Source organism: Paenibacillus sp. 481 (genome assembly GCF_021223605.1).
GTDB lineage: Bacteria > Bacillota > Bacilli > Paenibacillales > Paenibacillaceae > Paenibacillus_B.
In genome coordinates this window covers 1,645,343-1,876,028 of the sequence record NZ_CP075175.1, presented here as the reverse complement: position 1 = coordinate 1,876,028, position 230,686 = coordinate 1,645,343, and the positions used below count along the sequence as shown (strand labels likewise).

The window sequence follows — 230,686 nt, the reverse complement described above, 5'->3', positions numbered from 1 at the left end:
CGAATAGCAGCAGAATGATTCCGATAACACGCATAACCGAGCCAGCGCCATAAATATCGGCAAAATAAGATGCCACAACTAAGCCTACAGACGGCATGACGCTGATAAGCGACCCCATAATGCCAAATACGCGCCCCTGAAGCTCCTCCGAAATCTCAAGCCGCAAAATAATATTAACGAGCAGCGTACAGAACGAAAACGTAAAACCGACTAAGAGAATCGTTGGGATCGCTGTTATGGTCGATGAACTATAAGAAAGAATCAAATAGGCTGGTCCCATGAGCAATAAATTGAACATAACGAGTCTACCGCGCCGCTTGATTTTGGAGCCGAACGCGACAATAATTCCCGCACCAATCATATAGCCTAATGGGATACAAGCTTCGATCAGGCCGAACTCAAACGGTGTTGCTTGCCACACCTTCACAGCCATAACTTGCGTCAGCATCAACGCGGACATAAAGCAAAGTGCCAAAAACGGCAGCAGCACGGTAACAGCTTTGGCAAACGGATTGGTCCGTACAAAGCGAAACCCGATACGAAAGTCGTCAATAAACTTCCGCTGTGAACCTGTGTTCGTCCGCGGTGATGGAAATGAGCCAGCTAGCCATATAAGAACAAAGGAGAGTAGAAATGTCATGCCATCTATAAAAATGGCCCAAGCCCCACCGAACGCAGCCACAAATATGCCGCCTACGGCGTACCCGACGATGCGGGCAATGTTATCGGCAATATTTAAATAGCCGGATGCTTTTTGGATATGTTCTTTGCCTACGATATTAATTAATGACGCATTGAACGCAGGTCCCTGAAAAAGACTTAGAAACGTAACTAATCCCGTTAGGATGACGATAAAAATAAACGGCGTGTTAGGAATAGCTACGCATACAGCAATCGTGATCACTAATAGGCATCGTAATATATCAGCGATCATCATGATCGTGCGTCGATTAAATCGATCGACGACGGTGCCCGCAACGGATCCGAACAAGGCCGCGACAACAAGGTGGCATACCAAAATAACCGACATCATTTTGGCGCTGCCCGTTTCGTTCAGGACCCATAAATTGAGCGCGATAGTATGAAAGGAATTGCCGAACAGCGCAAAGGTATAGGCGAAAAAAAGTAGAACATACTGCTTGTTTCGCCATAGATTCGTTAATGGCTGCGCTTGTGTTGGTGCAGCAGGTTTGCTAGTGCTTGTTGGCTCGGAAATGGTGACTTGTGCGTCTAGCATATGATCCTCCTTTTGTTTCACTTAATCGTTTAAGTGAAACGTAAAAAAAATTATACCTTTGCTTGGATAAGAAATTGATTATGCTTATATGGTTTTTGTGCGGCACTATGTAAGAGCTGTTTCATCAGCTCAAATGCGACAGCACTTTTCTCTTCTTGAAACACAACTTTATGTGTCGTCGCGCTTAGTATTTCCGGACAACTGCAAGTACAAATGACCGCAAGTTGTTCGAAAAGGTTGGCCCGTTCGATATAGTTGCCTATCATTTCATTAATGACAACGACGCTTTTAAATGGTGCTATACGTATATAGTCGGCAAGATCCGGTACATTTTTTACAATGAAAATATGTTCGTCCGTTAATCCTGAAGCTGACTTTATCTTGTTCACTAATGCCTGATTATGATGATGCTCCATGACGAGGCAGTATGGAGGCTCCAAGGAACGAAATGCTTGTTGGAATGCGGACTCATAATCATAATTAATCTGGTTAAATAATGTGTCATCTATCAGACTATCAATTAAAATTAACGGCACGCCTTCCACAAACTTATTCGAAATGGAATAAAAAATGTCCTCTTTAACATCGATCAGGAAAGCGGCTTCCAGTTTACGCTCGGCAATGACATCCAACTTAGGGTTTGATGCATCTAGCGAAATCAATAAGGTATGGAAGCCAGCAGCTGTCAGTAGCTGTTCTAATTCGTCCACAAAAAGGTGCTGGCTATACCGTTTCCATACAGGCTGCTCGGCATGTTTGTTAATGAGAATACCGACAAGTCCGGTTCTTTTCTTAACGAGGGAGCGAGCTGCCAAGTTAGGAATAAAGTTGAGCTCATTCGCAATTTGGTGAATGAGCGAGCGTGTTTTTTCAGGAATCGTTTGATTCGGAGCATTGTTTAGGACATAGCTCACTGTTGCAACGGAAACATTAGCACGTCTCGCAATTTCTTTCATGGTCGGTTTTTTCATCGGCATGGCCCCTATAAATAGTATTTACATTTGGAAATGATAGCGCTATACACTGGAAGCTGTCAACGATTGTTTATTAAATAAAAAGAGCGTGCTTATGTGAAATAAGCACGCTCTTCTGTGTTGATGTGGCTCCGTGTATGGTGGAGGGAGGCTATATAATGGGCTATCTAATGGGCTATCCAACTAAAGGGACACGTCGCGCCAACCCGTATGCGATAAGTATCACGGCGAGCATGAACAGCGTAAACCAGACATCCAAGCGGTGGTAGCGTGTGATGTAATAGTAGGTGCGAGCTTGCCCCATTTGGAATCGCTTCGCTTCCATGGCTATGGCGACGCGCTGCGCACGGCGGATGCTGTCTGCGAGCAGCGGCAGGGCGTATAGGCTGAGCCGTTGATAGACGCCTTTAATGCCGCGCTTATAGCGGACGCCGCGTACCTTCAGCGCATGAGACCGTGTGCGCAGGTCGTCCCAAATGGCCGGCAGCATGCGCAAGGATGCGATAAAGCTGTACGCGTACTGCGGCGGCAGCCGAAACTGCTGCATCAAGGCATAAAAGAGTAGAATCGGCTTCGTCGTCAGGGCGAAAGTTAAGCCCAGCATGCCAAAGCTTAACGTCTTGCAGCCGAGGAGAAGACCGTGATAGAAGCTTTCCTCCGAGATGCGAATGAGTCCCCATGACCACCAGATGTTCACGCCTTTGCCGAACATCATCATGGTCGATGCTGTTGAGATGAACAGCATGATGAAGGGGGCGATGAGCAGCAGCACTTTTTTAATAGAGTGGCCGCTAAACAGCAGAAGCAGCAAGGTATACATGATGAATTGATATAAGGCAAAATCAAAGTTCTGATTTAACAGCGCGATTAGCAGTAAAAGAATAAAGACGAGCAGCTTATAAGCTGGGTTGACACGGTGCAGCCATGTCTCCTTGTTCGGCATGAGTAGGTTCATGTGCACGGCGCCTCCTGTTTGCTCGGGAGTACGGATTGTACTCCTCCTTTTGAGTCAGCTCCGGTCTGAATGAATGTCCCGATTCCGTTCCCAGCCACGGTCTCGGCTTCGGCTTTGGCTGCGGTTTCGGTTCTGGGTCTGGGTCTGGTTGCAGTTGCAGTTGCAGTTCCTGCTCCTGTTCCTGTTCCAGTCCCAGTTTCAGTTTCAGTTCTGATTGCTGTTGCTGTTGTGGTTCTGGTCGCGCTTACGCTTGCGCTTGCGTGTTCAGCCGACCATACCGATTCTGTAAGCCGGCCATGCTCTACTTGCCACACGCGATCCGCAAAGTGCTGCACAATATGCTGATCGTGCGTGACCATTATAATCGCGGTTCCAGCTGCGCGGAGCCGTTCTAATTTGTCGAGAATAGCGAATGTGTTGCGGGCATCTTGCCCGAACGTAGGCTCATCAAGCAGCAGTACCGGGCGTTCTCGCATCATAGCGGAGGCTACGCTTAGCCTGCGCTTCTGCCCAAGCGACAAGTGGTACGGATGCCGCTGCAATCCGACTGAATCAAGCTCGAACGCGTTAAGCATTCTCGTTACCTGCTGTTCGATCTCGGTGTCTGTCCTTTCCATTAGACGGAGTTCGTACGCTAACTCTTCGTAGACGGAGTTCGTCAGAAACTGCATCTCAGGATTTTGAAAGACGAAGGCTAGCTCCGCAGGGGGCTGCGGGTTACTTGTTCCGAACCAACGTTTCTTCGCTTTCGGCACCAGCCTGCCAGCGATAATATACTTACCAGTCGTGCTAAGCAACTGCATCAGGGATAGCAGCAGCGTGCTCTTACCAGCGCCATTTTCGCCTACTATCGCAATCCATTCTCCAGGATAGACTTCGGCCTTCGGTACACAGACTTTAATCTCTTGCTCGCGGTAGCCTGCGAAATCTTGCAAGGATAGGATGGGCTTTTTAGTGAAAAGTTCAGTAGCATCTTCAGTAATACTTGCAGTTGGCCTTGTCTCAAGCATCGCTGCCTCATGCGTTTGCTCTCGTTGCTCGCGCAGCTCCCGTTGCTCTCGCTGCTCCCGCAGCTCCGACTGCCTACTCCGCACAATCGTCTGGTAGGACTCCGAATCGGCATAATCTTGCCAGACACCGGGATACCAGATGCCGTAGTCGATCAGCTTATTTTTATGCGCTGTAAAAATCTCCTCAGGCCGACCATCGGCCATAATATGTCCCTCATTGTCGAACAGCAGCACCCGATCCACCACGTCGATGACGTGCTCTATTTTGTGCTCGACAATCAGAATCGTGCACGCACCCGCGATATCTTTGACCGTATCCCAAACTTGCTCGGTTCCTTCCGGATCGAGCAAAGCTGATGGCTCATCCAGAAACAACACCTCTGGCTCAAGCAGCAGCACGGAAGCAAGCGCCAATCGCTGTTTCATCCCTTGGGATAAGGACTGGATCGGCGTATGCAAGTCCGTAAAATGCAATCCGACCCGCTCCAAAATAGCCTGCATTCGTGCAGGCATTTGTTCGCGAGGAATGGATAGGTTCTCCAACACGAAGGCCAGCTCTTCGTCCACGTACGGCATGCAAAATTGGGTGTCAGGGTCTTGGAACACATAGCCCCAATGACGTGGTAGCTGCCGATCCTCATACTTGAGAGGAACTTCTAGCGATTGCGGAATAATGCCGCTTAGCACTTGCAGCAAGGTAGACTTGCCACAGCCACTTGGCCCAAGCAGCAGTACCTTCTGCCCGACGGAAACGTCAAGGGAGAGGTCCTTGAACAGCAAGGATTCCTCTCCCGGGAATTTCAGGCGCAAACGAGTAAGCGAAACAGATGTTGTGCCTTGTGTTTGTTGCATGGTTTACCACCTTATCGTAAATCAGTCGTTAGACATCTAGCTTTCTTATCATCAAGTCCGTTCTAGCGATCCAACGATGCATAATCTTCTCGCGAAGCGGGGCGAATCGATCTCGTAACACCAGTCGCTTCTAGCGCCTTCATCAACGCATAGGCGAACACACCTGCAAACAAGAACGCACTGACAACGCGCAGCCCGTATTTCAGTACGAGTACCCACGTCTCATAGTTGGCATAGCTGTATCCGAGATCGACGAGGAATGAGCCTGCCGCCGACATAATGCCCGCGATACCTGCAATCGCCAGCCCATATTTCCGATAGCGAACGGCTGCAAATACCAATTCAGCAGCCAAGCCTTGCACCAATCCGTACACAATCGTCTCCAAGCCCCATGCTGATCCGAGCAATGCGGATAAGTTAGCTGCCGCAAGGCTTGCGAGCAGTGCAACTCCCGGCTTACGAATAAGCAAGTAAGCAAACGGCCCTGCCATAAACCACATGCCATAAGTCAGTTGTCCTGCTTGTGGGAACAGTGGCTTCGCCATGCTGTACACACTATCCCATAACTTAAAGATGACGCCAAACACGATACCGATCATCACCGTAATCAAAATGTCAGTGAACTTTAATTTGTTGCTACCTGCTGTCTGATGTTGCAAAAAGACCCTCTCCCTTTGTGTGTCGCTTATCGGTGCATACAAAAAACCGTCTGGAAAATGCCAGACGGTAGAAAGAGTCCAAAGTCGTATACTGCGAAATCGCACGACGAAATATACGTTCTCATATGTTCTCTACGCTGGCATTACCCAGATCAGATTAACGGTCAGTAGCGGTGGATTAGCTACTATCTCAGCCTGATTCCTCAGGCCCCCGAAATTGTATGACTGCTTAATTGCTCATATCATACAATATTCATACTATGTTGGCAACGAGAAGTTCCAGTACGACTATATTGCTGTTTAAATGGAAGGGAGGAGAGCTTTAGCTTTCTTCTTTTTGAAAAAAGTGATGGGAAAGTGAGAAGTTACACCGATTTGGCTCGTCCATATGTATGAACAGAAAAGGGAACAGACAACGATGAAGGGGGATGGCCATGAGCAGCACGCAATCAGATAAAGACATCATTGAGCAAATATTAGATGGTAGACAGGAACTGTACGCCATCCTAGTCAACAAATATAAACGGCAAATGTACGGCTTGCTCATTGGCATGGGAGCCAGTCATGAAGACGCACAGGATACAGCGCAGGACGCCTTCATTAAGGCGTACCGCAAGCTAGCTGAACACGATCGAAATAGAAGCTTTGCCGCGTGGTTATATTCCATCGTCGTTAGAACGTATCAAGATCGATTTAAACGAAAGCAGCTTTCGTTCATGGAATTGGATCAAGAGCTCATGGCGGATGAGACAACGCCGGAAACGTTATTTCTTCGTGCAGAATCGAAGCAGCACGTGCAGCATTATATTCATCAGCTACCGCCAGTGCAGCGAATGGTCATTATGCTGCGTTATACGAATGAGCTTACCTATGAGGAAATATGCGAAGTAACGGATTTATCGATGCATCAGGTGAAAAATGCATTGCACCGCGCCAAGCACGCGTTAAGACAGGAAATCGTGCAAGAAGGAGGTCAGCATGTCTATGAAATGTCTTACCTATGAGCGAATGGATGAGCTGCTTGCAAATGGGCAGCTTGAGACTATGATGCCGCATATGGATGGCTGCTCGTCCTGCCGCAAGCTGCTGGATGCTTGCATGGAAGAGCAGAACATGATGCATCGCATGCTGTACGCTGACAAGCTCGATGATTCATTTACGGCGAATGTAATGGGGGTGATTGTTGCTGAAGGGCCGATCGTCAAAGCCGATTACGATTTATCCAAGCAAGTGGCTAGTCCACTATTTGACGAGGTGTTCGGCAGTGGGACAAGCCAAGCGTCGCACAATCAAGTAGGTCAGAATCAAGCGTTGCAAAATTCAGTGGATCAGAAGCAAGCAACAGAAGGTCTGCATAGTCTCTTGAAGGATAAGCAGGATAAGCGAGTTAAACGACAATGGATGAGGTTGAGCCGAAAGCGGCTGGCTGCCGCTATTCTCTTATTTATCATCGCATCCTTCATTTTCACACAACCGACCATAGCGAATTGGGTTCATTCCCTATTTGGCGCAGGTGAGACAAGCGATGTAGGGCTATTGCAGTCTGAGAATCGAGGCATTCATCATTTTACAAATATAAAAGTGGAAGACCAAGGCTACACGCTGGAAATTAAAGAAATTGTCGTCGATACGACGCGTCTTGTTATGGCCTACCGTGTGCGCAAACCGGATGGGGAGTTTAACAGTAATTTGCTGAGTACAGATTCAATCGACGTAGTGGATGCCAACGGGAAATCGATCCTTGCTCAAGGTGGGAGGACGCAGAACGCAGAGGATGGCTACTATATTACAGACCTCGCTTTGTACGGACCTTTGGAGACAGATCGTGTAACCATTAAGGGGAATGTCGACCATCTCGGTTACGAAAGATACCCGCAGAGTGATATTGAATCGACGATCGTTAAGGGAGACTGGCGGTTTAGTCTAGACGTAGATATGACGGCGGCGAGAAAGCAGATGAAGATTGTCCCATTGAATGGTGAGTATGTTGCTCCAGATGGTACGCGAATTAAGCCTACGCGCATGATTTATCATGCGAGTGCTTTTCAAATCGAGGTTCAGACCAAGCTGCCTGTCAATGTCGCACCACCTAATGAAGATCTGATTCTAGAGGTCTATCATCAAGTAGGATTTTATTTGAAGGATAACAAGGGTAGCTATATTGCTCGTAGTCCGAGAAACGATAAGAATTATATGTTCAATTTTGATAATAAAGTTGCCTTTCCGCTATATACAACCTGTACTCGTGAGGGGAAGGGCGACTCAGCGTGGGTGACATGTATGTATACTTTTAGTACGTATAAGACTCTTCCTACACCAGCTGTGCTAGGAATTGATAATTATAATTTGCCTATTACCACAAATGACTCCATTTCATTTAAAGTGAGCGAATTGCCGTCCCAACCTGCACTTTTCAAGGCTAGAGGGGATGAGATTCATATCTTGAAGTCGGATGGGTTTTATATCAGCGGGCTGGACGGGGAGAAGCCATCGTTACAGTTAAAAGTAAAAGGTATTCTTAATAATAATGAAGGTGGTGACAACTGGATTGCTCACGATGAGCACGGAAATGAGTATCGTGTATATCTGGAGGGGGGCTACACTAGTTATCCAGATAAAAACTATGTAGAACTTGTTGATGATGCTAACTTTTTAATTAAAGGTTTGGGTCATATTCCAGACAAGCTAACCTTGACGCGCACAGCAACGGACATCAATTTTAGAAATATAAACTGGACGATGAAGTTACCAGAAATAAAGCTGAAATAATCAAGCATATAGAAGCAGTATGCGAGTAATATGTATGAAAAATCCTCCTGTTACAAACACTACGTGACAACAGGAGGATGAGCATATGTGCAAACGTTATTCGATGTCTGCTGAGCTGCCAGAGGTGGCGCAGTATTTTCAGGTGGACAAGGTTATGTTTCATTATCGGCCGCGGTTCAACATTAGTCCAACGCAGGAAGTACCTATTGTGCGGCTTCATCGTGGGGAGCGGGTGCTGGATGCGTTTCGTTGGGGGCTTGTCCCGTTTTGGGCGAAGGATGGCGTGAATGCCGATTTGCGTTCGGTGTACAGTAATGAGGCGTATTGGAAAATGGTTGAGCGGCAGCGCTGCGTGATTCCGTGCAACGGTTTCTATTATTGGCGTCAAGTCGGGAAAAAGAGCTATCCGGTTCGTCTTGTGCTACGTACACGCGGTGTTTTTGGACTGGCGGGCCTGTATGAGGAATGGAAAAATGCGCAGGGCGAGACTTATCGTACGTGCACGATCGTGATGACGAAGGCGAATCCACTTATTTCCGAGTTCGATGAACGGATGCCAGCGATATTAGATGCGGACGACATGGCAAAATGGCTGGAAACAGGTGGTAGTGTAGGGGCGGGCGAGTTAGAGGAGCTATTGCAAATGGTAAAGCCCTGCTGCGAGACGCGAATGCATCTCTACCCCGTGTCGCCTCTGATCGAAAATGATTTGTATGACGGTGAAGATTGTATTGCTGAGATGAACTTAAAGGCAGCGTGGGTGAAGCCTTGAGTGTAGGCCATGATATACAACACACAACAACCGTCCCCTGTTGATACTCCTAGGGAACGGTTGTTGCTTTGTGTATGGTTCATGTTGTTAAGTAATTGTAGTGATGGTAGTGGGATAATCCGGTTGCTATGAATGCCTTCTTTTACGCAGGATTTGATCTAGTAAAAATGTAATAACTGCAAATACAAGAGATAGCGCAACCATTTCGAGAATAGTTACACCAGAATCAGTTTTGATGACTAAGAAGAAGATGAGCTGCAACACTAGAAAAATGAAAAAGTCTCTTAAGTATTTGATAATGCATGCACTCCTTTATGTCAGACTACTTTCCGATGCAAGCGATACTAAACCAAGCAAGGCTGGCTGCAAGTCCTACAACGCCACCTTTAATGGCACTCTTGCCTACGATCTTGATAATTTCTACCGCTAACTTATCCCACAATTTCTTTTCAATAAGCTCTTTCATTCCACCTGTTAAAAATCCAAGTCCGGTATATTGCAAGATCTTCTCTTGCATGCAAGATCCCCAAGATTCCTCGACAACATCGCCCATTGCGTTAGGAACATTTTTTACATCTGCTGCCGTAAGCTGTTCACCATTAGCGAGTTTAATGAATGCAGCAATAGATGCCACGTTCTCTTGCCCAAATTTTTGAGCAACTTTTTTCTCGTCTAATACATATTTGCCGTTCTTTTTAGTAGAAGCCTCTTCAAAAATAAATTTGAAGTCTGAAGCTAATTGATTTTGGGAGACTGACTCTTGTGTGATTGCGCTTTGAGCGTTTACAAGTACGGGAGAACTTAATACAGGAAATAGAAGCGTTGCTGAGAGTAATACCGGAATAAAGATTTTACCTTTGGACATGAAAATACCTCCTAAAATGTAATTAAACAACTTTAGTCTAGTTGTAACATCTAAGAAGAAAAGAACATTACAAGGATGCACAATGCAGGGGGATTTATGTTCTTCATACAAATAATAGTATACGAGTCTTGTTTGTTTGTAAATGAAATAAAAGTTAAAATATTCATTTTCTATATAAAAGTAATTAATTTGAAGATTATCTTTTAGATATAGAAATAATAATGATTTAATATTAAATTTTGTTGTATTCTGTTTTAGCCAAAAGTGATCGCGATGCTCGTCACCTCGACTGACAACGAACGTTTAAGTTGAAGGCGCGGAGCGCTCTCCTTGTCGCCTTTTATTGATTTACTCCATAGCAAAAAAGAGGTGAATTATACACAAATGTTAAATGTTTCAGGGAGTTGCGTTGATTTAGGAAGGGTGATCATATGCCTGCTGTGTGTCGCCTCTAATCGAAAATGATTTGTATGACAGTGAGGATTGTATTGCATAGATGAACTTGAAGGCGGCATGGGTGAAGTCGTAAGTAATGTATCGGAGAAAAAATACTACTGTAGCATAAAAGAGCCCCGTTTTAATGCGGGGCTAAGAAAATTTATGATAAGGACAATAATTATAGGCGTATATATCATCTTGATTGTGGTTAATGCTAGGGTGTAATTCATGATGATAATCAAGAAATAGGGGATACATCGTATTATTATAGTGATTGTATAAAGCTATCACTCTTAGTGATTGAGATATTCCGAGCTGCCAGTAATTTAATTCATCATTAAACATTTCATCACGTAAGGCCTTACCGTGGATCTCATATGTAATTTGATCCACTTCACTGATCTTATCTTGTGAAATAGTATGACAATGAGGGAACTGATACTTAGCATTCGTTTTTATGGTATTCCAGTTATATTGCACAGTGGGGATAATTTTAGTGAATAGTTGAATGAGGAATTCGGCAAACTGAGAATCATCCCTTAACATATTCGTAAATTCCCTTCTCTTTACACTCTTAAGCCAACCACTGTATGAAAAGTCAAACGTAATTGTAGGTTTCGTTGTTAAAGGATGATTAGGATTGGATACTTTGCTGGAGACAGTAGTCGTATTTTTAACCTTCTTCTTAGCCATGAATTGTTAATGTATACGTTGAATATAGCATTCAAACATATCTTTGTCCTCAATAGTTACCGTACAACGGTCGAGTGGCTGGTGCCCTTCTCTCGCTTTAATCCAAGGACTTTCTTGATGGGAAATTGTCTCCAATTCAGTACCGTTATAGTGACCATATTCGTCCCAAACCTGCTGTAGTATTTCTTCTGTATCTTCATCAAAATGAGGGAGAAAACCTTCAAATTTCTCGATAATCTGATAACCTTTATCTCTATACATACTGTAGATCTTAGGAATTACAGGACCGTGTATCCATGCTTCGAAACGTTCGTGAAACAGTTTTTTGTCAAGCTGTTCAATATCTTCATTTTCTAGCGTAAGATACCATGAGTAGGCGTAGTACAGAATTTTTTGTATTTTTTTTGGTGTCATGGCTTCCTTTGATAAAAACCAATTCATTACATGTTCAACCTGGTACAAAAAAATCACCTCACATATAAGATTAATCGGCATCAGGGAACATATATTCCCATGCTTATATTATGCCATAGGAGATTACTAATGTATACAAAAAGTGCTCTCAAAACACAAGGCATTAAATGTTTAAAAAAGATGTTCGCAATATATGAAAAACCGAGCAAATTGACGAAAAAGCTTAGCGGGCAATAGACAACGCGTGTCAATTAAATGTGACGGTATTTGAGTAAAAATAAAGCATAAACTACAATAAAAGCGCAAGGATGTATGCGCTAACATAAGGGCGATGCCTTATTTAGTCCCGGTCGTGGTTCCTTCCGGTTGAACTAAATAACAACCCCGTTTTCTTCGGAAAACGGGGTTGTTTGCGTTTGCTTACATTGATTTGTGTCATGTACATGGAATTCAAATGGGTAGAAGAAAGGTTGATGGGTTATGCAATTAGAAGCGATTTATCACCGTTCCAAGCAAAATGGGTCTTACGCGTACGACCGCGAGACTGTTCATATTCGGATACGCACGAAAAAAGATGACGTTACCGCCGTCGACGTGATTGCGGTCGACAAATACGCGTTCCAGCGGACAACGGTGAGCGTGCCGATGCGCAAGTTCACATCCGACGCGCTGTTCGATTATTGGGAAGCGGCGTATAAGCCGCCGTACCGCCGTCTGCGGTATGCGTTCCGGCTTGAGGATGCGCAGGAGCAGTGGTATTTAACTGAGCGCGGCTTCCGTAAGGAGCTGCCGGAGCATTATTTTGAGTCGTTCGAGTTCCCGTACTTGAACGGAGTCGATGTATTTGAACCGCCTACTTGGGTGAAGGAGGCCGTGTTCTATCAAATTTTTCCCGAGCGCTTTGCGAACGGGGATAAGCAAAATGATCCGCCCAATGTGCAGCCGTGGGGCGGGGAGCCGAAGCCAGACAACTTCTTCGGCGGTGATCTAGAAGGTGTTATTCAGCACTTGGATCATTTGAGCGAGCTAGGCATAACGGCGATTTACTTTACGCCTGTCTTTGAAGCGACGACGAATCACAAGTATGATACGCGCGATTACAAGAAGGTGGACCCGCATTTTGGTTCCAACGAGAAGCTTAAAGAACTCGTTGCCGCCTGTCATGCTCGAGGTATCCGCGTCTTGCTGGATGCTGTGTTCAACCACGCAGGGCGCACATTCCCACCATTCGTGGATGTGTTGGAGCATGGGGAACAGTCCGCGTACAAGGACTGGTTCTACGTACATGATTATCCGCTACGTGTCGAGGATGGCATTCCGACATACGAAACGTTCGCATTCGAGCCGATTATGCCGAAGCTGAACACCGAGCATCCAGAAGTGAAACAGTATTTGCTGGATGCTGCCCGCTACTGGATTGAGGAAGTGGGCATCGACGGTTGGCGTTTGGACGTCGCCAATGAGGTGGATCATCAGTTCTGGCGTGAATTCCGCCAAGTCGTGAAGCAGGCCAACCCTGAAGCGTACATTTTGGGTGAGATTTGGCACGACTCCATGGCGTGGCTGCAAGGCGACCAATTTGACGCGGTGATGAACTATCCGTTAACAGACGCGATGCTCGACTTTTTTGCCAAAGAGACAGTAGATGCTGCTGAATTTTCAAGCTTGGTTGGCACGCAACTGGCTTACTACCCGCAGCAAGCAACTGAAGTAGCATTCAACTTGCTAGACAGTCATGACACACCTCGTCTGCTGACCCAGTGCGGCGGGGATAAGCGCCGGATGAAGCTGGCGACGCTGTTTCAATTTACGCATCCAGGCGTGCCTTGCGTCTACTACGGGAATGAGATCGGCATAGAAGGAGAGGGCGATCCCGACTGCCGCCGCTGTATGGAGTGGGACGAGGAGAAGCAGGATCGCGAGTTGTTTAACTTTTATCGCGATGTGATTGCACTGCGCCGCAAGCATGCAGCCTTGCGCTCGGTGGGGATTCGCTTTTTGCAGGCAGAAGCAGGCTCTCGTGTCTTGATGTACGAGCGTTGGAGCGAGTCGGGTGAGCGCTTCTTAATTGCATTAAATGCTGCTGCAAAGAGCACGGTGTTGCGCACAGAGCTGCCGCTAGACGGCAAGGCTTGGCGCACGGAGCTAGCGTCCGATGCCTCGATTGCAAGTGTGGGGGACGCGCTGACGATACAGCTAGAAGCATACGGCTTTGCGGTCATGAAGCAGGTTGCAGACCAGTAAGCGTAGCGTTTTTTTAGCACATCCATACAAAAAAAGCATAAATCAGGTCACCTAAATCGTATTGACAATTATGGTTGTAAACGCATACAATGCAGCTAGAAACGTTTGCACAACAAGGTTATAATTAACATGTAACAGCACTAATAACTTGAAATATTGGTTGCACTTACGGACAGCAGACTAACGCACTTGCAGCGTAAGGACAATTTAAGGGCTATGCCTTTTTTAAGCGTCATTGCTTAAAGAACAACCCCGGTTATCTCTTCTGGAGACGACCGGGGTTTTTGTGTTAGGAGGTGAGTGAGTTCGAACATCATCGTAACCGCACATATCTTTTAAAGGGGGGAAATGTTCATGAAACTTCTAGCTCGCTGGACGGCTTGGCTTATCACGGTATCAACCCTTTTACTCGTATGGTCATCACCGCCTGTGCAGGCTGCACCGGACACGGCTGTGACGAACACAGCTAATTTTAGTACAGATGTCATTTACCAGATCGTGACCGACCGTTTCCATGACGGCAATCCGAGCAATAATCCGGCGGGAGCCTCGTTTGACGGGACGTGCAGCAACTTGAAGCTGTACTGTGGCGGAGATTGGCAAGGCATTATTGACAAAATAAACGACGGTTATTTTACAGGTATGGGAGTGACCGCATTATGGATTTCACAGCCTGTTGAAAATATATTTACTGCCATTAACTATTCGGGCATCAACAACACCTCATACCACGGCTATTGGGCGCGGGACTTTAAGAAACCGAATCCTGCGTTCGGTTCGCTAAGCGAATTCCAACAATTGATTGCGACGGCACATGCCAAACATATAAAAGTGATTATTGATTTTGCGCCGAATCATACGTCGCCTGCGATGGAGACGGACCCTAATTTTGCGGAAAATGGGAAGCTGTACGACAACGGGACGCTCGTAGCGGGATACAGTAATGATCCGACAGCGATGTATCACCATAATGGGGGAACGGATTTTTCTACTGTTGAAAATGGCATTTACCGTAACCTGTTTGATCTCGCAGATTTTAACCATAACCATCCTGCCATCGATCAATATTTCAAGGATGCGATTCAAATGTGGCTGAACATGGGAGTGGATGGCATTCGTGTCGATGCGGTGAAGCATATGCCGTTCGGCTGGCAAAAAAATTGGATGTCGTCTATTTATGCAACATCACCGGTGTTCACGTTCGGGGAATGGTTTCTTGGCGTCAACGAAGTGAGCGCAGACAATCATGCATTTGCCAATGAAAGCGGCATGAGCTTGTTGGACTTTCGTTTTGCGCAAACGGTTCGCCAAGTGTTCCGCGATAACACGCAATCGATGCACAGTTTGCATAGCATGATTGCAGGGACAGCGGCTGATTATCGTTACGTTAACGATCAAGTTACGTTTATCGATAATCACGATATGGATCGCTTCCATATGGATAACAGCAATAAGCGCAAGCTGGATCAGGCGTTGGCGTTCACGCTGACTTCACGTGGCGTGCCTGCTTTATATTATGGCACGGAGCAGTACATGACAGGCGGCAACGATCCGGATAATCGTGCGCGCATTCCGTCATTTTCAACGAATACGACTGCGTATCAAATCATGGGTAAATTGGCACCGCTGCGCAAAGTGAATCCGGCGTTTGGCTACGGAACGACGCAAGAGCGTTGGCTCAATGATGATGTGTTCATCTTCGAGCGCAAGTTCGGCAAGAGTGTAGCTTTAGTGGCGGTGAACCGTAATTTGAGCAGCGGTGTACCTATTAACGGCTTGCTGACATCCTTGCCTAATGGGCAGTATGTGGATAGTCTTGGTGGCTTGTTGAATGGCGCTGGATTGACGGTCGCCAATAGGGAGGCTTCACCATTTACATTAGCAGCGGGTGCTGTAGCGGTATGGCATTACACGACCCCGGAAGTGGAGCCGCGCATCGGTCATGTCGGCCCGACGATGGTAGCAGCGGGCAACACGTTGACGATTGATGGCCGTGCATTTGGCACGCAGAAGGGTACCGTTTACTTGGGTGGAACGGCAATTACAGGGGCGAATATCTTAGCGTGGGAAGATTCGCATATCCAAGTGAAAGTTCCTCCGCTGAATAGCGCTGGTGCTGGCGCGGGTAGATATGAAGTAAAGATTCAGACCGCGAACAGTGCATTGAGCAATGTGTACCCCGCGATTGAAGTGCTTACAGGTCCGCAAGTACATGTACGTTTCGTGATCCAAGGTGCGCAAACGACGTTCGGTGAAAATGTGTACCTGTCGGGCAGCATTCCTGAGCTAGGCGCATGGAATCTTAATAAAGCGATAGGGCCGATGTACAATCAAGTGGTCTACCAATATCCTAATTGGTATATGGATGTTAGTGTTCCGGCAAATACGACGATTGAATATAAATTTGTTAAAAAGCAAGGTAGCAGCGCGGTGTGGGAAGGCGGCAGCAACCGCACGTATACGACGCCAAGCAGTGGTACGGGGACGGTTGTTGTAAACTGGCAGCAGTAAGTTTACAGAAGTGGGCACATCGTTATGCGCCAGTCGACAACGCATCGTATGATACATCGTTAGGTTAAACAGGTACATGAGAGTCGACACGTTACTCGTATAGCTCTCATGCGAAACCTGTAAGCGCTCTATTATGATTCGGGGAGTTGTAAATCATGAAGCTAACAAAGGCTTGGTTCATGCTTGCTACCTTGATGTTAATGGTGTTTTCGATAACCGCGTGTGGGCCGCAATCGTCCGATAACGCGAATGCTGGCACGGCAGCTTCAAACAGTGCCACAACAGGAAGTACGACTACAGGTGACGGTTCAGGTGCGGGAGCGGGAGGTGCAGGCAATGGAAAGGGCAACGGAAGTGCACAACAACCTGCTGCTGGAACGGATGCCGCTTCGGAGGAAGACATTCAGCCTGAAGATGACGCTAAGCTAGTCATTTGGGAAGGGAGTGAGCAACAAGCCTTCCTCGAAGAGATGGCTAAGCAATTTAGCGCGAAATACAATATTCCGGTCGAGTTTCAGGAAGTAAAGCCTACAGAGCAAATGAACAGGCTGAAAACGGATGGCCCAGCAGGTCTTGGTGCGGACATCATGGTCATGCCGCATGATTTTCTTGGCGAGGCGGTAGCGGCGGGCTTGATTATGCCGAACGATTTCTACGCCGAAGAGACGAAACGTCATTTTGCGCCAGCTGCGGTTGCGGCGGTGACGATGGATGGCGTTGTTTACGGCTATCCGCGCAATATGGAAACGTTTCTGCTTTTTTACAACAAAGATTTAGTCAAAAAAGAGGATCTCGCTTCATGGGACAGCATCATTACGTTTGCTAAAAGCTACAACGAACCAGCAAAAAATAAATTCGGCTTCCTGTACGAGGTCAACAATTATTACTTCAACTACGCTTTCGTTGCGGGTAACGGCGGGTACATTTTCGGCAACAATGGCACCGATCCACAAGACATCGGCTTAAATAAGCCGGAAGCAGTCAAGGCGATGGAGTTCTATCGTAGCTTGCGCGAAGCGATTCCGATTAAAGCCGCAGACATCACCTTTGACGTCAAGACGAACTTGTTCCAGACAGGCAAACTGCCGATCAATATGGACGGCGTGTGGCAGCTAGGCAATTTCACTAAAGAGAAGCTCGGCTTCGAGGTCGGTTCTGTCCCGCTTCCTCCGATGCCGAATGGCAAGCAACCGCTTCCGTTTGCAGGAGTGAAATCATACTTTGTCAGCACCTTCAGCACATATCCAAATGCGTCTAAGTTGTTTATCGATTATGTAACTTCACAAACATCGTTGTCCACCAACTATGCCATGACAGGCATCATCCCTGCCCGCAACGGAATGGAACACGATCCGAACATTCAAAAAAATGAGAACTCCCTTGCGTTTATCGAGCAGTTCAAACATGTGCAGCCCATGCCTTATATCATTGAAATGCGTGCGGTATGGGGCCCGATTACGGCGACGTTAGAGCCGATTTGGGATGGCGCGGACATTTCAAAGACGCTGAACAAGGCGGTAGAGGATATTAAGACGGCCATTGCGCAGCAGAGCAAGTAGCTTCTACTATCGGGGGAGTGCTTGATGAAACCGTATCGGATTGTAGCTGCTGTTCTATCCGCCATCGTTATGGGATTAGGCCAATTGTATAATCGACAATTCGTTAAAGGTGGATTACTCGTCGCCGTTTATGTGTGGGGCTGGTATTATGCTCTGACGAATGTTGGCCAATCGCTTTGGGGCTTAATGACGCTTGGCGAGAAGAAGCAGCGATTAGAGTTAGTGGGCAGGGTGTACCAAAAAGTAGCGGGCGACCACTCTATCTTTTTGCTCGTACAGGGCTTAATTGTGTTGTTCGTTGTGCTCTTATTTATTGCGCTTTATGTGTATAACATTCGCGATGCTTATCGGAATGGCTTGCTAAGGGAGCAAGGGGGCAAGCCGCGTCGCTTTGCAGCAAGTGTAAAGCATCTGTTTGAGCAACAATTTCCACAGCTTATTTTATCACCGCCTTTATTATTTATTTTCTTTTTCAGTGTACTGCCGCTTGTGTTTTCCGTACTTATTGCATTTACGAACTACTCGTCACCGAAGCATTTGCCGCCAGCCAATTTGGTTGATTGGACGGGATTCGCGGCGTTCACAGATTTATTTTCGCTACATGCATGGGCCAATACGTTCTACGGCGTATTTTCATGGACGGTCGTGTGGGCCGTGCTATCCACGGTGACGACGTTTTTCGGAGGCTTTGCGATCGCACTGCTCGTGCAGCAGCCCATAACGCGCTTTAAAGCGTTCTGGCGTACGATTTTTATGCTACCGTTTGCGATTCCTGCTTTCGTGTCTTTGCTCATTATGCGCAACATGTTCAACGCTCAATTTGGCCCGATTAATCAGTATTTAGCTTGGTTCGGCATGGAAGGCCCGAACTGGCTGTCTGATCCGTTATGGGCGAAGGTCACGATCTTGCTGGCGAATATGTGGCTCGGATTTCCGATTTCGATGCTCTTAATAATCGGCATTTTAACGACTATTCCGCGTGACATGTACGAAGCAGCTGAAGTAGACGGCGCATCATCCTTTCAGAAGTTTCGCAAAATTACGTTTCCGAGCGTCATGTTCTCGCTGTCACCGATTCTGATCACGCAGTTCGCGGGCAACTTTAACAACTTCAACGTTATTTATTTAATGACGAACGGCAGGCCGGCCAACAGCGATTATCAATTCGCAGGTAGTACGGACATCTTAATTACGTGGCTGTACAATTTGTCGATTACGAATGGGAAGTACAATTTTGCTTCGGTCATCAGCATCGTTATTTTTGTCCTGTTGGCAAGTATCTCGGTGTGGAATTTCCGCCGCACGCGTGCCTTTAAAGAGGAGGATGGTTTGCGATGATGTACGTATACAAGCTGCGCAAAAAAGTATGGGTCATCACGACGCACGTCCTGCTCGCCATCATTGCGATTATCGCGCTGTACCCTGCATTGTGGGTTGTGTTGTCCTCGCTGCGTCCAGGGACGTCGTTGTTTAGTGAAACGTTTATTCCGGAGCAACTGACGCTGCAACACTACCGTGATCTGTTTGTAAAGTTTCCGTTTGCGATGTGGTATGTGAACACACTTAAAATTGCGTTCGTCTCGATGGTGTTCAGTACGCTGTTCGTCCTGCTGGCGGGCTATGCTTTTTCGAGATTCCGGTTCTATGGGCGAAAAGGGTTAATGAGCTTTTTGTTCGTACTTGGCATGTTCCCGTCGTTTATGAGCATGGTGGCGGTTTACATTTTGCTGCTAAATATGAATTTGCTCAACAAGCATTCGGCACTTATGTTTGTGTATACGGCGGGAGCGGCGATGGGGTATTTGCTCGTCAAAGGCTATTTTGATACGATTCCGCAAAGCTTGGAGGACGCAGCCCGTATCGATGGGGCGAATCATTGGATTGTCTTCACGCGTATTTTTCTGCCCTTGTCGCGACCGTTAATTGTATTTTTGTCCGTGACGTCGTTTGCGGGGGCGTTTAACGATTTTATTTTTGCTCAGATGGTGCTGCGAACGAAGGAGAAGCTGACGCTCGCCGTCGGTCTATACAGCATGGTCGGGGACCAATTTGCGACCCAGTTTACGGTGTTTGCCGCAGGATGTGTGCTTGTTGCCTTGCCGATTACGGTTTTGTTTATGGCGTTCCAGCGCTTCCTTGTCGAAGGCCTAACGGCGGGGGCGGAAAAAGGTTAAGCGGTTTAACTTGTAAACCTTTACAACTGATGATCAGGTAAGCTAACATTAGTGAAGGATTGGATTGAAATGGTTGGGATTAACAATAACGCAGGTATCGGGACGATGAGAAGGAGGGAGCAAATGTCCGTAACGATTATTGATGTCGCCAAGCAAGCGGGGGTCTCCCCTTCCACGGTATCGCGCGTGTTGTCTAACAATCCGCGTATTAGTCCGAAGACTTCGGCGCGAGTGCGCGAAGTCATGAACGAGCTTGGTTACCATCCGAATGTGATGGCTAAAAGTCTAGTATCCAAGACAACGAATACAATTGCTCTAATTTTGCCGCGCCCAGCGGATGAGCTGTTTTTGAATTTATTTTTTGCGGAAGTGATTCGAGGTATTGTCACTCAGTCCAGTCGCGTCGGATTCGATCTGATGATGACGACAGGGGCGACCGAGCAAGAAGAGCTGGAAGCGGTTACGCGCTTAGTGCGGGGACGACGTGTTGACGGTGTCATCTTGCTTTACTCGCGACGTCACGATCCATTGATTGAATTTTTGAAGGGGCAAAAGTTTCCGTTTGTGCTGATCGGTCGTAGTGAAGAGCATCCAGATATTTTGGCCGTGGACAATAACAATGTGCTCGCTTCGTATGATGCGACGCGTCATTTGATCGCGCAAGGGCATCGCCGCATCGGGTTTGTGAGTGGGCCGTCCAATTTAATTTTGTCGAAGGATCGATTGGAAGGGTATTTGCAGGCGCTGCGGGAGAATGATCTAGAGGCGCATCCGGAATGGATTGTGGAGGGTGAGTTCTTGCAGGAGAGCGGTTATCGCGCGATGTCCTTCTTTATGAACTTGCCAGAGCGGCCAACTGCGCTTGTCGCCATCGACGATATTGTCGCATTTGGCGTGATGCGCGGATTGGCGGAGCTAGGCTATAAAATCCCACAGGACTTGAGTCTAGTGAGCTTCAATAACATATCGCTCGCTGAATTGGCTACGCCGCCGCTTACTTCGGTGGATATCGGCATTTATCAATTGGGATATACGGCATCGCAAACGTTGATTCGTGCGATTAAGGGCGAGACTGTGCATCATAATCAGCTTATTATTCCGCACCGGATTATTGTGAGGGAGTCTTCCTTGCAGTAGAATGTTTCGGGAAGACATTTATGGCCGTGTTTTTTTCGAGACGATGTAAATATATGAAATCAATATAAAGATGAATACAATCAGCCCAGTGGGTATCTCCGTGTAATGCGCGAGAATCTGGGGCTGATTTTTTTATATAAATGGTTTATTTAGTTAGATGTTTAATTATAAATACATCTATTCAATTAATTAGAAAATATATATTGACAGTAGAATTAATAGTTATATACTGGAAGTGAATCTAAATATTATTTTCAAGGGAGATGTTGTTTCGATGATTTTGAAAAAATCTATCATTGCAATTTCTGTACTCTCTACCGCTGTTCTTACCCCACTATCAGCTTCAGCTCAAGCCGATCCAACTGTGCAAAGCATCTCGCAGAACATGGAACAACAGGGAATGAAGGAAATCACATTCGAGACCTTTTTTAATAGCGACTTCTATAAAGATTTACCGAAAGATGATCCTGCAATTGCATTCTATCAACAAATTGATCATTTCAAGAAGCAACATCCAAACCTATCACCTGCCGAAATTGTTCGACATTTTGATGAAGAGGCTATCCAAGAGAACATTTCTTACGATCAATGGTCACGTTTAACATTGGCGGAAAAGGCACTCGTCGCAAGTCATCCCGTTAACGCAGCAATTACGGTTTCTACATCGAAAAAAGCGTTCCAATTCACACAAGCGAAATATGGCAGGAATGGATTAGGGGATGTGTCTGATGCGTATCGTCATGCCATTTGGAATGCTTTGATGTGCAAATATGTTAGTAAAAACTGGGCAAGCCTGTATGGAACAGCGCATGAAACAAAGCCTGCGAGTGAGCTAGTAGGCAACGAGGCTGACGGATATAGTAAAATTGCGCATCGTGACATGGATTTATACAACAATCAAAAAGGAAGAGATTGTTGGAATGTGCTGACGGATAGTATAGCTTGGGTTTCGGATACCGATTTGCAAAATAGAGTCTCGGCAAAACTTAACGCTGGTGAATTGCGTTGGTTGCACTAACGAAGTGTAGCAAGCGGAGCAACTTCGATTCATCGGTATAACAAGAACATAAATATCTATCGAAAAAAGGAAGAGACTCTCTTCCTTTTTTTATTTTATTCAGGAAATCTACCATTCATTAAATGAACTTCTAAACCATAAATAATGAGCGCTCTAATGAATCAGAAGCAAGAAACAGCGATATATTGTGGGAGGGATGAGCTTGCGAACGTTCAAAACATTATTTCTTTTGTTTGTAATTACATTGTTAATGGCGGGGTGTTCCAACCATAAACCGTTACCCATACTTGAAGTAAGCGTCGAAAATAATCCTATCAAGATACATACTTATTTAGTCTCTTCCTTTTGGGAGCTCGAGCCTACTTATGGTTCTCCCTTGGAAGTAATGAAAGAAAAACAGGCGGTTGTCATTCCTGCAACATCAAAGCTGACTATTCAGTTTGACGATTCACCTCAAGATCATACATGGGGAGCACACAGATGGAATATCGCCTCTGATAAAGAAGGGGTTAGGCAAAAAATAATCGAATCCAATAAAATGTTGGTTCCAGCAGAAAAAGGTGTTTATGTCTATTCTGTTTATGGTGCTTGGTCAGAAGGTTCGGTTGCATATGCTTTTAAAGTGGAAGTACGATAGTCCTCAATTAAGATGTGAAAATACCGGATCTGTCTCAGGATGATGAAGAGGGATATACCCACGATAGTAGATGGGACATGATATAATGATCGTATCTATCACTAACGGTGCGGAGGAGTAGAAGCAGCTATGCAGCGCACAAATTATCCTGAATGGTCGTGGTCACCATCGCGGCATCATTTGTTTGAAGAGTGTCGGCGGAAATATTTTTATCATTATTATGGTGCCCATAATGGATGGCTTCGCGATGCGCCGCCTTTGGTGCGTCAGACGTATCGCTTGAAGCAAATGACGAATCTATATCTCGTATTCGGAGATGCGATGCATAAGATGGCGGAGCAATCGCTCATGCGCTGGTTTCAAGCCGGACAGCTGCTCGAATCAGCGGAGCTTGTGCAGCGAGTTCGCAATTTGCTCAATCAAGCGTACAAAGATTCGCAACAGATGGCGGCTTGGATGGAGCAGCCGAACAAGCGTAAGATGCTGCATGAAATGTATTACGACGGCGGTCTGCCGCCCAAGCTAATTGACACGATTCGCAGTCGCATTCCTATTTTGGCGGATCGCTTCCTAGATAGTCGGAGCTTGGCAGATTATATGGCCGAGGGTTCTCGGCTTATTGAGCTGGAGCGGCTCAACACGATGGAGATCGCAGGGACGAAAATATATGTGAAGCTCGACTTTATGTTCAGGCACGACGATCGCTACATCATTGTGGATTGGAAGACGGGACAGGAAGATGAGCGTAATAAGACGCAGTTGCGGTTGTATGGTTTGTATGTACACCGTCTTTATGAGGTACCTTATGATCGTCTGGATATACGAACGGAATATTTACTTAGTGGACAGTGCTACGAAGACCGAGTGACGGCAGAAGAAATGAGTGAGCTTGAGGAGCATGTGGTCGGCAGCATTGTGGCGATGCAATCGGTGTTGGCAGATCCCAAGGCCAATGTACCTCTGCCGATGGAAGCGTTCGAGCCGACAGAGGATCGGCGTAGGTGCCGCCGTTGTTCGTATCAAGAAATATGCGAGTATGCGGCTAGTTAGTAGTTGTGTGTAGAGTCTTGTGGCGAGTTAGCATGATTGCAGCCGAGCAGCGGAGTGGACGAGCGCTAAGCGGTCAAAGGGCATATGGTTTGAGTGGAGTGCATGTGGAAGGTGGGATCACGAGTGGATATTGCAAAAAGAGTTATGATGCAGCCTACCGAGCGCATCGATAGAGCGTTGTGCCGTGCAAGTGCACTGGAGCTTGCACCGCTGTTGCTAGGTGCGACGCTGGCACGACGCACGGAGGATGGAGTTGTTCGCAGCCGTATCGTAGAAACGGAAGCTTACGGGGGAGCGGAAGACAAGGGATGTCACGCGTTCGGAAATCGCCGTACCCAGCGTACGGAAGTCATGTTTCACGATGGCGGCACTTCTTACGTGTATATGATTTATGGTATGTACTATTGTTTAAACGTCGTTGCTGCGCAGCAGGACGAGCCGCAAGTGGTGCTGATCCGCGCCGTTGAGCCGTTGACGCTTGCTGATGAGCAATGGATGCGGCAGCATCGCTCGATCAAATCGCGCAAGCCAGCCGACCTGTGCAACGGCCCGGGCAAGCTATGTCAGGCTTTGTCCATCGACAAAGCGTTCAATGGCATTAATCTGCTCGTAAGCGAGGAGCTATGGCTTGAAGCCGGGGCGTGGCCGGGGGAAGAGCGTATCGTCTGCGCGCCGCGCATCAATATTCCTTACGCGGAGGAGTATGCAGACAAGCCTTGGCGATATTACATCGCGGATAGCGCGCACGTATCCGTTAAAGATAAAAATGCCATTCCCTTTACATGGTGATAGGGAATGGCATTTTTGCCGTAACTCACTCCAGAGCTTTAATTCTGCTCGCGCCGGAAATCATAGACCTCATTTTCGCTGATGTCTAAAATTTTCTTACTAATCTCCACGGTATGGTTATATATAGATGAATCCTTATGTAAGACGATTAGTTCCAGACCTAAAGCAAAGGCTTACTTCGCTAATCGTGAAGAAGGCGGAATTGTTGAAACTGAAATAGAAACGAATTACTTGGGTGATTTGAGAGTTTCCACATCTCCTTAATGTGCTGTTCGGTTAATGTTATTAATGGTTATTTGGCTTTTGATTGTGTTAAATCACCCCTAGGCAGGGCTCACTGAGCGCTGTCTTTTTATTTGGTTTCTACTTAGATATTTCTCCTATCTGAGATGCTGAGGTTCACAATAAACAAGTAATCTTGCAGGGGAAAAATGATTGCCTAAAAGGTTAAAAAAGGGTTGTCATTCGACTATTCTCATGTTAAAATAAGAACATAAGTTCCCCTTTCCCGAGTTGTGTTGAGTCAACATACATTTTTCAGTAACCATCTTCCCTTCTTTTTTATCTGCAAATTGATCGTATCTTAGCTCATTCACACCTGTTGAATCCCATTTTTTTATGTCATTTTAATTCCATGTCTAATCATAAGTACTTCTCATTAACTGGGAGTTGTAGGTCGCTACTTCTCCCAGATACAGCTTAGACCTCGCACCTAGATCATAACTTATTAGGAGGCGGTTTGATGAGCATGAGTCAACCAATCGTAACAGTACCCTATGTAGAAGGAACGCAGGATTACACGGATGTCGTTCGCAGTAAGATTACAAGTCTAGAGGCATTAGGGGGAGGCATCCTTAAATTCGAGGATAACCGCAAGTATCGGTTCACTCCTGCCTCGTCGATCCTCGTACCCAATGGGGTAACTCTGAAGGGTGGGCACGCTACTCTAATTAGCTTAGAGCATCCGATTCCTAAGAAAAATCCGGCGGATCAATACGGTAATGTGGAGTCCTATTTATTTGAGAAGAACGGTGGATCAGGATTGATCGCGGAGGATTTAACATTCCACTCTACGATCTCGAACTACTGTCTCATCGCTAAGGACGTGGTGTCCCCTGAGTTCCGTCGACTCAAATTTACAGGTTGGTGGTATCCAGCTATTTGGATTCAGCACTGTAGCAATGCCCAGCTAAGTGATATATCCTATGAAACGTATGGCGGAGGTACGCTTCTGGCGTCCGCATTCGTACATGGTGGGAGTGCTACTCGACTTCGAGCTGTAGGCATTTTTGAGGGAGTCGACTTTAATGAATCGATTACTAATTTCACAGTCGTTGATTCCTATTTCAAAGATACTCGGGAAGAAGCTATAGATATTAATGGCTCATCTAAGATTCAAATCTTAAATAGTACGTTTATTAACTGTAGCACGGAGAAGAAGAATACCTCCATCCATATAACAGGAAGCAACAACGCTAAGGTAGGTCATACTACTGATGTACTTATTCAAGGGAACACTTTCATTGAGTCTGCTAGTGGGGCAGTGAGGGTGTCTCCAGGTGAGCCGACTCCATCGTTCTGTTCAAATATTCGTATCGTTAATAATGTGAGTCGAGTGTACACGGTAACGCCAAATGGTGCTCATATTAAGCTCTATGGTACGAGAGTGTCTAACGTTCTCATCGAGAACAACACTCTTGAGGGCGGTCATCGAGGCATCGATTTCGAGGCTGGTACAACAACAGGCGTAGGCTACGATTTCGTGATTCGGAACAATACGATTATCGAGGCGCTATACGAAGGTATTAATGTGCAATACCTTCATTCTCCGGTACTCGAAGGTAATAATGTCATTAGATGTGGAGTGGCGGATAAGCTTCGATTCGGAATCATGCTTCAACAGCCATTGTTAGGTACAGTAACGCTTAAATCCGGGCTTCTAACGGAAAATGCAAATGGCGGATTTGCAGCTAATGATGGAGTTAAAGTAAAGGCTATCGGTGTCAAAAGTATAGCTAACCTCACGGTTCCCTATTATAGTTCTGCAACAAGTACGTTAACTCTCGAAGGATGCATCCTAGAATAATAACTCCAGTTCTTATCCCGTATTTCTTCTAAATATGTCTTCACATGAGCGGACTTGTAGAACATCATTAATTCGTTGTTCTTAGCGTCTGTATGATGAAGAATCCTCGTGGAAATGATTGAACGTGCAAATAGGCCTAATTAAAAATGTCGTCGACCCCCAACAGTGTTTAAACCCCCGGGGATCGGCGACAATTTTTTGTTGTGTATATTCAACCATTAAAACTCGAATAAATAACAAATTCGCGGTATACTTGAATCAGTTTAGTTAATAATCAAATATAAGTTTGATTATTATAAGAGGTGGATAACATGGCAGCACAGAAACCGAAAACAACCGCAAAAGATGATGTGTGTGAAATCGTTTGTTATGACGCTGAAAAGATTAATGCCCTTAAAGGCCGCGTGTACGATCATGAAGTGCAGGGCATGGCGCAAATGTTTAAAGCACTATCCGATCCGACACGGATGAAAATGGCCTGCTTGCTTGATGAAGGCGAAGAGTTATGTGTGTGCGATATGGCGATTCTTACAGGGCAGTCGATTGCGACGACATCTCACCATTTAAGACTGATGAGGTCGCTTGGGATTGCGAAGTCGCGCAAAGAGGGTAAGAACGTATTTTACTCGCTGAATGACCATCACATTCGGATGCTCATCCAGATGACGTTGGAGCATTTGCGAGAAGAGCATTGCGAAGATACTGCTAACCATAAACACCGGTAATGAACATATAAACAGAAAGTCGTTGCGCCTTAAAAAAAGTCGCTGGCTGAGCTCAGCTTACGAACAAAGCTGAGTGCAGCCAGCGACTTTCTGTTTTTCTTTTTGCGTATCCTGACAAAAAGTGACCCTGCCTCAATTAAGCTTTAGGCAGTGCCAAGTCCCCCGGTTTAATCCAATTTCGCTTGCGTAGCAGCCAGTAGATGGGGTAGGACACGCCAATTGGAATGAGTACGTACGTAATGAACATAGCTGGAACAATAAAGCTTGGATCGTATGTAGACAGTAGTGACATGGGAGCAATTAACGAGCATATGCCAAGTCCCGCAATTTGGCTAGGTGCTTCAATCCCATATACGAGCGTTGATACAGGCCCCATGATGGCGCTAGCGATAACCGTCGGGATGACGATACGATAGTTTTTGGTGATATTGGGTAGCTGCACTTTAGGGGTGCAAATGGCTTGTACAAGCACACCGCCCAAATCATTCTCCCTAGCGGAAATGACCGCGAACCCGAAAAAATGCGCCGCGCAACCAGCGAGCGCCGCACCGCCAGCAAGCCCATCTAAATTGAGCGCAATCGCTAAGCCTGCGGATGAAGCGGGCGACAACAGCAATAGGCCCCAGACGACCGCGATGACAATCGAGCTTATAAAGGGGCTAATGCTAGTCGTTTCCTTTATAAAGCTGCCTGCCGTAAGCAGCACAGGTGAAATGACCTTGCTCAGCCATATGCCGACTACCCCGCCAACGATGATGGACGCTAGTGGAATAGCCATCATATCTAGCGGTGTTTTACCGGTCACACGTTTGCCGATGTACACCGTCAGCGTGGCCGCCAGCAATGCGCCGACAGGCTCGCCTACAGACAGGACAACGCCTGCGTCTGTTATTTTCAGCGCCCCCGCGCCTACAGTAGCCGTCATCATCGCGCTGAACACAGTGAGCATATTGGCGCCTAACATAAAGGCAATTCCGACCCCAATGCTCGGGGCCATGAGCAACTTCGTCACCGTGCCAATTTGCACGAATGATGCTGAGCCGCTAAGCTTGCCTATGCTTTCAATAAGCAAGCCAATCCCAATCGTAATGAAAATAGCTTGTGCAATCCCGTTTGAAGCTTTAAAAACACGTGTAGCGATGTATTGTTTATATTCCGGTCTCATGTGCATACCTCACTGTTCTATCGTGCTCGCTCATATGTTGCCGAAGTGTGTCGACCGAAGTATATCAGCTTGGCGATAGACCTAGTATGCACAAAATATGGTTGAAATCCAAGTCGCAATATATCGAACTTTCAGCTTGTTTGAAAATGGTGAACGTCTACATTAAAGCTTAGTGGCGGCAAATCGCAGTCGTCTATAATCCGCAATCCACCCGCCATTACGAAAGAGCTGCGGTCTGCATCGATCAGCAACTCTCGCAAATAACTGTTCTTTTTCCTTATAACTAAGCTTCAAATCCACCAAAAAGTCGCCGGCAAAGCTGTCTAACCAATCATGCAAACCTTGCTCGCCATCCATCAACGCAGTCGGTCGATCAAAATGAACCGCGTACAACACACGAAAGCCTTGCTGCTCCAGCAAGCTGCTATATTGTCCAAGCGTGGGGAAATACCACGGACATTTGCCCGTAACATCTATGCCGTACATTTCATTCACGGCATTAACAACGCCCTCATAAATTGTTGCAACATTACCGTGACCTCCAAGCTCAGCTACAAAACGACCACCCAAAACAAGTGCTTTCCATACGTTCGCAATGACAGCTTGTGGCGCGTTCATCCAGTGGAGCGCGGCATTTGAAAATACCGCGTCATATTGTTCACCCGTCAGCGCCTGCTCCGCATCTGCAACGAAAAATGCCTCGCGCGGATACTTCTTCCGAGCAGTCTCAATCATCGAAGCTGAATAATCGACACCGTGCACAGTCGCTCCACTTGCGGCAATGAGCGACGTTAAGTCACCTGTTCCACAGCCTAAGTCCAAAATGCGTTCACCTGCTTGGGGTTGCAGCAAGTCCACTACACTTTTTCCATAATCTGAAACGAACTGCAGCTTATCATCATACAAATTTGCTTTCCATTCGTTTAAAGACGCCATTGAGCACCTCCGATATAGTCGTACATCTCTTACATTCATTATGTAACAGAACTTTTTATTACTTAAATATATAAAATCTATTTACTTAATAGATAAAAACTATTAAGATTCTGCAAATCACCCAAACAACTTCCAGAAAGCGACGTTACTATGCATCGTGTCACAAAATTAATACGTTTTTTTGTCAAAAGAAATGGAAAATTGACGCGCTATCCATTAAATTAAAACTAGGGCAATTTTATTTTAAAAAATATAGATTAAAGAGGTGACCTAATTTGGCAAAGCAAACTCGTACATCATCAAAGCATAGCGGAAAAAAGGGCAACAACAAAATGGTGCTCATGCTATTTCCTGTCATACTTGTCGTACTAATCGGAGCTTTATTCTTTTTAAATAAGGAATCCGAGCAGCAAGAACAAACGCAAGCCCAGCAAAATGCTCCTGCGGTGAATTTGGACTTAACAGGGCAGCCGACATTGGGTGCAGCAGACGCGAAAATTAACATCGTTGAATTCGGAGACTACAAATGCCCGGCTTGTAAAAGTTGGGACGCTGAAATGTATCCGAAGCTGAAAGCAGATTTTATTGATACAGGCAAAGCGAAGTTCACATTTGTGAACAATCCATTCTTAGCTCCTGATTCACAGACAGCGGCAGTGGTAGGCGAAGCAGTGTTTAAACAAAACCCAGAAGCGTTCTGGAAATATCATCATGAGCTTTACAACTCTCAAGGTAACCCGGGCAGTGAGTGGGCGACAAAAGAGTATTTGCTAGATGTTGCGAAGCGCGTAGCTCCTGAGTTGGATCTGAATGCAATCGGACAAGCTGTAGATCAGAAATCGATGGATAGCGAGATTACGAAAGATCTAGGCATCGTGCAGCAGGGTGGCGTTAAAGGTACACCGAGTGTTATCGTAAACGGTAAGCTGTACACAGGCGAGTACAATAATTACAACAGCTTGAAAGCATTTATTGAAGCAGCTGAATAGGTAGGGGTAGCAAGGAGAAGCAAGGAGAAGCAAGGAGAAGCAAGGAGGGGAATCATGTCTTTCATCCGCCAATACGCATTGTACTTCGCTTGGATTGTAGCGCTGGTAGCGACCAGTGGAAGCCTGTATATGAGCGAAATTTTACTGTTCGAGCCGTGCAAGCTTTGCTGGGTGCAGCGTATTTTTATGTATCCGCTCGTTCTACTGCTGGGCATTGCCGCCTACAGAGACGACAAAGAGATCGTACGGTATACATTGCCGCTCACTATCGTGGGTGGGGCAGTAGCTATTTACCATTACATGGTGCAAAAAGTGCCAGGTATGGCAGAGTCATCACCTTGCCAAATGGGAGTGCCGTGTAACTACGATTATTTAGATTGGTTTGGTTGGATCACGATTCCATTGCTAGCGTTCGTCGCATTTTTACTCATCACGATCTTGCTGCTCATTGCTCGTAAAGACGAACCACATGCATAACAAAAGGATTAACGACTGACCAGATCGCAACGATTTGCTCGAAACGATCTGGTCAGTTTTTTCTTGATTTCGCATGGGGGAGAGATAGAGATGAAATTCGGATTGCAAAAAAAAATGGTGCTCGGTATGTTTGTCGTTTCGTTAGTCACGTATGGGACGAGTAGTTTGTTTATTTTTGTGTTGAAGCCTTATATTGCCCCGAACATGAACGACACGTTGTATGATATGTTAGTCTTGTTTAAGGGCGTATTTTGGACATGTCTGTTAAGTTGGCTCGCTGCACGTATTATCGTAAAGCCGCTTATTCAATTGACGAAGGCAGCTAATGATGCTGCACAAGGCAATTTGCATGTCAGTTTACCGACCTATAAGCAAAATGATGAGATTAAAGTGTTAACCGAGTCGTTTGGTACGATGATTGGCAACTTGCGGCATATGATTGCTGAAATTCAGAGCAGTGTCGATATTACGACAAGCAATACGGTGTCACTGAGCCAAGCGATGACGCATGCGGCTACTCAAATTGAACAAATTTCCCGAACAGCTGAGCATATGAACGAAGGTGCTGAGCGACAGGCGAATTGGACGTCAGAAACGATGTCGACCGTTGAGCATATTCATGCTTCTGCTATTACGGTACAGGAGCGTGCAGAGGCGACGGAACGCATGACGTCAAATATGTTGAAAACGCTTGCGGAGAGCGAAGACATTTTGCGCTCGATTATTGGGGGCATGCTGAAGGCTGCGGTGTCGGGGCAGCAATCGATCGAACAGGTGCAGCGCTTGAATGACCAAGCGGGGCAAATCGGTAGCATATCGGTAACGGTACGCGAAATTGCCGATCAGACGCATTTGCTCGCTTTGAATGCTTCAATTGAAGCGGCGCGAGCGGGTGAGCAGGGAGCGGGCTTCGCGGTTATCGCTTCGCAAGTTCGCAAGCTAGCTGAGCAAAGTGCGTTGGCAGTTGACGACATCAACGAGCGAATCGTGCACATGCAAGCACAGGTGGAGCAAGCTGTGCAACTGATTACGTCGCAAGTGAAATCGGTTAGCGCCGAAGCGGAGAAAGAGGATGCTGCCACAGGGGCGTTGGCCACGATTGCAGATGTGACGAAGCAGGCGTCACAAGCGGTCCAGTTTATTGCTGAAGCGGTGAGTGAGCAAACGGAACAGTTTGCGACTACGCTTGAGCGGACAAGACAGATGACCGAAGTGGCAGGCGAAATTGCTGCCGGTACACGACAAGTGGCGAGTGCTACGCAAGAGCATACCGCCGTTATGGAGGAGATGGCTGCTTCATCTGAAATATTGCGCAGTCAATCCGATCGACTTCGAGAACAGACTCAAGTGTTCAAATAGGTGTATAACGCACTACACGTAGTACATGCACTTCACGTACTAAATGCATTACACGTACTAAATGCACTACGCGTTGAGCAAAGCAATTCATGTCTTAGGTGCCGATTCATGGGGGAGCTATGGAGGACGACAAATACAAGAAGATAGTCGAAGCAGCAAAACTGTACTATTTGCACGACTACAGTCAGCAGGAAATTGCTAGTCAGCTTCACATATCCCGACCAACCGTGTCACGCCTGCTCCAGCAGGCTAAAGAAGAAGGGATTGTGCAAATTCAAATTATTGATCGCTGTGAAGACAGCAAACAGCTTGAATTTGATTTGCAGCACAAGTTCGGTCTACAAACCGCAATAGTCGCTCCTGGGCTGCTGCATGATGAACATCTGATTATGCAGCACTTAGGCAAGCTTGGTGCTGAGTATTTGCATCAGACGATTAAAGACGGTGACATTATCGGCATTACTTGGGGAAGAACGTTGTACCAAGTGGCGTCTTCTTTAAAGAAAAAGACAATGGTGAAAAATGTGCAGCTTGTCCAGTTAAACGGTGGGGTCAGCCATTCGGAGCAGCAAACGTATGACTCCGAAACGCTGCATCTATTCGGCCAAGCCTTTAACGCGGCCTCCTATCATCTACCACTGCCGGCTATAGTTGATCATGTTGTCGTTAAGCAGGCGATTGAAGCGGATCGACATATTCGCAAGCTGCTCGATATGGGGAAGCAAGCGAATATTGCCGTCTTCACGGTAGGCGTTCCGCTGATCGGCAATTTGTTGTTTCAGGTGGGTTACCTCGCTGAGCAAGAGATGGAGATTATTTCAGAGCAGGCTACCGGCGATATCGCAGCTCGTTTCTTTAATGTAGAAGGCCGTATTTGCCACGAACCGTTAAATGCACGTACGATTGGCATTGAGCTTGAAGAGTTGAAGCATAAAGAAAAGTCTATCCTAATCGCTGGCGGTGCATCCAAAGTCGATGGCATAAAGGGAGCGTTACACGCGAAGTATGCAAACGTCCTTATTACCGATCAATTAACAGCACAAATGTTATTGCAACCCGTATAAGTTGTACAAAAATATATTCGTTATAAAAAAGAGGAAATCACGGGATACTGTCTCTAAGTGATTTTCTTTTTTTTACGATTGCTTACTTCGAACCTCGCAAAAAGAAAACGCACACATTTACATTTGTTCACAGAATAAAGATTTAAACTAAGCTAAATTGGCGTAAAAATCCAATAAAATTTGTGAAATGGAAATAAAAACAATGAAAAAAGCTATGAAACAAATCAATTTTGACTAAACTTAAAATTTTTTTAATATTAGCGTGTCATTTGTTCATAATGAGGTTTACAAAGGTTCAGTCGCTTGTTATAGTCAAGCTATAAAAAAACAACACAAGCTTAATTGCAAACGTTTAAAATATGTGTACAACAGGAGCTGGAGAACTTATGTTAAAGTATCTATTCGTCATTGCAGGCTTATTGCTCGTATTCGTGCTTGGATACGCAATCAGCAGCAATCGTAAAGAAATTCGATACAAATCAATCTTTGCAATGCTAGCTGCACAGGTCGTAATTGGATTTGTCGTTATGAATACGCAAGTCGGTATTACCGTTATTTCAGGTGTTGCCCACGTATTTGACAAGCTAGTGCAGTTCGGTATAGGTGGCGCTAATTTCGTGTTTGGTGGGCTTCAAAATGAAAACGCTATCCCTAACTTTTTCATCACAGTATTGTTGCCGATTATCTTTATCTCGGTACTGCTCGGAATTTTGAACTACGTTAAAATTATGCCTTTCATCATTAAATATGTTGGTATGGGCTTGAGTAAGCTAAATGGCATGGGTAAGTTGGAGAACTATGTAGCTGTATCTTCTGCTTTGCTTGGACAATCGGAAGTATTCCTTACAACTAAAGAGCAATTGGATCATGTATCTAAGCAGCGCTTGTACACATTGTGTACGTCGGCGATGAGTGCGGTAAGTATCGCAATCGTTGGTGCTTACATGACAATGTTGCCACCGAAGTACGTTGTAGTTGCAATTTTGTTGAACATCTTCTCTGCGTTGATCGTAGCGAACTTGATTAACCCATACAAATTGAAGCCAGAAGAAGATGTGGCTGTATCAGCTGTTGACGAAAACAAGCCAAAAGAGTCCTTCTTCCAAATGATCAGCGAAAGCATCATGGACGGTTTCAAAGTTGCAATTATCGTTGGTGCGATGTTGATCGGTTTTATCGCATTGATGAACATGATCAACTTCTTGTTTGAAGCTATTTTCCAAATTTCGTTCTCAAATGTACTCGGTTACATCTTTGCACCAATCGCATTCGTTATGGGTATTCCTTGGGATGAGGCAGTTCGTGCTGGTGGTATTATGGCGACGAAGCTCGTTACTAACGAATTCGTAGCGATGATGGACTTCCAAAAGATCGCTGGCAGCTTGTCTGAGCGTACAGTCGCTATCGTATCTGTATTCTTGGTAAGCTTCGCGAACTTCAGCTCCATCGGTATCATTACAGGTTCCGTTAAAGCGTTGAACGAAAAACGCGGTGACCAAGTTGCTCAATTCGGACTTAAATTGTTGTTCGGTTCGACACTTGCGTCTGTATTGTCCGCAACACTTATTGGTCTGTTCTTGTAGAATATAGAGGAACGTTATACAATAATATTTTACCGATAAGGGGGATTTTAAAATGAATGTAGAAAAAATGGCAGCGATGATTGATCATACATTGTTGAAAGCTGATGCTTCTAAAGAAGCTATCATCACATTGGCGCAAGAGGCGAAGGAGCACCGTTTCGCATCCGTATGCGTAAACCCTGCAAACGTAAAGACAGCTTATGAGGTGTTGAAAGACACGCCAGAAGTTAAAGTTTGTACGGTAATCGGATTCCCGCTTGGCGCTTCTACACCAGAAGTAAAAGCATTCGAAACAGCAAATGCGATTGAAAATGGCGCGACAGAAATCGATACAGTTATTAATATCGGTGCGTTGAAAGACAAGCTGGACGAGCTTGTTGAGCGTGACATTCGCGTAGTTGTTGAAGCAGCTAAAGGCAAAGCGATCGTAAAAGTTATTATCGAAGCTTGCTTGCTGACAGAAGAAGAAAAAGTACGCGCTTGCGAACTTTCCGTTCGCGCTGGTGCTGACTTCGTAAAAACGTCTACAGGCTTCTCGACAGGCGGCGCAACGGTGGAAGACATCGCGTTGATGCGCAAAACAGTCGGTCCTGATATCGGCGTTAAAGCTTCTGGCGGCGTACGTAGCCGTGAAGACATGCTGGCAATGGTTGCTGCGGGCGCAAGCCGTGTTGGCGCAAGCTCCGGTGTTGCAATCGTAAAAGGCGAGCAATCTAACTCGAAATACTAATATAGACGGAGCCGGACAGCAGTGGGGCATTTCCCCGCGAGCTGTCCGGCTTTTTTTAACCACTGTGTTATCCTTCTGCTTGTTACACTTCTTTATCTCCATGCAGCGAACCGATATATTGAATGCCTGTAAAAATACAATCCCATAACTCTTTATTTCCCTCCGTATATAACGGAGTCTGAATCGCGCACACGTTCGGAATGTTCCAGTCATTTTCAAACACGACATAATGATGGGTATCATTAATGAGTAGGACGTGAAATTGATGTTTTACAAATGAAGAAAGCACGCTTTGCAGCTCTAAGGCTTCTTCGTAAGATCCCTTGGTTCTTACAAATAATAGGCATTGTGCGTGCTCAAGCATTGTATAAAAACGGTGTATACGACGATTGATTTTCTCCCTAAAGGCCGGATAAGTAACAAGCTGATGATGAGGATTTTCTGCTACTTTAAAATCATGGCCAGAAATCATATTGTACATCGTGTCTTTAACTAGCAATTTCGTGCCGTTGTCATGATAGTCAATTACTCTCATATGTTGAAGCTCCATATAACTAGCAAAACGATTACGCAGCAGCATACTGACATTAGCTAACGTATCCGTCTTTACCCAATCCAGCACTCCGCTATATGGCCGTAAGCCGTAATCAATCAATTTTCCTGAAGTGAAGCAGCGATCCCCTAGACTAAATACGGCGTCATAAGTTCGTTTTAATTGAGCAAGCCGCATACAATCTCCTCCGACAACGTTATATTACTATCATATGAAGATGAATACGTACTTGCTTGGTTCCAAAGGAGATTCAGGCCTTATTTATTTAAAAATCATTTTTGTAGTATCCTAAAAAATAACATTCAGTTATGATAAATAAAAACAACCGTTTACTCGAAAGGGGATATTTTCCGTGTATGAGGTATCGTAGCCTAATGACTGTGGGAATGATTGTGACTTCAATTACGATCTTATTCACTGCCTGTACAAATGAAAGTGCAACGATGAATACTTCAGAAATGAAGCCTCGTAAACTTACAGCACAAAAATGGAAGAAGAAAGTATGGATCGTCACACACGATTTAAGTATGAAGTATCCTGATGAGTTCGATGAGAATGACAATCCTTATTTGAATTATATTGAGGATCATACGGAGTTGGATATCGAAATCATACACCCGTCTCCGATCAGTTATGAAAAAACGATCAACAGATATTTTTTATCAGGCCGTGTACCGGACATGATGAGTATTCATTCTTCAGCGTTCTTATCACGTTATGTACATGAAAATAAATTAATGCCATTAAATGAATTACTTGATCGGTATGGCCCCCATTTAAAGGCGGCAATCCCTCAACAGGTGTGGGATAAAGTTAGCAAGAACGGTCTTATTTATGCGATTCCTTCTTTAAATGAAACGAGAGGCCATGATGTCCTATTTGTCCGCAAAGATTGGCTACATACGCTCGGGCTTCAACCTCCCCAAACCTTAGCTCAAATGGAGCAGGTCATTCGGGCTTTCTCAACACAAGATCCCGATAGGAACGGATTACGAGATACTTATGGATTTGCTATGATGCCATATTTAAGGTACACGAGTCCGATTCTAGGGGCATTCGGCATTCAGTTAGACCATTGGGTCATTCGTAATGATAAGCTAGTATTTGCAAATATACAGCCAGAGATGAAGGAAGCAGTAGCTTTTTTGGCGCAGCTATATCAAGAAGGGATGATTAGTCCAAGTTCCCTCTTATACGATTTTAAGACGAGTTATAATGAACTCATTATTAAACCTGGCAAAGTAGGGATGTTCGTCGGGGATTGGTTTGAAACACGAGCAGCTATTGCACAGCATAAGGAAGTAGAGCCAGATGCGGAGTGGATAGCAATCGACGCTCCAATCGGGAAGAATGGACAGAGAGGTACATATGAGTTACCCGAAATATGGGGATATCAAGTGATTCCGAAAGATAGCAAGAAAGCCGCTGAAGTAATCCGCATGCTCGACTTTATCGTGGGTGAGGGTAAGCATGTGCTCGAATATGGCTTTAAAGATGAGATATGGAATGAAGAGAGCGGCAACCTAGTGACTAATTTCAAAGCGCATGATAAACATGCTTATCGAGGCATTTACTCGAAATTAGTCAAGACCAATGATCGTAGAGTACTCAAGGAGAGACTTCATTCCCTAGGTGAACAATACCAGTTGTATGAGAATGTGCTTCAAGCAGAAAAGCATGTAATGAGGAATGCGTTTGAGGGTTGGCCCACGCGTTCGATGTATATGAACAATCCACAACTTGATGAGCTAAAGGTTATGTTCAATGATATGATAATGGGCATTCAGCCATTAGATTATTTTGATGAGTATGTTAAGCGTTGGAATGGGTTGGGCGGAAAGAGCATGACAACAGAAGTGAATGATTGGTTTGAGACAGTTCAAAGCGAGGGAGGACGATGAAGCTAGCTTGTTGGTTGTATCAACAATATACGAAGAAAACCCAATTTCGTTTAACCATTTATTTTTTAATCGTGTTACTTCCACTGGTGACAGTAAGTTTGATTGCGAACTTATACTCGCGCGATATCGTCTTAAATCAAGCGATGAATCGTGGGCAAGATAACTTGAATGTCGTCTCCATGAATATGGATATGTCTATGCATAAGATGGAGAACTACATCGCGATTATCGCGGATAATCAGATGTTGATGCAACGCATAAAATTATTAGACTCGCAATTAACTCCTTCTATGTTAACTAACCTAAATGAAATTACTACCGTATTGTCAGACTATATCACATCGGACAATCCGATTTCACAAATATCGTTATACCATAATCAATCAGGCATGCTTATCTCCACCAAACATGGGCCGAAGGCTGTAACGGAGAGAGAAGTAAGGGCGTGTTTAGAACAGATTGCTTCCCGTTCACAGGGCAATCCTATTTTTATACACTCGAAAGAGCGCATATGTGGAAAGCAAACTTTTGGGGGAGTTACAGGTACCAATTCCGTATCTTTAGTAAAAACAATAGACTTTAACAATCCTGATCGAGCCCCATATATACTTGTAATCACCATTAGTAAGACAGAAATTAGGTATTTACTTGAATCATTTTTAGTGGACGAATATGCAAGTGTAGAATGGATTGCTAAGGATGGTACCCGCATTGCCAAAGTGGATAGCAGTGGGGGAGAAGCAGAGTCAGCATTTATACATAAAAAACCTTACTTAACGATTAAAAGTGCTTCAGAAGATTATTTATGGCAATTGGTTATGCTTCTACCGCTTGAAAGTATGTTGAAAGAAACCGAAAGGGTTCATTTGTACACGTATGCGATTATAGGAATTAGCATTTTGTTATCGATCACAATTGCTTGGAGTGTGTATACTCGTATCGCATCGCCCCTGCAAACACTCTCTGGTGCAATGAAGCAGCTAAGACTGGGCAACTACGACTATCGCCTACAAACGGATCGGCAAGATGAGTTTGGCTATTTAATGCATGCATACAATGAGATGGCGCAGCAGCAGAAGCACTTAATTCAGGATCATTATGAGCAGCAGTTAATGCTTGCGCATGCGGAGCTTAAATTTTTGCAGTCGCAAATAAACCCTCACTTTTTGTATAACACGCTTGATTCTATATATTGGACAGCTAAAAATTATGATGCAGAAGAAATTAGCGATATGGTTATTCATTTATCTCGATTTTATAGGCTCAGCCTAGACAAAGGGGAAGAAACGGTCACAGTCGAACAGACATTTTCCCACATGCATGACTATATCCGCATTCAACAAATTCGTTTGCTGGATAGCTTTCAGGTCGAGTATGACATTGCTGAAGATAGCAAGATGTTACCGGTATTAAAGTTGTTGCTACAACCGCTTGTCGAAAATGCGATTATACATGGCCTTGTAAGGGATCAGCAGGATGCAAGGCTGCTTCTTACGAGTAACATAAGCAATGAGTATTTGTTGCTAGCTGTAGAGGATAACGGGATCGGCATGAGTGTAGAGCGGCTGCGCTACATTCAATCCGAGTTGGGTTCCATCCATAAGAACAAAGATAAGCCATTATCGCTGGTACAGATGAATACGCAAGATTTATATGGGCTTCGTAATGTCCTTTCTAGAATGAAGCTGGTATACGGGGAAGAGGCTTCTTTGATGCTCAATAGTAAAGAAGAACAAGGAACAATTGTCACGCTATGCATCCCGATTACGAACTGTCGGCAAAAATATTCTTGGAGTGCGGAGCATGTACAATGCGGCTTGGTTGACGATGGAAATTGACCGAGGGGGGACGAGATGATGAATCTGTTGATCGTAGAAGATGAAATTCGTTTGCGGAATAGCCTAGCCTACCACATACCTTGGGAAGAGCATGACATTGAGGTCGTAGGAATGGCTGCTAACGGATTAGAAGCACTTCAACTCGTAGAACGAAAGATGCCTGATATTGTTATCCTCGATATTCAGATGCCGGAGATGGACGGGCTAACCTTGGCACGCCTTGTTCATGAGCGTGATAAATATATCAACATCATCATATTAACAGGGCATGATGATTTTTCTTACACACAAGCTGCGGTTGAGCTTGGTATTTTTAAATATTTGCTGAAGCCTGCAGGAGAATCAGAAATTTTGCAAACCGTACTGGAGGCAGCACAGCAATATCGAAATGATCTGGCGGAGCGGCAAAATCAAGCGTCGCTGCGGGACAAATGGCATTGCCATTTGCCATGCTTGCAGAACAATTTCCTTTTAAATGTGTTGCGCGGCCATTATGTTCCCGAACAAATATGGAGTTTGAATGCGGAGCTGGGGGTTCATTTAGAGCGGGATTATCGTTATGCCGCCGTTGTGATCGATTTGGACGAGTACCCGAACATTGAGCGTGAGAGCAAAGGGGATGCAGCTACTTTGCAATTCAAGCTGACGAATGTAGTCGAGCAATTATTGCTTGATGAGCAGTGTTGGATAAGCGTGAGTCGACAAGGTGCGGTCAATGTTATGTTTCCGATTCGATTCGAAGAGGATGAAAATAAGGCCATGCTGCGCATTCATACTATCGTCTCCAAATTGCTTTCGAATATCGGAATCTGCCTAAACATGATGGCCAGTGCGGGGATTTGCGGGACTATCGGGCCGATAGAACAGCTAGGGAAGAGCTATGAGGAAGCATGTGCTGCGCTGCAAAAACGGCAAATATACGGTGGAGGTATTGCAATTCCGTATCAGGTGCTGGAAACCGCGCTACCTTCCCATGAGGTGCTTGAGCTTTGTTCTGAAAAAGAGTTGGAAATGGCTTTGTTGACAGGTGATAGAGACAAGGCTATACATGTGTTTACTACGGTGTGGGAACAAGCGTTGGACAAGCTGGATTCTCTGGAGCTGATGCAGGAGCAGGTGATGTATTTATGCAGCATCTTTATTATTGTCATTCGAAAGCAAGGCTGGATGGTAAAAGAGGTAACAGATGAGCATTTTGTATTTTTGCAAAATATACATGTTGGTACGACGCGGGAGCAAATTTATGGCAGCTTGAGGGGAACCGTAGAAAGTATAATTGCTTACACCGAGTTGAGCGGAAAGGCGGTTAATCACCGCACCATTCGTACGATTCTCGATATGATCGAAGAGGGATTGCAGGAGGAACTTACCCTCCATATGATCGCGGATCGACTGTTCGTTAATGCTTCTTATTTAAGTCGTCTATTTAAACAAGAGACAGGTAAATCGTTCTCAACTTATGTGTTGGAGCGGAAAATGGAGCGGGCTAAGCAATTATTGCTGAACGGTGCTTTAGTGTACGGTGTGGCCAATCAAGTCGGGTATCGCGATGTGAGTTACTTTACAAAGGTGTTCCGTAAATATTGGGGGATAACACCGGGGAGTGTAAAGGCGTAAGAGGATCGATATATACGAATGGAGGTATTTTGCATGTTGAATCGTACTACTTATCATGTAATAAGAAAAATAAGCTTGGTGTTGATACCGCTTCTCTTGCTGGCGTCTTCTTCCTCTGTATTTGCATCACTTGACGATAGAGCGAGTACGGTTATTTCGCAAGAGCGGTCTCCTCTGCAAAATGTAGCGTATGGAAAGAGCTATACGCTTGAAACTCCGTATCCACTGGACAAACATTTTAGTTTAATGGAGCAAAAATATGCTGATGACGGGGGCCGGCAGTTAACCGATGGCGTGTTCGGAGGGTTAGATTATAACGACACAGCCTATGTAGGACGGCTGCGGCAGGCAGCACGCATCGTTACACTTGATTTAGGACACGGTGCATCGATAGAGCAGATTAAGCTAAGCTTGCTACAAGATAGCGGGTCAGGTATTTATTTTCCTTCGTATATGGATGTGAGTCTGTCTGTTAATGGACAAGATTGGGAGCAGATGGAGCGCGTTACGAATCAACTTCCTAATACGGATAAGGTGAAGCGCAAGCAGGTGCTTACCGTTTCAGGTAAAGATACCGTGGCCAAATATGTAAAAATCGTGTTGCCAGTTGAGGTGTTTATTTTTATAGATGAAATTGAAGTGAGTGGCCGTAATGACATGCAGGGCAGGGTACTAGTTCCTTCGTTAGTGCCCGAGAAGCCGCAGCTGAATTACCCTGCGAAGGGAGCGCCTCAAGTGGGCGGGATTCATAATGAGGTGCTTATTTTTACAGGGGAATGGAAATACAATCCGAGTGACTGGATTTCCTTTACGAAGGAAGACTTTGAGCCGTATGTCACTTACGTCACGTATGGTGCTGATCATACAGAGCGCGTACAAGACTTTATGTTTGATGGATTCGTGTTTCTTCCATATGACTCTCTTAATGATGGTACAGGCTATATGCCGTCCGCTCGCAAGCCGACGAGTAAGCAGCACTTTGAGTTATTTTTAAATCGTTTGTTTCGTGAAGACAAGGAGCTTGGAGCTTTAAATGAAGCCGTGAAGGAAGCGAAGCGAGCGCTACCCGAGAAACCATACGAAGCAAAAGTTGTACTTACCATCCCACACCCACGACCTGACCAGAATGATTTTGGAGACGTAGATGGGGATGGCATTAGTGAGAACCTTAATCCTGAACAGGTCGGGGAAGCGGAAGCATTGCGCAATCGATACAAGGTTATGAAATGGTATATCGATGAAACGTTAGCGCGGTGGGAGCAGAGAGGTTACAGCGATCTGAAGCTGGTATCATTTTATTGGCATAATGAATCCATTCCCTCTTTTTTAGCAGGCAATGATCAGGAACTATTAAAGCTAACGGGGGAGTATATTCGGTCTAAGGGCTTAACGCTGCAATGGATTCCATTTTATTTTGCTTCGGGTTGGGATAACTGGAAAGAGTATGGGTTTGATGCGGCTTTTATGCAGCCGAATTATATGTTTGGGGCAGACGCACAAACGGATCGTTTGGATACGATAGCTCAAGCTGCACGGTCAGCAGGGATGGGCGTCGAAATAGAGTTGGAGGATAAGATTTTGGAGAATGAGGCTCTACGGCAGCGGTATTATGCTTATTTAAGTAAAGGCGCAGAGCACGGATATATGCACAGCGTAGGTGTATATTATCAACAGGTGAAGACGCTTATGAAAGCAGCGCGCTCAGTGGATCCGATCCAGCGTGAAGTGTACGATCGAACTTATCAATACATGAAAGGCATCTATAAGCCTTAGTATACGCCTTAGCGCTGTAGTGCCAATATATAAAAGTAAAAGGCTGTCCATTCTTAAACCAACGGTTAAATGAATGGACAGCCTTTTATTCAACTTGCAATAGACCATATGGCAGCTTAAGAAATCGGTGCTGGATCTTGGCCAACAGCAAATGCGCCCGCCTCCGTCTGGACTTGCGCTTCAGTACTGTAGACGGGACTCGCTTCAGACCATTCCTCTTCAGTCGGCTTTCCTATCGTGTGGACCACGAATTCCACGACAGCTTCCTCGTATTGCTGCTTATTTACACAGTAAGCGACAGCATGCTCTGCGCCTTCAATGAGCAGTAGCTTCTTAGGGCCTTGCTTGATATCGTACATCCGCTCGCTCATGTACGTAGGTACATATTTATCTGCTGCACCATGCACGAACATAATGGGCAGATCGCTTTCAGCAATCGCTCTTTCAGGACTTACATCCTGCATACGAAAACCTGCCTTACGATGAAGCAAGCGATCGATTAGCTTCAAAAATGGCCATGTCGGCATATGGTTCAGCTTCGAAATCTGGTATTTAAGTAGCGTCGTTAAGTCGGAATAAGGGCAGTCGGCAATGACAAAGCGTACTTGCGGAGAATGAATCGATACATATTCAAGTACGGTGCCTCCTCCTAACGACTGTCCGTGTAATCCAATGACAGCCTGTTCACCTTTACGCGCTATAATCCAGTCGACCCAAGCTTGAATGTCGTACTTTTCATAATAGCCGTATGTCGTGTATTCGCCTTCGCTTTGTCCATGGCGACGCTGATCCACGAGCAGGACGTTAAATCCTTGGCGGAAAAACATATCCATAAACTGCGCTGACCAAGTTAAAGCGGACGTGTAGCCATGTACAATCACGATTGTTCGTTTGGAATGAGGATACTTTTCGACATAATAGCCATGCAGCTTTAAGCCATCACGACTATACACGTACACTTGCTCTTTTTTACAATCATCGAACTGCTGCTTGCTAAAAATGTTGCATTGCTCCAAGATGTTCAGACACATTTCATACGTAGATTTCTTCATTCTTGTTATTTGATTCAGGCCATATTGTGGAACAAGCCATAACAATAACAGGATGATAAGTAAGACTCCAGCTCCGATCCAAGCTACCATAAAAACAACCCTCCGTTTTGTTTGTTTACACGAATAGGTACTTGCCAGTACTTGTGGTTCTAAGCTTTATTTTACACGAAAAGCAGAGCCAACACGCATAGGAGCACCTAGCAATATTTAATTATTATTTGGTAGCATATTTTTTATTCAGGCAAAAAAGGTTAAACTTACAAGTCTAAAACGAGTACTTAGCCCTGTGTCGCATTTAGGCGAAAATCGTTTATAATGATTAGATGTATGCATTCATGTACAAGCCTGATAGTAGTTGGGGCTGATCATTGTTTTATTTCGTTATGATTTAGCAGCAGGCCATGACTAACAACAATAACAACGACTAACCTTGAAACAAATTTAACGTTAACCTACAAATATTTACTTACGTAATAGCGAAGGGATTTGGAAACATGTGTGGTATTGCAGGTATATTGCAATTTAACGGGGAACAACCGTCTGAGCATATTATTAGCAGCATGATGGACCTCATTCATCATCGGGGACCAGATGATGCGAAACTGTGGATTGGAGACCGCGTCGGACTCGGTTTTCGCCGCTTGTCGATTATCGACGTTGCTGTAGGGGCGCAGCCGCTGAGCAATGAAGATGATTCCGTCTGGATTATTTTCAACGGAGAAATTTATAACTACATGGAACTGCGTGAGGATCTAATTTCGCGGGGGCATCAATTTAAAACACATGCGGATACGGAAGTTATTATCCACTTGTATGAAGAGTATGGTGCGAACTGCGTGCATCATTTGCGCGGGATGTTTGGCTTTGCGATTTGGGATCGTAACAAGCAGGAGATGTTCATTGCACGTGACCATTTTGGTATTAAGCCTCTTTATTATTATATGGATGATGAGAAGTTTATTTTCGGCTCTGAAATTAAAAGCTTGTTAGCTGCGGGCGCGGCTCGACAGTTGAATATGAACAGTCTGTACAACTATTTGACGTTCCAATACGTACCGGACCCGAATACGATGTATGCGGGCATCCATAAGCTGCCGCCAGCGCATACGATTACGATTCCGTTTGAGGGCAAGCCAACGATTCAGAAGTACTGGGACCCGATGTTCGATCCGGTGGATCGTCCGTTGTCGCAAGTACTTGAAGAAATTCGCGATGTGATGCGCGATTCGGTTGAGCATCATTTGCATAGTGAAGTGCAGCGCGGCTGCTTCTTGTCGAGTGGTATCGACTCGACGATTACATCTACGATGATGCGCGGTTTTGAGCCGATTAAGACGTTTAGTGTCGGCTTTGAAGGTGCGAACAATGAGACGATTATTGCGCGTGATACAGCGCGTCAAATTGATACGGAGCATTATGATCGCATCATCACGCAAGAGATGTATTTTGATGCGGTTCCGCGTGCGATCTGGCATTTGGATGAGCCGATTGCGGACCCTTCAGCAATCGCGCTGTATGAAGTAGCGCGTTTGGCGAAGGAACATGTTACGGTCGTTCTGTCCGGTGAAGGCGCGGACGAGCTGTTCGGCGGCTATCGTATTTACAACGAGCCGAATTCGCTGCGCTACTTGGATTGGATGCCGGATGGCATGAAACGCACCGTTAATCAATTGGTGCGCAAAATGCCGTCTTTCTACGGCAAGAACTATTTGCTGCGCGGTACGACACCGCTCGAAGAGCGCTTCTTGGGCAACGCTAACATCTTCACGGACGATGCGAAGGTATCGTTGCTACGCGCGAGTGCGGATCAGCTTGCGTCATTTACGAAGCCGTTCGATATTGCGCGTACGTACTATGATCGTACGCAACACCTCGATCCGGTATCGCGTATGCAGTACATCGACATGAACTTGTGGATGCCTGGCGACATCTTGATGAAGGCGGATAAGTTGACGATGGCGCACTCGTTGGAGCTGCGCGTGCCGTTCCTTGACCGCAAGGTGTTTGATGTTGCGCGTCGCATTCCGATGAAGTACCGCATTGCGGAAGGTACGACGAAATTCGCGCTGCGTAAAGCGATGGAGGGCATTATTCCGGACTCGATCCTGCACCGTCCGAAGCTTGGGTTCCCTGTACCGATGCGCGATTGGTTGCGCACGGAGCGGGCTAACATCATGTGGGAAGAGTTGTCCGCTAGCGGCATCGACCACATCTTTAACTTGAGCGCAATTGAGGATATGTTCGGCCGCCATAAGAATGGGCAGGGCGACTACTCACGTAAATTGTGGACGCTGTACGTATTTGCGATGTGGCACAAAACGTATATGAAGTAGGATGTGTTGTGGCTGGGGGTGTGATAGCGGCTCAATTAGCAGCTTAACATCTGAGCGGATATGCATCTGAATCAGTTTATCAACGAAGCTTATTAATTAAGCTTATCAATAAGTAAAGGCACTTCTCCGATCCCCGTTGCAAATCGCACGGTAGTGGATGAAGTGCCTTTTCCTTTATCCAGCAACTATCTCCGTGCCGCTCAGGATGGGATAAGGTCTATCATTTTGCAGGTCTAATTCTTAAAGGGGCTCTATATAATCCCTATGGCTATGCATAACATGCTTCTCAGTCATAGGAGGTTAGGAAATGAAGCGAAAAATGTTACTGCTCCTATTAAGCCTCGCTGTACTCTTCGTTAGTGCAACACCTTTGGGAGCTGTTGCTTCCGAGCGAACGGCAAACGGACAAAATGTGACCGTTAACAAAGTTGTTCAGACAACTGCGACTGTAACTGCAAATGTAACGGCAACTGCGCTTGATCAAACCGCGAATTTTAAAGGGATTACGGCACCGATTGGGGTCAATGTAAGAGCTGGGGTGACGCTGCAATCCAGATTGCTGTACACGATTGCTGGCAACACCGAAGTTTTTTTTGATGGCTGGGAACGAGGCGATACGCTCCGCGATTACTGGACAGGACAGAACGATAATCGTTGGTTTTATTTTTACAAAAATAATGAAAAGCACTATGTGGCCTCGGCCTTTATTAAAGGCGATCCTACAACTACCCCTGGAAACAAACTCCCCGTTCCTAATGTGAAGCAAAAAATGAGCAACTGGTGTTGGGCAGGGGTAGCTGTATCCGTTCTGCAACACTATGGTAAAACGGTGACCCAGGAGCAGTTTGTCCGCTTTACGAAAGGGAGTCTCGTCAACGCTCCGGCGACCGATCGTGAAATCCTACGTGGGCTGCAAAATTACGGCGTAACAGGAAGCATCTTTTACAATCTTCCTACGCTGCAATGGGTAAAGGCTGAGATTGATGCGGGTAAACCTATGATCACCTTTATTCGGTGGACAAATGGGGCGGCGATTGGACACTTTTTTGTCCTAGATGGGCATCATGTCGGTACAAACGCTGCGCAATATGTGTCTTATATGGACCCTTGGTATGGCGATCATTACTCCCGTACATTTGATTCTTTTAAACAAAATAATCGATTCGTGTGGCGTGGCACGACGAGTACGAGCAAATAGGGAAGGGGAGAGCCGATGGTGAGGAAATGGGTGATCTTAATGGGAGCTTTGTTAGTCGGAGGAACGATCAGCTCTTTAGTTGGATATGCTGCCTTGCATCTTTCCCCTGAGCAGGTAGCACTTCAAGATTACACGTTGCATAAAAAGGTGGCAAAAAACAAGGCGCAAGGGGAAGTGGGCCTGTTACAACTGTCTGGATTTTCAATCGCGGTGGATGCGACGGTGTCAGCAGAACAGATTCAAGCCTACAAAGGTGCGAGCATCAAAGATCTGCTTCAGCCAACGGCGGAGAAGCTATGGTTTGCCATGAATGGCAGCGTACCAGATGGCATTATTGTTGCTAACGATAAGGAACCCATCTTAATGGGTGGGGAGAAGCGCAGCAAAGATCTGCTTCACATTTATATTAGTGCGCGGGAGATTGCTGCAAAAGACGAACAGGTTCGCTATGTGGAGGTGGAGGGACAAAGCTTGCTTGTGGTGCTGGATGGAAAAGAAGAGCATGTATTTCTAACTGAATCAGCGGCATCACTGCTCAATCTTCCAGCAGGAGCGAAGTTAACAGCGGGTGAGGTTATTCAAAAAATAAAAGAAAGGATCGCATTCGCCTCTTAAATTAATCATTAACTACATTAAATAGTAAGCCCGAACCCGTTCAACAATTTGGTTGCTCTACCGTACACTCGTTGCGCTCGTTTGCGAGAGGACAGTGATCAGAGACGGAAGAGATTGTTGAACAGGGAGCGGGCTTACTTGAGCTTGCTGTTGAGTTTAATTATTTCTTAGCTGCTACTTGATATTGCGGGTTAGCCAACACGGTCTTCACGATATGGGTCAAATCGACGTCTTCAACTAGGCCGCGGTCGCCCAAAATGCTCTTCACGTTGTTCGACAAGTTGGATTTGTCCTCTTTATAGAAGAAAGCGACCTCACCGAGGTGCTTTAGGCTGTAATCCGTACTCCCAAGCACCTTGAATGTCCACCCGCCAAGCTTATCTGGTGCAAGCGTAATTTCTGTTTTTCCGTTGTCAGCAATCTTAGCTTTAATCGCAGCTACATTACCATTGCCTACGCCAATTGCTTTAAACTTCAAGGTTACAAGCGTGCTGCTGCCGTTAATGCCATTATAGCGACCTTTACTCGCGGTAATAAATCTTAGTGTGTCGGTATTTTCTTGATGCACGATTGTAAGTTTATTATCTGCCACAGCGCTTACGAACTGGAAGCGGGACTTGTCATAGTCGATGCTAAAGTCTTCTGCATAAATGTTATTTACGTTATCTAATCTAAGCTGAACGTCGAACGTTTCATTCAAATATACCGAATAAGTTGCTGAAGTTACACTAAGCTTTGGCACAGAAATATTAGGGTTGTACGGTTTCAAAGCGTTTTGTTGAGGTACATCTATAGCCGATAGTACAATGTATTTGTCATATGAATTTTTAATAAGCTCAACAGAATGTTCCCCTGGCGACAATCCTGTAACTTCGTAAGCCAGACGCGGTGGGCTGGAAGAGGAATTAGGATCGCCAATTTCAATCGCCTTCATGTTCATAGTTCCATAGTATTTTCCGTCAATGAGAACGGAGACATTTTCAGATGATGGAAGAAAATGTTTTGCAATGACTCTAAAAGATGTGCCGACAACATTGAACTTTACAGCTGCTCCTAATTCTGAGTTGTAATGCGTCGAATTATAATTACCCCAGTAACCTTGACCGGTGTATGAAATTTCATGAGCAGTGTTCGTATATCTCTTCCATCCATTCTCAGGGTTCCACGCTGGTTCACCGATTTTCGTTGCACCAAATGCTGGTGTGATCGAAAGCACCAAACAGAAAACAAGTCCAAGTATAAAGCTAGGCATCAATTTTTTACGTATCATGTTGACCTCCATATTATGTATATTGTGCACATGAGCCATTGTAATGCACATACTTGAGAGATGCTAAACATAATTTTATATTTAAGCATTTTATGGAAGAAAACTGAAAATATTTTTGAAATAGCTGGAACAGCTAGAACGTACACAATTGAACATATTCGCAAAAAAATCCGCCACTGTAGTTAATCAACAGTGACGGACGTATTTAAGAATGCTCATTTATAATAGAACACTTTTATGGCAGCGACCGAGATAGAATCATTTCACTTTTTCTCGTTCGCTTTTTCCTGCTCTTTAGCCTTCTTCAAAGCAACTTGACCATTTTGCTGAATTTCAGCTAGTGCTTGCTCTACTGTTTTCTTTTTCTGTATAACCGCTTGCATATTGTCATTTACGAGCAAGCGAAATGTAGATTCAAAGTCTGGTGGCACCGTTTTGGACCAAGACCACATATTCCGGCCATCCGCTCGCGGCTTCAACGTATACAATGACGTTGTCTTCTTGCCGTCCACTTCTTTAAAGGCTTCGCTGCGTACGGGTAAACCGTCAAAGGCTGAACCTGCTATCGCCTGAGCCAATTCCGCTCCGTTTACTAATTTAACGAACTCCCATGCAGCTTCCTTATTCGCCGTATCGCTTGAGATGGCAAACAACTGTCCTAGATTCATAAACGCTGATTCATCGGGGTATGTTGTATCGATAGGCGCGGTCACGAATCCCCAATCGATTGGTTTTGGTTGGGCACCTGTGTCTTTTGATTCTTTTATCCACTTGGCGTAGCCAACGGGCTGCATAGTCATGGCAGCAGTTCCTTGCAAAAATTTGTCCCATCCTTGCAGTGCTTGGATATGCTGCTCCATGGAGGGGATAACTAAGCCTTGACTGCGGAGGGCATCGGTTGCCGCTGTCATAAAGTCTTTCCAGCGCTCAGATTGAACGGTCAAATTCTCACCCTTGGCATCAACGGGAGACAAGCCTGAAGTGCCGGCCATTTTCAACAGAAAATCTACAGGCTCCCCAAAGTTGTTGTCAACCATGCCGACGACTTTATCTTTCTGGTCTCCGCTCGACGCGCTATTGCTGAAGCGTCCAGCCAACGCAAGAACTTCTGGCCACGTCATCTTATCACGTGGAAGCTCTACGCCATTTTTTTTGAACAACTCAGCATTGTAATAAAGAACTTCGGCGTTGATTTCAGGGGAGAGCCCATAAATAGAGCCTGCTCCTTTATGTCGAACCAGATCCATATAACCGGGCATATACCCGTGTAGATCAAATCCATCCTGTTTAATCATCGAATCTAAATTTAATAGCTTTCCATCTTGCGTAAATGAGGTAAATTGAGCTTCGTCGAGTAGGATCACATCGGGCTTGGTCTCTTTGATGAGTTGTTGTACCAGTTGCTTGGATTGTGAGATGCTGACATCTTTGTTGGGATAGTACAAGTGATTTGTACTAATGAAATCAAGCTCTATCTTGGGATAGGCAAATCTAAAGTAATTGCCGTATTTCGAATTAAACGCTTTTTCCTCTTCACCTGCAACCGCATAAAGTACCTTTAGCTTGCCAACCGTATCTTTGCCGAACTTGTCACTTTCGGACTTGCCACAGGCCGTAATGAACAACATCATCGTTAATAGCAAGATCGGCAGTTTCCCATTGCGTAACAACATGAATAGACATCCCCTCTCCGTAGCTTGGCGACTCATCTCACGCTTCATGTTCGAACAAGACTCGCTCTCTTAAGACAGGTGCGTTTATTTCGTGTCTTTCTTATCTGCTTTTTCTTGATCCCTCGCCAGTTTCAATTCTGCTTGGGCTTTTTGCTGAATCTCAGCAAGTGCTTGGTCCACCGTTTTCTTTTTATCAATAACGGCTTGCATATGTTCATTTATAATGTCAAAGAACTTTTGACTAAATTTCCACGGTACTGAACTATACCAGCTATTTTGCCCGTTCGCTTTTGGCTTTAAGGCATAGAACACGTCGGTACTTTTTCCGCTAATTTCTTTATAAAATTGGTTGCGTGTCGGTAAAGATCCAAATGATGATCGTGAAGTGGCTTGAGCCATTTCAATACCATTAACAAACTTCACAAACTCCCAAGCGGCACGTTTATTCGTTGCATCCTTGGAGATTGCTAAAATGGTATCAAGATTGGTAAACGCAGATTCATCGGGAGCGGCGGGATCGATAGGTGCTGTTACCATGCCCCACTCAAACTCCTTGGCCTTCTTGTCATAATATTTCATGTCATCAATGCTTCTTGCATAATAAGGATAAGACATCATCATTGCAGCCTTTCCCTCTGCAAATTTGTTTCCACGCTCCATTAGCATATCTATATTTTTTTCATCGGGAGCCGTGTATACGCTGTTATTCCGAAAAGCCTCAGTCGCTGTGGTCATTACTTTTTTCCAGCTTTCCGTTTGAATCTGGATGGTCTCTCCTTTCGAGTCGAGCGGTGTCAGCCCTGCCGTAGCTGCCATTTTGAATAGAAGCTCCGCTTTTCCGCGATACCCCTCTTCACTAAACCCGACGATTTTGTCTTTTGAATTCGTTCCGCTCGAGTTAAAGCGTGCTGATAAGGCAAGAAGATCAGACCATGTCATTTTGTTCTGGGGGAGATCAATCCCCTGTTTTTTAAACAGATCAGCATTGTAATAAATGACTTGGGTGTTAATCTCAGGTGTAAGTCCGTAAATGGAACCGCTCCCCATTTCCCGAAGCATATCTATAAATCCGGGCATATAACCTTGTAAGTCAAACTGCTCTTGCTTGATGACAGGTTCTAAGTTGTATAGTTTTCCATCTTGAATAAATTCACTAAATATTTTTTGGTTAAGAAACAACACGTCCGGCTTCTTTTCAGTAATTAATTTCTTTTCTAGTTTTTCACGCTCATCTTGGGTCATGTCTGGACGTTGATGATGCTTCGTACTAATGATTTCAAAATCAATGTTTGGATGCTTAAGTTTAAACGTATTTCCATACTGGGAGTAGAACCATTGCTCATTATCAGAAAGAATTTTGATTGTTCCTTTGCCTCCGTCAAGTTCCTCAAGTACAGGCTTCTCTCCCATACAACCTGCCAATAACGACATCGTGGTCATGAGCACGACCAGCAGTTTTAATTTTCTACCCTTCAAATGTAAACCCTCCTAATATTCCAAAATCAACCATGATTATAGGGCGCGGTTCAATCAGATACAATAACAATTTTGTTACTAATATGTAATTTTATCTAATTTTAAGGTTCGACAAGAAACGCGTCCAAAAGAAAAAACAAGGAATAGATACGATCATCAACAAGGTGGAAAAAGAGGGGCGGGCTACCTGCCTGTGCTAACTGTAGACTAGGGCGTGTATACATACTATAAAAACGGCTTAACTCGTGGCGAATCAAGGAGATGAAGAGCCGATACGAAATCAGAGACGATCAATGGGATCGAATTAAAGAACTGCTACCGCCGGATCGCAAACCCCAAGGAGGACGTCCTCCAAAAGATCATCGCGTTATACGGAATGACATACTATGCTGTTGTAGACGCGCTTGGGAATCCGCTTCGCTTCGAATTGACCGGAAGACAGGCCCATAATTTGGTCAAAGGATATGAGATCTTAGCGTCGATGGATCTACCTCAAAGTTGCGTCTTGGCGAACCACGCCTACGAAATCAACCGTATTCTATATCTGCTGGATGAACACCAAGCGACTCCCGTCATTCCAAGTAAAAAATCGCCGTAAGCCCGTAAAAAGCGCAATCTGGACATGAAGACGTATACAGAATGCCATCTGGTCGAGTGCTGCTTTAATAAGAGACGAATTGTAAAATGAAGTGCGACAGTTACCACTACATCTTCATCGAAGGATTGATTCTTCTTATGGCACCCGCCGCTAACGGATCTCACCGAGCTTATTTCGCTCTTATTCATTGATGTTGATTTCTAACGGTTATCAGAGTGCTTAGTTAACGTTTTTTGTTGGAATTCAGCTCATTTCTATGGAATAAGCACCACCAGAACCATTAGATTTTAAAATCGTGGTTATCCCTAGGAATAGCCACGCTCATAACCATTAGAGGTTAGCGACTCGCTTAGGTTTGCATACACACCCTAGTGTCATTGTTTATGTGGACCGACGGTCAGTAAGCTGTTGGTTGATCATTTAGCAGGCTGCAAAGGATTAGATTGCAAAATAAAATAGCCCGCCACTGTGTGTTAGCACGGTGACGGGCTGTTGAAATAGCCCAGAAAGTAAACCATGTAAGTCCTTTATTGCGGTTGCGCTTCATTGTCTGTGTGTTGCTGTTTCGTTGTGTCCAACGAGATCTTGCCTTTACCAATAAGCAAAGATACAAAAATGCCGACGACAATAAAACCTAAGCCTGTTAAAAATACGGTCGAGAACGAAGAGGACCATACATCACGCACGATGTTAAGCAAGTTCGTCTTCGCTTCCGCTGGAACCGGCAGCGCTTCAGAATTAATAAGCAACTGATACAGCATGTTTGAATCCGTGCCGGCTTGCTCCAAGATCCCTTTTGACATTGGATCAGCTGTTGCCATTGCATTCGTAATGTTCGTTGCAATGACACCGTTCATAATGACATTGAATAGCGTCGTTCCGATCGTACCGCCAATGGAGCGGAAAAATGTCGTAGCAGAGGTAACCGTACCGAGCTGCTCACGTGAGAACTCATTTTGCACAACAATCGTAATGAGCGGCATCACAAGACCGATACCGAAGCCGAGTACGACCATGTAGCTATACGCTGTGATCTGAGCCGTATCCACGCCCATTGTACTCATCAGGAAGAAGCCAATTGCGCTAATGATCATGCCCGTCGCCATGATGGCGCGGTAGCGGAAACGCAGTGCGAGTCGACCGCCAATAATGCTGGCGATGATAAGCGCGATCATCATCGGCGTCATCGTTGAACCGGCTTCTGTCGCCGATACCCCGAGCACGCCCTGCATAAACATAGGCACGAACATAATCGCGCCGAACATACCAAGTCCGATTAAAAATCCGAGTCCGACAGATACGTTAAATACGCGACTCTTAAAGAGTGACATATCGATAATCGGGTCAGCAGCCCGTTTTTCAATAAAGACAAATGCGACACATAGTGCGATAGCTGCTCCAAAAACGAGCACGCTTAGCGGTGATGTCCATGCGTATTGCTCGCGATCGAGCGACAGACCGAGCAACAATAAAATAATACCTGGGATCAGGGTGAAAATACCGGCCCAGTCAATGTTAAGCTGTTTGCCTTTGACGCGCGGAGCATCCAAAGATTTCATCCCGATAAAAATAAGAACCGTAGAAATTAAGCCGAACGGCACGTTAATTAAGAAAATCCAGTGCCAGCTAATGTTGTCTACAATAAGTCCGCCGAAGAACGGTCCAATGACCGAGCTTAGACCAAAAATACCGCCGAATACGCCTTGCCATTTGGCACGTTCAGTAGGAGAAAATATCATTCCGATAATCGTCTGTGACATCGGCATAAGCATACCGCCGCCAATACCTTGCACGGCGCGATAAAGGACAAGTTGTTCCATCGTAGTTGCCGTGGCGCATAGTGCTGAGCCAGCAACGAAAATAATCCAGCCGATCAAATAAATGAAGCGGCTGCCGAACATGTCAGCTAGCTTACCCGCAAGCGGAATGACCGCGGTGGAGCTGATCATGTATGCCGTCGTTACCCAAGCAAAAATCTCAAAGCCATTTAGCTCCTTAATAATCGTCGGCATGGCTGTACCTACTATGGTCTGCTCCAAGGCACTAAAGAACATACCCATAATTAACCCGAACAGCACCATATTTCGATTACGCTTAGAAGCCGTTGGGTTCATCGTGTTGGTCAATGTATTCACCTTTCTTTCTACAATTCGAAATCGACTGATTAGTCATCTACAAATGAAGCTGTTACCAGCATAATGTGCTTACCATTTGTTACTTTGACTTCGTGGTCAATCCTTTCTCATTTATGTAATATACTCTGTTATGACCATGTAGTCAATTCCGATTTTTTGCTGAAATGTTTATTTCCGCTGTTGCTTTGTGATATCTTTAATTTAACAAATTACATCGCTTGACTGAGCGGTCAAAAATATAGCTAGGGGTGCAAATTGTGGAACAAAAAAAGCGACTTATTATGGAGGCGGCTTTAACGTTGTTTGCCGAAAAAGGCTACCATGATACGTCCATCCAAGAAATTGCCGACAAGACTGGTATTGCGAAAGGTTCCGTGTATTCGTTCTTTCGTTCAAAGGAAGAGCTGCTCATGATGATTTACAAATATCATTATCAACTGATGTATGACACGTTGCGCGAAACGATTGCAGCGCAGATCCCTCCTCGCGCCAAGCTCGAACAGCTTATTTTGTTCTCATTGGAAAATGTTAAACGGTTCAGCATGTTCCTTGCTCTGCAACGCAAAGAGGCTCATATGCATCAGAAACCAGAAATACGCGAACTGGTGTATGAATTTCGTGCGAAGCGCTTTTTTGGGCTGCGGCACGTTGTCGCGGAAGTATATGGTCAGCAAGCCGAGCCTTATTGGAACGATCTTGTGACTGTTATTAGTGGTATGAGCTTTGAGTTCATGAATTATGCTGTTTTTGATCGTAAAAATATGGATTCTTCAAAAGTGATCGCGCTTATTATGAACGTGATGGATGCCGCCGCAGCTGCGCTTGTGCAGAAACAAGCACAGCCGCTACTTACGATGGACATTATGCACGATTTTATTCGGGCGGGAAAAATAGGCTTAGCGTTAGAGCAGCAGCATTTGTTGGATCGACTGTGGGCGCTAAAAGAGACCGTCATCAAGCTTAAATGTGGCTCGAAGCAGCGTGTGGATGCCGAGCAAGCATACGCGGTGCTGGAAGCAGAGGTGCTACGGGGGAACGGGACTGGTGTCAGCGCGCGCGCAATGGCGTTGTTCTTGACGACACTAGGGGAACCAAGTATGACGGAAATGGCACAGCAATTGCTTGATGTGCTGGATGAACAAGCGCGTTCAGCTAGAGAAGGAGAAGGGTAAATGATGCGCACGTGGTTGCATCAATGGGACCCGATAACGAAGGCTATCGCGCTCCTAAGCGCGGGTTGGGCTGTCATATGGACGATGGACCTGGCGTGGCAAATCGGTTGGTTTGCTACTGTTGTGGGCGCAGGCGTAATAGGAAGCGGATGGAGTGGGCGGCAGTGGAGACAAGCTGCCATTTGGCTGCTAGGCTTTGGCGGACCGCTCGTGCTGTTTCAGTGGCTTGTCCTCCCAGGAGAGACGCCGTGGTTGACGTTTGGTAGTCTGACGTTGACGTTAGAGGCGTTGCGCGACTCGCTTGCGTTGACGTTGCGGACGCTAACGTTGTTCTTATCGTCGCTGCTATTCGCGACGACTACGAAGCCGCGCGACGTCGTCGTGGCCTTAGCGCATCATTTGCGGCTACCGCCACGCTTTGCGTATGCGGTCGCGATCGCGCTGCGCTTCGTGCCGCTATTGGCGGCGGAAGCGGCGCATATTCGCCACGCGCAGCGGCTGCGTCCGCGTGCGCCTGCGCGCGGGCTGAAGCAGCGGCTAAGCATAGCTGGCCGCTACGTGCTCACCGTGGCGGTGAATGCGCTCCGCCACGCACAGGAAGTGGCGACCACGATGGAAGCGAAGCGGTTCGGCGCGGTCGCAGAGCGCACGTATTGGCGCACTTTGTACATCGCGCCAATTGGGAAGGTGATGGCAGCGGCCGTGTTTGCTGCCATGATGGCTACGATGATGTGGGGTTGATAGGGCTGATTGGACAGATTGGACAGATTGAACGGATGGGGCTGTTTAACGAACCATTTACATTAACATTTTAATAAACAACCAACAATTACGATGATGAGGTTAACAATTAGTTCTTGCCAAGTGCGAACTTCCCTAGTAAATTTTAAGAAGGGCATAGCCACATTATGATTTGGAGGAATGATTGTGCAACCTCAAGTGAAATCACGTGTTACCTTTTCTTTAACATCATTAACGATCGCTGATTGGGTACTTATGGCGCTATTGGCAGCGGCAAATGGCGTGCTGACGAGCGGCTTATCGCACGTCAATAAGCTGCTACATGCAGCTGGAGGACCTTTGCTAACATCATCTATTGTTGGCTTATATATGATATACGGCATACTAGCGATGTACATAATCCGCAAGCCAGGCGCGGCGGTCATGACATATGCGCTCGGCGCGTGTATACAGCTGCTTATTGGCACCGCTTATGGCGCTTGGTCTGTTATTGCAGCGGCTGCTTGCTACGCTGTCGTTATTGAGCCTTTGTTTTATTTTTATCGATATCGCAGATTTGGATGGAAAGAACTTATTTTTGTAAGTGTGGCTGCTGTGCCACTGTGGTTCATCGTTTCTGCCTTTATGTTTGGATATATTAAGTATGCATCATGGGTTCTCGTTGGCACGCTCATCATCCGTTGTTTAAGTGCTGCACTGTTAACAGGGGTGCTTGCGAAATGGATTGGTGATCGTCTGGCAGCAACTCCTTATGTGCGCGGCTTTGCCTTAGGAGCGGAACGAAAATGACAAACTTTAAACATACTCGGACTCAGGAGGTCATGCGTTTATCACGCGTGACCTTTAGCTATGTAGGCGCAGGGGCAGCACGATCGTCATCCTTGCATTCGCTCGCTTCCGTTCACTCGCTCGACATTGAGGAGTTAGCTATTAGGCGTGGTGAGGTTCTCATCATAGCAGGGGCGAATGGTAGTGGTAAGACAACACTATGTAAACTACTGGCTCGCACGCTGCGCCAGCATCATGGTAGCTTGCAGGGGACAGTGTGGCGCGCGGATTGTGGTGACGTTATAGGCGAAGAGTGGCTGTCTGCACCTACGGACTGTGGTGTCGAAGTAGGGCTAGTGCTCCAAGATCCTGATGAGCAGTTCGTTATTGGAACGGTTGAGGATGAAATTGCTTTTGGTCCGGAAAATGTGGGGCTGCCACCGGAAGTCATTGTCAGCCGTATGGAGGAGCAGCTTCATGCGGCTCGCTTAGTGGAACTGCGTGAGCGATCTGTGTTGCATCTGTCCGGTGGGGAGAAGCAGCGCGTTGCGCTTGCAGCTATGCTTGCTCTGGAGCCGGAGCTGCTTATTATTGACGATGCTTGGAGTCATATGGATGCTGCTTCGTATGCAGCATTGGAAACGGCGCTAAAGCAGTGGCATAACTCGGAGCGCACGCTTATACTTGCGATGTCGCGTTTGGATGAGCAGCGCACTCAGCGATGGCCTGCTGCGCGTGTTATTCAACTTGCTCAAGGGCGGCTGCAAAATGAGCTGACCAAGCCTAACAAGTTAAGCGAGCCTAACAACTTGACCCAGTCGGATCAGATGGATCAGGCAGAGCATATACCGCCTGTTGTGACAGAGGATTCCATTTTAAAGGATGCGAGCATGCCAGACCTAAGAAATGGTGAACATAATGTCCTCGAAGTAGCATCTATCTTGGAAGTAAAGTCTCTTTCTTATTCGTATGCTCCGACCGCTCGCAAGCATTCGCAGCATCCAACGAGCTCAGCTAGCAGTCGTAATGATAGCGGGGTGAAGCCAACGTTGGATCATGTTTCGTTTACGATGCGTAGCGGGCAATGCCACATTTTACACGGATGTAACGGCTCTGGAAAATCGACCTTGTTTCGCTTATTGACGAAATCTTTGCGCATGCAACATGGGAGTATCTCGTTATGCGGACGTGAGCTGCATCGCTGGAACGCATATGAGCTGTCACGTTTGATCGGCTATGTGCCGCAGCGGCCGGAGTATTTATTTTTTGCGGATACGGTGTGGGAGGAGTATCGACAGGCGATACAGGATGCGCAACAAGCACAACAAGTACAACAAGCACAACGTGAGCAGCAGGGGCACTCTGGGACACATAAACAACCTGAACAACCTGAACATCACGGGCAACGTGTTCGAGCGGATCACTCCATACATGCTGCGCCATTGGACGAACTTATTGAGCGCATGTTGATGGAGGATGAACTATGGTCTTTGCGTCATCTGCATCCACATGACTTACATGCTGGCGCCAAGCGGAAAATGAGCCTACGTCTTGCTACCGTGCATGCACCAGCGCTCATTTTGCTGGATGAGCCGACGGCAGGGCTTGATTTAAATAACGCACAATACGTGCGAACATGGTGCTTGCAGCAGGCACAGCGTGGCAGTGCGCTCCTTATTGCAACCCATGATGAGCTGTGGGATGAAATAAATGAAGCACAACACTCGTTATTAAAAAGATTGGATTTAGTAGCGGGCAACCTTATTATTAAGTAATACGTGTAATTAGACACAAAGGAGAGAACATTTTGAGAGAGCAAGCAACTATGAGTCCGGGGCGAAGTCGGCAACTTGTCACAATGGCATTACTGCTGTCTACCTTTCTTGCCGCGATTGAAGTGACGGTCGTCAGTACGGCTATTCCCCAAATCGTGTCTGATCTTGGCGGATTGCATCTAATTAGCTGGATCTATGCTGCTTACTTACTGACAACAGCAGTATCAACGCCATTATTCGGCAAGCTGTCCGATCTATACGGCCGCAAAAATATTTTTATTATCGGTTCCGTTTTATTCGTGATCGGCTCTATGCTATGTGGTTTAGCGGAAAATATGACGCAAATGGTCATATACCGTGCGATTCAAGGTATCGGCGCCGGCGCCGTGCTACCTGTTACTTTTACGATTATCGGTGATATTTACAACTATGAAGAACGAGCGAAAGTTCAAGGCCTTGTCAGCTCCATTTGGGGGATTGCAGGTTTGGTTGGCCCGCTTGCGGGAGGCTTTTTCGTCGATTCGTTATCGTGGCATTGGATTTTCTTTATTAACATACCGTTCGGTTTCATTTCCGTATGGATGATTATGGCCTTTTTCAAAGAGAAGGTGGAGCCGCAACGAAAAAAAATTGATTATGCGGGTGCTATCACGTTTACGATCGGCATGACGATGCTCTTGTTTGCACTTATTACAGGTGGACAAGGCCTGCCTTGGAGCTCACCGTATATTGTGTTGTGCCTCGTGGGCTCGGTTATCTTGTTGGTCGCCTTTTATTTTATCGAGTTAAAGGCTGAAGAGCCGATTGTACCGTTAGAGCTGTTTCGGATCAGAGACGTAGCGGTATCGAACGCTGTTGGCTTCCTTGTAAGTGGTGTCCTGATTGGGATTAACTCGTACATGCCGTTGTGGATTCAAGGCGTACTCGGCATGAAAGCGACCGATTCGGGCATGTCCTTAACGCCCATGTCGATCGGCTGGCTTATTGGTGCAATCGTGGGGGGCCGCTTGCTGATTAAGAGCGGTGCCAGAATTACAGCTACGCTTGGTATGACAGGCGTTGTGATTGGGGCAGTATGGCTGGCGTCATTAAGCGCTACTACACCTATTTGGGTCATCATTGCGCTCATGTTCCTTTCTGGTTTAGGATTTGGACTTTCTTTTACTGTGTTCACGATTATCGTGCAATCGTCTGTTGCTTGGAATGTAAGAGGGGCTTCTACGGCTTTACATACGTTCGTGCGGACATTAGGACAGACGCTAGGTATTGCGGCGTTTGGTACGTATTTAAATGCGAGCATCATGTCAGCTGTAAAAGAGCAGGGAGCAGCCGTTACGGACGAAGATTTGAACAAGTTGCTTAGTCATGAGAGTGCCCAGCAGCTAAGTCCGGATATGATGGCGAGCCTGCGTTCATTTTTAGAGCAGGGATTGTCCAATGTCTTTCTAATCCTAGTCGTAATCGCTGTTATTAGTCTCATTATTACGTTATTTATGCCGAAGCGAAATGTGCAAACAGCCGGTCGTCAGGCCGATGCTGCTAACACTTCCGAAACTTCTGAATCGACTTCATCATCTAACATCATCTAGTTAGCCCATGCCATAAATGCTTAAGTGAATGAACATCATTTGCTTCCTTGACCGATAACGACAAAGTTATCGGTTTTTTATTCCAAAATAGGGTAGGAAAATTTTGTTCAGTGTCGAATACATTAACAAAATGACCGTGTCCGTCCATCTTGTAAAGGAGTAGCAATGTTATGGCGCGTTCTCTTCTACCGTTTAGCTCGTTCCGTACGGGCCTCATCTTCCTTGTATTAGCATCAATGGCCGCTATTTTTACCCAATATGGAATTCGATTTTCCTATGGTGCAGAAATTACGTTTTGCAGTGCAGCGCTGCTCGTCATTCTCGTCCTATATGGTTCGTATTGGTCAGCAGGCACGGCATTAGCCGTCAGCCTTTGTTTTTATTTTTCTGAGAATGCTTCGATTACGATATTGCTTATTGGGCTTGAACTTATACTGGTCGGTTATGTATATGAACGTAAACGGGAGCACCTCATGGTGTGGGATGGTCTTTTTTGGTTTTTCATCGGTGCCCCCTTTGCGACGTTGTTCTTTTATTTGCAGTCTGAGAGTTTTGGTTCAGAAGCGCTGATGCAATATTTTATGTTTGCCATGAACGGTTTTATCAATGGCTTTATCGCAGACATGATTATAACGTACCTCCCTTGGAGGCGAATACTGCCGGAAATACGTGAAAAAAGAGTATATCTTAGTCAACTGTTAACCCATTTGTCGATTGCTATCGTATTCGTTCCTTTTGTATTCAATTTAGTGCTAGATAGCGAACAAATTCAGGCTGATATTGAGCAGGATTCTTTAATTATGGTTGAGACTCAGACCCGCGATGTCATTGATGATTTGATTGCGATGGATGAGAAAGACAAACAAGGTTTAAGCATTGGTGCCGTTATCGAATTAGGAAAATTGGAATACACGCTAATTAACCAATCTTCAGACGGGTTAATCAAGCTCCTCACGCTCGACAAGCGAGGACGTACGCTTGCTGTCAGCGATCAGACATGGTTTGCGAGCGGTGCTCGCAGCAAACATCAAATGGAAGCAGAACGCTCACTGCTAGTTGTACCTGATGGCTTAGTAAGCAGGACTATTGCTGAGCGTAATTATTATGTCGAGTCATCTTTCTATCGTTGGTTGCCAGCAGAAGAAGATTATGACTACGACACGAGGAGATGGAATGACGGTTTCTATGCGATTGAAATAAAGTTGCAGCAGCATCCCGTAGACCGTTTAATCGCCTTTATACCGATCTCTCATTTTTTACATATTTCGATTCAGGTTTACTTGCATAAATTTTTGACGTTATTTTTATTTTGTGTAGGCGCTGCGGGGTTTGCACTGCTCGTAAATCGCTTTATCGTCCGCTCGCTCGCTAATTTAATGGATATTACAACAGGTATGCCTATGAAGCTACTTACTTCTCAATCACTTCCTTGGCCAGATAGTCGGATTTGGGAGGTTCGTTCGCTTGTTCACAATTTTAGAATCACTTCTGAGCGTTTAATCGACATGTTCAAAGAAATGCATCGGATGAATGAAAAGTTGGTCGAGCAAACAACGATGTTGGAAAAGTCAGAAGAGAGAATGCAGCAGCTTGCATTCTATGATCCTTTAACTAAGCTGCCCAATCGACACTATTTTCATCTTACATTGAATAAAGCTCTTGAACAGGCAGAAGCTCAATCCTCGTCACTTGCTCTTTTATTTATCGAATTGGATCGCTTTAAGCCTATCAATGATTCACTTGGGCACAATTCGGGGGATCAATTACTTATTAAAGTGGCGCAGCGTTTGAGTAGCACCATATCTATCGTAAGCGGAGGACATGTGTGTGCCTGCTTAGGGGGATATGAGTTCGTTATTATGTTGGAAGATGGTCAGCGTCATGAGGCCAAGGTAGTAGCACAACGAATCATGAGTATGTTTAGCGAAAGTTTTCTTGTGGAAGCAGATGAGCTTTATGTAACACCGAATGTCGGCATTGTTATGTATCCGACGGACGGTTTAGCTTCTACAGAATTGGTGCAAAGGGCAAAGACTGCTTTGTATGCTGCTAAGGAGCGAGGGGGACAAAGTTACGTTTTTTATGATCACATGCACAAGGATATCGTGTCAGATCGTAACATGCTCGTAAGTCATCTACGCAAGGCGATCGAGCGTGACGAACTGAGACTACACTTCCAACCTATTATAGATGCACACGATTCGATTAGCACGGTTGAAGCACTTATTCGCTGGCCTCATCCAGAGCTCGGTTACATCCCACCTGTTCAATTTATTCCGATAGCCGAAGAAACGGGACTTATTATCCCGATCGGTGAATGGGTGCTGCGCCAAGCTTGTCTACAGCATGGTGTATGGATGAAGAGTGGTCTTCCGCCATTTTGTATTTCGGTCAACGTCTCGTTAAGGCAGTTTCTTAATCAAGATTTTGTTGCGGTAGTCGATCGGATTATGCAAGAAACAGGCATGGAACCGCAATATTTAATTTTAGAAATTACCGAAAGCTACGTACATAAGCACGTTGAGCAAGCTAGCTATGTGTTGAGGCAACTGAAAAAGAGGGGCATTCAAATTGCCATTGATGATTTTGGCACAGGCTATTCTTCGCTTAGCCGTTTAAAAACATTGCCCGTTCATGTCCTTAAAATGGATCGGTCATTTGTTAGATATTTGCCTAGCGATCATGCAAATGCATCGATCGTGCAAGCTATCATTCAATTGGGACATAGCTTGCAATTAAAAGTGATTGCAGAAGGAGTTGAAACTGCTGAAGAGCTTGCTTACTTGCATTCCTTAGGTTGCGAGCTATTTCAGGGTTACTTTATTAGTCCACCGCTAGCTGCAGATGAGTTCGAAGCGAGATTCCACGAATTCGGAGTGATGGAATGTCTAGTTGCAGCAGCTGAACACGGAGGTTGATTCATGTCGCGTGCTTACTTGGCGAGGCTCAGCTCGATTTTCGTCATGTTCATATTTCTTATATTGCCCATTGTTGGCTGTCGGACAGAGCATATTGCGACAGCACCACAGGATAAAGTCGAGCCGTCTGCAGAACAACTCCCGCAGCGATTGACCGTATGGAGCTACGATGGCAACTATAAGTCTCATGCAAAGCAGTTTGAGAAGCTTTATCCAGACGTAGAAGTAGAAGTAAAGGAATTTACGTTTGATAATCATGTGGAAGCGTATTTACAGGCAATGGAGGATGGAAGTCCACCTGATATTATGGAGATTGAAAATAAAAATCTTGGAGAGTTCAATGCGATCGAAGGAATTGTCAACTTGTTGGATCCGCCATTTGATGCAGGGCGTTTGAAGATGGATATTGCGCCTACATTGTGGGAGATGGCCAAGTCCTTTGATAAAAAGGCGCTGATCGCTTTGCCTATTACTTTTTCACCCAAAGTAACTTTCTATCGCAAGGATATTATAGAGAAATACGGTTTCCCATCAGAGCCTGAAGAGCTTGCTGCTTATATGAAAGAATCTAAAAATTGGCTAAAAATGGCAAGAGAGTTAAAGAAGGATGGCATTTTTATTGCACAGTGGGATTCCGAAGCTTTGGAGCTATCTGAGTCAACAATGGCCCTCTTTGACGAAAGCTTAATGTTTAATCGGAACAGTCTGTTGATTAAGCAGGGTCTGTCCTTAGCCCGCGAAGTAAATCAGCGCGGACTTGGTGCGAACACGAGCATATGGAATGAAACAGGACAGAAAATGCTCCGCTCGGGGAATTTAGCTATGGTTTACATGGGGGCGTGGGGGGAGTATAGGCTACATGATTGGGCACCTAACACAGCAGGACTTTGGCGCGCGACAAGCCTTCCCTTTGGCTTATATGGATTTTCCGATGCCAGCTCACTCATGATGTCTGAACATGCGAAGAACAAACCACTCGCTTGGGAATTTATGAAGATGGTTCATCAGAACGGAAGTACAGATTCGGTTGTAACCGCTCATTTACCATCTCGTCGTGATTTGCTCGAAAAAAAGCACACTAGTACATTTCTAGGCGGACAACTGGTGAACCCGTTGTATATGGAATTAGCAGATCGGATGATTGTGTCTCGTCCAACTCCGCTGGATCTAGCAGTAATGGGTGGGTACCGGTCCTACATCAACCAATATATTTACTCTCATGTATCGCCAGATAAGGTATTGTCACAAATTGAACGAAAAATTAATCAAGAGATGGAATTGGAGAGAAGCATACTACTCGACTATTTGCATGCTAGTAAGTTGATGTATAAGTAGTTCGAGCGTGTAGGGGGATTTATTCTGAATGTATTAGAAGTCAACATTGAATCGGCAGGTTATGAGACAGGGAATGCTAAAGTTCACCACATCCAATTCGAAGTTGGAACAGGACAGCTTGTCGGATTAATCGGACCTAACGGAGCTGGGAAAAGTACGACGATTAAGACGATACTTGGTACTATGCAGGAAGTTAAAGGGGAAATCCGGATTGGGGATGGCACGGGGATTTATGCCTATGTGCCGGAACAGCCTATTTTATATGATACGCTGACGTTATGGGAGCATTTGCAGTTAGCGTCTGCCGCCCATGAGATCCCAGAGGAGACGCTGCACGAGCGAGCGGATGAACTGTTAGAGATGTTCCAGCTCCAAGAAGTGAAGCATCACTTTCCGTCCACCTTCTCAAAAGGGATGCAACAGAAGCTGATGCTTATTATTGCATTCATTTTAAAGCCAGCGTTGTATATTGTAGACGAGCCGTTCGTTGGGCTAGATCCACGTGCGACAGGGCGTTTTCTTCGCATGCTCCAAGCGGAAAAAGAGCGTGGAGCGGGCGTGTTAATGTGTACGCACGTCCTTGATACGGCGGAACGCGTGTGCGACTCTTTTATTTTACTTCATCAGGGCCAAATTGTTGCCCGAGGAACGTTAGATGAAGTGAGAGCTGTGAGTGGAATTCCAGATGGCACGCTATTTGAGTGCTTTGAGGCGCTAACATGAAGGGGCCATATGCGTTAGTTCTGCATCGTTATCGTCAACATGCAATTTCGGAATGGAAAGCAGTACGAAGCGCGATAGATTGGACGGTGGCGCTTTATTTTGTAATCCCGTCTTTGCTGCTGGGCATCCGATTTTATTGGGGCTGGTGGAATGAGCCATTACCACAGGCTTGGTTAAATGTGCCTGTAACGCTGTGGCTGCTCCCGTTGTTAATTCCGATCTTGTTTGCTGATTTACGTACGTGGTCGGAAGCGGGCGACATATTATTTTTACGTCAAAAGACAAAATGGTGGCAGACGTTCGTCCGTTTTGGCTGCATCGAGTGCGCGGTAAAGCAGGCCCTGATCGTTATGATGACTGCGGTCGTCTTACTGCCTTGGCTCGTACGTGGTTACGAGCTGAATCTATTGGCGATTAGTAGCTTGGCAGGCAGCGTATGGATCAGCAGTTGCTTAGCTGCTGTGCTGCGTAATGCTGTTCATGTGTGTTGGAGTGGTTGGCGTCGGGCCTTGCTGCAACTGCTCATTTTTGTGGGACTACTAGCTTACGGAGTTGGACTATGTTTACTTGTGGAGATGCCGTTCATATTGCTTGGAATCAGCATGGTCGTACTCTACATCACGATGTTATTAGTACGATGGAGAGTCAGGGCTCGCTACACATTTGAACGTGATGTAAAGGCAGACTATGCAAAGAGGATGAAGCTGACCGGAGCATTGTTAGTTAGCGGGCAAAATATAGAAAGGCCCTCGTCGTTGCGGGGATCGAGACCGCTATTGTTTCGGAAATCAGGCTATGTCATGAGATGTCGAACACATGCACAGCGCATCGGTGCAATTGGGGTAAAAGCGTTGCTGCGTGGGGGAAGCAATCTCATGTTCTATTTGCAGCTTACAAGTGTTGGAGTCTATGCTTCTGTTATGACTGGTTTGAAAAATGAGATTATTGCGTTGATCATGTTGCCTGTTCTGTGTCTCATTATGGGGTATTGGTTGAGCAGTTACTGGAAGCATTTTATGGAGGGTGAGCTGCCGGCGATGTTTACCTTTAAGCCTGCGGACATTAAGGGCGGAGCTATGCACGCGGCGCTTATGTTAAGTTGGCTGCCAGGAGCTTTATGGGCTGGTGCGGCGGGTGTTGTCATCGCACCTGTGTGGGCAGTGCCGCTATTTATGGTGGCAGGAGCGGGCTTAGCGATGCTTGTTAGTTTAACTTTTGCGTCGGAGCGTGTTGCTATGCATAAATCGATTCGGAACGACAACTAATGTGTGCTGTTAGTTGTCATAATTGTCCTGCGGTCGGGCATATTAAGCGAGAGGTAGTAATAGCCCTACATGAGGAGGATCATGGATGCAAGAAGCGGCCATTCGATTTCAATTTCCAGATGCGGCTAGTGCCAAGCTCGCATTCGACACATTGCAGGAACTAGGTTACACGCCCGTGTTCGACGAGGACAGCTCGGAACAAGCAGATGCTAGCGCAAGCTCACGTATATTGCACGTTCATGTCGATAACCGTGACCTTACTTCTGCTTTTGAAATTGCAGAAGCGTTCGGTGGACAGCTGATTGAAGAGGCGGCACTCACAGAGTCGTCGATTATGAATGCGGCATACGGCTTAGATATGATTTCGATACCTGCTCATCTGGTGAACGAAGATTGGGTCGATAACGATAATTATGTCAGAGTGGACCCGACAGGCGATGATTTGTCGCATCGGGATGAGGAGGCGTTCGGCTGGCATGATGATGAGGATACGACGAACCATTTTGAAGGCGGCATTCACATGTAACGATCGTGTGAGTACGTTAAGGTTATGTAACTCATAGTGAAGCGTAGGACGGGGGGTTCCTCGTCCTTTTTAATGCTGTGTTTGTATTAAAGTAAAGACACTGTCAAATGACAGTGTCCAGGCTGTCGAGAAAGCAAAATTAGTTCTTAACGGTTGCCACAGTGACTATATCGCCCGATTTACCCCGTTTTGATTTCTAACGGTTATAGGTGAGCTTATTTCACCGATTTCATTCAACATCCAGCTGTTTTCATCGTAATAAGCGCCATCATAACCGTTACATGTTGAATGGGTTCATATTCGCTGAAATAGCAACTGTGGCGACCGTTAGGAGAGAAGGCACAGTGAATCAGCTGACCACCAACCGCTAAGTGCGGAGTTGCTTGCCGTTATCTCAATTAAGAGAAAGCTTTGACTTAACAAACAGAGGTTTCTCAACAAGCCGAAGACACTGTCAAACGACAGTGTCTTTTGTGCTGTTGTGCCTTTGGCTTGTTGAGGAATCAAGTTTTCATGAAGAGATAGGGATTACCTGCAAATCTACATCTATTTTCATCATTTGCGGCTTGAATGATAAAATAAGTGCAAATGTACAGTTTTATCGTCTCTAAAGGGATGCATTAGCTTATTGCAGATAAATATTGCTGCACATTTGCAGGATTTCTCCTATAAGAATCTACACATGCTCAAAAACTGCGCGTTTACATGTAATAGCTCGCGTGCTCTCAATCCATCCTTGATAAGAATACGTTGAAAACGTTGCAACAAGGCAGCTAAACTTTATGAGTTAACTGGATCGCAGCGTGCTTGCCTGCCGTATATCCAGTTGTAAAGGCAGCCGTAATGTTATAGCCACCCGTATAACCGTGAATATCTAACACCTCGCCACAGAAATAGAGTCCTTCCATTAACTTGGAGCCCATCGTTTTCGGATCAAGCTCTTTTAAGTGAATGCCTCCACCCGTAACGAAGGCTGCTTCAATGGACAAGGTCCCGTTTATTTTGATCGGGAACGCCTTCATTAGCTTGCACATCTCGTGCCATGGCTGCTTCGGAATATGGTCATACGTGATGGATTCATCGATCTCCGCGAGTTGGAGCAGCAGCGGAACCATTTTTTCAGGAATGACCGTTTTAAGAATGTTCTTAACGGCTTTCTTCGGTTCGTTCGCATATAGACTAAGCGTACTTTGAACCAACTCGTCCACCGATTGATCGGGCTTGAGGTCGATTGTAAGCTGTACCGTCTCTCTGCCAGTACGCTTCTTCTCTTTCACGACAAACTGGCTACAGCGCAGCGCAGTCGGCCCAGAGATGCCAAAGTGAGTGAAGATCATATCCCCTTCATGCTCAACAATTTTTTTCCCTTTTTCGTTCCACACCGCTAAACGAATATCGCGCAGAGACAATCCTTGCAACGTCTTTTCACGAATGAAAAAGGCGTTCGACGTGAGTGGAACCTCTGTCGGATACAGGTCTGTGATCGTATGGCCTGCCGTTTCCGCCCAAGGATAACCATCGCCTGTTGAACCGGTCTGAGGGACAGACTTGCCTCCAGTTGCAATAATAACCGCCTTTGTAGTAACGATACTGCCGTCACGAAAGCGAACACCACGCACGCGGCCTTCTTCGTGATTGTACAGCACTTCATCCACAGGATGATTGATACGAATATCAACACCAAGGCGTCGGACTTCTCCTATGAGAGAGTCGACAACCGTCTTCGCCTTATCCGTCACGGGAAACATACGGCCATTGTCTTCTTCCTTCAACGCGATGCCAAGCTGCTCGAAGAAGGCGATAATATCCGTATTGCTGAAATGGCTAAACGCACTATACAAAAATCGCCCGTTTCCGGGGATATGGCGAATAATTTCATCAAAGCTCTTGTTATTCGTTACATTGCAACGCCCGCCGCCGGAAATGCCCAGCTTGCGCCCGAGCTTATCCCCTTTATCCACGAGCATAACGCGTCCACCGTGTTCAGCAGCTGCAATAGCTGCCATTAGACCGGAAGGGCCGCCGCCAATAATAATTACATCAGTTTGCATATTTATTCGTTCTCCTTATTTAAAACACGTATCATTTATTGTAAAATTATATACGTAATTGCAGCTTATACTTACTTATTGTAGCGAAAACAGTTCATTAAATAAATGTTTATTAAAACATGCGTCCAGCGCGTTGTCAAAACGGTTTAATTATGCTTTAATCATGGCAATATTCCCACCTCATTAAGGGGAGATGAGCATGTACACTGCTTTAACAGAAACGATCCTACAAATTTTCGTCGTCTGTATTCCTGTATTCTCATGTCAGTTTGTGTTAATGCAGCCAGGTCGCCGCACACGATCACACCTTATGATCAGCCTTGCCTCCGCCATAACGGTATTGTTATGTGTAGCCTTTTCATTTTACAGTCATCCATGGCAACCCTTTGATTTTCGCTTATTGCCTTACATGCTCGCCATACTGTACGGCGGTTTCCGCTTAGCCCTCATTGTGATTATAGGATATGTATTGACATTAGTAGGGTTAAACACGTTGGGCGGGCAACCGGACAGTTCCATATGGAGCGATATTCTGTTGTATGTTACCCCGTTTATTTACGCATATATCCCTAGATTTCATCGGCAAGGCTCACGTGCCAAAATAATCACTGTCTTGTCTTTTATTGCTGTGGGCGTGGTGCTTCATTTCCTCGTTTATCGAATGAGTATGTGGAAAAGTGGGATCAGCTTTGGAGTCGATGCGGGACTCGTTATTGCTATTTATGCAACCGTATTCATTGTGACTGCATGGTACGTCATCTTTTTTATCGAACGCGTATTAGAAAGAAGTTTATTGCAGCAAAGCTATCAAACAGTATCGCGACAGTACCGTCAAGAAGTTCAGAAACTAAGCCAGCTCATTGATGCAACGCCACTCTGTGTAATTGCTGTAGATGCCAACGCTAAGGTTACCGCTATTAATAGCGAAATGATTCGAACGATGCAAACATTTACCCCAACTGTAACAAAGGGAGATTTGCTAGGGGCTCGCTATGAGGATTTGCCGCCTCCCATTCGATTTATTACGAAAGACAAGCTGCTTGTTATGCGTGCATTAAAAGGTGAAGAGACCGAAATGATCGTGACAGATATTGAAAAAAGGGTATTTGCGATTATGGCCTCAGCGATTCTGAACGACGAAACGGGGGAGATCGTCGGGGCGATCGGTATGGCTCACGATATAACGGAGTTAACGAAGCTACGCGCTGAAGCGAGCAATATGGAGCGACTAAGTCTAGTCGGCCAAATGGCGGCAAGTATTACCCATGAGATCCGGAATCCGATGGCTGTCGTGCGTGGCTTTATTCAATTAATACGTGAAAAAAGTCCAAGCCATTTGCACGAGTACTATCGCATCGTCATGGAGGAGCTTGATCGAGCAAATGGGATTATTAATGATTTTTTATCGTTAGCTCAGAATCGTATTGTGGAAAAGGAGCAAGTGGATCTGCATGAGATGTTGTCCCAATTAACCCCGCTCTTATGGGCGGATGCGAATATGCGTGGTCAAGAAATAGAGCTTAATCTCGCGGAGCAGCTACCGACGTTACAGCTTAATCCAAAGGAGATAAAGCAGCTTATTTTAAATTTGGCCCGCAATGCTATGGAGGCAATGGAGAAGCGAGGAACGCTTACGTTGGAGACGCGGCTTAGCGATGAAGGTGTACAAATGCTCGTTAGAGATACAGGACCAGGAATGTCAGACGACATTGTGAGTAAATTGTTCGAGCCCTTTTTTACGACGAAGGCCAAAGGAACAGGGCTTGGGCTGGCGCTCTGCTTAAGTATTATGGAGCGGCATCAAGGAACGATTCAAGTCCAGACAAAGGAAGGGGGAGGGACAACGTTCATCGTTACGTTTCGCCATGATGAATGCAGTCGGGTAGCTTCCCCTCCTCCGATCATACAAGATGAGGGAACGTGTTATGTCAAAAAACGATAATATGCTGGCATTTTTTATGCAGAGCTTGTTGCTGATGCGTCGGAGTTAATGGAATATGTTCAACTTTAATAGCTTCACTGACATATAGATGTCAGTGAAGCTATTTTAAAATGAGCAAGAATCACTGATTACCGCTAGATATAGATGGTTGGTACTACTTGATGAATTGTAAAATAAGGAGAGCGTGCAAATGAATAATACGATATACCTTTATGTGTTCGACACCATGTCAGACTGGGAAATAGGTTACTTAACTGCCGAACTGAACTCGGGAAGATTTTATAAAAAGGGGTTGTCCCCATCTAAAATAGTTACCGTGGGCCTGGAGAAGAAGCTTGTAACTACGATGGGCGGATTGAAAATACTACCTGACATCACGCTGGATGAGTGCAGCATGGAAAGCATAGATGCATTGATTTTACCCGGTGGAGATACGTGGACAGAAGCCATTCACCAACCGATCTTTACAATCGTTGAGAGGTGTTTACAGGAAGGGATATGGGTTGCAGCGATTTGTGGCGCTACCATGGGGCTTGCCCAGACGGGATTGCTGAATTCACGTTGGCATACAAGCAATGATCGGGAATACCTTAAAATGATCTGTCCCTCTTACACGGGCGAGCATTATTACAAAATGGAACCTGCTGTAACGGATGGAAAACTGATCACGGCATCTGGAATAGCTCCGTTAGAATTTGCTATGCACGTCTTGAGAGGACTGGATGTGTTCTCATCGAACACACTAGATGCTTGGTATAGTCTTAATAAGACCCAAGACTCCAACTATTATTATGAGTTGATGAACTCAATCCAATAAAGGTTGCTGCTGAATGGCACCCCAAGCTTTAGTGGTGAATACATGCAATACCGTGTCTCCAAGGGGCTACCTGCTTCCTACGGCATCCATATCACCGCCGCAAGGCATATGGACACGGTGTTAGATTACAAGCTGAGCCATAGTTTGAACGGTCACGGAGCCTCATGTAAGATAGGATAGAAATCTAATCTTAGTTTATATATGGGGGCTGAAACGTGGACGTCATTCAAATTGGAGCAGTGACCATACAGTGGGCAATGCTCGTTAGTGTTGCTTCTCTGCTTATCGGCGTTGTCGCTATCTCCTTTCGTGCGCGGATGGAAGGCGCATCACGTGCGTGGACAGATTGGGCTTTAGCCGTAGTCATCATGCTTATGCTCAATGAGAAGATAGGCTACTTGTGGGACTCGCCGTCTATTATATGGGAGCAGACGAGCGCAATGCTGTACTTGAGCGGTACTTCGACGAATGGCAACATTCTGCTCGTAATCGGATTAGCCGCTTGGACAGCTGTCTACTTGCGTAAGCATCAGCTAAGTGTGCTTATGTTAGCGGATCTAGCTGTTCATGGTGTGCTAGCGGCAGTTGCTGCGTACGGCTGGGTGTATACGCTGAACGGTTCTAGTGCGCCAAGCTTCACATCTTTGCCGCTGCCAAGCGGGATGACGCCTGATGGCATCCCGCCGTTGGAATCTCTGCTGTGCGTGGTCATGCTATGTATGCTCTGGCTAAGTCGGCGGTCGCTCGGATCGCTTTATGACGCGCGAGTCGTTGCGTTAGCATGGGGGATCATCGGGATGTTGACCAGTTTGGTGAAAATTCACGATTCATTGGTGCTCGGTCTTGCCCCTGCACAGTGGATGTTTGGTGGGCTGTTAGCTATTGCTTTCGTGATGACGCGTTATAAAGAGCGAATTCTTGCCGACTCAACGGGGTCGACAGAATCAAATGTTGCAACAGAATTGCTCGAAGCAACAGAAACAAACGATGCAACAGCATTAAAAGATGCAACAGAATCAATCAAATCGTCTGAACGGACTTAATCAACTGGATAGCGCTGCATAACTACGTACATAATAATGGCGATATATTGGAAAGGAGGTCTTCCAATGAGCCAAGATTCAAAAGCTCAACAGCAGCAAGCAAAGCAAAACAGTTCTGGAAAAGATCGTAACCCTGGCGTACAGGATAAGCGGCTGAACGGGCCTAATCGTCCTTCAACGTAAATGAAAAAGGGGGGGCCAAGCTCGATTTTTATGTCGTTGCTTGCGCTTTCCCTTGCTTTCCATCCTTACCCGTGGTTACAATATTAAACGATAGAGTAAAAGGATAAGTTGAGGAACCTGCAATCTATCTGAATGACCTACTGAGGTAAGGAGTGACGCTAATGTCTATGTCTTTTGAGCAATATATGTCCGATATGGTACAACCAATGCGTACGGAATTGACGAACATGGGAGTCGTCGAGTTGCGTACAGCTGAAGAGGTTGAAGAAAAGTTGCCAACTGCTAAGGGAACAGCGCTTGTCGTTGTAAACTCGGTGTGTGGCTGTGCGGCAGGTCAATGTCGTCCAGGTATTCGCCAAGCGTTGGAGCATGATGTAACACCGGATCACTTGTTCACGGTGTTTGCTGGCCAAGATAAAGAGGCAACGGCAAAAGCGCGCGAATACTTTGCGCCATACCCGCCTTCTTCGCCATCGATCGCCCTGATGAAAGACGGCGAACTTGTTCATTTTATCGAGCGTCTTAGCATTGAAAACCGTTCGGCAGAAGACATTGCAGCGGAATTGCAAGCTGCGTTTGACCGTTTCTGCCGTTAATAAACGACGTCTGTAAGCCGCGATGCTTATGGACAAAAACCCCCGCGCTTAAGCTGTGCGGGGATTTTTTACACAGAAATGAGTCTTGAAAGGGGACAGGACGATGAGTTTGCAGCAGGAAATTATCGAGCGCTTCAATGTTCAAGCACAAATTGATCCCGTTGCGGAAATCCGCAAGCGCGTCGATTTTTTAAAGCAATATGTGAAACAAGCGGGCACAACTGGATTGTTGATCGCCATCAGTGGCGGTATTGACAGCGCGGTAGCAGCTGGCCTGTGCAAGCAGGCGACTGACGAGCTGGCCGCTGAAACAGGCCAGCCGTATATGACGCTTGGCGTCTTCCAGCCTTATGGCGAGCAAGTAGACATCGCGGACAGCTATGCTGTGGCGGAAGCGTTCCAATTGAAACATACGATTGAGACGAACATTGAAGATGCGGTAAATGAAATCGCACTTGAAGTCGAGCAATCGTTCAAGCATATGAACAATCCTCGCCATCTAAGCATTCCAGGCAAGGGCAACGTGAAGGCGCGTATTCGGATGGTTACACAATACGCGTTGGCATTTGATTTGAATTTGCTCGTGGTCGGTACCGATCACGCTTCAGAAGCGTTAACTGGCTTCTACACGAAGTGGGGCGACGGCGCAGTTGATATTACACCGCTTGCTTCGTTGAACAAGCGTCAAGTTCGTCAATTGGCGAGTCATTTGAATGTGCCTTCAAGTGTGATCGACAAAGCGCCTACGGCTGGCCTATGGGAAGGTCAGACGGACGAGAAAGAGCTAGGGATTACATACGAGCACAACAGCGACTATTTGGAAGGCAAAGTAGTGCCGGACGATGTGCGTGAAAAGATCGAACAACAATACCGGAAGACAGAGCATAAGCGCTCACCGATTCCTGGTATTTAAGCTGTAATGCGATCATGATGTGATCGGAAAGTTGGAAAAAGAAAAGGAACACACTCGCCGTGTTGTCTACGCGGCTGAGTGGTGTTCCTTTTTTTGATGCGGATCATGCGCTTGACTTGGTCAGTAGTATCGCTAGTGAAAGGGCTAGCGATTTATTTTTTGCGAGCTTTTGCTTTTTCAATATAAGGAATCGGGTCGGGCGTTTTGCAATTTGTCTCTCCATGATCGACGTGAATCGGGCCAATTAGCGGAACCAGTTCTCTGATCAATGTTTCAAGCTGCTCATTGCGGATGCCGATGGCGATAAGCGCTCCGTTCATGGCCTCCCGCGTCCGATTCGGGCGTTGATGCACTTCATCCTTGACGAGCTGCGCATAGCGAACGAACGGCTCGTCACTTAATTGCTTATGGTGAAGTGCCAGCAATGCAACTAACTGCCAGCCAGCTCTGCCAATCCATTCGTCTGTGGACAGGATCCACTGGTTAGCAAGCTCTTCAGCATAAGCTGATTTGATAACAACGTTGGACATAAACACGTCAATTAACGTATAGTAGTTCATTTTGGACAGCCAACGTTCGATATCTGACTTGGTCATCGCTTGTGGATCAGCAACCATAGTAGCTAGTGTCTGTGCATCCGTATTTCCGGTCGCGAACAGCTCTTCGGCGAGTGCGTGATTGCACTTGATCGTCTTTTTGAGTTTGGTTAAGTTACCGAAGGTGACACCAAACAACGGATCTTGGGCGCCGTGGCGGCGAAACGTTTTCCGGTGCTGCTCTGAACCGTACGCTTCCAATTCGGACATGACTTGAGATAGGTTCATTTTGATCTTCCTTTTTGCATATAAGTTCGTTCATGTTCTGTTTATAGGGTTCGCCGAACAGACAATTCTAGCCGGCCTTTTTATTTTCAACATAAGTGATATAGCGCCTACGCATCAGTGTAGACACGATGAGCGTAAAGAGCGGCAAGCTCCATAAGAACACGGCATACGGTACATATTCATGAACGGGCACGCCTAAAATCGTACCACATAGTACAGCAAGCATGTTCCAAGGAACCATGGCTGCGAATACAAGTGCGGTGTCAGCTATGACGCGTGACAATTGCTCCTTAGGAAAACGGGATGACCATAGCGGCAGCACGTTGCGCCCAGCCATCATAATGGGCAGCGTTTGGGTACAGGACACGAGTCCAAGTGCCAAGCCAAACAAGCCTACTTTAACGGTGGCACTAGGCAAGGATGGTTGCTGTCCCATCAGGGCAACCATGTACGGTTCTAACGTGCGTGTCGCCTCCAAGATGCCGTTGTAAGACCCAGCCAACGCAATTAATAGCACCAAATCGAGCATACTTAGTAAGCCCTTCGTATGCAAAGAAGGCAGTGCTGTGTTCTCATAGCCGAACAGCATGCTGCGCACCCAATCCATAGGTGCAACATCTTGCAACCAAACGCCAAGTACGATGGCGGTCGCAATGGAGAGCATAAACGCATAACGCGTCTTCAAGCGGAACAAAATGGCGCCGATGAGGACAACGGCTGGCAACACAAGCCATGGGCTGAACGTGAATTGCTGGCGAAATGCGTCAAGGTGAACCACGGAGCTACCCGTTGCCCAACTGCCGTTCAGATCCATAAAGAGAAAGAACGCGGTCGCTGCTCCTAGTCCAAGCAGCGTCGTCGGTGCCATGGCTGGGTATTGCCGTGAGACCGTTGTACCCGTCGAGTCAGCGACCAGTCGATGCGCACTGGAGAACGGCGATGTTCGGTCTCCGACGAAGGCACCTGATACGAGTGCCCCTGCCATAAGCGGCAATGGAACGCCGGCGATAGCGGCGGCACCCATCATCGGGATGCCGACAGCGCTAAGCGTGCCTGTCGATGTACCGAGCAGCATCGAGAACAGCGCTGCAAACCAGAACGTCAGCGTAACCATGTATGCGGGATGAATCCATTGCAAACCTTGTTCGATCAAATAAGGGATCGTACCGCTAAGTGTCCATGTCGGAATGACTAACCCGACCATTACAAGTATCCATACGACTTCGAGCGTATGGGTTGCCCCGTCACGCATCGCGTGTGTCAATGTAGACCAAGCAACGCCTTGCTTACGTGAGTATAAAGTAAGGGTAGCGAAGCCGAGAGCAAAGCCTAAAATAAGTGGTATGCCAAGCAAGTAGGCTGCGGTTAATCCCCCGATCGTCGTAACTACGACGGTAATTAACTGATTTTTAGATAGCATAGTAATGCGGCAACTCCTGTCTTTTTCCTGGTGTCTATAATGGAATAGCTGAATGTATAGAAACAACATCGATGTGTGTCCACTGTACGTGCCATTTGATCCTAGATTGTCTTTCAAATAGTGGACATTCATACACAGAGGAGGTGGTGAATGCTGAACGTTTTTCTCCCTCTATATAGATACTTATTTCTGGTTCGAATCTATATGTAGAAGATGTCTGTTCAAAAGGCACCTCAGGCGGTATATAGGGTTGTTGTCCTCTTAGGTGTAGACAATTTAGCTATTTGTCCCCTAGAAATGAACATTTACAAAGGTGACAGCGGCACTTTATCTTGTTTGGATAGAGTGTTGATGATGTATTGGATTGTGCATATTATTTAGCATTAGCATTAGCATTAGCATTAGCATTAGCATTAGCATGCTGCTCTTGTAGCCACCGAGCAGTGGTGCCGATCGCTGCCTCTAATTCAGGTGTTGTGCCTTGAAATGGATGCACAGCTTGAAAAGTGTGGGTCCCACCTTCAATCGTCGCCCACTCCGTGCCGGAATAGTTTGCAACTAATCGCGCCGAACCTTCTCGAAAGCCTGGCAAATCTTCTGAGCCTTGGACGAGCAGGAGCGGATAAGCAGCATCTTTAATGCGATTAATAATATCGTAGCGCTCTTTATTCGCTGCCAAGTCTTGCAGTACGATGCTATCGAGGGGCAGCGCTTCTCCTGTACGTGCATTTAGCACTTGCGAGCGTCCTGACGTGAGCAGTTCTTCTTTTTGCTGTGCAGAGAACAGATCGACGTTGGTTACCCCATTCCACGAAATAACTCCGCTTACGAGGGAAGGATGCTCTAAAGCGAACAGGATGCAGCTTGCTCCGCCACGGCTATGCCCAAGTAAATAAATCGGCACTATCGCAGCAGCCGCTTTGGCCGCTATTTCGTCGTTCTCAGCTTTCTCGTCTTTTGGTGGCAATGCGCACGTAGGCGGTAGATGATAAGCAATTTGTACGCGTGTAACATCAGCCTTAGCCGTTGCTAATTCCTCTAACCATTGCTGAAAATGTTTACTCCGCACTGCCGTTGTAAGGGCACTTAAATCCTCCTGTTCACGAGCATATGTATTAACGGCAAAACGTTCCGGCTCATCAAAGATAGTTAGTTCTTCCCCTACACCATTAAAAGTAAAGTTGAACGTAATCGTGACCATTCCTGTACGTTCTGCGAGCTGAGCTGCTGTATAGGGAAACATGCCCCAGTCTTTGAATCCTTTGAAGCCGTGCGCAATGATAAGAATCCCGTTAGCGTACACATCAGAGTTAGACGAGGTAGGATGAGATGGATTAATTGCAACAGGCGGAAGCCATACGTCCCCGCGAATCGTACGATCAGACCCGATAGATAGCGAAAATGAATGCCGCATACGACACTCTCCTCTCTTTATTTGCATGCAAAAATGTGCTGTTAAAGCATTGTTTATTGTACCATATCTTGCAGCGTACTCTACATGGGAGGCGAACGATTGCATCAGGTGTTGACTTCATCATTTTTCGAGTGTATTATGTGTATTAGTTCAAATAGTACACCATAAAATGGAATTAACAAACATGGGTTCAAGAGGTTAGTATTTCGCACTGAAGGAGGGGTGAGATGATTCGTATACAAGAGCGTAGTGCAACACCGATTTACGAGCAAATTGTGGAGCAGATGAAGGAGCTTATTGCTAAAGGCGCTATGAAGCCAGGAGAGAAAGTACCATCCGTCCGAGAGTTGTCATCGGGGCTTGTCGTTAATCCGAACACCGTTAGTAAGGCGTATCAAGAATTAGAACGGCAAGGTGTCTTTATTACACTGCGTGGCAAGGGAACGTTTATTTCGGAATCGTTTTCTCCAGGCATGGCAGAGGAGCGGCTGATTAAAATGAAGGAAGAAATGCAGCGCTTGGCGGTAGAGGCTAAGCATCTTGGATTACAAGAAGAAGAGTTTCTGAAGATGATGAAACAGGTGTGTAAAGTATTGTGGGAGGGTAGTCATGATACAAGTACAAGCGGTACATAAGCATATTGAGGGAAAAGCAGTGCTTAATGGTGCTCATTTTCATATTCCACCGGGGCGTGTAATTGGTCTTATTGGTCGCAATGGAACGGGCAAAACGACGTTGATGCGTACGATGGCAGGCATTTATACGCCGGATCAGGGCACTGTGTGCTTTGAAGATATCGATATCCATCGGCGGCCGGAAGTGAAGCGGGATGTCGTCTTTATACCGGATGCGCCCGATGCGCTGGAGAGCTATACGATTAAGCAGTGCGCGAATTGGTTTGCGATGCTGTACCCTTCATTTGATTATTTTTTCTTTATGGAAGCGATGGAACGCTTTCGTCTTCCGATACATAAGCCTGTGCGCAAGCTGTCTAAAGGAATGAAGATGCTATTTAGTACAGCGTTGGGGCTTGCGACTCGCGCACGCTTTATTATGTTGGACGAGCCGACGAACGGGGTCGATGCTGTAGCGAAAAAACAATTGCTCTCGCTCATTATGGAATCGTTGCGTGAAGATGCGTCTATTCTTATTTCGTCGCATATGTTGCATGAGCTTGATCGGATCGCAGATACGGTCGTGCTGCTGCGGGATGGGCGTACCGATGAGATATGGGAGCTGGAAAGCTTGCGCATGGAAGTGCGTAAAATGCAAGTCGTCTTCCCGGATGCCGAGCCGCCAACGTGGTTGCAACAGGAGGGAATCTATGTGTTGCAGCAAGTTGGGCGTGTGTATACGGTACTACTGGAATCGGCTGTGGCTGTTAACACCCTTCGCGGTGCCGAGACGATACTGTTAGAGGAACTTCCTCTCTCTTTGGAAGATTGGTTTACGTGGAAATCGGGAGGGGACGGTGATGGCGATGTGGCGTGATTTATTTGCACGGGCGCTATGGTGGAAGGAATATCGACAAGTTCGATTTATGCTGTGGTTCATGCTACTGGGTATGTTTATGATGATGGGTTTTTTAAGGATAGAAGAATGGTTGCTTACATCTGATGATGTTATAGCACGTAAAGTTGCCATGTATAAAGAATACGAGTTGAGAGGTAATAGTTCCTATAACTGGGGAGAAAATTATGCATTTGCAAGATTGTTGCTAGGGTCGCTAGCTTTTCTAATGTCTGTCTGGCAAATAGGCTTCGAGCGGCGTAACAAAATCAGTGAAATGACATTCTCTCTTCCTTATCATCGTAGTACGGTATACGGTGTGAAGTGGCTGCTGGGCGTTGTTTTTATTACAGGATCAATGGTTGTTAATGGAGCCATAGATATACTTGTGATAGAAACGTCTGCGCTAGCGCAGTTTATTGACGTTCATGAAGTGATTCTTGCTAGTATGCACGTGAGTGTTGCTGCTATTGCCGTGTACACGTTCACCCTAGGTTTAGGCACGGTATGCGGGAGTTGGTTATCACAAACGGTTCTAACTGGAATTTTTCTATTTTTATTTCAATTTTTTGATGAATGTTACAGAATTATTAAAGATATCTTTTATCCGTATCGCGTATATGCGTGGAGCGGTGGACCGCCAAGCAATTTTTCGATTCTCGGCTGGGTAGTTAATTATCCAGATACGGAATATTACATGACTATCCTTCCTATTATCATTTTCTGTTTACTTTTTGGAGCTTGGCTGTACAAGCACAATAATTTGGAGCATAACGGGAGAATTGCTATCTTTCCAATAATCGAAAAGATGCTCGGTCTCGGCTTTGCATTTTGCTGCTCGCTAGTCGGAGGAATTATACTGAGTAATAGCTTCTTTGGTGAGAAATCTGGCTTCTATATCGGTTTTATTTTGTTAGGTGGCCTTGGTTATTTGTTATTTAGTCGTCTGACGCGTGTGAAAATTAAATTTTAGTTCGCAGCGTTAAAAAACGGGCGGGGGTGTTCCATGGCTAGCATGAGCATGGAATACTCCCGCCCGTGTGGCGTTTAGCCGAGCAAGCGGCTGAGCACGCGCGTTGTGCGTGCGGCGATGTCGCGGACGTCGTCTGGCGTGGCGCAGAGCGGCAGCCAGTAGTAGATGGTGTCGCCAAGCGGGCGCAGGATCAGTCCTTCAGCGAAGCCCGCTTCGTAGATGGCCGCCCCGATGCGTCGCTCGGGCGGGAAGGGGCGGCGTTGTTCGACGTCTTCGTACAAGTCGAACGCCGCTACAAGGCCGAGTTGCCGCGCATCGGCTACGTGCGGCAGTTCGGCAATGCCACGCACAGCTTCGCGCAGTGCGTGGATCGTGGCCTGCGCCTGTTCGAGTGTGCGTTCCTCCTCGAACAGGCGCAGGCTCGCTAACGCCACGGCACACGCCACCGGATTTCCGGTGAAGCTGTGACCGTGGAAGAACGTTTTTTGCGTCGCGTAGTCGTCATAGAACGCGGCGTAAATGGACTCGCGGCACAGTGTCGCCGCGAGCGGCATCACTCCGGCCGTCAGCCCTTTGCTAAGGCACATGATGTCAGGGCTGATGCCCGCATGCTCACAGGCGAACATTGTACCTGTTCGCCCAAAGCCTGTCGCCACCTCATCGGCGATTAGGTGAACGTCATACTGCGTGCACAGCTCCCGCAGCCCTACCAAATAAGCAGCAGGCGTCATAATCATGCCGCCAGCACCTTGCAGCATCGGCTCCACGACGATGCCCGCTATGGACTCTGCTTCGCGCTCGAACAAGGCGCGAACCTCCGCTAGGGCAGCTTCAGCTACCTCGCGCTCGAATAAAGCGCGAACCCTCGCAGAAGAAGCCTCACCTTCGCCGCCCTCGGGCCAAGTGAGAGCCCTCGCAGAAGAATCCCTGCCCTCGTCGCCCTCGGGCCAAGTGAGAGCCCTCGCAGAAGAATCCCTGCCCTCGTCGCCCTCAGGCCAAGCGCGAACCCCCGCAGAAGAATCCCTGCCCTCGCCACCCTCGTCGCCCTTACGATTTGCCCTCCGCAAATCAGGTGCTGACACGCGATGCCCCTGAAACAACAGCGGCTTGAACAGCGCGTGATAAAGCCCAATGCCGCCGACACTAACGGCACCTAACGTATCACCATGATAGCTGCCATCGAGGAAGACGAACTTCGTCTTCGTTGGTCGGCCTGTCTGCTGCCAGTACTGAAACGACATTTTTAGCGCCACTTCGACTGCCGTAGAGCCGTTGTCTGAATAGAACACTTTTGTCAGCCCAGCGGGTGTAATGTGTACTAGCTTTTCAGCTAGCTCTATACCAGGAGCGTGCGTTAAGCCGCTGAACATAATATGGTCAAACGCGTTCAACTGCTCGGCAATTGCTGCTTTAATGCGCGGATTCCCGTGCCCGTGAACATTGCACCACCAAGAGGAAACGGTGTCATAATAGCGATTACCATTGGCATCGTACAAGAAAATTCCTTCAGCACGCTCGATCAGTACATGATCGCGCTGCTCATAATCTTTCATTTGCGTAAAAGGATGCCAGACATACTGTCTGTCCTTCACCAGCAGTTCCTGTTGCCGAACTTGATCCATGATCGTTGCTCCTTTATGCAAGTCTTCATCCTATCACTTCAACATAATCGTTAACCAAATCATATATTTAATAGGTTAACAAATGATTTTTAATATGACAACGTCAACATTGGATTTCTAATTCCTCTAACGTAAGCGGTGTAATAATGCTCGTCCTCCAAATTTAGCTATGATACAATATCCATATTATTGAAGATGAAAAGCATGAAGCATCATGCTTGAAGCTAGGGGGAAAGAGCTATGATTTATGGTATCGGTCACGACATCGTAGAAATAGAACGCATCCAGCGCATTTTATCTGGTGATATAAGCAAAAGATTTATTGCACGTCTGTTAACGAGTGAAGAGCAAGTGTTGCATCAAGAACGTGGTGGGCGCCAAACGGAGTTTGTTGCTGGGCGGTTTGCAGCTAAGGAAGCGGTTGTAAAGGCAATAGGCACTGGAATTGGAGCAAAGGTCGGCTTTCAAGATATAGAGGTGTTGCCAGATCACCTTGGCAAGCCATACTGCCGCTTGAGTGAGCGGGCTTGGAGTCGTCTCGGTCTGAGTGCGCATGAATATGTCATTCATATTAGTATCTCTCATCAGCCTAACCTTGCTTCCGCTTATGCCATCATGGAACACCGTTCCTATGAGACTGAGGCCTAATAAGGTGGAAGGTTGGGATGGCGACGAAGGTGGCGATTAATAAAGCGTTAATACCTGAGGTTGCTGAAACGGAGGCTAACTGGGATGGATGTATTCATGAATATTACTCCAACATCAAGTGAGATTGCATTTTTTTTAATTATTGTTGTAATTGCGATTATAATGTTCAATGATTCTGATAGCGGTAGTTCGTCAAGTACATCCAGCAGTGGTAGCTCGTCAAATGATTACAGCAGTAGTAGGGGCTCTTCACATGATTACGGCAGCCGCAATTCGTCAAGCAGTTACAGTAGTAGAAATTCGAATTCGGATGATGGGGATGACGGCAGCGGCGAATAAAATATGTAAGCGCCTAAGGTACCTACACTATTTACTAGAGGGAATTAATTTATGTCATCAATGATACAACAACTTCGTCGAAGGCCCATCGTAGAGCTTTGTTTCTGGGCTGTTATTTTGTTTTTACTGCTTGGCCTGCCATTTTTAGAACAGCGTTCGGAATCTTGTGCGGTCAATCAGCAAGGATCAATGGATTTGACCGGATGCCAAATGGATACTAAACATGCAGTCGCGTTGAGTGGACAATGGGAGTATATCCCCAATCAGCTCATATCGCCAAGCTCAGAAGCATCTGGTTATTCTTATGTGAATGTTCCTCATCAGTGGAATACGGACATTTGGCGTGTGTTCAGCAATGATGTGAATTATGCCACTTATCGACTTAAGGTGGAATTACCAAGTGGTAATCGGGAATATGCGATCCGAGTAACGAATGCCAAAATGGCGAGTAGGCTGTATGTCGACGGCAAACTGATCGGTTCAACTGGACAAGTAGGGACAACTCCAGAGATGTCTATTCCGTACAACTATCCGTATATCGGTCATTTTTCTACAGATAAGAGAGAAGTGGAACTTACTTTCCACGTTTCTAATTTTCATTTTAAAATGAACAACGGTGTTTCGGATTCGATCTACATAGGTACGCAAGAGGCTATTCATAAGTTGGAGAAGCGTAAAGGCTTTTACGACGTCATCATTATATCTTGCTTTTTCTTTATGTTTGTTTATTTTTTGGGCGAAAATGTTCATCGGCGAGAGGGAACATCAGCATTTTACTTTCCGTTATTTTGTCTTTCAGGAGCGGCATACGTTGCGTCTCACGGCGAAAAGGTGCTGATCGAATATATACCGAGTATTCCGTTTGAGATTTTGATTAAGATTCAGTTTATTTCCGGTATCGGAGCTTCTTATTTTTTCTTAGCACATGCATTTCATCAATTTAAGCCATACGGTTCAGCTAGACTGATTCGTGTAGCAGGTGTTCATTGTATAATCGCGATAATTGTGATTCTATTGACCTCGATGAGCTTCAATTCACAGCTTATGTACTATTTGTTAGTTGTGAATGTTATTGGACTTCTATATATCGTGGTGATGTCCATTCAAGCCATGCGACATAAGCTTCAGGGGTCATTTTACATTTTTATTAGTGTGTTGGCTTCGATGCAAGTGATCGGGCTTATGATTTCTAGAGTAGGATGGGTCGGCCCTATTACGGATGTTCCGCCACTTGGACTCCCGATATTTGTCTTGGTTCAGGGGTTATTTTTCTCAAGTCGATTCTCAAATGCTTACAATCAAATTAAACTGTTGTCAGAGCAACTAGTAGACAAGATGAAGGAACAAGAGAAGTTTCTAGTCCGTACGTCACATGAGCTTAAGACGCCGTTAAATGCGATTATTAACATTAGTCAATCGATGATGGGTGGAGCCGGAGGCCAACTCAATGCAGCTCAAGAGTCGGATTTGCGTCTGATGCATGGCACGGCTCGACGAATGAGTTACTTAGTCAAAGACATATTGGACTACGAGCAAATTAAAAATCAGCGGCTCCGACTTCAAGCCAGTTCGATAGATGTGCATCGCGTCGTATCCGTCGTTATTGAGATTTTCCGTCATTTAAATATGAGCGGAGCAGTCGCAATCTTAAATGAAGTTAAGCCTAGGCAGCATTATGTCGTCGCCGATGAGAATCGTTTGATGCAAATTTTGTACAATTTATTGGACAATGCGCTTAAACATACCGATATAGGAGTTATTAAAGTTACCTGTGTCAACCAAGGGAATTGGGAAGCAATTACCGTCAGTGATACGGGGGTAGGTATTGAGCACAATCAATTGGACCGCATTTTTAAAGAGTATGAGCAACTTGGCAATGAATCGTATACGGACACTTCGGGAATTGGAATAGGGCTTCCCATTACGAAGCAACTGGTTGAGATTCAAGGTGGGCATATTCATGTGCGTTCGACGGTTGGAGAGGGCAGCTCGTTTACATTTACTCTACCTGCTGTTGAGTTCAGTCAACAAGAAGCTGTCGTAGGCAAGGAAGCAAGTGAGGTGTCGAGGCAAGAAGAAATTCGATATAGTAGAAGCACAGCTGAAAGCCAAGAGCGGCAAATCGCTAAGAGCGCGGCAGCGCTGCCTGTCAAGGAGCGTGATAAGCTGTCAGACTCCGCCTTTGTACAGGGGGCTGGGCATATCCTGCTAGTCGATGATAACTATGCCAGTATAAAGGCACTCGCTAACTTGCTTGAGTTAGAAGGATACACATGCGAATTTGCACGCAGCGGTGAAGCTGCTCTTGTGCTGTTGGAGCATGGAAATCGCTTTAATCTGTGCATTATGGATGTGATGATGCCTAAAATGTCAGGCTTTGATTTGTGCCGCATTATTAGGCAAATGTACAACCAGTTGGAGTTGCCTGTCTTGATGGCTACAGCAGGCTCAAATACGCATTTGAATCAAGCCGGATTCGAGGCTGGGGCTAACGACTTTATTCATAAGCCTTACGACTGGACGGATCTTCGCGGTAGAGTGAGGACGCTTGTGCAGTTGAAAGGAACGGTGGCACAGCTTGTTCAGTCTGAGAGGGATATGCTGCGTGCGCAGATTAAACCTCATTTCCTGTTTAATTCCATTAATACAATCGTATGGATGAGCAAGCGAGATTCGGATAAGACGCGAGAACTGCTGCATGCCCTAAGCGACTTTCTGCGCGGCAACTTTGACTTTAATAATCAAGAGACCGAGGTGTCTTTTGCGAGTGAACTTCGTCTAATTGAAGCGTATTTATCGCTTGAGCGAGCTCGCTTTGGGGAGCGGCTGAACGTGGAGTTTGTACTGGAAGAGCAAGAATTCAGGTTACCACCGCTGTTGCTCCAGCCCATCGTGGAGAACGCTGTTCATCATGGCATAATGGAAAAAGTGGAAGGGGGCACCGTTCTTATCACCTCCCGTAGAGTGGGTGCGTGGATTGAATTAACGGTGTCCGATGATGGGGTAGGTGCTGACCCGGCTGTACTAGATTGTGGTGGCGAGGTGCTTGCTTCTTCTCTAGCAGGAGAAAAGCGTAGAGGGATTGGACTCGCCAACATTAACCGTAGATTGCGAAGCCTATATGGAACTTCGCTGATTATGGAGCGCCGTGATGGCGGCGGTACTATAGTCACGATGCGAATCCACGCGGAAAAGGAGTAATCATGTCTTATCGAATAGTTGTCGTTGATGACGAACTGCCAGCTCTGGATGAGATGGAGGACTTATTGAAAGACGAGCAGCTGGCTTCGGAGGTCATGTTGTTCGCTCATGCGGAGCGAGCGTTGGAATGGGCTATCGCGCATGAGCCGGACATCGTCTTGTTGGATATTCAAATGCCAGGCCTTAATGGTCTTACATTTGCTGAGCGGTTATTGGATGCAAGGCCGATGGTTAACGTTGTATTCGTTACAGCTTACAATCAATATGCGGTGCAAGCATTTGAATTAAGCGCTGTTGACTACATACTAAAGCCTGTGAAGAAGGAACGCCTTAACCGCACATTAGAGCGGATTCATCGTCGTCGTGTAGGTGTAGGCGGAGTGGATGTAAAGGAAAGGCATACGGAGGTGGAAGCCCATGCGGAAACTTATACGGAAAAAAATGTGGAACCTCGTACAAAAGCTCTTACTGAAGCAAATAAAGAAAGTGCTCAGCAAGTAGCGGACAATGTGCTGACTATGGCTGCGCTACAGCCTACAGGGAGGCTGTCGGAACATCATTTGCCGTGTATTTATAGTTTAGGACGCTTGCAAGTAGAGGGCCCATTGGGGAAGATCAAGTGGCGTACGATAAAAGTTGAAGAATTATTTGCGTATTTGTTATTTAAAGGATCAGCAACGCTGGATCAGATTATAAATGATGTATTTCCGAATTCTGATCCTGACAAGGCAAAAACGTACGTTCATACTTGTGTGTATCAAATCCGGCGCGCGATAGCAGAGATATCGCTTCAAGACTATATTCACGTCTCATACCGTGATCGATTGTATAAGTTAGTACTAACGAATGTTTGGCATGATACCGATTTGTTTATGGAATCTCAATCTCAATCGGCATCTCAATCACGTCATTTGAACGTTAGCGTGCCTGAACAATCCGCTAATTTGTACCGTGGTGACTGGTGCGAAGGGCTGGATGGCATTTGGATGACGACACATCGTGAAGATCTCAGACAGCGTTATTTGTGGCTAATGGAGGACATCATTGATGATATGCAGAAGCAGGGAGATTTTCGCAAAGCGCTCATTCATGCCCGTCAACTCATTAAAATAGATTCTTGGAACGAGCATATTGCTGCCCGCATAGTAGAGCTATACGTCGATAATGGGGAGAAAGCAAGGGCGAAGCAGTTTATTCAACAGTATCGTGAACAGTATGAAAGTGAGCTCGGAGGATCATTATCAGAGGAATGGCATGCACGCATTTATGCGGTCATTAATGAAGAAATTTAGCATGGTTAATTAAGAAGAGTTCATATGAAGCTGTCTGCTTTCTAAGCGGGCAGCTTTTTTGTATGTAATAAGTCATGCCAAGGTAGGTCTATAGTCGTTCACTATTTTTTCAGTACACATAGATAAGATGATATAGAACAGAAACAATAACTGAGATGAACAGGGTTGCAACTAGATTGTCTGATTGTTTCATAAATTTAGTGAAAAGGGGCATAGAGAAGTGGTTAAAAACAATATTCGAAGTCGGATTATTTTATTGCTAGTATTCGTTCTTGTCTGGGGCTCATTTGGCTCGACGCCTTTTGTGGGTAAGGTGGAGGCGGCTCCAGAACAAAAAATTATTGGTGGGCAATTAGTCAACGGTGTGCAAGATCCTTTGAAAATAGCAATTAAAAATGATGGGGCAATCGCAGCTTACTTATGGCAAGACAGCCACTATGTATATCAATATTATAGAGAATTTAGCTGGGGAACGAATCTGTTTTATACGGAGTCGGGTGCGACTAAAAGACATTATTCGACTTATTTTAACAGCCAGTCTGGCCCGAACATAGTTAGTGCACCATTTGGCGAGGGGGTCATAACGACACCCGATGCTAACACAATCGTGACGACGTGGGCACTTGATGGAGGAAACATAGAGCTGAAACAGAAGGCCTATTATCCGCCGAATGCAAGATACTATGAGAAAGAGTGGTCCGTTGAAAATAAATCAGGGACTAAAACGTACAGCGATCTCAAGTTGATTCATGGTGGCGACGCTACATTTGGCGGCGAAGATAATGCCATGTCTTATTGGGACCCGCTACTAAATATGGTATATGTAAAAAATAATAATATGAACAAATTTGGTTTGATGGGCTTTGCCGGAAAAAATACAACCCCTGCTGACAAGTATTATAGCGGTCCATACACTGCTGGAAACGACCAAGCTTCTAAGGGGAACTTGTCCAACACATCGAATTCGGCATATGCCGATGCGGGATACCATTTGCAATGGAACAACCATACACTGCGTCCTAACCAAAAGTGGGTTATCCAGTCCTCGGAAACGTGGACTACTGCCGGAGCGTTGCAAGTCATTGCGCCAGCATCGAAGACAACCACTTCTAATAGCACAGTGTCGTACGTATTTAAACTACAAAACTTTCAGCCCAAATCGGACGTCTTTAACTTGAATGTGGCCTCGTCCAAAGGATGGAACACCGTAGTAAGAGGTGCTCAACAGGTTACAGTTCCAGGAAACGGCGCCATTCAAACCGTTACGGTTGACTTAATCGTTCCGCCGGGAGCGGACGGCTTGGATACGCTCACCTTGACGGGCATCTCGCAGACAGACGCAAACGTTAAGAACAGCAGCAACGTAGTTACAACGATTAATAATGCGCTACCTGCTATATCGAACGTGTCGGCTCAACCAGACCGAGTAGTTAATGGAACGGCACGTACGGTACCTGTTAACATCACAACATCCCATGTAGCTGATGGAGCTGCTGTACAGGTTGAATTGGTAGATGGGAATAAACGTCCAATCTCGATACCGATAACGGCGGATGGAGTGGTGAATGCTAATCGTGCTGTGGTATCGGTAGCTATTCCTAGCTCATTGAATACCGGAACCTATTACTTTAAGGTCACAGTCGCGGGCGTAATCGGAAGTCACAGCACGACGCTATTTACGGTTACGAATAGTGACAATGCAGATCTGCTTGATCTTGCCATTTCACCAGGTCAGCTTGCGCCAGCTTTCAAGGCAGACATTACGGATTATACGGCGTCCGTTACGAATGACGTGTATAGCGTCACGGTGACGGGAACGGTATACGATAGCAACGCCATCCTGAATATTAATGGGGTGCCTGTGGCAAGCGGACAAGCCTCAGAGCCAATTAAATTGCAGGTTGGGGAAAATACGATTACGGTACAAACGACGGCATCAGACGGTGTAACGAAGAAAACGTACACGATTCGTGTGAGGAAAGAAGCGAGCGGGGAAGCGGACTTGCTGAAGCTAGCAGTTGCACCTGGAACGCTTAGTCCAGCATTTACAAGCAGTACTAAAGATTACACGGTACGTGTGGAAAGTAGCACGGAGCAATTAGCGGTGACAGATATCGTCTATAGCCCGAATTCAACGATTTCGGTTACAGGTGCGACATACAACCCACAGACGGGATATATGTTCCCGTTGCAAGTAGGGGAGAACGAGATTGAAGTCGTAGTAACAGCTCAGGATGGAATCACGAAAAAGGTATATAAAATTAAGGCTTACCGCCCGTCTAAGCAGAGCGAAGTTAGCGACGCTGCGAGAGAGCTGTCGATCGGATACGGAGCGGGAGATAGTTGGGAAAGTGTAACGAAACACATACAGTTACCTCTGTCTGGTAAGCATGGTACAACGGTAACTTGGACATCAAGCGATCCTGCTGTGTTAACGAGCAGCGGAGGAGTGCATCCATCTCCTGAACGAGATACAACGGTCATTTTGACTGCTGTTGTGGAGAAAGATGGAGTTAAAGTAGAACGTACCTTCTTAGTTATTGTGAAGAAAGCTTCCTTGCAAATTGTAAGCGAAAAGAACACAAGAACCGTTCCGATTCGTGCAGGGGAAGGACAAAAGGATGTCGAGCAAGTCGTTGTATCACGCAAGGTATTGTCTGACGGCACGAAGATCGACAAGGTCATTGTCGACGCGAATAAGGCGCAATCGGCGCAAAATCAGGCTAAAGATCAAAAAGCTTCATCGATGCGGGTTGTTGTAACGGAAGACCCTAACGATCAAGCGAATGAAACAGCGGTTGAGGTTCCTATCGCCTCTTATTCGCAGATGGCGAACACGTTAGATATGACGATTGAGACGAGCGGGGTACATCTCGTTCTAGCCAAAGCTACATTGCATCAGTTGCAGCAAGATGGAAGTGACCTATTCTTCCGTTTTGTACCGATTCGAAATGAACAGCAACAGAGCCAACTGAAGCAGCAAGCAGCTAGTGATCCTATTGTGAAACAAGCGGCTGGCAGCAAAGTCGTTAACGTAGTTGGAACACCTATGGTAATCGAAACGAACTACACGGCTCGTGAGACAAAGCTCGTATTCCCGTTGGACAAGCTGAATGCACCAAAGGACGTGGCTTCACAGGCCAATTACCTTCAGTCATTGCATGTATATATTCAGCATAGTGACGGAAGCAAGCAATTGAAACAAGGCGTGATCGATCGTGATTCATTAGGAAACATCGTAGGTCTGTCCATCGTGATTGATAAGTTCAGTACGTTCACGATTGTGAAAATGGATACGCCACCAAGCACAGGTAGCGGCAATTCCGGAAGCGACAGCTCGGATGCAGGTTCCACTGTAACTTTGACGACAGAAACATCTAGTGTGAAACATGATAAGCAAGAGAAACAACAAGTAGAGCACTTGCCTTACATTAAAGGTTATCCAGATGGATTATTCCGTCCAGAACATTTGATTACACGTGCTGAATTGGCTGCTATGCTATGGAGAATCTCGAAGGATGGCAAACAAGCAGGAGTAGGAGCGGCATCATCAACGGCAAGCTTTGATGATGTGACATCAAGTCACTGGGCGTTTGCAGCAATCGAAGAGCTTAAAGCGAAAGGGATTCTTCTAGGCGTGAGTGCAAGTGAATTCGAGCCTAATCGCACGCTGACTAGAGCGGAATTCACAGCTATCGCTTCGCGTTGGATGCAGTTAAAGGCGAGCAAGGCTGTTTCGTTCGCAGATGTGCAGGAACATTGGGCTGCCAAAGAGATAGCAGCGCTTCATGAAGCGAACGTTATTCAAGGCTACAAGGATAACCAATTCCGACCTAATGCGAACGTGACACGTGCTGAGGTTGTGAAAATGGTGAATCGTTTGTTGAAACGTGGGCCTTTGCTTGAGGTTACGAAGCCGACTTGGAGCGACGTACAAGCGAAGCATTGGGCATACGGCGATATTGAAGAAGCATCGCGAGTTCATACTGCTGAACGGCTTCCAGAGCAAGGAGAACGATATATTTCAAAATAAGCAAGGAGTCGATTGAGCAATTCGTTACCGGTTTCCGAACAGTGAATGATGCTCATCGACATACCTTACTTGTACAGCTATACATTAGGGGCTACCCTCGAAGTAGAATTTCTACTTCAAGGGTAGCCCCTTTTCTTGTTTGGGTTATTATCGTAAGCGGCAATACAAGTATGGTAGGACACAAAAAAGCCACACAGAGTTGGGCACGTCATAACAAACGTGGTACTCCCCATTCCGTGCGGCTATCTCGTTGCCAAATGTAACTGTGTAGACAGCTCGTTTACTTTTTCGTTGCAAGCCATTCCGCTAGCTTATTAATATCGGCTTCTTCGATACTTTTGCCCATAGCAGGCATACGGCTGCCGCCGTTTTTAATAATATTTGCAATCTCATCTTTGCTTAGACGTGCGCCTACTTTTTGTAGGTTCGTTACGTCACCCATCCGGCCTTGCATTTCATCGCCATGACATTGAATGCAGCGCTGTTTATACATGGCGACGGTTTCTTCAGGACCTTCAATTGTCGCTGAAGCCTTGTTGCTGCTTGAACCACCACCACAGCCAGCGAGCACTAGTGTAAGCCCGATTATCGCCGTGATGACGAATGCGAAGCGTGGTCGATGTTGCTTGTTAAGCATGCGGGTCGCTCCTTTAGCTAATCATTTGTAGCGCAATATTTCTACTTCCAGTATAGGAATAGGCATCCTCTGTAGGCAAGCATTTGCGCCGATTGTTGGCAGAACGTTCACAACTGTGTTCGTTCGTGTATAATGACTAGGACAACTTACTTTATATAGAGAAATGTATATACAAAATACTGCCTAAGCAGACAAACAACCACCATAGAGGAGGCCGGCATGAACGAGCAAAAACGTTATTTCAGCCGCGAGCTATTAATTTGGTACCGCGCCAATCGCCGCGATTTGCCATGGCGGCGCCAGCAAAACCCTTACTATACATGGGTATCGGAAATTATGCTTCAGCAGACACGTGTGGATACGGTCATCCCTTACTTCCATCGCTTTCTTGAGAAATTCCCGACGGTAGAGGCGTTAGCCGACGCGCCGGAAGAGGAAGTGCTGAAAGCGTGGGAAGGGCTGGGTTATTATTCCCGCGCACGTAATTTGCAAGCCGCTGCTCGCGAAGTGAAAGAGCAATACGGCGGGCAAGTCCCTGACGACAAGCAGAAAGTGTCATCGCTAAAAGGTGTCGGCCCCTACACGACAGGGGCGATTATGAGCATTGCGTTCAACCGCCCAGTTCCGGCGGTGGACGGCAACGTGATGCGCGTGCTGTCGCGTTATTTCCGACTGCACGACGATATTGCCAAGCCAAGTACGCGTGTCAACATCGAGTATTTAGCCGAAGAGCTAATTCCTGAAGGCTGCGCTTCTGACTTTAACCAAGCTCTAATGGAGCTTGGGGCTTTAATATGTACGCCGAAGTCTCCGGCCTGCCTGATTTGCCCTGTCATGGAGCACTGCGCAGGTCGCATTGCGGGAGAGGAGCTTGTGCTCCCGATTAAGACCAAGGCGAAGCCACCGAAGCCAGAGCAGCGCTACGCGGCGCTGATCGTAGGTACAGGTGCCCACGCTGGCAAAGTGCTAGTGCGCCAACGCCCAGCAACAGGGCTGCTTGCCCGTATGTGGGAGCTGCCGCATATGCTCGTGCCGAAGCAGGCGGGGCTCATTGGGATGAACGACGACGCTGCGATGGATATGCTGCGCGGCGCTATGCTAAGCGAAGGCGTGCAGGTGAAGCCATACGAGCGTTGGGTTGATGCGGAGCACACGTTCAGCCACATTCATTGGCGGATGCGCGTGTTTCTTTGCGAGCCGCTCGCAGCGGACGCAGCGAGCATTTTCAAGCAGGTCGCTGGCGATCACGAAACGGAATATCGCTGGATCAGCCCAGAGGATATGGAGCAGCTCGCTTTCCCGAACTTATTTTTAAAGCTGATTAACGATTATTTCAAGACGAGCTTACAAACAATAGGCTAATAAGCTGAGAGGTTGGAAGGCTGAAGGGCTGAAGGACTGATAGGCAGCAAATAAATATGCACCCTGAATTACGACGATGATGTTGTGATTCAGGGTGTTGTGCTATTACTGGATAGGCATGTGAGGCAAGAGCTGAATCGATGACGGAGATGAGACAACATGAAGTTTACATATGGCAATGAATCAATATGCTATCACAAGGAAGGTCAAGGGCCTGTCCTTCTATTTCTGCATGGTCTTGGTGGGAATTCGAGCAACTGGACATATCAGCGGCAATACTTCCAGTCCCAGCGAACCGTTATTTCGTTGGATTTGCCCGGTCATGGTCAATCGGAAGGAGCGGGCATCGGTTTCAGAGAATACTGGAAAGTAGTTGCCTCTTTATTGGAGCATCTGGGTGTTAAGTCATGCACGGTTTGCGGCCTCTCAAAAGGAGCGCGAGTCGCTGTCGATCTGGCTTATCATCGCCCAGACATGGTTGATGGCTTAGTTATGGTTAATTCCTTTATGCATTTGCGACCGGACGACAGAGCAGAGCGAATGAACATTTACAGCTTGCTTGACCTCGATGACGGGGGAGAACAATGGGCGGACATTTTGCTTAGAGAAATGGGAGTTCTCGGTTATCCATCGATCGTGAGAGGGTTTAAAAATGCATTGAAAACGATGAATCGCAAGCATGTGCAGCAGTTGTTCTATGAGTTGGCTGATGTCGATCAGAGGGACAAGTTGGAGCGATTAGAATGCCCTGTCCTGATTGTAAGGGGCGTCCACGACCATTTCGTCCCTGCGTTTTATGCAACTGAAATAAATGGGCTCGTCAAGCAATCCGAAATCGTGGTCATGGAGCATTGTGGTCATCTGCCTTATTTGGAGAAGCCAGTTGATTTCAATCGAATTGTGGAGCTGTTTTTACGGAGAGGAGAATGAAGATGAAAATGAAAATGAAGCCATTTATCGTGCTTGCTCACCATGAGCCGCAATCGTTCTGCGGTGCGCTTAAAGATGCGGCTATAGATGTATTTACTCAGCAAGGTTATGTTACGCAACTATCTGATTTGTACCACATGTCGTTTAAGCCTACGGCGGACTGGGGCGATTTTGTATCGCCTAACAATCCTGATTATTTAAAATATGGTGCCGAACAACGGTATGCTTATGAAAATGGCAGTCTGTCACCAGATATCGTGCTAGAGCAGCAAAAGCTATCGGAGTCGGATTTAATTATATTTATATTTCCATTATGGTGGCACTCCGTTCCGGCCATTTTAAAGGGCTGGCTCGACCGTGTGTTGACGCCAGGCTTTGCGTATGGACGGAATCAAACGTTTGCGAACGGCCCGTTAAAAGGAAAGCGTGCGATGCTCGTATTTACAACTGGAGCGGAGCCGGAGCGCTACGATTCTAAAGATGATTTAGGAATCTTGGAGCATCATTTGCATCCGATCGAGCATGGCACGTTACGATATTGTGGACTGGATGTGCTACCTCATTATGCGGCTTGGCAGCCTGCTCATGTGTCTGCGGAGCAGCGGGAGAAGTATCTGGGTGAGTTCCGAGAGCGTATAGCGGCTTTGCTAGAGGAAAATAGATTGGAATAGTTTGTTCCGCGACGACTGTCGTTGTACAGGTCAAATCTTCGAGATGGTACGTTTTTGACTTAAGTATGGAATGAAATGAAATGATTCATTGAGGGCATTATCAGCGGGCGTTCCTTTGCAGGACATGTTCATGATAGTGCCCTTTCTTTTATAGCTTTCTGGCAGGCCTGATATCACATTTACTTCTATAGATGTTTTTTTCTATCACCTCATGCTAATTAAGTTTCTCTTTTTTTATATCACAGGAAATTAGTACAACTGCCTATATATTTAAATGGTGCTAGTAAAATCAATAAAAAGGAGGAATTCAATTTGAAACCTAATAAAGGATAATTAGGTATGACTAGCACATAAGAGAAGGAATATGGTGAAAATTTCCGATAGGAGAGGATTGGGAGATGAAGAAATTTCGTATCGGTTGGCTATGTTTTCTTTTGCTTGGGTGTGTAGATATGAACGCACATACTGCGCTTGCAGCTTCTACATCTGTTCAGAAAGTAGACACCAATATCGTGGAATTGCAACTGAATGTAAAGGATCAGGTGTATGCGTATGATGAGACAGGGAAGCTAGTCTCTCTATTGTTGAAAGATGGCTCAAGGATAATTTTTACGTATGACCCAAATGGGAATCTCCTTAAAAAGGAGAAGGTTAAGCCAGCTTCAGCTTCTAGTGTAAGCTCATCTGCTGCATTGGAAATACGTAGCGAAGATGTACAATCTCCAACTACCGTCCAGACACTGAATGATGTATCGCAAAATGAGAATGAAAAAAATATAGGGAGCTCTATTAAATGATGAAAAAATATGTATCTATCTTACTCATTGTTGTAATGACCCTAACCAGCTTGCCGCTTGCTCCAGCTGAAGGCAGACAAGCCCTGACTCGTCCAAGCACGAAGACACTGTCTTCGGTTACCCAAGCGGTCTATCCACCTTCTTTCAAGTTGAATTCAACCGATCAAACGATGAGCGCAGACGATCTGGACAATCTCATCACCGTCACCTCGGTAACTTATCAGTTCGATGTCAATCGCGACTGGGTTCTGAGTGAAATGGCGAAGGGATACCAGCTTCATCATATTTACCAAGGCTTAGAAAAGAAGCAGCAGGGCAACTCCTACGAGAAATTCATGACAGCTCAGTACCCCAACCTTCCACTAGATCCATTAACCCTACACAACATGAACTTGAACCATATGAACAAAATAAAGAGTGTAACGGACGCGGTCTATGCCAAGGCGAAGGCTGTACCTAAACCTAAGCCTATTCTGGACAAGGCAAGCGCCAACTCTGTCACGGACCACGTGTATAGCTTACAGGACGGGCTACTTAACACAAGTCCATATGATCAAATTGCACTCAAACAGAGAGCGCATAAGCCCGATCAAGCGCCTTATACCATCGGCTCGGATAATGAACAAATCTCGACGATCGACGGTTCGCTGCAAGTATCCGCCACCGATTTGGTCATGTCCGGTGCTAATGGCATGGGATTTGCGCTTCGGAGAGTGTATGACAGCAGCCGCGCGAAGGATGATATCTACGTCACCAATGATACCAACAGCACGCGTCCTACTCCTGAAGATGAATTGCACGCGTTAGGAAAAGGGTGGATCTGGGATATTTCCTATATCCGAAATGCCTGGAAGGTGAATGAAGAGCGTTCCATTTACATCGCAGGTGTCGGCTCCTATCCCCTTGGCGATCCTCATGGGATCAATAAGCTATCGTTGCTCGGTTATCCTTATAAGGACTTGACGTTTGATGCGGCAACCGAAGAAGAGAGATTGGTCACCAAAATAAGTGGTAAAAGACCAGATTCTGTCCTGAAGGATCATAAAAGTGGCATCAAACAATATTTTAGCTTAGACGGTAAGTTGGTTCGAATGGACGACAAGTTTGGCAACTGGGTCGAGTTTATGTATCAAGGGCCCTCCATGGAAGAGGAGGTGCTTTGGTTTATTGTCAGTTCTTCCAAAGACGGAAAGGTTAATAACCAAATGTGGTTTGCTTACGATAAGATCAATCATACGGTGACAGTAAGCATGGATGATAAGAAGGTTATTTATAAGAAACGTAAAATCGGCGATGGGCCAAATGGAAAGTTTCGTGAACTGGAAGTGCTAGACGAAGTCATTGACCCATTAGGTCGTTCAACGAAATACGGATATCGAGAATGGAATAACTTGCAGTTTAATCTGATGGAGAAGTACCGATACGTAAGCCACCCTTCCGAGAAGCTTGAAACGTATGGGCAGAACAAAGCGATCTTACTGACATCGATCGAGCATCCGACCAAAGCGCTCTCTCAATTTGGCATCCTCGGTGCATGGGAAATGAGTATTGGACCCTATGCGGTGGAACAAAGCATATACTATTCCTCCCGTCACGTGTCGTACAGTTCGGCCTCCCAGACGAAGATGAACTCGACCGCGCTAACGTATAAAATACACGGCAGTTCCAAGTATGACGAAAAATATACGTTAACGACGACTGTAGATGACGGCTTGAAATCAACGATGCACACGTATGAGCGACGGCCTGCTAGTTTCTATGAACCACCTAAGATTTTTAATACTGAGGTGGTAAGTAAGGTAAACAACACGAACCAATCGAAGCGTGTCCAGTACAGCTATGAGAGAGAGAAGCCGAACCCAACGCGGATTGAGGAAAGCTTTCAGGACGGTGCTCTTCATGCACCTAAGAAGACGACCGTCCGACAATATGATACCGCCGATTGGGGCTTGGTCGTATCGGAAACGAACCCGCTTAACGTAACCAACCGCTACGACTATTCGTTGCCGACAGCTACGATTTCCAAAAGGGTTGGACGCGCGTTACTAAGCAGTGTTCAAGCGCTGAATGCGCAGACACAGTTGGTGACCGAGTACAAGTATGATCCGAACCATGGCGAGATGACGCAAATGCTCAGCAAAAATAATCAAGGTGCGTTATTGCAGCAGGTTCAGCGGGAATACGACCCGAATGGAAATCCGATCACGGTTCGGATACGGGGAGAGCAACAGGATACCGTCGTCAAGCAGGAGTTTAGCCCACAATTGGGTGCTTTCTTCCCGACTAAGCAAACGGTGGATGTCAAGAATGCAGAGGGTCAGGTGACGACTATTGTGAAGGAGGCCGACTATAATCGGTTCACGGGAGATATGATCTCCTACACCGATGGCAACCGTCACGCGACAACGTCTACGTATGATAAACTAGGAAGAGTCATCGCGGAGAAATACCCGGACAATACCCAAACGACAATCGTGTATAATGATGTCCAGAACACGATTACCGTCACCGATCCACGGGGGCATGTTACCGAGAAGGCTTTTGATCCGATCGGTAATTTGATCCGGGAGTCGAATGGTCGGGGAGCTGCCAATCATGCGTACGATACACATGGGCGATTGATCCGTAAAGGAACGTTTACAGGACAATTTGTCGAGTACACCTATGACGCTTGGGACCGAGTGATCAAAGAGACCGCTGGCAGCCAAGTGAAGCAATACGAGTATAACGACATCGAGAACACGAAGGTCAGCATTGACGGTAGGGGCAATCGAATTCGGGAAACGTATGACGTGCTAGATCGTGTTGTGAAACGCGAAGAGCTCAAGCCAACAGGAGCGGTCGTACTGGCCCAGTACACGTATGACTTCGTAGGCAACGTCGTTTCGATGCGCGATGCCAACGGCAACGAAACGAAATACGAGTACGACGCTTTAAGCCGTCTCACCGCCGTCATCGATGCGGAAGGAAAGCGTACAGCCTATACGTACAATCTGGCTGGAAATTTGGTTCAAATTCAGTACGCAGACGGAACGGTACTCAAGAAGCGATACGATGAAATCGGCCGCTTAATTGAGCAGATCGACCCGAAGAACCAGAGCAAACGATTCTACCATGACGCTAACAACAATTTGGTCAAAAGCATCGACCGCAAAGGTCAAGTGCACCAGTTCGGCTACAGCAACCGTAACTTCCTCACGAGCAGCACGACGCCAATCCCAGAAGAAGGTGTTACGTATGCATATGATGCCAGCGGCAATCGCACCGTAATGACGGATGCAACGGGCACAACGAACTATGCGTATTTTCCAACTGGAGAATTGCAATCGATCACGTATCCGGACAAGACCACGTTGAGTTACGAGTATGAGGTTAGAGGCTTACGGACGAAACAGACTGTATCCTCGCCAAGTTTTAGCTCTGCTCTGACGGTGAACTACGCTCCCTTGTTCTCGCATCCAACGTCATTGCAAGTCATAGATCGAAACAACAAAGTACTAGAAAAAGTGAAGTACACCTACGACTTATCCCAAACGAACTTGATGGAGCTTAGTTTATCCCGGCACATCAGCGAAATGTACACCTATGACGGTTTAAACCTCTCCGGGATTACACAGATTCTAGGCAGCATTCGTATACTCGAAAATTTCCAGTACGACTATGACAACAACCGCAATATTATTCTTAAAAGTGAAAGCGGTAATTCGTTCACCTTCACCTATGACAAGCTCAATCGCATTCAAACGAACAGCCAGTTCAACGAAACGTACACCTACGACGCACGCGACAATCGAAGTACGCTAACGACGACCAATCCACCTGTGCAAAAAGGCGCCCAATACAGCTATGACTCACGCAACCGTTTAACACGCGCAGTCACCGAAGACGGCAACACCGTTACGTACCGCTACAACGGCGACGGTCTTATGGTCGAGCGCAGCCAAGCTGGCGAGACCACCCGCTACTACTACGACGACCGCAAAATCATCGTCGCAGAAGGCAAAGTTGAGCCAAATGGCACCGTGACGATCATGTATATGTACGTTCACGACCCGAAAGGCCGCCTACTGGGCCGCCAAGTCGCGAGCTCGAACCAAATGCAATCCTACCTGACCAACGGCCACGGTGACGTCACCGAGATTCGCGATAGCCAAGGAACCGTGCTGAACAAGTACACGTACGACATCTGGGGCAAGCCGCTCACCGCGTCGGAGCTAGTCCCGAACATTTTTCGCTACTCTAGCGAGTATTGGGATAGCACAACAAACCTGCAATACTTGCGTTCTCGTTGGTACGACCCGAGTATTGGACGATTCACAACCGAAGACACGTATGAAGGGGAACTGGGTAGCCCAATGAGTTTAAACCTGTATACGTATGTGGAGAACAGCCCGTTAAATCATATCGACCCTAGTGGACATTGGAAAACTAGCATTACATCAAACTGGATGCTTAATGAAATGAAGTGGCAGTACGACAAAGCAAAGTCATCAGGTGGCGATTATAAAAAATGGGCAAATGAAGCAAATACATTAAGACAAAAAATGCATAAAGCAGGTATTAAAGAATCTGACATCATGCAAAGTTCTGATGTAATGGTTCCAGAAAAGATAGTCAGGCAACTAGCTTGGAACAGCACAATTAAATGGATTGAGAACGATCCTTATGGCTTTGGTCTTTTTGCTTGGTCTGATGAAAGCATGTTCTCCTTGGCAGGTGGAATTGGACCAGCAGTTATAAAACAAGTCGGGGCTGGATTTATCAAGCATTCTGTTTACAATGAGGTTAGGAACAGGTTTGGTAAAGAAGGAATAGAGGTCTTTATAAAAGCTATGGAGAAAGGAGAAGTCGGTCCTGAGGGACAAAGTGGAATAAAAAGATTATCTGGTAAAGGTGCAACTTTTGGAAAAAGAAGCTACCAGTATGAAATCAAAGTTAAAGACAAGAGATACGGTGATTGGAGAATTTACGGTAATTATGACAATAAGTCAAAAGGATTTATCTTTAATCACTTTGACAAAGGTTTGCATAAATAGGGGAGGATATAATGAATGTAGCCGAGATAAAACGTTGGGTTAAGGAGCATGGTGTAGAGGAAAAATGTATTGAAAGTTTCTGGAATTATTTTAATTCGTATCAGGATGAGTACGCAGATGTGTTTAACAGTGACTTCCCTAATTATGATGCTAGCTTTATTGAAGTATTTATTCAAAAGATATTATTTTCAATTACTAACTGGCCTTTGGAAGACTACAACCATATTGTGGTGGACATAAGAGTTCGATACAAAGAGAGGTATGCTGCAAGTTATAAAATCGTTTATAACTTGGATGGGTCTGTAGAGGATGATTATTTAAGCTTTGATTAATACTGGAGCCACATGTGAGTTAATAAACTGTACCCGTAGAATGGACACTTTTCCTATATTCTGCGGGTTACAGCTCAATATCCTAGAAGAGGGCCTTAAAAAGAGGTAGAGAATATGGATACTTTACAATGGATACAGAAATGGTATTATCAAAACTGTAATGGTGATTGGGAGCATACCTATGGTGTTAAAATCGATACTGTCGATAATCCTGGTTGGTCTGTTGAAATAAACTTAGTTGATACCTGTTTAGAAAATGAACATTTTGAATCGATAGAAATCGAAAGAGACGAAGAAGATTGGTACTACTGTATTGTGAGAGATGGAGTATTTAGTGGTGCTGGAGGGGCAATGAATCTAGAAGAAATCCTAAATTGCTTTAGAAAGTGGGCTTCTAATAAAGAATAGAAATAGTGATTGCTCCAAAGTTATATTTAAACCTTGAATGGCTTAATGCTTTCAAGGTTTTTCTTTTGGGGGCTACCCAGTGCCGAATGAACTCATCATTTATCCAATAACATATATAGCCCATGTATTATCTATACAAAGATTTCATAATTTTCGTTTGTACGTACATTCACGCTTTAATTATATAAGACGTCATTTGGGTAGTACCAATACAACTACGACAACAACAGCAATATTACCATCAAAAATGAGAACGGCACGCCGTTCACCTACACATATGATGCACGCGATAATCGCAGCACGGTAACAAGCACCAACCCGCCCAAGTTAAAATAGGCTCAATACAGCTATGACTCACGCAACTATTTAACACGCATCCTATTATAGTGAGGAGAACAACAATCAGTTTAAGTATTTGTACGGTGTATTAACTCAAACAATCACTTACGGAAACAGCTCGGGAGACGCAGATTGGGCAAAAGGTCAGCTACTTGATGCTTATAGTGTATGGTAAACAGAGGCTATTATGGCAACTGTGGCAGCCGGAATAATTAGTTCGTTTGGTGGAATAGTGCGTTCTGACCAATCAGGTAAACAGCTTGTTAAGCCGAAAAAGAGCCAAAGAGGGGTAACGCCTTCACAAAATGAATGGCAGATTGATCATATAGTTCCTAGGAATAAAGGCGGAACTTATAGTTATTCAAATTCACAGGTATTGTAACGAAAAGAAAATAGACGTAAATGGAACAAGTAAAGGAGCCTTCATATGAGCAATAAAGTGTACAAACTTGAATGGGGCAAAGAGGAATTATGGAAGGGATGTATTCTAGCTTCTTTAGCACATGCTATCATGGTTGCTCATTACCCCGATTTATCTAATGAACATTCTTGGGATGGATTGAATTATAGTGTTCAAGATAGTTCGGGAGTTAGGGGGACTGTTACATTTAGCTCTGATTACGTTGTCGCGGCTTTCAGGAATGACCACAGTGAAATATTAGATCAGCCAAACGGTAATCATGCTGCGATTAAATATTTTGAAGGTGCTCCAATTGAAGTAATTGAAATTGCAGAAAGTGAAACATTAGAGTATCTCTTAGAGGATGCTCAGGGTTCCGCAATACCATTAATAACATCCTCTTTTTGGGGGAAGGGTGGTAACTGCTATTCTATTAACTCTAAAGAAAGCCTTTTTGAACAAGGAGCTCATTTATTAGAGTTTCAATTGATGAACTTTGAGGAAGCACTAGAATCTTGGAAGGAATATTATGAGATGTCTCCTGAGCAAAGTAGTTTATTAGTGTCACTTTACAATCGAAAAATCACTCACCCATTGGACGTAATTGTTTTATCCGAGAAAGAAATTCAATTAATAGGTACAGATGATGAAGAGGGATTAGAAGAAAGCCAAGTATCATTTGAAGAACTTGGGGTAGAGTGGATGTGATTTCAGATAACCTTGATTGGATTCGCGCCTTTCAGGGTTTGTTTTTATATATAGATACAATTATTGACAAAGAGATGCGGGGAGGTACATCCGGAAATAGGATCAATGGAATTTCTAATAAAAATAAGAACAAACAAAAATATAGTAGGGCGGCAAGAAAGGAGTTTGGTAAACCTTGATGAGCGAGAAACGAAAAAGGATAAAACTTGGAGATGTATATGCAATACCTTTATCTGACGGTATGTTCTCATTTGGGAGACGATTTAAAGACGCTAGTATTGCAATCTACAGCCATGTTAGCAGTTCTATTGAGGATGTGCCTCAAGATGAAGATTATCAGTTTATTGTAGGGGTTTATGATGATGTACTAAAATCAGGTCAATGGCCTGTTATTGAGAATCGCCCATTTGGGAATGAAGAAGAAGCATGGCCGCCTCCTGCGTATGTAATCGATAAATTGACTGGTGGATACTCCATTTATTATAAAGGGGAGATGAGAAAGGCTAGCAAGCAAGAATGTGATGGTCTAGAGATTGCGGCTGTTTGGGAAGCAGAACATATTATTGACAGAATTATGGGTGACGACAGATGGCATAGAGATCCATTAAAATAATTATTAGTTGACCTTGTTTGGTCTCATGCCTTTCAAGGTTTCTTTTTTTACATATCATGATAATAACCGACAAAATTAGACGTGAAGTTTATCGATTTGGTAAACATAGAAAAAGATAAACGTCGTTTAAAATAAATGAGACTGCTGTAATATGGGATTGTTTTCATTTCGAGAAGGATTTTATGATATGTCCGTGAATAATTAATATGGAGGAGGTTCGTTTATAAATGGAGTTTGATTTCCAAGTGGCCCAGGCAGAGCTACGACAAAGGTTGCAAGAGGAGCTTATTCGAAGGGGGTGGAGGCAGAAAGAGATTGCAACAGTAACTAAACTAAGTCGTTCTAGAGTCAGCAAAATTTTTAAAAACACTCAGACCATCATGCTTCCACAATTACATGAGATTAATTATGCATTCGAGTTAGATAAACATTCGTTTTACGATTTCTTTATTGGTGAATGTTTCAATGAAGCGGGACGACTCAAACCGAGAAAAACAAGTAACTTTATCCTCCACTGTATCTATGCCGAGCAATACGAAGTCGTAAAACAGATTGTACAACTGCTTAATGAAGACAACAATCGCAATAAAATGATCGAAACCACCTTCAAAATTGCCGAATATCTCTTCGAGTCAGACAAACGTAATTACTCGCTTCCCTTCTATGACATCATTATTCGTAACGGATTCAGCAGAAACGAAACGCTTGCTATCACTTATTTTAGAAGATTCCTCATCCTACGGGATTTAGATACCGCTGGAGCGGGTAGCGAAGCCCTTCATCAACTTGTCGAATACTTACCACTGTTGCCTGATGAACTGAAATTTGATGCTTATTATCGTATTCTGGCTTTTTACAATGTGGTTGAGAACTGGCCTAAATTACTTGCTTTTGCGAAAGAATTAAAGGACATGGCCATAGCTGAAGGGCATTATAAATATGTTGCTGAAGGGTTGCTATATGAATCATTCGCTCACAAGGGGATGAAAAACTTTGAAAAGTCCTTACAAGCAACGAAGGAGTACGCCACACACGGTAAGCATTATGCATGGCTTTCGAAGTGTAATGAGTTCTATATTTCCATTGAGATGGGGCAAACGGAACACATTGACGAGCTTATGAGTATGCTTAGAGAAGATACAGATCAGCTCCTTGCTGTTTTGCCTGTTGCGATGGAAGCCTATCTAGCTAACGGGTTATTGATTGATGCACAACAGTATCTAGAGAAGTACAAATTGAACATTGATGACCTTCTGACGAGGAAAGCACCGTTTTTTCTAAAACATAAACTGCAATTTGTACAGGCCATGACCCAATATTATTTGGAAACTGGTCAAAATGAACGTTGTCTTGAATATAATGCTTTAGCTTTGGAATTGGCTTTAAAACTTCATAACTCACAGCGAGTAGGCGCAGCGATGTTAATGTTTCAACAGCAAGAGAACATTATTACTTTAGAGCAGAAAAGTGAATTTATGAATATCATTTCTAATGAGGTGAAATCTAATGAAAAAAGTATGTATGGTTATGCTGATGACTCTTTCCTTATTCGGTTTTATAGAGGTGTCTTCTACTAACGCTTTAAATTCAGACAGTCCAGTTACTTCAGACGGTATCGGTGGAGGATGGCAAAAGCAATAATCCTAATTCATGTAGTACATAACTTATCCCAACCACAATGAGATTAATCTCGGTTGTGGTTTTTGTTATTACATTGCAGGGATGAAAAGGAAAAATTAATTAGGTAGTATTATCTCTTAAGCCGTATCATCGCTGTCATTGATGCGGAAGGAAAGCGTACAGCCTATACGTACAATCTGGCCGGAAATTTGGTTCAGATTCAGTACGCAGACGGAACGGTGCTCAAGAAGCGATACGATGAAATCGGCCGCTTAATTGAGCAGATTGACCCGAAGAACCAGAGCAAACGATTCTACCATGACGCTAACAACAATTTGGTCAAAAGCATCGACCGCAAAGGTCAGGTGCACCAGTTCGGCTACAGTAATCGCAACTTCTTAAGTAGCAGCATGACAGGTATTGCTGAGGAAAATGTGTCCTACACGTATGATGCCAGCGGCAATCGTACCGTAATGACGGATGCAACGGGCACAACGAACTATGCGTATTTTCCAACTGGAGAATTGCAATCGATCACGTATCCGGACAAGACCACGTTGAGTTACGAGTATGAGGTTAGAGGCTTACGGACGAAACAGACTGTATCCTCGCCAAGTTTTAGCTCGGCTCTGACGGTGAACTACGCTCCCTTGTTCTCGCATCCAACGTCATTGCAAGTCATAGATCGAAACAACAAAGTACTAGAAAAAGTGAAGTACACCTACGACTTATCCCAAACGAACTTGATGGAGCTTAGTTTATCCCGGCACATCAGCGAAATGTACACCTATGACGGTTTAAACCTCTCCGGGATTACACAGATTCTAGGCAGCATTCGTATACTCGAAAATTTCCAGTACGACTATGACAACAACCGCAATATTATTCTTAAAAGTGAAAGCGGTAATTCGTTCACCTTCACCTATGACAAGCTCAATCGTATTCAGACGAACAGCCAGTTCAACGAAACCTACACCTACGACGCACGCGACAATCGAAGTACGCTAACGACGACCAATCCACCTGTGCAAAAAGGCGCCCAATACAGCTATGATTCACGCAACCGTTTAACACGCGCAGTCACTGAAGACGGTAACACCGTTACGTACCGCTATAACGGCGACGGCCTGATGGTCGAGCGCAGCCAAGCTGGCGAAACGACCCGCTACTACTACGACGACCGCAAAATCATCGTCGCAGAAGGAAAAGTTGAGCCAAACGGCACTGTTACGCTCATGTATATGTACGTTCACGATCCAAAAGGCCGCCTACTGGCCCGCCAAGTCGCGAGCTCGAACCAAATGCAATCCTACCTGACCAACGGCCACGGTGACGTCACCGAGATTCGCGATAGCCAAGGAACCGTGCTGAACAAGTACACGTACGACATCTGGGGCAAGCCGCTCACCGCGTCGGAGCTAGTCCCGAACATTTTTCGCTACTCTAGCGAGTATTGGGATAGCACAACAAACCTGCAATACTTGCGTTCTCGTTGGTACGACCCGAGCATTGGACGATTCACAACCGAGGATACGTATGAAGGTAGTTTGGGAAGTACATTAAGCTTAAATCTATATACCTATGTGCATAACAATCCGCTGAAATATACTGATCCAAGTGGCTTTGCACCAGTAGGACCTGGTAAAGGTTCAGTTTTTGATCGTAACCAATGGAAGTATTTAAGTAACCTTGCATTAAAGGGGGCAGAGAGACAATCCAAGTGGGCAAATAAACAAATTAAAAATCAGTTATACTATAAGTCACAGAACAGTAGTCAGAAAAGTAGTACCTTGGCTTTACCAGCGGCAGGTTCTGGAGGAGGAATAGCTGCTGGAGCATATGCTGCGGCTGCACGCATAGTAGGGACAATAGGCTTAATGTTGTCAATAAGCGGAAGCTCATCTGTGCAGGAGAGAGAACGTCAAAATACGGTATATAGGGCGTTAACGGCTGGAAATGCTGGAACTTTGGCTGGTGGGAAGGGCATTTTAGCTGGGAATCCAAATGCGAATAAATCAGTCTTTCAACACGTTATGACTAACGATTCAGCGAATAGCCAATGGATATCCACTACAAAAAGTCTAACTGTCGCTCGTAAATTTTCTTCGGGTAACGGCATAGTTGCAATTGATCTCAGAAAAGTGCATTCTAAAATTGTATATGCCGCGCATGAAATTCCTGATAACGGCAGTGACATGAATGACTGGGCACGTGATTTAGCAGAGAAAGATCACGAGTATTTAATACATGGGCATATCCCACAATCTGCGATAATGGGGTTCGTACAATGAATGAAGATAATCTTCTTTGTAGTCTGGAAAAAGACATTAGTCAGGTAATAAAAGTGATACTTTTAGATTTAAGGCCTGAAAAAAAAGTTGAGGAAGAAAAATTCAAACAACTTTACAGCAAACTTGATGAATATAAAAAACAGATCAGTGGTGCAGAACAAATACAGCGTTCAATTGCGACCAAGATATTTTACTTATTCAGCACCATGGTTGTAGAGGCGAAATACGCTAATTATGACTACAAGATAATGGAAGAAGCTTTTCGATTAAGAGTTTATCTTTTAAGCTTTTTTGATGAAGATTCATTTGGATAAGAACAATTTGTGATTTACAATTTTTCATTTTTTATACCACATGTGAGTTCAACTCCATGTGGTATCTTTTTTTGATGTTTAATAGACTAACAGACGCTTAATAAACTAGGATACGTATGAAGGGGAAATTAAGAACCTACTTAGTTTGAACCTTTACACATACGTGGCCAATAATCCGTTGAGGTATATTGATCCGAGTGGGCACCGATACTTATCTGCTCAACTAGCGGAGCTTGAATTTGTAATTGATCATGCTATGGAGTTGACTTCAAAAAGTGATCCTGAATACTGGGCTACTAGACAATATTTAGGTGTTAAATTCCAGCCCATTTTTAATGATAATAACAACAATCAATTCAAATATTTGTTTGGACAGTTAACGCAGACCAGTCCTTATCCGAACAGTTCAGACAATGCCATGAATGCCAAAAACCAACTTCTAGATGCATACGATCAATGGCAATATGGCCCTCTTATGGCAGCGGCAGCTGGATCAATGGGAGCAGTTGGTGGAGGATCTAAGGGGACGGGAATAGCTGTTCATGGAAATTCATTGAAATCAACCAAGCCAACTGATGTATATGTTGTTAGAGAGGTTAAAACAGGTAAGGTAATGAGATATGGTGAAACTACTCAAGGACATAAAGTGAGAGGACAACAACACGCAAGAAGGTTTTTTAACTTAGGCATAGAAGTTGAAACTATGTTATTAAAAGGTGGGCTAAGTAAAACTAATGCAAAGGTGTTAGAGACTCGCTACATTAAGACCCATGAAAAAGTTTTTGGTAAAAAGCCACCTTACAATAAAAGTTACCATTGAATAGGAGGTAGGAAAGTGAAGATTGCCTCAAGACCACAAACATCAATAAGAATGGTTTCGAAACAATTTAGGCTGCTATATCCGTTAGAAGACTCATTGAATAATTACATTGAGTTCTATGCGAAAAAACGTGTTGATATTAATACATTGCAAATATTTTTTGACACGGATATAACAGATGAGAATTTTGTGAACTTGCTAGACCTTAAAGGTGGCCTTCTTCAGGCAGAAACATCTTTGAATTGGGATGTATTCTCTGGTTTTGAATTTAAGGAGCAACAAATTCAGTTTGTTGAAAAAATACACAATGTAGTGAACCAAGTTGTTAAAGTATATGATATAAATCCAGAGGGTTATCAGAAGGCTTTTCAGCAGTTAATGAATGAAATTAAGTAAGAGTAAAACAATGAATTGAACTCTAACAATGACCTTGATCGGCTCCTTCCCTTTCAAGGTTTCTTTTTTTACATATCATGATAATAACCGACAAAATTAGACGTGAAGTTTACTATTTTGGTGAAAATAGAAAAAGATATATATCTGCTCTACAATAGAAGAGACTAGAGTAATATGGGGATATTTTCATGCTGTAGAAGGATTTCATAATGAATCCGTGAATAAGTTATATGGAGGAGGTACATGTAATCCATGAATTTTGATGTTCAAGTCGTTCAAACCGAATTGCGACAAAAAGTACAAAATGAGCTTAATCGAAGGGGGTAGAGACAGAAAGAGCTTGCAGCAGCAACAAACCTTAGTCGGTCAAGGATGAGTAAGATTTTGAATAATAAACAATCACTCATGCTCCATCAGTTGCATGCCATCAACGAGGCATTTGAGTTCAAGAAATATACCTTATACGATTGTTTTATCGGTGAATGCTACAATGAGGCAGGAAGACTCAAACAAAGAAAGACAAGCGACTTTATCCTGCATTGTATACAAGCGGAGCAATATGAAGCCGTCAAACGGATTGTATATTTACTTCATGAGGACAACAACCGCAATAAGATGCTAGACACCACGTTTACGATTGCTGAACACCTCTTCGAGTCAGACAAACGCAATTTCTCACTTCCCTTTTATGACATCATCGTAAGTAACGGAATTAGCAGAAACGAAACCCTTGCCATCGCTTACTACAAAAGATTTATGATTTTACGTGATTTAGATACAGCAGGTGCAGGACAGGAAGCTCTTCATCAGCTTGTTGAATATTTACCGTTGTTGCCTGATGGGCTAAGGTTTGATGCTTATTACCGTATTTTAACCTTCTATAATGTGCTTGAGAACTGGCCTAAATTGCTCCATTATGCGGAACAATTAAAGGTTATGGCTTTGGCAGTTGGTCAGGAGAAATATGTGGCGGAGGGTTGGCTGTACGAGTCATTTGCTCATAAAGGAATGGGAAATTTTAAAGATGCATTGCATGCCACCATGCAATACGCTTCATACGGAAAACATTATGCATGGGTAGCAAAGTGTAATGAATTCTATATTTCTATTGAGATGGGGCAAACCGAACATATCGACGAACTGATGAGTATACTTAAAGAGGATGAAAACCAAACTCTTCTTGTTATTCCAATGGCGATAAAATCATTTGTTGTGAATCATCTGCTTTTGGAAGCCCAGCAATATCTTACGAAGTATCATTCACATGTGAACATTCTTTTAGCTAAGAATGAGCCGTTTTATTTGAAGCACAAGCTTCGACTCTACCAAGCACTTAGCGATTACTATTTCGCAACTAATCAATTGGATAGAGCATTTGGATATAACGCGATGTTTTTAAAATTAGCACTTAAACTTGCGCATACCAGAAAAGTTGAAGCTGCGGTAAACACTTTTCATCAGTACGAGGAATATGCAACGACTGAGCAAAAAAATAGCTTTAAACAACTATTTTCTAAAGAGGTGGAAGTCCATGAAAAAAGCATTTATTATGACCATGACGACTCTTTCCTTGTTCGGTTTTATAGGTCTATCTTTTATTAGTCCAGATCTTCAAGTGACTATATCTGATATTGGTAGTGGCTGGTCTAAGCAGTAACTGGCTGTATATTACTCACTATTAGTTGTTAATTAAATAACTTATTTGTACCACAATGAGGATAATCTCGTTCGTGGTTTTTCTTTTATTTAATTAAGAAATATGACGAAATCGGCCGCCTGATCGAGCAGATCGATCCGAAGAACTTAAGCAAACGATTCTACCACGATGCGAACAACGACCAATTCATCTGTACAAAAGGGTGCTCCATACAGCTATGACTCGCGCAATCGCTTAACGCTTGCAGATGCAGATACCGAAGACGGAAAAAATCATTACATACCGCTACAACGGAGACGGCCTTATGATTAAACGCAGTCTAGCTGGGAAGACCACATTTCCTAATTAATTCGAAATTATTAAAACAATCGACTGGGTAATACTCTAATTCTCAACGTAAAGATACCTCCAAAGCTTTCTCCATATCTTTCGACATAGGAGCGCTCTCTTGAAGGTGTTTTAATTTTGCTACACATTATGGGGTTAGTTCCCGATGATGTCGTGACTTCAGGGTGTTGTACTATAACTTGCTTTTTAATGTGAATATCGAAAGCTCCGGCTTGCTTAAAAATCGAAACGGCAACCTAGTCGTGCCGACCCCGTTAGCACGATCGTCAGGAGCAAGGCCCCAATCGAAATGTACGTATTAAATTGGTTCACAATTTGAATCGTATCATTGGAGTAGGCGATAGATTCGCCAACTGCAAATACGATCTGATCCTTCATCATAAAAGTGACGAGTACACTCGACTTCAATTTCTCCTGATTATACAGCTTGTTAACGTGTACCCCATTCCGCGGTGTGTAAAGATCCATTCTTCCCCGATCTTTTCTCTTAACCTACGAATGTGTACATCTACCGTGCGCTCATCACCAAAATAATCAAACCCCCACACATGATCCAATAAAGAGGTTCGTGTCAGTACTTTGCCTTTGTTATGAACAAAGTATTTCATTAATTGCAACTCTTTATGGGTCACATGCAGATCGTTGCCTGCGCGCCATACCTTTTGTTTGTCCAAGTCTACAAGTAGGGGGCCAAAGCGATATTGTGTCTCCATGTTCAGCATCTTTTTTGCGCGTACAAGCAAAACTCGCGGATCAAATGGCTTCCTCACATAATCATCTGCACCAGATTGCAACACGAGCAGTTCATCGTCTGCGATTAAAATATTCATTCCCGTCTCCTTGCTGGTCTTTATTTCCATGCATCCTGTGCGTCTTTTTAAATACCCTGTGCGTCTAACCTATGTAAACTTCATGAAGGTACAACAGCAACAACAGCAATAACACAAACAAGTGTTGCAAGCCACACAAGTCACACAAGTCATTCAACTATAACGATTCGCGACAGAGATCGCATAAGGAGACAATATACATCATGAAAAAAACAACAATTGCACTATTCACAGCTTCTATCTTAGCAGGTTCCGCATTCGTAGGTTTCATCAGCACATCTTGGGCAGACAAAACAGACGAGCCGCACACACAAGTACAAACGCAGCAAATTGCAAAAGACAAAGCGACTAACAAGCAGGTAGTTAACGATAAAATGTTCCGTAATCTTAAAGTAGCAGATCGCACGGTACAATATACGCTCACAGGTGAAGCAAGCGTATTTGAAGGCTCGTTCCAATATGCAGTGAAGCAAGGCAACCAAGTTGTAGCAAAAGGATTTGGCACAGCAGCGCAAGGCGGCCCAGCTTGGGGTAAAGTGTCACACACAATCAAAGTTCCAGCAAGCCGCGTAGCATCTAACCAGCCATTAACGCTGGAAGTATTCGAAGTGAATCAAGAGAACGGCAAGATCATTAACAAAGTGAGTATTCCAATGAACGCTGCGAAAAAAGTAGCAAACAACAGCGCGTTCCGCAGCATGAAGCTTGCACCGACTGCTGTACAGTATGCGGTAAAAGGTGAAGCGAGCGTATTTGAAGGCACATACCAGTATGCAGTGAAACAAGGCAAACAAGTTGTAGCAAATGGCTTCGGCACAGCATCCAAAGGTGGCCCAGAGTGGGGAACATTTACACAGCACATTTCGATTCCGGTAAGCAAGGTGTCCAGCAAGCAAGCGTTGACGCTTGAGATGTTTGAAATGGATCAAGAGAGTGGTAAAGCTGTCAATAAAGTAGTGATGCCTTTGCCAGCAAGTCCTGTAGGCGCTGGGTCTGCGAAGGTTGTTCCGACAACGCCAGCAAAACCGGTAAAGCCGACTAAACCTGCAACACCGTCAACTTCGGGTAAAAAGGGTGATAGCAACAAGGCGTTTCGCCAAGTGAAGCAAGTAGGATCGGTTGTAACATACACAATTAAAGGCGAGGCAAGCTTATTTGAAGGCACGTACAACTATGCGGTGAAGCAAGGTGGCAAAGTCGTAGCAACAGGTTTTGGCACAGCATCTAAAGGTGGTCCAGAGTGGGGAACATTTACGCAAGCGATCTCGATTCCAGCCAACAAGTTGTCCGGCAAGCAGCCGTTGACGCTTGAAATGTTTGAAATGGACCAAGAGAGTGGCAAAGCCATCAATAAAGTCGTCATGTCGTTGTCTACAACACCGAGCAAAAAGGTGGCTGGCAACAAAGTGTTTCGTCAGGTGAAGCACGTAAATACGGCTATGACGTACACAGTTAAAGGCGAGGCAAACGTATTTGAAGGCGCGTACCAGTATGCGGTGAAGCAAGGTAACACTGTCGTCGCAAAAGGTTTTGGGGAAGCATCCAAGGGTGGCCCAGAGTGGGGAACATTTACGCAAAAAGTTACAGTTCCAGCAAACAAGCTGTCTGGCAAGCAGCCGTTAACGCTTGAGATATTCGAAGTGGATCAAGCAGATGGCGCGATTAAAAACAAAATGACGATTGTACTGAAATAACAATAAAGTAATTGTAAGTTTGTAAAAGTGAGGGGAGGCCCTGCTCTGTTGCATCGTGCAATGTGGCAGCGGCCTCTTATTTATAACAATCATGATTATTTTGCATAGAAAAAACAAATAACTGTACATACCACTACTCGAATGAATACATATTGTCACAACTATAGTCACAACCATATTCCAAAGGGAGGAGTGTAACAGAGTGAATCAGAGTGAATGGGTACAACGAGCAATTGCTGGTGATGAAGATAGCTTTACAACGCTTGTGCAAGAGCGGCGCGAAAAGTTATATCGTATGGCTTATACGTATGTACGCAACAAAGATGATGCATTAGAAATTGTACAAGAAACGGTCTACCGCGCTTTTATATCGGTACACAAATTGAAGCAGCCGCAATATTTTAATACGTGGCTGACGAAAATTGCGGTCAACTGCGCAGTGGATTACGTTCGCAAAGCGAAAAAAACCGTATACATGGATAAAGAGCATGAAGGCAGCTACACACCTGAAAAAAGAGAAGAAAATATGGACTTGTATGAGGCGCTGGACAAGCTTGATGAAAAATCACGGACGGTGCTCATGCTTAGATATTTTGAAGATATGCCTATTAAGGAGATCGCGGACGTATTGGATACGCCGTTAAGCTCAGTGAAGTCGATTATTTATCGGGGATTGGAGAAATTGAAAATAAACCTTGGGGAGCGTGAGCATTTTGGATAATCAGAACGAGCTAGAACGTTTAAAAAAGTCATACCACGAGATAGAAATTCCCGACGAGCTGGCAACGGTTACGCTCAAAGGGATTGAGCGGGGCAAGCAGCATCGCAATCGTGTGAAGGGGAGAAGCCGTTGGGTGACGCGTGTAGGCGTAAGCGCGGCAGCGGTGTTGGCCGTATTTACGATTAGTGTGAACACGATGCCAGCATTTGCGGCGAGTCTTGAGGACGTGCCGGGGCTCGGCAAGCTCGTGAAAATATTGCAGTTCAATAAAGGTAGCGCGCAGGGCGGAAAGATTCAGGAATCTACAGATATCAACTTTATTACGTTGAACAAGCAGGATAATAGCGACAGCATCGTCTTGAATTTTGCGCGAGACAATAAGGCGCAGCAAGAGGCAAGTTATTTTGATGTTCGGTTTACGGAGTACCCGAATACGATGACGTTTACGGTGGGCGGAGCGAGAAAGTTCTCCGCGGTCAAAGATTTTGAGACGTTGAAGCAAAGTAAATATATTGTGGATGCGTATGAAATTGTATCCGCAGATGATACGATGATTCGCTTCAATGTGACCTTTAAAGAACCTGTTGCTTATGAGGTGAAAGAGTATAAAGATCCAGCGCAGGTCGTCATCACGTTAACATCTGATCCGAAAAAGTCTGGTGCAAGCAGCGAGAATCAGCCGCCTGTTTACGCGGTACGCACAGCATCTCATGTGTATGGCGAAGCTCAAAGCGTTGCTGAAGAAACGCTGATTGATGTGGCCAATGTAAGGGTGTTAAAGGATAAGCAGGGCACGTACTTCGTGGAAGCGGGCCACTTTAAGACCGAGGCAGAAGCCTTAGCGCATATGAAACAAATCAAGTCGGATTACGGTATTACGGAACCGTTGTTTATTGAACAGCGGGAGTACTTGCAAATACCAGAGGCTATTGCCGAAGAGTAATCGCTTCACGTGAGTGAGCGAATTTGCGAATCTGCGAATATAATAGCGGACTTACGTTCAGGAAAGGTTGTCATCCATATTTGAGAAAAGGTCTTCTTACAGTCATCTTGCAATGATTTTGCAATGACATTGTAAAGAGGCCTTTTTTTTGTGCTTCATACAGCGCACAGCTCATCTGTTTAAGCGTCTAACAACTTTCTTTTTCATTCAAATAGATGAAACGGTTCAAGCCATAATTCAACACATGTTGAATTTCATTTCTCCTACTTTTGGAGCTAGATTAAATAGCGTTTATGTGAAAAAATGGATGTAGACACATAAGAATCACTGAAGGGGGATATTCACATTATGACTGTACGCTCTATTTTACCGTTTGGGGACCCTATACTGCGCAAAGTGTGCAAGCCTGTAACCGAAATTACACCGCGCATCCTTACACTACTCGATGATTTGCGCGAGACTTTGTACGCTGAGCCGGGGAGAGCAGGCCTAGCTGCGCCACAAATCGGCGTCCTGCGACGAGTCGCCGTTATGGACTTAGGTAATGGATTAATCGAACTGATTAATCCGGAAATGATCGAAGCGGACGGAGAGCAATATGGCTCCGAAGGATGCTTGTCGTTTCCGAATTATTACGGAAATGTGCGCAGAGCGAAACAGATTAAAGTAAGCAGCTTAACTAGAGACGGAAATGCAGTCGTTTATGACGTAACTGACTATACAGCCGTGTGCTTCCAGCACGAAATGGACCACTTGGACGGCAAGCTATTTGTGGACCTAATGGAGGAGACTTATCTAGTACACGAGCGAACGAATCAACGTATGTCGCTGTTGGATGTACTGAAAGTTGCAAATGGCAAATAAGAGCTAATTTCATACGAGCAATGCCCGGAAAATAATTTTTTGTTAGTTGTCACTTTTGTGCAGACCCCGCATATTCCTTGAATAGAAAGCGCTATCAAAAATATGGGGGGTCGCTTATGAGTCGCTTGTTCAACAAATGGTTGTTAGTTGGTTTCGTATTAGGCTTCTTAAGTTGTATAATCGCACAACGTGTTGAAGCTAGTGGGACGAATAGTGAACCGTACGAGCAGGACACTTGGTTACAGGAAGAAATGAGCCGCGATCAATGGTTAGAACAAGAGCTGCGCAGTGAGCAAGCAAGGCAGTTCATAGATGAGCGGGCTCAACCTAGCTTATTTCCAGTCGAGGTACAGGCAGCGCGTAATAACGACTACCCGATTGTGCTTGTGCACGGATTTGGAGGTTGGGGACGGGAGGAGATGCTCGGCTTTCGTTATTGGGGTGGGTTAACTGATATTGAGCAAAATTTAACCGACTTCGGCTATACCGTGCATACTGCGGCAATCGGACCGGTGTCCAGCAGTTGGGATCGTGCTTGCGAGTTGTATGCACAAATTAAAGGTGGCACGGTGGACTATGGTGAAGCCCACTCCAAACTGCACGGACATTCTCGTTATGGCAGAACGCACCCGGGTTTTTATCCGGAGTGGGGAACGATAGATCCTGCTACAGGACATCCGAAGCGCGTTCATCTAATCGCGCATAGTTTAGGAGGGCAGACGGTGCGATTGCTGACGCAGTTGTTGGCACATGGTCATGAAGGGGAGCGGGCAGCAAGTGCAGCGTCCGATTTGTCGCCGCTATTTAATGGCGGGAGTAACATGTGGGTGCGTAGTATTTTTACGATTGCTGCACCTCACGATGGCACGACAATGACGCATCTTGTAGGTGGTATTGTTCCGCATGCGCAGCAAATCATCGGCTTAGCTGCGGCTGCTTTAGGAAGCGTTTCCAAACCCGTGATCGATTTTAAATTGGATCAATGGGGGCTGAGGCGGGAGCCTGGCGAGCCATTCGAACGTTATTCCCAGCGGGTGTATAACAGCAGCATTTGGAAAAGTTCGCAGGACACTAGTGAATGGGATTTAAGCCCGCACGGAGCGAAGGAGTTAAATAACTGGGTGCAGGCTCAGCCGGAGGTGTACTATTTTTCGATCGCGGCGGAGCAGACATTTACGGGTCCATTGACTGGACATGAGTTACCGGAGCCTTTTATGAACCCGTTATTTTTACCTTCTACTCTGTTTATGGGCAGGTATGAAAATGGACAGTTGGACAGTGCTTGGTGGCAAAATGACGGTATCGTCAACACGGTGTCGATGGATGGACCTAAGCACGGCTCCTCCGACAAAATTGTCGCTTTCAATGAAATACCGCAAGCTGGCGTATGGAACTATGTTGGTCTAATGAATTCACATGACCATGCGGATATGATTGGGATCGGTGTGCGAAATATGAAGGACTGGTATGTTGGCGTGGCGCGACTGCTCGGTTCGTTGCCTAAATAAGAGCATGTGTGGCCCCGTTCGTGTGGGTGACAATATCATGTGAAGCCATATGAACTCATTTGAACTCGCCCCGAAACCGATCCGGAAAAGTAATTGTTCAGAAGTCGTTCGGAAAGTGAATTATGTATCTTTAACACAACGAAAGCCGAGATGGGCTGCTGAGCTGTCAGGTGTATTGCTGCTACGTGCCGCTACACGGTAACGATTGCAGTACGATTTATGACATAAGTACGAGCCGCCCTTCATGACGCGGGCATGACTGGTGTCTGGCTGGCCTGCGCTGCCTGCATTGGTTGAGCCTAGGCCGGTCGAGCAGGCGCCGCTTGAGGCAGGAGTAGCTGTGAACCAGTCGGCGCACCATTCCCACACATTTCCCGAAACGTTAAACAACCCAAAGCCGTTCGGTAAATAAGCATCGACAGGAGCTGTGCTAACATAGCCGTCGCTAGCGTTATTTTTAACAGGGAATTTGCCCTGCCAAATGTTGCAGCGATGCTCGCCGTCAGGCTTAAGCGCGTCTCCCCACGGATAGCGCTTGCGCTCCAAGCCCCCGCGAGCGGCAAATTCCCACTCCCTTTCCGTTGGGAGACGCAATTGTGCCCAGTCGCAGTACGCAGTGGCATCGTGCCAAGAGACATGCACGACGGGATGATCCATGCGCGCCTCAACGCTGCTGCCTGCCCCTTCGGGCTGCCGCCAGCTCGCACCACGAATACCGAGCCACCAAGGTGTCTCAGCTGAGCTGCCTATTATTTGCGTGCTTGCTTCCTCGTGAAGAAGCAGGTGGAACACATACGACCAGCCAAAGCGTTCTGCTTCGGTCACATACCCTGTAGCAGCGACAAACTGTGCGAAATCAGCATTAGTAACCGCATAAGGCGAAATCGCAAAGCTGCCGACGGTCACTTGTCGGGAAGGCCGCTCACCATCGGCAGGCTGCGCTTCTACGTCATCTGTGCCCATCCAGAATGAGCCGCCTTGCAGCTTAATAAAGTGAGAGGTATCAGGCATGGCTTGATGAAGCAGGGGGCTGCCTGAGTGTGTAAGTAAAGCTGCTGCGGCTGCTTTTACATCAATAGCCATCTCCGGCACAGAGATGGCACAGCTTGCTCTTGTAGCTGCACAGCACGCCGACGAACGTTCGTGCAGTTGAAATAGCGGGTTGCGTGGTTCAGCCATTCGTTCCGTATGTTGGCTCATGGCGGATGCCCCTTCCTTTTACATTTTCACCAAATGAACCAATGATTATTTATGGTTACCTAGCGCTATCTAGTTGGATAGCTTAGCGGTCAGTCGCTCAAGCACAAGCAGAGCAGCACCAACGGCAAGCGCCTCCTCACCATAACTGCCTTTGCTAAATACGACCTGATAGTTGGGATAGTGGTACGTTTTACGAATAGCGGTTTGTGTGGCGGTATAAAAAAACAAATCATTTCCTAAAATAAGCGGCCCACCAAGCACGACCTTCTCTGGATGCAAGATGTTCAGCAAGTTAGCTAAGCCGATGCCAAAGTAAGTCGCGGTTTGCGTCATCACTTCGCTAACGAGTGGGTCGCGCATCCGCAGCGCTTCCATAATGGTCGGAAACGTGACGAGCTCGGGTTGCACGACCATTTGCTGGAGCACGCTTGGACGCCCCATCCGCAGTTGGGCAATGACTTCTCGTTCTAAGGCATAGATCGTCGTGTACGATTCTAGACTGCCGTAATTGCCGTTCGCTGTACGGGGCGGAGCACCATCTGCTTTAATAATCATTTGTCCGAGCGCATCTTCCATGTCGACAGCTCCATAAATAAGGTTGCCTTCTGACGTCATGGCTGAACGTATTCCGATACCTAAATGCACATATAGCATATGTCGCAAGTCCTTCGTGCGATTCGCCCACGATTCGGCCCAAAGGGCTGCGTTAGCCCCGTTATCGAGCAGGATGGGGACATGAAGTGCTTGCTCAAACTGCGCAACGATATGTACGTTCTCCCAACCTGAAGCAGGGAAATGACTCGGGTTCAAAATGATACCGCCAAATCGATCGACCGGACCAACCGCGCCTATACCGAGTCCGAGGACATGATTCAACGTTAACTCGTACTTTGCGATCCACGCCTGAACTTGCGAGATGACCATGGGCAGTAGTACCTCTGGTGTCATTTCCTCATTCATCGTCCACTCGGCTGAATCCATTTGCTGTCCGCTCGCATCTACCATGACGAGACGTGACATCGTTCGCGACAAGTCAAAGCCGAAAGCATAGCCATATTGCGGATTAACACGGTACAAAATGGGCCTTCGCCCTCCTGTGGAAGCGCCGAAACCAGATTCCACAATAAGTTCAGCTTGCACAAGCTCCTCTAGCACACGTGTCAAAGTGCTAACTGTGAAGCCGCTGTCGGTGAGTAAGTCATTTTTCGAGATTTCTAATTTGCGGCGTATGAGATGAAATGTTTCTTTGCTTTTCGTGGAAGTTATGCGTTGCTCCAAATGTTTAACCATAAATGATTATCCCCGCAATTCCCGATAATAGAATGACGGCGATTGGATGCAGGCGGAAGCGTAATAATGCCAGCAGCGCGCATATAAACACGCCCGCGGCAAATAAAGTTCCGATGCTCCAACCTTGGATGAGGCCCGAATGTGTGACCATGCTTACCGCAGCATAAGCGATTAGCGCGATGACCGCTGGCTTCATGCCGTCGAGCGCAGACTGCACCCAATCATTATGATACATCCGGTAAAAGAGAGTAGCAACCATAAACATCGTAAAAACCGATGGAATTACTATGCCTATTGTAGAAACGACACTTCCCCACACCCCAGCAGTGGCGTATCCAACGTAAATAGCGCTGTTCATCGCAATCGAACCGGGCGCCATGCCCGCAAGGGCGATGGCATCTGCATATTGCTCTGCATTCATCCAGCCCTGCCCGATTGCTTCGTGTTCAATGACAGGCAGCATCGCGTAGCCGCCGCCGAAGGAGACGAAGCCCAGCTTTAAAAAGGTCCAAAATAAATCCCATAGCATGATGTAAGACCCCTTGTTTTAAAATGTGAAAATAAGTTATGCACCTGCCCGTTTACGTCTATCTGCCGCTTGGCCATGACGCTGAGCCCGCTGCTGATCCGGCTGTGGTTGGCGTCGCGTATGCGCGGATGTCGTGCCCGCTGGCCCGCTCGGATGTAGCGGGCGAAGGTTGAACCGCTGCGCAGCAAGTCCTGCTGCTGCGCCTAGCGCCAGCACGATGAGCGGATGAACGTTCGTCCATAGGAGAAGTAGCGCGAACGTGATCGTCGTTGCCCAAGCAAAGCTATGCCGTAGCGTGCGCTGACCAAGCCGAATGGCGGCAAAGACGATAAGTGCAGCTACAGCAGGCTTAATGCCCGCCAGCGCAGCTTGTGCATAAGAGTTGTCGCGAACTTCAGCTGCCCCGAAGCAAATCAACAACATAACAGCCAGCGTCGGCAAAGTAATACCGACCACAGCGGCAAATAGCCCTGCAATTCCTGCCAGACGATAGCCGACCAGCGCGGCGATATTGACGGCGATCCCGCCAGGAGCAGCTCCCGCGAGCGCAGTCATTTCGCTCATCTCATCTAAAGATAGCCAAGCACGACGAACCGTCACTTCACGATCGATGACAGGCAAAATGGCATATCCACCGCCAAATGTTGTGGGACTTATTTTAAGGAAGGTCAAAAAAAGTTGTAGGAGTAAAGTGACAGTAGAACGTATTTTCATGGGAATGCCCCCCATTACATAGTAACTTCAGCAGATTAGAACGTTGTTTCCCTTTTCAACCCGAACATCATAAGGTTCTCTGTATACCGTTAGTATACGTAACTTTAATCCATTTTGGAATAAACTATCCTGAAATATGAAATAAGACTTTATTATAAGTACTTAAAATTTAGTATATGAGTTAAAAATCATGTGTCTTTTGTTCAATTACAGTTATAAGTTAGGCGGATAAGCATCGAAACAGCAGCTGAAAAACGAGGTGAAATTGGGTTAAAAATGAAATTGTTTTGCAAGGAATGAAAGTGAAGAAAAATGCTTTGTTATTTTCGCATATTTGCGGTATTATCATTTTCATATATTTCACGAAAGTCGGGGACGATTCATGCTTTTGCTTCATGTGTTCATCTATCTCGGTATCGTCGCAGGGGGAGTTTCCGGCGCATTAGTTGGCATTAAAAAGGGTCTCGATCTATTCGGGATCATTATCGTAGCGGCTGCTGCGGCACTTGGGGGCGGAATTGTACGGGACGTGCTTATCGGTCAGTTTCCACCAGTTGCTTTTACGATGCCGCCTTACTTTTTTACCGTGTTAGTTACGGCATTAATTATTTGTTTTATTTACAAGCATGTTAATCGGTTTCGAAGCTTTCAAAGCGTGATGATGATTTCGGATGCGATCGGGTTGGGCGTTTTTACGGCCATCGGTGCTAACTCCGCTTTCAGTCAACAGATGGACACGCCTTTTATCGTCATATCCATGGGGTTAATTACCGGGATTGGTGGGGGAATTGTACGTGATTTACTCGTGCGGACCATTCCATACGTGTTTCGAAAAGAAATTTATGCAATCGCATCGCTTGCGGGAGCAATAAGTTATTACTTGTCATATGGGAAAATATCAGAGATGGCGTCGCTCTATTTATGTTTAGGAGTTACTTTTACGATTCGGGTGTTGGCGGTTAAATTCAGTGTGAATTTCCCTGTCATTGAACCTAAAGCGGACAAGCCTGAGAGACAACGACGGAAAGTCAGACGCTCTCTTAAATTATAAATACAACAAAAAGCCCGCAGCCGACTTCAAGTCAGTTGCGGGCTTCGTTATGCGCTGTTAGAAGCGCATCTATAATTAGCTGTTAATAGCAGCTGTGTAGCGTGCTTCAACTTCAGACCAGTTCACAACGTTCCAGAACGCTGCGATGTAGTCTGGGCGTTTGTTCTGGTAGTTCAAGTAGTAAGCGTGCTCCCATACATCCAAGCCAAGGATAGGCGTTTTGCCTTCCATGATTGGGGAGTCTTGGTTAGGCAAGCTGTATACAGTCAACGCGCCGTTGCTGTCTACAGCAAGGAATGCCCAGCCGCTGCCGAAGCGAGTAGCTGCTGCTTTAGCGAAATCTTCTTTGAACTTGTCGAAACCGCCAAGTTCGTTGTTGATTGCGTCAGCCAACGCGCCGGAAGGTAGTCCACCAGCGTTAGGAGCGATTGTTTGCCAGAACAAAGAGTGGTTAGCATGTCCGCCACCGTTGTTGCGAACTGCTGTACGGATGCCCTCAGGTACGCTGTTCAAGTCAGCGATAAGCTCTTCGATAGACAAGCCTTGCAATTCTGGAGCGGACTCCAAAGCTGCGTTCAAGTTCGTCACGTAAGCATTGTGATGACGACCGTGGTGAATTTCCATTGTAAGTGCATCGATATGTGGTTCCAAAGCGTTATGAGCGTATGGAAGCTGTGGTAATTGATGTGCCATTGTTATATACCTCCAAATCAATATGTAGTTCCTACAACCCATTTAATCATGATTCAAGTATTAAATCAACAAAAATGTTTAAAAAGTCGACTCGATTAGGTATGCGCAAATGTGAGCAAAATGGTATTCCTTATAATTACCCGTTTCACACCTTTTCAAACCAGAAATGACATAAACCTACACCGGAATCACAAAATGGATTACATTTCAATAACAGATAGTTTAATGGCAACTTTGGATTCAAAAAGAAATGTAAACGCTTCATTAAAAGCGCTTTCAGTAGAAAAACGGAGAAATTTGCAGTTTTATTATGGAAAATGCTTAAGAAAGAAGGAATTTCGCGATTTTTGTCGTAATTCTTAATCAAATTTGTTAAAATTTTTTTAAGCTATTTTTTGATGGCATGATAAATACGTAGGCTGGCGTTTCATAAACGTTCCATTAACGGTCCTTAACGTTCCACTAGAGAGATAAATCGACATTATTTAATCAAGTTAGGATGAGGGAGAGTAATTCATGAACGTTCGTTCCTTTAGATTGTCGGACTATATGCCGACATCTCAATTGTTGAAAGCGTCGTTGTCAGAAGAATGTTGTGAAAAGACATTGGATGCCTTCGCGCGTCAATTGTCTTTGGATGGTGAGCTCGTGCTCGTCGCAGAACAGCAAGATACAGCAGGAGAGTCCATGATTGTAGGACTCGTAATTGGGACGATCGATCGTAATAGCGGCTACTACTACCGTTTAGCCGTACATCCAGATTATCGCAATCAAGGCGTGGGCAGAGCGCTCGTTTCCGGTATGGAACAGAAATTTCAACAACGGAACGTCAAACAGATTATGATCGCCGCTGATGAGCATACAGAAGTTGTCTTGCCGTGGTTTGAGACGCTAGGGTATGGATCAAAAGACGTGTCGCGGTCGTTGCAGCAACTACGAATCGTTACAGGTTAGAACTTATTTTTTGATTCAAGAACGAGTATGTTTCAGACACTGTCGAAATAAGAAAGCATTGCATAGGAAGGCATATCTTTTCAAACCGTTGCATTCGGAGAAAAGATATGCTTTTCTATTACTATATCATTGGACTGAATAATTAGACTGAAGCTGAGGGCAAAGCATGGATCGTTATGAGAAGGCGCTTGTAAAAAGTTTCAAGCACGACGGTCATCTCCACCGTGTATGGTTGGAGAATTGGTTCGTGCCGCAAGAGCGGCTGCACCCTGATCATGCGGAAGCAGGGGTGATCGTGCTTATTAACAGTCAGACTCCGATTCAAGAAGCGGACGGGAAACAGTGGATGAGCAAAGTGCCTGCTGTTACCTTTTTTGTGCCGCAGCAATGGTTTAATGTAGTTGCGCTAATTGAAGAAAGTGGAATTCGTTACTATTGTAACATTGCATCTCCACCTTACAGTAGCGCCAACACGGTTACGTATATCGATTATGATTTGGATGTGATTCGTCATGCAGACGGCCATGTGCAAATCGTCGATCGGGATGAATACGAGCACAATCGTATCGTATATCACTATCCCTTACTCGTGGAGCAGAAAGTGACACGAGGTTTGGAAACACTATTAGAGCGCATTCGCAACGAAGAATCACCATTTCATGACGCAATCGTGCGTTCTTATTATGAAGAGTGGAAACAATTCGTATTGAAATAATGAAAAACGTTGATGAGAGGATGGCGCATAGGGCATGAAGGAGGTGAACGGGAATATTGGAGCGTTGGGCGCAATTAAAGCAAGAGATTGTGGCAGCAGCACCTTCACTCGGCATCGATCAGATCGGGTTTACGACAGCCGACCCGTTCATCGAGCTGAAGGCGCGTCTACAGCAGTCAGTCGATAAAGGATACAACTCAGGCTTTGAAGAACCAGATTTAGATAAGCGAACACGTCCAGAGTTGCTGCTCGAGGGGGCACGCTCGATTATTGCTATAGCGGTCGCTTATCCTTCGAAGTTAGAAGATCCGCCGAAGTCAGATGCTAGCGGGAAGCGCGGCATGTTTGCACGCACTGCGTGGGGGCTTGATTACCACCTCGTATTGCGCAACAGGTTGGCGCGGCTAGAAGCGTTTATTCGCGAGCGCGTTCCCGAATCCGAGCTGCGTATCAAGAGCATGGTCGATACGGGAGAGTTAAGCGACCGTGCGGTAGCAGAACGTGCGGGCATTGGATTTGGCGGTAAGAATTGCTCCATCATTTCGCCGAAGTGGGGCTCATGGATTTACTTGGGCGAAATGATTACGAATTTACCTTTCCCGCCTGATCATCCGATTGCGGAGGATTGTGGGGAGTGCACGCGCTGCTTAGATGCATGCCCGACAGGTGCTTTTGTCGGGCCGGGGCAGCTTAATGCGCAGCGCTGCATCTCGTTTCAGACACAGTCCAAGGACTTGCTTACGGATGAGATGATGGTGAAAATGGGCAACCGATTGTATGGTTGTGATACGTGCCAAATCGTATGCCCGAAAAATAAAGGCATGAATTGGACGCATCACGAGGAAATGCAGCCTGATCCAGAATTGGCCAAGCCGCTGCTCGTACCGATGCTCGATATATCGAATCGGCAGTTCAAAGAGCAGTTTGGCAGCCTATCTGCGGCATGGCGCGGCAAGAAGCCCATTCAACGCAATGCGATTGTGGCGCTCGGCAACTTGCGTGACCGGAGCGCCTTGCCTGCTTTGCGCTCGCTGCTGCTTAAGGACTCGCGCCCAGACATTCGCGCGACGGTTGCTTGGGCACACGGGCGCATTGCAGGTGTGGCCGCTAAGGAGCAGCTGCGCGAAGCGCTGCGCTGGGAGGAGGATGAAGTCGTGCAACAAGCATTACAGGAAGCCTTGAAGCAAGCAGAGCAAACGGTTGAGCCGTTGTATGTGCAAGAGATGGATTCACCGCTTGGTGTACTGACACTTGTCGCGACGCCGACGGGCTTATGTGCGATTGAGTTCGGCACAGTGTTGGAGCAATCCCAGAAGATTTTAGCATGGGCACACCGTGCTATTGGCAGCAAGGTGGCGATTCAGCGTCATCCTGAACGATTGAAGGAAGCGAAGCAGCAGCTCGAAAGCTATTTTGCTGGTGAGCGGCAAACATTCGATCTCGCGTTCGATATGTACGGAACAGAGTTCCAGAAATCGGTCTGGACAGCGCTGTTGGACATTCCATTCGGAGAAACGTGTTCTTATAAAGATGTCGCAGTAGCTATTGAAAATCCAAAGGCCGTACGAGCAGTAGGCGGAGCGAACAATCGCAATCCGCTACCGATCGTCGTTCCGTGTCATCGCGTAATTGGCGCAGACGGCAAGCTTGTCGGATATGGTGGCGGGCTGGACATTAAAGAAAAATTGTTGGATTTAGAAGGAATTACGTACCCTAGTTAATTAGATGATAGAATACCGTGTATAAGCTCGTAAATGGATGAATAACGGTGAATGAACAAGATTAGGTGATATTTGTCATAATGGGGCGGACATGCTATCATAAAGGGATGAATTCGTAGAGAAATCGTGTGTTCTCAACTATGACATGAATAATTAAACTCAAACGATGTTGGGGTGACTTTGAGAAATGTGGACGGTAATTACGGCAATTGTCACGCTTATTATCGGCATTGTGATCGGCTTTGCTGGTGGCGTGTTCTATCTCCGCAAACAAATGGAGAAGATGCAATCTGACCCGCAAGCGCTGCAAAAAATGGCGAAGCAAATGGGCTATAACTTGAATTCTAAGCAGATGCAAATGGCACAACAAATGATGAACAAGAAAAAACACAAATAATCGTATCGTGCAATGAACGCTGGAGCACTTGCAGCGGGAGGAGGATTCAAGCGTGGCTGGCTTAAAGGATTATGTAAATACCCGAGTCGGTGCTAATCGCGAACGAATTGAGCACCATATCAATGAAATTTTGAAGCTTATCGGCGAGGACGTTGAGCGTGAAGGTTTGTTGGAAACTCCTGCGCGTGTCACTCGCATGTATGAAGAAATTTTCGCAGGGTATGAGGTTGACCCGCGCGATGTACTGGGCGTAACGTTTGATGAGCAACATGAAGAGCTTGTCATCGTAAAAGATATTACGTACTACAGCCAATGCGAGCACCATATGGCGCCGTTTTTCGGCAAAGTACACATTGGTTACATTCCAAGCGGTAAAATTGCCGGCTTGAGCAAGCTTGCCCGCTTGGTTGAAGCGATCTCGCGCCGATTGCAAGTGCAAGAACGCATCACATCGGACATTGCTAATATTATGGAAGAAGTGTTGCAGCCGCACGGCGTCATGGTCGTGGTTGAGGGTGAACACTTATGCATGTGTGCCCGTGGGGTTAAGAAGCCTGGTAGCATGACGGTTACGTCTGCTACACGAGGAAGCTTCCGTACGGATGCGGCACAGCGCGCGGAATTTTTATCGCTTTTGAAGCAATAATTAATTGGGTTGAGACGAGATAATAGAAACCCGTTCCGGGCTAGGGGGCGGGTTTCTTGTTTTGTAATCCATATATGTAAAACGGGCATTTTAGTTGTTAGAATAGAGGAGGAATTACGCAACTCATGACACAGACTACCGAAGAACAGTTAGAGACAACCGAAGGTCAGGAGATAGTGATGACGGAGGAGCAAGCTGCATGGACACGCTTGTATGAAGTAGCAAGCGCATTTAAGAAGATGGCGCCTTGGACATGGCAGCAGGATAGCCGTATTTTTGGTGTACGCAATCCAGAGGATGGCGAAATCGGCTATTGCAGCATTATGGGTGCAAGCGAAACGTTGTTCGGCCTCGCGGTATTCCGCGGAGCAGAAGGGCTTGAAAGCTTAAATGATATGCTTATCGATCGCGATGAGCGCTATGCGTGGCTGCACCGTCAAAAGTGCATGATGATCACTTACGAAGACCGCACAGATCTGGATAAGCAAGATTTGGCGCAAATCAAAGAATTGGGCTTCCGTTTCCGCGGTCGCAACGCTTGGCCGATGTTCCGCGTGTACGATCCAGGTCTTGCACCTTGGACGCTGAACGAGCAGGAAGTACAATACTTGACGATGGCGTTAGAGCAAGCGATGGACATTGCAACACGTGTGAAAAAGGACAAGAACGTACTTGTAGCGCCTAAGCCAGGCAAAGTTCTTGTACGTGAGCAGGTTAGCGGTGAGTGGGCTGATGTATGGATGGACCCAGAGTTCATTTTGCAGCGTCCAGTGAAGGTTGAATACGATGATGCAGCACGTTTGACGGATATTATGGAGCGCTTCCCGAATAAGAAAGGACACTGGGAAACAGAGTTCTTCTTTGCACCTGTAGCGGTTAAGGGAGAGGCGTCTGATCGTCCATATTACCCGCGTCTTTGCTTGTGGGTAGACCGTGTTTCTCGTTCGGCAGTCGGCTTCCACGTGACGTATGATGAGAATTTCGAGCAGCAGTTCTTGGATCATTTCTTGAATTTGATCGAGGAAAAAGGGAACCGCCCGCAAAAGCTCGTTATTCGCACGAACGAGACGATCGACTTGTTCGAAAAGACTGCACAGCGCTTGAAAGTTAAAATCGAGCGTGAGCCTCGTTTGACGTATTTGGAAGAGGCGCGTGGCGATTTGGTCGAGTATTTTGTTAAAAACGCAAAAAAATAAGTTGGACGTATAGATGTTCGGCGTTAAATCCCGCTTACGCTTAGGCGTGGGCGGGATTTTTTTGCTGCGCTTTATTTGCGCTTTATTGAGATGAGTTGAGGGGATAAATAACATGTATTGGTGGAGTACGAAAAAGTTGATTGCGGATTTCCGGGCTGGACAAGTCTCGGAAAAGCAGAAGTTAAAGTATTTAATTACCTTTGCACTGTTGCATGCAATTAGTGCAGAAGTGTTGCTATGGTTGAATAGCGAAGAGGGGGTTATATACAATATTTACGATTGGATCACGGTGTTAACTCATATTCTACTGATCGGCTGGGGAATTAGCGCGTGCTATAAGGCGAACGTGGCTGGTGATGGTAAGCATTTTATTGAACGATTTATTTGTTTATCTGTCCCGATCACTATTCGTTACATAACGATAATAATACCTATTTTATTTTTGATACTTATTGGGCTGATAGTTGTTGTTGGGGGCTTTACGCTGGAATTGTTTGAGGATATCTGGTGGATTGAAGAGTGGTTATATAACGAGGGGATAAGTATAATTACTGTTGTCCTTATAGCGGTTATGTTGCTAGCTTATTATTGGGAGATTCGAAAAGCAATCCAAGCTACAGCACAGCCAAGTACTACTGCTACTTTACCTGAATAAACAAATGAACATGGCCATGTTGGTCAGAGAAAAATGATAGGGCAGGCCCTGAACAGGATAGACGTTCAGGGCTTTTGCTATTTTTTGCAGAAATGCGTGTCATCTAACACTCCGTACCTTGCACCAACTTGATAAAATGCTGCGCCGCCTTGGACAAATATTGATCCTTCAGCCAGATCAACACCGATGATGAGGTGAAATGGTGCTCAATCGGGAGCGCTCGCACTTGATAGCCACGGTGCAGCTTGAGCACCGTTTCGGGCACGATCGTCGCAGCGAATCCCCCCTGTACTAATTCCATCAGCACAGCAATATCTGAGCATTCGCCAATCAAATTCGGTGTGAGCTGACGGCGCTCGAATTGCTCCACAATCATATTGAAAATGCCTAGTCCCTCGGTACTCGGCAGCATTAGCGGTACATGCTGAATGTGCTCCCAAGAAGCATCATGCACATCCCTGTCCTGCTCGGAGATAACAAAACAGAACGATTCTGTGCGGAACGGAACACATGTAAATGCCTCTAAATCTAGCGGATAGCGAATAATCGCGAGCTCAATAGACCGGTCTTTAATCAGTTTGCACAATTGGGCAGACTCGTTTTGTTGAACTTTGTACGTAATTTGCGGGTAGCGCTCGCGAAACTGATGCAGCAGTCGCGGCAGTCGCTCATCGGACAGCGTATTGACGCCGATCGTCAGCTTGCCCCGTAAGCCGCTACCTATTTCTTTCACTTCGCTTTCGGCTTCATCGATCAAATGCAGGACACGCTTGGCGTGCATGTACAAAGCTTGTCCGGCTTCGGTCAATTGCAGTCCCGAGCGGTGCCTTTGCACCAGCTCCACGCCCAATTCCTGCTCTAGCAATTTGAGTTGCTGGCTAAGCGGAGGTTGGGCCATGCGCAGTTTGCGGGCAGCAGCGGTAATCGTCTGTTCTTCAGCAATCGCACAAAAATAACGTAGTTGTCGGGTATCCATCATGAGCGTACCTCCGCTATACATATGAAAAAGATATGGAAAGTGAATCTTTTGAATATTTTTCATATAGGTATCCATCATGGTAGCATAAAGTTACTCCTTAGACAAAGACGAGGCTAACAAATGTAGGAATAGAAAAAAGAAGAGGTGAGGCGCTTGCTGCGAACGATAGAGTTGACGATGACATTTGGGATCACGGCTATGCTGCTGACAGGATGTCAGCAACCTGCGGAAGAGACAAGGGCTGCTGTTGTGCCGACAGCGACTGAACAAGGGGCAAGCGAGCAGAGCAACGTTGGGAAACATGCATCGAATACATCAACGTCGAATAGTAAAACGTTGAATACATCAACATCGAATTCGCAAACGACCAAACCGAAGGATGTGAGCAAGATGAACAAAGCTCTGCTTGCAGCCGCTAAAGCTGGCAACACAGCAGATGTGCTTAAACATATAGCAGCAGGAGCGAACATCAATACGAGGGACGGACAAGGTAAAACTGCGGTCATGCTGGCAACGGTAGGCAACCATCCAGCATTGGTGACAGCCTTGATCAAGAAGGGCGCTGACTTAAATATTCAGGACGATCGTAAAGATAACCCCCTGCTATATGCAGGAGCAGAAGGGCTGTTGGAAATCGTGAAGCTGACCGTGCAAGCGGGTGCGGATACGACGATTACGAATCGCTACGGTGGAACGGCACTTATTCCTGCGGCAGATCGCGGGCATGTAGAAGTGGTCAAAGAATTGCTGACGAATTCAGATGTTGATATTGATCATGTGAATAATTTGGGCTGGACAGCGCTACTGGAAGCCGTTCTATTAGGCGACGGCGGCAAAAATCATCAGCGTATCGTCGAGTTGCTTATCGAGCATGACGCGGATGTGAATTTAGCAGACGGTGACGGCGTTACGCCATTGGCGCATGCCAAGGAGCGGGGTTACACCGAAATGGAGAACATGCTCATTAAAGCGGGCGCAAAATAAGGTTTGAGACGGGGAAAGGGCGGAACAAAAAATGACAGCAAACAAAGCTTGTTGGATTAAAAATGTGCGCTTGGAGCAAGGTTTTGCGACTGAAGACGGTGTAGTGGTTGGAACAGAGACGACATTGAACAACGTGTATATGGAAGCGGGAAAAATAACTAGAGTCGAAGCTGTGGGGGGAAGTTCCCGTTTAGCGGGCGATGTTCCTGTTCCTGTTCAGTATGAAGAGTCAACGCAGCAAGAAGGAGTTCCGCATTTCGATGCACAAGGGCTACTCATGCTCCCGGCATTTAAAGAGATGCACATTCACATCGACAAAACGTATTATGGCGGGCCTTGGAAAGCGGTGCGTCCTGCGGCGAGCATTTTTGATCGCTTTGCTGAAGAGCGTGAGCTGTTGCCTAAGCAGGTGCCAACGGCTCGGCACCGTGCGGAAAAAATGCTAGAGCTCATGCTTGGCTATGGCGCGACGCATATTCGGACACATTGCAACGTCGATCCGATTATTGGCCTGCAAAATATGGAGGCGACACTGCAAGCGCTGGACACTTATGCAGGCAAGCTGTCCGCTGAGATCGTCGCGTTCCCGCAGCACGGCTTGCTGCTCTCCGATTCGGTTCAACGTGTACGCGAAGCGATGCGTATGGGCGCAACCCACGTCGGGGGAGTCGACCCGGCTACCGTAGACGGCAACATTGATAAATCGTTGCATACGATTATGGAAATCGCGGTCGAAGCTAATGCAGGCGTCGATATTCATATTCACGAGCGCGATCATCTCGGTATTTACTCGATGAGAAAGTTGGCTGAGCTGACCGAGCAAGCTGGCTGGCAGGGCCGTGTAACGGTGAGCCACGCGTTTGGTTTTGCAGGCGTTGCTGCAGGTGTGGCTGGCGAGCTAGCGGCGCGCTTTGCCGAACTGGACATCAATGTCACGTCCACGATTCCGATTGGCGCGATTCAAATGCCTATTCCGTTGCTTCGTGAAAAAGGAGTGCGAGTTGAGCTGGGCAACGACAGTATTACCGATCACTGGTCCCCATTTGGCACAGGAGATATGTTGGAAAAAGCGAACCGCATGGCGGAACTTTATCGCTATGCAGATGAGCTCTCCTTGGCACGTGCGCTGGAATGTATCACGGGCGGAATTACGCCGCTTAACGAATCTGGGCAGCAAGTATGGCCAGCCGTAGGTGCTGAGGCGAATGCGGTATTCGTGGAAGCGAGCTGTTCCGCTGAGGCGGTGGCGAGACGTTCGCCGCGTCGTGCCGTGATGTATCAGGGCAAAGTGGTGGCGGGTTCGCTGTAGTTCCGCTTGTAGTTCTGCTGTAGTTTTGCTGTAGTTCCGATATCGCTGCATCAAGAGCAAGGACGAACAAGAGCAGAAGCAGAAGCAGTAGTAGGAGCAAACAAATGTAAAAGTACAGGTTTTCATGATGATATCGACTCATAAGGGGAATACGTGCAAAAGTGCAGGCATTTCAACGCCCCATGAGCTAATGAATCATCCTGAAAGCAAAATAGATGTACATTTGCAGGGGTTTGATCATTCAAGCCACAAATGGTGAGAAATAGATGTACCATCGCAGGAATTACCCAAAGAAATTGCACATAAAGGGAGCGAATTATTCGCTCCCTTTCGCTGTTTTTGCTATTGTAGTGACAGATGAATCTTTTATCGGATTTAGGATTGGGAGGTTTATATGTCTATTCGCCTACGATTGCTATTATCGTATACTGCTATGATGCTAACGACCGTTATGCTGTTCGTTATCGCGGCGCTGCTTATTACGGTAGCCTTTACAGGAGATGTAAAGAGCTTAAAAGATTTTTACAATATCCATTATTCGCTCCGTCCCTTAACACAAGAAGATGAAAATTTATATCTCGACTTAAAATATATGGCGAAAAATGACCCTAGTCAGCTCTTGGACGAGGCCGTGTACAAAGACTACGATTTCCGACTGCGCAAAATACAGTCAGGCCTGTTCGTCAGAAAAGAAGCAGACGTGTTATTTTCCTCTGCGCTGCTCAATCAGCCGGAGCTTAAACATGCTCTGCCGAGCTACGAAATGAGCAATATTTATTTGCGTGACACGATCAATATCGGCGAGCGATTTTACGCATATGCCAAATTTGACTTTGTATTCGCAGATAAAGAGCGGGGCAGCGTCTACGTCATTCGCGAAATGAGTCCATACGCCGCCTTGACGCACAACTTGCTACCAGTTCTTATCGGCGTATTGGTCATCGTACTGCTGCTCGCGAACGGTCTGTTGTATTACTTTTTGACGCGCAGCATTATTAAGCCACTGAACACGCTCCGACAATCGGCGGAAAAGATTCGCGATGGCGATTTGAATTTTCAAATTAAGGTGGTCTCTAACGATGAAGTAGGCCAGCTCAGCCAAGCGTTTGAGGATATGAGGCATCGACTGAAAGATTCCGTTGAGTTGCAGCTGCAATACGAGGATAACCGTAAGGAACTCATTACGAACATCTCGCATGATCTAAAGACGCCGCTGACGACCATTAAAGGTTATATCGAAGGTATTCGGGATGGTGTGGCTGATACGCAGGAGAAGATGGACAAGTATACGGGCACTATTTTTTCAAAAGTGGTTCATATGGATCGGATGATTGATGAGCTGTTCCTCTATTCAAAATTGGACTTGAAGCGGCTGCCGTTTGCCTTTGAGGAGGTCGAGTTGGGCGAGTTTTTGCGAGATTGTGTAGACGATTATACGTTTGATTTTGTAGAGCAAGGCATCGACATTCGCCTCAAGGGGCTACAAAATGAAGCTCCGATCATCGTGATCGCGGATCGAGAAAAAATGAAGCGCACACTCGATAACATCGTCAGCAATTCGGCAAAATTTATGGTTGGCGCGGAAAAATGGATTGAAATCGGTGTGACGGCGGGACATAGTACGGTCGCGATTTCGGTTGCTGACAGTGGGCTTGGCATTGCACCGGAGGTGCTGCCGCATATTTTTGAACGATTTTATCGGGAAGATACATCTCGCAATGCGAGTACAGGTGGAAGTGGGCTGGGGCTTGCGATCGCGAAGCAAATTGTAGAAGGCCATGGGGGGCAAATTTGGGCAACTAGCGAGCTTGGAACAGGGACGGTTATTACGTTCACCCTCAAACGGCTAACGAGTGGAGGTGCGCAGGGTTGAAGAACATCCTGATTATTGAAGATGAACCGAGCATTGCTGACTTGCAAAAAGATTATTTTGATATTAACGGGTTTACGGCAGACATTTGCCATAAAGGGGATGAAGGGCTGCGTCAGGCGCTCGCCAACGATTACGACCTCATCGTGCTCGATTTATCACTGCCGAATATGGATGGGCTCGATATTTGCAAACAAATTCGTGCCGTTAAAGATGTGCCAATCGTCATTGTGTCGGCTCGCAAAGAGGAGGTAGACAAAATTAGAGGGCTTGGCTTTGGTGCTGACGATTATGTGACGAAGCCGTTCAGCCCAAGTGAGCTGGTCGCGAGAGTCAAAGCCCATTTAGCTCGATATGAGCGTTTGGTAGGCGGTCGCGGTCGGCAACATTTTGCTGGACAAGATACTTCTGCTTCTCCGACGGAAGAAATACGAATTCGCGGTTTGCTCATTGATAAGGCGTCGCGTAGAGTGTTTGTGAACGGGAAAGAGGCTATCATGACGGCAAAGGAGTTCGATGTGCTCACTTTTATGGCTACTCATCCGAATCGGGTGTTTAGTAAGGAGCATTTGTTCGAACGTCTGTGGGGATTAGATTCCGTGGGCGACATTGCGACGGTCGTCGTTCATATTCGTCGCATTCGGGAAAAAATAGAGCTTGATCCGTCCAATCCACAATTCATCGATACGGTGTGGGGAGCTGGATATCGATTTACCGTTTAGTTAATCTTTTATTAATGTTTTGTTTATAGGGAGTTTCTTTTTAACGCTTAGTATGGGTCTATACGAACGATACGCGAGAGGGGAAACTTTTATGAACATGATGCACAATAAGAAGATTAACGAATCGGGTACGTCTACGCCGTCTATGCCGAAAAAATGGGCTGCTCTCATGGTGGCTGCTACGCTAACACTCGGAGTAACGGCTCCATTGTCTACTTCATACGTGCAAGCGGCGGGTGCTAATACGCAAGCTAAATACGTTGATTTAGCAAAGGCGGGCCATTACAGCTCTGCTGTTGAGGCACTTATTAAGCAGCAGGTTATGACGGGCTACGACGCTAACAAGGTAAAGCCTGACAAGCATGTAACCCGAGCAGAATTAGCTAAAATGATCGTGCTAGGTTTGAACGTTGAGCTGGTTCAAGCGGGTACACTTGGGGAGAGCAATACGTACAAAGATGTTGCCCCAAAAGACTGGTATTCCAGCTATGTTGCATCGTTGACCAACGTTGGAGTTAAGGTAGAGGAAAGTGAGACGTTTAAGCCTAATCAAGCAGTTACTCGCGACGAGTTTACGGCACTTGTGGCAACGGTGTTGAACAAGGATACGGCTGAAGTGCAGAAGTGGGTAGCACAGCTCAGCGGTGAGCATAAGCAGGTTACACGTGCAGAAGCGGCGTTTATTATTCATCATGCGCAGCGGATGCAGCCTTCTGCACAAGCGGAAGTGACGAGCATTCATCCGTTGAATGCAAGTACTTTGCAAGTGACATTTTCGGCGCGTTTGACGCCAGAGGACGTTAATTTGGATCAAGCGAAGAAGAACTTCGTGTTCGATAACGGCATTGAATTAACGAACGTGCCGCAGTTGATGACGGGAGCGGTGTCGACTTACATCGTGCCAACTACGCCGCAAAAGGCGGGGGCGATCTATAACTTGACCTATAAAGGTAAAGCCGCAGGCAGCTTTACGGCAAGTTCGGTCATGATTGCGATGCGCACCGTGCAGCAAGTGTCGAATGACACGATTGAAACGGTATCAAGCTTAGCGGATCACATCACCGACTATGGCAATGTGATTGCGGCCTACAGCGGCAAGCGCGGTGGCTTGGACTTTGCGTTGGATGAGAACAACCGCTACAACGGCGCGGAGTATCAAATTATTTCGTCCATGCGCGGCAAGCAAGTCACACTTACGCCGGAGCGTGGCGAGCCGATCGTGGCAGGTTACATTCCATTTACGCAGGCGACGGATGGTCGCCAAGCGCCTAAGTTCCGTCTGCCAGCAGGCGTGACGTTGCAGCCTGGCATGAAGTATACAGTGACATCCGCATGGGCGACATTTGCGAATGGTACATTCACGGCGCAACAAGTAGCACCGCTTGTTATACAAGAGGTTAAAGCTAACGACGCTTCGTCCGTGCAGGTGACTTTGGCGGCAGATCCGCAGGATGAGTTGTTCGCTGGTCGTAGCATTACGTTAACAGCAGCAGACGGAAGCAGCTTGCAAGCAACGTACAAGTTTACGACGCGTAAAGGTGCGACAGGGACGTTTGAAGTTGCTAACGGCGGCAAACTGGCTGCTGGTACGACCTATAAAGTGTCTGCCACAGGTGGTTGGGCTAGCGCAGCTAACGTAAGCGTTACGAAGAACTAGCTATCGATTGAAAGGCGAGTGCTCATGCGCTCGCCTTTTTCGTGTTCATGTTACGAAGCATGATGAGTTATGCTGATGGCAACTCTCGTCAAGTCGTTTTTTTGTAGGCTCAACAGAGCATCAGACTGTTATCACTTTCGTGTGCAGCGGTGTAATTGAGTACAAGCACTTCGTTGATTTTGCCGCGTGCAGTTCCTTTGGAGTTAATAAGGCGTCGTGCTTGAACCTCGTGTATGTAGAATTTCTCGTATAATTCGCGGATAAAGTCCGTCGCATGATTGGAGAGCATCAAGTATACGCCACGTTCGTGTAAATTTTGAAATAAATCTGCCAACCTGGATTGCTCATGGCGGTTAAAACCTGCATTGGTGTAGGAGGTAAAGGCAGCTGTCTTGGTCAGCGCATCGTAAGGTGGGTCAAAATAGATGAAATCGCCGCATTTAGCATGTTCAACAGAGGCGGCAAAGTCGCCCGCGGTAATTGTAATGTCGGCATCATTGAAGTAGCGGGACATATTGCGAATTTTTTTTTCTTGCACGAAATCGGGTCGTTTATTTTTGCCAAAAGGGACGTTGAATTGTCCTCTCTTATTTACGCGGTAAAGGCCGTTAAAGCAAGTTCGATTTAAATAAATAAGCCGTGCGGCTCGCTCGACCGCAGACATCCGGCTATAACGTTCATGGTCACGATCTTGTTGACGAATATCGTAATAGTAAAGTTCTTCGTTTCGATGGGCGCGAAGCCGTTCAATTAGCTCTTCTGGGTGCTGTTTGATCATTTGATAGAGGTTGATGAGTTCGGGATTCACGTCATTAATAATGGCGCGGGCAGGCTGAATATGAAACAACAACGCGGCACCGCCAACGAATGGTTCATAGTAGGCTGCTTCGTTCCAATTAATTTGCGGCAAGCGGCGACGAATATCGGGGAGCAATTGTCGCTTACCGCCTGCCCATTTTACTATCGGCTTCAATTTCAGCGGCATTCCTTCGCCTCTTTCTCGTGTAGTTTACCGTTAGCTGGCAAAAAAGAAAATGCGGCGTGATTAAAGCCGCATTATTCCCATTGCACTTCTATTCCATTGTACATAAAAATGGGAAAATGGTGCAATAAACAGTGTTAATAAGGTGGCCATTTTAATTGGCGAGCTTTTAAGTATCGCTCGTTGACGTTTGGCCAGTAAACGACGTTCCACCAATTTTGAACGTACTTGTCGCGTTCGTTCTGGTATTTCAAATAGTATGCGTGTTCCCATACGTCTAGTACAAGCAGTGGGATGACGTCCCATTGCGATAAGTTCTGATGCTTCTCGGCTTGCAAAATTTCTAGCCTGCGACTGCGCGGGCTCCAGACAAGGATCGTCCAGCCGCCGCCTTCTACTTTTTCAGCGGCTTTGGAGAACTGCTGTTTGAATGCGTCGTAGCTACCGAAATCACGCTGGATTTGCTGTAAGAGTGGACCTTGCGGTCTGCCTCCTCCTTTTGGATTCATAATGCTCCAGAAGATGGTGTGCAAGTAATGGCCGGCTCCATTGAATGCAAGCTCATTCTCCCAATATTTCACAAGCTCAAAATTTCCGGTACGCCGCGCTTCAGCAAGTGCGATTTCGGCTTTATTTAAGCCGTCAACATAGCTTTTATGATGTTTGTCGTGATGGAGACGCATCGTTTTTTCATCAATATACGGTTCAAGTGCATTATACGGATAAGGTAACGGCGGGAGCGTGTGCCCGCCAATAGGTACGTATGCGGTGTCTGGAGGTGCTGCAACGACGGGCGTGCGTCCTTCAGGTGGTGCAGGCTCTGCTGGTTCTGCAGGTTCGTCCGCCTTGGATTGGCTCTGAGCTCGATTGTGTGTTGGCTCTGGGGCTTGCTCTGCTGTGGTGGAGGTTGCATGTTTAGATGATGCATATGTTGCAGATGATGCATCATCAAGTGCAGAGTGCTCCGTAGCCTTAGTCGCAGATGGAACTGGGCCGGATGTACTCGCTGTACGCGATAAGGTGTCGGATGGTCCAGTATCGGCAGCATATGTGCTAGCCGGTTCACGATGGTCGTCGTCTTGACGCCATGGGCGCGCGCTACCGATGTGTGCACGAATGCCGTTTGTAACTGTCGTTCCGCTGTTAGTGTTATTAGGTGGAACTGGATGCGAAGACGCTTCTCTATTGTTAGTAGCAGCTTGCTGGTGCTGCGAAGGCGGAGTTGCATTGCTAATTTCCGCATACAGTTGGGAATAGTAAGCTGCTGTGTCAGGCTGCTGCTCGTACTGTGCATATGGATCTGTACTTGTATTTGCACTTGTATTTGTATCTCTATCTGTACTTGCATTTGTATTTGTATTTGCATGATACGGTTGCCCGACTGCGAACGCTTGCGGATGATAACTCGACGCCTGTTGTTCTAAGCCAGATACGTGTGCGTCAAAAGCTAATGGCTGCTGCTCAAAGGTAGAAGCTTGAGCGCCGTATGCCAGCGGCTGCGGCTCGAAGCCTGACGTGTGAGCGCTGAAGGCCTGCATTTGCGGTTCAAAGGTAGGCGCAGGTGCACCGTAAGCTGACGTTTGCTGCTCAAAGGTAGAAGCTTGAGCGCCGTAAGCCAGCGGCGGCGATTCAAAGCCAGACGTGTGAGCGCTGAAGGGCTGCGCTTGCTGTTCAAAGGTAGGCGCAGGTGCACCGTAAGCCAGTGTCTGCTGCTTAAGGGCAGACACGTGTGCGTCAAAAGCTAATGGCTGCTGCTCGAAGATAGATGCTTGAGCGCCGTAAGTAAGCGGCTGCTGCTCGAACTCAGGCGTGTGAACGCCGTAAGCCAGTGGCCGTTGCTCGAACTCAGACACATGTGAGCTATGAGCGAACGGATGTTGCTCAAAGGGAGACGCAAATGCATCGTGAGCAACAGGCTGACCATAGTAAGCAGCATCTGTATGATAATAATGTGGCTCTTGCATAGGGGCAGACTCTGCATTCGCATAGCGCTCCAAACTTTCATTTTGCCGCAGCACACCCGTATCATTCGTGTCATTCGTATCGTTCGTATGGATATAAGCAAGTGGGTCCCCGACATTTACATGTGAGCCATGGCCATCATTATGGATATGGGTGTGCACTTGCCGCCCTTTGGCATGATTCGGAGCCGAAGCGACTTGAACGGATTTGGTGTCTGAATTGCCCCAATTGTCGTAAGTATCTTGATGATCAGTCGGTTCAGAATGTGAAGATAGAGATGCACCCGAATGTTCAATCTGATCTTGCAAGTGCTGTTCTACCCCATATCCCATCATCGTTGCAAGTGAAGTATTGGCAAACGGTTGAACGCCGTTTACGAATAATAACGACTCGTTGGCCAATCGGGCAAATACGGGCGCAGCGAGCGGTACTTCTTGTACCGCATGACTATGTTGCTTCATCTGCTCAAGTTGCCCGGCGAATTGTTCCGATTGATGAACAGATGTCCTCAGAAGGTGTTCGATCTGTTCCAACAATTGCACGTTGCGAGCGGACGATTCATGTTCTAAATACTCTCGCCATGCTCGGGCTGTCACTTCTGTCTGTCCAAATACGTTGGCCCACTCATTAAGCAATTGTTCGTACGGCTGCTCCAGTTGCGGGATGACCGCTTGAATAAGGGACGTATTATCCTTTTCAAGCAGTTTCCACAATTCAATTTGCTCCAATAATCGGATCGGCATATACGACCCGTAACCAAGTAGCAATGTCCTCCCCCCTCACGGTTCAGCTTACTTCTATGAATATATTGTCGCCGGAGGTTGACCTATGATCACAATCCAAATCAACACATAAAAAAGCCCGCAAGTATTTACTTGCGAGCTGTCATCGTTGAGGAGTTAGAGTCTGTGCTAGAAAAGGCATTACTTAAAAATGCTGCGGTGTTCTTTAAATACTCTTTACTGTGTGAGCGATAAATCAATTCGTGCTGAGCATCCGGTACAATCCACGTTTGTGACCATTTATTCGTTTGGTTATCTGCGATTTGCTCCGCAATTCCGTATGGTGCTTTAGAATCTGCTGTGCCGTGAATAAAAAAGGTAGGTATCGCGTACTGCGTTGCCTTTACTTCTTGATAAGGAATCTGCTGCATGCTCGTGCCGCTCAATAGCGGGAAGAACATCCGCAGCAAGTCTAATGACGGCCGCTTCGGCAGCGAAATATACGGTTGCAAGTTATGATAAAGCGTATCAGGCTCCAGTATAAATGTGCTGTCCAATATCATGGCGTCGATGTCTTTTGTGAGCAATCCAGCTTGCAAAGCCGTTCCTGCACCCATCGAAAATCCCCACACGACGATGTGCTCTGCGCCACGTTGCTTGGCAAGTTCCACGGCTCCGAGCAACTGCTCTTTTTCCAAACGACCGCCAGTTGCCTTTGTTTTATTGTTGTTAACTGAAGCAAAGCCGTAGTCGAACATGACCATGTTATACCCGAGGCGGTGGCCGAATTGAGCCAAATCGTACATCGGCACCCAATATTCTTCGCGATTAGCGCCATATCCATGGCTCAAAATAATAGTTCGCTTTGATGGTGAGTCAGCGGGGATATACCAGCCGTCCACCATCGTATGTTTATCCCGAGCGGGAAAAGAGACCGTTTCGTAACGCATTCCCTTGGCGTCCATTGGATTCGAAAGCAATGGAGGCACTTGCGGGTTAGAGAACATCCAAGCAATAAATCCATGCAGGGCTAGAAAAATAATGAGCGCTGCAACGATAATCGACAAGCCTAAGGCAATAGCAACATGTTTAAACCGGACACGACGTGCCAGCGCGGGTGTGGCCGTTGATGGACCGAGCCATTCAGGCTGCAGAACAGGTGTTGAAACGATAGGTGTATTCATTTGCTAGGCCTCCTTCTAAACAGTGTCGCAGCATAGCTGAACTTGGACATGTATGATGAAATATTTTTCGACAGTATTTTCAAAAATGGGATAAAAGTCCTTATGTCGATTTATAAACTGTAAGCGTTTTTCATGTACTACCATCGTATGCGGTGAAGCTTGCAGGGTCAACGGATTCGCACGACTTGTAAGGTGAATGTAATCGTCCCGTAACATTGCAATCTAGCTGTAAAATTTGTCGAATGAAAGGACGATAGTTGGATAGGGCAGGCTCTTTACGGGGCTTCGTTAGCCCGTTATACTATTGTTATGCTAGATGTAACGGAGTTCCATACTATGGAACGGAAGAGGGAGATCATGTGGAAGAAGAACGTGGCAAACTTACCGTGCGTGCAGTTGAGCGCGCATTAGATATATTGATGTGTTTTGCTGATAACCGGGACATGAGCTTAACGGAAATTGCGACACGTGTCGGCTTGAACAAGAGTACGGTTCATCGTCTGCTCGCCACGCTAGATGAGCGTGGCTTCGTGTTGCGCAACGGGGACAAATTTCGTCTTGGCTATCGGGTCTGGGAATTGGCAGCCAACTTGACGCAAGTGGACGACCCTGCTCAATTGCTGTTGCCAGAAATGGAGCGACTGCGGGAGCTATTAGGCGAAACGGTCAGCCTGTATGTACGGGATGGGAACGATCGGATTCGCATCCAAGCGGTGCAAAGTAACCAAGCGATTCGCCGCGTTGCCCCCGTTGGGGTGCGGTTGCCGTTGTACGTTGGTGCATCAAGTAAGGTGCTGCTTGCATTTGCTGAGCCGGAGGAGCGGGAACTCATTGTGCAAGCACCGACATGGCCGGATACGATCGAGCGCGAGGCCTATTTGCAGCAATTAGAAGAGGTGCGGCGTCTTGGCTATGCAGTTAGCTTTGAGGAGCGCGAGCCGGGTGCAGCAGCGGTATCGGTGCCTATTTTTGACCGTGCTCATAAACTTACGGTTGTACTTTCGATTTCTGGGCCAGTAAGTCGGCTTTCGTTAGATACGCTGCGTGACTACGCCCCGCGCCTGATGGATGCGGCACGCCGCATGGAGACGATGCTGCGCACCGTGAACTAGCACGGGTCTAGCGCGTCGAGGTTTGGTTTACCTTTTGATGAATAAAAGGCTGATTTTCTCAAAAAATAGTCTTGTAGCAAAGCTTACGTTGCAAGGTAGCTCATGAAAATGAAGCCGAGCGGCTTCCGTAAAAAATGGCGGTCTGGTATGTGATGTGCTCATACTGGACAGTCATTCTTTATTTTCGGGCACAGTTAGTTGGGTATTCATGTTAGAGGATTCCTAATTTTCGCTGATGAAAATGAAATGAAAATTTGATAGACTACCATATATATGTGTAAACGGTTGCAATTGGTTGGTGTGTTACCATACAATTCGTTGGAATGTGAAGGAGAAAGGTAATATGCAAATCATTCAAGGTACGGCCTTACTGCTGCTCGTATTATCGTTGTTCAGTTTGTTTAGCTACAAGGCTCCGAACGGTATGAAAGCGATGGGGGCGCTTGCGAGTGCTGCTGTGGCAAGTTTTCTTGTAGAAGCATTTCAAAGCTATGTGGGCGGAGATATGCTGCAAATTGCGTTCTTAAAAGATGTCGGATTAGCCGCAGGCGGTATGGGCGGCGTCGCAGCAGCAGCGCTTGTCGCATTGGCGATGGGCGTGTCACCCGTATATGCGCTTATGCTCGGGGTGGTCTGTTCAGGGCTTGGGCTGTTGCCAGGTTTTTTTGCGGGATATATCGTATCTTACCTCGTGAAATGGATTGAAAAAAAGGTGCCGGCTGGCCTCGATCTTATTGTCTGCATCATCGTAGCGGCACCGTTAGCTAGAGGTATTGCGGTTCTAGCAAGTCCTGTAGTTGATATGACTTTGCTGAATATCGGAAATATTATTTTAGCAACGGCCAATGAAAGTCCGATTATAATGGGTATTATCTTGGGTGGCGTTATTACGGTGGTAGCTACAGCACCACTAAGCTCAATGGCGCTTACAGCGATGCTTGGACTGACAGGCTTGCCAATGGCGATCGGGGCGCTTGCTGTTATGGGCTCGTCCTTTATGAACTTTGTCTTTTTCCATCGGATGAAATTTGGTGATCGTCGTACGACGATTGCGGTCTCGATTGAGCCGCTCACGCAGGCCGATCTGATTTCGGCCAACCCGATACCGATATACGTGACTAACTTTGTCGGTGGTGCGGCAGCTGGTGTTGTCGTGTCGATGTTTGGCCTTATTAACAATGCAACAGGCACAGCGACGCCGATCGCGGGGCTTATGGTCATGTATGGCTATAATGACGCGCTCACGGTTACGATTTGCGCACTTATTTGCGCCGTAGTTGGGGCTATTATTGGTTGGTTGGGATCCATTGTTTTCCGCAATTATCCGATTCGTACTGTAGCTGATATTCGTGGAACGAGTGGAGCAAAGCCAGCTTCCGGTGAGTCGGCAGCTTAATGAGTTGCAAGCTTATATAAAAATAGCCTTGTCGACCGTACTTTGGACGTACGGTTGCGACAAGGCTATTTTTTATGAATAAATGGGAACAGCACAACATGGGACACTATGAGGCGTAATGGGACATAAGGGGGCATAACGGTACTTAACGGGACATCAGAGAACATAACGTCCAGATGTTACGGCTCGACACAGCCGATCATTTTAATCTGGTGTAAATCGAGCGTCGTTGAATGCCAATTTTTACGAAACCAAATATATCCCTTAAATTTGTGCCTGCTCACCTCGGTTGGATAGAACCAAAATCTTAAATTATTCGTCGTTACGATATACGTAAATTTATTACGGCACAAGGAAGCCATACTTGAACTAATTCCACTATGATATGAATTTCCGGCGTATTGCCAATCGTACCCACTGCCAAATCCGCCCCCGTATGCACCACCAATTCCGCTGCCATATCCACTCCCATAACCTCCTGTGTTGCCATAGTCTAGCCCATAGTCGGAAGTTATCTGAACAGCTGTCAGGTCTGGAATATAGGAAGGTGGTGGAGGGACGGTAGAAGTTTCATAAGACGCGGGAGCAGAAGGAGTCCACGATCTGTCCTGTGGCAAATCATACACACCCTTTACGCTAAAGTTGCTGTATGCTATGACTTGTAGGGCATTTATGGATGGGCGAGGGTTAAAAATAGGTCGTTGCCTAGACAACGCAAGGTGTTGAAATGTCTGTACATTTTTCGTTGCCAAATGAAATGTTTTCGTGTATTGTAGTGGTGACTTAATAAGTTAATCATTTCCATAACAATTGTTATTAATGCGTTACTAGGGGAGCCCCCAGCGTGGGCTGAGACAAGATCGCGATGAAGATCTTAAACCCTTTGCACCTGATCTGGATTATACCAGCGTAGGGAAGTAATCGGCACATTAGGAGCGTCTTAGCACTAAGACGACGTCTGTATGCGTATGAAGCCGGTTCTTTTCAGGAACCGGCTTTTTTGTATGTCATAGCAGCAGAGCGACGTTAACGTGTAAGTAAGCTAAGATTTGATCCTTCCATGCTCATGTTGGTGATAGGCGTGCAGTCTCTTCACGGTAATGCGGTTACGGTGAATAAGAGGCGTGCCATGTTGCGGAACCATGAGCGGGGTGAACGGTTATGTTCTCTGCCTTCCAGCGGATTCGTCAGGTAACGCTGTTAAGCTGCTCAAGGCAAGCATATGTTCAATGAGGAGGAATCAATCATGTCGCAACAAAAAGAGTCTGCCAACAATCCAACTATTCTATCGGGTGCATCACAGGCGTCTGAGCCACTTCAGCATTTTATCCAGCAGGGTCAAGCTGACCAAACTGACCTGTCAAACCTAACTAACCAAACTGACCTGTCAAACCTAACTGACCAAACTGACCTGTCAAACCTAACTAACCAAGCTGAGCAAGCTAACCAAGCTGATCAAACTGACGAAGATGACCAAGCTAACCAAGCTAACCAAGCTAACCAAGCTGATCAATCAAACCAATCAAACCAATCCCTTCAGCCGAATCAAGAGGAGTCCCAAGCTGTTCCTGCCAATGAAGAGCAGCGAGTGTTATGTGCCCCATTTCCTAATAGTCGTAAAGTATATAAGGTTGGATCACGTCCAGATATTCGTGTGCCCGAACGTGAAATATCGTTGGCCATTACGGAGACGCAGGCCGGAGTCCAAATCAATGAGCCCTTGTGCGTCTACGACACAAGCGGGCCTTACACAGACCTCGAATATGAGGTCGACATTCGTCGTGGCTTACCGGAGCTACGCCACAATTGGATATTAGAGCGCGGCGACGTTGAAGCCTATGACGGCCGCACGATGAAGCCAGAAGACAACGGCTTCCGCACATTGAATGCCGTGCGTGTTGCGGGCGCAGAACTGTTCCCCCGCGATGGGCACCGCCCTTTGCGGGCACAGAGCGGTAGCAACGTCACGCAGATGCATTATGCCCGCCGTGGCATCATTACCCCGGAAATGGAGTTCGCGGCGATTCGGGAAGGGGTGTCGCCTGAATTCGTGCGTGACGAGATCGCACGGGGGCGAGCGATCTTGCCTGTGAACATTAACCACCCTGAATGTGAGCCGATGCTCATCGGGCAGAAGTTCCACGTCAAAATAAACGCGAACATCGGCAACTCGGCTGTTGCTTCTTCCATCGAAGAGGAAGTCGAGAAGATGACGTGGGCGATTCGCTGGGGCGGAGATACGATTATGGACTTGTCGACAGGCAAGAACATTCATACGACTCGCGAGTGGATTATTCGCAATAGTCCCGTTCCGGTCGGGACAGTGCCGCTCTATCAAGCGTTGGAAAAGGTGAATGGTAAAGCGGAAGATTTATCGTGGGAAATATACCGCGATACGCTGATCGAGCAGGCAGAGCAAGGCGTTGATTACTTCACGATTCACGCAGGCGTATTGCTGCGTTACATACCGATGACGGCCAAGCGTATGACGGGCATCGTGTCTCGTGGTGGCTCGATTATGGCGGCTTGGTGCTTGGCTCATCATAAAGAGAACTTTTTATATACGCATTTTGAAGAAATTTGCGAAATTATGAAAGCATACGACGTCGCTTTCTCGCTCGGAGACGGCTTACGTCCGGGCAGTATTTACGACGCTAACGACGAGGCGCAATTTGCCGAGTTAACGACACTTGGCGAGCTGACCGATATCGCGTGGAAACACGATGTACAGGTGATGATCGAAGGCCCGGGCCACGTGCCGATACACAAAATCAAAGAGAATGTCGATATCCAAATGGAAATTTGCAAAGAGGCTCCATTTTACACGCTCGGCCCGCTGACGACCGATATCGCACCTGGTTACGACCATATTACATCAGCTATTGGCGCAGCCATGATCGGCTGGTTCGGCACGTCGATGCTGTGCTATGTAACGCCGAAGGAGCACCTCGGCTTACCGAACAAGAATGACGTGCGCGAGGGTGTGATCGCCTATAAGATTGCGGCTCATGCCGCCGACTTGGCCAAAGGCCATCCGCGTGCACAGCGCCGCGATGACGCGCTCTCTAAAGCGCGCTTCGAATTCCGCTGGCGTGATCAGTTCAATTTGTCGCTCGATCCTGAGCGCGCGATGGAGTATCACGACGAGACGCTTCCGGCGGAGGGCGCGAAGAGCGCACATTTTTGCTCGATGTGCGGGCCGCAGTTCTGCAGCATGCGAATTTCACAAGATATTCGCGATTATGCCCGCGAGAACGGGCTTGAAGATGAAGCGGCCATTGACGCTGGCATGCAGGAAAAGGCGCAGGAGTACCGCGAGCGCCAGACGGTTATAGCTACGACGACTTAGGTGAATGTCTAATGTAGGATTTCGAGTACGGAGTGTGCGCGAGCTTGTAGAGTAATCAAAATGTATTAACATGTATCAACATGAAGCGCTAACTGCAGAAGATTATATCGATAGGGGATGTCGCAGAAGTGTACAGTACCCCGTCAAGTAGACTGTATACAAAGTAAACATCACTCAAGCGGCCTTAGCTCTGAATTCCATCGGACTGAGGCCGTTTATTTTTGTTTGCAATCGTTCGTAATTGTAAAAATGGATGTAGGCCTCCATGTCTCTTTCGAGCTCTTTCAAGCTCTTTTAAGCTCCTTCAAGCTTTAAGCTCCTCGAAGGTATGGCAAGCATGAGATTGTTTTAGCATGGTCGTGCCGTTCATTATACCGCTGCTTGTGCGCTGATCCGTGGATGGCATCCTGTAACGGTTACCAAAGGCGTTATTTGGCCAAATCTACACGTTTTCGAATTCTAACGGTTGTTAGAGAGCTTATTTAATGCTCAGGTCCGAAATTCACTCGTTTTTTTGCAAATAAGCGCTGCCAGAACCGTTAGACTCCAATTGGTATCTTATCCGTCGAAATAACGCCTGTGGCGAACGTTAACATCGAATGCCCCTTTTTGTACGCTGGGTAATTTTTTAAAAATGTTAATGGTGTGAATTATTTCAAGTAACAAAGATGATTACATTTCGTATGAAATTAATGGAACATAATTTGGTGCAATTCACCATTTGAGGAGAGATGGCAAATTGGATTCTTACTTCGCATCATGGAAACGTCGCAGCTTACAAGTTATGCTCGCATCGGTGATGGCACTGGGCACACTGCTTTCGTTCAGTTCCACTAGCTACGGGCAGGGAGCTTCGACACAGGCACCGACACTAACACCAACACAGAGCAAGACCGCAGAAGCTGTACAGACAGAGGCCGTAAAGACAGAAACTGTACAAGCAGAAAATGTGCAGGCACGGCCGGAAGCTACGGCAACGACATCGAGAGAGTTTAGAACGCATTGGGACAATTGGATTCGCACCAACGCCTATTCACTGGATTCCATTGAGCCCGCAACATCCAAAGATGGCATCATTGCAGATGACAGCTTTAAAGATTTGGACATGCTGAAGCCACTGCTGCTCCATAAACGCATCGTTTACTTAGGGGAAAGCACGCATGGTGCGGCAGAATTTAACTCGGCCAAAACGCGGCTGATTCAATTTTTACATAAAGAGATGGGCTACAATGTCGTTGCTTTTGAATCCCATTTAGGCAGAGCAGCGGCACAATCCGGCAATATGAGCAAAAATACAGCGAAAGACCTGATGACAGGTGCCATTTATCCACAGTGGTGGTCAGAAGAGACGCTGCCATTGTTCGAATATGCAAAAGATACGCAGCAGTTGAAAAATAAGCTTACATTCGCAGGGTTTGATATTAATCCAGCAGGGGCGTTTACGACAGGCGAGTGGATGGGCGACGAGGCGCTTGTTAAGCGCTTCATTGAAGCTGAAAGCCAATATTGGACACTCATGAGCGAGGAAGAAACGACCAAGTATGATCAGGCTAAGCCTGAATTGTTGAAGCTGTACGATCAAATTAACAAGAAAATGGACGAACGCGCGCAGCAGCTTCAAGCACAGTATCCAGACAATCCACACATTGTGAAGCTGATGAAGCGAGCGGTTGAGGATCGGAAAAAGTTTATCGAGGAGTATATCCCACTTGCGATTGCGTCTAAAAAAGATCAGAAGGCTGGAGTATATGAATCGACTCTCAAAATGTTCGAGTGGCGTGACAAAGCAATGGCTGACAATTTGTACTGGCTGGCTACAGAAATATATCCGACAGAGCGCATTGTAGTGTGGGGACATAACACCCACATCAATAAGGCCAATTCCAACATGAAAGTACCTGCTTTCCCGGGGAAAATGATGGGCGAGCTGATGCAGGATACAGCTTTTAAAGACTACAGCTACTCCATTGGCTTATATATGGGTGGAGGTCAGCATGCTGATAATGTAGGCAAAAAGTTATCGGTACCAGCTCCTGCGCCAAACTCGATTGAATCCATTATGAAAGAAACAGGACGGCCATATTCGTTTGTCGATTTACGTTACCACCCGATTAATAAAGGGAACTCGTGGATGACGGAAGAGCGTACCGCTTACTATTTTGGTATGTACAGTGAAACATTCGTGCCGCGAGAGCAATTTGACGGTATCTTGTTTATTGACCAAGTTAAGGCACCTAAATTTCTTGAACAATAATGCTCGGCGCTCGACAATCTGAGGTCAATCATCAAGGGGAGAGATGACAAGTGAACGCACATTCATCGGTACGAAAAAGAAAAAGCTTGAACATGGTGCTTGCTTCGACCATGGCTTTAAGTATGTTGCTTTCATTCGGTGCGACAGCGTATGGACAAGCGGGAATTACAGTCACGAACACAGCTGAACAGGCTCAACAAACAGCTGCCACGAACGTTCCAAAGCAAGCGCGCACGTCCACAGAGACGAGGCAGCAATGGAATGAATGGACACGCAAAAATGCGCACGCACTTGATTCGATAAAGCCGGAAACGGTCACAGACGGTGGCAAAATGGATGCCAATCGCTTCAAAGATCTCGAAATGCTAAAGCCTCTTCTTAAGGACAAACGGATTGTGTACTTGGGAGAAAGCTCGCACGGTGCGGCTGAATTCAATTCGGCCAAGACGCGGCTCATTCAATTTTTGCATCAGGAAATGGGCTTTAACGTTGTTGCCTTTGAAACAAGTCTCGGGAAAGCTGCCTCTGCATACGGCAACGCAAAATCTGCACCGTCGGTGAAGACGATGAAAGATTCGATCTTTAGCATTTGGTGGTCGCAAGAGACGCTACCGCTGTTCGATTACATCAAGGAAACGCAGAAATCCAATACACCGCTGCAATTAGCGGGCTTTGATATGCAGCCGACAGGAACTATTTTTAATAGTGCATGGATCGGAAATGATAAGCTGGAAAAAAGCTTTAACGATGCGGAGCTGGAACTGGAAGAATGGAATTATAGCTCCGATCTTGAAGGCTATCGCAAAGCGAAGCCGCGGTTGACGGCGCTGTATAAGCAAATCAAACAAATGGTTCCTGAAAGAGCGGAAGCGCTGCGCAAGCAATATCCGGACAATCCACACATTGTGAAGCTGACAGAGCGTGCACTCGATAATCGTTTGCAGGTTGTGAACGGGTATTTGGAGCTTGGGGCTCAGACTAATGCGGTGTATGAAGGAAAATCATACGACTTTATGAGCATCGTTAAGTCAACGGAATATCGCGATCGTATGATGGCGGACAACTTAGTTTGGCTCGCTACCCATGTGTACCCGAACGAGAAAATCATAGTGTGGGCGCACAATGGCCATATTAGCAAAGCTTTTTCTAAGGAAAGAGCTGCACGCATGCCGATGCGTTATATGGGAGAGCTCATGCAGCAGACCAAGTTTAAGGATCTCGGTTATGTGATAGGGTTGTTTATGGGTGGCGGTAAAAATGCAGACACAGCAAAAGAGTTGATCGACGTGCTGCCGCCTATGCCACACTCCATTGAAGAAGTGATGAAAGGAGCAGGCCATCCCTACTCGTTTATCGATTTGAAATCACAGACGTTAGTTCCTGAAAATACGTGGATCAATCAGCCGATGTTTTCATATGTAGATGGAACGATGCCTGTAATTAGCGTACCGAAGGAGCAGTACGACGGTATTTTATATATTGATCATACGAATGCGCCAACCTACATTAAATAAGTGTTGGATCATTGCAGGCTTAAAGCTCTCGCGAGTTTACTCGTGGGAGCTTTTTTTGTTGACGTGAGCAGCATGATAAAAAGTCTAAAGTTTTGTTGTACAAGGTAAAAGTGAGTCCTTCTAGGCATAGGGTAGAAAAAACATGTTAAGGAGCGAGGAAATGGCCTTTATCACTCGGTTTAACACCACTGTCAACGGAGGAGTGACCTTTACTGGAAATACGCTTGGACTAAGTAAAGCCGCTAGCCTGAACGTTCCAGGCAATCAAAACGCGATTGGCACATTTATTACGACGAACACGGCCTTGCGTGACAATACGTATCCGCTAGGTACAACTGCGGATTGGAAACTAAATAGTTCGTCGGCCGTGCTGCGACTGCCGCAGCAAAGTACGGTGCTGTATGCCGAGCTTATTTGGGGAGGCAGCTATATCGTAAGTGGAGAAAACGTGCAAGCGTTTCTCAACAATGCGGTCACGCTGGCTTTTGGAGGCAACACGTTGGAAGTAACGCCTGATTCGGCAACGGCAGCGAATATTACGACCCGAGCATTTTACGTGCGGTCAGCAAATGTGACCAGCGTAGTACGAGCATTTGGTGCCGGCACGTATACGGCTGGACGTATCCCAGGCACTCAGGCCGACCTAGACAACAGCGCGAATCATGCGGGCTGGACGTTAGCAGTCGCGTATAGTAGCCCTACTCAGCCCTCGCGCAATATGACCATATTTGTAGGAAACGAGCTTGTGGATAACCCTAGCTCGACTACAGTCGCGAGCGTCTCCGGCTTTGCGACACCTGTAAGCGGCACATTAAAGGGAAGGCTGCTCGTCAGCGCACAAGAAGGAGATTCTCCGCTTGTGGGCGACCAGATGCTGTTTGGACCGACTGTGGCGACGCTATCCGCAATGTCGGGGCCTAACAACTTGGCGACAAACTTTTTCTGTTCGCAAATTAATGACGACAATGGCCAATTGGATACGACAGGTACATTTGGTACGTTAAACAGTCCGCTCGGTTCAATGGGAATTGGCGCACGGCAAGGCTGGGACATTACGAACATCGACGTGTCTGCCAAGCTCGTCAATAATCAGACGATTGCATATTTGCGGGGGACAACTAGTGGGGATGTATACGTCATCAACGGCCTAGCTTTGCAAGTGGACGTCAATTCCCCCAACCTGACGTTAACGAAATCGGCCAATGTGGGAACTGCATTTATTGGCGATACGATAACGTATACCGTTAATTTGGTGAACAGTGGCACGGCGTCTGCCACCGATACCTTTTTAACCGATGCATTGTCGTCGCCTCTACAGTTCGTTGCTAATAGCGTCACGATTAATGGCGCACCACTGTCTGGTGTATCTCCCATAACAGGCTTCACCTTAGGGACAATTGCGTCCAGTCAAACGATCGTGGTCACGTATCAAGCTCGGATGATTGCAAGACCAAGTCCGCCACAATTAACGAATCAAGCCCACGTTCGTTATAAGTTTGTCAGCTTGAGTGGTGGAACTGCTTTAGATGGTGAAACGGTGTCCAATATCAACATTGTCGCAGCGGGCAACTATCCGCCGACAGCGAGTAATGTAACGGCCACATTGAACGAGGATACGGTGTATAGTGGCACAATTTCGGCTTCTGACCCGGAAAATGCTACGCTCACGTTTACGCTACAAACATCACCAGAACACGGGTCAGCCATTGTGCAAACAAATGGCAGCTTTCAATACACCCCTGTTGCCAACTACAACGGGCCAGATACGTTCTCTGTTCTAGTCAATGACGGCGGCGGTGGCACGGCGCTAGCAACCGTGCGCCTGACGGTTGTTCCGGTCAACGACCCGCCGACTGCGAACAACATTAATGACTCGACTCCCGAAGATACTCCCGTGTCAGGAACAATCGTCGCCTCAGATGCCGATAACGATGCTTTAACGTACACGATTGTGACTACGCCTAGCAACGGCACGGCGACTTTGGGTACCAACGGCAGCTACACGTATGTGCCAAATGCCAATTTTAACGGAATTGATAGCTTTACAGTTAGAATCAGTGATGGCCAAGGGGGGCTCGCAGCCGTAACGGTGGCCATTAATGTGTTGCCCGTGAACGATCCGCCCACCGCGTCGAATGTGAATGTGACTACGGCCGAAGATACGGCTGTATCGGGACAAATTCCAGCAGCGGACATCGATTCCAGCACACTAACGTATGTGCTGACTACACCTCCGACGCAAGGCGCGGCGAGCGTTGGCGCGAGTGGAGCTTTTGTGTATACGCCGGCTGCTAACTTCAACGGCACGGATTCTTTCGCTGTAACCGTTAGCGACGGTCAAGGCGGCACCGCTATTAGCAACGTGTCCGTAACGGTAACACCTGTGAATGATCCGCCTGTGGCGAACCCCGTAACGGTGAGTACGCCTGAAGATACGCCTATTTCGGGGACGTTGACGGCAACCGATGTGGATAGTTCGTCGCTTACGTTTGCAATCGCTGTTGGCGCGGTTCATGGCACCGCTACGGTAACGGCTGACGGTACATACACGTATGTGCCGAATGCTAACTTCAACGGCACGGATGTTTTTACCGTCACGGTAAGCGATGGTCAAGGTGGTGCAACTCCGTTGACCGTCAATGTTCAAGTGACGCCGGTGAATGACCCACCTCTCACAAGTAACCTTACGATAAGCACACCTGAAGATACATCTGTAAGCGGGCAAGTTGTTGCCACAGATGTGGAAGGGGATGCCCTCTCGTATACGCTGGCTTCCCGTCCGGTAAGTGGGAATGTAAGCCTTGCCGTCAACGGTTCCTTTACGTATACGCCAAATGCAAACTTCAATGGGACGGATACGTTCTCAGTACTCGTTAACGATGGTCAGGGAGGTACGGCTCTTGCAGCGATTACGGTTAACGTGACGCCAGTTAACGACCCACCAATTGCTCTAGATATCGTTGAAGCAACGCTGGAAGATAGGCCGACTGTAGGGAGAATTGTTGCCGTCGATATCGATGGTGATGCTCTGACGTACACTTTAACGCTCGCACCCGCAAACGGTGTAGTTACGTTAGCGGCAGATGGGGCTTACACGTATACGCCGAACCCAGACTTTAATGGTGTGGACATTTTCGTTGTTGATGTGAACGATGGTCAGGGCGGCGTGACATCGGTTAGTGTGACGATTCAAGTCATACCAGTCAATGATCCGCCGATTGCCAACTCGGCTACGATTACGACGGCCGAGAATACGCCAATCGATGGCCGAGTGACGGCGACGGATGCGGATTTTGATGTGATTGCGTTCGAATTAGCGACGCCAGCTACGTTTGGTACCGTTGAATTGCTTATCAACGGTGTTTATACGTATACGCCTAACCGAAGTTTTAATGGGACAGATTCTTTTTCGGTGAAAGCCAATGATCGGAACGGAGGGGAATCCGTTGCCGTTATTACGGTAAATGTGACGCCAGTCAACGATCCGCCAACGGCAGCGAATATTAGTGATATCACTTCTGAAGATACGCCAAGCAAAGGGCAAATTGTTGGCTTTGACATCGATGGTGACGCATTGACTTACACACTGACGACAACTCCTGCGCACGGTACAGTGACGCTGAGTGTTAGTGGTGCTTACGAGTACGTTCCCAATGCCAACTTCTACGGTACAGATACATTTGTCGTCACGGTAAGCGATGGTCAAGGCGGTGCAACGCCTGTAACGGTTACGATTACGATCGTGCCTGTCAACGATCCCCCTGTTGCTCAACATGTTGCTATTACTACACCGGAAGATACAGCGGTGAGCGGGCGTGTAAGCGCGGCCGATGTCGACGGAGATACGCTGGTGTTTTCGTTAGCGACGTCGCCGCTTCATGGTACGGCAGTCGTTGCTGTTGATGGTGGTTACACGTATACGCCGCTTGCGAACTTTTATGGAGCAGACTCGTTTACGGTGCAAGTAAGCGATGGTCAAGGAGGCGTTGCTATCGCCGTCGTATCCATAAATGTGACGCCAGTCAACGATTCGCCGCAAGCCGATAATTTGGTCGTGACGACCCAAGAAGATAGTGCGGTCACTGGAAAAATAGTTGCCTCTGATATTGACGGAGACGCCTTAACGTACAGCTTGCTCACACCGTCGGTGAATGGGAGCACTACGTTGGCGGTAGATGGCAGTTTCACGTATACGCCAGCGGCTAACTTTAATGGAACAGACAGCTTTGTTGTCCAAGTGATTGATGGCAATGGGGGCATAGCAACTGCGACGGTAACGGTAAATGTGCTGCCCGTTAACGATCCGCCTGTCGTTAACCTTGCTAATGTAACTACACCGGAAGACACCCCATATGTGGGGCGGGTCGTAGTGGTAGATGTCGATTCTTCGCAATTTGAATATGTCATTGACACATTGCCAACGAATGGAGCCGTTGTAATTGATTCGACGGGGCAGTATACGTATACGCCGAATCGTGATTTTAATGGTCGAGATTCATTTATTATTCGTGTCACGGATGAGCAAGGTGGTGTCGGGAGGGGAGCAATTGAGGTGACGGTAACCCCTGTCAACGATCCGCCAATTGTCTCGGATCTAATCGTTACTACATTAGAGGAAAATCCGGTTACGGTGCACTTAAACGTCGCTGATGTGGACGATGTTACGTTTACGTATCGGATTGCTGCATTGCCTGTCAATGGTACAGCTATTGTGGACGGTCAGGGAAATGTGACTTACACACCTAACAATGGTTTTGTGGGGACAGATGCAATTAGGATCGAAATTACGGACGGTCAAGGCAGTGCAAGCACAGCTACTTTAACGATTAACGTGTTAACAACAGAAAATCCACAACTTGCGGATAACTTGAGCTTGACTACCTTAGAAGATAATGCGATTAGCGGCACGATTCCGACGAATCCTCCACCTTTATCCACAATTAGCTACACCACTGCGTCCCTTCCACAACATGGTGAGCTTGTCTTGGGGATAAACGGAAACTTTACGTATACGCCTGGTTTGAATTTTAATGGTGTGGATACTTTTGCTATTCGCATCGATACGACACCGACGATTCAACGAGATATCTCGATCGTGACTATTACCGTAACCCCAGTCAACGATCCGCCAATCGCGCGTAACATTTCGGATGAAACGTCAGAAGACTTACCGACATCAGGGCAAATTGTGGCGGTTGACGTTGAAGGCGACCCACTCACATTTTCCATTTTAACGCGAGCTGCCAATGGAACCGCAACCGTAAATGCTAGTGGTGCATACACGTATACGCCCAACGCCAATTTTAATGGTCTCGACTCTTTTGTTGTCGTCGTTAATGATGGAAATGGCGGCGTGACACCGGTTACCGTGACGATAAATGTACGGCCTGTCAATGACCCGCCAATCGCGACAGATTTGAACGTTTCTGTACAGGAAGATGCGGTGCTAAATGACACGTTCGCTGCTTTTGATCCAGAGGGATCAGCGCTAACTTATGCCTTAGACATTAATCCATCGCGTGGAACAGCAGTCGTCGGTTCAGATGGAACTTATCAGTACGCGCCTGAGCCTAACTTTAATGGGAACGATTCGTTTACCGTACGTGTAAGTGATGACAGTGGAGCTACAACAACGTTTAACGTGCATATAACGGTGCTTCCTATCAATGATTTGCCAACAGCTGCGCCTATTTTCGATACGACACCTGAGGACACATCAACCAGTGGGCGAATTGTTGCCACCGATCTAGATGGAGATACGCTAACTTACGCCGTCATGTCTAATCCGACAAATGGTACGGTTGTACTCGGGGCAGACGGTTCTTATACGTACACGCCGAACTTGAATTTTAATGGGGTAGATACGTTTGTTGTCCGTGTAGAAGATGGGATGGACGGATTAACACTTGTTACAGTGACCATTACCGTCACGCCTGTTAATGATCCCCCAGCCGTAGGGGAGCTTCTGTTAAGTACCCCGGAAGATACCGCTGTATCTGGGCAGGTAAGTGCAACTGATCCAGATAATGATGTGCTGTCTTATGTGCTAGGGACACCACCAGTACATGGAACGGCCTCAATTGGGGGGAACGGTTCTTTTGTATATACGCCGAACCCGAATTTTAATGGAACCGATTCGTTTACTGTTCAAGTAAGTGATGGCAACGGTGGTACATCCATTGCAGCTGTTACGGTCTCTGTTATTCCGGTTAATGATCCACCGCTTGCGACTAATATTAACGACTCGACAACGGAAGACACACCTGTAACCGGACAAATCGCCGCGATTGATTTAGAAGGGGATGAGCTAACTTACTTCCTCGTATCCACACCAGCGAATGGTACGGTTACATTAAGCGCTAGCGGCTCTTATACGTATGTGCCAAATCTGAATTTTAATGGGGCAGATAGCTTTGTCGTGGAAGTGAGGGATGCCCAAGGTGGCGTGACTCCTGTTACAGTGGCTATCGCGGTATTGTCGGCTAACGATGCGCCTGTCACGGCAAACGTATCGTTAACGACTCCCGAGGATACGTCCGTTAACGGGCAGCTCGCGGCAACCGATGTCGATGGTGACCCGCTGACCTTTGCTTTAGTAGCTGCACCGACTAACGGAACAGCTATCATTGCGGCCAACGGCAGTTTCACGTACACCCCGAACGTAAACTATAACGGAAACGACTCCTTTACCGTGAATGTAAGTGATGGACGCGGGGGCAGTGCAAGCGCAACGGTGTTTGTAACGGTAACGCCAGTTAATGACCCGCCTATTGTAGTAGGGGGAGATGTCAGCTTTACGACACCGGAGGATACCCCCTTCAGCGGGCACATTGATGCTGTAGATCCAGAAGGGGACGCGATATCGTATTCGGTATCCACGAACCCGCTTAACGGCACGGTTACGGTAGGTAATACAGGAACCTACACCTATGTTCCGACTACAAATTTCAGCGGCCCAGATCGCTTTGTGTTATCTGTAAGTGACAGTAACGGCGGGATAACGTTAGTTGTGGTTAACGTTGAAGTTGCACCTGTAAATGATGCTCCGACCGCACTTGATGTAGCGGTGACGACTCTGGAAGACACCGCGATTAGCGGACAGTTTACGGGCAGCGACGTGGATAGTGCTGGGTTGAGTTATGCATTGTTGAATGCTCCAGCCAATGGGACAGCTGATGTCCGAGCGGATGGGACTTATGCCTATTTCCCTAAACTAAATTTCAACGGTGTAGATACGTTTACCGTTCAGGTTAGGGATAGCGAGGGGGCGGCATCTCAATTTCAAGTAACGGTTACGGTGACCCCTATTAACGACGCTCCCGTTGCCGCCAATATTGCCGATAGTACGCCAGAAGATACGGCGGTATCGGGTACAATTGTCGCTACGGACCCTGACGGCGATTCGCTATCGTTCGTGTTAGCTCAAGCACCTGCGAACGGCACGGTCGTGATCGAAGCGAGCGGCGCCTATACGTACACGCCAAACACGAACTACAACGGTCCGGATCGCTTTGTCGTCAACGTGTCAGACGGCAGTGGCGGTGTGACTCCCGTTACGGTGAGCATAATCGTAACGCCGGTCAATGATCCGCCCACAGCTAGCGATATAAATGTGTCGACGAGTGAGGATACGGTGCTGAATGGCCAATTTAACGCAACAGATATCGATGGCGACCCGCTTACGTACAGCTTAGCTAGCTTTCCATTACATGGCGGAGCGTTGGTACAGCCAAACGGTGCTTACGTATACTTGCCAGCGACTCATTTTAATGGTTCGGATTCATTTGCCGTGCAAGTGGTGGATAGTCGGGGTGGTACGGCGCAATTTAATGTTTTGGTTACAGTAACGCCAGTCAATGATCCGCCTGTGGTTTCTTCGCAGTCTGTTGATATTCCAGAGAATAGACCATTTGAAGCATCTATTCTCGCGGTTGATCCAGACGGTGATCCGCTGACATATACGCTAGCAACTCCACCAAGCGCGGGGACACTCACATTAGCAGCAGATGGCACGTTCCGATATGAACCGAACCTGAATTATAACGGCCTTGATTTTTTTGAGATAAATGTATCCGATGGCAATGGCGGCACAAGTTTGGCGCGCATTAATCTGAACGTAGTTGATGTGAATGAGCCACCAGTCGCTGTGGACCAAGTCGTGACTACTCAGGAAGGAGTGCGTGTAAGCGGTGCTGTGACCGCAACGGATCCGAACAACGATTCTTTGACGTTTACGTTGAATACGCCTCCTGCGCAAGGAAGTGTGAACGTTGCGGTAGACGGTAGCTTTATTTATGAGCCGAACCCATTTTACAATGGGACGGATACGTTTACAGTACGCGTAGCGGATGGCCGTGGCAGCAGCATTGTAGCTACGGTAAAAGTTAACATTTCACCAATTAATCAACCCCCCGTCGCACAAGATCAGTCTGCGGCTACTAAGGTGAACCAACCTTATGTTGGTCAATTAGTGGCAGAAGACCCTGAAGGAGATGCGGTTACGTTTACTTTAGCTTCCTCACCAAGGTTAGGCACTGTTCTTATTGAGCGGTCTGGAACAATCACATACACGCCGAACCCTGGTGTGGTGGATAGAGATTCATTTACAATCACAGCGACAGATGCCTCTAACTTATCCACAACGTTCACATTTACAATTGATATTTTGCCAGAACAATCCTTCCCTGAACTGAATGATGTGCGAGTATCCACCTATACAAGTGAGCCTGTAACATCTAGCGTGTCTCATCCAGAAGCCGAAGTATATCAATTCTTAGTTGAAAATTCGCCGAAAAATGGCACGCTTCGTTTAAATCCGAATGGTACATTTGTATACGTTTCTGAACCGAGCTTTGTGGGTACGGATACGGCAAGAGTCAAAGCGGTAAACGTTGAATCACAAAAGTTCGTCCATATTATTGTTGATGTACTGCCTGTAGTCGTAAATCGGCCACCTGTTGCTTATAACAGCTTTTATGAAATGGTGGGAGGCACGACGCTTACAGGTTCGTTAAACGCATTTGATCCAGACGGAGACGAGTTAACGTATTTACTGCGTACAAATGAAGGGAACGGAGCGGTTGTCGTACAGCAGAACGGAGTGTTCACCTATGTGCCAAGTGCTCATTTTGTAGGAACCGATTCATTTATTTATGCGGTTGTCGATGGTCGGGGTGGAGAAGCACAAGGGATGGTTACGATACAAGTAACATCTCGGTCGACGCCTCCATTGAATCATCCACCGCAGGCTGATGCGGTTGCAGTGAGCACACGAAGAGGTTTGTCTAGCACGTTTAGCATCGTGGCTACAGATCCTGACGGAGATCCATTAACTTATCGTCTGGGAAGCTCGCCTAGCGGAGGGCGGGTATTACTTCGACCTGATGGAAGTGGGGAATATGTTCCTAACTATGGCTTCACCGGAACCGATACATTTTCCGTCATTGTCGATGATGGGAGAGGTGGAACGGTAGGAGTCAGCGTTACCGCCTATGTTGCACCCTATAACAGACCACCAGAGGCAGCTCACTTAAGTGTGGAGGGGGTAGAAGGGCAGCGTCTGCAAGGTCGGATTAGGGCTGTGGATCCAGATGGTGATCCTTTAACGTTTAAGGTGTTTGTACGTCCTAGAAGTGGTGTATTGGCGTTACAAGAGGACGGCAGCTTTGAGTTTGTACCTCAAGCAGGATTTCATGGAACCGACCGTTTTGTCGTCGAAATTAAGGATGAGTTCGGTGGCAGAACGCAAAGTGAAGTAACGGTGGTCTTGAAGCAGCGGGATGGAAGTGGTGGCGAAAGACCACCTAAGCCTCCTGTGTCCCCCCCTGGACCTCCAACACCTCCAAAGCGACCGGAAAAGCCTAACAACGGCAAAGGGACGGAAGAGCCAATTGTTATTATGCCAGTGAGGGGCACGACGACGCAAAACAAACCAGTTCGCGGAGTCGTGCAAGCGAGATCGACGCTCGGATTGCCGCTACGGTTCGAGTTATTGAAGCGGGCTCGTTATGGTGAAGCAGCGGTGACACTAGAGGGGGAATGGATATATACGCCAAGAAGTCAGTTCATTGGCACAGATACTTTTGTGATTCAGGTTAGTGATAGTGTCGGCAATAGGCTCCCTGTGCTGGTCACGATTGTGGTCGAGCAGGAAGATGAGGAGTAACTAAAAATAAAGCAAAAAGGGTTGGGCATCCGCTCAACCCTTTTTCAATTTATAGAAACATATTGAATGCTGGCATAATTGTCTATAAATTATAGTTCGATTGTAATAAATTTCATGGACAATAAGGATTTCCTTTATATAATGAACAAGTTATACCAATTCCAAGATTTATATACTAGATAACTTCGGGGGTAAAAAAATGTTAAAAAGATTCAGTGCTAGCTTAGTAGCTGCGCTCATGGTTTGGGGTGTTATTTTACCAACATGGTCGCCTTCTACCGTTCTAGCTCAACGCGCTGGTGCGCAAGAAGGAAGTGGGCAACAGCAACAAGCTTCACTAGAAACTAACAAGGTTTCTACAGCATATCAAGATATTAATCAACATTGGGCACAAGCAGAGATTAATCGTTGGAGTGAAAGAGGCGTTGTTAAAGGCGTAAATGATCAATCATTTGCACCGGATCGTGCGCTTAGTCGTGCGGAATGGGCAATGATCATAAATAAGGCCTTTCAATTTGAGGCTGGTAAGTCTGAAGCTGCTAAAACGGCATCCTTCGCAGATGTGAGTGCTGAAGCATGGTTTGCAACAGCTGTACATACAGCATCTGAAAAAGGCTACATGAACGGCTATAACGGTGTTTTCAACCCTAACAAATCGCTTACGCGTCAAGAAGCAGCTTTGTCTTTGCAGCGACTTCTTCAAATAGATCGTTCCACGGATTACAAGACGAACTGGACGGACAAGCAGCAAGTAGCAGCATGGGCGACAGATGCAGTGATGTCCGTAGCAGAAGCAGGTTTGATCAGTGGCTACTCGAATGGAACATTTCAGCCCAACAAGGAGATAACTCGTGCTGAGGCAGTTAAATTACTGGATCGAGTGTTTGCCTCGTATGGCAGCTGGTATGACCGCTCCGGTACATTTGGTCCAGCGACTGGCAATCAAACGGTAAAAGGCACCGTTATGATTGATGTGCCAGGAGTAACGTTGCAAAATACGATCATTAATGGTGATCTAGTCATTGGTAAGGGCGTTGGCGCAGGGGATGTATTTTTAAAAAACATTCAAGTTAAAGGAAATACATATGTATATGGCGGAGGGGGAAACAGCGTACATTTTGACAACTCCGTTGTTGTAAACGTCATTGTAAACAAACAAGACGGCTCCATTCGTCTCGTTGCAAAAGGTAACACTTCTGTTCAAGAAATTACGCTGCAATCTGGGGCTAAAATCGAAGCGCATGATGGTGTAGATGTGTCTAAGGTGCGCTTGGCGGAAGAGCTTCCTGCACAGAGCGAAGTAAGTTTAAACGGATATTTTAATACGGTGAGTATAGAGGCATATAGCATCAGCGTTCAAATTCCACAAGGTACAGTGAAAGAATTGACGTTGGATGAAAAAGCAAAAGGAACGACAATCCAAGGCACGTCAAAAACGGATATTGTATCTCTTGTATTGAATGCAGCAGCAAAAATAGTAGGTGATGCGGTGGTAAAGCAGGCTACGGTTAATGCCGAGGGTACGGCTTTTGACAAAGCACCGCAAAAAGTAACAGTCGGTAAAGATGTGGCTACAGACGTTAAAGTGATAGTGAGCGGTAAAGAGCAACGCGCAAATTCGGTAACAGGATCGTCGAACACCACTACGGGCTCGAATCAAGCTGTTGTAAGTTCGGGTAGCTCGGATTCAGGCAGCAGTTCAGAGAGTGGTACAGGGTCAAATCAATCAGGTGGAAACAGTGGAAATCCTAATGGAAATCAGGGTGGGAACTCCCAGCAAGGAAGGTTTTCCATTGCGTTAGAATCGGCTCCGGTAACGGTTGAGGAGGCAGTGTATTTTACAAGTCCTCGTGCGGGTACAGCGTATTTTACAAATGAGAGAATTGAAGAAAATGAAGAGCTGCTTCAAATCGCAGTCGACAACGGTCTTGCTAAGAAAGTAGAAGTTAAAGCAAACGAACGTACATGGTTCACGACAGATCATACGACAAAGCAGATGCGTGAAACACGATTTTTTATTATTGTATTGGATCAGGATGGAAATGCTGCATCTGAAAAGATATGGTTGTTGGATGATGCAACTGAGCCGCTTACAGAAAGAAGAGGTCATATCATAGTAGGGGCAGCACACGATAATTATCGTGATACGTATGTCTATTCGTTTAACCGTAAAATAAAGACTGTTGATCATGTCGATCTGCGTCATTCCGTTACGATTTCGAGATATGGTGGGCCGTTCAATAGTTTAACATCTTTAGACGAAATAACGGTGAAGGATAACGAAATCATCGTGAAGCCATACGAGCCTAATGAAAAAGGAATCGAAATGAAGCTGTTGCCAAATGTCGTGGAAACGATAGATACAAATGAAAAAAATATAGCCAGCATGTGGGTGATTAGGCCGTTTACGCGTCTTCAAGTGTCCAAACCAGATGGAGTTACTACTGACAAACGTAATGTCATTAAACGTGGTGAAATGATCAAGTTTAAAATTAATATGCCAAACTCTGTTTATCTACTTCCGAACAGTCCTATAGGTGGAAAAGATAGATATGATCAGCTTGCTAATAACGGATGGGCAAATCGAGTTGTAGTTACGGACGATCAGGTTGATCTTGTCCATGAAATGCCGACAGGAAACTTGGCACCAGGGAATTACACTTTAATAGCTTATTATGGCCATTCTTTTGGCTTTAAAATTGTCGACTAAATGTTAATTAGCAAGGGATCTAAGGGGCCTGCATCCTATTAAGGAGCAGGTCCCTTTCTGCTGTGGCGGTGGCTAAGGAACAGGCCTCTTGCTGCTATAGCAGCAGCATCGCGGCGAGCGTCGTTGCCGCTAGGCCAATCGCGACCGGCAGCGCGTTGCGTCGTGCCAGCTCGAAGGGGCTGACGCCGCAAATCGCGGCAGCGGGAATAAGCGCCCACGGAATAAGGGTGCCGCCGCCAACCCAAATGGCAGCCACCTGACCAAGCGCTGTCAGCGTATCTGCCCCAGTGCCGATAGCTGTGCCGAACAAAGCGGCAATGGACCCGGCCAGCGATATGCCTGAGAAGCCAGAGCCGTCTAGTCCGGTAATAACGCCGACTGCCGTTACCGTTACAGCTGCGGCTGCTCCATGAACGGGCACAGTATGTGCAAGTGCTATGCCTAGATCGTTAACGATCCCGTGCGAGCCTTGCGGTAGCACCTCCCCGAAAATGTGTACCAAAGCCGCATCGCCCAAATAAAAGAAAGCAGCTACAGGGATGACAGGACCAAATACTTTCACCCCAAATGACAAGCCATCAATTAAATAGGCTGTCGTTTGCTCGAGAGCGTGCTTCCGATGTGTACACAGCGTAACCATCAGCAAAATAAGCAGTGCCGTTCCACCAATAAGCGCTGTTGCTTCGCTTCCTTGCAATTTGAAGTGAATGAGCATGAGAACATCCAGCAAAAACAGTAGCGGAATGACAAGGGCGAATACGGTGCGTAAAGTGGGGTTCAGCGGATCGCGCATGACCTTGAAATCCTGATGGACTTCCGTTTTGGCGAGGCCGCTGTTTAAGGTCAGCCGCCCTGCGCGAATATCGCGGCGGATAAGCAGCCATGCCGTGATTGTCGTGGTGACACCCATAACAATGACGAGGGGGATGCTTGCTTGCAAGACGCTATTTACGGGCAGCCCTGCTGCATCGGCGGTCAGCTTGGGCGCGGCTTGAATGACAAAGTCGCCTGACAGTGCAATGCCGTGTCCGAACAAGTTCATCGCCATCGCAATGGCGAGCGGAGGCAATCCGACACGCATCGCGACCGGTAGCAGCACAGCGCCGACAAGGGCGATAGCCGGTGACGGCCAGAAGAAAGTGGAAATAATCATCATAAAGATACCGATAATCCAATAGGACATAGACGGCCCACGCATTAAACGTGTCACAGGCGCGACCATTTTTTCATTGATTCCAGACGCTAGCAGTACACGGCTCATTGAGACGACAAGGGAAATAATGAGGATCGTACTCAGTAGCTGTGTAATCGCATACAAAAAACTGGTAAACAGGCCGCTGATCGCGATGTTAAATGAGCCTGTAGCAGCTACACCTAATCCAAAAATACCGATGATGCACACGATTGTCGTATCTTTGCGCATGATGAGACATCCAATAATAAGACCTATAAACAGGACATAAATACCATGCAGGAGCGTGAGTTCCACTATCGTTGTTTTCACCTCCGAAGGCTATAACCGGTAGTTCATAACCCGCAGTCCATAACTCATAATTCATAACTCGTAGTCGATAATCCATAATTCATAGTCCATAATCCATAATCCGTATGCATAACGTGCAACAATCGGATGTCTCATCATATGCAAAAGCCTAATTGAAGTGAAAAACAGTCGTATACAAAAATAGCAGTCTTTTCTTGCGGGGCGTCCACTCCACTTATGATTAAAAAAAGCACCCGCAGCGACTGTTCCACTGCGAGTGCCTTTGTAGCTTTAACCTGTTATCTTCGGCTTTAAAGCTCCAATAATCAGGCGTTTAGCGTTTCATGTTAGAACATTCAGTATTAGGCATGAGCGCTTTCTTGAGCGATCATTTGGCGCAATACCGTTTGCAAGATACCGCCATTGTGGTAGTAGTTCACGTCTACCAAGCTGTCGAGGCGAACGATAGCTGTAAATTCGAACTGTGTGCCATCCTCGCGTGTTACAGTTACTGGCACCAATTGGCCAGGCTGTACATCATTCGACAAGCCTACGATATCAAACGTTTCGCGACCTGTAATGCCGAGCGTCTTCCAGCTTTGACCTTCTTGGAATTGCAGTGGCAGTACGCCCATGCCGACCAAGTTGCTGCGGTGGATACGCTCAAAGCTTTCCGTAATAACGGCTTTGACGCCGAGCAAGTACGTGCCTTTTGCAGCCCAGTCACGGGAACTACCTGTACCGTATTCTTTACCTGCGATAACGACGAGGTTAGTACCGTCTGCTTGATATTTCATCGAAGCATCGTAAATGGACATCACTTCTTCAGTTGGCAAGTAAGTCGTTACGCCGCCTTCTGTACCTGGAGCCACTTGGTTACGGATACGGATGTTAGCGAACGTACCGCGCATCATCACTTCGTGATTACCACGACGGGAGCCGTACGAGTTGAAGTCTTCTTTCTTCACGCCGTTCTCCGTCAAGTACAATCCACCAGGGCTGTCAGCTTTAATGTTACCTGCTGGCGAGATGTGGTCCGTCGTTACGGAGTCACCCATCAACGCCATCGCTTTAGCGCCTCTAATATCAGCGATGTCCGTCAAGCCGTCACCAAGGCTGGAGAAGAACGGTGGGTTTTGGATGTAAGTTGATTTCTCATCCCACTCGTACAACTCGCCTTGTGGAACCGGAATCTCGTTCCAACGCTCATTTTGCGTAAACACGTTCTCGTATTTATCACGGAACATTTGCGGTGTAATCGCTGCAGCGACCGCTTGCTTAATTTCATCCGAAGTTGGCCAAATGTCTTTCAAGTACACAGGCTCATTGTTCGTGTCGTATCCGATTGGCTCGCTCGCCATATCGATGTTAACTGTACCAGCCAATGCATAAGCAACAACAAGCGGCGGCGAAGCAAGGTAGTTCGCTTTGACTTGTGCATGCACACGGCCTTCAAAGTTACGGTTACCAGACAATACAGCTGCTACCGTCATATCGTTGTCCGCAATTGCTTTGCCCACTTCATCTGGCAATGGACCGGAGTTACCGATACACGTTGCGCAGCCGTAGCCAGCTACGTGGAAGCCGAGTGCTTCCAACGGCTCGATCAAGCCTGCTTTGTTCAAATATTCTGTAACGACCAAGGAACCTGGCGTCAAGCTGCTCTTCACGTATGCTGGCTTGCGCAAGCCGCGCTCTGCTGCTTTCTTCGCGACTAAGCCTGCACCGATCATAACGCTCGGGTTGGACGTATTCGTACAGCTCGTAATCGCTGCGATAACGACCGCACCAGTAGGCAATTGGCTTACTTCTCCGTTTGGATGCTCAACCGGAGCGGTTTGCGCGATCTTTTCTTCGCTCAAGCCGTAGCCGCCTTTATCGATCGGCGTGCGAATGATATCGTTAAACGATTTCTTCATATCAGTCAGCTCGACACGGTCTTGTGGACGTTTAGGTCCTGCCAAGCTCGGCACGATTGTGCTCAAGTCAAGCTCAAGTACGTCAGTGAAGGTAGGATCTGGCGTTTCCGCTGTGCGGAACATGCCTTGTGCTTTATAGTACGCTTCAACGAGCGCGATTTGCTCTTCGGAACGGCCTGTGCTGCGCATGTAGTTCAACGTCTCTGTGTCGACTGGGAAGAATCCGACTGTAGCACCGTACTCAGGAGCCATGTTAGCTACTGTTGCGCGGTCTGCCAAGCCGATATTTGCCAAGCCGGGACCATAGAACTCAACAAACTTACCAACGACGCCCTTCTTACGCAAGATTTGCGTAACCGTCAATGCCAAGTCAGTCGCTGTGGAGCCTTCAGCCAATGTGCCTGTCAATTTGAAACCGATAACTTCAGGTGTCACGAAGTAAAGTGGCTGTCCAAGCATGCCTGCCTCTGCCTCGATACCACCTACGCCCCAGCCAACGACGCCAAGGCCGTTGATCATCGTCGTATGTGAATCTGTACCAACAAGGGAGTCAGGGAACACTTCAGTTACGCCGTCTACCGATTTAGTAGCAGCAACGGAAGCCAAATACTCCAAGTTAACTTGGTGTACGATACCTGTTGCTGGAGGTACAGCACGGAAGTTATCGAACGCTGTTTGTGCCCAGCGAAGGAAGCGGTAACGCTCTTCGTTACGCTCAAATTCAACGTTCATGTTGTATTCTAGCGCGTCTTTCGTACCGAACGCATCAACCATGACCGAGTGGTCGATAACGAGATCGACCGGCACGAGCGGATTAATACGCTTCGGATCGCCGCCCGCTTTTTTCACCGTATCACGCATTGCCGCCAAATCAACGACAACCGGAACGCCTGTAAAGTCTTGCAGAACGATACGTGCTGGAATGAACGGAATTTCCTTGTTCTCATCACGTCCGTCAGCCCAGTTTGCAATCTGGTTAACGTGCTCTTGCGTAATAGCGAGGCCGTCAAATTGGCGTACAGCAGCCTCTAACAATACCTTAATTGAAAATGGCAGTTTGGATAACGAGTTGAATCCTTGTGCCTCAAGCGCTTCTAAGCTGTAATAACGATACGATGTGCCGCCAACGTTAAGTTCGCGAGCTGTAGAGTAAGCATCTTTTCTTGCCATAGTGAAACCTCCTTCATGGTTGTGTGTTCGATAGGTTCTGTTGGTAATTGATGTAGTTAAAGATGTTAAAAGTTCCGGAAAAGGTAGTTTCCTCGGTTCCACCTTCTATTTGTTTCACTAGATGAAACCTTATTTCATTTTAGTCTTTACCTCTCCAGTATAGCGCTTTCTTTGAAGAGCGTAAAGAGATTTTGCTGCAAAAAAATGCCTAAACATGCTTAAGCGACATGTACCCAAGCTTACGTGCATACAATGATACAAAATTGCCGCGCGTCTAAGGACAGGCCAGTTCCACTTGAGACTCGGTGCGGCATGTTGGACAAGGAGGCCTTCGTCATGCGGCAGGAATGGAAAAACACGCTCTATTTATATGTAGACCAATATAATCGGAACGAAGTAGATGACCGAAACCATGCTCTGCAAGCTCCAATTGAAGATTTGGAGTACGTGTTAAAAGCGAGTGAGCGCGCAAAACGTTTGAAGGGTTGGTATCGAGAAAGAGGAACAACCCCACTGAAGAGTGAAACAAAAGCAAAGCTTATGAAAGCTCGTGAAGGAGAGAACGAAGTTATCGCGGATGTTGAATTTCATATCCAGCGCAATTGCGAGCAGCGTGGATTGCAGATCGTAGAGGAGCGGATTGAGCGTGAACGGCTTACCATTACAAATGAAGGGAGTGGTTGGGTCGTTTCTCGTGTTGAGGCAGTCGTGCCGGAACGTCATAGCATGCGCATGAAGGGGAGTTCAATTCCAGGCAGAGATGAGCATTCGATGCGCTCAGGGCGTGCACAGCCATTTTTGAATACGGATGTACTAAGAGGGGCTAGGTCTGCTCGTTCGATTCCGTATCTTCGTGAGAAGGCTGTAGAGTATGCTGAACAGTGGTGGAACGAAGCGAATCCGCGCTTCTTGTCTTTTGAGGACGATTGTACGAATTACGTTTCGCAATGTCTCTTTGCAGGCGGTGCGCCGATGAATTATACTGGTAGGAGGGAAACGGGCTGGTGGTATAAAGGCATGGTAAACGGTCGTGAAGCTTGGAGTTACAGTTGGGCAGTTGCCGATAGCTTGGAGCGTCTCCTCACGTATAATGAGGCGGGCTTACGGGCGACGGTGGTGTCTCGTGCGAGTGATTTGCAGCTCGGGGATATCATTGCTTATGATTGGGACGGTAATGGCCATTATCAACATAACTCTATTGTGACCAGTTTTGATAAGAGCGGGATGCCACTAGTAAATGCGCACACAACCAATAGCAGACATCGCTATTGGGACTATCAAGATTCATATGCATGGACAGGAGCGACACAATATCGCTTCCTCCATATCGTAGACGCTTTCTGATGAACAAGTTCAGTTTATTGTGCGGCGTCTGATAGAGAAGAACAGGCGCTTCTGCGCCGACGGAGGGACTTATGGGACAACAGGAGAGAATGCGCGTCGGCTTAGTTTACGGCGGCAAATCGGGCGAACACGAGGTATCTTTGTCTACGGCGTTTGCTGTTATGCAAGAATTTAACTATGACAAATACGAAATTATTCCTTTTTACATTACGAAGCAAGGTCAATGGCGTGTTGGCGACACTCGCCACGAGCCATTTGCTAACAAGGAAGAGCTGACGCTTGAATCTGGCGAAGGACGTACCGTTCAAGCGATGGCGATGCTGTTCGCGAACTTGGATCGCGCCGCTTCTGGCGATGCTGTATCCAGTGGCGTGGACGTTATGTTCCCGTTGCTGCACGGCACGTACGGTGAAGATGGTACCATTCAAGGCTTGTTCGAAATGGCGAACGTGCCTTATGTAGGTGCTGGCGTACTTGCATCGGCAACAGGGATGGATAAGGCTGTTATGAAGCAGTTGTTCACACATGCGGGGCTGCCGCAGTGTAAATATACCGATTTTATCCGCGTGCAATGGGAGAAGGAGCAAGACGCTCTCTTAGCGAAGATGGAAGCGGAGCTTGGCTATCCGTGCTTCGTGAAGCCTGCGAATCTAGGCTCTTCGGTTGGTATTTCTAAGGCACGCAACCGTCAGGAACTTATTGAGGCGGTACAGTTCGCCCTTCGTTACGACCGCAAGATCGTCGTCGAAGAGTTCGTCGACGCGCGTGAAATCGAAGTGAGTGTGCTCGGCAACGATGAGCCGCAAGGTTCTTTGCCAGGCGAAATCGTATCTTCGAACGAGTTCTACGATTATAAGGCGAAGTACTTGGACGGCAAGTCGCAAATGGTCATTCCAGCACCGATCGAAGATGCGTTGCTGGAAAGCATTCGCCAGATGGCGGTTACAGCGTATCGAGCGATTGATGGTTCGGGCCTATCGCGCGTAGACTTCTTCGTGCGCCGCTCTGATATGCAGGTGTTCATTAATGAGGTGAACACGCTGCCAGGCTTTACGCCTTTCAGTATGTACCCGCAAATGTGGAAAGAGTCAGGGCTGCCGTATAACGAGCTGCTTGACCGACTGCTGCAATTGGCGATGGATCGCTTCGAGGCGAAGCAAGGGCTGCAATACGAGAACGCGTAATGCGAGTGGCGTAGCAAGGGCCACACGATTGGAAGCTTATTCAATTGGAATAGCAAGCGCTAGACGAGATGCGGATTTATTTAAAAGGAGTAGGCAAACCCAGAGAAAGGGGGGGCCTACTCCTTTTTTATTATTAATAGTACGCTCTAATAAAAACACGATGGATTGGCGAAGACGCTGTTGGTGCATAGAAACTCACATGTCTTTTTCCATACTCATAACTGATCACATAATCAGAACCCATATCGTCTGGGCCTTCATTGGCTGGTTTTCCAAGCTTTTTCTTAATGGAAGCAATCGTTTCTTTAGGTAACGCAGCGCGATTAATGCTGACATAGTGTAGTTGATCGTTATGTTGGCCATCAAAAGCGATTTCGACATGCGGCAGCTTTTTGTAAACGTTCGTATAGCCGCCCTCCGCCTCAACTTGTCTCACTAGAGGGCCAAATTGAGCAGTGGCCACTTCTGGCGATATGCCTAACTTAATATTCAACCCATTTATAATTCCTGTCTTAATCTTAGGTGCGAAATGTTTATCAATAATGAGCTTTTTGCCGATTGGAAGCGGCTGTGGCTTTAAAGCTGTGTTTGTGATGTAGCCAATCTTACCTTTGTAAGAAACTTTCAAAAATGGACCATGATCATTCAGGCGAGTAACCTTGTCTCCCTTTTTCAGCACAGCTAGCTTGGGAGATGTTATGCTTGCCGATTTGTACAATGCGGCTTGATTAGCTTGTACGGTAATGGTGTTCAATGCAGATAGATGATCGACGAAATAGTTAGCTTCTTTCTTATAACGATTGACATGAGCTTCTCCTTCTGCAAAGCTACCTTTCCGAATTGAGTTAGATTCACCACCGTAATAAGCAGTGACCACAGGTGTCAGCGTCAACTTTTTCAAGTCTAATTTCCACGTGTCGAAGAACCATCCATTAGGGTCCGCATTTTGAAAGCTAACCGTTTGAAAATGAGCTGAAGCTACATTTTTCATTTTGAGATTGGCGGAGTATCCTTCTGTGTCATACTTTTTTAAATAAGAATTGTATAGGTTTAATCTTTTGATTTGACCATTTACAATACAGAACGTTTCAAATGTATAACTGCTTGAAGTTGCGTACGTCCCAACCACGATAAGATCAGGGGTGTTCGCTTTATGTGAGGTAACTTTGTGAATGTAAGGCTTTTTCGGATTAATGGAAATCGATGTGTCGTCAGCAATAGGCGTATTTTGCGGTGTTCCGTTGACCGTAAAATAATATACGCCTGAGTAAATCGTGTCACCACGGTCGGCAAATGCAGCAATATGATCGGTCGTTTTTTCCACAACTTCGTCATCAGAACGTATGGATACGGTATGCTGTTTCCCATTTACGTCTTTAATAGAGAACGAATATCTTGCTCCAGATGCATCAGCATCTGCATGTGCGGGCGTAAATAGCATTGCCACGAGTGTGACAACCGCAAGCGTGCACAACATATTTTGTTTAAATGTACTCCCGTATGGGCGCCAGAACCAATTTTGCATATTGTTGAATATCTCCCCTTATCAAAATGAAATTAGATATCTAAAGGAAATGTAAACCTTTCCATATGGATTTGTCAATGATTTGGAAGCGACTATGGTTGCCCTACGATTTGTCAACCGTCCGCCTTCATGATTCAATAGAAGTACGACAATATAACAACGAGGAGCGAATACGATGGGATTTCAAACGGAGTTTAATTCGGTATGCAAATTTAAGACAGAGCAAGAGCTAGTAGAGTTGTTGGAAAATGGGCGCGGCAACATGAAAAAATCGGGACTACGTATTTTTCCGACTGGGCAAAAGGTTATTGCGTACACACCGAGCAACGTAGCTACGGCGATCGTTCGGATTACGGCTTCGACGGCGCAAATTAATGCGCAAGGTGAGGAAACTACTGAAGTTGAAATGGTGCTCGTACGTAAGCTAACGGAAGAGGAATCTCGTGTGCAGACAGCGCTTGCCTACGAAATGTTTTTTGGCGACGTTGAGTCTAAATAAGATGTAGGACTGGGATCTCCCATAAGCTGTAAAAAGAGCGAAATAGCGGATCGAAAGTCCGCATTAGGCGCGTAACTAATGAGGGACTGCATAGGGGTTGCGTCATTGGACCTCCGCCACGCAAGAAAGAACCTTTTTTGTTCGCCAATATGGAAAGAGGGGTGTCCCGCCGTCATTTTGAATGACAGTGGAGACACCCCTCTTTTAAAGTTCAGACGTTGTTACTTCTGGTTGGATGGTGTTACTCTTTTACAATAATCGTAGAGACCTTACTACGAAGCTTACCATTTACATGAGCAGTTAAAAATAATTGTTGGCCTACGTAACCGTTGAAATAGAAAGTGTCTACTGTACATTGACCGCTACTATCGCACAGGGGAGCAATAACAAGATTGTTATTTGCATCCTTAATTTCGATCCAAGCGTCAGGCTCAGCTGTGAACGTAAATTGGCCGGCCTTTAGATAGACCGCCTCTGCCACGGTAGGTTGTGCAGCTTCAACAAGTACTGCAGGTACGATCAGGCGATATTCTAGTATGTTTTGACCGTTAGCGGAGATAACAGATAGTTTATCGCCGTCTTGGACGAAATCACTGTCTGTGCGCAACGTGCCGTTTGCACTCTCAATTTGTACTTTAGCTTGAGGATTCACAGGATGAATATCCTGCTTCAATTCTGCTACAGTCGTGTTTGTTGACATGCCAGAAATCGTGCCGTTAAAGGAATTTAAGGAGTACACAGAACTCGTGACTGTGACATCAGATTCATCCGGTCCTTTTATTTCTTTATCATCATCATGGAATGTATTCACTTCGTTGTAAGAAATGGTTCCATCCGCGTTAACGGTCATTTCAAAAGCAACCCAGTAACGATGCGTGTTCAAAGATTGCAAAGCGTTCTTCTCTAACGTGAACGTTTTTGCAGGTGTGCTTGCGGATCCTTGATATACTTGCACAACGGTATCCGAACGTTCTTGCTCTTCAAGGTTTGATTCACCACTAAAGTTATGAACGTAGAAACGGTAAGTTCCTGCTGTCTGTTTACGAATTGTTGTCGTCTCTGGACCGTATGCCGTTACATCATCGTGATCCAAGTCCACGTACAACTGTCCATTGCGCTTGTATTGTCTGTTGTCAAAGAATGTGTGGAAGCGTTCGCCGTCTACACCTGGACCGATAAGATGTGAATCTAAATCGACAGGCTTTTCTCCCCAAGACAGAACGACACGAACTTCTTCTTCCCCAGCTAAGCGAATAGCCGTTTCTGGTGATTCGTTCCATACGTAACCATTGCTTGCAACGACTACAGTAAAGTGCGTATTAATAAATCCATCGCCAGATACTTCAGCGGAGTATGTGCCTGGACGCAATTTAACTTCGTAGTATCCAGCATCATTTGTCGTTGTTGTAGCAACAACCTCTCCGATAGTCGGGTTTGCAATATCACGGAATGCGACTTTAATATTTTTCAGCGGCAATTTTGCGATATCGACAATATGACCACCGACGATAAACGTGCTCAAGTTCTCACAGCCTTGGCAGTTAGCAGGAACTTGGCTGAATACTGCGCCAGCATGGTTCACCTGAGCAGATGTAATCGTACCGTTACCTGTTATCGCTGAAGGAGCGTCAACAACAAGCGATGCAACAGTTGCATTCGCGTTCAAGTGCAGACGAACGTTCGAAGCGACGACATTTACCGTCTCAAACGTGCCTCTAAGTTCAACAGTAGATGCTTGTGGCAAGCTGCTGCCGAGCGTCACGTTCGTGACTTGACCACGAGCTGTATCCAAAATAGCGCCTGATTGCAAGCTAATCAATTCTACTTTGGTACCGTCGTTAATCGCTACACGAACATCGCCTGTACGCTTGTCTACAATGATCGTAGCAAGTACAGAGTTGTTAAGGTGAATACTGTTTTTTCCGCCACCCTTAACAATGGTTTTGCCTTCTACCTTAACGTTGGTAAGGGTAACATCACCTTGGCCAACGCCTTCGCCAATGATGAGGTCGCCTTTAATAACGATATTTTGCAAAGTGACATTAGGTACATTAACAGTCAATTCGCCTTCGATTGTAGCAACTGCTGCAAGTTCAGCTGTTGGCCCGTACGTACCTTGCTTATCGATACAACGATTGCCTTTGAAGCCATCCTTCGTAATCTCTGTTACAGCTGTGCAAGCTACCGGTGGTAGTGTTGGTTGGGAAATGCTGTTGTCAGAGTCGCTGTCGCTAGATGAATCGGATGACGACGATGTGGATGTTGTCGTCGATTTCGTTTTGTTCTTTACGATTTCATCCGCTTTTTTTGTAAATGCATCTTTATTGAACATCAATTCATATGTTAAGCGTGCCAAAGCTTGGCGATCGCTGTTTAGCTGTGGGTAGAATTGGTTTCCGCCCTCTGTTTGTTTTCCGCCTTGGATAAGACCAATCTCACCTGCAAAGGTTACCGAAGATTTTGCCCAAGATGACACATCGTTCATATCTTTAAATGGAGCATTGTTGCTCTTCCATTGGTCGGCTTTGTCTTTCATGCCTAGGGCACGCACGAAAAATACCGCCAGCTCTTCTCTTGTTACTTTTTGGTTTGGAGCAAACGTACGGGACGAAGTTCCTTGCGCAATGCCGCTCTTGACGATAGCGCCCACATAACCTTTGTACCATGCATCGTTAGGAACATCGGCAAATGGAGATGCAGCTTGCTCGTTAGGCTCCAATTTCAAAGCTTTAACAACCGTTTTCGCTAACTCAGCCCGCGTCATGTTCATAAAAGGATAGAACTTTCCATCCGGGTATCCGGACAATACTCCAGATGCAACAAGTTCGTTAATTTCTTTAGCTGCATAAGAATTGCTGACATCAGATAGGGCAGTAATCGTCTGGTTCGTAGTGGACCTCACTTCAGACTTGTTGGACTCTGCCGTAGGCGCTGCTGCTGCTGTGCTAAGACTGAACATCGAAGCGATCATCGACACGATAAGCAGTTTGGCGATTACGGTAATGCGTTTGTGAGATTTCATAGGTTGTTTACAATCCCCTTTCTTTCTATATGGAACAATTGTCGGTCTGTAGAAAGATGTTAAGTGCGATTGTGGGTCTAATTTCACGATGCCGAAAGACACATGATTGAGATCATAATCATACAAATTACACTTCTTTTTGACGACATAAGCACTAGTATACAAGAAGAAAAAGGAAAAGAATGTCGTATGATGTCGAACTATTATTTTTTTATTAATAATAGTCATAGTTATTTTGTACGCATATTTTATTTGAAACATTTTAATATCACATTATATGGCGATGTTTGCGATGTTGAAGTTACTTTGTGTAACCTTGCGTTTTCCGATATGATTAAAGCATATCAGGCTAGTTATTTAAGGTTACATAAGGAGGACAACAGATGAAATTTGTGATATCACCCCAAGTGTTTGAATCACTGCCTCATGTATGCTTTGGCGTCGTTGTGGCGACAGGCATTGATAATACGAAGCTATATCCGGCTGTAGTCGATGAGTTGAACCGCAGCATCGCGCAGGTGGAAGCACAGTTTGCAGACACGAAAGCAAAGGAATCGGCTGCAATTGCGCCATATCGTGAAGCATTCCAAACGCTTGGCTTTAACCCGAACAAGTTTATGAGCTCTATTGAAGCAATGGCCTCGCGGATCGAGAAGAAAAAAGGTTTCCCTAGCATTAATCCGGCTGTCGATCTGGGGAATGCCGTCTCTTTATCTTATTTAGTACCGCTAGGAGCGCACGATGTGGGACAAGTAACGGGTGACATCGAAGTTCGCTTCGCGAAGTCGGATGATACGTTCGTTCCTTTCGGGCAGCAAGAGGCAGAGTCAGCGGATGAAGGTGAACTGGTCTATGCGGTTGGCAACCAAATTAAGACGCGCCGCTGGATATGGCGTCAGAGCGAACTCGGCAAAATTACGGAAGAAAGCACCGCGATTATGTTTCCGATAGATGGTTTTGTGGGTCACAATGAGGAACAAGTGCTTGCTGCGCGGGATGCATTGGCATCTTTGCTTCAACGTCATTTTGGTGCTGACGTGCAAGTCGGATATTTGGACAAGCAAAATACGGTCTTTGAATGGTAATATATAAGGAACAGCTGCAACCAATAAGGCTGTAGGGTTAGGGGCGGCTAAGTCTTTAACCTTTAGGATAATCTATGAAGAAAGGCCGTTTAGCGTATAAATGTACGTTTTTAAGTTGCCTGATTTCAAGGTTATCCTTTTTTACTAATGAGGAGTTGTTGAATATGCTTGTCCGCTTTGGGTATGTGGCCATGTCGATGAATGTACCAAATGCTTCACCGTCGCGCACGATGACTTTTTCTAATTTTAGTAAGCTGGACGATCGTGATGCTGGCCTACGCAAGCTAGAACGTCTTGCAGAAGAGAATTTGCATAACACGCTGCGCCTACTCAAGCATAATCGGGCACACGATGTTCAATTGTACCGTTATTCATCTAAGCTTATTCCGCTCGCGACCCATGAGGATTTGCTTGAGGAGTGGGACCCGTTTCCAGCGTTGAAGGAGGCGTTTGCGGCTGTTGGCGATTATGCGAACAAGCATGGTATGCGCACTTCGTTTCACCCCGATCACTTCACCGTACTGAGCACGCCGCGCAAGGAAGTGCTCGAGAAATCGGTACGTGACTTAAAGCATCATGTTCGGATGCTGGAAGCGATGGGGCTTGATGCGCGTGCGAAGAACAATATTCACATCGGTGGGGCATACAACGACAAGAAGAAGGCAGCGGAACGATTTATTAATCATTTTCGAGATCTGCCACAAAATATTCAACAGCGTATTACGCTTGAGAACGATGACAAGACCTTTAACGTGTTGGAAACGCTGGAAGTGTGCAAGCAATTAAGCGTTCCGATGGTACTCGATATTCATCATCAGTGGGTAAACAATGAGGGTGAGAATCTCCAAGAACTGTGGCCAAGTATAAGAGAGACGTGGGACACTCCGTATGGACAAGCGGATGCGTCGCCAGATAATCCGTTACCTCCCAAAATTCACGTATCCAGCCCGAAGAGCGAGAAAGATATTCGTGGTCATGCTGATTTCGTGGAAATGGAGCCACTGCTCGCCTTTTTGCGTTCGATTGCGGGGAACACGGATCGACTAGACGTGATGCTGGAGGCTAAGCAAAAAGACGAGGCCTTGTTTAAGTTGATGCGCGAGCTGGCCCTATATTCAGGCGACGGTGTAACCGTGCTGAATCAAGCAAGTGTGCAAATTTCTCCATAACTAAATGATTGGACTTCACAAAAATTTAGCATCTGGTCTTAGTGCCAGCTACTTGAAAAAGAAGCGAAAATACGGTACGTTGGAATAAAGACGTTTAACCGCAGCTGGAACTGTTTGTTTACAGACGGACAAGTAGTTGTACCAGATGTGAGTTGGCGAGGGGAGGCAATAAGGTTGACTCAATTATTAGAAGGTAAAAATATTGTCGTGATGGGCGTGGCGAACGATCGTAGTATTGCATGGGCAATTGCGCAATCGTTGGCGGCTCAAGGTGCGAGATTGGCTTTTACATACGAAAGCGACCGTGTTGAAGCGCGTGTTCGTAAACTGGCAGAAACGATTCCTAATTCCGTTATTTTGCCGTGTAACGTAACAGTGGACGAAGAGATTGATAGCTTGGCTGATCGCGTGCGGGAAGAGTTCGGCACGTTGCACGGGTTAGTGCACAGTATTGCATTTGCTAAGACAGAAGAGTTGGAAGGCATGTACGCGAATACGTCCCGTGCGGGCTTTGCTCTGGCGCATGATATTAGCGCTTACTCTTTGGTTGCGGTAGCACAACGCCTTTATCCGTTAATGACGGAGGGTGGCAGCATTATGACGATGACGTATTTAGGCGCAGAGCGCGCGCTTAAGAACTACAATGTTATGGGCGTGGCGAAGGCTGCTCTGGAAGCGTCTGTACGCTATTTGGCGAACGACCTTGGGCAATACAATGTACGCGTAAATGCGATTTCGGCAGGACCGATTCGTACGTTGGCAGCGAAAGGGATTAGCGATTTCAACTCCATTTTGCGTCAAGTGGAAGAGAAAGCACCACTTCGTCGCACGACAGATACGGCAGAAGTGGGCGATACAGCGATGTTCCTCATGAGCCAATTGTCACGTGGTATTACAGGTGAAGTTATCTATGTGGATAGCGGCTACCATATTATCGGCATCTAATAAATCATTGTAACATGACAAAAAAGCTTCCGCTTTACGATAACGTATGCATGTTGGTGTTCATCCTTAGCATAAGTTTAAGTAAAGCGGATTTTTACAATGATGCATTTGTGAAGAAAGGAACATGGTATGGTTGGAACGATTGTGCTGCTAGCACTGATTGGATTAATTGCAGCGACGTTTGGCAGCATTGTCGGCCTAGGTGGCGGCATTATTATTGTGCCGGGACTTATTTTACTTGGGCCTTACTTGTTAGGTGAGAGTGTAACTGCACAGACGGCAGTAGGTACGTCGTTGGCCGTGCTTATTTTCACTGCTCTTTCGTCTACACTCACTTATATGAAAGCGAAGCGGGTAGACTTCAAAAGCGGCCTGATCTTCGTTATAACGAGCGGGCCAGCCTCGATGCTCGGAGCTGAAATGACGAGCTATTTTCAAGGAAGCTCGTTTCAGCTTGTATTTGGCTTCTTTATGCTTGCTATGGCTATTCTGATGATTGTGCGTGAACGATTGAAACCGCTTAACATCAAGTGGCAGACAATGCGCTCGTTTACGGATGCGTCAGGAACGCAGCATGAGTATGGCTACAGTCTTATCCCTATGCTCTTGATCGGTTTTGCGGTCGGTTTCGTGTCGGGATTGTTTGGCATTGGTGGCGGCTCGTTATTTGTGCCGTTAATGGTGCTGCTGTTCCGCTATCCTGCACATATCGCTTCGGCAACGTCGATGTTTGTTATTTTTTTATCGTCGATATTAGGAACTACCGTACATGCATGGAACGGCTCGGTTGATTGGCTGCTTGTGTCTATTCTGGCTCCAAGTGCTTGGATAGGTGGGTGGTTAGGGGCGGCAATTGCCAGTCGAATGACGGGAAAAGGTTTGCTCTTACTGCTGCGATTGACGTTATTGGTACTAGCGATTCGTATGATCATAAGCGGATTCATTTAGCCCAATAATCGTTTTTGTTCACGACGGGTGTTCGTGCGAAACTTCAATCAGCAAGCTGACGTATACTTAATAAAAGAATGAAAGTAGCGTGAAAGCCTTGAGTTCTACCGAAAAAATACCTTATGTCGTTACAGGGAAGAACTATACTGCTGTGGCGGTCAATTGTGCCGCTAAATCAGGAGAATGGATTAAATCAAAGCTTGGACAATATAAGTCGTTGCAACTTAAATCGTCTCTACACGACTTGGTTACGGAAGTAGATAAAGGTGCGGAACAGATGATTCGCAGGCTCATTATGACTCATTTTCCGCATCATGCCATATTAGGAGAAGAAGGAGTCGAGCCTGGGACTGATGTGTCCCGTCTCGCGTTGGAACAAGCCCAGTCGGAAGAATATTTATGGATCGTTGATCCGCTGGACGGAACGACGAATTTTGTGCATGGCTTCCCGTTCTACTCAGTATCGATCGCGCTTGCACATCGGGGAGAAGTGATCGTCGGTGTCGTATACGACCCGATGCGAGATGAACTGTTTGTCGCGGAAAAAGGAAAAGGGGCTTACGTTCACGGCAGCCCTATCCAAGTGGCAGATGAACGCGAGCTATCCGGTAGCTTAATCGCCAGCGGATTTCCGACAGAGCGCGAGCGCGCATTGCCTATTAATTTGGCAGGTATGGCTGCGTTGGCTCCGCAAGTACGCAATATACGAACAGCGGGCTCGGCCGCGCTGCATATGGCTTATATTGCTGCGGGGCGGCTTACAGGCTTCTGGGAATTAAATCTGAATGCGTGGGATCTGGCCGCAGGCAGCTTGCTTATTCAAGAAGCAGGTGGGCGTGTAACGGATACGTACGGGCAGCCTTATCATGTCGGCGTCCGAGACGTGGTCGCTTCTAACGGGCATATTCATGATGCATTTGTTCATGCGTTGGCTGAGGTAGACGCACAAGGATAGACTAATGATCTACTAGCTTGGGGTTGTGGGAGACAGATCAGAAACGTACAGACAACAAGTGTCAGTCGTCGATTTAAGTTCTGTTACAATCGCTAGAGCAGGGAAAAATAAGTGAAGTGGTTTAAATATAAACAGCGCTTTCTATTGTGAGGCAAGCCCGCCAATAGAGAGCGCTTTTTTTTGCTTTTTTTTGCAGTATTTGCTGTAGATATGATGTTGGAAAGTAGTGTATTTCGGTAATGCTGTTTCGACAAGTAGTGGAGCGATGTCGAAAAGAGCATAGTAAAGAGCAGAGAGCAGAGAGCAAAGAGCAAACAGCAAAGACTAGATCAAAGAGAGGATCTTAGAGAACTATAACTTTAGTTCACCGTGTTCTGCTTCATCCTTATTTATGTAAGCAGTTGTCTAAGCGGCACAAACGCCTAACTTTTCTCCCGGTATAGTTGTCTATAGTTAATAGCCCAATCCATAATCTGTATGGGTTAATATGATGCTCTATGCACACAACACGGAAGTTAGGGAGGTTGCACAATGTCCCAATCAAATATTCCTAATATTACCCCTCAGATTACGGTAACACGCGATGATGCTGTAACATTATTGCTGTCATCCATCGCTATGGAGGAATTAGGATTAAGTCATATCATTAATGCAGAAGGTGAAAAGCTTCAATATATTTTGGGAACCTTGCCAGGAGTAACTGCGCCAATCGCAACAATTTCAGACATACTCAATGTGAATGACAGTGTCCGCGACACATTGAGAGAGATTACGAAGAAGAACTTCATACTCGATAGTAAACTGAATAACATACTTAGTACTCCAATTGCGATAGGCCCGACAGGTCCCGCTGGACCGACGGGGCCATCTGGTGGCCCTCCAGGCCCGACGGGAGCCACAGGCCCAGCAGGCCCAGCGGGTCCAACGGGAGCCCAAGGTGTGGCTGGCCCAGCAGGAGCGCAGGGACCTATCGGTCCACAAGGTCCAGCAGGCCCAGCGGGTCCGGCAGGAGCGCAAGGCCCGGCTGGCCCAGCGGGAGCGCAAGGTGTAGCAGGCCCAGCAGGCCCGCAAGGTGTCGCTGGCCCAGCAGGTCCGCAAGGTGACCCGGGTGTGCAAGGAGCGCAAGGCCCAGCGGGCCCGGCGGGACCACAAGGCCCAGCAGGAGCAACAGGCTTAGCAGGCCCGACAGGTTCGACGGGGCCAACTGGAACAGTTGGATCAGTACCATTTTTGGATATTAGCAATACTACACCACAAAACGTTGGAGCTGCGACAGAATTAATAACATTTACAGCCTCGCTCACCAACAATCCGGCCGTGTTCGCGTTTACTGCACCTAGTACGAACTGGACAATTAACCAAACTGGGAATTATTATATTAATTTTGAGGCGGTGGCAGATAGTCTTGTTGCAACAACGGAACGGATTACGATGAATATTTTAGGGGATGGAAATCCAATTGGTGGAATATTTATTGATGTTCCTAATGGTCTAGCACTAGAGCTTACTCGAACCATTATCGTGCCAGTGACGACACTTCCTGCAACGATCCAATTGCAAGCAACGGGAAGCGCAGGCTCCAGCTTCAATATTACTGCCGCAATGGTAGCTTACCGAATAGGCGACCTTTAGTTGAAATGTGGATCATTTCTCCAAGAAGATTTCCTCACATGCTACGGGAATTGGCTTAAGGAATGAACCATCGATAAAAATGAAGAAATGGCGAGCTGAGGTGAACTCCATGGCTCTGCCGTTTCTTTTATTTGTTTTCATGCTTTCCTGCTTGCTTGTGCAGGTTGTGGGCGATGCAGCGTTCACATATATTTTTCAATCATACATATCTTCGTAAGAAGCAAGCGAGCAGGAGATCGTGATTGACTTCACGAATGCTCATATAGGGGATGATTCGGTGGTTGAGGCGATTGATAAGGTCGTTACGAAGTGTCGTGATAACTGCAATCAAGTTGTGATTTTAGGCTTGAATGCTTCTAGTAAGGAGCTTGTTGAGTGTTTCGCGACCTCTCGCCGTCTCTCGTCGCCTATCGTGCTCAGTCCTATAAATCGTCTGTGCAGCTCATACAAATGAATGGGGGAAGTACGCTATGGAACTTCAAGACCTGATTCAGCCATTACATGAAACGAGAAATGAATTACTTGAAATCCTGCATGGATTAAACGAAGCGCAGTTACACAAACGGAAAGAACCAACGGGTTGGAACGTTAGTCAAGTATTTCAGCATCTTTTTATTGTGGAACAATTGTATGTTGCTGCGATAGGCAGAGGATTAATGAGCAAGGAAGATTCAAGTGTGGACAGTAAACCGATACAAGATCTATTGGATCGAAGCAAAAAATTTGCAGCTCCAGACATCGCGCAGCCAACTGACGAACTTTGGGGGATTGACGAGATCGTTGACAAGCTTAGCGAGTCAAGAAAGAAACTATATGCACTGCTTAACGCTTTACCAGATCCGTCGGTGCTGAGTAGGCGGCATTTTATACATCCAGCCTTTCAGGAACTGTCATTAATGGAATGGGTTCGATCTCTGTATATCCACGAACAAAGACATGCGGAGCAAATTCGTGACATCTTAAATGGCTAGGGAATAATGAGGATTAGAACATATACGGTGAAAAAGAACAAGGCTGTCGAGAAGATTCGCTCTCGACAGCCTTGCTTCGTCTATTGTTATTCGTTAGGTGAATAGGTAACAGCCTGACTGCCCATCTGCACCCAGCCGCGCTTAAATGCAGCGCGCTCGACTTTATTACGTCGGCCTAATGGATCGTTGACGTACACATATTTCTCATCATAGCCTGTAACAAGCAATGAATGTTCATAGTACGTGACCTGAATCGGGCCGTCTTCGGTCTGCCACGTCTGCCATGCGTTGGCAGGAACTGCGTCGTACAGCGTCGTGTGAATGACCCACACTGGCGTACCTTGGGCAACCGTCCCGAGTAGATGCTCAAAAGATGTGCCGGTAATATCCATAATTCGTCCGGGCATGTACTTTTCTGCGAGTTCGGCAATGGGATCGTGGTATACACCGAGTCCTGGCTTATCGAACGAGTACATATCACCGACGAAGCCGTTGTTCGGGTTGCCAAAGTGAATTTCATTACCGACGCGAATATAAGGCGCGGTGTTCTTGCGTATTTCGCGTGCCAGCTCCATCTTATCCGCCTCGATTCCGGCGGAATGAAGCAGCATGGCGAGCGAAGTCACTTCACAGCCGCGTGGTAGCTCGGGCAGCTGCATAATAAGTGGCGCCTCGTTCACGCGGAACGACTTCGGCGCTGGGCGCTGCGGGTCCCATAGCGCGTGCTGACCGCGGTACTTTACGATGCGTCCGGGCACTTGCCGTGCGGCGCCGATAGCGTCTTCCCAGCGGCGATAGATGGCAACGATGCTGCCGCGGAACTCTACGGTATAGGAGCCAACGGTGTCATAGGCAATATAGGCGACGAGCTGTTCACGCCAATCTTGCCACTGCTCCGAATCAGGTGGCTCAACGTTACGTGTGAGCGCGACAAGCCCGTCTTGCGCGTGCATATTGCGGCCGAAAGCTTGTCCTGCTGCACGCAGCGGTACATAAGCGAGCCCCTCTTTTATTTGAGCTGGGGCATGCAGCTTCGTAGGCTTGCCGTCTATCTTGGCAGCAGCTTTATTGAGCTGATACGTGACGGATGAACGTCCCCCAGTCAGCGTCAATGTACCTTGCTTCTCGTTGATCGTCAGCTCTGCGTCGAGCTGAGAAGCAAGAAAGCGAGCGGGCACTAGCGTTTCGCCACCGTTCGTATAAGGCGTCGCATGAGGACGCCCTTCATCGATCGGTATCAAGTAACGTCCTGCCTTGGCTGTATTGCTGTACATCATGACGACAATGTCATCGGATGGTAGACCAAAGGCGAGTGACAACGTGTTTTTATCTATTTTTGAGGCTAATATTTTAATCGGATACGCACACAGCGATACGAATATACAAATAAGTAACCAACGATTTAGTCTTTTAACAAAGCGTACCAAATCCATCTCCCCTCCATAGACAGACTACATCATGTATATCGGCAAAACGTTGAGTATTTGTTAGAGCGGTGCTTATTTTGAAAAATGAGGGAGAAATCATAAAACGATGTTGACGTCATAGGTAGATGGTTTAATGTTAATAGGGAAGAAGTTGAAATAGGAGTCAGTGCTAGAGTCAAGTTGAAGTAGAAGTAGAAGTTAAAGTCGAAGTTAAAGTTAAAGGTTGCGTTAGAGTTAGGAGCGTTATTTTGATAAGGTGGGGGAGCTTATGACCTATTTAGGGGCCATTGAAGGCGGCGGTACAAAGTTTGTCGTTGCTGTAGGAACATCTACGGGTGAGATTGTGGACATGGAGTCGTTTGCGACGACAATGCCTGAAGAGACCATGGGGAGAGTAGTTCAATTTTTTGAAAATAAAAAGATTAGCGCGATCGGCTTCGGATCGTTCGGTCCTATAGATTTGAATCATGCCAGCGCGACTTATGGGCACATTACACTGACGCCCAAGCCGCACTGGTCCAACTATGATGTGGTAGGGCATATACAGCGTCATATTGACGTGCCGATTACCTTTGATACTGACGTCAATGCGGCCGCTCTCGGCGAAGCGATGTGGGGGGCTGCACAAGGATTAAGCAGCTGTCTGTATATGACGATAGGTACAGGCATTGGGGCTGGGGCGCTCGTAGAAGGTAAGCTCGTACACGGGTTGACCCATCCGGAGATGGGGCACCTGCTCGTGCGGCGGCACCCAGAAGACTTGTATGCAGGCAGATGCCCCTATCATCAAGACTGTTTGGAAGGGATGGCCAGTGGCCCAGCCCTTGAAGAACGGTGGGGCGTAAAAGCGTACGAGCTGAGCTCAGACCATAAAGCGTGGGAAATTCAAGCGTATTATATCGCACAGGCCATTATGAATTACATGTTGATTTTGTCACCGGAAAAAATCATCTTGGGCGGCGGCGTAGCGAAGCAGCAGCAATTGCTAACGCTTATCCGCGAGCAGGTGCGCACGATGTTAAATGGCTACATTGCACATGAAGCGATTCTTAACCGATTGGATACTTACCTTGTTCCGCCGCAATTGAAAGATTGTTCAGGTATTACAGGTGCGTTGGTGTTAGCTCACCAAGCGTTGCAAGCGGCAAAGGCGGCAAGTATTAAGCATCCGTAACACGACGAATCATTATTCAAATTATCAATCAATTCATCATTCAAATCGAAACAGGTGACATAGGTTTCAATTCTCGCTGACCGCTCGTTGTTTCCAATACCAAATCGCCAGTTGCGTGCGGTCACGCAGTTCCAATTTGGACAAAATATCGGTCACATAATTTTTGATGGTACCTTCACTCAAAAATAGCGCGGCTGCAATCTCCTTATTCGTCATGCCGTTGGCGATATGCTGTGTGACCGCCTGCTCAGTCGCCGTTAGGCCATGCTTTTTCCAGGCTGGCTCCGGTCTCGATTGGGGCTTAGCTTGCAGCAGTGCGCTTAGCTTGCTACCGACTTGGGGGTCCATCAGCATGGTGCCGGAATGAACCGTCCGAATGCCGCTCACGATTCGATCGGGGGCGGCATTTTTAAGCAAATAGCCACTCGCTCCGTTGCGCAGCGCCTGCACAATATATTCATCATCGTCAAACGTCGTCAAAATAAGGACGTTCGTATCGGGAGCCGCTTGCTTAACGAGCTTCGTTCCTTCAACACCATCACATTGCGGCATGCGAATGTCCATCAGCACCACATCGGCGCCCGCGGATATGACGGCTTCGTGCGCTTCTCTGCCATGGCTGCAAGTAGCAGCGACTTGCATATCTTCGTGCATATCGATAATAATCTTTAAGCTTTCGCGGATAAAGGCATCGTCATCGACAATAATGACGCGAATCGGTGTCATTTTTAGCATCTTTAGCCCTCCATTCTAATACCGGTTGTAAGGCACCACGGTGCGCACTATAAATGCTGGTAGAGTAAACCACTCGACTTGGCCGCCCAGTGTGGCGGCTCGTTCTTGCATCCCACGCAGCCCAAGGCCGATTTGCAGTTTACCTTCCGGCACAAGTCCGTTATTTTCCGCCTCCAACATGATTTTATTGTTATCGTAATGCAGCGCAAGCTTCACTTTGGTCGCTTGTCCGTGGCGGATGGCGTTGGAGATCGCTTCTTGCGCATTGCGATAGAGCATAATCTCGACGCTTGGATACAGGGGAAACGGCATGCCACTTAGCTCTAAGGCTACGCTTAACTGCCCATCCTCGTTGCATTGCTGAACGAGTCGATCTAACGAATAGGAGCGAACCGTGCCGTCGGCAGGCTTCATTTTACGCACGGTTCTGCGTAGCAGGTCCATACTGTCGCTCAACTGATCGCGTACAGAGGACGTCAGCGCAGCAGCCTGTTCGGGACGATGCTCTGCCACTTGCACGGCGGCATCCATCATAAGCTTGACGCGGACAAGCTTATGCCCCAATTCGTCGTGCAATTCGTGTGCAATGCGGTTGCGTTCATCGGCTTGCGCTGTCTGCTCAATACGGCCTGCATACAGAAGCACGTCTTGCTTGGCCGCCTCCAGATCATGCGCTTGAATGCGCAGTGCCGCGTTAAGCTGTACGAGATTGCGCAGCTCTTGGATAAGCTTCAGCGCGTACAAATGAAGCAGGGCGATAGCGCAGCCTGCTAAATTGGCTATCGTAATAATCGTCTCGGCTCTGTCTATTAGACTTACATTGAAACATGCGAGTGTCACAACGATAGCCGTCATTTGGACACGGCGTGACCATTGTGGAGAAATGGATAACAAGGTTGAGCCGCTTAGCATGAACAACATGCCCTCGTATTGTGAGGATAGCCATGCCCCGTATATCGTCTCTATGAAATAAGCCGCATAAGCGACATAGGTTGTGCGAGTAGAGGAGTTGGCCCCTTGAATATGACTATGTGCTAAGGATGACTCGATTAGCGGGTTCGAAGTCTGTCTTAACGACGGCCACCAGATTTGCCGCCAGACGGCGATAGCTATAAAGAAAAGGGTAAAGAAAGCGTATTCCAAAATAGCGATGTCTATTTTACCGCGCATGGAAACGAGCACAGGCACAATCATCAGCGCATACCAAAGAAACGTTTGCGGCGCTTTGTTCATCATGTCCCCTCCTTGATGCTGTACGGCGTCAAGTGAACCAACGTATTTGCTGTTCACCAACATATTCCTATTCTCTCATACTATCATATCTGGTACGTAGTAAGACTGTCTTGTTTGAGGTTCATATTATGACTTAAGTCACCTTGAAAGAATGACTTTACGTACGTCCTCTAGATCTCTCTTTGCCCTACAATACAGACATGAGTAAATGGGAGGCGAAGTTGAATGAGCATCGTTCAGTTAAAACAGGTGGCGAAGCGTTTCGACAATCGTTACGTTGTCGAGAATCTTAACTTAAATATTGAGCAGGGCGAAGTATTCGGCTTGCTTGGGCCAAATGGTGCCGGAAAAAGTACAACCATCAATATGTTAACTGGACTGTTAAGCTTGGATGGCGGAGATATAGTTATCGATAACTACTCGATTCGAAAAGATCCGTTAAAAGTAAAAGGATGTATCGGTCTTGTGCCACAGGACCTTGCGATATTCGAGAACGTTTCAGCACGTGACAACGTTAACTTTTTTGCTAAATTGTATGGATTGCGAGGGAAACAGTTGCAGCAGCAGGTAGATAAAGCGCTGGAGCGAGTCGGTTTAACGGAGCGGCAGCATGATAAACCGACGGCTTTTTCTGGCGGAATGAAGCGGCGGCTGAACATTGCGTGTGCGATTGCGCACCAACCTAAGCTCATCATTATGGATGAGCCTACTGTAGGTATTGACCCACATTCGCGGAACCACATTTTAGAGTCGGTTAAAGCGCTAAATGAGGAAGGCTCGACGATCATTTATACGAGCCACTACATGGAAGAGGTGTCGGCGGTTGCGAGCCGCATCGGGATTATGAATGAGGGGCGCCTCATTGCGTGCGGCACACAAGAGCATTTGCGCCAACAAGTGGGCTATGACGAGAAGCTATCGATCGAGACGACGTGTGTCGTGGAGGTAGATGCCCCGCAATTAATCGACGAATTGAAACGGCATCCGCAAATTAAGCAAGTCATTGCGCACGATAATTGGTTAACGATTGAGCTGCCTTCAGGCAACGGTTCGATGCAGGACATCCTGTTCATTTTGTCGCAGCATCAAGTTCATATTAAGACGTTACAGCGTGAAGAAGCGAATCTAGAAACATTGTTCTTAACGTTAACCGGCCGACAATTGCGCGATTAGGGGGAGCAAGCGATGAACTTATGGTCGATAGCCTCATTGGAGTGGGTCCGTATGTCGCGGATTCGCTCAGTCATGATCATTAACTTTTTGTTACCTGTCGCACTTATTTTTATTCTCGGCTCTTCCTTAGCCGAGTCAGGTCTGTTCGGCACACAAAAACTAAATGTGAACAAGGTGAAAATCGGCGTTGTAATGGAAGACAACGGTGCCATTCGGCAAGCATTTGAAGCCTTTTTGAGTACGGAACATATGAAAGAGAATACTGTCATCACATCGTACAGCAAGCGAGAAGCCGCGATAGCTGATATTAAGGACGGTAAGTTGAACTATGCGGTGCGCATGCCAGCTCAGTTCTCGGAGCAAGTCATGCAAGGCAAGAAGGCCTCACTAGAGTGGATAAGAGGCAGCAAATATGCGACAAACATGCGAGCGGAAGCGCTGTTTGAAAGCTTTGTTAGTGAGCTGCAAGTACGCCAAGCGTCAGCGATCTTTGCAAAGCAGCATCAAGCGCCGCAAGTGATGGCTGCCTTGCAACAGGACAATAGCTCTTCGCGCATGGGGGGTGTCGTCGTCAATGGGAAGCTGAATACGGATAGAAACGTCTCAGCGATGCAATATTACAGCGCATCCATGATCGTGATGTTTGTGCTTTATGCAGGGATGCAGCTTGCCCTATCCATTTCCATGGATTACGGACAGCGCACCTTGCAGCGGATGATAACGGCGCCGAATTCGATTTATGTCGTGTTAGTCGGCAAAGTGTTAGGGCAGCTACTATTAGTAGCGATGCAAGCCGCGTTTATTATGGTAGCGACAACGTTGTTGTTCGGGGTTGACTGGGGAAGCTCATGGTTTATTTCCTTTGTGATATGTCTGCTTGTAGCGATGATTTCATTAGGCATAGGGCTTATTGTATGTATTTTTATGAAGTCGGAAAAGGCGATTCAAGGTCTGTTCCAGTTTATCATTGCCACGATGATGGCGCTGAGCGGTGGCTTTATACCGATTCCTAAATTACAGGATGCAATCGGGGCTTTTTTAGTACCTGATTGGGCGATGCAAGGCATACTGGAATCGATGATGGGTGCAACTTTTCAAGATATTACGACTCCCTTGCTCGTATTAGGCACATTGGCGTTTGCGTTGCTAACTGCAGCACTTATCGGCGGTCGAAAGGTGGTGTCCCGATGAATAGTATCTGGATAGCCCAGAACTTTTTTAGAAGAATGGTTAGCGATAGGCGGACTTTAATTGTGACGCTCGGTTTGCCGGTTGTCATCGTCAGTTTTATTTTGGTGCAATTAGGAAACCCGGATATAACGAAGACGGAGATTAGGTATGTCGATGCCGATCAAACAGCTTGGTCAGCCCACTTGTTGAGCGAGTTGGAACGCTCCTTCGATTTGACTGAAATGAAGCAAGTGGATGAGCTTCGAGAGGCGGTTACGAAACAGCAAAAAGTAGGATTTATTATTCATGCAGGATACGGTGAGCGGTTGGGAAAGAAGGAAAAACCGACGGTTGAGCTGCTAAAAATGCAAGAGAATGAGCGCAGTGTGGCACTCACTATGAATGTAGAACAGACGACATATGAGCTAGGTAAAATCGCTCATGTCATCCGTACAGCTAAACTGTCGCCAGCCGAGCATGATAAGGCAGTAACGCAAATGTTAGGGAATTTATCTAGTGAACAAGTGCAGGCTGAGATTGTTGATTATAAATTGTATGTGCCATCCAATTTGACACAGGCGATGGGAATCACGCTCATGTTTATGATGTTCACCTCGATGAGCTGTGTATCTGTGATGCTCACGGATAAACAAAACTATACGATGGAGCGCATGTATGCAGCTCCCGTGCGGAGCTACGAGATTACGCTCGGCAATTTTATAGGCGGATTTATGTTCGGTTCGTTGCAAATTATACTTGTTCTGCTCGTGACGAGGGTAGGCCTTAATGTTGACTTAGGGATGACATGGTGGTCGCAATGGCTGCTGTTGGAGTTGTTTGTACTCGCTTCTTTTGGCTTTGCCTGTTTGATTGGTGCTATTATTTCGAACCCAGCGAACTACTCACCGGTCAGTATTATGGCGATTATGCCTTCGTGCATGATCGGAGGCTGCTTCTGGCCTGCTTGGATTATGAAAGACTATATGCAAAAGGTGTCCTACTTCTTCCCGCAGCGTTGGGTGTTGGATGCTATGGAACGGTTGGCGGCAGGAGGTTCGATTGCTAGCATCACGATGCACATTTCAGTGCTGCTCTTGTTTGCTCTTATTTTTCTGGGCATCGGATCTGTGGTACTTAAACCAACCAAGCGAGGCGTTGTATAACAAGGCAATCGTTATCGTATACATGATTAAGCCGCTTTCACAGCATCGGGTAATGCCCGAATGTGGTGAGGGCGGCTTTTATTTACTGCTCATGCATATTTAGCGTAATGATGTGAGAATGTAACTTTATAACATGTTCATAGGTGTGGTGCAGAAAGTCGGATTGGGGCTGAAAGTTATGTTTAAATCATTATTTGGCGTGCTGCAAAAGGTAGGTAAGGCGCTTATGCTACCTGTCGCCATCTTGCCTGCGGCGGGTATTTTGTTAGGTATCGGGAATGCATTGCAAAATCCCGACCTTGTAGCGCGGCTTCCATTCCTCGGTGGCACGGTGATGACATTAGTGGCTAGTGTGATGGAGCAGGCGGGCGGCATCGTATTTGACAACTTATCGCTGCTGTTTGCCGTTGGTGTCGCCATCGGTCTTGCAGGAGGAGACGGCGTCGCTGGTATGGCTGCGATTGTCGGCTACTTCGTCATGAATGTCACGATGAAGGTCATTTTGAACGTGACACCTGAGTTAGTGAAGACGGATTCTGCGTATGCCGTCATTCAGGGTATTCCAACCTTGCAAACGGGCGTGTTCGGCGGCATTATTATCGGGATTACGGCCGCGTTGCTGTATCAGCGGTTTTTTACGATCGAGTTGCCGTCGTACTTAGGCTTTTTTGCTGGCAAGCGCTTCGTCCCGATTATAACGGCGGTAACCTCGCTGCTAATCGGGGTTGTGTTGGTATTTTTATGGCCGCCTGTTCAGCATGGGCTTAATGCTTTCTCGTATTCGCTTATTGACTCGAACCGTGCGTTAGCCGCTTTTGTGTTCGGAATCGGCGAGCGAGCGCTTATTCCGTTTGGGCTGCATCACATTTTTTACTCACCGTTCTGGTTCGAATTCGGCCAGTATGTGGATAAGGCAGGGGAGCTTATCCGCGGGGATCAAAAAATCTTTTTTGCCCAACTGAAAGATGGGGTTGAACTGACAGCCGGAACATTTATGACTGGAAAATATCCGTTTATGATGTTTGGGCTTCCTGCGGCTGCGCTGGCCATGTATCACGAAGCGAGACCGGAGAACCGGACGATGGTGGCGGGGCTGCTCGGTTCGGCGGCGTTGACTTCTTTTTTAACAGGGATTACGGAGCCGCTTGAATTTTCTTTCTTGTTCGTAGCGCCGCTGTTGTTTGCGGTTCATGTGTTTTTTGCTGGACTGTCCTTTCTCACGATGCATTTGCTCGGCATTAAGATCGGGATGACTTTTTCCGGTGGTGTGATCGACTTTTTGTTGTTTGGTGTGTTGCAAAACCGGACTCCGTGGTGGCTTGTTATTCCGGTCGGTCTTGTGTTTGCATTGATCTATTATTTTGGTTTCCGCTTTGCGATTCGGACGTTTAACTTGAAAACGTTAGGTCGTGAGCAGCCACAAGGGGCTGGCTTAGCTGGTGCTACAGTGGGTGCCGGTGCAGCTGCTGGAGCGGTTGCTGGTTCTGGTGCAGGTACAGGTGCTGTGGGAACTGCTGGTGTTGTTGGATCTGCTGGGACTATTGGGGCTGGAGCGAAGGAGGAGCTGCCGCGCAACATCTTGAACGCGCTAGGTGGTAAAGATAATATTTCCTCCTTGGACGCGTGTATTACACGACTGCGTGTACAAGTTAATGATGCGAAACAGGTGGATAAAGACCGTTTGAAGGAGTTGGGCGCTGCTGGCGTGCTAGATGTAGGGAACAGCGTACAGGCCATTTTCGGGACGCGCTCTGAAACGATCAAGCATCAGATGAACGAAATTATTACGCGTGAAGCGATGGAACTGGATCGTGATGACAGGACTGGGGATAAAGGCGAGGGGGATAACGAAGATTAGGTGGTCGGTGGCGGGAATTATGCTGCAAATTCTGAGCAACGGCCCATTCGGTTCGATGGGCATATCTCGTGTAGATTTGTAGCCTATTGCAGGAGGCGTGTCGTCTAGCATGGTGATAAACATTTGCGGAAGCAAATCTACTATTTGCAGGGGGAAAGAGAAAGAAATCGATCCAAGATTGTAACACAAAAATACAACACACGGGGCAACAATGCGTAGTTGCCCCGTAACGATATTCAGACATATATACATCTAAATATTGCTTATACATGGTTTTCATCTCGGATGTCCGCTGACCATTTGGATATGTCGTCAAATAGTTCTCGACCATAAGCAGGCAGATGGACAAATCATCGTGCAAATAGCTAATGCATGGTAGTTTTCATATAATCGGACATCATCATATAAACACTCCTTATTTTAGCTGGTAAACTGTCGTTATCGAATGACGGTTATAAAGCCCGTGATCATTACGCTCACTAACCATCAACCGGCTACTGTCAGGACTCCAGACAATGGGGACTTTGACATTAGATTGATACGACACTTGCGTGCTGCTACCTGTCTTTGCCTCCATTACATACAAACCAGTCATTCCCGGATCGAGACTAAACGTCATAAACGCAAGCTGCTTTCCATTAGGGGACCAGGATAGCTGGTTAATGACTTGTGTTTTGGCAATAGCATCTTTTCCTTTACGGCTTGCAGCGTGCGGTGCTGTCATATACAGCTCTTGCTGATTCGTCAGCGGATTGTTGACGACGAAAGCAAGCTGCTTCCCATCAGGGGAAAGGGAGAAATCGGCGACGTCTGCACGGATATGAATCGGCTCCGCTTGAGTTGACTTGTACATCGTAAATTGTCCGGACTGATCAAGCACGTAAATCGCAGCTTGATGCTTTTGAACTTTTCGTACAATATCAGTCTGCTGCGGAAGCGCGATAGGCGTCACCATACCATTATGTTTATTAATCATGGCGATGTCGTAATCATTTGTTCCAGATAAGGGTGCGATGTATGTGTTGTCATCCGCCCAAGCACCGCGTTCACTACCTTGCTGAATGGTGAGTGGGAGAGCAAGATTATTAGCTAACTGCATCAAGACTGCTTCCCAGCCGTTAGGACTGTAGGCATAAAGGTGCTGGCCATCGGGCGACGTATGCACGCTAAGGTACGGAGCAATCCCGATCGGCTTCTCCTCACCGGTGCGAATGTCACGAATATACATGTGTTCGGATTTCGATTCGGCTCTTGTCGTTGAACAAATTAGCTTGTTATATGACATCCAATCCGAGCAGAATAGGTTGTCCAATCGCTCAATATGAAATAGGGAGACTGGTTGTGCATCGCGGTGGACAGGTGGGTTATACACCTTTAAAGATTCATTTGATGATTTATTGCAAGCGGCAATCCATACTAGCAAGCTAATGATAGTCAATAAAGCTGTGAATCGTATAAATCGAGCAGATGTGACGAGTTTCAATTGAGCGCTCCTTTCAAAAAATGATGAACTAAATGTACACCAACATCATTTCAACAATGTCTCAACTTGTTTCCAACTTGTAAATTTTTCAACACCTTGTATCGGGAGCGTAACGATAAAAGATGTTCCTTGCCCTTCCACGCCCTCGACACGAATATGTCCGTGCTGCTGTTCGACCAAATGTTGAACGAGGGACAAGCCGAGGCCACTGCCGCCATACTGCCTTGCTCTATCTTTGTTAACGGTGTAAAAAGGTTCAAAAATGTGCGCTTGTTGCTCAAGGGGAATCCCGATTCCGGTATCGCGAAACTCGATTTCCACCTGCTGCTGGACGATGCGATTTGTAACGGTAACCGTTCCATGCTCCGTATTATATTTAATGGCGTTATCCAATAAGTTAATGAACATGTGAAGCATACTTTCGCGGTCAGCCCATACAACGGCTGATTCGAGCTGTGTAGTTATCGTGATGCCGAATTTGCCCGCCTTACCTTTCATGCGGGAGCAAACATCTTCTAGTAGGCTGTGTAATTCAACTTGTTCCGGATGCTGCTCGAACTCGTATTTATCGAGCGCAGCCAGCTTCAGCACCTTGTCCACGAGGTCATATAGGCGCTCCGATTCTTTCGCGATAGCTGCTCGTCCTTCGCGTATTAAGTTCGGATCATCCTCATACATATCGAGCAAATCGGTATACGCTTTAATGGAGGTTAGCGGTGTCTTAAACTCATGACTAATATTGTTTATAAAATTTCGCTGCGTTTTGATGTTCGTTTGGATGGCAGCGCTCATTTCGAAAATGCCGTCACTTAGCGCTCCAAGTTCATCTTGGCGTCGCAAGATGGGTGATGTAAGAAACTTGCCTTGGCGTATTTGATCGGTAGCCATTTTGAGCTTAATGATCGCCTTCGCGTGGCGATTCATGTACAACAAGCCCAGCACAAGACTAAGTGTAAGCACGAATGCGCCTACGCCGAGGAACAAATAGAAGAGGTTTTGAAAAAAGTCTAGATGCTCACGTGATGAAGCTTGAAAATGAATGACGCCTATTTGCGCATCCATCCCTTGCACAGGTGCGAAATAGTTGAGCATATCTCCTTTTAAGTAGTACGCGATTTGATTTTGCAGAGCACGTTGTAGCGCTTCATCTATAGCACTCTTCTTGCCTGCCATCGGCAGTGAATCACCGACCAGCTCACCTTTGAGGTTATACAACATAACGTGTAAGCCGCTCGTCGCCCCGATTTCCACAGCCAGCTTCTGACCTTGCAACTGCATAAACGCCTGCGAGTCAAGACGTGATTCGGTCACAAACAGTTCCCGAATTGGCAGATGGGCGAAGTCGGTTTGTCGTTGCATAACGACTTCTCTTTGCTTCGTCTGATATTCATGAACGCCTTTCAGCACAAAAAAGCTTAATAAGCCGATCGTGAATAGGAGCAGCCCCACGATAAACAAGGTGAATTTCCAGTTTAGGCTGAATGCCTGTTTCATTTATGTTCACCTACTGCCTTATAGCCGACCCCATAAACGGTTTGCAGCAGTTGCTGATCATGATCGCCCAGCTTGGCGCGCAGTCGTTGAATATGAATGTCTACCGTGCGGGTTCCGCCGACGTAATCAATAGACCATACTTGATGGAGTAACTCCTCACGTGTAAACACCCTTTTTAGATGAGTGAGCAAAAGAGCGAGTAAATCAAATTCTTTTGGTGTCAAAGTCAACTCTTCTTCTCCTTGCCGCACAGTACGCTGCTCTAAATGGAGCGTTAGATCGCCTAGGCAGATTTGAACCTTGTCATCACGCGCGTCGGTTTTTTCTAAGCGTCTGCACAGTGCTTTGACACGTGCAACGACTTCGCGCAAATCAAAGGGCTTGGTCATATAATCATCGGCACCTAACTCCAGCCCTAATAGCTTGTCTACGATGTCGTCTTTAACGGTCAGCAACAAAATGCCGACCTTCTGATCTTGGAGCTTGCGGCATACGCCAAAGCCGGTCAATTTCGGCATCATCACATCAAGGACGAGTGCGTGGGGCTGAAAAGTTACCGCTTTTCGCAAAGCTTCCTCGCCATCGGCAGCTGTTTCGACCGTAAAACCTTCACGTTTGAGCGCATATGAAATCGCTTGGACAATGACTTGTTCATCGTCGGCTACGAGTACTTTATAATTCATCTCAGTTTCCCCTTATGATTATCTATGAATCTATTCATTCATTTTAGTATAAAGTAGGATAGCGTACACAATTATACAATTGTATAATTTGGAAAGAAAGAGTAGATTAGATGGGTTAGGGTTGTCGCTGATAAGGGTATTAAATAGAACGACAAATGGTTGCTTTTCATAGGTAGAGGATGGTAATTTAAAAAAAGGGACGTACATCGTCTATGGTTCTGATACAACACATGATAGGGGGCAGTTCGGATGAAGGATATACTCATACTTGGTGGCACACGGTTTGTAGGCAAAAAGTTGGTTAATCTGTTATTGCAGCAAGGGTATAACGTCACGATCGGAACAAGAGGTCGAACAGACGACGGTTTTGGCGATCAAGTCAATCGCGTCCAGTTAGATCGGGGTAGCTTAGAGTCGTTGCAAACGACGGTTGGGGCAAAAAAGTGGGACATTGTGTACGACAACTTGTGCTACACACCTTCCGATGCGCGTCATGCGTGCAAGGTGTTTGCGAACAACGTGAACCAGTATATCGTCATTTCAACGTTGTCGGTTTACGATTTCAAGGAAGAGGCCGTAACCGAGGCTGATTTTAACCCGTACGAGCTGTCGATTCCCGAAGAGGTGTATACGAGAAGCGAATTAACGTACCAAGCAGGAAAACGCTACGCGGAAGCGGTCTTGTTCCAACAAGCGAGCTTTCCGGTCAGCGCGGTTCGTTTGCCGATTATTCTCGGCCTTGACGACTATACGAAGCGTCTTCATTTTCATATTGAACATATTCGCAATGGTACGCCGATTGGCTTGCCGAATCCCGAAGCGAACATTAGCTTCATCGATTCAGACGAAGCAGCCGCTTTCTTGGCTTGGCTCGGTGAGCAATCCAGCCCGTCATTAGCGGGGCCGATCAACGCCTGCTCTGCGGGGCACATCAAGCTGCGTGATTTGTTCGCACGCATAGAGCAAGAAGTTGGCCGTGCCGCAATCACGCGCTCAAGTACAGATCAGGAGCACATGTCACCCTTTGGCATCGCGCACTCTTGGTACATGAATACGGCGAAAGCGGAGCAAGCGGGCTATGCGTTCAAGCCTTTAGATCAATGGTTGACGCCGCTTATTCGTGATTTGAACAGAGAGATGGCCAACGCCGAATAAACGTCGAACAACGGCCGAACAAGGGTCGAACAATCGCTGAACACATGTTGAATGAGAAACAAAATAACATTTACTATTGCTCGAAAAAAGAGATATATTAAACATAGACGAGGATGGGCTATCAATTGAGGAGTCCTTCCTTTTTTATTGCATCTACCCTCATAATGTCACACCATTAAATATAACAAATGATTCCTAAAGTAGGTGATTTCCAAGTGAACCAACATCAAAGCACTCGACCTTTTTTGTTGTTCGATTTTCATAATGAGCAAGGCGAGCCACAGCGAAATGTGTTTAGCGATCCGCTCGAAGTTATCGTTGCCCATCAACTTTCCGAAGTCCGCCCAGCATTAAGGAACATCCAAGCTGCGGTAAATGAGGGTTACTATGCGGCTGGCTACATTTCGTATGAAGCCGCTCCGGCGTTCGATGCCGCTTATGAAGTGAATGACGGTTCTGAGCTGCCCTTGCTATGGTTCGGAATTTTTCGCAAGCCTGCTTCCGATATGCCATTGCCCACTGATCAAGATTACCGTGTAACATCGTGGCAACCTACGATTACTAATGAGACGTACAATGCCAATATTGCGAACATTCACGAGGCCATTGCGCGTGGGGAAACGTATCAAGTGAATTATACGATGCGTTTACGCTCGGAATTCCAAGGCGAGCCATCAGCTCTGTATGCTAATATGTGCGATGCACAGCAGGCGGCTTACTCGGCTTATTTGCAGCTCGGACCATACAGCATTTTGTCAGCTTCACCAGAACTGTTCTTTCGGAAAAAGGGCAGAACTTTAATCACGCGCCCGATGAAAGGCACTGTGAAGCGCGGTCGCTGGCGCGAGGAAGATGACGAGCAGGCGAAATGGTTGTTTCAATCACTCAAAAACCGTGCGGAAAACGTCATGATTACCGATCTGCTACGCAATGATCTCAGCTTAATTGCCGAGATTGGTTCGGTTAACGTCCCGCGCTTATTTGATATTGAGCGCTATTACACGCTATTCCAAATGACATCTACGATTACAGCAGAAGCTAGAGAGGACGTTGAGCTCGAACAAATTTTCGAGGCTTTGTTCCCATGTGGATCGATTACGGGCGCGCCCAAAATAAGCACCATGAAGCTGATCAAGCAGCTCGAAGGCGTGCCGCGCGAAGTATATTGCGGCTCCATCGGGATGATTTCCCCGGACGGAGATGCTGTATTCAATGTAGCGATCCGCACGGTGTGGATCGACAACGAAACAGGCCAAGCCGAATTCGGTGTCGGCGGAGGCATTACGTGGGATTCGACGGCTACGGATGAATATTCGGAAGCCGTAACCAAATCGCTGCTGTTAACCGAAAGCCATCCCGCGTTTGAGTTGGAAGAAGTGCTGCGCTTAGAGGACGGAAGCTATCCTTTGCTAGCTGAACATCTGCAACGTTTGCACGATTCGGCTGTATATTTCGGCTTCAACGTATCGCAGGAGCAAGTGCGGCAGGCGTTAGATCAATGCGCAGCTAAGCATTGTGATGGGGTATGGAAAGTTAGTGTACACGTTTCAAAACGTGGGGTCATACAGATCGAGGTGGAGCGAGCTGAGCGAGTTGTGCGATCGACTGCACCAGATGCGGTTGATACAACGACTGCATCAACTGTGCCAGATGTATCAATCGCACCAACTACGTCAGATACATCAATCGCACGAAGGGCAACAACGGCACCGATTTTGTCCACCGAAGGAACGAATCGAATTGAGCTCATGACCGCCCCAACCGTAGCAAGCAGCAATCGCTACCTATATCATCGGACTACTTATCGTGTACACAATCTGAATCAACTGTCTAGCAGTCACGATATATTCGATGTGCTGCTCATCAATGAGCGACATGAAATTACGGAATGTACGCAAGGAAATATCGTGATCGAAAAAAATGGCGAACGGCTTACACCCGCCCAAGATAGTGGTTTGCTAGCGGGCGTATATCGCAATCAACTGCTGGCTCAAGGTAATATCAGAGCTTGCAAGCTGACGGCAGCTGATGTACAAGCTGCTTCGCAAATATGGATCATTAACGATATGCAAGAATGGATCACGGTAACGTTAGCTTAGTGTCGTCCTAACGCTATCCTAACGCCATCTTTGAGTCTGTCTCATGATGGTGTCCTTTTTAATAGAAGTCAGAACATGCCCGTAGCTCGATAGCCTATGGTTTCTTGGTTTCAAATGGGATGTACGCTTGCACGCTGCTCCCTGTTGATTACCATGCCCCATACTCGAGCGCGGGCATTTTCTATTTTGACAGTATGGGGAAATAACCTACGCTACTATGGTAAACTTCATGTGAAGGCGGTGGAGTTATGAAAGAGTTAGCATCTTTGAAAGGTTTACTAATCGAGCTGCTGAACATTGAAATAATAAAGGAAGAACAGGCTAGCTTGAACATTGAGCAATTTACAGAGACACATATGCTAATCGCGGCTGTAAGCGGCCGTGGGGAAGTGATGATAGATGAACGAAGCTATTTGCTGCGTCAGGATACGGTGTATGTGTGTGCCCCTGGGCAAACTTACGTCATAACGGTAGATCCGAAAGAGGCGTTGGAGCTGTTTGTCATCCGCTTTGACCTGTTTCGGGCATCTACGTATACACATCGGACCGAACGGGGAGAACATAGTGCTTCCTATGTGATAGGCAAAGATATTTTTTACGACAAGGAAGAGATACCTATTTATGCTGCGGCGCAAATGGCTACGCTGTGTACATCCATGTACAACTACTGGCTAAGCGAGGACGAATTGGAGCGATTTCGTAGCTCGCTACTGTTCCACAAGCTTTTTTATCATCTCATTAAAAGTGCTCGTTCTATTCCTAACGATTCGCTCACTTTATTGGAGCGGGCAAAGGAATATATGAACAATCATTTTCACCATAATTTATCCATTGAGCAGTTGGCGGGCATTGCAGAAGTTAGTCCTAAATATTTCGTTGATCTATTTAAAAAGACATACGGCGTTAGCGCCATTGATTATTTAACTGAGTTAAGAATGAATCAGGCTAAGCTTATTATGGCGCGTTCGAATGTGCGCTTGCGCGACGTGGCGCAACAGATTGGATACAATGATGAATTTTATTTCAGCCGCAAATTCAAACAAGTAATCGGGGTGTCCCCGTCCGTCTACATGCAGAGCCGTCGCCGCAAAATCGCAGCTTACGGGCCTGCTGTACTCGGCTACTTGTTCGCGTTGAACATCATTCCTTATGCCGCGCCGCTTCATCCGAAGTGGACCGCCTATTACTACAAAATGTACCGTACACATATTCCGGTACATCTGAATGCCTACCGTTATAACTACTACTGGGAGGCTAATCTTGAAGCTCTTCGTCAGGCACAGCCGGACATCATCGTCAGCACAGACGAGCTGTCCAGCAACGAGCAGGAGCAGCTTAACGGCATCGCCCCTGTCTGCTATGCACCACGCACAGGAGAAGGCTGGCGGCAGCAGCTGCGGCAAATTGCTGAATGCTTGGGCGCCGCCAAAGAAGCTGAGCTGTGGCTGAGCAGCTATGAGCGTAAAGTAGCTTCAGCACGCGAAATTCTGCATCGCGAACTCAAGAACGACACCTTTCTGTTTATCCGAATGGTGAAAAATAATTATTATTTGTACAGCTCTCGCAGCATGGCAGAAGCATTCCATGGAGACTTGCAACTGGCGCCCGCGCACTCGTATGGGCAGGCGGTCGTCGATGAGCCGCTTACACTGGAGCAGCTGGCCGAAATAAATCCAGATCGCATTATGTTACTTATTTTTCAAGAAGCGGATACGTGGGCGCATTGGCGTGAGCTTCAGCATTTCCCGCAATGGCAAAAGCTTAGTGCGGTACGCAACAATCACGTGACGTTGATTTCGTCCGATGTGTGGCTAGAACATTCACCACTTGGCCATGAACGTATCGTAAACGAAGTGCTCGACCTCATATCAGGAAATCGTGCAAATTGATTCTGGATATCCTCCATGGTCGAAAGGGGTACTCTGCTTTATAATTCATTGAGAATGGTTATCAATATCAATGAGTTGTATATAACGCAATCGAGAGGGGTATTTCAAGACCATGGTTAAGCACAGTCTTCGTATTAGTATTATCGTTCTTATTATGCTAGTTGCAGCAGCTTGCGGCTCTAAGCAGGAGCAAGCGGCATCCAATTCAACAGCTGCCAATAATACGACAGCAAGCAGTTCAGCAAGTAGTTCAACTAGTAATGAAGCATCGACAACAACTTCCGATGCTGCAAATACAACGAAAACGGTGAAGTTCCTCGATAGAGAGTATACCGTTCCAGCTAAGACAGACCGTATCGTAATTACGGGGAGTATGGAATCAATGGAAGATGCGCTTATGCTTGGCGTACAGCCTCTAGGCGGTATTACGGTTGGCGGCAAATTCCCTGAGATGTTCGCTCCGATAAGTAACATGGAATCCGTCGGGGAGAAGATGCAGCCGAGCGTAGAAACGATTTTGCAATTGAAGCCAGATGTTATTTTAGGCTCATCCAAATTCCCGAAAGACGTCATGGAGAAGTTGGGAAAAATGGCACCGACGTTCCCTGTTTCTCACATTTCGACGAACTGGGAAGCAAACTTGCGCCTGATGGCCGAGCTGACAGGTAAGCAAGAGCAGGCAGAACAAGTTTTGACAAAGTTAAAAGACGATATTGCAGCTGCAAAAGTGAAGCTTGGCGATAAATTCAAAGATAAGAAAGCTGTCGTTGTTCGTTTCCGCAAAGGTCATATGTTTATTTATCCGGAGACCGTCTACTTGAACCCAACTTTGTATGCGGAACTGGGTTTGACGGTACCAGTAGAAGTAAAGGCTGCGAAAGCGCAAGAGAAGATTTCACTAGAGAAATTTAGCGAAATGAATCCAGACTATATCTTTGTCCAATTTGAAGAGACTGAGAACAAGGATAAGCCTAATGCTTTGGCAGATGTGCAGAACAACCCGATTTGGAAAAGCTTGAATGCGGTTAAGAATGGAAAAGTGTTCGTAAATGCCGTTGATCCGTTGGCACAAGGTGGTACGGCTTGGAGTAAGACTAAATTTTTGGAGGCGGCAGTGGACAAGCTGACTCAGCCATAACGTAAAGGGTGTCACACAGATATGCAGCTAAAACACCATGTACCAATCATCATATTAATGCTATCTCCAATTGCGATGCTGCTCATTGTTCTATTATCGGTGCTATATGGTGCTAGAGATATTGATGCGAGCACCGTGTGGAACGCATTCTTTCACTTTGATGAAGCCAATGTGAATCATCAAATTATTATGCACTCTCGATTGCCGCGAGCAGTAGGTTCATTGCTTATTGGTGCATTTTTAGCCATATCAGGTGCGCTCATGCAGGGGATGACAAGAAACTATCTTGCATCCCCTTCTATTATGGGGATATCGGATGGCTCGGTATTTGCAATCACACTTTGCATGATTTTCGTACCTACTGCTACGTCGATGGATATGATCGTCTTTTCGCTTATCGGTTCCGCGTTAGGTGTAGCGATTATTTTCAGCTTAGCAACGTTGCTGCCAAATGGGATGTCCCCTGTTGGCATGGCAATCATCGGGGTCATAATTGGCACATTTTTAAGCGGCATATCAGCCGCAATTTCTTCCTATTTTCAAATCTCGCAAAGTGTTAGCTTTTGGTATAACGCACGCCTCGATCAAATGGAGCCTAAGCTTATTATGCTTGCTATTCCATTTGCCATCGTAGGTATTATTTTGGCGCTGCTTATTGCGAAATCGGTCACGATTCTTTCATTAGGTGAGGAAATTTCCACAAGCCTTGGACAAAGAACGCTACTCGTCAAATTGGTTGCGACTGCTAGTGTAGTCATTTTGACTGGAATTTCGGTCGCATTGGCTGGAAAAATTGGCTTCGTCGGCCTCATCATTCCTCATATTGCGCGCTTCTTGGTCGGCCTTGATTATCGGTGGGTCGTTCCATGTGCAGGCGTGCTGGGAGCAGTCTTCCTTGCACTATCCGATGTGCTGAGCCGGTTCATGAATTATCCGTTTGAAACGCCGATCGGAGTCGTTACCGCGTTGTTCGGCGTGCCATTTTTCCTCTACCTGATTCATAAGAGAGGAGGGGGCAAGCATGCGTAAGTCCATACACGAGCCCATGCACGAGTCCATGCAGGAGTCTACACATAATTCTATGAAAAAGTCTATTCAGAAGCCCGTGAACGAGTCTGCACATAGGTCTGTTCAGAAGTCGATGCATCAATCGATGCGCAAATCGACAGCTCGATATTGGGCTGCCATGCTTACGTGCGCAGCCCTCGTTCTGGCAGCTACGTATATGAGCTTAACGAATGGCAAATTTGATATGACTGTCATGGACGTCATTAAAACGCTGCTGCGCATCGACCCTGTACCGGAGCATGACTTAGTCATCTTTGAATTTAGGATGCCGCGAATTGTAACGGCGGCTTTAATCGGCTTCGGATTAGGAATCGCAGGAGCTGTAATCCAAGGCATTACAAAAAACGGCTTGGCTGAGCCGGGCATTTTAGGCATAAATGCAGGAGCAGGGGCCGCAATCGTCATCTTTATGTTTCTGTTCCAAGGAACGATGACAGATAACGGTTTGTTAGCAACACTGGCAATGCCATTGTTCGGACTCATCGGCGGACTTGGCGCAGCTGGTTGTATTTATATGTTTGCACGTCGGGACGGAAGTCTCGATCCGCAGCGGCTTATTCTCGTCGGTATCGCGATTAGTTCAGGCTTCGGAGCCATTTCGTTATATCTGTCTTTGAAAATGAAGCCGGACGATTTCGAGATGGCCACGGTGTGGCTGGCCGGAACGATTTGGAATGCCAATTGGGAGTTTATTCTCTCGATGCTGCCATGGCTCATCATTCTAACTCCCATATTGATGTGGCGAGCACCCATATTGGATTTGTTCCAATTGGAAGAAGCTAGTGCGATTAGCCTTGGTGTCGCGACGGAAAAAGAAAAAAGCATCATGCTCCTATGCAGCATCGGCATCGTAAGTGCCTGCGTGTCCGTGTCAGGCAGTGTCGGCTTTGTCGGACTATTAGCTCCGCATATGGCAAGACGAATCATCGGAATTCAGCATAAGCATGTCCTACCGTTGAGCGGGATGATCGGCATGCTGCTAGTCGTCGTATCCGACTTTATCGGCAAAACCGTATTTGCTCCAGTAGAGCTGTCGGTTGGTATTGTCTTGTCCATTGTAGGCGTACCTTATTTCATCTACTTGCTATACCGCGCTAAAAAGAGATAGACGTCAGTCGGTCGTTCAGCCCAGTTGTAAACGTATCTTTTTCATCCTAAAAATGAGGTGGATTTGACTATGGAACTAACTCAATTGTTAAAAGAGCGTCGCACGGTACAATCGTTTCAAGATCGTGAAGTAAGCCCAGAGCTTATTATGGAGCTGTTAGAAACGTCGGTGTGGGTACCTAATTATCATATGACGCAGCCATGGCGTTTCATTGTTGTACATGGGGAAGGGCGCCAAAAAATTGCAGCAGCGATTCGCAGCATGAAGGAAAACGGTGAAAGCGACCCGGCCAAAAAACAAGACGTCGGGCAAAAGTTCTACGATAAGCTGATGTCGGTTCCGATGTACGTCGTCGTTGTCATGAAAGAGGACGTCAATTTAGTTGTTCGGGAAGAGGACTACGCTTCAACAAGCTGTATCATCCATAACTTTAGCCTACTGGCGTGGGAAAAAGGATTAGGGTTAGTGTGGCAGACGTATCCGCTTCTATATGATGCCGGTTTCCGCGAAGCCCTACAGATTCAGCCAGGCGAAAAAGTAGTAGGCAACTTGCACATCGGCTACCCTGCCGCCGTCCCTGCCGCAAAAACGCGCATACCAGCAGCGGAGCTGACAACGGTGTTTGATCAAGCGTAATGATGGAAAATTGAGCATAATCAGGCGCGCTTCAGCACAACCAAGCTTAAACGTAGCTAAACGAAGCTGAACACAGCTAATCACACCTTAATCAAGCTTAACGATGTTTAACCACACTTATGTAGCTTGAGGAAGGACATTGAACGCCTTGTCGAGTCTGGTTAAAGCGCAAGCGGTGTACATGCTTTTCACACAGTTAGTCAGAACGTCCGCTAGCCTCAATGTCCACTAGTCATGGAGTTTCAATCTTGAATATCTTTCAAATAGGAGACACCTTTTTGTTAAGGAGATATATTCCGCATCACCTCTATCATTCTATATGTAGAGATGAATTTGTACATTTTCACAATATATTGACGCAACCGCAGTGTGGTTAGCATTGATCAGCTATACCCTTGTTGTCCACTTTTATATAGACATTATTGTGATTAGTCCGCCAAGGAAGAACGCTTACTCGTTCGACAACACGCTTACAGGGAGGAAAATGAAATGACCCATAACGAAATCAAACAGAACCATGTAACCATTCCGTGGAGTGAACAGCGTGCCATGCGCTCGCGCTTCAATAACCACGAATATCGAATTTTTGTGGCCAAGCCTAATAGAGAAGCACCCCCTGAAGGATATCCGGTCATTTATTTGCTGGATGCCAACTCCGTTTTCGGTACGATGGCGGATGCCATACGTTTACAAGCACGTCGTACAGAGAAGACAGGCGTTGACCCAGCCATTATTGTTGGAATCGGTTATAAGACGGATGAGCCTTTTTCGCCACAACGTTTTTATGATTTTACGAGGCCAGCGCCTATTTCAGAGCTACCGCAAAGACCTGACGGAACACCATGGCCGAAACAGGGTGGAGCAGAAGCCTTCATGTCTTTCATTGAAGCAGAGTTAAAGCCAGCAATCGAGCGGGATTATCAAATCGATCGGAGTAAGCAGACGATCTTTGGTCATTCACTTGGAGGTTTGTTTGTGGTACATACGCTGTTTGCCAAGCCGACTGCATTCCAGACCTATGTTGCAGGTAGTCCATCGCTTCATTGGTATAAGCGCATTTTGCAAGAGGAGGAGCAACAATTTATAGCTCGCTTGGAGCAAGAGCCTAAGCCATTGGATGTTAATGTGCTGATTGCGGTGGGAGAATTAGAGAAGGCACATAAAAGTGGGATGAACGTTAATGCGCACGAGCTTTCAAGGCGGCTGTCTGGTCTTAAGCATCGTGGAGTTAAGGTAGAGTTTGAAGAGTTCAAGAACGAGAATCATGTGTCCGTACTGCCTGTATTAATTAGTCGAGCTGTACGATTTGCTACACGTTCAACAGTCCCTACTATATAGCTTCTACTTGAGCCGATTATGACGATTGTATAACACGTCATGATCGGCTTTCGTCTGTGTTGAAAGGGGCTCCTATGTTAAGATGGGAGTAGACTTCACACAAAAGACTTCAAGGGTAGAGGGGAATGCAACATGCGTTACAACAAACCCAGAATAAGCTTGCAGGCGACGATTATGTTGCTCGTATGCAGTGTAGTTGCGCTGGCGCTACTCGTTACGGGCATTATGATAGAGTGGCAAACCGCGAGAAATACAGAGCTTTTGGTTGAAGAAAAAGCGAAGGCGGTAGCGCGAACGATTGCGACGATACCTATCATGGCGGAGGCGTTAAGCGGTGGGCGCACCGAAGAGGAAATTCAACGCTACGCGGATGATATCCGGGTAAAAACAGGGATGCAATATGTCGTCGTTATGGATATGGAAGGCATCCGCAAGTCTCATCCCGACCCGAAGCAGATCGGCAAGCCATTTGTAGGTGGCGACGAGAAGGTTGCGCTAGCTGGTAGTGAACATGTATCGTTCGGGGAAGGAACACTGGGCAAATCGCTGCGTGCGTTTAAGCCGATTCGCACCGTTTACGGGACGCAGGTTGGGGTCGTAGCGGTCGGGATTTCGCTCGAAAGTGTGGAACATGCGGTTATGAAAAATCGCTGGATCATTTATTTAGGGCTTGTGCTCGGTGGCATAACTGGAATTGGAGGCGCTCTCATTTTAGCGCGAAAAATTAAGCGCGTGCTGTTTGGCTTAGAGCCATCGGCCATTGCTCATTTGCTTGAGGAGCGCAACGCCATGCTGCAGTCCGCGCGGGAGGGCATTGTAGCTGTCGATCATGACTTCCGTATTACGCTTATTAATGAGGAGGCACGGCGCTTGTTTGCGAAGGCTGGTGTAAAGCAGTACGATGTAGGTCATTATGTGGACGACGTCGTATCGGGCTTGCTGCGTCGCACCCTGCGGACAGGTGAGTCCGTGCTGGATGCGGAGTTTGAGCTGCAAGGTCTTACCGTCTTAGCGAACAGCGTACCCATCTGTGTGCAAGGCACAACGGTCGGAATCATCGCGACGTTTCGCGACAAGACAGAGTTAAGTCAGCTTGCAGAGCGGCTGACGGGCGTACGTTTGTATGCCGATGCGCTGCGAGCACAGGCGCACGAGTTTATGAACAAGCTGCACGTTATATTGGGCTTGGTTCATATCGGAGCTTATGACCGTCTGGAGGGCTATGTGAGCGAAGTAGCGAGCCGTCATCAGACGGAGGTCGGGCTTATTATGCGGCAGGTGAATGATCCTGTACTGGCTGGATTTTTGCTAGGCAAAATGAGTAAAGCTCGCGAAAGCGGACTAACGCTTGTCTTGTCTGAGACGAGCTATTTGCCGGAACCGAATGAGCCGTCTTTGACGCATGAGTTTATTACGATTATGGGCAATTTAACCGATAATGCGATTGAGGCGTTAATCGGCATCGAGCATGGTCAAATCATTGTCGATGTTCAATATATGTCCGGTTCGTTGCACTTGCAAATGAAAGATAACGGTCCTGGCATTCCTGATCATGTGCGCCAACACATGTTTGAAAAAGGCTTCTCCACCAAAGGGGAAGACCGCGGATACGGACTTTTCCTTTTGCAAAGAAGCGTCAATCAATTAGGTGGGCAAGTTAAGGTAGACTCGCTGCACGGCGCTGGGTCTACATTTACCGTTTCGATCCCATATCCGATCAAAGGAGAGTTATAAGGCAGCTATGATAAAAGTCCTCATCGTAGAAGATGACCCGATGGTAGCAGAGTTTAATAAGCATTATTTGCGACAAATTGAAGGGTTTGAGCTAGTCGCATCAGCATCTACCGCAGATGCAGCGCTTCAATTGCTGGAGAAGAGCGCTGTGGATCTCATTTTGCTAGACATCTATATGCCAGGAATTAATGGCCTACAGTTACTAGACAATATTCGCAAAATGGGCCGTGGCGTGGATGTGATTATTATTACGGCTGCCAGTGATATTGCCAGCGTCAAAACAGCACTGCGTCTAGGCGCGGTTGACTATTTAATTAAGCCTTTTGAATTTAGTCGTTTTCAAGCAGCGTTGTCAACGTATCGGGAAGAGGTTAGGGTCATGGAGTCCCGTGAAGAACTAAGCCAAGCCGATCTGGATAAACTGCTTTTTCACCATAACGAACATGTAATACCGGGATCTATTGGGCTCCCTAAAGGATTAACGCGGAATACGCTTCAACTCGTCTGGGAGCAGATCGAGTCAATGCGTGGCGCTGAATTTTCAACAGAAGAGCTGGCTGGATTAGTTGGCATTTCTCGTGTTTCGATGCGAAAATATTTGCAGTTTTTAAGTGAGATCGGCGTGTTGGAGGTTGAAGTGTTGTATGGAGCGGTCGGTCGGCCTTCGTACAAGCATCATGTCGTGCCAGGGATGAGAGATGTGCTGCAATCTTATTTGCAAGGTTAACGACAACTCAAATCTTGCTGTCTAACTACCTTATCACTTACTTTAATTACAAAACAAATGCTTAACTTTCAAAAACTATTAAAGCGTTTTCATAACGATTATGATGAATTCGTACTCACACATTGGAGGTGTTGGCCTATGGAACACGCCCAACAATATAAGGCGAATTCATCTGCGCAGAACGAACAAGCGAAGCCTAACTTTTTCACAAGACTTGGTCAAGTGAAAGTCGGCGTCATTCCGTTGCCGCTTTACTTAACGCTTGCTGCAATCGTATTTTTAGCTGCTTACTTTAGTAAGCTTCCGTCTGATATGATCGGCGGTTTTGCCGTGATCATGGTTTTGGGCATTTTGCTCGGGGACATCGGTTTAAGAGTGCCCATTTTAAAAGAAATTGGCGGTCCAGCTATTTTGGCTATTTTCGTGCCTTCGATTCTAGTGTTTCTAAATGTGTTTAATCCGCCTATAATGGAAGCGGTTACGCAGTTGATGAAAGAGTCGAACTTCTTGTACTTCTACATCTCCTGCCTCGTGGCAGGTAGTATCTTAGGGATGAACCGTACCGTCTTAGTAAAAGGCTTTGTCCGCATGTTCGTACCGCTCGTCGTGGGTACACTCGCATCGGTCGGTGCAGGCTTGCTCGTGGGCATGTTGTTCGGCTACACGCCTTACCACACGTTCTTCTTTATAATCGTACCGATTATCGGTGGTGGTATTGGTGAAGGGATTTTACCGCTGTCCATTGCATATTCCGCGATTTTGGGAGAACCAGCAAGTACGTATGTGTCTCAAATGATTCCGGCGGCTATTATCGGCAACATGGTTGCGATTATTTGCGCGGGCTTGCTCAAGCGCCTAGGCGAAAAGAAGCCTCACTTGACGGGTAACGGCATGTTGATCAAGTCTGGTGCAGATAACGAAATTCTTAGTGCGCAAGAAGAAGAGAAGAAGATTGATTTTGCTTTGATGGGCTCTGGCCTCTTGCTTGCCTGCTGCTTCTTTATTTTGGGCGGCCTGTTGTCCAAGTTCGTTGGTATTCCAGGTGCAATCATTATGATTATTGCCGCTACCGTTGTTAAATACGCACAAGTGCTGCCAAGAAATATGGAGCATGGCGCGTTTCATATGTACAAGTTTATTTCGACTTCGTTGACATGGCCGCTTATGGTCGGTTTGGGTATGTTGTACGTGCCACTGACGGATGTCGTAAAAGTGATCAGCCCAGGTTACATTTTAGTCTGTGCTTCGGTCGTGTTGGCGATGGTTGGTTCTGGCTACTTTATTGCACGTTATATGAACATGCATCCCGTAGAATCCGCAATCGTAACAGGCTGTCACAGTGGTCTTGGCGGTACTGGCGACGTAGCGATCTTGTCGGCGTCCAATCGTATGGGGATGATGCCGTTTGCGCAAATTTCCACTCGTTTGGGGGGAGCGGCAACGGTCATTGCGGCTACGCTGCTGATGAAGTTTTTTAGTTAAAGTGACGATATAAATAAGGTTCGGTGAACAAAGCGAGCAGATCAACAGACTTGTTCCCTTTGTTCATTGGGCTATAGAGAGAAGATATGAAAATGGATAGATGAGGATTTGCTGATATGGGCATTGAAAATGGGGAGGAAAACATCATGAAAGAAATGAGCAGCACTCATAAACAGCTTACCATCACGATCCGTGTAAAGTATGAAAAAGAGCGTGTCGGCTTTGGCACGTTGGCTACGCAAATCGGCTACGACGGCGGGGATATGGTCGGTATCGACGTTATCTCATCAACGAAGACGCACCATGTGCGCGATATTACGGTTAACGTAAGTGATCCAGAGCACGGAAGCATGCTAGGCAAGAAGCTAGCGGAGCTGGATGGTGTTGACGTTATGCACGTCTCCGATCAGACGTTCCAATTGCACGTCGGCGGCAAAATTGAGTGCGTGCCGAAAAATCCGATCAAGAACCGCGATACGCTATCTAAAGTATACACACCGGGCGTTGCGCGTGTATGTACGGCGATCGCCGACGATCCGGACAAGGCGTACTCGCTCACGATTAAGCGCAACACGGTAGCCGTTGTATCGGACGGCACAGCGGTACTCGGCTTGGGCGACATCGGCCCAGCCGCTGCAATGCCAGTAATGGAAGGCAAGGCGATGCTGTTCAAGCAGCTCGCAGGCGTGGACGCATTTCCGATTTGCTTGAATACGAAGGACCCAGAAGAAATTATTCGTATCGTTAAAGCCATGGAGCCGACGTTCGGCGGCATTAACTTAGAGGATATTTCTTCGCCGCGTTGCTTCGAGATCGAGGAGCGCTTAAAGCGTGAACTCGATATTCCGGTATTTCACGATGATCAGCACGGCACAGCCGTTGTCATTATGGCAGGGTTGTTGAATGCGCTTAGAATTTGCGGCAAACGAGTTGAGGACATTAAAGTTATCGTTAACGGCATCGGCGCAGCAGGTATCGCTTGCTCAAAAATGCTGCTCCAAGCCGGCGTGCGCAATCTGATTGGCGTTGACCGCCACGGTGCAATTTGCCGCGACGTTCAATACGATAATCCGCAATGGACTGCTTTCGCGCAAATCACAAACCCGCACAATGTAAGCGGTTCTTTGTCCGAAGTTATTGCTGACGCTGACGTATTTATCGGGGTGTCCGCACCAGGTGTACTTAAGGTGGAGGACGTGAAGAAGATGGCGCAAGAGCCGATCGTCTTTGCCATGGCGAATCCGGTGCCGGAAATCGATCCGGACCTTGCAGCACCGTATGTAAAAGTAATGGCAACGGGCCGTTCCGATTACCCGAACCAAATTAACAACGTGCTCTGCTTCCCTGGCATTTTCCGCGGCGCGTTAGATTGCCGCGCGACGGAAATCAACGAAGAGATGAAGCTGGCAGCCGCGCAAGCGATCGCGTCGGTCGTAACGGACGAGCAGTTGAGCGAGACGTACATTATTCCTAACGTCTTCAACGCCAAAGTCGTTGAGAAGGTTCGCGAAGGTGTAATCAGAGCGGCACATCAGACAGGCGTTGCACGCAAGCTACCGCTCGATATGCAAACGTCGAGTTCTGATGCTATCAGCACAGATGAGCTGTTTGAGGAAGATATAGAGCTGGCGTGGCGCTAAACCTACGGATGTATCTCCGTATATAGTTCATATTGAGGTAACGCTCTAAGTGGCTGCTTCGAAAGTCTTAATGACTTTTGAGGCAGTCTTTTTTGTGTATAGAAGTAAGCTTTCTGAAAATGTTTACCCACACCGTATATAAATAACCATATTTAGGATTATATGTTTAGACATGGGAACTAATTTCGATTAGATTAATGACATAAACAAATTGAAAAGGGGATCCATCAAATGAAATTGAAATTTTTTAGCGGACTATTTTTAACTGTAATGCTCATTTCACTTGTCATTGCACCTACAACTTATGCACTTACAATAGGTGAGAGATTAACAGCTCCAGAAAGCGGTTGGAAAAGATACGATGATAGAGCGGATGGTATCAAATATTTAGGTTCAGGCTGGACAAACGGCATAAAAGACAACCGATTTTATGATAAAACGAATATTTACTCTCACCAAAAAGATGCAAGTATTCAATTTGACTTCACAGGTACAGACATTCGAATCATTGCAACACGTTACTTAAATCACAGTAAAAATATTGGGATTACAATTGACGGAGTTACAGAATCGTATAGCGCATACAAAAATGTTAGCATGTCAGAAGGACAAATTCTTGTTTATGAAAAACGTGGATTGCCTAATACTAAACATACCGTAACTATTCAAGCTGTGGATAGTGGAGTCATTTCACTCGATGCAATTGATATGAACGAAACCGGTGAGCTGATCGATTACAAAGCTGAAGATTTAACAGCACAAGCAGGAGATAAAGCGGTTAAATTAAATTGGACACCCGTAGCAGATGCTGCGCAATATGTCATCAAATACGGTACTGCAAAAGGAAATTATACGGAATCAACAACGGTAACAAGCAGCGTTTATGGTAACTATACCGTTACAGGCCTGAACAACGGAACGACCTACTATTTTGCAGTTAGCGCTATCGTAAATGGTCTTGAGTACAGCAACTCCAATGAGGCTGTTGCTACACCGAAAGAAATGCCAAAAGAGCCCGAGAAGCCTGAGCCAACAGGCAACAGAGCATTAGTAGAAATTACGTTAATTAATGGTACAGTTAAAGAATACGATTTGTCGATGAAAGAAGTAGAAGCCTTCTTAAAATGGTTTGATACAAAGGATGCGGGACAAGGCCCTTCTAAATTTGCTATCAATAAAGGTACTAACAATAAAGGCCCGTTTAGTAGCAGAGTAGACTATGTGATTTTCGATCGTATTTTAACGTTTGAAATTAACGAATATGTCGCACAGCCTGATGATAAACCCTTGACTTAAACCGTTACAGTCACGATACCTTAAATAGCAACCTCCTCAACTGCCCTACATATGATATAGGCGGACGAGGAGGTTTATTTATGCTGTTCAGACGCAGCACAAACCGGAGGGGATTTTTTATTATAGTCCCTTTGCTTGGAAAACAAAGCCATGATATTATTAGACCGCATAGTCGGTTTAATAAATAAGAAGGAGGGACCGATTCAAGTTGGCACGTCATCGAAAACGACAAGATATCAAACGAGATATTGTGTTGAAAGCAAAGGAGCTCTTTTCGCAAAAAGGATATAATGCAACCTCTATGGAGGACATTTGCACGATTACACAGCGTAGTAAGGGTAGTATTTACTACCATTTTAAGAGTAAGGAAGAGCTATTTCTATTTTTATGTCAAATAAATATAGAGGAGTGGGTAAAGAAATGGAGGGAGATGGAGCACAAGTACACAAACACAATGGAGCGGCTTTACGCTGTTGCTGAACATTTTATAGATAACTTTGAAACGACACTTATGTATGCAACGCAAGAATTTGTTACTAGCCAAATTGTGAGTCTAACAACGGTAGAGAAAATGGTGGAAATTTCACGTATTCCGAATAAGGTGTACGAGGAAATTGTACAGAAAGGCATTGATGAGGGCGAACTCAAGCAGGACAATGTACAAGATTTGATGTACATCGTTTATGCGATGCTAAGTGGGCTGGGTACGCTATATTACGATTATGAGATGGACATGAAAGAACTGAAGCGGATGTACAAAAAAGGGATCGACGTTCTTTGGCATGGGATTAGTGTAAATCACACGACTGCCTGATTTTATTTAGTTGTCAGGTAGTTATGTATTAAATTAGACCGAATGGTCGGTTTAGGGAGGATTAACTTGCAACTATTTAAAAATAAAGTATTTGTGTTAGTGTCAGCGTCCGATTTGCTGCAAAATATTGCGATCTGGATTCGGAATATGGCTCTTCTCTATTTTATTATGGAGAAAACGTCTGGTAGCACTGAAGCTATTGCGCTTATTACGGTGCTGGAGTATGCGCCTATTTTTATATTTTCCATTATTGGTGGAGCATTAGCTGACAGATGGAATCCGAAGCGAACGATGATTACGGGAGATGTGCTAAGTGCCCTTTCTATTTTGATCATTATAGCTGTGCTGCAGTCAGGGTATTGGGAAGTGCTTTATATTGCTACATTTGTTTCTGCTGTAGTCAGTCAATTTTCCCAGCCTGCGTCGTCCAAGCTGTTTAAATTGTACGTTCCAGAGAAAGACATATCGCTCGCGATCGGGATATCACAAAGTCTTCATTCCTTGTTTATTATGATCGGACCATTAGTAGGTACATTTATCTATTACAATCTAGGCATGACAGCCTCACTTTATTGTCTTGTTGGTTTATTTGCGTTGTCCTTTCTGTGCTTGTCTTTCCTTCCGGCTATCAAGATTGAGCAGAGTGAACGGATTTCCTTACTTCACGATATTAAGGAAGGCTGGGCATACGTATATCAATCCTCAGCGTTAATCAAGATGTCCATTTTATTTTGTCTTTTTGGGCTTGGCGCCGGACTGATGCAGCCACTTGAAATTTTTCTCATTACGGAACGTCTTGGTTTAGATCAAAAAATGATGCAGTACATAGCCGCTCTTACTGGATTAGGCATGCTGATAGGTGGAGGCATTGCAACCGTTTCTTTGCCGAAATTAAACATGAAACAAGTTCTGATCTGGGGGCTACTCATGTACAGCGTCTCCAATATCATTTCTGCCCTTTCTACAGAACTATGGCTAACAGCTGCGACGGCCTTTGCAGATGCCGTCTGTATGGCTTTTGTTAATATCGTCATCGGAACACAGATGATTAATTTGGTGTCTGCCCAAATGATTGGTCGGGTGACTGGGACGATTACCCCTTTATTTATGGGTTCCGTGCTTCTTGGCTCTTCTTTATCAGCGTTCCTAAAAATATCGACCTCGTTAGTCACGGTATACGTCATTGCCGCATGTGTGGTGGCATTGGCTACCATTCCAGCGTACTTGCTGAAGCTAACCAACACGGTTGAGGCTGACCCGCAACCATCATTGGGGAGCTAAAATACTGCCGCGGGAGAGAGGCGAGTAGTACCCAATTAGGTTGAGCTGGACAGGTTAGCTAGGCTGGTCGCATTCATGAAAAATAGCAGCATGCTTCTGTCCCGCAGGTAGAAGCATGCTGCTTGATGTTAAGTCATAACGTGAGGCTGAACATTTCGATCGTGGTTGGCAAGCACGGCGAAACAGTCATCCCGTTGGGCAAAATCACGAACCCAGTTCAACGAGAGTGCAGCTTCCTCCTTATTGGCCATCGTGCCTGGCAAGATGCGCTCCTGCCACGATTGTTCCGCGTAGCCGACATCTGCCGCAAGCAGTACCCACCCTTGGTTCGTCTGTACGAGCACCGAGCACAGTCCTTTAGTGTGGCCCGGTGTATAAACGAAGTATAAAGTTCCGTCGTCAAACACGTCGAGACCTAACTTGTAAGGCCCGAAAGGAATCGCCTTTAACGAGAACGTATTGATCCGAACACCGTCCCACATGCTGCGAATGTAACCTACAGCTTTCTGGGCCTCGTTCCATTCAATATCGCTCGTTACTATGTTCTTCGCGTTAGCAACATGCTGAATACCGCTGACATGGTCCGCGTGCAAGTGAGATAGCATCACGATATCAATGTCACGTGCGGTATAGCCGTGAGCATGCAACTGCTCACGCACGGATGTTCCTTCGGGAAGCACTCCGTGATACATACTCATGGTTAATCTACCTAGATGCTGTTGTTGCTTCGTTCTAATGTCCTCGCTCCAGCCTGTATCGACGAGCACATTGCCCTTCGGATGTTCGATAAAATAGACAGAAACAGGGAAATGGTGTTTCTTTGATTTTGGTCGCAGCCATCCGGTAAATGGAGCAGGATGCCACGTTTTTTCATGAAAAGCCATCGCTTCGTCCATATAGACACTACCTGTATGCCATACATGAATTTTTGCAGCAGTCATCACATAACCCCCACATGTCTGAATATCATTTGTAGTTGCAATTGTTAATGCTTCTAATGTGAGTCGAATAGGCTGTCGATTCCGAGAATGATCGTGCATGCATCTGATCCATCGGAATCGAAAGGGGTCTTTTGTTTATGACATATGTATCTGTAGGGATGAGCGGTTCGAAAAAAGGTAAGCCTGGCGCGTAGTAGAAGGAGCCGTACGGTTTCAGTGCGTGCAATATTTCCATCACCTTACCCGCATACTGATAAGGATCACCGTCTTTACGCAAATGATGATGTGTAAAATGGTTCGAAAACGCCATATGCGAAATAAGGGTGCCCCACCGCTTAGGATGAAACCGAAAATCAAGCCAGTCGGCTCGCTGCAACCATCGTGCATGGCCAGCAAATTTATCAATTCCAAAAGCCTCGCAACCATGGCGCCGCAAGTACCGTACAAGCCTGCCGTTGTAGCCGCAGCCAATATCCAATACAGGTTCTTGGAGTTGATTAACGTCTATTCCAAGTAAGTGAAGTTGTAGTTCTGGACGGTATTCAAAGCATGGAATTTTGTTTAGTTGAGATAAGCCTCGTATTTTTTCAAAGAGAGACGAATGCTGCATCTGATCAAGAAATGACCGTAAATGTGAGAAATGGTGCTGAATAGCCGTTGTGAATGAATCGTACAAGCGCTGCATGCTGTCTGCGCGCAAAAGGTCGACGATAACGTCTAGATACGAAACGTAGATATGGAGAAGCCGCTGTTGTTCTGGTTTGGTCAAAATAGCAAACTGGTTCACTTCGGTCAGTTTACGTTCCATACAAGTAGACATGTATGCCGCAAGCTTCTGCCTCGTAGGGTTACGAGCAGCGAATAATTGCTGTAGCTGCGACCGATGCTCGAACGTGAAGTGCAACATTTGAGGTGAGAGACGGATCGCTCTAGGGTGGTAAGTAAACAAATTGGTCTCGCTATTGGTTTGCATCTGCAAATCAATGAAAGAAGTAACCTGATTGTGTAACGGATCGGTAAGTTCCATATAAACCTCCCTTTTTCCACACGATTTAATTGTACAGGCTAATAGTTGAATTATACGCCATTTTAAATATGAATAAAATGGATGTTAGCGCGAAGTGAACAGAGGCGCAAGTTGTTCATTGAAAATTCCAACATTTTCATGTTAAAGTCGTTATAATGTTAACTTTTCGACTCTTAAGGGGTGTGAAGTGTTGAGAAACATATTAGTAGCTGATGACGATGATAATATCCGAGAGTTAATAGGATTGTTTTTACGAGCAGAAGGGTTTCATGTAACGGAGGCATGTGACGGACAAGAAGCTTTAGAGTTAATGGAAACGTTGAAGGCCGACCTCGTCATATTAGATATTATGATGCCTGTAATGGACGGATGGGAACTATGCCGCGAATTGAGACAGCAGTTTCCAGATCTACCGCTACTAATGGTAACAGCCAAAGCGGAGCCTAGTCAGAAGATTAAAGGCTTTCAGCTTGGGACGGACGATTATATTATAAAGCCTTTTGATCCGATGGAGCTTGTTATGCGGGTGAAGGCGTTGTTACGACGATATCGTATTTATTACTCACAGGTACTACAAATAGGCGAGTACCAGTTGGACCGCAACGGCTATAAAATTATTAAAGACGACGAAGTCATGACTTTGCCGTTGAAGGAGTTTGAACTGCTGTTCAAGCTTGCCAGCTGTCAGGGGCAAATCCTAACACGGGAGCAGCTTATTCAAGATATTTGGGGTGCAGACTATGCGGGCGATGACCGCACGGTAGACGTACACATCAAGCGGTTACGAGAGCGCTTTTCGATTAATCAAGACCAGTTTCGCATCGTAACGGCGCGTAGTCTTGGTTATCGACTTGAGGTGTACGTATGATTAGAACCCTTTACGTAAGGGTGGCCCTTACCTTTATGCTAGCCGCCATTGTCGGGATGATTGTTGCTTTCGCGCTATCCAATTTTATTTTTCAGCGCGGCATGAATGAAATGGTCCAACGTGAGATGACGAAATTAGCAACCGACTATATTCGCTTCTTAGAGAACATGTCACGAGAAAAGTTTGAGGTGCTAACGAAAGGGAATTCTAAATTTGGATGGTATGACATTCACATTTACAATGAAGCAGGAGAGCGAATTTCACAGAGAGATAACCAAACCGATAATCAAAAAAATGTAAGGTTTCACGCGGAACCCGCTCAAGTGCGTCTTGTATTGGCAGGACAACAATTTCGTAGTGAACACAATTATGCGGGCTATCCGGTTATTGGAATGCCATTTAAATTTGGGGGTAAAAAGCACGCTTTTTTCATCGAAATGTTGCTTATCGAAGACCCTATTCAGACCCGGTTTATTATTACCATATTGTTAGTGTCTTTAGCTGCGGGTAGCTTATGTATTCTCATTGCCGCCCGATTTATCGTGCTGCCTCTTAACAAAATGACCGAAGCGACGAAGCGCATGGCTCGCGGTGATTTTGAAACCGAACTGCAAACCAAACGCCAAGACGAAATCGGTATTTTGGCTAATAGCTTTAATGAGATGGCACGGGAGCTTAGGCAATTAGAACAGATGAGGCAAGATTTCGTATCGAACGTATCGCATGAGATTCAATCTCCATTGACGTCCATATACGGCTTTGCAAAGGCTTTAAAGAGCGGCGTTATTCCCGAGTCGGAGCAGGGGCGCTATCTGCAAATCATTATGACGGAAAGTGAACGCATGTCTCGGTTGAGTGACAATTTACTTCAACTTGCTTCCTTAGAATCGGATCACCATCCGTTTGATCCAAGACCAGTCAATCTGGACACACAACTGCGCAAAATACTTGTGGCCTTAGAACCCCAATGGACGAGCAAGCAAATCAATGTCGATTTAGAATTAGAACCTGTGACGATTAACGCCGATGAAGATCAGATGAATCTCGTATGGACGAACATTATTAGCAACAGTATAAAGTTTACGCCAGAAGCTGGAGTGCTGCGCATCAAAGTAAGCAAGTCACTGAAGCATGCTGTGATCGTCAGCATATCTGATACGGGTATCGGTATTCCTCCGGAGGATTTAAAGCGAGTATTTGACCGTTTTTATAAGGCGGATCGATCACGTCGTCGTCACATTAGCGGTAGCGGATTAGGGTTAGCTATTGTAAAAAAAATTGTTTCCCTACATAAAGGCATTATTTATGTTGAAAGTGAACTTGGCAAAGGCACGACGGTGACCGTACGCTTGCCGCTACCGCCCTGGAAGAGCAATGTCATTATCGGGAAGATTGCGGCTAGAAAAAATAAGACGGCACCCATGGATGTGAACAAATAAAAAGAGAGGCTGATGCGCGAAGTAACTATTCGATGCAACAGCCTTTTCGTGTGAATGCTATAACTGAATACCGAACCAGTGCTGAAGTTGCTTATTAAATTGTTCATCGCTTGAAATGTCTGTTTTCGTAGCTGTATGATCTATCGTTACGGTTAGACTATCTTTCGTCAATGTCGTATGGCCTTTATGTGTCAGCTTCATAACGATGGGACCCTTATTAAAGATAGAGTACTCACTATGCACAACATCGTGCTGCACCCGATTCGCTTCCTCGATACCGACGGCATTTATCCGAAAAGCATAGGCAGGTACCCAATCCACGTCATTAACTCGTTTCATTTCCAACAGATGCGTCCCAGGAGGAGCGGCTTCCCCTGAGTCCGGCTGTGCTGCGCATTCACGAATGCGATACGCTCCTGTCTTCGAGTACACCGTTGCCCCTGTAAATGGCACAGGCTGCAAAGGTAGAAATGACCCCAGACCTACGTCAACGAGCCACAGCGCCCCTTTTTCTTTTAGAACGGTCATTATATGTGTATTCCGCAGAGATGGCCATTGCGAGGTCTCTTTGTTATAGACGGTACCACACGCAAGCGATACGTCAAATCCACAGTCTAATAAAAAGTAATACATCAACGTATTTAGCTCGTAGCACAACCCGCCCCGATGTCGAGTAGCTATTTTGTGGATTACATTTTCACGATTAATCGGTTGAAAATCATTATGCACAATACTTAAATTTTCAAAAGGAATAACGTCTGCCATTCGCTGCATAAGGCCCGCGATATGCTCAAAAGTCCATGTTTCATTCGCAGGCAATTGAAGTTTGTGAAGAAGTTGTTGCTGAAATGAGGTCATACGAAATCCTCCTTTTGTTGAGGCACCATTCTGTTTCATTGCTATTTAACTGTTATTAATGTTATTCTGATTTTACAAACAATTAAGTTTAAAAAGTTTCTTTTTGCACATTTAACCATAAACATTTTAAAAATGCAAGCGATGCGAATGTGGTAAACTATTAAAATAGACTTATCGTTGAGAAGGTGAATACGTTGAGCAGTCATAGCGGTGGAACACGAGAAGAAATCCTGCTTATGCTAAAAAAACAAAAAAAACTGACCGTAACCGAGATGGCTTTACAGCTAGGAATTACAGAAATGGGTGTACGTCGTCATCTGCAAACATTGGAGCGCGATCAGCTGCTAGATTTTACGGATGTTCGGCAGGCGATGGGTAGACCTGTGCGTGTATATGTATTATCGGCAAAAGGGGAAGAGCAGTTCCCACGAAATTACTCCAATATGACGGTCGAGTTTTTGGACGACATTCAAGATATGTATGGTGAAGATGCTGTGGACAACTTGTTCAATAAACGGGAACAGCGCTTGTATAACAGCTACTCTAATAAGATGGAACAGAAGAGCCTCAAGGAACGTGTGCAGGAACTGGCCAATATCCAAAATAAGAACGGCTATATGGTAGAGTGGACGGAGCGCGAGGATGGTGCCTTTGAATTTGTGGAATACAATTGCCCGATTTCAGCGGTAGCTAATAAGTATCAGACAGCATGCTCATGCGAACTGTCCCTGTTCAAGAAAGTGCTAAGCACGGAACGGGTTGAGCAGGTGGGGTGCATGGCAAAAGGGAAAGAATGCTGTAAATATATTATACAGGACTGAAATTCCATATGAATTCAAAAAACTTGTGCCTCCTTTTCAGAAGGGGACAAGTTTTTTTGAATTTGAGAGCATTGTGATTAAAAATTGTCGACAGAAGTTGACATTGCCTAGATTGAAAGGTATTTTAAAACTAGTAAAATGCAGGCCATTTATTTTGAAAGCTAACTACCTAATACATATTTACAACCTCTAAGTCAGTCTTCTTTCTTTACCAAGTGACATATTTGACTACAGTTCATATTTTGACCTCATTAGATTAGAACTACACAGATGAACGTACATCTCTCTCATCAAGTATGCACGAAGACAAATCTATCTATCGTTATTCAGTATCCGCTCGCTTACCTACTATCAGCTAGATTCGACATCAATTACAGTTCATATTCCGTTCATATTCGTTTGTTAGTTTAGAAAATGTGACGGTGCAATGGAAATGAAGTTGAAGGAGGAGACTATGAACGCGCTCATACGGTTCTCAATGAAAAATGTGGCCGCGCTTGTTATCATGATGGCGATTTTGTTCGGTGGCGGTCTTATCGTTGCTTCAAGCTTAAAGATTGATTTGATGCCGAACATTGCGTTTCCTGTCGTTATTGTGGAAACAAAGTATAATGCGTCTGCGCAAGATATAATCGAAAAAGTGACCAAACCACTTGAGAAAAAAATCTCGGGCGTTGACAAGATCAGGTCAATTGAATCTCAAACAGGCGAAGGTGTCTCTCTTATTTTCGTGACGTTACAAGATGGAGAAGATGCTGTCCGCAAGAAGACGGATTTGGAGGCCTTACTACAGGAGGTTACACTCCCAGAAGACATAAAGCCTAAGCTCTCCACATTTGGCTTTTCTTCAATGCCATCCTATTACTTAGCTCTACATGCGGATAAAGGTATTTCCCAAGAACAACTGGAAGATCATTTTCAAAAGACGATTAAACCGGCATTCGATAGCCTCCCAGGTATTGACAAGATGGATGTTATCGGAAAGCGAGAAACAAGAATTGAAATTAATTTGCAAGGTGAAGCCTTAAGAAATTATGGATTGAATCCACAAGACGTTTCTAGTGAAATTCAAAAAGTGCTTTTAAATGGACCAGCAGGAATGGTTAATCTCGATGGCAACAAATTAATTGCCCGGGTGGAAGGCAACATCACAAATATTTATGATCTTGACCGTATCGAGCTGTTAGCTAAGACTGGACAATCGGTTCGTCTTGATGAGATTGGCAAGGTTGAAACGATAAGCACATCCGACTTTGTTGGCCGAATCGATGAAAAGCCAGCGATCGGTATTGTATTGTACAAAACGGCGAGTACAAATATGGTGCAATTTACGGACAGCACTGATGCTCTTATCGAAAAATGGAAAACGACGCTTCCTGGCGTACATTTTCAGAAAGTGTTCAATTCCTCCGTTGAGATCAAGTCATCCATTAGTGGACTGATACGTGAAGGGTTAATCGGGGCGTTGCTTGCATCCCTCATGATTCTCCTGTTTCTGAAAAATATGCGGATGACGATCATCGTACTCGTATCGATTCCGTTATCCATCGTTATTGCCCTACTGATCATGAAATGGTTGGACATTTCACTCAACATTATGACATTGGGTGGTCTGTTTATTGCAGTGGGAAGGGTGGTTGACGACAGTATCGTCGTTATCGAGAATATATATACCCGGCTCGAGCGAGCACAGCAAAGAAATGAATCTGTTATCTTGCTTGCTACGAAAGAGGTCGCCAACGCAATAACGTCATCCACGTTGACGACTGTAGGTGTATTTATGCCTATCGGTATGGTTAGTGGTCAGACCGGTCAGCTATTTAGGCCATTTGCACTTACCATGAGCAGCGCATTGATGGCTTCCTTACTCGTTGCGCTTACGGTAATTCCGATGCTTGCAAAAGTGATGGTATTAGGACAAAAGAAAATTCACGTACATGACGAGAGCAAGCCGACTCCGCTGAAGACGTTTTATCGTCGTTGCTTAGAGTGGTCGTTGAATCACCGCATCAAAACAATGCTCCTCTCGTTGCTCGTCTTTATTGGGACGATGGTTCCATTAACACCACAGTTGGCATTTACGTTTATGCCGCAAAATGAACCATCGCGGGCTTTCTATTTTACAATCAAGTTGCCCCCAGGTGGATCGCTAAAATCAATGGATTTAGCGACTAAAGAGCTCGAAGCTGTACTTCGTGCAGGTAAAGACAGTGAGGGTAAGTCTCTCTTTACCTTTATAGAAACACTTGTCGGGTACAATGGCTCTAAGTATGCACAAATAAATAATGCGCATATGTATACCGAGGTAACTAAGGCTGCTAATGTAGACCAAGTGAAGAAAGAGTATAAAGAAAGACTTCTAAAGATGCTGCCTACAGGTTCGGAAGTTGAAACACAATCCTACTCGCTGACTGAGGGTTCAGGAGGAAGTGACTTCCAATACAACATTAGAGGTACAGAGACAGATCAAATTATACAAGCTGTGAACATGATTAAGACAGAAATGAAAAAAATGCCAGAATTGTTCGAAGTTAAAGATTCGATGAGTACGCTAAAATCAGAGATCGTCGTTGCAGTCGATCAACAGAAAGCAAGCCAATACGGATTTACAGCAGGCTTTGTACAAGAATCGTTAGCAACTTGGTTGTATGAAGCTCCGTTGGGTGATCAACGTTTCGCTCAAGGCACGTGGCCAACAGTTGTGAAAATGAGTGAAGCGGATGTCAGCAGCTTGGACGCTGTTAGACAAATCAAGTTGAAATCGCCTGCAAACGAAACCGTACTCGTTGGCGATATCGCTGAAGTGAAGCGCGTAGAGTCACAGTCAATGATCTCCCGCAAGAAGCAGGAGCAGACAGTAACCATTTCGGCTAAAATTATTGGCCAAGATAAAGGGCGTTTAAGTGGTGAAATTTCTGCGAAGCTAGGACAAATCAAAATGCCTTACGGAGTTACGGTGGATGTCGGTGGTGTATCAGAACAAATCGATGAAAGCTTTGGGCAATTATTCTTAGCTATGGCTGGAGCCATATTTATCGTGTATCTCATTATGGTGCTAGCTTTCGGAAATGCGAGTGCTCCGTTTGCTATCCTATTCTCACTACCGTTTGCAGCAATTGGTGGTGTTATAGCCCTATTTATAACAAATGAATCCATCAATATTACTTCCCTGATTGGATTTATGATGCTTATCGGAATCGTAGTTACGAATGCAATCGTTTATATTGACAAAGCGCAACAGCTGCGGGAAGAAGGAATGGATGTTCGCGGTGCCCTTATCGAGGCAGGTTTAGTCCGGATGCGTCCAATCATCATGACAGCTGGGGCAACGATTATGGCGTTGCTACCACTCGGGCTTGGTTTCGGTACCGGTACGTTGATTTCGAAAGGTTTGGCTGTTGTTGTAATTGGTGGCTTGACCGTATCGACGGTGTTGACGTTAATTGTTGTGCCAGTCGTGTATGATTTACTCGAAAGCTTCAAGAACAGAATGAAGCGAATCGGGCGTGGTAAAGAAACGAATGTGACAACATAGGCCTCAGGAAAGGAGATATTAACGAGATGAATGATGTGCGACGCACGGACAGCAAACTCTCAAGACGGAATCGAGCATACAAGTTATTAGCTGCCATTACGGCAAGCTTGGTTCTATTATCGGCATGTTCTGCTGCTCCAGCAGCAGAGGAAACGAAAGCCCAAACGGATAATGCTCAGGCAACAACGTTAAAAGTAGGGATTTTAAAAGTGACAAATAAGCCTATCGGTAAGCCTGAGGAAGTGATAGGTGATATTGTGCCATCTGTGACGATGGACATTACTCCAAAAGGTAATGGCGATGTCATCGAGGTATTTAAGAAGCGGGGTGATTTCGTAAAAAAAGGCGAGCTTCTAGCTCGTCTTGATACGGAAGCGGTTCGTGGTAAAAAGAGAAGAGCTGAAATTGCTTTGCAAAAAGCAAGAGCTGATCTCACTAAGGCAGAAGCAGACAAGAAGTTTGGGAAAAAAGAGAAGCAGGATGCGGTAACGAAGGCGGAACGCGATCTTGAGAAGCAACAAAAGGAACTGAACAAGCTGAAGAACGGCTATGATGAGGGCACCGTAGAGAAATCGGAAGTGGATAAATTCGAAGCGACATTTAAAAATAGCGTGATCGATTTAGAAGCGCTCAAAACAAAGCTGTTCGCACATGATAGCCAAAATACGCTGTTAGCGGAAAAGAACGGGATTTCTAGTGCGGAGCTCGATATTCAGGAGGCTAATCAAACCTTACAACATGCGGATATCAAAGCCCCTACTACAGGCTTGTTGACCGAATGGAACTTGCTTTCAGGTATGAACGTTGCCCAAGGAACGAAGCAAGGTCAGATTACGAATATTGATCCGATTACTGTGAAGGCAAAATTAACAGAAACGGCGCTGGAATTCGTGAAAGGGAAGAAGGCACTTACCTTTTATATTTCCGGAAATTCGCAACAAACGTATACCGGAACAATCTCATACTTGTCTGAAGTGATGGATGTAAACACACGTACGTATACGTTGGAATTGAAAGCAGACAATGCGAAGCGTCTGTTGAAGCCAGGTATAAAGATCCAATTGAGATTAGAAAATGAGTCAGCTCGTAATGTTCCAGCTATACCAACAACGTCTATTATTCGAGAACATGGTGCCACATTCGTGTTTATCTACAAAGATGGAGCTGCGCTGAAACGTCCAGTCAAATTGGGGGCCTTAGTCGGATCCGAATACGAAGTTATTGACGGATTGCAAGCAGGGGAGACCATTATTGTAGCTGGACAGCATGAAGTCAAAGATAAACAGCGAGTGGAGCTGACCAAGTAGGGAGGGAGCCGACATGAACCATATGTATATGCGAATCGTGGCGGGATTAATATTGTTAGGCTTCGGTACGAGTGCCGGGCAAACATACGCTTATTCACAAGCAACTGCTCAAGTAGCTGCTGTACAACCAAAACAGTCTCAAAGCAGCACACAAAAGCCTGTTGCTCCAACAACGAAAAAACCGTCGACAGCTATCAAAGCAGATGGATTAAAGAAAATAAAAGACAAATACGGCATCAGTATCGTAGTGAAAGATGTCATTCATGATCGTAATTTAACGAAACAACAAATTGCGGTTGTCTTGCAAGTTACGAATTTGACGAAAAAAAATATTCATTTACCGAAATACGGGCTGTATGTAAGGATGACTCAGGGTGAAGAGTTTGAAATGGAAGCAAGCGAAACGAATGCCAAGGTACTCTTACCAGGAGCGACGACACAGTGGCGCTATCTGAAGCAGTTTACCTCGGAAAAGGAGCTTACGCCGTTCCGTTTCTTGTGGAAGGAAATTGACCGTGAAGTTTATCCCAAAGTAGAGCGTATTATGGGCGAGATGCCTGTACCGAAACAAAAGTGGGAAAATGATTATACGGCTATTACATCGCCTGATGCTATTAAGGGATGGCATGAGTCAT

Annotated in this window: 177 protein-coding genes, 1 pseudogene and 2 riboswitches (2 of these 180 cut by a window edge); of the genes and pseudogenes, 130 read left to right on the top strand and 48 right to left on the bottom strand. The window is 46.3% G+C overall.

The features are described 5' to 3' along the window. From KIK04_RS08025 to KIK04_RS08005, 5 genes are all read right to left on the bottom strand, one after another. Positions 1-1,237, bottom strand: partial view of an MFS transporter gene (locus KIK04_RS08025; protein ID WP_232277748.1) — the 5' portion only. The gene continues 47 nt to the left of window position 1, outside the view; 1,237 of the gene's 1,284 nt are visible here — the first part of the coding sequence; it begins with the start codon at positions 1,235-1,237; its stop codon lies off the left edge, out of view. Positions 1,238-1,287: 50 nt separating this feature from the next. After that, a complete protein-coding gene (locus tag KIK04_RS08020) occupies positions 1,288-2,208 on the bottom strand; it encodes a LacI family DNA-binding transcriptional regulator (RefSeq protein ID WP_232277747.1) in 921 nt (306 codons plus the stop codon). 178 nt (positions 2,209-2,386) lie between these two features. After that, a complete protein-coding gene (locus tag KIK04_RS08015) occupies positions 2,387-3,166 on the bottom strand; it encodes an energy-coupling factor transporter transmembrane component T family protein (RefSeq protein WP_232277746.1) in 780 nt (259 codons plus the stop codon). Further along, positions 3,163-5,028 carry an ABC transporter ATP-binding protein gene (locus tag KIK04_RS08010; protein WP_232277745.1) on the bottom strand — a complete coding sequence of 622 codons (1,866 nt, stop codon included), beginning with the start codon at positions 5,026-5,028 and terminating at the stop codon, positions 3,163-3,165. The genes KIK04_RS08015 and KIK04_RS08010 overlap by 4 nt, the downstream gene beginning before the upstream one ends. A gap of 62 nt (positions 5,029-5,090) precedes the next feature. Next, positions 5,091-5,687 carry an ECF transporter S component gene (locus KIK04_RS08005; RefSeq protein WP_269671008.1) on the bottom strand — a complete coding sequence of 199 codons (597 nt, stop codon included), beginning with the start codon at positions 5,685-5,687 and terminating at the stop codon, positions 5,091-5,093. Positions 5,688-5,797: 110 nt separating this feature from the next. Beyond that, a riboswitch (TPP riboswitch) is annotated at positions 5,798-5,912 on the bottom strand. 209 nt (positions 5,913-6,121) lie between these two features. Between KIK04_RS08005 and KIK04_RS08000 the strand changes: the two genes are divergently transcribed. The 3 genes from KIK04_RS08000 (at position 6,122) to KIK04_RS07990 (ending at position 9,228) form a co-directional block, all read left to right on the top strand. Next, a complete protein-coding gene (locus KIK04_RS08000) occupies positions 6,122-6,691 on the top strand; it encodes an RNA polymerase sigma factor (protein ID WP_232277744.1) in 570 nt (189 codons plus the stop codon). Continuing rightward, positions 6,666-8,456, top strand: a complete 1,791-nt coding sequence (locus KIK04_RS07995; protein WP_232277743.1) for a DUF4179 domain-containing protein — start codon at positions 6,666-6,668, stop codon at positions 8,454-8,456. The genes KIK04_RS08000 and KIK04_RS07995 overlap by 26 nt, the downstream gene beginning before the upstream one ends. 85 nt (positions 8,457-8,541) lie before the next feature. Beyond that, positions 8,542-9,228, top strand: a complete 687-nt coding sequence (locus KIK04_RS07990; RefSeq protein WP_232277742.1) for an SOS response-associated peptidase — start codon at positions 8,542-8,544, stop codon at positions 9,226-9,228. Between the two features lie 322 nt (positions 9,229-9,550). Here KIK04_RS07990 and KIK04_RS07985 read toward each other — a convergent pair whose 3' ends face one another. From KIK04_RS07985 to KIK04_RS07975, 3 genes are all read right to left on the bottom strand, one after another. Next, entirely contained in the window at positions 9,551-10,093 is a 543-nt protein-coding gene (locus tag KIK04_RS07985) for a hypothetical protein (protein ID WP_232277741.1), read from the bottom strand. Between the two features lie 588 nt (positions 10,094-10,681). Beyond that, complete coding sequence (locus KIK04_RS07980) at positions 10,682-11,224, bottom strand: hypothetical protein (RefSeq protein WP_232277740.1); 543 nt, start codon at positions 11,222-11,224, stop codon at positions 10,682-10,684. 6 nt (positions 11,225-11,230) lie between these two features. After that, on the bottom strand, positions 11,231-11,665 hold the full coding sequence (locus tag KIK04_RS07975; RefSeq protein ID WP_232277739.1) for a Panacea domain-containing protein: 435 nt from the start codon (positions 11,663-11,665) through the stop codon (positions 11,231-11,233). A 453-nt stretch (positions 11,666-12,118) separates the two neighbouring features. On the opposite strand from KIK04_RS07975, the gene KIK04_RS07970 reads away from it, so the two are divergent. From KIK04_RS07970 to KIK04_RS07915, 12 genes are all read left to right on the top strand, one after another. Continuing rightward, positions 12,119-13,882 carry an alpha-glycosidase gene (locus KIK04_RS07970; RefSeq protein ID WP_232277738.1) on the top strand — a complete coding sequence of 588 codons (1,764 nt, stop codon included), beginning with the start codon at positions 12,119-12,121 and terminating at the stop codon, positions 13,880-13,882. A gap of 354 nt (positions 13,883-14,236) precedes the next feature. Continuing rightward, complete coding sequence (locus tag KIK04_RS07965; protein WP_232277737.1) at positions 14,237-16,393, top strand: alpha-amylase family glycosyl hydrolase; 2,157 nt, start codon at positions 14,237-14,239, stop codon at positions 16,391-16,393. 155 nt (positions 16,394-16,548) lie between these two features. Then, positions 16,549-17,952, top strand: coding sequence for a sugar ABC transporter substrate-binding protein (locus KIK04_RS07960; RefSeq protein WP_232277736.1), 1,404 nt, complete (start codon positions 16,549-16,551; stop codon positions 17,950-17,952). 24 nt (positions 17,953-17,976) lie between these two features. Next, complete coding sequence (locus KIK04_RS07955; RefSeq protein WP_232277735.1) at positions 17,977-19,290, top strand: sugar ABC transporter permease; 1,314 nt, start codon at positions 17,977-17,979, stop codon at positions 19,288-19,290. Next, the gene (locus tag KIK04_RS07950) at positions 19,290-20,126 is read left to right on the top strand and encodes a sugar ABC transporter permease (RefSeq protein ID WP_232278651.1); all 837 of its coding nucleotides are present in this window, start codon (positions 19,290-19,292) and stop codon (positions 20,124-20,126) included. The genes KIK04_RS07955 and KIK04_RS07950 overlap by 1 nt, the downstream gene beginning before the upstream one ends. A 105-nt stretch (positions 20,127-20,231) precedes the next feature. Continuing rightward, entirely contained in the window at positions 20,232-21,263 is a 1,032-nt protein-coding gene (locus KIK04_RS07945; RefSeq protein WP_269671027.1) for a LacI family DNA-binding transcriptional regulator, read from the top strand. A gap of 274 nt (positions 21,264-21,537) precedes the next feature. After that, the gene (locus tag KIK04_RS07940) at positions 21,538-22,281 is read left to right on the top strand and encodes a DUF6973 domain-containing protein (protein WP_232277733.1); all 744 of its coding nucleotides are present in this window, start codon (positions 21,538-21,540) and stop codon (positions 22,279-22,281) included. Positions 22,282-22,483: 202 nt separating this feature from the next. Beyond that, complete coding sequence (locus KIK04_RS07935; RefSeq protein ID WP_232277732.1) at positions 22,484-22,918, top strand: hypothetical protein; 435 nt, start codon at positions 22,484-22,486, stop codon at positions 22,916-22,918. A gap of 129 nt (positions 22,919-23,047) precedes the next feature. After that, positions 23,048-23,968 (top strand): PD-(D/E)XK nuclease family protein, encoded by a 921-nt coding sequence (locus tag KIK04_RS07930; RefSeq protein ID WP_232277731.1) that lies wholly within the window; start codon positions 23,048-23,050, stop codon positions 23,966-23,968. Between the two features lie 123 nt (positions 23,969-24,091). After that, entirely contained in the window at positions 24,092-24,757 is a 666-nt protein-coding gene (locus tag KIK04_RS07925; protein WP_332330007.1) for a DNA-3-methyladenine glycosylase, read from the top strand. A gap of 742 nt (positions 24,758-25,499) precedes the next feature. Then, positions 25,500-26,843: a right-handed parallel beta-helix repeat-containing protein gene (locus KIK04_RS07920; RefSeq protein WP_232277730.1), complete on the top strand. Its 1,344-nt coding sequence runs from the start codon at positions 25,500-25,502 to the stop codon at positions 26,841-26,843. Between the two features lie 311 nt (positions 26,844-27,154). Beyond that, positions 27,155-27,568, top strand: coding sequence for an ArsR/SmtB family transcription factor (locus KIK04_RS07915; RefSeq protein ID WP_232277729.1), 414 nt, complete (start codon positions 27,155-27,157; stop codon positions 27,566-27,568). Positions 27,569-27,704: 136 nt separating this feature from the next. On the opposite strand, the gene KIK04_RS07910 is transcribed toward KIK04_RS07915, so the two are convergent. Beyond that, positions 27,705-28,733: a PTS sugar transporter subunit IIC gene (locus tag KIK04_RS07910; RefSeq protein WP_232277728.1), complete on the bottom strand. Its 1,029-nt coding sequence runs from the start codon at positions 28,731-28,733 to the stop codon at positions 27,705-27,707. 162 nt (positions 28,734-28,895) lie between these two features. Beyond that, on the bottom strand, positions 28,896-29,669 hold the full coding sequence (locus tag KIK04_RS07905) for a class I SAM-dependent methyltransferase (RefSeq protein ID WP_232277727.1): 774 nt from the start codon (positions 29,667-29,669) through the stop codon (positions 28,896-28,898). Between the two features lie 275 nt (positions 29,670-29,944). Here KIK04_RS07905 and KIK04_RS07900 point away from each other — a divergent pair, with 275 nt between their 5' ends. The 6 genes from KIK04_RS07900 (at position 29,945) to deoC (ending at position 35,871) form a co-directional block, all read left to right on the top strand. Further along, positions 29,945-30,658 (top strand): DsbA family protein, encoded by a 714-nt coding sequence (locus KIK04_RS07900; protein ID WP_232277726.1) that lies wholly within the window; start codon positions 29,945-29,947, stop codon positions 30,656-30,658. Positions 30,659-30,712: 54 nt separating this feature from the next. Then, positions 30,713-31,135, top strand: a complete 423-nt coding sequence (locus tag KIK04_RS07895) for a disulfide oxidoreductase (RefSeq protein ID WP_232277725.1) — start codon at positions 30,713-30,715, stop codon at positions 31,133-31,135. A gap of 90 nt (positions 31,136-31,225) precedes the next feature. Beyond that, on the top strand, positions 31,226-32,494 hold the full coding sequence (locus KIK04_RS07890; RefSeq protein WP_232277724.1) for a methyl-accepting chemotaxis protein: 1,269 nt from the start codon (positions 31,226-31,228) through the stop codon (positions 32,492-32,494). Positions 32,495-32,613: 119 nt separating this feature from the next. Next, positions 32,614-33,558 carry a DNA-binding transcriptional repressor DeoR gene (locus KIK04_RS07885; RefSeq protein ID WP_232277723.1) on the top strand — a complete coding sequence of 315 codons (945 nt, stop codon included), beginning with the start codon at positions 32,614-32,616 and terminating at the stop codon, positions 33,556-33,558. A gap of 386 nt (positions 33,559-33,944) precedes the next feature. After that, on the top strand, positions 33,945-35,141 hold the full coding sequence (locus tag KIK04_RS07880; RefSeq protein ID WP_232277722.1) for a NupC/NupG family nucleoside CNT transporter: 1,197 nt from the start codon (positions 33,945-33,947) through the stop codon (positions 35,139-35,141). 52 nt (positions 35,142-35,193) lie between these two features. Continuing rightward, positions 35,194-35,871, top strand: a complete 678-nt coding sequence (gene deoC, locus KIK04_RS07875; RefSeq protein WP_232277721.1) for a deoxyribose-phosphate aldolase — start codon at positions 35,194-35,196, stop codon at positions 35,869-35,871. A gap of 82 nt (positions 35,872-35,953) precedes the next feature. On the opposite strand, the gene KIK04_RS07870 is transcribed toward deoC, so the two are convergent. Next, the gene (locus KIK04_RS07870) at positions 35,954-36,601 is read right to left on the bottom strand and encodes a DUF1796 family putative cysteine peptidase (protein WP_232277720.1); all 648 of its coding nucleotides are present in this window, start codon (positions 36,599-36,601) and stop codon (positions 35,954-35,956) included. A 197-nt stretch (positions 36,602-36,798) separates the two neighbouring features. On the opposite strand from KIK04_RS07870, the gene KIK04_RS07865 reads away from it, so the two are divergent. The 4 genes from KIK04_RS07865 to KIK04_RS07850 are packed head-to-tail and all read left to right on the top strand — an operon-like array spanning position 36,799 to position 43,553. After that, positions 36,799-38,325: an extracellular solute-binding protein gene (locus tag KIK04_RS07865; RefSeq protein ID WP_232277719.1), complete on the top strand. Its 1,527-nt coding sequence runs from the start codon at positions 36,799-36,801 to the stop codon at positions 38,323-38,325. After that, entirely contained in the window at positions 38,322-40,163 is a 1,842-nt protein-coding gene (locus KIK04_RS07860; protein WP_232277718.1) for a sensor histidine kinase, read from the top strand. The genes KIK04_RS07865 and KIK04_RS07860 overlap by 4 nt, the downstream gene beginning before the upstream one ends. A 15-nt stretch (positions 40,164-40,178) precedes the next feature. Next, positions 40,179-41,780, top strand: coding sequence for a response regulator (locus KIK04_RS07855; RefSeq protein ID WP_232277717.1), 1,602 nt, complete (start codon positions 40,179-40,181; stop codon positions 41,778-41,780). Between the two features lie 33 nt (positions 41,781-41,813). Next, complete coding sequence (locus KIK04_RS07850; RefSeq protein WP_232277716.1) at positions 41,814-43,553, top strand: DUF4855 domain-containing protein; 1,740 nt, start codon at positions 41,814-41,816, stop codon at positions 43,551-43,553. 116 nt (positions 43,554-43,669) lie between these two features. On the opposite strand, the gene KIK04_RS07845 is transcribed toward KIK04_RS07850, so the two are convergent. Next, positions 43,670-44,695 (bottom strand): alpha/beta hydrolase, encoded by a 1,026-nt coding sequence (locus KIK04_RS07845; protein ID WP_232277715.1) that lies wholly within the window; start codon positions 44,693-44,695, stop codon positions 43,670-43,672. Positions 44,696-45,099: 404 nt separating this feature from the next. Here KIK04_RS07845 and asnB point away from each other — a divergent pair, with 404 nt between their 5' ends. The 3 genes from asnB (at position 45,100) to KIK04_RS07830 (ending at position 48,751) form a co-directional block, all read left to right on the top strand. Continuing rightward, positions 45,100-46,938 carry an asparagine synthase (glutamine-hydrolyzing) gene (gene asnB, locus KIK04_RS07840; RefSeq protein ID WP_232277714.1) on the top strand — a complete coding sequence of 613 codons (1,839 nt, stop codon included), beginning with the start codon at positions 45,100-45,102 and terminating at the stop codon, positions 46,936-46,938. Between the two features lie 307 nt (positions 46,939-47,245). After that, complete coding sequence (locus KIK04_RS07835) at positions 47,246-48,136, top strand: C39 family peptidase (protein ID WP_232277713.1); 891 nt, start codon at positions 47,246-47,248, stop codon at positions 48,134-48,136. A gap of 15 nt (positions 48,137-48,151) precedes the next feature. Beyond that, positions 48,152-48,751, top strand: a complete 600-nt coding sequence (locus KIK04_RS07830; RefSeq protein WP_232277712.1) for a hypothetical protein — start codon at positions 48,152-48,154, stop codon at positions 48,749-48,751. A 160-nt stretch (positions 48,752-48,911) separates the two neighbouring features. Here the strand turns inward: KIK04_RS07830 and KIK04_RS07825 are convergent, their stop codons facing one another. From KIK04_RS07825 to KIK04_RS07810, 4 genes are all read right to left on the bottom strand, one after another. Beyond that, positions 48,912-50,021, bottom strand: a complete 1,110-nt coding sequence (locus KIK04_RS07825) for a cohesin domain-containing protein (RefSeq protein WP_232277711.1) — start codon at positions 50,019-50,021, stop codon at positions 48,912-48,914. Between the two features lie 263 nt (positions 50,022-50,284). Next, positions 50,285-51,694, bottom strand: a complete 1,410-nt coding sequence (locus tag KIK04_RS07820) for an ABC transporter substrate-binding protein (protein ID WP_232277710.1) — start codon at positions 51,692-51,694, stop codon at positions 50,285-50,287. An 84-nt stretch (positions 51,695-51,778) separates the two neighbouring features. Further along, positions 51,779-53,170, bottom strand: a complete 1,392-nt coding sequence (locus tag KIK04_RS07815) for an ABC transporter substrate-binding protein (protein WP_232277709.1) — start codon at positions 53,168-53,170, stop codon at positions 51,779-51,781. Positions 53,171-54,295: 1,125 nt separating this feature from the next. After that, positions 54,296-55,882, bottom strand: a complete 1,587-nt coding sequence (locus KIK04_RS07810; RefSeq protein WP_232277708.1) for an MDR family MFS transporter — start codon at positions 55,880-55,882, stop codon at positions 54,296-54,298. A 278-nt stretch (positions 55,883-56,160) separates the two neighbouring features. On the opposite strand from KIK04_RS07810, the gene KIK04_RS07805 reads away from it, so the two are divergent. From KIK04_RS07805 to KIK04_RS07760, 10 genes are all read left to right on the top strand, one after another. After that, positions 56,161-57,075 (top strand): TetR/AcrR family transcriptional regulator, encoded by a 915-nt coding sequence (locus tag KIK04_RS07805; RefSeq protein ID WP_232277707.1) that lies wholly within the window; start codon positions 56,161-56,163, stop codon positions 57,073-57,075. Continuing rightward, complete coding sequence (locus tag KIK04_RS07800) at positions 57,076-57,816, top strand: energy-coupling factor transporter transmembrane component T family protein (protein WP_232277706.1); 741 nt, start codon at positions 57,076-57,078, stop codon at positions 57,814-57,816. Positions 57,817-58,071: 255 nt separating this feature from the next. After that, positions 58,072-58,605 carry an ECF transporter S component gene (locus KIK04_RS07795; RefSeq protein WP_232278649.1) on the top strand — a complete coding sequence of 178 codons (534 nt, stop codon included), beginning with the start codon at positions 58,072-58,074 and terminating at the stop codon, positions 58,603-58,605. A 32-nt stretch (positions 58,606-58,637) separates the two neighbouring features. Next, positions 58,638-60,359 (top strand): ATP-binding cassette domain-containing protein, encoded by a 1,722-nt coding sequence (locus KIK04_RS07790; RefSeq protein WP_232277705.1) that lies wholly within the window; start codon positions 58,638-58,640, stop codon positions 60,357-60,359. Positions 60,360-60,409: 50 nt separating this feature from the next. Next, positions 60,410-61,948 carry an MDR family MFS transporter gene (locus KIK04_RS07785; protein WP_232278648.1) on the top strand — a complete coding sequence of 513 codons (1,539 nt, stop codon included), beginning with the start codon at positions 60,410-60,412 and terminating at the stop codon, positions 61,946-61,948. A gap of 170 nt (positions 61,949-62,118) precedes the next feature. Continuing rightward, positions 62,119-64,866: a putative bifunctional diguanylate cyclase/phosphodiesterase gene (locus tag KIK04_RS07780; protein WP_232277704.1), complete on the top strand. Its 2,748-nt coding sequence runs from the start codon at positions 62,119-62,121 to the stop codon at positions 64,864-64,866. Between the two features lie 3 nt (positions 64,867-64,869). Beyond that, positions 64,870-66,201, top strand: coding sequence for an ABC transporter substrate-binding protein (locus KIK04_RS07775; RefSeq protein WP_232277703.1), 1,332 nt, complete (start codon positions 64,870-64,872; stop codon positions 66,199-66,201). Positions 66,202-66,222: 21 nt separating this feature from the next. Further along, complete coding sequence (locus KIK04_RS07770) at positions 66,223-66,924, top strand: ABC transporter ATP-binding protein (protein ID WP_332330016.1); 702 nt, start codon at positions 66,223-66,225, stop codon at positions 66,922-66,924. After that, a complete protein-coding gene (locus tag KIK04_RS07765; RefSeq protein WP_232277702.1) occupies positions 66,921-68,189 on the top strand; it encodes an ABC transporter permease in 1,269 nt (422 codons plus the stop codon). The genes KIK04_RS07770 and KIK04_RS07765 overlap by 4 nt, the downstream gene beginning before the upstream one ends. Positions 68,190-68,274: 85 nt before the next feature. Beyond that, entirely contained in the window at positions 68,275-68,715 is a 441-nt protein-coding gene (locus tag KIK04_RS07760; protein WP_232277701.1) for a DNA/RNA helicase, read from the top strand. A 773-nt stretch (positions 68,716-69,488) separates the two neighbouring features. Here KIK04_RS07760 and KIK04_RS07755 read toward each other — a convergent pair. Then, positions 69,489-70,766 (bottom strand): BaiN/RdsA family NAD(P)/FAD-dependent oxidoreductase, encoded by a 1,278-nt coding sequence (locus KIK04_RS07755; protein ID WP_232277700.1) that lies wholly within the window; start codon positions 70,764-70,766, stop codon positions 69,489-69,491. 199 nt (positions 70,767-70,965) lie between these two features. Between KIK04_RS07755 and KIK04_RS07750 the strand changes: the two genes are divergently transcribed. From KIK04_RS07750 to nadE, 6 genes are all read left to right on the top strand, one after another. Then, positions 70,966-72,708: a two-component system sensor histidine kinase NtrB gene (locus KIK04_RS07750; RefSeq protein ID WP_232277699.1), complete on the top strand. Its 1,743-nt coding sequence runs from the start codon at positions 70,966-70,968 to the stop codon at positions 72,706-72,708. A gap of 190 nt (positions 72,709-72,898) precedes the next feature. Then, positions 72,899-73,525 (top strand): type 1 glutamine amidotransferase family protein, encoded by a 627-nt coding sequence (locus KIK04_RS07745; protein ID WP_232277698.1) that lies wholly within the window; start codon positions 72,899-72,901, stop codon positions 73,523-73,525. Between the two features lie 215 nt (positions 73,526-73,740). Beyond that, the gene (locus KIK04_RS07740; protein ID WP_232277697.1) at positions 73,741-74,568 is read left to right on the top strand and encodes a prolipoprotein diacylglyceryl transferase; all 828 of its coding nucleotides are present in this window, start codon (positions 73,741-73,743) and stop codon (positions 74,566-74,568) included. Positions 74,569-74,634: 66 nt separating this feature from the next. After that, positions 74,635-74,751 (top strand): spore protein, encoded by a 117-nt coding sequence (locus KIK04_RS07735; RefSeq protein ID WP_232277696.1) that lies wholly within the window; start codon positions 74,635-74,637, stop codon positions 74,749-74,751. Between the two features lie 161 nt (positions 74,752-74,912). After that, positions 74,913-75,347, top strand: coding sequence for a BrxA/BrxB family bacilliredoxin (locus tag KIK04_RS07730; protein ID WP_232277695.1), 435 nt, complete (start codon positions 74,913-74,915; stop codon positions 75,345-75,347). 103 nt (positions 75,348-75,450) lie between these two features. Then, positions 75,451-76,260, top strand: coding sequence for an NAD(+) synthase (gene nadE / locus KIK04_RS07725; protein WP_232277694.1), 810 nt, complete (start codon positions 75,451-75,453; stop codon positions 76,258-76,260). Positions 76,261-76,412: 152 nt separating this feature from the next. On the opposite strand, the gene KIK04_RS07720 is transcribed toward nadE, so the two are convergent. The 3 genes from KIK04_RS07720 to KIK04_RS07710 form a co-directional block, all read right to left on the bottom strand. Then, positions 76,413-77,084: a DNA alkylation repair protein gene (locus tag KIK04_RS07720; protein ID WP_232277693.1), complete on the bottom strand. Its 672-nt coding sequence runs from the start codon at positions 77,082-77,084 to the stop codon at positions 76,413-76,415. 67 nt (positions 77,085-77,151) lie between these two features. Then, positions 77,152-78,504 (bottom strand): Na+/H+ antiporter NhaC family protein, encoded by a 1,353-nt coding sequence (locus KIK04_RS07715; RefSeq protein WP_232277692.1) that lies wholly within the window; start codon positions 78,502-78,504, stop codon positions 77,152-77,154. A 373-nt stretch (positions 78,505-78,877) separates the two neighbouring features. After that, on the bottom strand, positions 78,878-79,918 hold the full coding sequence (locus KIK04_RS07710; RefSeq protein ID WP_232277691.1) for an alpha/beta hydrolase family protein: 1,041 nt from the start codon (positions 79,916-79,918) through the stop codon (positions 78,878-78,880). Positions 79,919-80,145: 227 nt separating this feature from the next. Between KIK04_RS07710 and KIK04_RS07705 the strand changes: the two genes are divergently transcribed. Genes KIK04_RS07705 through KIK04_RS07695 form a run of 3 tightly spaced genes read left to right on the top strand, consistent with a single transcriptional unit; the run spans position 80,146 to position 82,400 of the window. Beyond that, positions 80,146-80,553 carry a GntR family transcriptional regulator gene (locus KIK04_RS07705; protein ID WP_232277690.1) on the top strand — a complete coding sequence of 136 codons (408 nt, stop codon included), beginning with the start codon at positions 80,146-80,148 and terminating at the stop codon, positions 80,551-80,553. Beyond that, complete coding sequence (locus tag KIK04_RS07700; protein WP_232277689.1) at positions 80,528-81,409, top strand: ABC transporter ATP-binding protein; 882 nt, start codon at positions 80,528-80,530, stop codon at positions 81,407-81,409. Before KIK04_RS07705 ends, KIK04_RS07700 begins: the two co-directional genes overlap by 26 nt. Beyond that, positions 81,393-82,400, top strand: coding sequence for a hypothetical protein (locus tag KIK04_RS07695; RefSeq protein WP_232277688.1), 1,008 nt, complete (start codon positions 81,393-81,395; stop codon positions 82,398-82,400). Before KIK04_RS07700 ends, KIK04_RS07695 begins: the two co-directional genes overlap by 17 nt. A gap of 74 nt (positions 82,401-82,474) precedes the next feature. Here the strand turns inward: KIK04_RS07695 and KIK04_RS07690 are convergent, their stop codons facing one another. Next, positions 82,475-84,022 (bottom strand): aminotransferase family protein, encoded by a 1,548-nt coding sequence (locus KIK04_RS07690; RefSeq protein WP_232277687.1) that lies wholly within the window; start codon positions 84,020-84,022, stop codon positions 82,475-82,477. A gap of 240 nt (positions 84,023-84,262) precedes the next feature. Between KIK04_RS07690 and acpS the strand changes: the two genes are divergently transcribed. The 5 genes from acpS to KIK04_RS07665 all read left to right on the top strand — a co-directional run bounded on the left by acpS (position 84,263) and on the right by KIK04_RS07665 (position 93,535). Beyond that, positions 84,263-84,670 (top strand): holo-ACP synthase, encoded by a 408-nt coding sequence (acpS, locus tag KIK04_RS07685; RefSeq protein ID WP_232277686.1) that lies wholly within the window; start codon positions 84,263-84,265, stop codon positions 84,668-84,670. A gap of 169 nt (positions 84,671-84,839) precedes the next feature. Continuing rightward, a complete protein-coding gene (locus tag KIK04_RS07680) occupies positions 84,840-85,073 on the top strand; it encodes a hypothetical protein (RefSeq protein WP_232277685.1) in 234 nt (77 codons plus the stop codon). Further along, positions 85,070-88,210: a hybrid sensor histidine kinase/response regulator gene (locus KIK04_RS07675; protein ID WP_232277684.1), complete on the top strand. Its 3,141-nt coding sequence runs from the start codon at positions 85,070-85,072 to the stop codon at positions 88,208-88,210. The genes KIK04_RS07680 and KIK04_RS07675 overlap by 4 nt, the downstream gene beginning before the upstream one ends. A gap of 2 nt (positions 88,211-88,212) precedes the next feature. Further along, positions 88,213-89,502 (top strand): response regulator, encoded by a 1,290-nt coding sequence (locus tag KIK04_RS07670; RefSeq protein WP_232277683.1) that lies wholly within the window; start codon positions 88,213-88,215, stop codon positions 89,500-89,502. A 220-nt stretch (positions 89,503-89,722) separates the two neighbouring features. Further along, complete coding sequence (locus KIK04_RS07665) at positions 89,723-93,535, top strand: S-layer homology domain-containing protein (protein WP_232277682.1); 3,813 nt, start codon at positions 89,723-89,725, stop codon at positions 93,533-93,535. A 280-nt stretch (positions 93,536-93,815) separates the two neighbouring features. Here the strand turns inward: KIK04_RS07665 and KIK04_RS07660 are convergent, their stop codons facing one another. Continuing rightward, on the bottom strand, positions 93,816-94,172 hold the full coding sequence (locus KIK04_RS07660) for a c-type cytochrome (RefSeq protein WP_232277681.1): 357 nt from the start codon (positions 94,170-94,172) through the stop codon (positions 93,816-93,818). A 219-nt stretch (positions 94,173-94,391) separates the two neighbouring features. On the opposite strand from KIK04_RS07660, the gene mutY reads away from it, so the two are divergent. The 17 genes from mutY (at position 94,392) to KIK04_RS07575 (ending at position 113,178) form a co-directional block, all read left to right on the top strand. Beyond that, positions 94,392-95,534, top strand: a complete 1,143-nt coding sequence (mutY, locus tag KIK04_RS07655; RefSeq protein ID WP_232277680.1) for an A/G-specific adenine glycosylase — start codon at positions 94,392-94,394, stop codon at positions 95,532-95,534. Positions 95,535-95,693: 159 nt separating this feature from the next. Then, complete coding sequence (locus tag KIK04_RS07650; protein ID WP_232277679.1) at positions 95,694-96,464, top strand: alpha/beta fold hydrolase; 771 nt, start codon at positions 95,694-95,696, stop codon at positions 96,462-96,464. A 2-nt stretch (positions 96,465-96,466) separates the two neighbouring features. Next, positions 96,467-97,135 (top strand): NAD(P)H-dependent oxidoreductase, encoded by a 669-nt coding sequence (locus KIK04_RS07645; RefSeq protein ID WP_232277678.1) that lies wholly within the window; start codon positions 96,467-96,469, stop codon positions 97,133-97,135. A 398-nt stretch (positions 97,136-97,533) separates the two neighbouring features. Then, a complete protein-coding gene (locus KIK04_RS07640) occupies positions 97,534-97,932 on the top strand; it encodes an RHS repeat domain-containing protein (RefSeq protein WP_232277677.1) in 399 nt (132 codons plus the stop codon). After that, complete coding sequence (locus KIK04_RS07635; protein ID WP_232277676.1) at positions 97,929-102,968, top strand: RHS repeat domain-containing protein; 5,040 nt, start codon at positions 97,929-97,931, stop codon at positions 102,966-102,968. The genes KIK04_RS07640 and KIK04_RS07635 overlap by 4 nt, the downstream gene beginning before the upstream one ends. A gap of 11 nt (positions 102,969-102,979) precedes the next feature. After that, a complete protein-coding gene (locus KIK04_RS07630) occupies positions 102,980-103,300 on the top strand; it encodes a hypothetical protein (protein ID WP_232277675.1) in 321 nt (106 codons plus the stop codon). A gap of 114 nt (positions 103,301-103,414) precedes the next feature. Then, positions 103,415-103,708 (top strand): immunity 53 family protein, encoded by a 294-nt coding sequence (locus KIK04_RS07625; RefSeq protein WP_232277674.1) that lies wholly within the window; start codon positions 103,415-103,417, stop codon positions 103,706-103,708. Between the two features lie 526 nt (positions 103,709-104,234). Further along, a complete protein-coding gene (locus KIK04_RS07620; RefSeq protein WP_232277673.1) occupies positions 104,235-104,429 on the top strand; it encodes an HNH endonuclease in 195 nt (64 codons plus the stop codon). A 45-nt stretch (positions 104,430-104,474) separates the two neighbouring features. Further along, the gene (locus KIK04_RS07615) at positions 104,475-105,155 is read left to right on the top strand and encodes a hypothetical protein (RefSeq protein WP_232277672.1); all 681 of its coding nucleotides are present in this window, start codon (positions 104,475-104,477) and stop codon (positions 105,153-105,155) included. Positions 105,156-105,333: 178 nt separating this feature from the next. Next, on the top strand, positions 105,334-105,768 hold the full coding sequence (locus KIK04_RS07610) for an Imm26 family immunity protein (protein WP_232277671.1): 435 nt from the start codon (positions 105,334-105,336) through the stop codon (positions 105,766-105,768). Positions 105,769-105,995: 227 nt separating this feature from the next. Continuing rightward, positions 105,996-107,345, top strand: coding sequence for a helix-turn-helix domain-containing protein (locus tag KIK04_RS07605; protein ID WP_232277670.1), 1,350 nt, complete (start codon positions 105,996-105,998; stop codon positions 107,343-107,345). Positions 107,346-107,597: 252 nt separating this feature from the next. Continuing rightward, positions 107,598-109,679: an RHS repeat domain-containing protein gene (locus tag KIK04_RS07600; protein WP_232277669.1), complete on the top strand. Its 2,082-nt coding sequence runs from the start codon at positions 107,598-107,600 to the stop codon at positions 109,677-109,679. Then, the gene (locus KIK04_RS07595; RefSeq protein WP_232277668.1) at positions 109,676-109,993 is read left to right on the top strand and encodes a hypothetical protein; all 318 of its coding nucleotides are present in this window, start codon (positions 109,676-109,678) and stop codon (positions 109,991-109,993) included. Before KIK04_RS07600 ends, KIK04_RS07595 begins: the two co-directional genes overlap by 4 nt. A gap of 163 nt (positions 109,994-110,156) precedes the next feature. Continuing rightward, complete coding sequence (locus KIK04_RS07590) at positions 110,157-110,813, top strand: hypothetical protein (RefSeq protein ID WP_232277667.1); 657 nt, start codon at positions 110,157-110,159, stop codon at positions 110,811-110,813. A gap of 15 nt (positions 110,814-110,828) precedes the next feature. Beyond that, a complete protein-coding gene (locus KIK04_RS07585; protein WP_232277666.1) occupies positions 110,829-111,209 on the top strand; it encodes a hypothetical protein in 381 nt (126 codons plus the stop codon). A 372-nt stretch (positions 111,210-111,581) separates the two neighbouring features. Further along, complete coding sequence (locus tag KIK04_RS07580; RefSeq protein ID WP_232277665.1) at positions 111,582-112,811, top strand: XRE family transcriptional regulator; 1,230 nt, start codon at positions 111,582-111,584, stop codon at positions 112,809-112,811. Between the two features lie 223 nt (positions 112,812-113,034). Beyond that, entirely contained in the window at positions 113,035-113,178 is a 144-nt protein-coding gene (locus tag KIK04_RS07575; RefSeq protein WP_232277664.1) for a hypothetical protein, read from the top strand. A 252-nt stretch (positions 113,179-113,430) separates the two neighbouring features. Here KIK04_RS07575 and KIK04_RS07570 read toward each other — a convergent pair whose 3' ends face one another. Both KIK04_RS07570 and KIK04_RS07565 read right to left on the bottom strand, forming a co-directional pair. Further along, positions 113,431-113,622 carry a hypothetical protein gene (locus KIK04_RS07570; RefSeq protein ID WP_232277663.1) on the bottom strand — a complete coding sequence of 64 codons (192 nt, stop codon included), beginning with the start codon at positions 113,620-113,622 and terminating at the stop codon, positions 113,431-113,433. Further along, positions 113,619-114,044 (bottom strand): response regulator transcription factor, encoded by a 426-nt coding sequence (locus tag KIK04_RS07565; RefSeq protein ID WP_232277662.1) that lies wholly within the window; start codon positions 114,042-114,044, stop codon positions 113,619-113,621. Before KIK04_RS07565 ends, KIK04_RS07570 begins: the two co-directional genes overlap by 4 nt. 203 nt (positions 114,045-114,247) lie before the next feature. Between KIK04_RS07565 and KIK04_RS07560 the strand changes: the two genes are divergently transcribed. The 5 genes from KIK04_RS07560 to KIK04_RS07540 all read left to right on the top strand — a co-directional run bounded on the left by KIK04_RS07560 (position 114,248) and on the right by KIK04_RS07540 (position 119,774). Continuing rightward, positions 114,248-115,738 carry a Gmad2 immunoglobulin-like domain-containing protein gene (locus tag KIK04_RS07560; RefSeq protein WP_232277661.1) on the top strand — a complete coding sequence of 497 codons (1,491 nt, stop codon included), beginning with the start codon at positions 114,248-114,250 and terminating at the stop codon, positions 115,736-115,738. Positions 115,739-115,940: 202 nt separating this feature from the next. Beyond that, positions 115,941-116,459 carry a sigma-70 family RNA polymerase sigma factor gene (locus KIK04_RS07555; RefSeq protein WP_232277660.1) on the top strand — a complete coding sequence of 173 codons (519 nt, stop codon included), beginning with the start codon at positions 115,941-115,943 and terminating at the stop codon, positions 116,457-116,459. Continuing rightward, positions 116,452-117,402, top strand: coding sequence for a DUF4179 domain-containing protein (locus tag KIK04_RS07550; RefSeq protein WP_232277659.1), 951 nt, complete (start codon positions 116,452-116,454; stop codon positions 117,400-117,402). The genes KIK04_RS07555 and KIK04_RS07550 overlap by 8 nt, the downstream gene beginning before the upstream one ends. Before the next feature lie 348 nt (positions 117,403-117,750). After that, complete coding sequence (gene def, locus KIK04_RS07545) at positions 117,751-118,266, top strand: peptide deformylase (protein ID WP_232277658.1); 516 nt, start codon at positions 117,751-117,753, stop codon at positions 118,264-118,266. Between the two features lie 116 nt (positions 118,267-118,382). After that, positions 118,383-119,774: an esterase/lipase family protein gene (locus tag KIK04_RS07540; protein ID WP_232277657.1), complete on the top strand. Its 1,392-nt coding sequence runs from the start codon at positions 118,383-118,385 to the stop codon at positions 119,772-119,774. Between the two features lie 120 nt (positions 119,775-119,894). On the opposite strand, the gene KIK04_RS07535 is transcribed toward KIK04_RS07540, so the two are convergent. The 4 genes from KIK04_RS07535 to KIK04_RS07520 form a co-directional block, all read right to left on the bottom strand. Further along, on the bottom strand, positions 119,895-120,974 hold the full coding sequence (locus tag KIK04_RS07535; RefSeq protein ID WP_442951143.1) for a formylglycine-generating enzyme family protein: 1,080 nt from the start codon (positions 120,972-120,974) through the stop codon (positions 119,895-119,897). Between the two features lie 69 nt (positions 120,975-121,043). After that, positions 121,044-122,264, bottom strand: coding sequence for an ROK family protein (locus KIK04_RS07530; protein WP_232277656.1), 1,221 nt, complete (start codon positions 122,262-122,264; stop codon positions 121,044-121,046). Then, on the bottom strand, positions 122,257-122,793 hold the full coding sequence (locus KIK04_RS07525) for a chromate transporter (protein WP_232277655.1): 537 nt from the start codon (positions 122,791-122,793) through the stop codon (positions 122,257-122,259). Before KIK04_RS07525 ends, KIK04_RS07530 begins: the two co-directional genes overlap by 8 nt. Before the next feature lie 36 nt (positions 122,794-122,829). Next, positions 122,830-123,507, bottom strand: a complete 678-nt coding sequence (locus KIK04_RS07520) for a chromate transporter (RefSeq protein ID WP_232277654.1) — start codon at positions 123,505-123,507, stop codon at positions 122,830-122,832. A 382-nt stretch (positions 123,508-123,889) separates the two neighbouring features. Between KIK04_RS07520 and KIK04_RS07515 the strand changes: the two genes are divergently transcribed. Further along, on the top strand, positions 123,890-124,558 hold the full coding sequence (locus tag KIK04_RS07515; protein ID WP_232277653.1) for a trimeric intracellular cation channel family protein: 669 nt from the start codon (positions 123,890-123,892) through the stop codon (positions 124,556-124,558). Positions 124,559-124,633: 75 nt separating this feature from the next. Here the strand turns inward: KIK04_RS07515 and KIK04_RS07510 are convergent, their stop codons facing one another. Beyond that, positions 124,634-125,251, bottom strand: coding sequence for a superoxide dismutase (locus KIK04_RS07510; protein WP_232277652.1), 618 nt, complete (start codon positions 125,249-125,251; stop codon positions 124,634-124,636). Between the two features lie 516 nt (positions 125,252-125,767). On the opposite strand from KIK04_RS07510, the gene KIK04_RS07505 reads away from it, so the two are divergent. From KIK04_RS07505 to KIK04_RS07475, 7 genes are all read left to right on the top strand, one after another. Next, positions 125,768-126,205, top strand: coding sequence for a GNAT family N-acetyltransferase (locus KIK04_RS07505; protein ID WP_232277651.1), 438 nt, complete (start codon positions 125,768-125,770; stop codon positions 126,203-126,205). A 166-nt stretch (positions 126,206-126,371) separates the two neighbouring features. Continuing rightward, positions 126,372-126,920, top strand: a complete 549-nt coding sequence (locus KIK04_RS07500; RefSeq protein WP_232277650.1) for a DUF402 domain-containing protein — start codon at positions 126,372-126,374, stop codon at positions 126,918-126,920. 56 nt (positions 126,921-126,976) lie between these two features. After that, entirely contained in the window at positions 126,977-128,641 is a 1,665-nt protein-coding gene (gene queG / locus KIK04_RS07495) for a tRNA epoxyqueuosine(34) reductase QueG (protein WP_232277649.1), read from the top strand. Between the two features lie 187 nt (positions 128,642-128,828). After that, positions 128,829-129,038: a YneF family protein gene (locus KIK04_RS07490; protein ID WP_232277648.1), complete on the top strand. Its 210-nt coding sequence runs from the start codon at positions 128,829-128,831 to the stop codon at positions 129,036-129,038. Between the two features lie 52 nt (positions 129,039-129,090). Continuing rightward, positions 129,091-129,684: a GTP cyclohydrolase I FolE gene (gene folE / locus KIK04_RS07485; RefSeq protein ID WP_232277647.1), complete on the top strand. Its 594-nt coding sequence runs from the start codon at positions 129,091-129,093 to the stop codon at positions 129,682-129,684. Positions 129,685-129,809: 125 nt separating this feature from the next. Then, on the top strand, positions 129,810-130,880 hold the full coding sequence (locus KIK04_RS07480; protein ID WP_232277646.1) for a DUF7309 domain-containing protein: 1,071 nt from the start codon (positions 129,810-129,812) through the stop codon (positions 130,878-130,880). 112 nt (positions 130,881-130,992) lie between these two features. After that, positions 130,993-131,535 (top strand): hypothetical protein, encoded by a 543-nt coding sequence (locus KIK04_RS07475; protein WP_232277645.1) that lies wholly within the window; start codon positions 130,993-130,995, stop codon positions 131,533-131,535. A gap of 103 nt (positions 131,536-131,638) precedes the next feature. Here KIK04_RS07475 and KIK04_RS07470 read toward each other — a convergent pair whose 3' ends face one another. Then, positions 131,639-132,514, bottom strand: coding sequence for a LysR family transcriptional regulator (locus KIK04_RS07470; protein WP_332330005.1), 876 nt, complete (start codon positions 132,512-132,514; stop codon positions 131,639-131,641). Positions 132,515-132,667: 153 nt separating this feature from the next. Here KIK04_RS07470 and KIK04_RS07465 point away from each other — a divergent pair, with 153 nt between their 5' ends. The 5 genes from KIK04_RS07465 to KIK04_RS07445 all read left to right on the top strand — a co-directional run bounded on the left by KIK04_RS07465 (position 132,668) and on the right by KIK04_RS07445 (position 139,056). Further along, complete coding sequence (locus KIK04_RS07465; RefSeq protein ID WP_332330004.1) at positions 132,668-133,498, top strand: ankyrin repeat domain-containing protein; 831 nt, start codon at positions 132,668-132,670, stop codon at positions 133,496-133,498. Between the two features lie 31 nt (positions 133,499-133,529). Continuing rightward, complete coding sequence (locus KIK04_RS07460; RefSeq protein ID WP_232277644.1) at positions 133,530-134,807, top strand: amidohydrolase family protein; 1,278 nt, start codon at positions 133,530-133,532, stop codon at positions 134,805-134,807. A gap of 394 nt (positions 134,808-135,201) precedes the next feature. Continuing rightward, positions 135,202-136,680 carry a sensor histidine kinase gene (locus KIK04_RS07455; RefSeq protein WP_232277643.1) on the top strand — a complete coding sequence of 493 codons (1,479 nt, stop codon included), beginning with the start codon at positions 135,202-135,204 and terminating at the stop codon, positions 136,678-136,680. Then, positions 136,677-137,399 carry a response regulator transcription factor gene (locus KIK04_RS07450; protein WP_232277642.1) on the top strand — a complete coding sequence of 241 codons (723 nt, stop codon included), beginning with the start codon at positions 136,677-136,679 and terminating at the stop codon, positions 137,397-137,399. The genes KIK04_RS07455 and KIK04_RS07450 overlap by 4 nt, the downstream gene beginning before the upstream one ends. A 91-nt stretch (positions 137,400-137,490) precedes the next feature. Then, positions 137,491-139,056: an S-layer homology domain-containing protein gene (locus tag KIK04_RS07445; protein WP_232277641.1), complete on the top strand. Its 1,566-nt coding sequence runs from the start codon at positions 137,491-137,493 to the stop codon at positions 139,054-139,056. Between the two features lie 109 nt (positions 139,057-139,165). On the opposite strand, the gene KIK04_RS07440 is transcribed toward KIK04_RS07445, so the two are convergent. The 3 genes and pseudogenes from KIK04_RS07440 to KIK04_RS07430 form a co-directional block, all read right to left on the bottom strand. Then, complete coding sequence (locus KIK04_RS07440; RefSeq protein WP_232277640.1) at positions 139,166-140,041, bottom strand: DNA adenine methylase; 876 nt, start codon at positions 140,039-140,041, stop codon at positions 139,166-139,168. A gap of 134 nt (positions 140,042-140,175) precedes the next feature. After that, positions 140,176-140,799, bottom strand: a pseudogene (locus tag KIK04_RS07435) (superoxide dismutase); the annotation flags it as partial. Positions 140,800-142,871: 2,072 nt separating this feature from the next. Further along, positions 142,872-143,906, bottom strand: coding sequence for an alpha/beta hydrolase (locus KIK04_RS07430; protein WP_232277639.1), 1,035 nt, complete (start codon positions 143,904-143,906; stop codon positions 142,872-142,874). A gap of 359 nt (positions 143,907-144,265) precedes the next feature. Here KIK04_RS07430 and KIK04_RS07425 point away from each other — a divergent pair, with 359 nt between their 5' ends. Both KIK04_RS07425 and KIK04_RS07420 read left to right on the top strand, forming a co-directional pair. After that, on the top strand, positions 144,266-145,018 hold the full coding sequence (locus tag KIK04_RS07425) for an IclR family transcriptional regulator (RefSeq protein WP_269671007.1): 753 nt from the start codon (positions 144,266-144,268) through the stop codon (positions 145,016-145,018). Positions 145,019-145,361: 343 nt separating this feature from the next. After that, entirely contained in the window at positions 145,362-146,414 is a 1,053-nt protein-coding gene (locus KIK04_RS07420) for a PTS sugar transporter subunit IIC (protein ID WP_232277638.1), read from the top strand. A 179-nt stretch (positions 146,415-146,593) separates the two neighbouring features. On the opposite strand, the gene KIK04_RS07415 is transcribed toward KIK04_RS07420, so the two are convergent. Next, positions 146,594-147,127, bottom strand: coding sequence for a hypothetical protein (locus KIK04_RS07415; RefSeq protein WP_232277637.1), 534 nt, complete (start codon positions 147,125-147,127; stop codon positions 146,594-146,596). Between the two features lie 106 nt (positions 147,128-147,233). After that, positions 147,234-147,347: riboswitch (TPP riboswitch) on the top strand. A 313-nt stretch (positions 147,348-147,660) separates the two neighbouring features. Here KIK04_RS07415 and thiC point away from each other — a divergent pair. Further along, the gene (thiC, locus tag KIK04_RS07410; RefSeq protein ID WP_232277636.1) at positions 147,661-149,763 is read left to right on the top strand and encodes a phosphomethylpyrimidine synthase ThiC; all 2,103 of its coding nucleotides are present in this window, start codon (positions 147,661-147,663) and stop codon (positions 149,761-149,763) included. 174 nt (positions 149,764-149,937) lie between these two features. Here thiC and KIK04_RS24400 read toward each other — a convergent pair whose 3' ends face one another. Then, positions 149,938-150,051: an IS3 family transposase gene (locus tag KIK04_RS24400; protein WP_442951142.1), complete on the bottom strand. Its 114-nt coding sequence runs from the start codon at positions 150,049-150,051 to the stop codon at positions 149,938-149,940. A 451-nt stretch (positions 150,052-150,502) separates the two neighbouring features. Here KIK04_RS24400 and KIK04_RS07405 point away from each other — a divergent pair, with 451 nt between their 5' ends. The 4 genes from KIK04_RS07405 to KIK04_RS07390 all read left to right on the top strand — a co-directional run bounded on the left by KIK04_RS07405 (position 150,503) and on the right by KIK04_RS07390 (position 166,406). Then, positions 150,503-152,017, top strand: coding sequence for an erythromycin esterase family protein (locus KIK04_RS07405; RefSeq protein WP_232277635.1), 1,515 nt, complete (start codon positions 150,503-150,505; stop codon positions 152,015-152,017). A 50-nt stretch (positions 152,018-152,067) separates the two neighbouring features. Next, positions 152,068-153,531, top strand: coding sequence for an erythromycin esterase family protein (locus tag KIK04_RS07400; protein WP_232277634.1), 1,464 nt, complete (start codon positions 152,068-152,070; stop codon positions 153,529-153,531). A 160-nt stretch (positions 153,532-153,691) separates the two neighbouring features. After that, positions 153,692-163,696: an Ig-like domain-containing protein gene (locus KIK04_RS07395; RefSeq protein WP_232277633.1), complete on the top strand. Its 10,005-nt coding sequence runs from the start codon at positions 153,692-153,694 to the stop codon at positions 163,694-163,696. Positions 163,697-163,895: 199 nt separating this feature from the next. Further along, a complete protein-coding gene (locus tag KIK04_RS07390) occupies positions 163,896-166,406 on the top strand; it encodes an S-layer homology domain-containing protein (RefSeq protein WP_232277632.1) in 2,511 nt (836 codons plus the stop codon). Positions 166,407-166,500: 94 nt separating this feature from the next. Here the strand turns inward: KIK04_RS07390 and KIK04_RS07385 are convergent, their stop codons facing one another. Then, entirely contained in the window at positions 166,501-167,895 is a 1,395-nt protein-coding gene (locus KIK04_RS07385) for a hypothetical protein (RefSeq protein ID WP_232277631.1), read from the bottom strand. Positions 167,896-168,251: 356 nt separating this feature from the next. Next, entirely contained in the window at positions 168,252-170,978 is a 2,727-nt protein-coding gene (acnA, locus tag KIK04_RS07380) for an aconitate hydratase AcnA (protein ID WP_232277630.1), read from the bottom strand. A gap of 336 nt (positions 170,979-171,314) precedes the next feature. On the opposite strand from acnA, the gene KIK04_RS07375 reads away from it, so the two are divergent. Both KIK04_RS07375 and KIK04_RS07370 read left to right on the top strand, forming a co-directional pair. Further along, positions 171,315-172,322, top strand: a complete 1,008-nt coding sequence (locus KIK04_RS07375; protein ID WP_232277629.1) for an amidase domain-containing protein — start codon at positions 171,315-171,317, stop codon at positions 172,320-172,322. 71 nt (positions 172,323-172,393) lie between these two features. After that, the gene (locus tag KIK04_RS07370) at positions 172,394-173,506 is read left to right on the top strand and encodes a D-alanine--D-alanine ligase (protein WP_232277628.1); all 1,113 of its coding nucleotides are present in this window, start codon (positions 172,394-172,396) and stop codon (positions 173,504-173,506) included. Between the two features lie 133 nt (positions 173,507-173,639). On the opposite strand, the gene KIK04_RS07365 is transcribed toward KIK04_RS07370, so the two are convergent. Then, a complete protein-coding gene (locus KIK04_RS07365; protein ID WP_232277627.1) occupies positions 173,640-175,031 on the bottom strand; it encodes an SH3 domain-containing protein in 1,392 nt (463 codons plus the stop codon). 175 nt (positions 175,032-175,206) lie between these two features. On the opposite strand from KIK04_RS07365, the gene KIK04_RS07360 reads away from it, so the two are divergent. Then, the gene (locus KIK04_RS07360; RefSeq protein WP_232277626.1) at positions 175,207-175,530 is read left to right on the top strand and encodes a hypothetical protein; all 324 of its coding nucleotides are present in this window, start codon (positions 175,207-175,209) and stop codon (positions 175,528-175,530) included. 241 nt (positions 175,531-175,771) lie between these two features. On the opposite strand, the gene KIK04_RS07355 is transcribed toward KIK04_RS07360, so the two are convergent. Beyond that, complete coding sequence (locus tag KIK04_RS07355) at positions 175,772-178,552, bottom strand: S-layer homology domain-containing protein (RefSeq protein WP_232277625.1); 2,781 nt, start codon at positions 178,550-178,552, stop codon at positions 175,772-175,774. Positions 178,553-178,935: 383 nt separating this feature from the next. On the opposite strand from KIK04_RS07355, the gene KIK04_RS07350 reads away from it, so the two are divergent. From KIK04_RS07350 to KIK04_RS07320, 7 genes are all read left to right on the top strand, one after another. Then, positions 178,936-179,637 (top strand): B3/B4 domain-containing protein, encoded by a 702-nt coding sequence (locus tag KIK04_RS07350; RefSeq protein ID WP_232277624.1) that lies wholly within the window; start codon positions 178,936-178,938, stop codon positions 179,635-179,637. Positions 179,638-179,801: 164 nt separating this feature from the next. After that, the gene (uvsE, locus tag KIK04_RS07345; RefSeq protein ID WP_232277623.1) at positions 179,802-180,806 is read left to right on the top strand and encodes a UV DNA damage repair endonuclease UvsE; all 1,005 of its coding nucleotides are present in this window, start codon (positions 179,802-179,804) and stop codon (positions 180,804-180,806) included. A 174-nt stretch (positions 180,807-180,980) separates the two neighbouring features. Continuing rightward, positions 180,981-181,751 carry an enoyl-ACP reductase FabI gene (fabI, locus tag KIK04_RS07340; RefSeq protein WP_269671006.1) on the top strand — a complete coding sequence of 257 codons (771 nt, stop codon included), beginning with the start codon at positions 180,981-180,983 and terminating at the stop codon, positions 181,749-181,751. A 129-nt stretch (positions 181,752-181,880) separates the two neighbouring features. Next, a complete protein-coding gene (locus KIK04_RS07335; RefSeq protein ID WP_232277622.1) occupies positions 181,881-182,699 on the top strand; it encodes a sulfite exporter TauE/SafE family protein in 819 nt (272 codons plus the stop codon). Positions 182,700-182,796: 97 nt separating this feature from the next. Beyond that, positions 182,797-183,654, top strand: a complete 858-nt coding sequence (locus KIK04_RS07330) for an inositol monophosphatase family protein (RefSeq protein WP_232277621.1) — start codon at positions 182,797-182,799, stop codon at positions 183,652-183,654. 531 nt (positions 183,655-184,185) lie between these two features. Further along, complete coding sequence (locus tag KIK04_RS07325) at positions 184,186-185,286, top strand: alpha-helical endospore appendage domain-containing protein (protein WP_232277620.1); 1,101 nt, start codon at positions 184,186-184,188, stop codon at positions 185,284-185,286. A gap of 470 nt (positions 185,287-185,756) precedes the next feature. After that, positions 185,757-186,257, top strand: a complete 501-nt coding sequence (locus KIK04_RS07320; protein WP_232277619.1) for a DinB family protein — start codon at positions 185,757-185,759, stop codon at positions 186,255-186,257. Positions 186,258-186,343: 86 nt separating this feature from the next. Here KIK04_RS07320 and KIK04_RS07315 read toward each other — a convergent pair whose 3' ends face one another. Next, a complete protein-coding gene (locus KIK04_RS07315) occupies positions 186,344-187,690 on the bottom strand; it encodes a C39 family peptidase (protein ID WP_232277618.1) in 1,347 nt (448 codons plus the stop codon). A 262-nt stretch (positions 187,691-187,952) separates the two neighbouring features. Between KIK04_RS07315 and KIK04_RS07310 the strand changes: the two genes are divergently transcribed. After that, positions 187,953-188,858 carry an ROK family protein gene (locus tag KIK04_RS07310; protein WP_232277617.1) on the top strand — a complete coding sequence of 302 codons (906 nt, stop codon included), beginning with the start codon at positions 187,953-187,955 and terminating at the stop codon, positions 188,856-188,858. Between the two features lie 66 nt (positions 188,859-188,924). Here the strand turns inward: KIK04_RS07310 and KIK04_RS07305 are convergent, their stop codons facing one another. Both KIK04_RS07305 and KIK04_RS07300 read right to left on the bottom strand, forming a co-directional pair. Further along, positions 188,925-189,593 carry a response regulator transcription factor gene (locus KIK04_RS07305; protein ID WP_232277616.1) on the bottom strand — a complete coding sequence of 223 codons (669 nt, stop codon included), beginning with the start codon at positions 189,591-189,593 and terminating at the stop codon, positions 188,925-188,927. 15 nt (positions 189,594-189,608) lie between these two features. After that, positions 189,609-190,829: a sensor histidine kinase gene (locus tag KIK04_RS07300; protein WP_232277615.1), complete on the bottom strand. Its 1,221-nt coding sequence runs from the start codon at positions 190,827-190,829 to the stop codon at positions 189,609-189,611. 222 nt (positions 190,830-191,051) lie between these two features. On the opposite strand from KIK04_RS07300, the gene KIK04_RS07295 reads away from it, so the two are divergent. From KIK04_RS07295 to ptsG, 4 genes are all read left to right on the top strand, one after another. Further along, positions 191,052-191,999, top strand: a complete 948-nt coding sequence (locus KIK04_RS07295; protein ID WP_232277614.1) for an ABC transporter ATP-binding protein — start codon at positions 191,052-191,054, stop codon at positions 191,997-191,999. Positions 192,000-192,011: 12 nt separating this feature from the next. Beyond that, positions 192,012-193,190: an ABC transporter permease gene (locus KIK04_RS07290; RefSeq protein ID WP_232277613.1), complete on the top strand. Its 1,179-nt coding sequence runs from the start codon at positions 192,012-192,014 to the stop codon at positions 193,188-193,190. Further along, the gene (locus KIK04_RS07285) at positions 193,187-194,332 is read left to right on the top strand and encodes an ABC transporter permease (RefSeq protein WP_232277612.1); all 1,146 of its coding nucleotides are present in this window, start codon (positions 193,187-193,189) and stop codon (positions 194,330-194,332) included. Before KIK04_RS07290 ends, KIK04_RS07285 begins: the two co-directional genes overlap by 4 nt. Before the next feature lie 178 nt (positions 194,333-194,510). Then, on the top strand, positions 194,511-196,190 hold the full coding sequence (gene ptsG, locus KIK04_RS07280; protein ID WP_232277611.1) for a glucose-specific PTS transporter subunit IIBC: 1,680 nt from the start codon (positions 194,511-194,513) through the stop codon (positions 196,188-196,190). A 415-nt stretch (positions 196,191-196,605) separates the two neighbouring features. Here ptsG and KIK04_RS07275 read toward each other — a convergent pair whose 3' ends face one another. The 3 genes from KIK04_RS07275 to KIK04_RS07265 are packed head-to-tail and all read right to left on the bottom strand — an operon-like array spanning position 196,606 to position 199,850. After that, the gene (locus tag KIK04_RS07275; protein WP_232277610.1) at positions 196,606-197,673 is read right to left on the bottom strand and encodes a TolB-like translocation protein; all 1,068 of its coding nucleotides are present in this window, start codon (positions 197,671-197,673) and stop codon (positions 196,606-196,608) included. Between the two features lie 45 nt (positions 197,674-197,718). Then, positions 197,719-199,167 (bottom strand): sensor histidine kinase, encoded by a 1,449-nt coding sequence (locus tag KIK04_RS07270; protein ID WP_232277609.1) that lies wholly within the window; start codon positions 199,165-199,167, stop codon positions 197,719-197,721. Next, positions 199,164-199,850: a response regulator transcription factor gene (locus KIK04_RS07265; protein WP_232277608.1), complete on the bottom strand. Its 687-nt coding sequence runs from the start codon at positions 199,848-199,850 to the stop codon at positions 199,164-199,166. Before KIK04_RS07265 ends, KIK04_RS07270 begins: the two co-directional genes overlap by 4 nt. A 249-nt stretch (positions 199,851-200,099) precedes the next feature. Here KIK04_RS07265 and KIK04_RS07260 point away from each other — a divergent pair, with 249 nt between their 5' ends. The 15 genes from KIK04_RS07260 to KIK04_RS07190 all read left to right on the top strand — a co-directional run bounded on the left by KIK04_RS07260 (position 200,100) and on the right by KIK04_RS07190 (position 219,255). Beyond that, positions 200,100-201,005, top strand: a complete 906-nt coding sequence (locus tag KIK04_RS07260; RefSeq protein ID WP_232277607.1) for an NAD-dependent epimerase/dehydratase family protein — start codon at positions 200,100-200,102, stop codon at positions 201,003-201,005. Between the two features lie 188 nt (positions 201,006-201,193). After that, entirely contained in the window at positions 201,194-203,104 is a 1,911-nt protein-coding gene (gene pabB, locus KIK04_RS07255) for an aminodeoxychorismate synthase component I (protein ID WP_232277606.1), read from the top strand. A gap of 248 nt (positions 203,105-203,352) precedes the next feature. Next, positions 203,353-204,993, top strand: a complete 1,641-nt coding sequence (locus KIK04_RS07250; RefSeq protein WP_232277605.1) for an AraC family transcriptional regulator — start codon at positions 203,353-203,355, stop codon at positions 204,991-204,993. A 112-nt stretch (positions 204,994-205,105) separates the two neighbouring features. Next, positions 205,106-206,131: an iron-hydroxamate ABC transporter substrate-binding protein gene (locus KIK04_RS07245; protein WP_232277604.1), complete on the top strand. Its 1,026-nt coding sequence runs from the start codon at positions 205,106-205,108 to the stop codon at positions 206,129-206,131. A gap of 21 nt (positions 206,132-206,152) precedes the next feature. After that, positions 206,153-207,160, top strand: a complete 1,008-nt coding sequence (locus tag KIK04_RS07240; RefSeq protein ID WP_232277603.1) for a FecCD family ABC transporter permease — start codon at positions 206,153-206,155, stop codon at positions 207,158-207,160. Positions 207,161-207,284: 124 nt separating this feature from the next. After that, complete coding sequence (locus KIK04_RS07235) at positions 207,285-208,307, top strand: FecCD family ABC transporter permease (protein WP_232278641.1); 1,023 nt, start codon at positions 207,285-207,287, stop codon at positions 208,305-208,307. A 69-nt stretch (positions 208,308-208,376) separates the two neighbouring features. Continuing rightward, entirely contained in the window at positions 208,377-208,943 is a 567-nt protein-coding gene (locus KIK04_RS07230) for a nitroreductase family protein (protein WP_232277602.1), read from the top strand. Positions 208,944-209,432: 489 nt separating this feature from the next. Further along, a complete protein-coding gene (locus tag KIK04_RS07225) occupies positions 209,433-210,281 on the top strand; it encodes an alpha/beta hydrolase (protein ID WP_232277601.1) in 849 nt (282 codons plus the stop codon). Between the two features lie 132 nt (positions 210,282-210,413). After that, entirely contained in the window at positions 210,414-212,015 is a 1,602-nt protein-coding gene (gene dcuS, locus KIK04_RS07220) for a DcuS/MalK family sensor histidine kinase (RefSeq protein WP_232277600.1), read from the top strand. 7 nt (positions 212,016-212,022) lie between these two features. Further along, complete coding sequence (locus KIK04_RS07215) at positions 212,023-212,742, top strand: response regulator (protein ID WP_232277599.1); 720 nt, start codon at positions 212,023-212,025, stop codon at positions 212,740-212,742. Between the two features lie 138 nt (positions 212,743-212,880). Then, positions 212,881-214,224: a 2-hydroxycarboxylate transporter family protein gene (locus KIK04_RS07210; protein ID WP_232277598.1), complete on the top strand. Its 1,344-nt coding sequence runs from the start codon at positions 212,881-212,883 to the stop codon at positions 214,222-214,224. Positions 214,225-214,379: 155 nt separating this feature from the next. Further along, the gene (locus tag KIK04_RS07205; protein WP_232278640.1) at positions 214,380-215,864 is read left to right on the top strand and encodes an NAD-dependent malic enzyme; all 1,485 of its coding nucleotides are present in this window, start codon (positions 214,380-214,382) and stop codon (positions 215,862-215,864) included. 231 nt (positions 215,865-216,095) lie between these two features. Beyond that, positions 216,096-217,160, top strand: coding sequence for a fibronectin type III domain-containing protein (locus KIK04_RS07200; protein ID WP_232277597.1), 1,065 nt, complete (start codon positions 216,096-216,098; stop codon positions 217,158-217,160). Between the two features lie 208 nt (positions 217,161-217,368). Next, complete coding sequence (locus KIK04_RS07195; RefSeq protein WP_232277596.1) at positions 217,369-217,974, top strand: TetR/AcrR family transcriptional regulator; 606 nt, start codon at positions 217,369-217,371, stop codon at positions 217,972-217,974. A 66-nt stretch (positions 217,975-218,040) separates the two neighbouring features. After that, entirely contained in the window at positions 218,041-219,255 is a 1,215-nt protein-coding gene (locus KIK04_RS07190) for an MFS transporter (RefSeq protein WP_232277595.1), read from the top strand. A 128-nt stretch (positions 219,256-219,383) separates the two neighbouring features. On the opposite strand, the gene KIK04_RS07185 is transcribed toward KIK04_RS07190, so the two are convergent. Together KIK04_RS07185 and KIK04_RS07180 are read right to left on the bottom strand one after the other, a co-directional pair. After that, a complete protein-coding gene (locus KIK04_RS07185; RefSeq protein WP_232277594.1) occupies positions 219,384-220,196 on the bottom strand; it encodes an N-acyl homoserine lactonase family protein in 813 nt (270 codons plus the stop codon). A gap of 25 nt (positions 220,197-220,221) precedes the next feature. Next, positions 220,222-221,223 (bottom strand): class I SAM-dependent methyltransferase, encoded by a 1,002-nt coding sequence (locus tag KIK04_RS07180; protein WP_232277593.1) that lies wholly within the window; start codon positions 221,221-221,223, stop codon positions 220,222-220,224. A gap of 190 nt (positions 221,224-221,413) precedes the next feature. Between KIK04_RS07180 and KIK04_RS07175 the strand changes: the two genes are divergently transcribed. Further along, on the top strand, positions 221,414-222,091 hold the full coding sequence (locus tag KIK04_RS07175) for a response regulator transcription factor (protein ID WP_269671005.1): 678 nt from the start codon (positions 221,414-221,416) through the stop codon (positions 222,089-222,091). A gap of 35 nt (positions 222,092-222,126) precedes the next feature. After that, entirely contained in the window at positions 222,127-223,530 is a 1,404-nt protein-coding gene (locus KIK04_RS07170) for a HAMP domain-containing sensor histidine kinase (protein WP_232277591.1), read from the top strand. A gap of 57 nt (positions 223,531-223,587) precedes the next feature. Here the strand turns inward: KIK04_RS07170 and KIK04_RS07165 are convergent, their stop codons facing one another. Then, the gene (locus KIK04_RS07165; RefSeq protein ID WP_232277590.1) at positions 223,588-224,388 is read right to left on the bottom strand and encodes an arylamine N-acetyltransferase family protein; all 801 of its coding nucleotides are present in this window, start codon (positions 224,386-224,388) and stop codon (positions 223,588-223,590) included. A gap of 185 nt (positions 224,389-224,573) precedes the next feature. Here KIK04_RS07165 and KIK04_RS07160 point away from each other — a divergent pair, with 185 nt between their 5' ends. From KIK04_RS07160 to KIK04_RS07145, 4 genes are all read left to right on the top strand, one after another. Then, a complete protein-coding gene (locus KIK04_RS07160; RefSeq protein ID WP_332330003.1) occupies positions 224,574-225,209 on the top strand; it encodes a helix-turn-helix transcriptional regulator in 636 nt (211 codons plus the stop codon). Positions 225,210-225,663: 454 nt separating this feature from the next. Beyond that, positions 225,664-228,744 (top strand): efflux RND transporter permease subunit, encoded by a 3,081-nt coding sequence (locus KIK04_RS07155; protein WP_232277588.1) that lies wholly within the window; start codon positions 225,664-225,666, stop codon positions 228,742-228,744. 26 nt (positions 228,745-228,770) lie between these two features. After that, positions 228,771-230,051: an efflux RND transporter periplasmic adaptor subunit gene (locus tag KIK04_RS07150; RefSeq protein ID WP_232277587.1), complete on the top strand. Its 1,281-nt coding sequence runs from the start codon at positions 228,771-228,773 to the stop codon at positions 230,049-230,051. Positions 230,052-230,064: 13 nt separating this feature from the next. Next, positions 230,065-230,686, top strand: partial view of a hypothetical protein gene (locus tag KIK04_RS07145; protein WP_232277586.1) — the beginning only. It continues 1,253 nt past the right edge of the window; the window shows 622 of its 1,875 coding nt (coding positions 1-622); its start codon is at positions 230,065-230,067; its stop codon lies beyond the right edge, outside the window.

Excerpts from the sequence above, each read along its gene's own strand:
- KIK04_RS08020 (WP_232277747.1), bottom strand. The coding sequence starts at position 2,208 with ATGAAAAAACCGACCATGAAAGAAATTGCGAGACGTGCTAATGTTTCC.
- KIK04_RS08015 (WP_232277746.1), bottom strand. The coding sequence starts at position 3,166 with ATGAACCTACTCATGCCGAACAAGGAGACATGGCTGCACCGTGTCAAC.
- KIK04_RS08010 (WP_232277745.1), bottom strand. The coding sequence starts at position 5,028 with ATGCAACAAACACAAGGCACAACATCTGTTTCGCTTACTCGTTTGCGC.
- KIK04_RS08000 (WP_232277744.1), top strand. The coding sequence starts at position 6,122 with ATGAGCAGCACGCAATCAGATAAAGACATCATTGAGCAAATATTAGAT.
- KIK04_RS07995 (WP_232277743.1), top strand. The coding sequence starts at position 6,666 with ATGTCTATGAAATGTCTTACCTATGAGCGAATGGATGAGCTGCTTGCA.
- KIK04_RS07990 (WP_232277742.1), top strand. The coding sequence starts at position 8,542 with ATGTGCAAACGTTATTCGATGTCTGCTGAGCTGCCAGAGGTGGCGCAG.
- KIK04_RS07985 (WP_232277741.1), bottom strand. The coding sequence starts at position 10,093 with ATGTCCAAAGGTAAAATCTTTATTCCGGTATTACTCTCAGCAACGCTT.
- KIK04_RS07980 (WP_232277740.1), bottom strand. The coding sequence starts at position 11,224 with ATGGCTAAGAAGAAGGTTAAAAATACGACTACTGTCTCCAGCAAAGTA.
- KIK04_RS07975 (WP_232277739.1), bottom strand. The coding sequence starts at position 11,665 with ATGAATTGGTTTTTATCAAAGGAAGCCATGACACCAAAAAAAATACAA.
- KIK04_RS07970 (WP_232277738.1), top strand. The coding sequence starts at position 12,119 with ATGCAATTAGAAGCGATTTATCACCGTTCCAAGCAAAATGGGTCTTAC.
- KIK04_RS07965 (WP_232277737.1), top strand. The coding sequence starts at position 14,237 with ATGAAACTTCTAGCTCGCTGGACGGCTTGGCTTATCACGGTATCAACC.
- KIK04_RS07960 (WP_232277736.1), top strand. The coding sequence starts at position 16,549 with ATGAAGCTAACAAAGGCTTGGTTCATGCTTGCTACCTTGATGTTAATG.
- KIK04_RS07955 (WP_232277735.1), top strand. The coding sequence starts at position 17,977 with ATGAAACCGTATCGGATTGTAGCTGCTGTTCTATCCGCCATCGTTATG.
- KIK04_RS07950 (WP_232278651.1), top strand. The coding sequence starts at position 19,290 with ATGTACGTATACAAGCTGCGCAAAAAAGTATGGGTCATCACGACGCAC.
- KIK04_RS07945 (WP_269671027.1), top strand. The coding sequence starts at position 20,232 with ATGAGAAGGAGGGAGCAAATGTCCGTAACGATTATTGATGTCGCCAAG.
- KIK04_RS07940 (WP_232277733.1), top strand. The coding sequence starts at position 21,538 with ATGATTTTGAAAAAATCTATCATTGCAATTTCTGTACTCTCTACCGCT.
- KIK04_RS07930 (WP_232277731.1), top strand. The coding sequence starts at position 23,048 with ATGCAGCGCACAAATTATCCTGAATGGTCGTGGTCACCATCGCGGCAT.
- KIK04_RS07920 (WP_232277730.1), top strand. The coding sequence starts at position 25,500 with ATGAGCATGAGTCAACCAATCGTAACAGTACCCTATGTAGAAGGAACG.
- KIK04_RS07915 (WP_232277729.1), top strand. The coding sequence starts at position 27,155 with ATGGCAGCACAGAAACCGAAAACAACCGCAAAAGATGATGTGTGTGAA.
- KIK04_RS07910 (WP_232277728.1), bottom strand. The coding sequence starts at position 28,733 with ATGAGACCGGAATATAAACAATACATCGCTACACGTGTTTTTAAAGCT.
- KIK04_RS07905 (WP_232277727.1), bottom strand. The coding sequence starts at position 29,669 with ATGGCGTCTTTAAACGAATGGAAAGCAAATTTGTATGATGATAAGCTG.
- KIK04_RS07895 (WP_232277725.1), top strand. The coding sequence starts at position 30,713 with ATGTCTTTCATCCGCCAATACGCATTGTACTTCGCTTGGATTGTAGCG.
- KIK04_RS07890 (WP_232277724.1), top strand. The coding sequence starts at position 31,226 with ATGAAATTCGGATTGCAAAAAAAAATGGTGCTCGGTATGTTTGTCGTT.
- KIK04_RS07885 (WP_232277723.1), top strand. The coding sequence starts at position 32,614 with ATGGAGGACGACAAATACAAGAAGATAGTCGAAGCAGCAAAACTGTAC.
- KIK04_RS07880 (WP_232277722.1), top strand. The coding sequence starts at position 33,945 with ATGTTAAAGTATCTATTCGTCATTGCAGGCTTATTGCTCGTATTCGTG.
- deoC (WP_232277721.1), top strand. The coding sequence starts at position 35,194 with ATGAATGTAGAAAAAATGGCAGCGATGATTGATCATACATTGTTGAAA.
- KIK04_RS07870 (WP_232277720.1), bottom strand. The coding sequence starts at position 36,601 with ATGCGGCTTGCTCAATTAAAACGAACTTATGACGCCGTATTTAGTCTA.
- KIK04_RS07865 (WP_232277719.1), top strand. The coding sequence starts at position 36,799 with ATGACTGTGGGAATGATTGTGACTTCAATTACGATCTTATTCACTGCC.
- KIK04_RS07860 (WP_232277718.1), top strand. The coding sequence starts at position 38,322 with ATGAAGCTAGCTTGTTGGTTGTATCAACAATATACGAAGAAAACCCAA.
- KIK04_RS07855 (WP_232277717.1), top strand. The coding sequence starts at position 40,179 with ATGATGAATCTGTTGATCGTAGAAGATGAAATTCGTTTGCGGAATAGC.
- KIK04_RS07850 (WP_232277716.1), top strand. The coding sequence starts at position 41,814 with ATGTTGAATCGTACTACTTATCATGTAATAAGAAAAATAAGCTTGGTG.
- KIK04_RS07845 (WP_232277715.1), bottom strand. The coding sequence starts at position 44,695 with ATGGTAGCTTGGATCGGAGCTGGAGTCTTACTTATCATCCTGTTATTG.
- asnB (WP_232277714.1), top strand. The coding sequence starts at position 45,100 with ATGTGTGGTATTGCAGGTATATTGCAATTTAACGGGGAACAACCGTCT.
- KIK04_RS07835 (WP_232277713.1), top strand. The coding sequence starts at position 47,246 with ATGAAGCGAAAAATGTTACTGCTCCTATTAAGCCTCGCTGTACTCTTC.
- KIK04_RS07830 (WP_232277712.1), top strand. The coding sequence starts at position 48,152 with ATGGTGAGGAAATGGGTGATCTTAATGGGAGCTTTGTTAGTCGGAGGA.
- KIK04_RS07825 (WP_232277711.1), bottom strand. The coding sequence starts at position 50,021 with ATGATACGTAAAAAATTGATGCCTAGCTTTATACTTGGACTTGTTTTC.
- KIK04_RS07820 (WP_232277710.1), bottom strand. The coding sequence starts at position 51,694 with ATGTTGTTACGCAATGGGAAACTGCCGATCTTGCTATTAACGATGATG.
- KIK04_RS07810 (WP_232277708.1), bottom strand. The coding sequence starts at position 55,882 with ATGAACCCAACGGCTTCTAAGCGTAATCGAAATATGGTGCTGTTCGGG.
- KIK04_RS07800 (WP_232277706.1), top strand. The coding sequence starts at position 57,076 with ATGATGCGCACGTGGTTGCATCAATGGGACCCGATAACGAAGGCTATC.
- KIK04_RS07795 (WP_232278649.1), top strand. The coding sequence starts at position 58,072 with ATGGCGCTATTGGCAGCGGCAAATGGCGTGCTGACGAGCGGCTTATCG.
- KIK04_RS07790 (WP_232277705.1), top strand. The coding sequence starts at position 58,638 with ATGCGTTTATCACGCGTGACCTTTAGCTATGTAGGCGCAGGGGCAGCA.
- KIK04_RS07785 (WP_232278648.1), top strand. The coding sequence starts at position 60,410 with ATGAGTCCGGGGCGAAGTCGGCAACTTGTCACAATGGCATTACTGCTG.
- KIK04_RS07780 (WP_232277704.1), top strand. The coding sequence starts at position 62,119 with ATGGCGCGTTCTCTTCTACCGTTTAGCTCGTTCCGTACGGGCCTCATC.
- KIK04_RS07775 (WP_232277703.1), top strand. The coding sequence starts at position 64,870 with ATGTCGCGTGCTTACTTGGCGAGGCTCAGCTCGATTTTCGTCATGTTC.
- KIK04_RS07765 (WP_232277702.1), top strand. The coding sequence starts at position 66,921 with ATGAAGGGGCCATATGCGTTAGTTCTGCATCGTTATCGTCAACATGCA.
- KIK04_RS07760 (WP_232277701.1), top strand. The coding sequence starts at position 68,275 with ATGCAAGAAGCGGCCATTCGATTTCAATTTCCAGATGCGGCTAGTGCC.
- KIK04_RS07755 (WP_232277700.1), bottom strand. The coding sequence starts at position 70,766 with ATGCAAACTGATGTAATTATTATTGGCGGCGGCCCTTCCGGTCTAATG.
- KIK04_RS07750 (WP_232277699.1), top strand. The coding sequence starts at position 70,966 with ATGTACACTGCTTTAACAGAAACGATCCTACAAATTTTCGTCGTCTGT.
- KIK04_RS07745 (WP_232277698.1), top strand. The coding sequence starts at position 72,899 with ATGAATAATACGATATACCTTTATGTGTTCGACACCATGTCAGACTGG.
- KIK04_RS07735 (WP_232277696.1), top strand. The coding sequence starts at position 74,635 with ATGAGCCAAGATTCAAAAGCTCAACAGCAGCAAGCAAAGCAAAACAGT.
- KIK04_RS07730 (WP_232277695.1), top strand. The coding sequence starts at position 74,913 with ATGTCTATGTCTTTTGAGCAATATATGTCCGATATGGTACAACCAATG.
- nadE (WP_232277694.1), top strand. The coding sequence starts at position 75,451 with ATGAGTTTGCAGCAGGAAATTATCGAGCGCTTCAATGTTCAAGCACAA.
- KIK04_RS07720 (WP_232277693.1), bottom strand. The coding sequence starts at position 77,084 with ATGAACCTATCTCAAGTCATGTCCGAATTGGAAGCGTACGGTTCAGAG.
- KIK04_RS07715 (WP_232277692.1), bottom strand. The coding sequence starts at position 78,504 with ATGCTATCTAAAAATCAGTTAATTACCGTCGTAGTTACGACGATCGGG.
- KIK04_RS07710 (WP_232277691.1), bottom strand. The coding sequence starts at position 79,918 with ATGCGGCATTCATTTTCGCTATCTATCGGGTCTGATCGTACGATTCGC.
- KIK04_RS07705 (WP_232277690.1), top strand. The coding sequence starts at position 80,146 with ATGATTCGTATACAAGAGCGTAGTGCAACACCGATTTACGAGCAAATT.
- KIK04_RS07700 (WP_232277689.1), top strand. The coding sequence starts at position 80,528 with ATGATACAAGTACAAGCGGTACATAAGCATATTGAGGGAAAAGCAGTG.
- KIK04_RS07695 (WP_232277688.1), top strand. The coding sequence starts at position 81,393 with ATGGCGATGTGGCGTGATTTATTTGCACGGGCGCTATGGTGGAAGGAA.
- KIK04_RS07690 (WP_232277687.1), bottom strand. The coding sequence starts at position 84,022 with ATGGATCAAGTTCGGCAACAGGAACTGCTGGTGAAGGACAGACAGTAT.
- acpS (WP_232277686.1), top strand. The coding sequence starts at position 84,263 with ATGATTTATGGTATCGGTCACGACATCGTAGAAATAGAACGCATCCAG.
- KIK04_RS07680 (WP_232277685.1), top strand. The coding sequence starts at position 84,840 with ATGATTCTGATAGCGGTAGTTCGTCAAGTACATCCAGCAGTGGTAGCT.
- KIK04_RS07675 (WP_232277684.1), top strand. The coding sequence starts at position 85,070 with ATGATACAACAACTTCGTCGAAGGCCCATCGTAGAGCTTTGTTTCTGG.
- KIK04_RS07670 (WP_232277683.1), top strand. The coding sequence starts at position 88,213 with ATGTCTTATCGAATAGTTGTCGTTGATGACGAACTGCCAGCTCTGGAT.
- KIK04_RS07660 (WP_232277681.1), bottom strand. The coding sequence starts at position 94,172 with ATGCTTAACAAGCAACATCGACCACGCTTCGCATTCGTCATCACGGCG.
- mutY (WP_232277680.1), top strand. The coding sequence starts at position 94,392 with ATGAACGAGCAAAAACGTTATTTCAGCCGCGAGCTATTAATTTGGTAC.
- KIK04_RS07650 (WP_232277679.1), top strand. The coding sequence starts at position 95,694 with ATGAAGTTTACATATGGCAATGAATCAATATGCTATCACAAGGAAGGT.
- KIK04_RS07645 (WP_232277678.1), top strand. The coding sequence starts at position 96,467 with ATGAAAATGAAAATGAAGCCATTTATCGTGCTTGCTCACCATGAGCCG.
- KIK04_RS07640 (WP_232277677.1), top strand. The coding sequence starts at position 97,534 with ATGAAGAAATTTCGTATCGGTTGGCTATGTTTTCTTTTGCTTGGGTGT.
- KIK04_RS07635 (WP_232277676.1), top strand. The coding sequence starts at position 97,929 with ATGATGAAAAAATATGTATCTATCTTACTCATTGTTGTAATGACCCTA.
- KIK04_RS07630 (WP_232277675.1), top strand. The coding sequence starts at position 102,980 with ATGAATGTAGCCGAGATAAAACGTTGGGTTAAGGAGCATGGTGTAGAG.
- KIK04_RS07625 (WP_232277674.1), top strand. The coding sequence starts at position 103,415 with ATGGATACTTTACAATGGATACAGAAATGGTATTATCAAAACTGTAAT.
- KIK04_RS07620 (WP_232277673.1), top strand. The coding sequence starts at position 104,235 with ATGGCAACTGTGGCAGCCGGAATAATTAGTTCGTTTGGTGGAATAGTG.
- KIK04_RS07615 (WP_232277672.1), top strand. The coding sequence starts at position 104,475 with ATGAGCAATAAAGTGTACAAACTTGAATGGGGCAAAGAGGAATTATGG.
- KIK04_RS07610 (WP_232277671.1), top strand. The coding sequence starts at position 105,334 with ATGAGCGAGAAACGAAAAAGGATAAAACTTGGAGATGTATATGCAATA.
- KIK04_RS07605 (WP_232277670.1), top strand. The coding sequence starts at position 105,996 with ATGGAGTTTGATTTCCAAGTGGCCCAGGCAGAGCTACGACAAAGGTTG.
- KIK04_RS07595 (WP_232277668.1), top strand. The coding sequence starts at position 109,676 with ATGAATGAAGATAATCTTCTTTGTAGTCTGGAAAAAGACATTAGTCAG.
- KIK04_RS07580 (WP_232277665.1), top strand. The coding sequence starts at position 111,582 with ATGAGTAAGATTTTGAATAATAAACAATCACTCATGCTCCATCAGTTG.
- KIK04_RS07575 (WP_232277664.1), top strand. The coding sequence starts at position 113,035 with ATGCGAACAACGACCAATTCATCTGTACAAAAGGGTGCTCCATACAGC.
- KIK04_RS07565 (WP_232277662.1), bottom strand. The coding sequence starts at position 114,044 with ATGAATATTTTAATCGCAGACGATGAACTGCTCGTGTTGCAATCTGGT.
- KIK04_RS07560 (WP_232277661.1), top strand. The coding sequence starts at position 114,248 with ATGAAAAAAACAACAATTGCACTATTCACAGCTTCTATCTTAGCAGGT.
- def (WP_232277658.1), top strand. The coding sequence starts at position 117,751 with ATGACTGTACGCTCTATTTTACCGTTTGGGGACCCTATACTGCGCAAA.
- KIK04_RS07540 (WP_232277657.1), top strand. The coding sequence starts at position 118,383 with ATGAGTCGCTTGTTCAACAAATGGTTGTTAGTTGGTTTCGTATTAGGC.
- KIK04_RS07535 (WP_442951143.1), bottom strand. The coding sequence starts at position 120,974 with ATGAGCCAACATACGGAACGAATGGCTGAACCACGCAACCCGCTATTT.
- KIK04_RS07530 (WP_232277656.1), bottom strand. The coding sequence starts at position 122,264 with ATGGTTAAACATTTGGAGCAACGCATAACTTCCACGAAAAGCAAAGAA.
- KIK04_RS07525 (WP_232277655.1), bottom strand. The coding sequence starts at position 122,793 with ATGCTATGGGATTTATTTTGGACCTTTTTAAAGCTGGGCTTCGTCTCC.
- KIK04_RS07520 (WP_232277654.1), bottom strand. The coding sequence starts at position 123,507 with ATGAAAATACGTTCTACTGTCACTTTACTCCTACAACTTTTTTTGACC.
- KIK04_RS07515 (WP_232277653.1), top strand. The coding sequence starts at position 123,890 with ATGCTTTTGCTTCATGTGTTCATCTATCTCGGTATCGTCGCAGGGGGA.
- KIK04_RS07510 (WP_232277652.1), bottom strand. The coding sequence starts at position 125,251 with ATGGCACATCAATTACCACAGCTTCCATACGCTCATAACGCTTTGGAA.
- KIK04_RS07505 (WP_232277651.1), top strand. The coding sequence starts at position 125,768 with ATGAACGTTCGTTCCTTTAGATTGTCGGACTATATGCCGACATCTCAA.
- KIK04_RS07500 (WP_232277650.1), top strand. The coding sequence starts at position 126,372 with ATGGATCGTTATGAGAAGGCGCTTGTAAAAAGTTTCAAGCACGACGGT.
- KIK04_RS07490 (WP_232277648.1), top strand. The coding sequence starts at position 128,829 with ATGTGGACGGTAATTACGGCAATTGTCACGCTTATTATCGGCATTGTG.
- KIK04_RS07480 (WP_232277646.1), top strand. The coding sequence starts at position 129,810 with ATGACACAGACTACCGAAGAACAGTTAGAGACAACCGAAGGTCAGGAG.
- KIK04_RS07475 (WP_232277645.1), top strand. The coding sequence starts at position 130,993 with ATGTATTGGTGGAGTACGAAAAAGTTGATTGCGGATTTCCGGGCTGGA.
- KIK04_RS07470 (WP_332330005.1), bottom strand. The coding sequence starts at position 132,514 with ATGATGGATACCCGACAACTACGTTATTTTTGTGCGATTGCTGAAGAA.
- KIK04_RS07460 (WP_232277644.1), top strand. The coding sequence starts at position 133,530 with ATGACAGCAAACAAAGCTTGTTGGATTAAAAATGTGCGCTTGGAGCAA.
- KIK04_RS07455 (WP_232277643.1), top strand. The coding sequence starts at position 135,202 with ATGTCTATTCGCCTACGATTGCTATTATCGTATACTGCTATGATGCTA.
- KIK04_RS07445 (WP_232277641.1), top strand. The coding sequence starts at position 137,491 with ATGAACATGATGCACAATAAGAAGATTAACGAATCGGGTACGTCTACG.
- KIK04_RS07440 (WP_232277640.1), bottom strand. The coding sequence starts at position 140,041 with ATGCCGCTGAAATTGAAGCCGATAGTAAAATGGGCAGGCGGTAAGCGA.
- KIK04_RS07430 (WP_232277639.1), bottom strand. The coding sequence starts at position 143,906 with ATGAATACACCTATCGTTTCAACACCTGTTCTGCAGCCTGAATGGCTC.
- KIK04_RS07420 (WP_232277638.1), top strand. The coding sequence starts at position 145,362 with ATGCAAATCATTCAAGGTACGGCCTTACTGCTGCTCGTATTATCGTTG.
- thiC (WP_232277636.1), top strand. The coding sequence starts at position 147,661 with ATGTCGCAACAAAAAGAGTCTGCCAACAATCCAACTATTCTATCGGGT.
- KIK04_RS07395 (WP_232277633.1), top strand. The coding sequence starts at position 153,692 with ATGGCCTTTATCACTCGGTTTAACACCACTGTCAACGGAGGAGTGACC.
- KIK04_RS07390 (WP_232277632.1), top strand. The coding sequence starts at position 163,896 with ATGTTAAAAAGATTCAGTGCTAGCTTAGTAGCTGCGCTCATGGTTTGG.
- acnA (WP_232277630.1), bottom strand. The coding sequence starts at position 170,978 with ATGGCAAGAAAAGATGCTTACTCTACAGCTCGCGAACTTAACGTTGGC.
- KIK04_RS07375 (WP_232277629.1), top strand. The coding sequence starts at position 171,315 with ATGCGGCAGGAATGGAAAAACACGCTCTATTTATATGTAGACCAATAT.
- KIK04_RS07370 (WP_232277628.1), top strand. The coding sequence starts at position 172,394 with ATGGGACAACAGGAGAGAATGCGCGTCGGCTTAGTTTACGGCGGCAAA.
- KIK04_RS07365 (WP_232277627.1), bottom strand. The coding sequence starts at position 175,031 with ATGCAAAATTGGTTCTGGCGCCCATACGGGAGTACATTTAAACAAAAT.
- KIK04_RS07360 (WP_232277626.1), top strand. The coding sequence starts at position 175,207 with ATGGGATTTCAAACGGAGTTTAATTCGGTATGCAAATTTAAGACAGAG.
- KIK04_RS07355 (WP_232277625.1), bottom strand. The coding sequence starts at position 178,552 with ATGAAATCTCACAAACGCATTACCGTAATCGCCAAACTGCTTATCGTG.
- KIK04_RS07350 (WP_232277624.1), top strand. The coding sequence starts at position 178,936 with ATGAAATTTGTGATATCACCCCAAGTGTTTGAATCACTGCCTCATGTA.
- uvsE (WP_232277623.1), top strand. The coding sequence starts at position 179,802 with ATGCTTGTCCGCTTTGGGTATGTGGCCATGTCGATGAATGTACCAAAT.
- KIK04_RS07335 (WP_232277622.1), top strand. The coding sequence starts at position 181,881 with ATGGTTGGAACGATTGTGCTGCTAGCACTGATTGGATTAATTGCAGCG.
- KIK04_RS07325 (WP_232277620.1), top strand. The coding sequence starts at position 184,186 with ATGTCCCAATCAAATATTCCTAATATTACCCCTCAGATTACGGTAACA.
- KIK04_RS07320 (WP_232277619.1), top strand. The coding sequence starts at position 185,757 with ATGGAACTTCAAGACCTGATTCAGCCATTACATGAAACGAGAAATGAA.
- KIK04_RS07315 (WP_232277618.1), bottom strand. The coding sequence starts at position 187,690 with ATGGATTTGGTACGCTTTGTTAAAAGACTAAATCGTTGGTTACTTATT.
- KIK04_RS07310 (WP_232277617.1), top strand. The coding sequence starts at position 187,953 with ATGACCTATTTAGGGGCCATTGAAGGCGGCGGTACAAAGTTTGTCGTT.
- KIK04_RS07305 (WP_232277616.1), bottom strand. The coding sequence starts at position 189,593 with ATGCTAAAAATGACACCGATTCGCGTCATTATTGTCGATGACGATGCC.
- KIK04_RS07300 (WP_232277615.1), bottom strand. The coding sequence starts at position 190,829 with ATGATGAACAAAGCGCCGCAAACGTTTCTTTGGTATGCGCTGATGATT.
- KIK04_RS07295 (WP_232277614.1), top strand. The coding sequence starts at position 191,052 with ATGAGCATCGTTCAGTTAAAACAGGTGGCGAAGCGTTTCGACAATCGT.
- KIK04_RS07290 (WP_232277613.1), top strand. The coding sequence starts at position 192,012 with ATGAACTTATGGTCGATAGCCTCATTGGAGTGGGTCCGTATGTCGCGG.
- KIK04_RS07285 (WP_232277612.1), top strand. The coding sequence starts at position 193,187 with ATGAATAGTATCTGGATAGCCCAGAACTTTTTTAGAAGAATGGTTAGC.
- ptsG (WP_232277611.1), top strand. The coding sequence starts at position 194,511 with ATGTTTAAATCATTATTTGGCGTGCTGCAAAAGGTAGGTAAGGCGCTT.
- KIK04_RS07270 (WP_232277609.1), bottom strand. The coding sequence starts at position 199,167 with ATGAAACAGGCATTCAGCCTAAACTGGAAATTCACCTTGTTTATCGTG.
- KIK04_RS07265 (WP_232277608.1), bottom strand. The coding sequence starts at position 199,850 with ATGAATTATAAAGTACTCGTAGCCGACGATGAACAAGTCATTGTCCAA.
- KIK04_RS07260 (WP_232277607.1), top strand. The coding sequence starts at position 200,100 with ATGAAGGATATACTCATACTTGGTGGCACACGGTTTGTAGGCAAAAAG.
- pabB (WP_232277606.1), top strand. The coding sequence starts at position 201,194 with ATGATTCCTAAAGTAGGTGATTTCCAAGTGAACCAACATCAAAGCACT.
- KIK04_RS07250 (WP_232277605.1), top strand. The coding sequence starts at position 203,353 with ATGAAAGAGTTAGCATCTTTGAAAGGTTTACTAATCGAGCTGCTGAAC.
- KIK04_RS07245 (WP_232277604.1), top strand. The coding sequence starts at position 205,106 with ATGGTTAAGCACAGTCTTCGTATTAGTATTATCGTTCTTATTATGCTA.
- KIK04_RS07240 (WP_232277603.1), top strand. The coding sequence starts at position 206,153 with ATGCAGCTAAAACACCATGTACCAATCATCATATTAATGCTATCTCCA.
- KIK04_RS07235 (WP_232278641.1), top strand. The coding sequence starts at position 207,285 with ATGCGCAAATCGACAGCTCGATATTGGGCTGCCATGCTTACGTGCGCA.
- KIK04_RS07230 (WP_232277602.1), top strand. The coding sequence starts at position 208,377 with ATGGAACTAACTCAATTGTTAAAAGAGCGTCGCACGGTACAATCGTTT.
- KIK04_RS07225 (WP_232277601.1), top strand. The coding sequence starts at position 209,433 with ATGACCCATAACGAAATCAAACAGAACCATGTAACCATTCCGTGGAGT.
- dcuS (WP_232277600.1), top strand. The coding sequence starts at position 210,414 with ATGCGTTACAACAAACCCAGAATAAGCTTGCAGGCGACGATTATGTTG.
- KIK04_RS07215 (WP_232277599.1), top strand. The coding sequence starts at position 212,023 with ATGATAAAAGTCCTCATCGTAGAAGATGACCCGATGGTAGCAGAGTTT.
- KIK04_RS07210 (WP_232277598.1), top strand. The coding sequence starts at position 212,881 with ATGGAACACGCCCAACAATATAAGGCGAATTCATCTGCGCAGAACGAA.
- KIK04_RS07205 (WP_232278640.1), top strand. The coding sequence starts at position 214,380 with ATGAGCAGCACTCATAAACAGCTTACCATCACGATCCGTGTAAAGTAT.
- KIK04_RS07200 (WP_232277597.1), top strand. The coding sequence starts at position 216,096 with ATGAAATTGAAATTTTTTAGCGGACTATTTTTAACTGTAATGCTCATT.
- KIK04_RS07185 (WP_232277594.1), bottom strand. The coding sequence starts at position 220,196 with ATGACTGCTGCAAAAATTCATGTATGGCATACAGGTAGTGTCTATATG.
- KIK04_RS07180 (WP_232277593.1), bottom strand. The coding sequence starts at position 221,223 with ATGGAACTTACCGATCCGTTACACAATCAGGTTACTTCTTTCATTGAT.
- KIK04_RS07170 (WP_232277591.1), top strand. The coding sequence starts at position 222,127 with ATGCTAGCCGCCATTGTCGGGATGATTGTTGCTTTCGCGCTATCCAAT.
- KIK04_RS07165 (WP_232277590.1), bottom strand. The coding sequence starts at position 224,388 with ATGACCTCATTTCAGCAACAACTTCTTCACAAACTTCAATTGCCTGCG.
- KIK04_RS07155 (WP_232277588.1), top strand. The coding sequence starts at position 225,664 with ATGAACGCGCTCATACGGTTCTCAATGAAAAATGTGGCCGCGCTTGTT.
- KIK04_RS07150 (WP_232277587.1), top strand. The coding sequence starts at position 228,771 with ATGAATGATGTGCGACGCACGGACAGCAAACTCTCAAGACGGAATCGA.